Source organism: Arcobacter defluvii (assembly GCF_013201725.1).
In the GTDB taxonomy this organism is placed as follows: Bacteria; Campylobacterota; Campylobacteria; order Campylobacterales; family Arcobacteraceae; genus Aliarcobacter; species Aliarcobacter defluvii.
In genome coordinates, this window is record NZ_CP053835.1 from 517,505 (window position 1) to 748,190 (window position 230,686).

At 26.6% G+C, this 230,686-nt stretch carries 214 protein-coding genes, 8 tRNA genes and 1 pseudogene (2 of these 223 cut by a window edge); 134 read left to right on the plus strand and 89 right to left on the minus strand.

Annotated elements, in window-relative coordinates; translation table 11 throughout:
• The 6 genes from leuS to ADFLV_RS02720 form a co-directional block, all read left to right on the plus strand.
• Positions 1-1,759, plus strand: the 3' portion of a protein-coding gene (gene leuS / locus ADFLV_RS02695) for a leucine--tRNA ligase (RefSeq protein ID WP_129010418.1). 707 nt of this gene lie to the left of the window's left edge; only the last 1,759 of its 2,466 coding nucleotides appear in the window; its start codon lies beyond the left edge, outside the window; it ends in the stop codon at positions 1,757-1,759.
• Positions 1,760-1,767: 8 nt separating this feature from the next.
• Entirely contained in the window at positions 1,768-2,292 is a 525-nt protein-coding gene (lptE, locus tag ADFLV_RS02700) for an LPS assembly lipoprotein LptE (protein WP_129010419.1), read from the plus strand.
• Positions 2,293-2,296: 4 nt separating this feature from the next.
• Positions 2,297-3,466 carry a Mur ligase family protein gene (locus tag ADFLV_RS02705; RefSeq protein WP_228712356.1) on the plus strand — a complete coding sequence of 390 codons (1,170 nt, stop codon included), beginning with the start codon at positions 2,297-2,299 and terminating at the stop codon, positions 3,464-3,466.
• The gene (locus tag ADFLV_RS02710; protein ID WP_129010421.1) at positions 3,453-5,576 is read left to right on the plus strand and encodes a DEAD/DEAH box helicase; all 2,124 of its coding nucleotides are present in this window, start codon (positions 3,453-3,455) and stop codon (positions 5,574-5,576) included. The genes ADFLV_RS02705 and ADFLV_RS02710 overlap by 14 nt, the downstream gene beginning before the upstream one ends.
• A gap of 17 nt (positions 5,577-5,593) precedes the next feature.
• Entirely contained in the window at positions 5,594-7,225 is a 1,632-nt protein-coding gene (locus ADFLV_RS02715; RefSeq protein WP_014473251.1) for a cation:proton antiporter, read from the plus strand.
• 125 nt (positions 7,226-7,350) lie between these two features.
• Positions 7,351-7,866 carry a rhodanese-like domain-containing protein gene (locus ADFLV_RS02720; protein WP_014473252.1) on the plus strand — a complete coding sequence of 172 codons (516 nt, stop codon included), beginning with the start codon at positions 7,351-7,353 and terminating at the stop codon, positions 7,864-7,866.
• A gap of 28 nt (positions 7,867-7,894) precedes the next feature.
• Here ADFLV_RS02720 and olsF read toward each other — a convergent pair whose 3' ends face one another.
• A complete protein-coding gene (gene olsF / locus ADFLV_RS02725; RefSeq protein WP_014473253.1) occupies positions 7,895-9,607 on the minus strand; it encodes a bifunctional ornithine lipid synthase OlsF in 1,713 nt (570 codons plus the stop codon).
• 156 nt (positions 9,608-9,763) lie between these two features.
• Between olsF and ADFLV_RS02730 the strand changes: the two genes are divergently transcribed.
• The 7 genes from ADFLV_RS02730 (at position 9,764) to ADFLV_RS02760 (ending at position 19,951) form a co-directional block, all read left to right on the plus strand.
• Entirely contained in the window at positions 9,764-12,070 is a 2,307-nt protein-coding gene (locus ADFLV_RS02730; protein WP_228712357.1) for a hypothetical protein, read from the plus strand.
• A gap of 96 nt (positions 12,071-12,166) precedes the next feature.
• A complete protein-coding gene (locus ADFLV_RS02735) occupies positions 12,167-13,921 on the plus strand; it encodes a hypothetical protein (RefSeq protein ID WP_129010422.1) in 1,755 nt (584 codons plus the stop codon).
• Complete coding sequence (locus tag ADFLV_RS02740; protein WP_129010423.1) at positions 13,918-14,649, plus strand: nickel/cobalt transporter; 732 nt, start codon at positions 13,918-13,920, stop codon at positions 14,647-14,649. The genes ADFLV_RS02735 and ADFLV_RS02740 overlap by 4 nt, the downstream gene beginning before the upstream one ends.
• Positions 14,646-15,128, plus strand: a complete 483-nt coding sequence (locus ADFLV_RS02745; RefSeq protein WP_129010424.1) for a DUF1007 family protein — start codon at positions 14,646-14,648, stop codon at positions 15,126-15,128. Before ADFLV_RS02740 ends, ADFLV_RS02745 begins: the two co-directional genes overlap by 4 nt.
• Positions 15,125-15,436 carry a hypothetical protein gene (locus tag ADFLV_RS02750; RefSeq protein WP_129010425.1) on the plus strand — a complete coding sequence of 104 codons (312 nt, stop codon included), beginning with the start codon at positions 15,125-15,127 and terminating at the stop codon, positions 15,434-15,436. Before ADFLV_RS02745 ends, ADFLV_RS02750 begins: the two co-directional genes overlap by 4 nt.
• Before the next feature lie 175 nt (positions 15,437-15,611).
• Positions 15,612-19,163, plus strand: coding sequence for an esterase-like activity of phytase family protein (locus ADFLV_RS15105; protein WP_129010426.1), 3,552 nt, complete (start codon positions 15,612-15,614; stop codon positions 19,161-19,163).
• A gap of 80 nt (positions 19,164-19,243) precedes the next feature.
• Positions 19,244-19,951 (plus strand): DUF445 domain-containing protein, encoded by a 708-nt coding sequence (locus ADFLV_RS02760; protein WP_014473260.1) that lies wholly within the window; start codon positions 19,244-19,246, stop codon positions 19,949-19,951.
• Positions 19,952-19,974: 23 nt separating this feature from the next.
• Here the strand turns inward: ADFLV_RS02760 and ADFLV_RS02765 are convergent, their stop codons facing one another.
• A complete protein-coding gene (locus tag ADFLV_RS02765; RefSeq protein WP_014473261.1) occupies positions 19,975-20,211 on the minus strand; it encodes a hypothetical protein in 237 nt (78 codons plus the stop codon).
• A 161-nt stretch (positions 20,212-20,372) separates the two neighbouring features.
• Between ADFLV_RS02765 and ADFLV_RS02770 the strand changes: the two genes are divergently transcribed.
• The 3 genes from ADFLV_RS02770 to ADFLV_RS02780 are packed head-to-tail and all read left to right on the plus strand — an operon-like array spanning position 20,373 to position 24,201.
• Positions 20,373-20,678, plus strand: a complete 306-nt coding sequence (locus tag ADFLV_RS02770) for a hypothetical protein (protein WP_014473262.1) — start codon at positions 20,373-20,375, stop codon at positions 20,676-20,678.
• Positions 20,678-23,665, plus strand: coding sequence for a transcription-repair coupling factor (gene mfd, locus ADFLV_RS02775; RefSeq protein ID WP_129010427.1), 2,988 nt, complete (start codon positions 20,678-20,680; stop codon positions 23,663-23,665). The genes ADFLV_RS02770 and mfd overlap by 1 nt, the downstream gene beginning before the upstream one ends.
• A gap of 11 nt (positions 23,666-23,676) precedes the next feature.
• Positions 23,677-24,201, plus strand: a complete 525-nt coding sequence (locus tag ADFLV_RS02780) for a GNAT family N-acetyltransferase (RefSeq protein WP_129010428.1) — start codon at positions 23,677-23,679, stop codon at positions 24,199-24,201.
• 56 nt (positions 24,202-24,257) lie between these two features.
• Here the strand turns inward: ADFLV_RS02780 and cowN are convergent, their stop codons facing one another.
• Positions 24,258-24,572 (minus strand): N(2)-fixation sustaining protein CowN, encoded by a 315-nt coding sequence (cowN, locus tag ADFLV_RS02785; protein ID WP_129010429.1) that lies wholly within the window; start codon positions 24,570-24,572, stop codon positions 24,258-24,260.
• Between the two features lie 107 nt (positions 24,573-24,679).
• Between cowN and ADFLV_RS02790 the strand changes: the two genes are divergently transcribed.
• Complete coding sequence (locus tag ADFLV_RS02790) at positions 24,680-25,672, plus strand: helix-turn-helix domain-containing protein (RefSeq protein WP_129010430.1); 993 nt, start codon at positions 24,680-24,682, stop codon at positions 25,670-25,672.
• 154 nt (positions 25,673-25,826) lie between these two features.
• Here the strand turns inward: ADFLV_RS02790 and ADFLV_RS02795 are convergent, their stop codons facing one another.
• Positions 25,827-26,831, minus strand: coding sequence for an endonuclease/exonuclease/phosphatase family protein (locus ADFLV_RS02795; protein WP_129010431.1), 1,005 nt, complete (start codon positions 26,829-26,831; stop codon positions 25,827-25,829).
• Entirely contained in the window at positions 26,828-28,549 is a 1,722-nt protein-coding gene (locus tag ADFLV_RS02800; RefSeq protein ID WP_129010432.1) for a diguanylate cyclase, read from the minus strand. Before ADFLV_RS02800 ends, ADFLV_RS02795 begins: the two co-directional genes overlap by 4 nt.
• 164 nt (positions 28,550-28,713) lie before the next feature.
• On the opposite strand from ADFLV_RS02800, the gene ADFLV_RS02805 reads away from it, so the two are divergent.
• From ADFLV_RS02805 to ADFLV_RS02875, 15 genes are all read left to right on the plus strand, one after another.
• Positions 28,714-29,193, plus strand: coding sequence for a Spy/CpxP family protein refolding chaperone (locus ADFLV_RS02805; RefSeq protein WP_129010433.1), 480 nt, complete (start codon positions 28,714-28,716; stop codon positions 29,191-29,193).
• A 3-nt stretch (positions 29,194-29,196) separates the two neighbouring features.
• Positions 29,197-29,877, plus strand: a complete 681-nt coding sequence (locus ADFLV_RS02810) for a response regulator transcription factor (RefSeq protein ID WP_129010434.1) — start codon at positions 29,197-29,199, stop codon at positions 29,875-29,877.
• Entirely contained in the window at positions 29,874-31,121 is a 1,248-nt protein-coding gene (locus ADFLV_RS02815) for an ArsS family sensor histidine kinase (RefSeq protein WP_129010435.1), read from the plus strand. The genes ADFLV_RS02810 and ADFLV_RS02815 overlap by 4 nt, the downstream gene beginning before the upstream one ends.
• Before the next feature lie 29 nt (positions 31,122-31,150).
• Positions 31,151-32,257 (plus strand): aminoacetone oxidase family FAD-binding enzyme, encoded by a 1,107-nt coding sequence (locus ADFLV_RS02820; RefSeq protein ID WP_235664970.1) that lies wholly within the window; start codon positions 31,151-31,153, stop codon positions 32,255-32,257.
• 72 nt (positions 32,258-32,329) lie between these two features.
• Positions 32,330-33,739: a methyl-accepting chemotaxis protein gene (locus tag ADFLV_RS02825; protein WP_129010437.1), complete on the plus strand. Its 1,410-nt coding sequence runs from the start codon at positions 32,330-32,332 to the stop codon at positions 33,737-33,739.
• Position 33,740: 1 nt separating this feature from the next.
• Entirely contained in the window at positions 33,741-34,115 is a 375-nt protein-coding gene (locus ADFLV_RS02830) for a response regulator (protein WP_014473274.1), read from the plus strand.
• A 111-nt stretch (positions 34,116-34,226) separates the two neighbouring features.
• Positions 34,227-36,176 carry a sensor histidine kinase gene (locus ADFLV_RS02835; RefSeq protein ID WP_228720427.1) on the plus strand — a complete coding sequence of 650 codons (1,950 nt, stop codon included), beginning with the start codon at positions 34,227-34,229 and terminating at the stop codon, positions 36,174-36,176.
• A 1-nt stretch (position 36,177) separates the two neighbouring features.
• Positions 36,178-38,595, plus strand: a complete 2,418-nt coding sequence (locus ADFLV_RS02840; protein ID WP_129010439.1) for a PAS domain-containing sensor histidine kinase — start codon at positions 36,178-36,180, stop codon at positions 38,593-38,595.
• Between the two features lie 46 nt (positions 38,596-38,641).
• Positions 38,642-39,466, plus strand: coding sequence for a TIGR00282 family metallophosphoesterase (locus ADFLV_RS02845; protein WP_129010440.1), 825 nt, complete (start codon positions 38,642-38,644; stop codon positions 39,464-39,466).
• Positions 39,467-39,544: 78 nt separating this feature from the next.
• Entirely contained in the window at positions 39,545-40,336 is a 792-nt protein-coding gene (locus ADFLV_RS02850) for a nucleotide-binding protein (RefSeq protein ID WP_014473278.1), read from the plus strand.
• Positions 40,337-40,341: 5 nt separating this feature from the next.
• Positions 40,342-40,581 (plus strand): hypothetical protein, encoded by a 240-nt coding sequence (locus tag ADFLV_RS02855; protein ID WP_228712359.1) that lies wholly within the window; start codon positions 40,342-40,344, stop codon positions 40,579-40,581.
• Between the two features lie 27 nt (positions 40,582-40,608).
• Positions 40,609-41,319, plus strand: a complete 711-nt coding sequence (gene ubiE / locus ADFLV_RS02860; RefSeq protein WP_129010441.1) for a bifunctional demethylmenaquinone methyltransferase/2-methoxy-6-polyprenyl-1,4-benzoquinol methylase UbiE — start codon at positions 40,609-40,611, stop codon at positions 41,317-41,319.
• 23 nt (positions 41,320-41,342) lie between these two features.
• A complete protein-coding gene (xseA, locus tag ADFLV_RS02865; RefSeq protein ID WP_129010442.1) occupies positions 41,343-42,596 on the plus strand; it encodes an exodeoxyribonuclease VII large subunit in 1,254 nt (417 codons plus the stop codon).
• 73 nt (positions 42,597-42,669) lie between these two features.
• Positions 42,670-43,149, plus strand: a complete 480-nt coding sequence (locus ADFLV_RS02870; RefSeq protein ID WP_014473282.1) for a chemotaxis protein CheW — start codon at positions 42,670-42,672, stop codon at positions 43,147-43,149.
• Positions 43,150-43,155: 6 nt separating this feature from the next.
• Positions 43,156-44,508, plus strand: a complete 1,353-nt coding sequence (locus tag ADFLV_RS02875) for a response regulator (RefSeq protein WP_129010443.1) — start codon at positions 43,156-43,158, stop codon at positions 44,506-44,508.
• Positions 44,509-44,529: 21 nt separating this feature from the next.
• Here ADFLV_RS02875 and ADFLV_RS02880 read toward each other — a convergent pair whose 3' ends face one another.
• Positions 44,530-45,060 (minus strand): peptidylprolyl isomerase, encoded by a 531-nt coding sequence (locus ADFLV_RS02880; RefSeq protein WP_014473284.1) that lies wholly within the window; start codon positions 45,058-45,060, stop codon positions 44,530-44,532.
• 149 nt (positions 45,061-45,209) lie between these two features.
• On the opposite strand from ADFLV_RS02880, the gene ADFLV_RS02885 reads away from it, so the two are divergent.
• The 7 genes from ADFLV_RS02885 (at position 45,210) to ADFLV_RS02915 (ending at position 50,572) form a co-directional block, all read left to right on the plus strand.
• Positions 45,210-45,572, plus strand: coding sequence for a (2Fe-2S) ferredoxin domain-containing protein (locus ADFLV_RS02885; protein ID WP_014473285.1), 363 nt, complete (start codon positions 45,210-45,212; stop codon positions 45,570-45,572).
• Between the two features lie 14 nt (positions 45,573-45,586).
• Complete coding sequence (panD, locus tag ADFLV_RS02890; protein ID WP_014473286.1) at positions 45,587-45,970, plus strand: aspartate 1-decarboxylase; 384 nt, start codon at positions 45,587-45,589, stop codon at positions 45,968-45,970.
• On the plus strand, positions 45,963-46,283 hold the full coding sequence (locus ADFLV_RS02895) for a YbaB/EbfC family nucleoid-associated protein (RefSeq protein WP_129010444.1): 321 nt from the start codon (positions 45,963-45,965) through the stop codon (positions 46,281-46,283). The genes panD and ADFLV_RS02895 overlap by 8 nt, the downstream gene beginning before the upstream one ends.
• 4 nt (positions 46,284-46,287) lie before the next feature.
• The gene (locus ADFLV_RS02900; RefSeq protein WP_129010445.1) at positions 46,288-47,148 is read left to right on the plus strand and encodes a polyprenyl synthetase family protein; all 861 of its coding nucleotides are present in this window, start codon (positions 46,288-46,290) and stop codon (positions 47,146-47,148) included.
• A gap of 136 nt (positions 47,149-47,284) precedes the next feature.
• Positions 47,285-47,542 (plus strand): co-chaperone GroES, encoded by a 258-nt coding sequence (gene groES / locus ADFLV_RS02905; protein ID WP_014473289.1) that lies wholly within the window; start codon positions 47,285-47,287, stop codon positions 47,540-47,542.
• On the plus strand, positions 47,542-49,182 hold the full coding sequence (gene groL / locus ADFLV_RS02910; protein WP_014473290.1) for a chaperonin GroEL: 1,641 nt from the start codon (positions 47,542-47,544) through the stop codon (positions 49,180-49,182). The genes groES and groL overlap by 1 nt, the downstream gene beginning before the upstream one ends.
• A 220-nt stretch (positions 49,183-49,402) precedes the next feature.
• Entirely contained in the window at positions 49,403-50,572 is a 1,170-nt protein-coding gene (locus tag ADFLV_RS02915) for an HD-GYP domain-containing protein (protein ID WP_164968479.1), read from the plus strand.
• Between the two features lie 213 nt (positions 50,573-50,785).
• Here the strand turns inward: ADFLV_RS02915 and ADFLV_RS02920 are convergent, their stop codons facing one another.
• The 9 genes from ADFLV_RS02920 to ADFLV_RS02960 are packed head-to-tail and all read right to left on the minus strand — an operon-like array spanning position 50,786 to position 58,755.
• Positions 50,786-52,162 (minus strand): sensor histidine kinase, encoded by a 1,377-nt coding sequence (locus tag ADFLV_RS02920; RefSeq protein WP_014473292.1) that lies wholly within the window; start codon positions 52,160-52,162, stop codon positions 50,786-50,788.
• Entirely contained in the window at positions 52,152-52,820 is a 669-nt protein-coding gene (locus tag ADFLV_RS02925; protein WP_129010447.1) for a response regulator transcription factor, read from the minus strand. The genes ADFLV_RS02920 and ADFLV_RS02925 overlap by 11 nt, the downstream gene beginning before the upstream one ends.
• Positions 52,821-52,825: 5 nt before the next feature.
• The gene (locus ADFLV_RS02930; RefSeq protein WP_129010448.1) at positions 52,826-53,557 is read right to left on the minus strand and encodes a metallophosphoesterase; all 732 of its coding nucleotides are present in this window, start codon (positions 53,555-53,557) and stop codon (positions 52,826-52,828) included.
• On the minus strand, positions 53,554-54,009 hold the full coding sequence (locus ADFLV_RS02935) for a hypothetical protein (protein WP_129010449.1): 456 nt from the start codon (positions 54,007-54,009) through the stop codon (positions 53,554-53,556). The genes ADFLV_RS02930 and ADFLV_RS02935 overlap by 4 nt, the downstream gene beginning before the upstream one ends.
• Positions 54,010-54,012: 3 nt before the next feature.
• Complete coding sequence (locus ADFLV_RS02940) at positions 54,013-54,534, minus strand: YceI family protein (protein WP_129010450.1); 522 nt, start codon at positions 54,532-54,534, stop codon at positions 54,013-54,015.
• Complete coding sequence (locus ADFLV_RS02945) at positions 54,527-55,498, minus strand: hypothetical protein (RefSeq protein ID WP_129010451.1); 972 nt, start codon at positions 55,496-55,498, stop codon at positions 54,527-54,529. The genes ADFLV_RS02940 and ADFLV_RS02945 overlap by 8 nt, the downstream gene beginning before the upstream one ends.
• Positions 55,486-57,069, minus strand: coding sequence for a hypothetical protein (locus ADFLV_RS02950; RefSeq protein ID WP_129010452.1), 1,584 nt, complete (start codon positions 57,067-57,069; stop codon positions 55,486-55,488). The genes ADFLV_RS02945 and ADFLV_RS02950 overlap by 13 nt, the downstream gene beginning before the upstream one ends.
• A complete protein-coding gene (locus ADFLV_RS02955) occupies positions 57,053-57,676 on the minus strand; it encodes an ABC transporter ATP-binding protein (protein WP_129010453.1) in 624 nt (207 codons plus the stop codon). Before ADFLV_RS02955 ends, ADFLV_RS02950 begins: the two co-directional genes overlap by 17 nt.
• Positions 57,673-58,755, minus strand: a complete 1,083-nt coding sequence (locus ADFLV_RS02960) for an ABC transporter permease (RefSeq protein WP_129010454.1) — start codon at positions 58,753-58,755, stop codon at positions 57,673-57,675. Before ADFLV_RS02960 ends, ADFLV_RS02955 begins: the two co-directional genes overlap by 4 nt.
• A gap of 115 nt (positions 58,756-58,870) precedes the next feature.
• Between ADFLV_RS02960 and ADFLV_RS02965 the strand changes: the two genes are divergently transcribed.
• The 19 genes from ADFLV_RS02965 to ADFLV_RS03055 all read left to right on the plus strand — a co-directional run bounded on the left by ADFLV_RS02965 (position 58,871) and on the right by ADFLV_RS03055 (position 83,862).
• On the plus strand, positions 58,871-59,647 hold the full coding sequence (locus ADFLV_RS02965) for an inositol monophosphatase family protein (RefSeq protein ID WP_129010455.1): 777 nt from the start codon (positions 58,871-58,873) through the stop codon (positions 59,645-59,647).
• 82 nt (positions 59,648-59,729) lie between these two features.
• Positions 59,730-61,529, plus strand: a complete 1,800-nt coding sequence (gene glmS, locus ADFLV_RS02970) for a glutamine--fructose-6-phosphate transaminase (isomerizing) (RefSeq protein WP_129010456.1) — start codon at positions 59,730-59,732, stop codon at positions 61,527-61,529.
• Positions 61,529-63,301 carry a Na/Pi cotransporter family protein gene (locus ADFLV_RS02975; protein ID WP_014473303.1) on the plus strand — a complete coding sequence of 591 codons (1,773 nt, stop codon included), beginning with the start codon at positions 61,529-61,531 and terminating at the stop codon, positions 63,299-63,301. The genes glmS and ADFLV_RS02975 overlap by 1 nt, the downstream gene beginning before the upstream one ends.
• Positions 63,279-63,509, plus strand: coding sequence for a hypothetical protein (locus ADFLV_RS02980; RefSeq protein WP_129010457.1), 231 nt, complete (start codon positions 63,279-63,281; stop codon positions 63,507-63,509). Before ADFLV_RS02975 ends, ADFLV_RS02980 begins: the two co-directional genes overlap by 23 nt.
• Before the next feature lie 175 nt (positions 63,510-63,684).
• A complete protein-coding gene (metK, locus tag ADFLV_RS02985) occupies positions 63,685-64,899 on the plus strand; it encodes a methionine adenosyltransferase (RefSeq protein ID WP_014473305.1) in 1,215 nt (404 codons plus the stop codon).
• A gap of 12 nt (positions 64,900-64,911) precedes the next feature.
• The gene (gene accD / locus ADFLV_RS02990) at positions 64,912-65,778 is read left to right on the plus strand and encodes an acetyl-CoA carboxylase, carboxyltransferase subunit beta (RefSeq protein ID WP_129010458.1); all 867 of its coding nucleotides are present in this window, start codon (positions 64,912-64,914) and stop codon (positions 65,776-65,778) included.
• A 3-nt stretch (positions 65,779-65,781) separates the two neighbouring features.
• Complete coding sequence (locus ADFLV_RS02995; RefSeq protein ID WP_014473307.1) at positions 65,782-66,390, plus strand: thiamine phosphate synthase; 609 nt, start codon at positions 65,782-65,784, stop codon at positions 66,388-66,390.
• A complete protein-coding gene (locus ADFLV_RS03000) occupies positions 66,383-66,841 on the plus strand; it encodes a 23S rRNA (pseudouridine(1915)-N(3))-methyltransferase RlmH (RefSeq protein WP_014473308.1) in 459 nt (152 codons plus the stop codon). Before ADFLV_RS02995 ends, ADFLV_RS03000 begins: the two co-directional genes overlap by 8 nt.
• Before the next feature lie 59 nt (positions 66,842-66,900).
• Positions 66,901-67,914, plus strand: a complete 1,014-nt coding sequence (locus ADFLV_RS03005; RefSeq protein ID WP_014473309.1) for a hypothetical protein — start codon at positions 66,901-66,903, stop codon at positions 67,912-67,914.
• Positions 67,915-67,946: 32 nt separating this feature from the next.
• Entirely contained in the window at positions 67,947-68,846 is a 900-nt protein-coding gene (locus ADFLV_RS03010) for a tRNA dihydrouridine synthase (RefSeq protein WP_014473310.1), read from the plus strand.
• A 93-nt stretch (positions 68,847-68,939) separates the two neighbouring features.
• Positions 68,940-69,758: a 50S ribosomal protein L11 methyltransferase gene (locus tag ADFLV_RS03015; protein ID WP_014473311.1), complete on the plus strand. Its 819-nt coding sequence runs from the start codon at positions 68,940-68,942 to the stop codon at positions 69,756-69,758.
• Between the two features lie 3 nt (positions 69,759-69,761).
• A complete protein-coding gene (gene ftsH, locus ADFLV_RS03020) occupies positions 69,762-71,771 on the plus strand; it encodes an ATP-dependent zinc metalloprotease FtsH (RefSeq protein WP_014473312.1) in 2,010 nt (669 codons plus the stop codon).
• 127 nt (positions 71,772-71,898) lie between these two features.
• Complete coding sequence (locus ADFLV_RS03025) at positions 71,899-73,728, plus strand: HD domain-containing phosphohydrolase (RefSeq protein ID WP_129010459.1); 1,830 nt, start codon at positions 71,899-71,901, stop codon at positions 73,726-73,728.
• A complete protein-coding gene (locus ADFLV_RS03030) occupies positions 73,709-76,276 on the plus strand; it encodes a sensor histidine kinase (protein ID WP_129010460.1) in 2,568 nt (855 codons plus the stop codon). Before ADFLV_RS03025 ends, ADFLV_RS03030 begins: the two co-directional genes overlap by 20 nt.
• A 302-nt stretch (positions 76,277-76,578) precedes the next feature.
• Entirely contained in the window at positions 76,579-78,132 is a 1,554-nt protein-coding gene (locus tag ADFLV_RS03035) for a 2-isopropylmalate synthase (RefSeq protein WP_129010461.1), read from the plus strand.
• Positions 78,133-78,188: 56 nt separating this feature from the next.
• The gene (locus tag ADFLV_RS03040; RefSeq protein WP_129010462.1) at positions 78,189-80,165 is read left to right on the plus strand and encodes a DUF1538 family protein; all 1,977 of its coding nucleotides are present in this window, start codon (positions 78,189-78,191) and stop codon (positions 80,163-80,165) included.
• Positions 80,158-80,487, plus strand: coding sequence for a thioredoxin family protein (locus ADFLV_RS03045; RefSeq protein WP_014473317.1), 330 nt, complete (start codon positions 80,158-80,160; stop codon positions 80,485-80,487). Before ADFLV_RS03040 ends, ADFLV_RS03045 begins: the two co-directional genes overlap by 8 nt.
• 1 nt (position 80,488) lies before the next feature.
• Positions 80,489-80,911, plus strand: coding sequence for a heme-binding domain-containing protein (locus ADFLV_RS03050; protein ID WP_129010463.1), 423 nt, complete (start codon positions 80,489-80,491; stop codon positions 80,909-80,911).
• Positions 80,908-83,862, plus strand: coding sequence for a MutS-related protein (locus tag ADFLV_RS03055; protein WP_129010464.1), 2,955 nt, complete (start codon positions 80,908-80,910; stop codon positions 83,860-83,862). Before ADFLV_RS03050 ends, ADFLV_RS03055 begins: the two co-directional genes overlap by 4 nt.
• Here ADFLV_RS03055 and ADFLV_RS03060 read toward each other — a convergent pair.
• Positions 83,859-84,671 carry a DUF6597 domain-containing transcriptional factor gene (locus ADFLV_RS03060; protein WP_129010465.1) on the minus strand — a complete coding sequence of 271 codons (813 nt, stop codon included), beginning with the start codon at positions 84,669-84,671 and terminating at the stop codon, positions 83,859-83,861. The genes ADFLV_RS03055 and ADFLV_RS03060 overlap by 4 nt on opposite strands.
• 198 nt (positions 84,672-84,869) lie before the next feature.
• Between ADFLV_RS03060 and peaA the strand changes: the two genes are divergently transcribed.
• From peaA to qhpG, 8 genes are all read left to right on the plus strand, one after another.
• Positions 84,870-86,468, plus strand: coding sequence for a quinohemoprotein amine dehydrogenase subunit alpha (gene peaA / locus ADFLV_RS03065; protein WP_129010466.1), 1,599 nt, complete (start codon positions 84,870-84,872; stop codon positions 86,466-86,468).
• Between the two features lie 9 nt (positions 86,469-86,477).
• Positions 86,478-87,401 (plus strand): radical SAM protein, encoded by a 924-nt coding sequence (locus ADFLV_RS03070; RefSeq protein WP_228712360.1) that lies wholly within the window; start codon positions 86,478-86,480, stop codon positions 87,399-87,401.
• A 134-nt stretch (positions 87,402-87,535) separates the two neighbouring features.
• On the plus strand, positions 87,536-87,850 hold the full coding sequence (locus ADFLV_RS15130) for an SPASM domain-containing protein (protein ID WP_235664971.1): 315 nt from the start codon (positions 87,536-87,538) through the stop codon (positions 87,848-87,850).
• A gap of 13 nt (positions 87,851-87,863) precedes the next feature.
• Positions 87,864-88,184 (plus strand): quinohemoprotein amine dehydrogenase subunit gamma, encoded by a 321-nt coding sequence (gene qhpC, locus ADFLV_RS03075; protein ID WP_129010467.1) that lies wholly within the window; start codon positions 87,864-87,866, stop codon positions 88,182-88,184.
• A 16-nt stretch (positions 88,185-88,200) separates the two neighbouring features.
• A complete protein-coding gene (gene peaD, locus ADFLV_RS03080; RefSeq protein ID WP_014473324.1) occupies positions 88,201-89,334 on the plus strand; it encodes a quinohemoprotein amine dehydrogenase subunit beta in 1,134 nt (377 codons plus the stop codon).
• A 6-nt stretch (positions 89,335-89,340) separates the two neighbouring features.
• A complete protein-coding gene (locus tag ADFLV_RS03085) occupies positions 89,341-90,978 on the plus strand; it encodes an ABC transporter ATP-binding protein (RefSeq protein WP_129010468.1) in 1,638 nt (545 codons plus the stop codon).
• Positions 90,971-91,609: a subtilisin-like serine protease QhpE gene (qhpE, locus tag ADFLV_RS03090; RefSeq protein WP_129010469.1), complete on the plus strand. Its 639-nt coding sequence runs from the start codon at positions 90,971-90,973 to the stop codon at positions 91,607-91,609. Before ADFLV_RS03085 ends, qhpE begins: the two co-directional genes overlap by 8 nt.
• On the plus strand, positions 91,596-92,924 hold the full coding sequence (gene qhpG, locus ADFLV_RS03095) for a flavin-dependent monooxygenase QhpG (RefSeq protein ID WP_129010470.1): 1,329 nt from the start codon (positions 91,596-91,598) through the stop codon (positions 92,922-92,924). The genes qhpE and qhpG overlap by 14 nt, the downstream gene beginning before the upstream one ends.
• Positions 92,925-92,936: 12 nt before the next feature.
• Here qhpG and ADFLV_RS03100 read toward each other — a convergent pair whose 3' ends face one another.
• The 5 genes from ADFLV_RS03100 to ADFLV_RS03120 all read right to left on the minus strand — a co-directional run bounded on the left by ADFLV_RS03100 (position 92,937) and on the right by ADFLV_RS03120 (position 97,672).
• On the minus strand, positions 92,937-94,793 hold the full coding sequence (locus ADFLV_RS03100) for a GGDEF domain-containing protein (protein ID WP_014473328.1): 1,857 nt from the start codon (positions 94,791-94,793) through the stop codon (positions 92,937-92,939).
• A gap of 84 nt (positions 94,794-94,877) precedes the next feature.
• On the minus strand, positions 94,878-95,585 hold the full coding sequence (hisA, locus tag ADFLV_RS03105) for a 1-(5-phosphoribosyl)-5-[(5-phosphoribosylamino)methylideneamino]imidazole-4-carboxamide isomerase (protein WP_129010471.1): 708 nt from the start codon (positions 95,583-95,585) through the stop codon (positions 94,878-94,880).
• 11 nt (positions 95,586-95,596) lie between these two features.
• Complete coding sequence (locus ADFLV_RS03110) at positions 95,597-96,448, minus strand: TIGR01777 family oxidoreductase (RefSeq protein ID WP_129010472.1); 852 nt, start codon at positions 96,446-96,448, stop codon at positions 95,597-95,599.
• A gap of 13 nt (positions 96,449-96,461) precedes the next feature.
• Complete coding sequence (gene hisH, locus ADFLV_RS03115) at positions 96,462-97,070, minus strand: imidazole glycerol phosphate synthase subunit HisH (protein WP_014473331.1); 609 nt, start codon at positions 97,068-97,070, stop codon at positions 96,462-96,464.
• A gap of 29 nt (positions 97,071-97,099) precedes the next feature.
• Positions 97,100-97,672: a ComF family protein gene (locus tag ADFLV_RS03120; protein WP_129010473.1), complete on the minus strand. Its 573-nt coding sequence runs from the start codon at positions 97,670-97,672 to the stop codon at positions 97,100-97,102.
• Positions 97,673-97,983: 311 nt separating this feature from the next.
• On the opposite strand from ADFLV_RS03120, the gene ADFLV_RS15200 reads away from it, so the two are divergent.
• On the plus strand, positions 97,984-98,109 hold the full coding sequence (locus tag ADFLV_RS15200) for a hypothetical protein (protein WP_014473333.1): 126 nt from the start codon (positions 97,984-97,986) through the stop codon (positions 98,107-98,109).
• 298 nt (positions 98,110-98,407) lie between these two features.
• Here ADFLV_RS15200 and lepA read toward each other — a convergent pair whose 3' ends face one another.
• From lepA to ADFLV_RS03140, 4 genes are all read right to left on the minus strand, one after another.
• Positions 98,408-100,195 carry a translation elongation factor 4 gene (gene lepA, locus ADFLV_RS03125; RefSeq protein ID WP_129010474.1) on the minus strand — a complete coding sequence of 596 codons (1,788 nt, stop codon included), beginning with the start codon at positions 100,193-100,195 and terminating at the stop codon, positions 98,408-98,410.
• A gap of 121 nt (positions 100,196-100,316) precedes the next feature.
• Positions 100,317-101,375 carry an OmpA family protein gene (locus ADFLV_RS03130; protein WP_164968480.1) on the minus strand — a complete coding sequence of 353 codons (1,059 nt, stop codon included), beginning with the start codon at positions 101,373-101,375 and terminating at the stop codon, positions 100,317-100,319.
• Positions 101,376-101,521: 146 nt separating this feature from the next.
• Complete coding sequence (locus ADFLV_RS03135; protein ID WP_014473336.1) at positions 101,522-102,544, minus strand: OmpA family protein; 1,023 nt, start codon at positions 102,542-102,544, stop codon at positions 101,522-101,524.
• A gap of 58 nt (positions 102,545-102,602) precedes the next feature.
• Entirely contained in the window at positions 102,603-103,535 is a 933-nt protein-coding gene (locus ADFLV_RS03140; protein WP_014473337.1) for a ribose-phosphate pyrophosphokinase, read from the minus strand.
• A gap of 269 nt (positions 103,536-103,804) precedes the next feature.
• Here ADFLV_RS03140 and ADFLV_RS03145 point away from each other — a divergent pair, with 269 nt between their 5' ends.
• Positions 103,805-104,917 (plus strand): Opr family porin, encoded by a 1,113-nt coding sequence (locus ADFLV_RS03145; protein WP_129010476.1) that lies wholly within the window; start codon positions 103,805-103,807, stop codon positions 104,915-104,917.
• Positions 104,918-104,966: 49 nt separating this feature from the next.
• On the opposite strand, the gene mnmA is transcribed toward ADFLV_RS03145, so the two are convergent.
• From mnmA to ADFLV_RS03160, 3 genes are all read right to left on the minus strand, one after another.
• Positions 104,967-106,010, minus strand: coding sequence for a tRNA 2-thiouridine(34) synthase MnmA (gene mnmA, locus ADFLV_RS03150; protein ID WP_129010477.1), 1,044 nt, complete (start codon positions 106,008-106,010; stop codon positions 104,967-104,969).
• Positions 105,961-106,488 carry a 2-amino-4-hydroxy-6-hydroxymethyldihydropteridine diphosphokinase gene (gene folK / locus ADFLV_RS03155; protein ID WP_129010478.1) on the minus strand — a complete coding sequence of 176 codons (528 nt, stop codon included), beginning with the start codon at positions 106,486-106,488 and terminating at the stop codon, positions 105,961-105,963. The genes mnmA and folK overlap by 50 nt, the downstream gene beginning before the upstream one ends.
• A 72-nt stretch (positions 106,489-106,560) precedes the next feature.
• Positions 106,561-107,586, minus strand: coding sequence for a M24 family metallopeptidase (locus ADFLV_RS03160; protein WP_129010479.1), 1,026 nt, complete (start codon positions 107,584-107,586; stop codon positions 106,561-106,563).
• 76 nt (positions 107,587-107,662) lie between these two features.
• On the opposite strand from ADFLV_RS03160, the gene aroQ reads away from it, so the two are divergent.
• Genes aroQ through sppA form a run of 3 tightly spaced genes read left to right on the plus strand, consistent with a single transcriptional unit; the run spans position 107,663 to position 110,232 of the window.
• On the plus strand, positions 107,663-108,127 hold the full coding sequence (aroQ, locus tag ADFLV_RS03165) for a type II 3-dehydroquinate dehydratase (RefSeq protein WP_014473342.1): 465 nt from the start codon (positions 107,663-107,665) through the stop codon (positions 108,125-108,127).
• A gap of 4 nt (positions 108,128-108,131) precedes the next feature.
• Positions 108,132-109,355 (plus strand): aminofutalosine deaminase family hydrolase, encoded by a 1,224-nt coding sequence (gene mqnF / locus ADFLV_RS03170; RefSeq protein WP_129010480.1) that lies wholly within the window; start codon positions 108,132-108,134, stop codon positions 109,353-109,355.
• The gene (gene sppA / locus ADFLV_RS03175) at positions 109,348-110,232 is read left to right on the plus strand and encodes a signal peptide peptidase SppA (RefSeq protein WP_129010481.1); all 885 of its coding nucleotides are present in this window, start codon (positions 109,348-109,350) and stop codon (positions 110,230-110,232) included. Before mqnF ends, sppA begins: the two co-directional genes overlap by 8 nt.
• A 55-nt stretch (positions 110,233-110,287) precedes the next feature.
• Here sppA and ADFLV_RS03180 read toward each other — a convergent pair whose 3' ends face one another.
• From ADFLV_RS03180 to ADFLV_RS03305, 26 genes are all read right to left on the minus strand, one after another.
• A complete protein-coding gene (locus ADFLV_RS03180; protein WP_014473345.1) occupies positions 110,288-111,496 on the minus strand; it encodes an acetate/propionate family kinase in 1,209 nt (402 codons plus the stop codon).
• 29 nt (positions 111,497-111,525) lie between these two features.
• A complete protein-coding gene (pta, locus tag ADFLV_RS03185) occupies positions 111,526-112,521 on the minus strand; it encodes a phosphate acetyltransferase (RefSeq protein WP_014473346.1) in 996 nt (331 codons plus the stop codon).
• 279 nt (positions 112,522-112,800) lie between these two features.
• Positions 112,801-113,994, minus strand: a complete 1,194-nt coding sequence (locus ADFLV_RS03190) for an acetate/propionate family kinase (RefSeq protein WP_014473347.1) — start codon at positions 113,992-113,994, stop codon at positions 112,801-112,803.
• 357 nt (positions 113,995-114,351) lie between these two features.
• Positions 114,352-115,542: an acetate/propionate family kinase gene (locus tag ADFLV_RS03195; RefSeq protein ID WP_129010482.1), complete on the minus strand. Its 1,191-nt coding sequence runs from the start codon at positions 115,540-115,542 to the stop codon at positions 114,352-114,354.
• A gap of 24 nt (positions 115,543-115,566) precedes the next feature.
• A complete protein-coding gene (locus ADFLV_RS03200; RefSeq protein ID WP_014473349.1) occupies positions 115,567-116,187 on the minus strand; it encodes a 3'-5' exonuclease in 621 nt (206 codons plus the stop codon).
• Entirely contained in the window at positions 116,180-118,021 is a 1,842-nt protein-coding gene (locus ADFLV_RS03205; RefSeq protein ID WP_129010483.1) for a putative nucleotidyltransferase substrate binding domain-containing protein, read from the minus strand. Before ADFLV_RS03205 ends, ADFLV_RS03200 begins: the two co-directional genes overlap by 8 nt.
• 93 nt (positions 118,022-118,114) lie before the next feature.
• Positions 118,115-119,764 carry a cation acetate symporter gene (locus ADFLV_RS03210; RefSeq protein WP_014473351.1) on the minus strand — a complete coding sequence of 550 codons (1,650 nt, stop codon included), beginning with the start codon at positions 119,762-119,764 and terminating at the stop codon, positions 118,115-118,117.
• Positions 119,764-120,078: a DUF485 domain-containing protein gene (locus tag ADFLV_RS03215; protein ID WP_014473352.1), complete on the minus strand. Its 315-nt coding sequence runs from the start codon at positions 120,076-120,078 to the stop codon at positions 119,764-119,766. The genes ADFLV_RS03210 and ADFLV_RS03215 overlap by 1 nt, the downstream gene beginning before the upstream one ends.
• Before the next feature lie 286 nt (positions 120,079-120,364).
• A complete protein-coding gene (locus tag ADFLV_RS03220; protein ID WP_014473353.1) occupies positions 120,365-122,017 on the minus strand; it encodes a cation acetate symporter in 1,653 nt (550 codons plus the stop codon).
• Entirely contained in the window at positions 122,017-122,331 is a 315-nt protein-coding gene (locus tag ADFLV_RS03225; protein WP_014473354.1) for a DUF485 domain-containing protein, read from the minus strand. Before ADFLV_RS03225 ends, ADFLV_RS03220 begins: the two co-directional genes overlap by 1 nt.
• Positions 122,332-122,518: 187 nt before the next feature.
• A complete protein-coding gene (locus ADFLV_RS03230; protein ID WP_014473355.1) occupies positions 122,519-123,151 on the minus strand; it encodes a 3'-5' exonuclease in 633 nt (210 codons plus the stop codon).
• A complete protein-coding gene (locus ADFLV_RS03235) occupies positions 123,151-124,971 on the minus strand; it encodes a DUF294 nucleotidyltransferase-like domain-containing protein (RefSeq protein WP_014473356.1) in 1,821 nt (606 codons plus the stop codon). The genes ADFLV_RS03230 and ADFLV_RS03235 overlap by 1 nt, the downstream gene beginning before the upstream one ends.
• Before the next feature lie 95 nt (positions 124,972-125,066).
• Positions 125,067-126,962 carry a sodium:solute symporter family protein gene (locus ADFLV_RS03240; RefSeq protein ID WP_129010484.1) on the minus strand — a complete coding sequence of 632 codons (1,896 nt, stop codon included), beginning with the start codon at positions 126,960-126,962 and terminating at the stop codon, positions 125,067-125,069.
• 11 nt (positions 126,963-126,973) lie between these two features.
• Complete coding sequence (locus ADFLV_RS03245) at positions 126,974-127,228, minus strand: DUF4212 domain-containing protein (RefSeq protein WP_014473358.1); 255 nt, start codon at positions 127,226-127,228, stop codon at positions 126,974-126,976.
• Between the two features lie 153 nt (positions 127,229-127,381).
• Positions 127,382-128,044, minus strand: a complete 663-nt coding sequence (locus tag ADFLV_RS03250; protein WP_014473359.1) for a response regulator transcription factor — start codon at positions 128,042-128,044, stop codon at positions 127,382-127,384.
• Positions 128,025-129,608, minus strand: a complete 1,584-nt coding sequence (locus ADFLV_RS03255; protein ID WP_014473360.1) for a sensor histidine kinase — start codon at positions 129,606-129,608, stop codon at positions 128,025-128,027. The genes ADFLV_RS03250 and ADFLV_RS03255 overlap by 20 nt, the downstream gene beginning before the upstream one ends.
• 81 nt (positions 129,609-129,689) lie before the next feature.
• Positions 129,690-129,766 (minus strand) — tRNA-Asp (locus ADFLV_RS03260).
• Between the two features lie 23 nt (positions 129,767-129,789).
• A tRNA-Val gene (locus ADFLV_RS03265) sits at positions 129,790-129,865 on the minus strand.
• Positions 129,866-129,884: 19 nt separating this feature from the next.
• Positions 129,885-129,959: transfer RNA gene (locus ADFLV_RS03270), tRNA-Glu, on the minus strand.
• Between the two features lie 22 nt (positions 129,960-129,981).
• A tRNA-Lys gene (locus ADFLV_RS03275) sits at positions 129,982-130,057 on the minus strand.
• Positions 130,058-130,077: 20 nt separating this feature from the next.
• A tRNA-Asp gene (locus tag ADFLV_RS03280) sits at positions 130,078-130,154 on the minus strand.
• A 48-nt stretch (positions 130,155-130,202) separates the two neighbouring features.
• Positions 130,203-130,278 (minus strand) — tRNA-Val (locus ADFLV_RS03285).
• Positions 130,279-130,297: 19 nt separating this feature from the next.
• Positions 130,298-130,372, minus strand: a tRNA-Glu gene (locus tag ADFLV_RS03290).
• 20 nt (positions 130,373-130,392) lie between these two features.
• Positions 130,393-130,468 (minus strand) — tRNA-Lys (locus tag ADFLV_RS03295).
• Between the two features lie 63 nt (positions 130,469-130,531).
• Positions 130,532-131,038 (minus strand): CinA family protein, encoded by a 507-nt coding sequence (locus ADFLV_RS03300; protein ID WP_129010485.1) that lies wholly within the window; start codon positions 131,036-131,038, stop codon positions 130,532-130,534.
• 123 nt (positions 131,039-131,161) lie between these two features.
• Positions 131,162-132,520: an FAD-dependent oxidoreductase gene (locus ADFLV_RS03305; RefSeq protein ID WP_129010486.1), complete on the minus strand. Its 1,359-nt coding sequence runs from the start codon at positions 132,518-132,520 to the stop codon at positions 131,162-131,164.
• 219 nt (positions 132,521-132,739) lie between these two features.
• Here ADFLV_RS03305 and ileS point away from each other — a divergent pair, with 219 nt between their 5' ends.
• The 4 genes from ileS to ADFLV_RS03325 all read left to right on the plus strand — a co-directional run bounded on the left by ileS (position 132,740) and on the right by ADFLV_RS03325 (position 137,734).
• Positions 132,740-135,469, plus strand: coding sequence for an isoleucine--tRNA ligase (gene ileS, locus ADFLV_RS03310; RefSeq protein ID WP_129010487.1), 2,730 nt, complete (start codon positions 132,740-132,742; stop codon positions 135,467-135,469).
• 123 nt (positions 135,470-135,592) lie between these two features.
• Positions 135,593-135,871: a NifU family protein gene (locus ADFLV_RS03315; RefSeq protein ID WP_014473364.1), complete on the plus strand. Its 279-nt coding sequence runs from the start codon at positions 135,593-135,595 to the stop codon at positions 135,869-135,871.
• Positions 135,872-135,873: 2 nt separating this feature from the next.
• Positions 135,874-136,467, plus strand: coding sequence for a hypothetical protein (locus ADFLV_RS03320; protein WP_014473365.1), 594 nt, complete (start codon positions 135,874-135,876; stop codon positions 136,465-136,467).
• The gene (locus tag ADFLV_RS03325) at positions 136,448-137,734 is read left to right on the plus strand and encodes a UDP-N-acetylmuramoyl-L-alanyl-D-glutamate--2,6-diaminopimelate ligase (RefSeq protein WP_129010488.1); all 1,287 of its coding nucleotides are present in this window, start codon (positions 136,448-136,450) and stop codon (positions 137,732-137,734) included. Before ADFLV_RS03320 ends, ADFLV_RS03325 begins: the two co-directional genes overlap by 20 nt.
• A gap of 14 nt (positions 137,735-137,748) precedes the next feature.
• Here ADFLV_RS03325 and ADFLV_RS03330 read toward each other — a convergent pair whose 3' ends face one another.
• From ADFLV_RS03330 to ADFLV_RS03355, 6 genes are read right to left on the minus strand one after another with little or no spacing between them, the layout of a single operon-like run.
• The gene (locus ADFLV_RS03330) at positions 137,749-138,309 is read right to left on the minus strand and encodes a hypothetical protein (protein ID WP_129010489.1); all 561 of its coding nucleotides are present in this window, start codon (positions 138,307-138,309) and stop codon (positions 137,749-137,751) included.
• Positions 138,310-138,346: 37 nt separating this feature from the next.
• Positions 138,347-139,699: a PAS domain-containing sensor histidine kinase gene (locus ADFLV_RS03335; protein ID WP_014473368.1), complete on the minus strand. Its 1,353-nt coding sequence runs from the start codon at positions 139,697-139,699 to the stop codon at positions 138,347-138,349.
• Between the two features lie 28 nt (positions 139,700-139,727).
• Complete coding sequence (locus ADFLV_RS03340) at positions 139,728-140,630, minus strand: VWA domain-containing protein (RefSeq protein ID WP_129010490.1); 903 nt, start codon at positions 140,628-140,630, stop codon at positions 139,728-139,730.
• On the minus strand, positions 140,623-141,018 hold the full coding sequence (locus tag ADFLV_RS03345; RefSeq protein ID WP_014473370.1) for a hypothetical protein: 396 nt from the start codon (positions 141,016-141,018) through the stop codon (positions 140,623-140,625). The genes ADFLV_RS03340 and ADFLV_RS03345 overlap by 8 nt, the downstream gene beginning before the upstream one ends.
• On the minus strand, positions 141,015-141,848 hold the full coding sequence (locus ADFLV_RS03350) for a DUF58 domain-containing protein (protein ID WP_129010491.1): 834 nt from the start codon (positions 141,846-141,848) through the stop codon (positions 141,015-141,017). Before ADFLV_RS03350 ends, ADFLV_RS03345 begins: the two co-directional genes overlap by 4 nt.
• Before the next feature lie 3 nt (positions 141,849-141,851).
• The gene (locus ADFLV_RS03355; RefSeq protein WP_041655050.1) at positions 141,852-142,799 is read right to left on the minus strand and encodes an AAA family ATPase; all 948 of its coding nucleotides are present in this window, start codon (positions 142,797-142,799) and stop codon (positions 141,852-141,854) included.
• Between the two features lie 245 nt (positions 142,800-143,044).
• On the opposite strand from ADFLV_RS03355, the gene rpsB reads away from it, so the two are divergent.
• Genes rpsB through gmk form a run of 5 tightly spaced genes read left to right on the plus strand, consistent with a single transcriptional unit; the run spans position 143,045 to position 147,040 of the window.
• Positions 143,045-143,836, plus strand: a complete 792-nt coding sequence (gene rpsB / locus ADFLV_RS03360; RefSeq protein ID WP_014473373.1) for a 30S ribosomal protein S2 — start codon at positions 143,045-143,047, stop codon at positions 143,834-143,836.
• A gap of 2 nt (positions 143,837-143,838) precedes the next feature.
• The gene (tsf, locus tag ADFLV_RS03365) at positions 143,839-144,885 is read left to right on the plus strand and encodes a translation elongation factor Ts (protein WP_129010492.1); all 1,047 of its coding nucleotides are present in this window, start codon (positions 143,839-143,841) and stop codon (positions 144,883-144,885) included.
• A 49-nt stretch (positions 144,886-144,934) separates the two neighbouring features.
• On the plus strand, positions 144,935-145,618 hold the full coding sequence (locus ADFLV_RS03370; RefSeq protein ID WP_129010493.1) for an ABC transporter ATP-binding protein: 684 nt from the start codon (positions 144,935-144,937) through the stop codon (positions 145,616-145,618).
• Positions 145,615-146,415 carry a hypothetical protein gene (locus ADFLV_RS03375; protein ID WP_014473376.1) on the plus strand — a complete coding sequence of 267 codons (801 nt, stop codon included), beginning with the start codon at positions 145,615-145,617 and terminating at the stop codon, positions 146,413-146,415. Before ADFLV_RS03370 ends, ADFLV_RS03375 begins: the two co-directional genes overlap by 4 nt.
• Before the next feature lies 1 nt (position 146,416).
• Positions 146,417-147,040: a guanylate kinase gene (gene gmk / locus ADFLV_RS03380; RefSeq protein WP_014473377.1), complete on the plus strand. Its 624-nt coding sequence runs from the start codon at positions 146,417-146,419 to the stop codon at positions 147,038-147,040.
• A gap of 9 nt (positions 147,041-147,049) precedes the next feature.
• Here gmk and ADFLV_RS03385 read toward each other — a convergent pair whose 3' ends face one another.
• Positions 147,050-148,672 (minus strand): EAL domain-containing response regulator, encoded by a 1,623-nt coding sequence (locus tag ADFLV_RS03385; protein WP_014473378.1) that lies wholly within the window; start codon positions 148,670-148,672, stop codon positions 147,050-147,052.
• 108 nt (positions 148,673-148,780) lie between these two features.
• On the opposite strand from ADFLV_RS03385, the gene ADFLV_RS03390 reads away from it, so the two are divergent.
• Both ADFLV_RS03390 and ccoS read left to right on the plus strand, forming a co-directional pair.
• Entirely contained in the window at positions 148,781-151,219 is a 2,439-nt protein-coding gene (locus ADFLV_RS03390) for a heavy metal translocating P-type ATPase (RefSeq protein ID WP_129010494.1), read from the plus strand.
• Between the two features lie 10 nt (positions 151,220-151,229).
• Positions 151,230-151,475: a cbb3-type cytochrome oxidase assembly protein CcoS gene (gene ccoS, locus ADFLV_RS03395; protein WP_014473380.1), complete on the plus strand. Its 246-nt coding sequence runs from the start codon at positions 151,230-151,232 to the stop codon at positions 151,473-151,475.
• Between the two features lie 23 nt (positions 151,476-151,498).
• Here the strand turns inward: ccoS and ADFLV_RS03400 are convergent, their stop codons facing one another.
• Complete coding sequence (locus ADFLV_RS03400) at positions 151,499-151,789, minus strand: c-type cytochrome (RefSeq protein ID WP_014473381.1); 291 nt, start codon at positions 151,787-151,789, stop codon at positions 151,499-151,501.
• A 198-nt stretch (positions 151,790-151,987) separates the two neighbouring features.
• On the opposite strand from ADFLV_RS03400, the gene ADFLV_RS03405 reads away from it, so the two are divergent.
• From ADFLV_RS03405 to ADFLV_RS03550, 30 genes are all read left to right on the plus strand, one after another.
• Positions 151,988-152,590, plus strand: a complete 603-nt coding sequence (locus ADFLV_RS03405; protein WP_014473382.1) for an ATP-binding cassette domain-containing protein — start codon at positions 151,988-151,990, stop codon at positions 152,588-152,590.
• Entirely contained in the window at positions 152,577-153,512 is a 936-nt protein-coding gene (gene hemH / locus ADFLV_RS03410; protein ID WP_014473383.1) for a ferrochelatase, read from the plus strand. The genes ADFLV_RS03405 and hemH overlap by 14 nt, the downstream gene beginning before the upstream one ends.
• Before the next feature lie 9 nt (positions 153,513-153,521).
• The gene (gene amrA, locus ADFLV_RS03415; RefSeq protein WP_129010495.1) at positions 153,522-154,067 is read left to right on the plus strand and encodes an AmmeMemoRadiSam system protein A; all 546 of its coding nucleotides are present in this window, start codon (positions 153,522-153,524) and stop codon (positions 154,065-154,067) included.
• The gene (gene amrS, locus ADFLV_RS03420) at positions 154,064-155,050 is read left to right on the plus strand and encodes an AmmeMemoRadiSam system radical SAM enzyme (protein WP_129010496.1); all 987 of its coding nucleotides are present in this window, start codon (positions 154,064-154,066) and stop codon (positions 155,048-155,050) included. Before amrA ends, amrS begins: the two co-directional genes overlap by 4 nt.
• Positions 155,047-155,838 (plus strand): AmmeMemoRadiSam system protein B, encoded by a 792-nt coding sequence (amrB, locus tag ADFLV_RS03425; RefSeq protein ID WP_129010497.1) that lies wholly within the window; start codon positions 155,047-155,049, stop codon positions 155,836-155,838. Before amrS ends, amrB begins: the two co-directional genes overlap by 4 nt.
• Complete coding sequence (locus ADFLV_RS03430) at positions 155,839-156,582, plus strand: ElyC/SanA/YdcF family protein (RefSeq protein ID WP_129010498.1); 744 nt, start codon at positions 155,839-155,841, stop codon at positions 156,580-156,582.
• Positions 156,583-156,641: 59 nt separating this feature from the next.
• Positions 156,642-157,382 (plus strand): metal ABC transporter ATP-binding protein, encoded by a 741-nt coding sequence (locus tag ADFLV_RS03435; protein WP_014473388.1) that lies wholly within the window; start codon positions 156,642-156,644, stop codon positions 157,380-157,382.
• A 9-nt stretch (positions 157,383-157,391) separates the two neighbouring features.
• Entirely contained in the window at positions 157,392-158,192 is an 801-nt protein-coding gene (locus tag ADFLV_RS03440; RefSeq protein ID WP_129010499.1) for a metal ABC transporter permease, read from the plus strand.
• Between the two features lie 18 nt (positions 158,193-158,210).
• Positions 158,211-159,029 (plus strand): AraC family transcriptional regulator, encoded by an 819-nt coding sequence (locus ADFLV_RS03445; RefSeq protein ID WP_129010500.1) that lies wholly within the window; start codon positions 158,211-158,213, stop codon positions 159,027-159,029.
• Positions 159,030-159,125: 96 nt separating this feature from the next.
• Positions 159,126-159,914, plus strand: coding sequence for an MOSC domain-containing protein (locus ADFLV_RS03450; RefSeq protein WP_129010501.1), 789 nt, complete (start codon positions 159,126-159,128; stop codon positions 159,912-159,914).
• Positions 159,915-160,008: 94 nt separating this feature from the next.
• Positions 160,009-160,833, plus strand: a complete 825-nt coding sequence (locus ADFLV_RS03455; RefSeq protein WP_014473392.1) for a CvfB family protein — start codon at positions 160,009-160,011, stop codon at positions 160,831-160,833.
• 105 nt (positions 160,834-160,938) lie between these two features.
• A complete protein-coding gene (gene prx-suh, locus ADFLV_RS03460; protein WP_014473393.1) occupies positions 160,939-161,481 on the plus strand; it encodes a thiol peroxidase Prx-SUH in 543 nt (180 codons plus the stop codon).
• Between the two features lie 129 nt (positions 161,482-161,610).
• Positions 161,611-162,342: a tetratricopeptide repeat protein gene (locus tag ADFLV_RS03465; protein ID WP_129010502.1), complete on the plus strand. Its 732-nt coding sequence runs from the start codon at positions 161,611-161,613 to the stop codon at positions 162,340-162,342.
• Between the two features lie 71 nt (positions 162,343-162,413).
• Positions 162,414-163,607: an NnrS family protein gene (locus ADFLV_RS03470; RefSeq protein WP_172658749.1), complete on the plus strand. Its 1,194-nt coding sequence runs from the start codon at positions 162,414-162,416 to the stop codon at positions 163,605-163,607.
• A 69-nt stretch (positions 163,608-163,676) separates the two neighbouring features.
• Positions 163,677-164,636 (plus strand): protein-methionine-sulfoxide reductase catalytic subunit MsrP, encoded by a 960-nt coding sequence (gene msrP / locus ADFLV_RS03475; RefSeq protein WP_129010503.1) that lies wholly within the window; start codon positions 163,677-163,679, stop codon positions 164,634-164,636.
• Complete coding sequence (locus tag ADFLV_RS03480; RefSeq protein ID WP_129010504.1) at positions 164,636-165,187, plus strand: protein-methionine-sulfoxide reductase heme-binding subunit MsrQ; 552 nt, start codon at positions 164,636-164,638, stop codon at positions 165,185-165,187. The genes msrP and ADFLV_RS03480 overlap by 1 nt, the downstream gene beginning before the upstream one ends.
• A gap of 265 nt (positions 165,188-165,452) precedes the next feature.
• Positions 165,453-167,513, plus strand: coding sequence for an ATP-dependent helicase (locus ADFLV_RS03485; protein ID WP_129010505.1), 2,061 nt, complete (start codon positions 165,453-165,455; stop codon positions 167,511-167,513).
• A gap of 44 nt (positions 167,514-167,557) precedes the next feature.
• Positions 167,558-168,715 (plus strand): cation:proton antiporter, encoded by a 1,158-nt coding sequence (locus ADFLV_RS03490; RefSeq protein ID WP_014473399.1) that lies wholly within the window; start codon positions 167,558-167,560, stop codon positions 168,713-168,715.
• Between the two features lie 242 nt (positions 168,716-168,957).
• A complete protein-coding gene (gene soxC, locus ADFLV_RS03495) occupies positions 168,958-170,292 on the plus strand; it encodes a sulfite dehydrogenase (protein WP_129010506.1) in 1,335 nt (444 codons plus the stop codon).
• On the plus strand, positions 170,261-171,445 hold the full coding sequence (locus ADFLV_RS03500) for a c-type cytochrome (protein ID WP_129010507.1): 1,185 nt from the start codon (positions 170,261-170,263) through the stop codon (positions 171,443-171,445). Before soxC ends, ADFLV_RS03500 begins: the two co-directional genes overlap by 32 nt.
• 14 nt (positions 171,446-171,459) lie before the next feature.
• Positions 171,460-171,813, plus strand: coding sequence for a sulfur oxidation c-type cytochrome SoxX (gene soxX, locus ADFLV_RS03505; protein ID WP_014473402.1), 354 nt, complete (start codon positions 171,460-171,462; stop codon positions 171,811-171,813).
• Positions 171,814-171,831: 18 nt separating this feature from the next.
• Positions 171,832-172,284, plus strand: coding sequence for a thiosulfate oxidation carrier protein SoxY (gene soxY, locus ADFLV_RS03510; RefSeq protein WP_014473403.1), 453 nt, complete (start codon positions 171,832-171,834; stop codon positions 172,282-172,284).
• Positions 172,285-172,351: 67 nt separating this feature from the next.
• A complete protein-coding gene (soxZ, locus tag ADFLV_RS03515; protein WP_014473404.1) occupies positions 172,352-172,657 on the plus strand; it encodes a thiosulfate oxidation carrier complex protein SoxZ in 306 nt (101 codons plus the stop codon).
• Positions 172,658-172,694: 37 nt separating this feature from the next.
• Entirely contained in the window at positions 172,695-173,609 is a 915-nt protein-coding gene (gene soxA, locus ADFLV_RS03520) for a sulfur oxidation c-type cytochrome SoxA (RefSeq protein ID WP_129010508.1), read from the plus strand.
• 14 nt (positions 173,610-173,623) lie between these two features.
• Positions 173,624-174,046 (plus strand): hypothetical protein, encoded by a 423-nt coding sequence (locus ADFLV_RS03525; protein WP_014473406.1) that lies wholly within the window; start codon positions 173,624-173,626, stop codon positions 174,044-174,046.
• A gap of 161 nt (positions 174,047-174,207) precedes the next feature.
• Positions 174,208-175,974: a thiosulfohydrolase SoxB gene (gene soxB / locus ADFLV_RS03530; protein WP_014473407.1), complete on the plus strand. Its 1,767-nt coding sequence runs from the start codon at positions 174,208-174,210 to the stop codon at positions 175,972-175,974.
• Between the two features lie 94 nt (positions 175,975-176,068).
• Positions 176,069-176,860, plus strand: coding sequence for a thioredoxin fold domain-containing protein (locus ADFLV_RS03535; RefSeq protein ID WP_014473408.1), 792 nt, complete (start codon positions 176,069-176,071; stop codon positions 176,858-176,860).
• Between the two features lies 1 nt (position 176,861).
• Entirely contained in the window at positions 176,862-177,317 is a 456-nt protein-coding gene (locus ADFLV_RS03540) for an MOSC domain-containing protein (RefSeq protein WP_129010509.1), read from the plus strand.
• Positions 177,310-177,750 carry a DsrE family protein gene (locus ADFLV_RS03545; protein WP_129010510.1) on the plus strand — a complete coding sequence of 147 codons (441 nt, stop codon included), beginning with the start codon at positions 177,310-177,312 and terminating at the stop codon, positions 177,748-177,750. The genes ADFLV_RS03540 and ADFLV_RS03545 overlap by 8 nt, the downstream gene beginning before the upstream one ends.
• Positions 177,751-177,766: 16 nt before the next feature.
• The gene (locus ADFLV_RS03550; RefSeq protein WP_129010511.1) at positions 177,767-178,555 is read left to right on the plus strand and encodes an alpha/beta fold hydrolase; all 789 of its coding nucleotides are present in this window, start codon (positions 177,767-177,769) and stop codon (positions 178,553-178,555) included.
• Positions 178,556-178,567: 12 nt separating this feature from the next.
• On the opposite strand, the gene ADFLV_RS03555 is transcribed toward ADFLV_RS03550, so the two are convergent.
• The 3 genes from ADFLV_RS03555 to ADFLV_RS03565 form a co-directional block, all read right to left on the minus strand.
• On the minus strand, positions 178,568-179,302 hold the full coding sequence (locus ADFLV_RS03555; RefSeq protein ID WP_014473412.1) for an IclR family transcriptional regulator: 735 nt from the start codon (positions 179,300-179,302) through the stop codon (positions 178,568-178,570).
• A 4-nt stretch (positions 179,303-179,306) separates the two neighbouring features.
• Positions 179,307-179,873, minus strand: a complete 567-nt coding sequence (locus ADFLV_RS03560) for a DJ-1/PfpI family protein (protein WP_129010512.1) — start codon at positions 179,871-179,873, stop codon at positions 179,307-179,309.
• Between the two features lie 120 nt (positions 179,874-179,993).
• Entirely contained in the window at positions 179,994-180,911 is a 918-nt protein-coding gene (locus ADFLV_RS03565) for an MBL fold metallo-hydrolase (RefSeq protein WP_129010513.1), read from the minus strand.
• A 91-nt stretch (positions 180,912-181,002) separates the two neighbouring features.
• Between ADFLV_RS03565 and ADFLV_RS03570 the strand changes: the two genes are divergently transcribed.
• Positions 181,003-182,055: an HD-GYP domain-containing protein gene (locus ADFLV_RS03570; RefSeq protein WP_129010514.1), complete on the plus strand. Its 1,053-nt coding sequence runs from the start codon at positions 181,003-181,005 to the stop codon at positions 182,053-182,055.
• A gap of 23 nt (positions 182,056-182,078) precedes the next feature.
• Here the strand turns inward: ADFLV_RS03570 and ADFLV_RS03575 are convergent, their stop codons facing one another.
• On the minus strand, positions 182,079-182,753 hold the full coding sequence (locus ADFLV_RS03575) for a rhodanese-like domain-containing protein (protein ID WP_014473416.1): 675 nt from the start codon (positions 182,751-182,753) through the stop codon (positions 182,079-182,081).
• 156 nt (positions 182,754-182,909) lie between these two features.
• Between ADFLV_RS03575 and ADFLV_RS03580 the strand changes: the two genes are divergently transcribed.
• The gene (locus tag ADFLV_RS03580) at positions 182,910-185,540 is read left to right on the plus strand and encodes a valine--tRNA ligase (RefSeq protein ID WP_129010515.1); all 2,631 of its coding nucleotides are present in this window, start codon (positions 182,910-182,912) and stop codon (positions 185,538-185,540) included.
• A gap of 115 nt (positions 185,541-185,655) precedes the next feature.
• Complete coding sequence (locus ADFLV_RS03585) at positions 185,656-185,853, plus strand: YwbE family protein (RefSeq protein WP_014473420.1); 198 nt, start codon at positions 185,656-185,658, stop codon at positions 185,851-185,853.
• A 33-nt stretch (positions 185,854-185,886) separates the two neighbouring features.
• Here the strand turns inward: ADFLV_RS03585 and ADFLV_RS03590 are convergent, their stop codons facing one another.
• Positions 185,887-186,309 (minus strand): FKBP-type peptidyl-prolyl cis-trans isomerase, encoded by a 423-nt coding sequence (locus ADFLV_RS03590; RefSeq protein ID WP_129010516.1) that lies wholly within the window; start codon positions 186,307-186,309, stop codon positions 185,887-185,889.
• A gap of 123 nt (positions 186,310-186,432) precedes the next feature.
• Here ADFLV_RS03590 and ADFLV_RS03595 point away from each other — a divergent pair, with 123 nt between their 5' ends.
• The gene (locus tag ADFLV_RS03595) at positions 186,433-187,191 is read left to right on the plus strand and encodes a hypothetical protein (RefSeq protein WP_129010517.1); all 759 of its coding nucleotides are present in this window, start codon (positions 186,433-186,435) and stop codon (positions 187,189-187,191) included.
• Positions 187,192-187,218: 27 nt separating this feature from the next.
• Here ADFLV_RS03595 and ADFLV_RS03600 read toward each other — a convergent pair whose 3' ends face one another.
• The 3 genes from ADFLV_RS03600 to ADFLV_RS03610 are packed head-to-tail and all read right to left on the minus strand — an operon-like array spanning position 187,219 to position 191,471.
• Positions 187,219-189,450: a bifunctional diguanylate cyclase/phosphodiesterase gene (locus tag ADFLV_RS03600; protein ID WP_129010518.1), complete on the minus strand. Its 2,232-nt coding sequence runs from the start codon at positions 189,448-189,450 to the stop codon at positions 187,219-187,221.
• Positions 189,451-189,464: 14 nt separating this feature from the next.
• Positions 189,465-190,106 (minus strand): transglutaminase-like cysteine peptidase, encoded by a 642-nt coding sequence (locus ADFLV_RS03605; protein WP_129010519.1) that lies wholly within the window; start codon positions 190,104-190,106, stop codon positions 189,465-189,467.
• A 54-nt stretch (positions 190,107-190,160) separates the two neighbouring features.
• Positions 190,161-191,471 (minus strand): MFS transporter, encoded by a 1,311-nt coding sequence (locus ADFLV_RS03610; RefSeq protein ID WP_129010520.1) that lies wholly within the window; start codon positions 191,469-191,471, stop codon positions 190,161-190,163.
• 74 nt (positions 191,472-191,545) lie between these two features.
• On the opposite strand from ADFLV_RS03610, the gene ADFLV_RS03615 reads away from it, so the two are divergent.
• Positions 191,546-192,145, plus strand: a complete 600-nt coding sequence (locus ADFLV_RS03615; RefSeq protein WP_129010521.1) for a non-canonical purine NTP pyrophosphatase — start codon at positions 191,546-191,548, stop codon at positions 192,143-192,145.
• 32 nt (positions 192,146-192,177) lie between these two features.
• Here the strand turns inward: ADFLV_RS03615 and ADFLV_RS03620 are convergent, their stop codons facing one another.
• Complete coding sequence (locus ADFLV_RS03620; RefSeq protein ID WP_129010522.1) at positions 192,178-194,049, minus strand: 7TM diverse intracellular signaling domain-containing protein; 1,872 nt, start codon at positions 194,047-194,049, stop codon at positions 192,178-192,180.
• A 67-nt stretch (positions 194,050-194,116) separates the two neighbouring features.
• On the opposite strand from ADFLV_RS03620, the gene ADFLV_RS03625 reads away from it, so the two are divergent.
• The 3 genes from ADFLV_RS03625 to ADFLV_RS03635 all read left to right on the plus strand — a co-directional run bounded on the left by ADFLV_RS03625 (position 194,117) and on the right by ADFLV_RS03635 (position 202,158).
• Complete coding sequence (locus tag ADFLV_RS03625) at positions 194,117-194,788, plus strand: response regulator (protein WP_129010523.1); 672 nt, start codon at positions 194,117-194,119, stop codon at positions 194,786-194,788.
• A 75-nt stretch (positions 194,789-194,863) separates the two neighbouring features.
• Entirely contained in the window at positions 194,864-200,491 is a 5,628-nt protein-coding gene (locus tag ADFLV_RS03630; protein WP_129010524.1) for an MBG domain-containing protein, read from the plus strand.
• A complete protein-coding gene (locus ADFLV_RS03635; protein ID WP_129010525.1) occupies positions 200,491-202,158 on the plus strand; it encodes a ShlB/FhaC/HecB family hemolysin secretion/activation protein in 1,668 nt (555 codons plus the stop codon). Before ADFLV_RS03630 ends, ADFLV_RS03635 begins: the two co-directional genes overlap by 1 nt.
• A gap of 4 nt (positions 202,159-202,162) precedes the next feature.
• Here ADFLV_RS03635 and ADFLV_RS03640 read toward each other — a convergent pair whose 3' ends face one another.
• Genes ADFLV_RS03640 through ADFLV_RS03655 form a run of 4 tightly spaced genes read right to left on the minus strand, consistent with a single transcriptional unit; the run spans position 202,163 to position 203,855 of the window.
• Positions 202,163-202,489, minus strand: a complete 327-nt coding sequence (locus tag ADFLV_RS03640; protein WP_129010526.1) for a hypothetical protein — start codon at positions 202,487-202,489, stop codon at positions 202,163-202,165.
• On the minus strand, positions 202,486-202,827 hold the full coding sequence (locus ADFLV_RS03645; protein WP_129010527.1) for a hypothetical protein: 342 nt from the start codon (positions 202,825-202,827) through the stop codon (positions 202,486-202,488). Before ADFLV_RS03645 ends, ADFLV_RS03640 begins: the two co-directional genes overlap by 4 nt.
• Positions 202,817-203,104: a hypothetical protein gene (locus ADFLV_RS03650; protein ID WP_041654648.1), complete on the minus strand. Its 288-nt coding sequence runs from the start codon at positions 203,102-203,104 to the stop codon at positions 202,817-202,819. The genes ADFLV_RS03645 and ADFLV_RS03650 overlap by 11 nt, the downstream gene beginning before the upstream one ends.
• Positions 203,091-203,855 carry a pyrroline-5-carboxylate reductase gene (locus ADFLV_RS03655; RefSeq protein WP_014473434.1) on the minus strand — a complete coding sequence of 255 codons (765 nt, stop codon included), beginning with the start codon at positions 203,853-203,855 and terminating at the stop codon, positions 203,091-203,093. The genes ADFLV_RS03650 and ADFLV_RS03655 overlap by 14 nt, the downstream gene beginning before the upstream one ends.
• Before the next feature lie 95 nt (positions 203,856-203,950).
• Here ADFLV_RS03655 and ADFLV_RS03660 point away from each other — a divergent pair, with 95 nt between their 5' ends.
• From ADFLV_RS03660 to ADFLV_RS03685, 6 genes are all read left to right on the plus strand, one after another.
• A complete protein-coding gene (locus ADFLV_RS03660; RefSeq protein ID WP_014473435.1) occupies positions 203,951-204,604 on the plus strand; it encodes an outer membrane protein assembly factor BamD in 654 nt (217 codons plus the stop codon).
• A gap of 40 nt (positions 204,605-204,644) precedes the next feature.
• Positions 204,645-207,065: an endopeptidase La gene (gene lon / locus ADFLV_RS03665; RefSeq protein WP_129010528.1), complete on the plus strand. Its 2,421-nt coding sequence runs from the start codon at positions 204,645-204,647 to the stop codon at positions 207,063-207,065.
• A gap of 1 nt (position 207,066) precedes the next feature.
• On the plus strand, positions 207,067-207,654 hold the full coding sequence (locus ADFLV_RS03670) for a hypothetical protein (protein ID WP_041654651.1): 588 nt from the start codon (positions 207,067-207,069) through the stop codon (positions 207,652-207,654).
• A complete protein-coding gene (locus tag ADFLV_RS03675) occupies positions 207,638-208,177 on the plus strand; it encodes a rhomboid family intramembrane serine protease (protein WP_129010529.1) in 540 nt (179 codons plus the stop codon). Before ADFLV_RS03670 ends, ADFLV_RS03675 begins: the two co-directional genes overlap by 17 nt.
• A 234-nt stretch (positions 208,178-208,411) precedes the next feature.
• The gene (locus ADFLV_RS03680; protein ID WP_014473440.1) at positions 208,412-208,606 is read left to right on the plus strand and encodes a zinc ribbon domain-containing protein; all 195 of its coding nucleotides are present in this window, start codon (positions 208,412-208,414) and stop codon (positions 208,604-208,606) included.
• Positions 208,606-209,055, plus strand: coding sequence for a low molecular weight protein-tyrosine-phosphatase (locus ADFLV_RS03685; protein ID WP_014473441.1), 450 nt, complete (start codon positions 208,606-208,608; stop codon positions 209,053-209,055). The genes ADFLV_RS03680 and ADFLV_RS03685 overlap by 1 nt, the downstream gene beginning before the upstream one ends.
• On the opposite strand, the gene ADFLV_RS03690 is transcribed toward ADFLV_RS03685, so the two are convergent.
• A complete protein-coding gene (locus ADFLV_RS03690; RefSeq protein WP_014473442.1) occupies positions 209,052-210,599 on the minus strand; it encodes a methyl-accepting chemotaxis protein in 1,548 nt (515 codons plus the stop codon). The genes ADFLV_RS03685 and ADFLV_RS03690 overlap by 4 nt on opposite strands.
• A 241-nt stretch (positions 210,600-210,840) precedes the next feature.
• Between ADFLV_RS03690 and ADFLV_RS03695 the strand changes: the two genes are divergently transcribed.
• From ADFLV_RS03695 to ADFLV_RS03720, 6 genes and pseudogenes are all read left to right on the plus strand, one after another.
• Positions 210,841-212,298, plus strand: a complete 1,458-nt coding sequence (locus ADFLV_RS03695) for a protein adenylyltransferase SelO (RefSeq protein ID WP_129010530.1) — start codon at positions 210,841-210,843, stop codon at positions 212,296-212,298.
• Between the two features lie 122 nt (positions 212,299-212,420).
• Positions 212,421-213,038 (plus strand): TetR/AcrR family transcriptional regulator, encoded by a 618-nt coding sequence (locus ADFLV_RS03700; protein WP_164968481.1) that lies wholly within the window; start codon positions 212,421-212,423, stop codon positions 213,036-213,038.
• A gap of 16 nt (positions 213,039-213,054) precedes the next feature.
• Entirely contained in the window at positions 213,055-214,098 is a 1,044-nt protein-coding gene (locus ADFLV_RS03705; RefSeq protein WP_129010532.1) for an efflux RND transporter periplasmic adaptor subunit, read from the plus strand.
• Between the two features lie 8 nt (positions 214,099-214,106).
• Positions 214,107-217,241 (plus strand): annotated as a pseudogene (locus ADFLV_RS03710) (efflux RND transporter permease subunit).
• Positions 217,242-217,253: 12 nt separating this feature from the next.
• Positions 217,254-218,510, plus strand: coding sequence for a TolC family protein (locus ADFLV_RS03715; protein ID WP_129010533.1), 1,257 nt, complete (start codon positions 217,254-217,256; stop codon positions 218,508-218,510).
• Between the two features lie 10 nt (positions 218,511-218,520).
• Entirely contained in the window at positions 218,521-219,384 is an 864-nt protein-coding gene (locus tag ADFLV_RS03720; RefSeq protein WP_129010534.1) for a DMT family transporter, read from the plus strand.
• Positions 219,385-219,399: 15 nt separating this feature from the next.
• Here ADFLV_RS03720 and ADFLV_RS03725 read toward each other — a convergent pair whose 3' ends face one another.
• From ADFLV_RS03725 to ADFLV_RS03750, 7 genes are all read right to left on the minus strand, one after another.
• On the minus strand, positions 219,400-221,352 hold the full coding sequence (locus tag ADFLV_RS03725) for a methyl-accepting chemotaxis protein (protein WP_172658750.1): 1,953 nt from the start codon (positions 221,350-221,352) through the stop codon (positions 219,400-219,402).
• A 170-nt stretch (positions 221,353-221,522) separates the two neighbouring features.
• Positions 221,523-223,133: a sensor domain-containing protein gene (locus ADFLV_RS03730; protein WP_346726237.1), complete on the minus strand. Its 1,611-nt coding sequence runs from the start codon at positions 223,131-223,133 to the stop codon at positions 221,523-221,525.
• 18 nt (positions 223,134-223,151) lie between these two features.
• A complete protein-coding gene (locus tag ADFLV_RS15135; protein WP_228712374.1) occupies positions 223,152-223,667 on the minus strand; it encodes a GAF domain-containing protein in 516 nt (171 codons plus the stop codon).
• Positions 223,668-223,742: 75 nt separating this feature from the next.
• Complete coding sequence (locus ADFLV_RS03735) at positions 223,743-223,958, minus strand: hypothetical protein (protein WP_014473451.1); 216 nt, start codon at positions 223,956-223,958, stop codon at positions 223,743-223,745.
• A gap of 67 nt (positions 223,959-224,025) precedes the next feature.
• The gene (locus ADFLV_RS03740) at positions 224,026-225,477 is read right to left on the minus strand and encodes an acetyl-CoA carboxylase biotin carboxylase subunit (RefSeq protein WP_014473452.1); all 1,452 of its coding nucleotides are present in this window, start codon (positions 225,475-225,477) and stop codon (positions 224,026-224,028) included.
• A gap of 203 nt (positions 225,478-225,680) precedes the next feature.
• Entirely contained in the window at positions 225,681-226,202 is a 522-nt protein-coding gene (locus ADFLV_RS03745; RefSeq protein WP_129011040.1) for a lipocalin family protein, read from the minus strand.
• A 77-nt stretch (positions 226,203-226,279) separates the two neighbouring features.
• Positions 226,280-227,071 carry a PhzF family phenazine biosynthesis protein gene (locus ADFLV_RS03750; protein ID WP_129011039.1) on the minus strand — a complete coding sequence of 264 codons (792 nt, stop codon included), beginning with the start codon at positions 227,069-227,071 and terminating at the stop codon, positions 226,280-226,282.
• Positions 227,072-227,393: 322 nt separating this feature from the next.
• On the opposite strand from ADFLV_RS03750, the gene ADFLV_RS03755 reads away from it, so the two are divergent.
• Positions 227,394-227,549 (plus strand): hypothetical protein, encoded by a 156-nt coding sequence (locus tag ADFLV_RS03755; RefSeq protein WP_164968499.1) that lies wholly within the window; start codon positions 227,394-227,396, stop codon positions 227,547-227,549.
• Positions 227,550-227,557: 8 nt separating this feature from the next.
• On the opposite strand, the gene ADFLV_RS03760 is transcribed toward ADFLV_RS03755, so the two are convergent.
• Together ADFLV_RS03760 and ADFLV_RS15280 are read right to left on the minus strand one after the other, a co-directional pair.
• Entirely contained in the window at positions 227,558-227,836 is a 279-nt protein-coding gene (locus ADFLV_RS03760; protein WP_129011038.1) for a hypothetical protein, read from the minus strand.
• Positions 227,823-227,990 carry a hypothetical protein gene (locus tag ADFLV_RS15280; RefSeq protein ID WP_129011044.1) on the minus strand — a complete coding sequence of 56 codons (168 nt, stop codon included), beginning with the start codon at positions 227,988-227,990 and terminating at the stop codon, positions 227,823-227,825. The genes ADFLV_RS03760 and ADFLV_RS15280 overlap by 14 nt, the downstream gene beginning before the upstream one ends.
• Before the next feature lie 228 nt (positions 227,991-228,218).
• Here ADFLV_RS15280 and ADFLV_RS03770 point away from each other — a divergent pair, with 228 nt between their 5' ends.
• A complete protein-coding gene (locus ADFLV_RS03770) occupies positions 228,219-228,482 on the plus strand; it encodes a helix-turn-helix domain-containing protein (RefSeq protein WP_014473457.1) in 264 nt (87 codons plus the stop codon).
• 16 nt (positions 228,483-228,498) lie between these two features.
• Here the strand turns inward: ADFLV_RS03770 and ADFLV_RS03775 are convergent, their stop codons facing one another.
• The 4 genes in view from ADFLV_RS03775 to ADFLV_RS03790 are tightly spaced (at most 10 nt apart) and all read right to left on the minus strand, a layout consistent with a single transcriptional unit that may run on beyond the window.
• Positions 228,499-228,852 (minus strand): metal-sulfur cluster assembly factor, encoded by a 354-nt coding sequence (locus ADFLV_RS03775; protein ID WP_129011037.1) that lies wholly within the window; start codon positions 228,850-228,852, stop codon positions 228,499-228,501.
• Positions 228,853-228,862: 10 nt separating this feature from the next.
• A complete protein-coding gene (locus ADFLV_RS03780; protein ID WP_129011036.1) occupies positions 228,863-229,273 on the minus strand; it encodes a SufE family protein in 411 nt (136 codons plus the stop codon).
• A gap of 1 nt (position 229,274) precedes the next feature.
• Positions 229,275-230,459, minus strand: coding sequence for an aminotransferase class V-fold PLP-dependent enzyme (locus ADFLV_RS03785; protein ID WP_014473460.1), 1,185 nt, complete (start codon positions 230,457-230,459; stop codon positions 229,275-229,277).
• On the minus strand, positions 230,452-230,686 hold the final stretch of the coding sequence (locus ADFLV_RS03790; protein ID WP_129011035.1) for a SufD family Fe-S cluster assembly protein. Its footprint extends 797 nt past the window's final position; 235 of the gene's 1,032 nt are visible here — the last part of the coding sequence; its start codon lies beyond the right edge, outside the window — the gene reads right to left on this strand; the stop codon is at positions 230,452-230,454. The genes ADFLV_RS03785 and ADFLV_RS03790 overlap by 8 nt, the downstream gene beginning before the upstream one ends.

A 230,686-nucleotide genomic window follows, 5' to 3' on the forward strand; every position in this document is an offset into this window, starting at 1 on the left:
AAACGAATCAAAAGCAAAATTAGAAAGATCATTTAGCAAATATTTTGTATTTACAACAAGACCTGATACGATTTATGGAGTTTCTTATTCAGCACTTGCACCAGAACATCCAATTGTAAAATATATAGTTGAAAAAAATCTTTTACCAGAAAATAAAATAAAAGCTATAAAAGATATGCAAAAAATTCCAGAAAGGGATAGAGCAACTCAAGAAAAAGAGGGAGTTTCTTTAGAAATTGATGTTATGCATCCATTAACAGGAGAAAGAATACCTGTTTGGGTTGCAAATTTTGTATTAAGCTCTTATGGTGGTGGTGCTGTTATGGCAGTTCCAGCTCATGATCAAAGAGATTTTGAATTTGCAAAAAAATATAATTTACCAATTAAACAAGTAATAGTTGGAAGTGAAGGAATTATTGAAAATTTAACTGAAGCATTTACAGGTGAAGGTACACTAATTGATAGTGAAAGTTTTACAGGACTTCCTAATACAAAAGCTAAAAAAGCAATAATTTATCATTTTGAACAGAATTCTTCAGGAATTAAACAAATTAACTATAAATTAAGAGATTGGGGAGTTTCAAGACAAAGATATTGGGGAGCTCCAATTCCATTTGTTCATTGTCCTGATTGTGGATTAGTTCCTGAAAAATCTGAAAATCTTCCTATTGCATTACCTGAAGATGTAGAAATTACAGGAGAAGGAAATCCACTTGATTCTCATCCAACATGGAAACATTGTTCTTGTCCAAAATGTGGGAAACCAGCAGTTAGAGAAACAGATACTTTAGATACATTTGTTCAATCATCTTGGTACTTCTTAAGATATGCAACTAATCCAAAAGTTTGGAATGAAGTTGGTATTTCTAAATCTGATAGTGATTATTGGATGGATGTTGACCAATATATTGGTGGAATTGAACATGCAATTTTACATCTTTTATATGCAAGATTTTTTACAAAAGTATTAAATGATTTAGGATATACAAATTCAAGAGAACCTTTTAAAAGATTACTTACTCAAGGAATGGTTCTTAAAGATGGTGCAAAAATGTCTAAATCAAAAGGAAATGTTGTAGATCCTGATTCAATTATTGATAAATATGGTGCTGATACAGCAAGATTATTTATGATGTTTGCAGCTCCTCCAACAAAAGAGTTAGAATGGAATGATAGTGCTGTTGATGGTGCTTATAGATTTATTAAAAAGTTCTTTGAAAGAGCAGAAAATGTAACTGAAAATGGATTGAAAAACTTTAAATCAATAAATCATTCTTCATTAAACAAAGAAGAAAAAGAAGCTAGAAAAAAAGTTTATGAAGCTTTAGTAAAATCAAATGAAGTATTTACAAAAACTTATACATTTAATACTTTAATTGCTTCTTCAATGGAAGCTTTAAATGCACTTCAAGCACAAAAAAATGAAGCTGTTTGGACAGAAGGATATTATATTTTAACAAATATTTTAGAACCAGTTATTCCACATACTTCTTGGGAATTATCAAACGAGTTATTTAAACTTGAGAATTTTGATGGAAAACTTGAAGTTAAAGAAGAAGTATTTAAATTAGAATCTATTGTTTTAGCAGTTACAATTAATGGTAAAAAAAGATGTGAAATCGAAGTTACACCTGATGCTTCAAAAGAAGAGATTTTAGCTCAAGCAAAAATTGCCTCTGCTAAATGGTTAGGTGATTCTGAATTAATTAAAGAAATAGTTGTTCCAAATAAATTGGTTAACTTTGTAATAAAAGGATAATAACAATCATGTATATTTCTAAAAATTTGCTATTTTTTGTTTTTACAATTAGTTTAGCTTTTTTATTTAATGCTTGTGGATACAAACCATCAAGTTATTATGCAAAAAAAGAGATGGATGGAAATGTTTTTGTAAAATTGGATGTTAGTTTAGAAGATCCTAAAAACTCTGTATTAGTAAAAGATGCTGTAAATAAAATTTTAATTCAAAAACTTGATTCAAAATTAGTAAATGATGAAAAAGATGCAGATGTTATTATGAATTTAGGTATTAATTCTGTAAGAATATCTACACTTCAATATGATAAAGAGGGGTATAATAAATTATATAAAGCTGAAGTGGTTATAAAAATAAATTATTATAGAAAAGATGATGGAAAAAGAAAATCATTTACTGTTGATGGAGAGTATGATTTCGCTATTGATAAAGATACAACGATAACAGATACTAATAGATTTGAAGCAATTACAAATGCTTCAAGTAAAGCAGTTGATGAAATATTATCAAAAATAGCAGTTTCATCTTTTAGATAAAATGATGGTTGATTTAAAAAAAGCAAATTTAGAAGAGTTTTTAAAATATAAAACTCTTTATTATGACAAGATAGATTTTACAGTTGTAAAATCTTCTTGGGATAAACTTTCAACTAAAATAAAACTTCCTTTTGTTATTCATATTGTTGGAACAAATGGAAAAGGAAGCACTGGAAGATTCTTATCACATTATTTATATAAAAAAGATTACAAAGTTTTACACTACAGTTCGCCTCATATTTTAAAATTCAATGAAAGAATTTGGATAAATGGAAGTGATGTTAGTGATGAAAATTTGGAACTTGCCCATAAATTTTTACAAGAACTATTTGATATAGAGCTTTTACAAAAATTAACTTATTTTGAATATACAACACTATTGGCTTTTTATTTATCAAAAGATTTTGATTATTTAGTTTTAGAAGCTGGACTTGGTGGAGAATTTGATGCAACAAATGTTGTTCCAAATGATATTTCACTTATAACAACAATAGGACTTGACCATCAAAGTTTTTTAGGAAATACAGTTGAAGAAATTGCAGCTACAAAAATGCGTTCAGTTGATAATAAAATGATTGTAGGTTATCAAGTTTTTGATGAAGTTTCTAAAACTGCTTATAAAGTTAAAGAGCAAATAAAACAACAAAGAAATAGAGATATTGAAATCATTGAAGTTAAAGAGTTTGATAAATACTCTTTAAATGATAAGTTTGCTTCATATTTAAAAAGAAATTTACATTTAGTGATAGCTTGTTTGAATGAGTTGAAAATACCGCTTGACTTAAAACTTTTTGATGATACACCACTTTTTGGAAGATGTCAAAAAATTTTGCCAAATATAACTATTGATGTTGGGCATAATCCACTAGCAGCACAAGTTATCGTAAATGAATTTAAAGATAAAAAAGTAAATCTTATTTATAACTCTTATGGTGATAAAGATTATGAAACAGTTTTAAAAATATTAAAACCTATAATAAAAAAAATAACAATCATAGAACTTAATGATAAAAGAATAGTAAAAAAAGAAGAGTTAGAAAAAGTTATTAAACAATTAAATTTGATGAAAGAAGAAACTATTAAAATAGAAGAAAATGAAGAGTATTTAGTTTTTGGTTCATTTTTAGTTGTTGAAAAATTTTTATCTTTGATTGGTTATGATGGAAACGCTTGAAAAAAGATTAGAAGAACTTTATATTCAAAAAAATAAAATTGAAGAAGAAATTGAACTTTTAAAAGAACAAATTAAAGAAAAAGAAATATTCAAAAATAGAAAAAGAACATTTTCAAAAGATGAAAAAATAGAACTTTTTAAATCTTTATTTGTTTCAAGATTTGATATTTATGCAAAAAAATGGATAAGTAAAGATGGTCTAAAGCAAGGATTTTTCCCTGTTACAAAAACTTTTCAAGGTGAAGATTATCTACCTTTAACTAATTATGAAATTGAAGAGCATTTAAGAGGAAATATTTTTTTAGCTACATATGCAATAAATCAAAAAAATATGTCAAAGTTTGTCGTTTTTGAAATAGCTGATGAAGATAAATTTAAACTTCAAATAACACTAAATTCTTTAAATATAAAAGCTTATTATGAGTTGAGTTCGTATAACTCTTTACTTGTATGGATATTTTTAGAAGAAGAAATTTCTTCTAAAATAGTTTTTAACTTTTCTTTATATATTTTAAAAAAAGCAAATATTAGTGCAAAAACTTATCCAAATAAAGAGTTTGCGACAAAAGAAAATTTAGGAAATTCTCTTGAACTTCCACTCCATTTAAAGCATAGAGATAAAAATAGAACAATTTTTATTGATATGAATACAAATAAAATCTATGAAGATCAATGGAATATTTTAGCAAATGTCTCTAAAGTTTCAAAACAAGTAATAGCTAATTTTGCAGATGTTCCAAGTTCTTCAAGTGTAGAAAAGAACTTAAAGAAGATTGATTTCCCACTTCAAAATATTGAGATGATTTTAGAAGATTATATTTATATTCCAACTTATAATCTATCAAAATCTTTAATTAGTAAATTAAAATCTTTTGCAACTTTTGAAAATCCACAAATAAAAGTGTTATTGAGTTTAAGAAAACCACTTTATAATACTCCAAAATATATAAAATCTTATGAAGAAAATGAAAAATATTTACTTCTTCCTCGAGGATTAAAAGAACAAATTATTGATTTTTTTAATGAAAATGCAGTTTCATTTTCATTTACAGATAAAAGAGTTCTAAATAAAATTGAAACAAAAAAAGTAACTTTTAATTTAAGACCAGAACAAAATGATGCAATAAAAGAGATAAAAAAATCTGATTATTCTATTTGTGTTGCACCTCCTGGCTTTGGAAAAACTTTACTTGGAGCAAAAATATTTGAATTAAGAGCTTGCTCAACGCTTATTATTGTAAACAAAAATATGCTTTTAAATCAGTGGATTGAAAGATTTGTGGATTATTTTGGATACTCTAAAAAGGATATAGGATACTTAGGAAAAGGTCATAATAAATTAAATGGTCAAATTGATGTTGCAACAATGCAAAGTTTAAAGAATGATCCAAAAATTATAGAAAATTACTCTTTTGTGATTGTTGATGAATGTCATCATATTCCAGCACTTACTTTTGAACAAATAATAAAAGCATTTAAAGGTAGATATATTTTAGGACTTAGTGCAACTCCTAATAGAAAAGATGAATTACAACCAATTTTATATCAACAATTAGGTGAAATATCTTATGAATATAAAAAGAAAAGAACTCACACTAATAAACTACAAATAATCAGAACAGAGTTTGTAAGTAATGCTGATAACTATGGAACTATAATAAATGAACTATGTTTGGATGAAAATAGAAATAATTTAATAATTGATGCAATAAAAACTAATATTGAAAGAAAAATTTTAGTTTTAACTGATAGAATAGAACATATAAATATTTTAGAAAATTTATTGCAAAAAAATAATATTGACTATATTTGTGTTCATGGAAGCCAAAATAAAAAAGAACAAGTTGAAAATATGAATTTAGTAAAATCCAAATCTTTGATACTTGCAACCACATCATATTTTGGTGAAGGAATAGATTTTCCACATTTAAATACTATTATGTTTGCCACACCAATCTCTTATTATGGAAGATTAATACAATATTTAGGACGAATTGGACGTGGAAATCAAGAGTGTATAGCAATAGATTTTTTAGATTCAAAAAATGCGATGTTAAATTCAGCCTATAAAAAAAGATTAGAAGGCTATAAACAAATGCATTATAAATAGATTATAAAAGGAGTTCTATGTTAGGGATTATTGTTACAGCAACATCAATTGCACTTATATTAAATTTGATATTAAAAAAAGTTCATTTACCAACAATTATAGGTTATATATTAACAGGAACAATTATTGCTTATACTTTTAATCTTCATGAAGCTGTAAATAATCATGATTTAAGAGAAATAGCTGAGTTTGGTGTAGTATTTTTGATGTTTACAATAGGTTTAGAGTTCTCTTTAAGTCATTTAAAAAAGATGAAAAGAGAAGTATTTTTTACAGGAAGTTTACAAATAATAATAACAGCGTTTTTCGTTTTTTTAATTGCAAAGTATATTCTTGGATTTGAAACACAAACTTCTTTGATAATAGGTACAGCACTTTCTTTATCTTCAACAGCAATAGTTTTAAAAACATTTAATGAAACAAAAGAGATAACAAAACCTTATGGACGAAGAGTTTTAGGTATTTTAATTATGCAAGATATTGCAGTAATTCCTATTTTACTTATGATTTCATTTTTTTCTATGACAGATGAAGGTTCTTTAGTTTTTGCTATCAGTAAAACAGTAATTGCAGCAGCAGTTTTATTAGCTTTATTATATTTTAGTGGTAAATATTTACTTGAACCATTTTTAAGATATGTATCTGCAACTAGATCAGATGAATTATTTGTAGCTTCAGTTTTATTATTAGCTGTTGGTTCTGCTTATTTAGCTTATTATTTTGGCTTTTCATATTCACTTGGAGCATTTATAGCAGGTATGATGATAGCTGAAACGAAATTTAAACATCAAGTTGAAGCGGATTTGATTCCATTTAGAAATATTCTTTTAGGAGTTTTCTTTATTACTGTTGGTATGCAAATAAACTTTAAAATAATTTCAGATTACATCTTAATAATTTTAGTTTTATTACCTCTTGTTATGGCTTTAAAATTTGCAGTTATTTATGTGTTAGTACGATATGAAGATAATAAAAGAGTTGCTTTTAAAACAGCACTATCTTTGATTCAAATAGGAGAATTTTCACTTGCAATCTTAGAATTAGCAAGAAGTCAAAGTTTGATTGACCCAACATATTCTCAAATATTGATTGTTACAATTGTAATATCTATGATTTTAACACCAATTATTTTGAAGAATTTATCAAAAGCTGCAGCAAAATTAATTCCTGAAGATGTTATGATGATAACAAATACTTATAACGTTTCAGAAGATACAGAAAATCACGTAATTGTTTTAGGATACGGAAGATTTGGACAAGCAATAGTTGATGAATTAAAAGCATTCGGACAAAAATATGTTATTTTAGAACACAATGTAAAATTTTATCAAGTAGGAAAAGACAAAGGTGAACCAATAGTTTTTGGAAATGCTGCACAAAAACATATTTTAAATTCTTTAAATATTACAAAAGCATCGGCTGTAATTGTTGCAGTTAATAATCCTGAGATTTTACATTTAATATGTGAAGCAGTTGGTGAGTTAACACATAATAGTAAAACTATAGTAAACGTTACAACACAAGATGAAAAAGAATCTTTAGAAAATCTAAATTTAGAACATATAATAGTAGCTACAAATCAGATAGCAAAAGCTGTTGTTGATGAAGTTATGTATTGTAGATTGGACAATAGTAAAGATTACTATTAAAAAAATGTATAATTTGTATTAATAAAATTAATATAAGTATTTATTATAATTTAAACTAAGTTCATATAGACTCTATTTAACTAATTACTGAAATCAGTAAGAGGTTTTTATATAAGGAGAGAGATATGAAATTAGGAAAAGTTTTATTAACAGCTGGATTTTTAGCATCAACTATGTTTGCTGCTGATTTTGTTAATTATCATAATTTAACAACAAAATTAAAAGAAGAAGCAAAAAAAGATGGACTTTATGCAACTACTCAAGAAGTAAAAGATGCATTAACAAAAAGTGATTGGGCTGTTGTTGATGTAAGAACTATGGAAGAGTGGTCAGCAGCTGCTATTAAAGGTTCTCAAAGAGTAGGACGTGAAGCACCTGAAAAAGCTTTAGAAAATATTGTTTTAGATGACAATGAAAAGTTTGTAAAAACAAATTTAATAGTTGTTTGTAATACAGCGGCAAGAGCATCGCTTGAAGCTCAAGCTTTTAGACAAATGGGATTTAACACTGTAAAAATTTATGGAATTAATAAATGGATAGATGAGTGTAATCCTGTAGTTACAAAATATACATCAGGTGAAGATAAAGAAGGAACAAAAACTAAGTTTGGTAATTATTACGCTGAACACTGTAAAAAATAGTTAGAAGAGTAGAAAAAGAGTGAAAATATTACTCTTTTTCTATATATCTTTGTTTTGCACTCTCTTTTATTTTCTCAACTTCAACTAAAATAAATCCATCAACACAATCTGCAAAATTTGTATCAATATTAAAATCTAAAAATTTAACGCCATTATCTTCTGCTATTTCACTATATTGTTTATATAAAGTTGGAATAGATACGCCAATATTTGATAAGGCTGATTTTAAAAATTTAAAATCTTTTCTTTTATCATTTAAATCAAAAAGCTCTTTTATATCATTTATATTATTTGAATATTGATATGGAGTTTTAGCTTCAACTAATTTTTCATTTGTTCCATAATAATGATTATAATAAAAAATTAACATATCTTTAGCAACAGCTGGGAAAGTTGCACTAAGAGAAACTGGACCAAACATATATTTTATATTTGGATTATTTTTTAAATAAGCACCAATTCCAAACCAAAGATAATCTAAAGCTCTCGTTCCCCAATATTTAGGTTGAACAAAACTTCTTCCTAATTCAATAGAATCATGTAAATAAGGAATAAATTCTTCTGTGTATCTAAAAAGAACATTAGAATAAAAACCTTTTACGCCAATATTTTTAAAAATAAAATTTGAATTTCCAATTCTATAAGAACCCACAATTTCTAGCTCATTTTCATCCCATAAAATAATATGTTGATAATAAATATCATATTTATCGGTATCTCTTTTTTTATTTACACCTTCACCAACTTTTCTAAAAGATAATTCTCTTAATCTTCCTAATTCTTTTAAAACTATTGAATCTTCTGTGTAATCATATAAATAAATCTTTTTTCCATCGTTTGTTTGTCCAATAAGTTTTGATTTTTTTAATTCATTTAACAAATCAATTCTACTAACAGGATGTGCAATAGCACTTTGGGTTTCAAAAAAAGATTTTTTTCCTTTTTTTAGACTATACAGATGTTTTCTATATAAATTTAGTAAAAACTTTTTATCTATTCCTTTTGGAGTGATATTTTCATTTGGAATAATTTGTCCAACTTTTATATTTATTCTTTTTGATTTCTTTTTGAACATTTCATGAGATAATAAAAGTGTTGAAAATGTTTTGTTAATTATAGATATTGTGTAAAATGTTTTCGAATTTTTAGCATCTAAATAAATTGGTAAAATAGGTGAATTTGTATTTTGTGCAAATTTTAAAAAACCTCTATTCCAAATAGGGTCTTTTATCCCCTTTGTTGTAGCTCGGCTAACTTCTCCTGCTGGAAAAATAATAACTGCTTCTTCATTGTTTAAAGCTTCGTAAATTTTTTTTATATCAGTTTTTGATTGTCTTATTTTATAGTTGTCTATTGGAATAAGTAAAGAATTTAAAGCTTCAAAACCAGCTAAAAAATCATTTGCTACTATTTTTACATCTTTTCTAATTTGTGAAATAAGTCTTAATAAACATAAAGCATCAAGTCCACCAAGAGGATGGTTTGCAATAATTACAACTTTTCCACTTGTTGGGATATTTTGCAAATCATTACTTGAAGTTGTATAGTCAAAATCAAAATAGTCTAAAACAGCATCAACAAATTCAAATCCTTTTAAATGCGAATTTTGTGATAAAAATTGATTTATTGAATCTTCATGAACTATTTTTTTTGCAATTTTAAATAAAGATTTTTTTAGAAAATTCTCTTTTTCTTTTATTTTTGGGAATTTTTTTTCTATCTCTTTTTGAATGTCTATCATTTATACTCCTAATTTATAAAATTATAAAAAGGTTTGATTACAAAAAGGTGACAGAAAAAAATAAAAAATGTAAAAATAGTTATTGAATTGTAATAGATATTTTTTATAATAATGCAAATTCTAAACTTTTTTAAATATTTTAAAGTAGGAGAAAAAATGTTTAAGAAAGTCTTATTAAGTACAATTGCTGCGTATTTTTTAGTTGGATGTGGAGGAGGAAGTTCTTCAAATTCTTCCGATACATCAACAACAATTATTGTTGAAAGGGGAGCTGTTTTAAATGCAACAGTAAAAGATGCTTTAAATCAAATAGCTATTTGGAATAAGGGAACAAATAGTTATGTTTTTAAAAATAGTATAACTTATCCAATTAGTGTAATTGGTGGTTTTGTTGATATTAATAACGATGGAATAAAAAATGATTCAGATTTTGATTTAGATATTGAATTAAAATCTAGTAGTGGAAAAAATGTTACATTAATTTCAACTATTATTTATAATCAAGATAAAATAAGAGAAAAAAATAATCTAAATATTTTAAGTAAAGAGTTTTCTTTAAGTGAAGAAGAGTTATTAAACTTGCCATCTTCAAAAAAAGAGTTAGCACTTTTATCAAATGTTATTTATAAAAATTTAGAGTTAAACTCTGCTATAACTTTAGAAAATATTGTTGAATTAATCTCTTTAAATAAAATAGATTTAAAACAAGAATATGAAAAAATAGATTTACAAAACTATACAAATTTAAGTTCAAAAGAGTTTTTAGAAAAAAATGAATTAGAAACAATAGATGAAATAAAAGATATTAAAATTCTAAGAGAAAAACTACCAAGTTATATAGGAACAGATTTGACTTCAACTGAAGTTTTAAATGAAAAATCAGCTTATATTTCACCTCAATGTTATACCAAAACACAAGATGAAAATCTAAATGTTTATAATCCTTGTTATTCTTGTCATATAAATTCTGATGAACCAAATTATATAGATGATTGGGATTTACAAGAGAGTTATGCTTTTAGTGAAAATAGTTATAAAAATCCTTTTACAAATAGTTTTAAAGATAGAACAACTTTAGTAAATGCAATAAATGATAATCAAATTCTTGAATATATAAATCAAGATAACTATAAAGATGAAAATGGAAATATTATTTTAAATACAAAACTAAAATATGATTTACCAAAAGAGTGGGATTTTGCATATGATGGTGTAAAAGATAGTGTTTGGAGTGGATATGTACCTGATTGTTATTTTAACTTTGATGATGAAGGTTTTGATAAAGATAAAAAAGGTGAGTTTACAGGTTGGAGAGTTTTTGCATATAGTCCATTTTTAGGAACTTTTTGGCCAACAAATGGAAGTACAGATGATGTATTAATTAGACTTCCAAAATCTATGATGTTAGATGAAAATGGTGATTTTTCAAAAGAGATTTATAAAATCAATTTAGCAATTGTTGAATCTATGATTAAAAGAAAAGATATAGATTTGGGTTTTGAAGTTGATGAGAGTAAATATGGAGTTGATTTAAATCATAATAATATTTTAGATAAAACTTCAACAATAGTTTATAAATGGATTACTCCTGATGCAATTAGTAATTATCCAAAGATAATATATTATAACTATTATGTTGGTCTTGCAAAAAGTAAACTTGAAACAAATGAACTTAATATTGCTCCAGGACTTTATCCAAATGGAACAGAGTTTTTACACTCAGTTAGATATATTGGAATTAAAGATGATAAAAGTGGAATAAAATTAGCCAATAGGATGAAAGAGTTAAGATACGCAAAAAAAACAACTTGGAATACCTATGCTCAACTTAGTAATGCAGCATTAAGTGAGATAAAGGAAAAAGATACTTTTCCTGATAGATTAAGAACTATTAAGGGAAATATTGAAACAGGATTGACAACTGGTTTAGGTTGGAATTATCAAGGATTTATAGAAGATATAAATGGAAATTTAAGACCACAAAGTTATGAAGAAACTCTTTCTTGTATAGGTTGTCATTCAGGAATTGGTGCAATTACAGATTCAACTTTTGCTTTCCCTAGAAAATTTGATAGTGCAGATAGTTGGTATCATTGGAGTAAGAAAGATTTAACTGGAACAAAAGATAGAACTCTTTCAAACTCAAAAGGTGAATTTGCTTTTTATTTAGAACAAAATAAAGCTGGAGATGAGTTTAGAGCAAATGATGAAATAAAAAATTTATTTTTTGATGCAAATGGAAATTTAATTCAAAGTGAAGTGGATAAAGTTGCAAATGACATCACATATTTAATCTATCCTAGTGTACAAAGAGCAATACAACTTAATAAAGCATATAAAATAATAGTAAATGAACAAAGTTATATTTATGGTAAAGATGCACATATTAAACCTTTAAATGCAACAGTTTATGATGAGGTAGAAATAGATAAAAAAACAGGAATAAGTGCTATTAAATTTTAAGATTAAAAGAGAATTATATTTTATCAATATGGATAACTGTTATCAATTTGTAATAAAGCCAAAGTAAAATTGTGAAAATAAAAAAGGTTACTATTTATGATAAAAAGAAGTTTTTTACTAGGAAATATGATTTTATTTTCTTCAATATTTGCAAATGAATTGGATTTAAAATCTACAAATGCACTAAATACAACGGCATATATTCCTAGTCAATGTTATACAAAAACAGTGGATGAAAAAAATGAAAATATTCTTTATAATCCCTGTTTTTCCTGTCATACTTTAAATAAAGAACCAAATTTCACTCTAAGCGATGCTGATTTACAAGAAGGTTATGATTTTCCAAAAGATGCTTTAAAAAATCCTTGGACAAATCTTTTTAAAGATAGAACAAATGAAGTAGCTAAGATTAGTGATGAAGAGATTTTAAAATATATTAAAGTTGATAATTATAAAAATCAAAATGGTGAAATTATATTAAAATCAAAACTTGAAGATTTAAATGAAACTTGGGATGCTAATAACAATAAAAAATGGGATGGTTATATTCCTGATATTTATTTTAATTTTAATGAAGAGGGTTTTGATTTAGATAACAGTGGAAAATTCACAGGTTGGAGAGTTTTTGCTTATCAGCCATTTTTAGGAACATTTTGGCCAACAAATGGAAGTACTGATGATGTGATGATTAGACTTTCAAAGCCATTTCAAAGTAATGAAAAAGGTGATTTTGATTTAGAAACTTATAAATTAAATCTTTCAATTATTGAAGCTTTAATCAAACAAAAAACTATAAATATAGATGAAATAGATGAAAAAAAATTTGGAGTAGATTTAAATCAAAATGGAATTTTAGATAAAACAACACAAATAGTTTTCAAATGGCTTAAACCTAAATACGATTTTGATTCAAAGAAATTTAAAAATTTTTCTATGAGTTATGTAGGTTTGGCAAAAGAATTACTTGAAAAAAATGAACTTTTAATTGCACCTGGTTTATATCCAATTGGAACAGAATTTACTCATACCGTTAGATATCTTGATATTGACAAAAATGATGAAATTAAAATGTCAAGTAGATTAAAAGAATTTAGATATGCAAAAAAAACATCTTGGAATACATATTCTCAACTTAGTAATCTAGGCTTAGCTGATATAAAAGAAAAACATGATTTTCCCGATAGATTAGATGTTTATAAAGGAAATTTAGAAACAGGATTAAATAATAAAAGAGGATGGTTTTATCAAGGTTTTATAGAAGATTCTAATGGAGATTTAAGGCCTCAAAGTTATGAAGAAACACTTTCTTGTATGGGCTGTCATAGTAATATTGGCTCAACTGCTGATTCAACTTTTGTATATCAAAGAAAATTTGAAAAAGATAGTTTTAATTCTGGTTGGTATCATTGGAGTAAAAAGGGATTTAAAAATATTCCAGATAAAAAACTAGAAAATGGTCAAACTGAGTATGTAAGATATTTAAAAGAAAATAGTGCAGGAGATGAATTTAGAGCAAATGATGAAATTATGGATAAATTCTTCAAAAAAGATTGGCAAAAAGATACAAAAAATATAGAAAAAGATTTGATTTTTAAACTTGAAAATCCACAACTTGAACTAACTCAAGAATGGAAATTTAAACTAGAAGAATTAGAAAAAATCAAAAATGATATTTCATATTTGATTCTTCCTTCAAAACAAAGAGCTTTAGAATTAAATAAAGCATATAAAATAATAGTAAATGAACAAAGTTATATTTATGGAAAAGATATTCATATAAAACCTACACAAAATGTTCATAAAGAGATAAAAAAAGGAACAATGACTAATCTTCAAAAGGTTTTAAAATGATAGAACTATATAATACTTTTTTAAACTTTGTTATAGGAACTCAACAAAAAATAAATCTTCAAATAAGCGATTATTTTGATAGATTAGAAACAGGTGATGAAAGTATGTTTATTTATATTTTAGCTGTTTCTTTTCTTTATGGATTAATTCATGCTTTAGGACCAGGTCATGGGAAAATGGTAATCGCAAGTTATTTTTTAACAAAAAATACAAAAATAAAAGAGGCTTTTAAAGCAGGATTTTTAACTTCTATTATTCATACAATTTCTGCTTTATTAATAACTTTTACTTTATATATCTTTTTTGAAAATACAATCACAAAATATTTTTCAGATATAAATACAAATATGTATAAAGTTTCAGCTATTTTTATAATTTTAATCGCCTTATTTTTATTCTATGAAACTTATAAAGATAGAAATGAAGAAGAAAAAATACAAAAAATTGGAAATAAAAGTTTATTGGCTGTGACTTTGTCAATAGGAATAGTTCCTTGTCCTGGAGTTATGTCAATAGTTTTGTTTTCTATAATTTTAGGATATATAAATCTTGGAATTTTAAGTGCAATTTTTATGAGTATTGGAATGGGATTGACAATCTCACTTGCTGCAATTATCTCTTCTCAACTAAAATCTTCAGAAAATAAAAACTTGCAAGCAATAATAAATAAGATTAGCTATTTAGGAATTTTATTGTTATTTAGTATGGGAATTATTTTATTGGTATGAAAAAGAAAGTAGCTCTATTTTTTTGTGGTTTAAATTTATATGCCCATCCTCACTATTTTTTAGATTCAAGTTTACAAATAGATGAAAATATAGTTAAAAATTTTTGGAAATTTGATGCTTTAAATTCGAAGATTTTAATGTTTGATTTTGATAAAAATAAAAATAAAATTTTGGATAAAGATGAAAAAGAAGAATTTCTAAAAGCAAATTTTTATAAGTTAAAAGCAAATAATTACAATATTTTTTTACAAAACGAAGAAAAAGAGTTTGAAATTATTCCTCAAAATGTAGAGGTACTTTATGAAAATAGAAAATTAACTATATATTTTGATTTCCCTTATGAATTAAAAGGTGAAACTACTTTTTGTACTATGGATGAAAAAATTTATTTAGCTTATAAATTAGAAGATTTAAAAACCAATTTAAAAACAGATATTCAAAAAAGTGAATATGATTATTGTATAGGAGTTACAAAATGAAAAAAGGATTAATATTGATTGGACTAATGAGTTATAATTTAGTTGCTCATCCTGTAAATTATACAATTGAATTAGAAGTTTCTTATAATGAAAATACAAAAGAAGCAAAGGTAATTTGCCAAAGTAATAGTAAAAATAAATGTGGTTTATATAATGTAAATTTATTAAATGAGAAAGATGAAACTTTAGTAGATGTAAAATTTCCCTTTTTAAAAGATTTTATTTTAATAAAAACTGATATAAAACCCACAAAATTGGACTTTTATTTAAGACAAACTCCTGAACATAAGTATAGTAAAGTCTTTTAATCAAGATACCACTTCTAGTTTTTAATATATTTATTTTTTTCTAAGAAGTCCTTTGTAAAGGTCTTTCTAATAAGTTAATTTTTTTTCTTTGGATACCACTTTGATAAATGTTATCAATTTGTAATTTGTTGTTTTTATAATTATCCGGTTTTAAAAACTCTAAAAGGAAATATAAATGAAGAAAAAATACTTAAGTTTGAGTGCATGTTCTTTATTGGCTGCATTTACATTTATTGGTTGTGGAAGTTCATCTTCTTCTGATAATAATACTCCTACCACTACAACAAGTACAGGGACTTTACAATTAAATCCATATTTAGCAAATATTGATTATACATGTGGTTCTATTGTTGGGACAACTACATCAGAAGGTAAATTTACTTACGAAGATAATGGAACTTGTACATTTGTTATTGGGGGAAAATCTTTAACTGCAACACCTAGTTCAAATCTTACAATTGCTCAATTAGCAAATCAAAATGAAGGCGTATCAAGTGAAGTGCTTTCAGCTTATATTATTGCTAAAATGTCACAAAAAACTGGAATTACTTATGATATAAATAATTTACCAGAAACTTTTGAATTACCAGATGATATAGAAGGAAGTACAACAAATCCTTTAGTATTTGATACATTTGATAATTTAAAAGCAAAATTAGGTACAGATTCAATAGTTTCAAAAATTGATAATATTAAATTTGATGTAGCAAATAGATTTGCAAAAAAAGTATCTTTATCATTTCAAGAGTTAGCAACTCCTATTACAAATGAAGAACAATTAACTCAACAAGTTTCAAGTAAAGCTTATGTAAATGGTGAAGCTCAAAATATTTCATATACAGAAATTATGAAAACTACAATGACTGGAAATAGTGAAATCTTAGGTCAATCAAAAGATTATTTAGATAATCCAATCACATTTGGTGATGGAAGTCCTTATATTTGTAATGGAACAAATGCAGGTGAAGGTTCAGGTATGGACTTTACATCTTTACACAATGTTGATGGAAAACTTTTTGCTATTTCTCAATTTGAATGTGCATTGGGTTCTATGTATATGGTTGAATTAAATCAAGATACATCAACAGGTAAATTAACACCTAAAACAGATACTTTAAAATATATTTCACAAAAAGCAGGATTTGGAGGATTTGTACACTGCGCTGGTCAAAAAACTCCTTGGAATTCTCATTTAAGTTCAGAAGAGTATGAGCCAGATGCAAAATCTCCAGATGGAAACTCTTATTATACAGAATTAGCAAAATATTGGGGTGAAAAATCATATAGTGCATATTATTATGGATGGACACCTGAAGTTAAAATTGAAAATAATGAACCAGTATATTCAAAACATTATGCTATGGGAAGATTTTCTCATGAGTTAGCTTATGTAATGCCAGATAATAAAACTGTATATCTTTCTGATGATGGAACAAATGTAGGACTATTTATGTTTGTTGCAGATGTTGAAAAAGATTTAAGTTCAGGAACTTTATACGCAGCAAAATGGAATCAAACATCAGAAGCTGGTGTTGGAACAGGAAGTGCTGATTTAACTTGGATTAACTTAGGACATGCAACAAATGATGAAATTAAAAATATCTTAGACCCAGATGGAGATTTGACAACAAATGATGCTCCAACTTTTGCTGATATTTTTGATTCAGTATCTGCAACAAATGGAACTTGTGATTCAGGATTTACTTCAATCAACACAAGTGCTGGACAAGAGTGTTTAAAAATTAAATCAGGAATGGAAAAAGCTGCTTCTAGATTAGAAGTAAGAAGATATGCTGCATTAAAAGGTGCAACAACTGAGTTTAATAAAGAAGAAGGTATTACTTTTGATAAAAATGCAGGAAAACTATATGTTTCTATAAGTGATGCTAGAAAAGGTATGGAAGATAATAGTTCATACGATGTAGGTGGAAGTAACGATATTAAAATTGCTGCAAACAAATGTGGTGCAGTTTATTCTTTAGATGTTTCAACTTCAGAAGTTAAAGATACTTCAAATACAGCAATTGCATCAACTTATGTTGTTAAAAATATGCAAGGTATAGTTGCAGGTATCCCAACATCATATGACAGCTCATCTGCTTATGCAGGAAATTCTTGTGATGTAAATGCAATAGCAAGTCCAGATAATTTATCTTTCTTAGAAAATTCAAATACTTTAGTTATTGGAGAAGATACTTCTTATCACAAAAACAACGTAGTTTGGACTTATAATACAAAAACAACTGAATTAACAAAAACATTTACTACACCACTTGGTGCAGAAACAACATCAGCATTCTGGTTCCCAAATCTTGCAAATGGATTTAGTTATTTAGGAGTTGTAACTCAACATCCAGATTTAAATACAACTGATGGTGGAGAATCTGCTTATGGATATGTTGGACCATTTAAAAACTTAACTGATTTAAAAGATAGTACACCACAAGTATTTAAAAATGGAGCGTCATTACCTTATACAGTATTAAGAAATGATTTAACAGATGGTTTAGGAAATAGTTTTGAAATAAGAAATGGTGGTTATGGTTCAGCTATGTCAGCAGATCCTGCTGATGCAAATAGTTTCTATGCAATAACAGATAGAGGACCAAATGCAGATTTTACAGGAGCAGAAGGAAAAGGTAAAAAATTCCCATTACCTGATTATACTCCAAGAATTGGACATTTTAAAGTAACTTCAACTGGGGAAGTAGTTAAAACAAAAGAGATTTTACTAAAAGATAGAGATGGAAATAACATCACAGGTTTACCAAATACAAGTGCTTTAGGTGGAACTGGTGAAATTCCTTATGATATAAATGGAAATGTAATTGTTGATTCAAAAGGAAATATGAGATTAGATGATTATGGTTTAGATAGTGAAGGATTAGCTGTATTGAAAGATGGAACTTTCTGGATTAGTGATGAATATGGACCACATATTGTTCATTATGATGCAACAGGAAAAGAGATAGAAAGAATCAATCCATTTGCAAGTGATTCAAGAAACAAATATACTTTACCAGCAGAATTTGCAAATAGAAGAGCAAATAGAGGAATGGAAGGTTTAGCAATAACACCTGATCAAAAAACTTTAGTTGGAATTATGCAATCAACAATGTATAATCCATCAAGTTCAGTTAAAAATCTTGATATTACAAGAATTGTAGCTATTAACTTAGAAGATGGAACAGTAAAACAATATTTATACAAACAAGAGAAAAAACAAAATGCAAACTCTGAATTAGTAGCAATTGATAATGATACTTTCTTAGTATTAGAAAGAGATGAAAATTTCTTACAAGATTCAGGTGTTGAAAATACTCAAAAAAATGTATATAAAATCAAATTAAGTTCAGGTACTGAACTTGAAAATGTTACATTAGGTACAAATATGGTTCAAGATGCAACTTTAGGATTAACAATTGATGGAAGTACATTAGAAGAGTATGTATTAGCAAATGGTTGGTCTGGATTAGAATCAAAAGGAATCAAACCAGTTGAAAAAACTTTAGTGTTAGATATGGTTGCAAAAACAAACTATCCTCATGATAAAATGGAAGGTTTATGGCTTATTAATAACTCAACACTTGGTGTTTTAAATGATGATGATTTTGCTGTAACAGCAACAGATGGTATTTTAGAACAAAAATATCTTGATACAAATAAATTAGTAATTGATAGTAATGTTTTATATATTATTAATGGTTTGGATTTAAGTGCAAATTAAATAATTATTGATATTTAGTTTATGAAACACTTCATAAACTTATGATAAAATCTTCCTTATTTACATAAGGAAGATTTATCATGAACAGAACTGACATAACGAATATAATCACCGTTTTAATCATGGCTTATGGTTATTCAAATGACAACAATGTGATTTATATGATTGGGATTTTTGCTTTAAGTGGAGCAGTGACAAATACACTTGCAATTCATATGTTGTTTGAAAAAGTTCCTTTTTTATATGGAAGTGGAGTAATAGAAAGTAAATTTTCTACTTTTAAACAATCAATTCATAATCTTTTGATGAACCAATTTTTTACACCTGAAAACCTTACAAAATTTTTTCAAGAAGAAGTATCTAGTGCAAAAAAAACAATAGACTTTGAAAAAATCTTAAATAAAACAGATTTTTCACCAGCATATGAATCTTTAAAAGAATCTGTTATGCAGTCATCTTTTGGTGGAATGTTAGGTATGTTTGGAGGTGAAGCAGCTTTAGAACCTCTTAGAGAACCTTTTACAAAAAAACTTCAAGCTTCAATAATCTCAATAACTGCTAGTGATACTTTTCAAGAAGTAGTAAATGAAGCTTTAAAATCAGAAGATTTAAGTGCTGATATATATGAAAAACTAAGCAAAATAGTAAATGCAAGACTTGAAGAGCTTACTCCTAAAATGGTAAAAGAGTTAGTTCAAAATTTAATCAAAGAACATTTAGGTTGGTTAGTTATTTGGGGAGCTGTTTTTGGTGGATTAATTGGATTGGTTAGTGCCTTAGTTGCTTAAAATGTGAGGATTTATTTTAATCCTCACGAATAGTAAGTAAAATGTTCTTTTTGCTTTTCTTCTTTAAATTCTAAAGCATTTTTATATGCTTCTATATCTTTTTCTAAACTTTGTTTCTCTTCTTCAAGTTTTTTTATTTTTAAATTAAGAGTTTCAATCTCATTGTGTAATATTTCATTTCTTTTTTTTAAGATTAGAGCTTCATTTTTATATTTTTCTGCTTCTTCCATAGAAAGTTTACTCAATAATTCATAGTTCATTTTAAATCCTTTGAAATGAAATTAATAATATATATCTTATTATAAAGAATATTATTTAAATATAATTTTACATTAAATTTATAATTTTTGCTAATGTTTATTACAATCAATAACAAAACTTTTATATGTTAGAATTATCCAAAAATTTTTTGGGGATATTTATGGATGGAATAGAAGTATTAGTTTTACTTGATGTTGGTGGATTGGAAGATAAAGAAAAGTTTGAAAAACATGTAAAAAAAGAGGGCTTTAAACCAGTTGAAGGTGAAGATTTTGTTTATACAGCTCACTCTAAAACTACAACATTTTCTACAAAAGCATATATTTTAGAAATTTTTAAAAAAGGGCTTCAAAAAAATAAATTTAATGATGCAAATTTGATTTTTTTATTAAATGAAACACCTTATCCTACATATTATTATGATAAAGAAACAAATGATTTTGAGTTAGTACAAGTAGAAAAATAGTGAAAAATATTTATGAATTTTTAAAAAATTTAAAAGATGAAAAACGACTAAAAGAGTGCCAACTTTTAATTGTAAATGATGATAGACAAGCTCAAATAGCTTCTGATATAGTTTCTTACTTAGGATTTAAACCTTTTTTATTAGCTGATTTTAGAGCAAATTTTGGAGATGATTTACTCTCTTTTAGTGAAGAATTACATGAAATAACTAAAACTTTAGGTGATTATTATTCATATAAAAAACAAGATAAAATATTAATTTCTCCAATACGAACTATCTCTTATCCTCTTCCAAAAGAAAAATGTTTTGAAAGTTTTACAATAAATTTTGTAGATACTTTACATTTAGAAGAATTAAAATCAAAACTTTACAATTGGGGATATTATTTTGTAGATATTGTAACAAGTGAAGCAGAAGTATCAATTCGTGGTGATATTATTGATATTTGTCCACTTGGAAGTGATTTTGGATATCGGGTGAGTTTATTTGATGATGAAGTTGAAAGTATTAGAAAATTCGATATTGAAGACCAAAAGTCTTCTAAAGAAGAGATTGAAAGTTTTTCTATAAATCCTGCATTTTTAGCACTTGATGAAGCATCTTTTGAAGAGATAAATGAACAAGTTCAAACAGTATCAAGTGATGCTTTTATAAAAGATATTCACTCTTTAGGATTTTGGTATTTAAATGATTTAGGTGAATATTTACCTCAAAATTTAAGTTCATTTATCACTCAAGAAGCTTTAGAAGAGTTAGATGAAGTTTATGTTTTTGAAGAAAAAAGAATAAATAAAGATAAATTTTTATTAACTCCACAAATTTATAATAGTAAAAAGTATCAAGAGATAAATCCAGCAAATGTAAAAGAGTTTATCTCTTTTCATAAAGATAAAAAAATCACTATTATTTCAGGAACTGAAGCCAAAGTAAAAGGTTATGATTTAGATTTAAATGATAAAAATATCAAATATGTTTTTGATAATCAAATCATAAATCTTGTAAGTGATGAAGAAGTCATAATCTCTTTAAATAAAGAGATAAAAAAACGAAGAAAGAAAAAAGTAAAACTTGTACTTGATGAACTTCAATACAATGATTTTGTAGTACATGAAAAACATGGTATTGGTCAATACAAAGGAATTGAACCTGTTACTGTTATGGGGGCTAAAAGAGATTTTGTTATTGTTCAATATCAAGGTGAAGATAAACTTTTAATTCCTGTTGAAAATATCGATTTAATAGATAGATATGTTGCTGATGGAAACTCTTATGCAGTTGTTGATAAACTTGGTAAGGGAAGCTTTGCAAAACTAAAAGAAAAAGTCAAAGATAGACTTTTTGCAATTGCAAATGATATTATAAAACTTGCAGCTGCAAGAGAACTTGTAAATGGTATAAAAATCAATACAGATAAAAAAATTCTTGAAGATTTTCCAAAAAGTGCTGGATTTGAATATACAAAAGACCAAAAAAGAAGTATCAAAGAGATATTTAATGATTTAAGTAGTGGTCGAGTTATGGATAGACTTCTTTCAGGTGATGTTGGTTTTGGAAAAACAGAAGTTGCTATGAATGCATTATTAGCAGTTATTTTAGATGGTTATCAAGCAATATTTGTATGCCCTACAACACTTCTTGCAACGCAACACTATCATAGTATTCAAAAAAGACTTGATAGTTTTGGAATAAGAGTTGCTAAACTTGATGGAAAAACAACAGCCAAAGAGAAAACAAGTATTAAAAAAGGTTTAGAAAACGGTGATATAAAACTTGTTATTGGAACTCACTCTTTACTTGATATAAAAACTTCTAATTTAGCTTTAGTTATCATCGATGAAGAGCATAAATTTGGTGTAAAACAAAAAGAAAAATTAAAACATTTAAGAGAAGATGTACATATTTTTTCTATGAGTGCAACTCCAATCCCAAGAACTCTAAATCTAGCTTTATCAAAACTAAAAGGTATGAGTTCACTTCTAACACCTCCAAGTGAAAGACTAGGTGTTAGAACTTATGTAAAAGAGTATAGTGAAAAACTAATCAAAGAGATAATCTTAAGAGAAAAAAGAAGAGGTGGACAACTATTTTATGTTCACAATAATATAGCTTCAATTGAAGCAAAAAAAGCTGATATTGAAGCTATTGCTCCAAATATCAAAATAGATATTATTCACTCTCAAATAAAACCTGAAAATGCTGAAAAAATTATCGAAGCCTTTGAAAATAAAGAGTTCGATATTTTACTTGCAACTTCAATAGTTGAATCAGGAATCCATTTGCCAAATGCAAATTCAATCATAATTGATGGTGCAGATAGATTTGGAATTGCAGATTTACATCAGCTTCGAGGAAGAGTTGGACGAAGTAATAAAGAAGGATATTGTTACTACATAGTTGATGATAAAAAATCAATAACTGATGATGCTGTAAAAAGACTTGTTGCCCTTGAATCAAACTCATACTTAGGAAGTGGAACAGCCTTAGCTCACCAAGATTTAGAAATCAGAGGTGGTGGAAATATCATAGGCGAAGCCCAAAGTGGACATATAAAACAAATAGGATATGGTTTATATTTAAAAATGTTAGAAGATGCACTTGCTAGTCTTAGTGGAGATGATAAACCAGAGAAAAAATCAGTTGATATTAAGTTAGCAATTTCTGCTTATATTAGTGATGATTATATCCATGAAGATAGAGTAAGACTTGAACTTTATAGAAGATTGAGTAAGGCAACTGATATTCAAGAGGTTTATAGTATCGAAGAAGAGATGGAAGATAGATTTGGAAAACCTGATGTTGTAACAAAACAGTTTATAGAGTTAATTATCATAAAAATTTTAGCTTTAAAACTTGGAATTCAAACAATTAGTTCATATGAAATGAATATTACATTCACAAAAGCTGATGATACAAAAGAGAGTATAAAATCACCAAGTAAAGATGATGACGATATTATAAATACAACTTTGAAGTATTTGAGAAAGTAAAAAGGAAATCATTGAATTTAGAGTTTAAAGAACTACAAAAAGAAGATATAAAAGAAGTTATTGTTTTAATAAATCAAGCTTATAGAGCAGAAAAAAAAGATAATGCTTGGACTACTGAATCTCATTTACTAAGTGGAATTAGAGTAAATGAGAATATGATGAAAGAAATTTTAGAAGAAAAAGATACAAAAACATATATTGCAAAAATTGATAATAAAATAGTTGGAACTATTCAAGCCAAACTTGAAGGTGAAAATATTCACATTGGACTATTTGCAGTTGATACTAAATCTCAAGCAAGTGGAATAGGAAAAAAACTTTTAGAATTTGCAGAAAATAGCTCATCTAAACTTTGGAAAAAATCTACTTTTATAATGGAAGTAATATCTACAAGAACAGAACTAATGCAATATTATATTAGAAGAGGATATTTAAATACAAATAGTTTCATAGAGTTCCCAAAATCAGAGTATTGGAAAGAAAATACAAATGAAGAACTTAAACTTTTAGTATTGAAAAAAATTATTCAGAAGTAATTTATATAAAGTTAGAGATTTTAATAAATTTTATTTAAATCTCTAATTTTAACTATTTAACAACACTCCAACTCACAAACACTCAAAGCTTTCATTCCCTTTTCGTCATTTGCTTTTTCAAAAAGTTCATCAAGATAAAAAGAATTTGAACATACAAGATATAAAACAGCCTCTTTTTCATCATCTTTTGGGTCTCTTGTATAATATGCTTTTGGAATCATTGGAACTATTTTTTTCCAATAGATATTCATATTCTTTGGCTTTTCTAATACCCTAAGCATATTATCAATCACACAACAAGCATTTTCAAAACAATTTATATTTTTAAAGCTTATATACCTTTCATCTATTCTAATATCATTATTTGACATAAAAAATCCCCCTACAATTATTTTATATACAATTTTACTTTTATTAAAAAAATTCCCTATGTTATAATGTGAAGAATTAGTGACATTTTACGAAAATAAAGGTAAATATGACAGAATTATCAACTGTTACATTTCATTATGTATTAAAAGCTTTAGAAAAAATAACAAATATTTCAATAGAAAATATGTTAGAACAAGTTAATTTACCAATAAATGATTTAACTAAAATAGATGGAAAAATAGATAGTAAAAATTTATCTTGCATATTTAAATATTGTATGAAAAAATCAAATAATAAAGCATTAGCTTTACATATTGGACAAGCTGTTTCTTATCAATCTTTGGGATTATTAGGTTATTTACTTTTAAATACAAATAATTTAAAAGAGATGATTGAAAAATTTAATGCTTATCAAAAACTGATTAGTGGATATTTTAAATTTCATTTTTTTGAAGATGAGGTTTATTATAAATTAGCAATTTATATAAATGAAAATCCAATGATTCCAGTTCCTAGTTTTCATGCACAAGTTCATTTATCTTCGATAGTTTCAATTTTAACTCAGATTTTAGGAGAAAAGGTATTTCCAGAATTTACATATTTTTCACAAAGTATTGATGAAAATGTAAATGAATATAAAGAAATCTTTGGAGAAAATATATTTTTTAGTAAAGATGAAAATGCAATATTTTTTAAAAAAAATAATTTGGATATTCCTGTTAAAAATTCAAACTCTTCAATGCTTGAATATTTTGAAAATGAAGCAAAAAAGATTTTAGATGAGCAAGAGTTAAAATCTTGGTATTCAAAAGTTGAAAAAGAGATTTTTAAGAATATTGGAGAAAAAGAGATAACTATAAATTTAATCTCATCAAATTTGGGAACAACTCCAAGAACTTTACAAAACTATCTAAAAGCTGAAAATAAAACTTTTAGAGATGCATTAAATAAAATCAGACAAAAATTAGCTGAACATTACATACATAATACAAAAATGGATTTATCAAATATCTCTTTTATGTTGGGGTATAGTGAACCTAGCTCATTTTTTAGAGCATACAAAAAATGGAATAAAAAAACACCAAAAGAAAAAAAATAAAAAAAGAGAAAGAAAGCACACTTTCTCTTTTTTTAATTAGGAAGAGCTTGAACGAGTTAAAGTAGTTTATATCTATAAAAATGCCCTTAATAATAAACTATTAAAAATTTATTATTTGGAATTATACTAAATAGAAGTGTATAAAAAGTGTCTATTATTGATTTATTTCAATTTCACATACAATTTGTGCATGATCACTTTTTAAAAGTGAGCCATTTTGATTTTTTTGTAAATGTTCATCAAAAATTTCATAAGATGTAACTTTTCCTATATGAAATTTATTGTTTTTATCAAAATGCTTAGAAACAAATACATAATCTAAAACATTTCCTTTTCCAGCAAAATAACTTGTTGGAGTTCTTTTTACACCTTTAAACTCAGGATGGGGATTTATTACTTTTATTTTATGTAGATGATAAGCATCTAAAAGTAAAAAATCATCTTTTTTTAGATTTTCCTCATGATATCTTTTATTTGTTAAAGCATCAATTGTTAAAGAAAATTCTTTATCATTTAAATCACATACTAAAATAGAAGGATTTCTATTTGTTTTTATATCTGAGTATAAAGAACTTGCTTCACAAAGTCTTTGTTTTAAAGATAAAGAGTAGTTATTTTTTAAAGCAACTTCAACTTTTTTTAGTTTATCTTCTAATTTATCAGTTTTTGTAAAAATATATTCAAATTCATTTTCTCTATTTGATTTTAAATGACAAACGTAAAAATTTATCTCTTTTTGATTTGGTAAAATAATAGTAGCTTTTATTGGTTCTCTTGCAAATCTGAAAAAGCCTTCAATATTATGTTTTTTTAATGTTGAAAAATCTGTTTCAACTTTTTTTAAATTTTTAATAGGAAATTTTGAAGCAAGAGCAACAGTTGTACTTATATAAATTAAGTCGTTCTTTTTATCAATTTTTGCTTTATCAATAGTTTTAAAGTATTTAAAACCTAATTCTAATAATAACTCTTTTAAAGCATTTTTGGAAAAAACTTCTTGAAAACCAATAATATCACAGTTCATAACTTGAATTTGTTTTTTTATCCAAGCTGTTTTTTCTTCCCACTCTTTATCTGTAAATTTCTCTTTTTTTGTATACCAAGAAAAAGGAGGTTCAACAAACTGAAAAAGATTAAATGTTCCTATTCTTATTTTCATTTATCTTCATTATAGTGAATTGAATTTCTACCTTGTTTTTTTGCTATATAAAGGTTATCATCAGCTTCTTTATAAAGTTTATCACTATTTTCTATATCTATTGCATATTTTGAAACTAATCCAATAGAAATAGTTAAGTGTTTTGAGATAGTACTTGATTTGTGTTCAATTTTAAGCTCTTCAATATCATTTCTTATAACTTCAGCAAATTCAATAGCTTTTTCTTTTTCTAAAGTAGTTATTATTGCAAACTCTTCTCCACCTAATCTAAATGCAAAATCACTTGCTCTATTTGTTCTATTTTTTAAAACTGATGCAACTTTTTCTAATATAACATCTCCTTGTTGATGACCATAAGTATCATTATATTGTTTGAAATAATCAACATCAATGATGAGTAAAGATAGATAATTCTTTTCTCTTTTTGCTCTATTCATCTCTTCAAGGATTTTAGTATTAAAAAATCTTCTATTATAAAGATGAGTTAATTCATCAGTAATAGAGAGTTGTTCGATATATTTTTTGTTTGTAATATTTGATCTAATTGCTGTAAAACCACGAATTTCTTTGTTTTTTATAACAGGTTTTATAATTGCATAAACCCAATAATCATTTCCAGATTTATTTTTATTTTTTATTTCACCGTTCCAACTCTTTCCACTTAATAAAGTATTCCACATCTCTTCATAAAATTCATTTGGTGTATCTGGATGTCTTACTATATTATGGCTTTTCCCAATTAACTCTTTTCTTGAAAAACCTGAAATATCACAAAAAGCTTCACTTACATCTGTAATAATTCCTTCTTTTGTTGTTGAAGAAATAATTACATTTTGATTTACAATTTGGATGTAATCTTGAAGTCTTTTTTCTACTTTATTTTTATTCTCTAAAATACTATTTAAATTATTCGCAAGAAGTATAAACTCTTTGTATGTTAAATCATTTGTATTTATTTTTTCATTGTTTTTTGAAGCTTTTTTGAAAGAATAAATAAGCGTATCTATATTGTTATTAATATATTTTGATATTTTTTCTGAAATAAAATAGATAGAAATTAGAATTAAAATAAAAATTACTAGAATAGATTTTATTTGATAATTAATTGTTTGATTAAATACTTCTTCTTTTCTATTTAATTCTTTTTGAACTTCATCTAAATAAACTCCACAGCCAATAATCCAATCATATTTTTCATATTTTTTTACAAATGATACTTTATCAAATTCTTCAACTGTATTTAACTTTTTAAATTTATATGAAAAAAAACCTTCATTATGATTTATTGCTTCAATTTGTTGTTTGAAAAGATTAGGATAAGGATGCGCTTTTGGATTATCTACTTTTTTACCTTCAAAAACTAAAGTTTTACCATCTGTTGAATTTACAAAAATATAACCACTATTTTCAAATCTTAGTGAAGCTATCCAATCAAGAAGTTCATCCTGATTTTTTTTTCTTAATTCTTCAAACTCTTCTGCTGATAATTTTTCTTTTGATTTATTTAATAAACTCTCTCTATATTCAATTAGTTTATAAACAGTTAATACTTCTTGTTTTATTTCTCTTTTTTTTAATTCAGTTAATTCATTTTTGATATGTAGGCTGTCATTCTCAAAATTATTGTATTGATAAAGAATTGATATTAAAAAAGCTAATAAAGCTGATGTAAAGGCAGTAATAAAGATAAATCTTCTTATAAATTTTGATAATTTCACGTACTATTATTCTTTTATTTTTTTTATGTGTATTCTATCTAAAGTTACATTATTTTCTGATATTAGAATTTTTTATTATTCATTAAAAAATCGTTAAGATAAAATTTAAAAATGGTTAAATTCACTCTGTCATAATTTCATATATCAAATATAAAGGATTTAAAATGAAAATTAAAAATAAGATAGTTTCAGGATTAGTGATAGCTTCACTTTTTACAGGTGGATTATATGCAGCAAATGGTGAAATGAGTAAAAAAGATGATATGAGAAAAGGTGATTTTAAATGTATGATGGGAAAAGGTAAATTTTCTAAAAATGGACTAAGAGGTGAAAATCATATTTTTGGAATATTTAAAGAGCTAAACTTAACAGCAGATCAAGAAAATCAAATCAAAAAAATCATTGAAAATAGCAGAAAAAATGATAAAACTTTTGACGAAGCATTTACAAAAGAAGGTTTTGATAAAGCTAAATATATTCAGATTATGAGTGAAAAAAGAGATAATATGTTAAAATCTCAAGCAGATGTAATTGAAAAATCATATGCTGTATTAACTTCTAAACAAAAAGAACAATTAAAAGTTCTAATGGATTTAAGAAAAGAAAAAATGGAACAAAGATTCCAAGATAGAATTAAAGGGTAAATTTTGATAAAAATTGCAATGATAGAGGATGATTTAGAATTAGCAGAAGTTCTATGCCAGTATTTAAAGCAATTTAATATGGAAGTTACTAATTTCGAAGAGCCATATTTGGCTCTTTCGGCTTTAAAAATAAACAAATATGATTTGATTATTTTAGATTTAACACTTCCTGGAATGGATGGATTAGATGTTTGTAAAGCAATAGTAAAAGATTTTGATATCCCAATTATCATTTCAAGTGCAAGAAGTGATATCACTGATAAAGTAACGGCACTTAAAATGGGAGCAGATGATTATTTACCAAAACCTTATGATCCAAGAGAATTGGAAGTTAGAATAAAAACTATTTTACGAAGATTTAATCACTCAAATATTCAAGAAGATGAATCGAAAAATAAAATATTTGTACTTAATGAAGAAAAAAAAGAGATTACAAAAAATGGTAAATATATAAAACTAACAGCTGGTGAGTTTGAAGTATTATCACTTTTATTAAAAAGAGAAGGTTTTGTAATAAGTAGAGAAGATATTTTTGAAAATTCAGATATATTAAATCAAGATTATGAAAGTTCTGGTTCTTTGGCAGTAATAATAAATAGAATTAGACATAAAATAGAAGAGAATCCAAAAGAACCACAATATTTACATACAATTAGAGGAATGGGATATAAATTTATACAATGAATAGACAATCAATATTTTTTACAATAGCAGTAAGTTTTATAATATCGATACTTTTAGTAGGTATCAGTTTTTTAATACTTTTAACTCATGATTTTAGGATGAAAGAGGGACGTCTTTTAGATAAATATATGCCTGTTTCAAAAATGGTAAATAGACAAGATTTTAAATTTGATGATATTTTTATAAAAAATTTAACTGAAATGAATTATAGCCTTTTGACAGAAATGTCAGATATAAATAGTATTACATATAATCATAAAACAAAAGTTTTATTTGAAAGAATCCATCCAAAAAGTAATGATGTTTTTAGAATCTTAAATCTAAATGATACGAATTATGTTTATATGAAAAGAAAAGGTGATACAGTTTTAATAAAAGATGAAAATACTATAAACAGCAACAGTCATATCTATATTATTTTAGTATTTACGATTTTATTGATAACTATTATTTTAATTTATTTAATCACTTTACGAAAACTGATGCCTTTGAAAATATTAAAAGACAAAGTAAAAACTTTAGGTGATGAGAACTTTGATTTTGAGTGCTGTAATCTTAAAGGTAAAGATGAAGTTTCTCTTTTGGCCAATGAATTTAAAAAGTCAGCAGAAAAATTAAAAAGTCTAAAAGAAGCTAGAAATATCTTTATTAGAAATATTATGCATGAATTAAAAACTCCAATAACAAAAGGTAAATTTTTAACTTCATTAGAACAAAATGAACAAAATAATGAAAAATTAAAATCTGTATTTAATCGATTGGAATCATTGATCAATGAATTTGCTTCCATAGAAGAATTGATTTCAAGTTCAAAAAACATAGAGAAAAAATTTTATTTTTTAGATGATATTGTAGATAATGCAAAAGATATTTTAATGATTGAAGATGAGCATATTATTTCAAAATATGAAAATAAAAAATTAGAGGTTAATTTTAAATTATTCTCAATTGCAATTAAGAATTTAATAGATAATGCCGTTAAATATTCACCAAATAAAGAAGTTATTATAAAAAATGAAGATGAAAATATAATCTTTGAAAATGAAGGAAAAGCTTTAGACGAACCATTTGAAAGATACTTTGAACCATTTTTCTCAAATGAAGATAAATCAAAAGACTCTTTTGGTTTAGGATTATATATAGTTCATAATATTTTAAAAGCAAATGGATATATTTTAGAATATGAATATGTTGATGGAATAAATAGATTTATTTGTAAAAAGGATAAATCATCTACGATATAGCAATTATTGGAGCAGGAGCAAGTGCTTTGATGCTTGCTTCAAATTTAAATAAAAAAAAATATAAAAATATCTGTTTAATTGATACAAGTCTAAAACTTGCTCCTAAAGTAAAAGTAAGTGGTGGAGCAAAATGTAATATCACAAATGAGCTAGTAACATATAAAAACTATTTAGGTGATGAAGAGTTTGTAAAAGAGTTACTAAAAAAATTCTCAAAAGATGATTTATTAGCTTTTTTAAATAAAAATCAAGTCTTTCCCAAAATTAATCCAAAAATTGTAAAAGGAACATATTTTTGTAATTCTAGTCAAGATGTTATTGATATGTTTACAAAACTCACTACCCATGTAAAAAAATATTTAGGAACAACAGTTTTAGATGTAGATTTTGATGAAGTTTATAAAATAAAAACAGATTCAAAAATAATAGAAGCAAAAAAACTTGTAGTTGCAAGTGGAGGTTTGTCTTATCCAGTTTTAGGAGCTAGTTCTATTGGTTTTGATATTGCAAAAAAATTTGGACACTCTATTATAAAACTTGAACCTGCACTTGTGGGATTTACTGTACAAAAAGAGCAGTTTTGGTTTAAAAATCTAGCAGGTATTTCTACAAATGTTATAACTTCTGTTGAAGGAAAATATTTTGAAGGTTCACTTTTATTTGCACATAAAGGTTGTTCAGGTCCTGTTATTTTGACTACTTCTTTGTATTGGAAAAAAGGAAAAATAGTTATAGATTTTTTACCTAAAAAAAGATTAGAGAGTTTTTTAGTTGGAAATAAAAATATCTCTTCAGCTTTACCTCTTCCAAAAAGATTTATCCAAGAATTTTTAAACTCTATTGAACTTGAAGATAAAGCAACTTCAAAATTAACAAGTTTAGAATTAGAAAAATTAAAGTTATTAAAAAATTATGAATTTTCACCTGCTGGTAATTTTGGTTATTCAAAGGCTGAGGTTACAAAAGGTGGAATAAATACAGATGAAATAAATCATAACACTTTTGAAAGCTTAAAACAAAAAAATCTTTATTTTATTGGTGAATGTTTAAATATAACTGGTGAATTAGGTGGCTTTAATTTTCAAATAGCTTTTAGTGAAGCGATTGTTTGTGTAAAACAACTAAATAGTATTTAACGTTATTTTTAGTATATATTTATAGAATTTTAGTTATTATATTTATTAAATCACTGTGTATTGAGGTTTGGTATGTTTTTTGGTAATAAGAATTTGGAAGATAAAATTATTCGTTTAGAAAAAGAGGTTGAAGAATTAAAAAATCAACTAGAAAAAAAAGATTCAGAAATTGCAAAAATTTCAGATATTGAACAAAGTAATTCTGAAAGAATAAAAGATTTAACAAACAATAATGAAAAATCTATTCAATTATTCAAAGAAATAGCTTCTTTTTCACAAGAAGAAGGTTTAGTTGTTTTTGATGAAAAAAATGAACTATTTTTTGCAAACAAATTAGCAAGTTCAAATATCAAAGATTATTCAATTGTTTTAGAAGCAGTTCTAAATGGAAGTAATCGTTTGATTATGGAAGATTGTGAAGCAAATATTGAAGTAAAAAATTATGAGAATTATAAAATAGTTTCATTACGAAAAACTTCTATTCATGATAATAAAGATGGTGGTTTATTATCAAGACACAATAAAAATATGACAAAATCATTAGATACAACTCAACAAACTTATTTAAGTTTATTGGATGAATTACAAGAAATGTCAAAAGAATCTAAAGAAACAGCAAATGGTTCAACTGAAGGTTTAAATTTAATTAACGAAATAGTTGTTGATACAAATAATTTACATAAAGAAATAGAAGTTGAAAATGATGTTGTTACATCATTAGTTACAAAAAGTAAAGATATTGCGCAAGTTATTAATATAATTCAAGAAATTGCATTTCAAACAAATATTCTATCTTTAAATGCAGCAGTTGAAGCAGCAACAGCAGGAGAAGCAGGAAAAGGATTTGCTGTAGTTGCTGCTGAAGTACGAAATCTTGCAACAAGAAGTGCCGATGCTGCAAAACAAATAAAAGATGTAGTTACTTCAATTCAAAATGAAACTGAAAAGATAAAAAGTAGTTCTGAAACTGTATCTGATGTTGTAAATGTTACTAAATCAAGAATTGATATTTTAAGTAAACTAATGAATACTTTCCAAAAAAATTCAAATAGATCAGTTTATGAAGTAGAAAGTATTTCAAATAAAATATTTATAAACCTTGCAAAATTAGACCACGTTATTTATAAAAATAATTTATACCAATTGATTTTTGGTGGAGAACATAACTTTAAACCAGTTGACCATCATAGTTGTAGATTAGGAAAATGGTATGATACAGGTTTAGGAAAAGAACAATTTAGTTATGTTCCATCATATAAAGGATTAGAAAAACATCATCATATTGTTCATCATGAAGCAAATCTTTTAGCAAAAGAGTGTTCAGGACATAGTGTTTCTTGTTCAAAACAATTAATTGAAGATAAAATAGAATTGGTAGAACAAGGAAGTGAACAAGTATTTATCTATTTAGATAAGATTTTAGAAGAAAAAAATGACTTGGTTATGAAAGAAGCCGCAAAAAAATTATTTGAAGGAAAATAAGATGAGTAAAAGATATTCAATAGCAATTATTGATGATGAAACAGAAATTTTAAATGTGCTAAGTAGATTTCTGGCAAGAAATCCAAATTTTTCTGTATCAACATATTCAAATCCTGTTTCAGCTTTGGGCTCTATTGAAACAAATAATTTTGATGTAATCCTTTTGGATATTATGATGCCTCAAATGAATGGATTGGAAGTATTAGAAAAAATCAAAGCAAAAGATGATTCTCAAAAAGTTATCATGATGACGGCATATTCAACATTAGATAAAGTTCTAAAATCTCATAAAGAAGGTGCTACAAACTATGTAATGAAACCTTTTGATTCTTTACAACTTTTAGAAAAAAAGATAATAGAAGTTTTAGAGTCATAATAAATGAATAATAAAAACCTAAAAATTAGGTATTTTTTTTATTTTATACTCTCTTTTTTTTTACTTATATTAACTTTAAATAATTTTGAGGAAAAGAAGTTTGAAGACTCTTTGGAAAATTATAAAAAGTTTGTAAGTAAAGAATATTCAATATATTTTAATAATTATAAAAATAATTCTGAATTAATTTATTTCAATGAATTTATCAAAGAGAAAAAACTTATTGAAATTTTAAAGAATAAAAATAATTTGGATTTAACCCTTTTATCAAATGAAATTTATAAGAATTTTGAAAATAGTTTCATATTTTATAAAACTTTAGGTTTAGAAGAAGCTAGTTTTTACTCTACTAATAATGATTTAATTTTAAGTATGAAAGAAAATTCAAAAGATAATTTTACTTCAAAAACTGTGGAAAATGTAATAAAAAATAAAAAAGAATTATCAAATTATAAATTACAAAATAACAAAATTTTTTTACAATTTTCTAAACCAATTTTTGATGAAAAATTAGAATTTATTGGAGTAATAAATTTAGAGTTTAATTTTGATTTATTGATTAAAGAATTGGAAAAAGAGACAAATCTAAACTATAGAGAAGTAATCTCTGATAATTTTCATTTAAACGAAGATTTTTTCTTTAATATTTCAAAAAATAAAAAAGAAAAATTGTTTTTAGATTTAAATAATAAAAAAGAAATTCTATTTTTTTTAAAAGAGAATCAAACTAAAATACCAATTATTTTTATACCATTATACAGTTCAGATTTTTATAAAAATAATATCTATTTATTAGCATATGACAAAGATAAAAATAATGAATTAGCACAAATAGATGAATATGTTAATAACTTATTGTTAATCCTAATTTTGGTACTTCTATTCATATTTTTTCTTCTTTTTAGAGCAAATTATTTAAAAATGCAAAGAAATATTTCAAACAAAAAATATCAAGAATTATTTAATCAAATAGATAATTATATTATCAAAGTTGAAACTGATTTAGATGGAAATATAATTTTTGCAACAAAACCTTTCTACAAATTATCAGGTTATTCAAAAGAAGAAGTTATAGGAAAAAATATAAATATTTTAAAACACTCAGATGTCTCAAAAATATTTTTTGAAAATTTATGGAAAGATTTAAAAATAAGTAAAATTTGGGAAGGTGAAATAAAAAACCAAGATAAGTTTGGAAATTCTTATTGGGTAAAAGCAGTAATTTTTCCAAGATATGATAACAATAATGAAATTGAAGGTTATAGTTCAATTAGAGTTAATATTACAGATACAAAACAACTTGAAAAAATAAATAGATTGTTAAAAGAAGATTTATCAAATAAATTAAATGATATAAAAATTAAAGATAAATCTTTAGTTGATACAACAAAAGTTCAATTAATGTCAAAAATTTTAGATTCTCTTGCTCATCAATGGAAAATCCCAATTTCTAAAATATCTTTTGAGATTCAAAAATTAAATAAAATAAAAAATATTAATTTAGATAAAAATTCATTATTTAATATTGAAAAAAATGTTGAAACTGAATTAAAAAATTTATCAGATATGTTAAATGAAATCAAATATCTTTTTAGTACAAGAAATAGAGAAAAAACAAATCTTTTATCAGTTGTAAGTGAATCAATTTTTAGTTTGAAAGAAGAATTGAAAAATCAAAATATTAAAGTTAAATTTGATATTAAACCAGAAATAAATATGAATATTTCTTTTAATGAATTAAAAAATATCATAATGAATATAATAAAAAATACAATTGAATATTCAAAGTTAAACAGTGAAGATAATGTAACAATATATATAACAGCAATTTTTGAAAATACAGATAAACAAAACGATGTTATAATAAAAATTGAAGATAATATAAAAGGGATAAATAAAAAAAATATTATAAATGAAATTTTAAATTCTGAAGAAAAATATTTTGATACACCTTTATATTTATCAAAACTTTTTATAGAAAAAAACAAAGGTTTATTTTGGTGTAATAACAATGAATATTACACAATTTATTACATAAAATTAGATAAAGAAGAAAATTAAAATGAAAATCTCTTTTTATATAAAACTTTTTTTAGCCTTCATTGTTTTTGCAGTTTTATTACTGGGATTTTCGAGTTTTGCATTTAATAACTTTTATAAATATCATAATGAAAAAAAAGATAAAAAAGAAACAATTGATATATTAAATCAAGAAGAGAAATTTTTCAATTATTATTTAGAAAGTTATGACGAAAAAATAGCTTTGATGCAAAGTAATATTGCTAAAGCAAAAAATAAAGAAGAAATAATAGAGTTTGTTGAAAATAGTGTTTTTAACGATGAAAATATTTACACTTTTAAAATAATAGGATTAGATTCAAAAGAAAAATTTCGAATTGAAAAGATTTCTGATGGCATCAAAGTTATAAATGAAGAGAAATTAAAAAGTATTTTTACAAAAAAATATTTTAAAGATATGAGAGTTTTAAAACCAAAAGAGATTCTTCATTACAACTCAAATTTAGAAAATATTTCACAAATAGATTTTATTCTAAGAAATGAGAATAATTTTTATGTTTTTAAAATAAATTTTGCCCAAGTTTTTAATAAAATCGAAAATGATTTTTTGAAAAAAACATCAATAATAAATCCTAGTGATTCTTCAATAAATAAAAATCTAAATTTAAGAAATAATATCATTTCAAAAAAAATTTATCTCAATGATAATCAATATTTTGAGTTTATAATTAAAAATGAAGATTTTACTAACGATTATATTAAAGATTATTATAAATCAATAATTATAGTTGGATTTTGTATAGCTTTATTTTTATCTTTATTATTTTCAGGTCCAATTGCAAAGTTAAATACAGAAGTTGAAGAAAAAAATAAAAAATTAGATTTAAGTATCAAAAAGAATTTTTTAGAATTAAATGAAAATCAAAAAGTAATAGATAAACATATTATGTTTGTACGACTTACAAAAGATAATATTATAATTGATGCAAGTTATGCATTTTGTTATTTTTTAGGCTATTCAAAAGGCGAATTAATAGGTTATAACTACAATATCTTAATTCATAAAGATATGAAAAAAAAGGAACAAAAAAGAATTTGGAAACAGATAAAAAGTGGTCAATCTTATGTCGGAGAAATAAAAGGAAGTAAAAAAGATTCTGAAGCATTTTGGATTGATTTATTTGTTGAAGGAATATTTGAAAATAAAAAACTTGTAGGATATACAGTAATTTGTACGGATATTACAAATAAAAAGAAAATTGAAGAATTGTATGTAGATTTAAATAAGCAAGTTGAACAATATAATGCAATTTTTGAGAATGTAAATAGTGGAATCTCTTTAATTGATTCAACTGGAAATTTTGTGAAGTTAAATGGTAATTTTAGTAAATTTTTAGGATATAACAGTAAAGAACTTTTGAGTATGAACTGTACAGATATTATAACTGAAGATTCGAGAAAGATTTTACAGAAGATTTTACAAGAAGTAAGAGAAATAGGAAATATTTCCAATTTAGAAAAAATTTTTGTAAGAAAAAATGGTACATTTATTCATCTTGAGTTGTCTTTGAGTATTTTGTCTTCTGATAAAGAACATCTAGTTTTTGTGGTAAATTCTTTGGAAGATAAAAGAAAGTTACAAGAATTGAATCAAAATCTAGAACAAAGAATAAATCAAGAAGTTGAAAAAAATATCCAAAAAGATAAACTTCATCAACAAGAACAAATAAAAAATGCAAAATTAACTTCAATTGGTTCACTAGCAGCTGGAATAGCTCACGAAATAAATACTCCTTTAACATATATAAAAGGAAATCTTGAACTTATGTATTATGATATTTTAGATTTACCTGAAGATGAAATTAGAAATAGAATGAAATATGATAGTGAGAAAATGAAAGAAGGAATAAATCGAATTGCAAATATAGTTGAATCAATGAGAGAAATGTCACAAAGTAGCAAAGAGATAAAAGAACGTACTAATATTTATGGTACATTGATTACTTCATTAACAATGGCATATAATCGTTCAAGACAAGTTTGTAAAATATATTTAAATGAAAAACTTTTTGATATAGATTCTATAAATAAAAATGAATTTGTATTTTGTAGTAAAGTTCAAAAACAAAGAATTGAACAAGTTTGGATAATAGTTATTAATAATGCGTTAGATGAATTAATAAAAGTCGAAGATTATGAAAAAAGAGTCTTAAATATCTTACTATTTGAGGAAAAAGAACAAATAATTATAAAGTTCAAAGATAGTGCAGGTGGAATAAAAGAAGAAATTATAAATGATATTTTTGAACCATTTGTTTCTTCAAAAGAACATAGTGGAATGGGTGTTGGATTAAATATAGCAAAAAAAATAATTGATGAACAAGAAGGAATTATAAAAGCTTATAATGAAGAAAATGGTGCTGTATTTGAAATAAGATTAAAAAAATGTGAAGAAGAATAAAAGTTTATTTTTATACAATAAGAAAAATTTTTTATAAAGAAGATAGATGAGAATAGGATTTATAGGAGATATTGTAGGTCGTCCTGGAAGAAAAATTATAAAAGAGAATTTATCAAAAATCAAAGAAGAATATAATATTGATTTTGTTATTGCAAATGCAGAAAATGCAAGCCATGGTTTTGGATTAACTGTTGAAAGTGCAAAAGAGCTTTTTAAAGCAGGAATTGATTTAATTACGGGTGGAAACCATAGTTTTGATAAGAAAAAAGATATGATGGCTTTACTTGAAACAACAAATGTTTTAAGACCCGATAATTATCCCGAAGGTTTAGTTGGAAGTGGAGTTAAAATTTGTGAAGTAAATACCTCAAATGGTATAGAAAAATTAGCTGTTATAAATCTAATGGGACAATTTGGAATGCCAATAGTAGAAAATCCTTTTAATTGGGCTACAAAATTAATTACCAAACTTCATGAAGATGAAATTAAAAATATATTTATTGACTTTCATGCAGAAGTTACAAGTGAAAAAAGAATTATGCTAATGATGTTTAAAAACCAAGTAAGTGCAATTTGTGGAACACATACTCATGTGGGAACAGATGATTTACAAATTTTTGAAAATACTGCATATTTAACTGATATTGGATTAACAGGTTGTAGAGATAATGTAATTGGAATGGATTCAAAAGTACCTATTCAAAAAGTGACAACAGGAATTGGTGGACATTTTGAAGTTCCAAATTCTTGTAAATCAATTTTACAAATTATGGTTACAGATATTGAAGATGGAAAAGCTACGAATAGTTTTAAAATAAAAAAATATTGTAATAATCAAAAGCTAATAATAACAGAAGCTTTTACTGAATAATGGTATGTGGAATTAATGAAAATTTCGATAAAATAAAATCACTTTATGACTATGAAACGAAATCCAAAGGTTTAATTGATGATTATAATTCCACAAACAAAAGGTGGCGTAGGAAAATCTACTGTTGCTATGCAAGTTATAGCTCCTTATTTATATAAAAAACATGGCAAAAAAGTTACTTATATCGAAATTGATGATGAAAATAATGATTCAAAATCATTTACAAGAACAGAAATCGTAAACAAAAAAATGTTAGGAACGAACAAATTAAATGAACTTGATGAATTGATTTTGATGGATGATAATCATGAAGTTATAGTTGATGTTGGCGGAAATAAAACATCATCTTTAGTTCTTGATGAAATTAAAAAAGTAGGTTCTTTTGGAAATGTAAAATGGATTATTCCATTAGGTGATGGTGAACTTGATGGGAAAAATGCAATTGCAACTATGAAAAAAATTAGGAAGATTGAAAAGAATCCAGAAGAAAATATAATCTTTGCTTTAAATAGAGCAATTTCAATGGATGAAGATTATTATAGTGAACAATTTATAAACTTTTTTGGACATAAATATCTTGATTCAAACTCTGTAATTTGTGATTTTGTAAAAGATCCAAAATATTTTCCCGTAAAAAATGATAAAGTAATTACTATGAGTAGATACTTAGGAAGTACAGTTTGGGAAATGGCTTATAATAACACTGATTTTGCAGCAAAAGCTATGAAAGCAAAAGAAGTTGGAGATATTGAAAGTGCAAGAAAATATCTTTTCTTTAGAAGAATACAAACAGAAGCAAAAGATTATGTTTTAAATACTCTAAATAAAATATTTTGTGATTTAGATAGATGGATTGAAATCAAAAAATGAGTGATATGAGTTTTAAACAAGCTAAAGAGCTTGTTGAAAAAATGGAATTTTCAGAAATTGCTTTAAAAAAAGCTGTTGTTAATCTTGAAAAATCATCTCAAAATTTTGAAACAACTTTAAAACATCAAGAAGATATTATAAATAAACTTCCATATGCTGATAAAAAACTTTCATATATGTATATTGCAGTTGCAGCTAATATTGGATTGATAGTTGGTTTATTAATTGGAAAATATCTTTTATAAAAAATAAGAATTAGGAAAATAACTAAAATGGGAAAACAAGAAAAAATTGTATCAATGTTTAACGACATTGCAGGAACTTATGATGTAGCAAATAGAATTTTGTCAATGGGAATAGATAAATCATGGAGAAATAAAGCTTGTAATAAAACTTTTGAACTTTATGGAAAAAATAATATTGATAAAATTGTAGATGTTGCTTGTGGAACAGGAGATATGATTTTATTTTGGAAACAAGTTGCAAGTGAAAATAAAATTGATTTAAAAAATATTATTGGAATTGACCCAAGTGTTGGAATGATGGAAGTAGGAAAGAAAAAACTTCCAGATGTTGAATTTATAGAAGCTTTTGCAACACAAATGCCTCTTGAAAGTGAAAATGCAGATATAGTTTCTATTTCATATGGAATTAGAAATGTTGTAGAAAGACAAGAAGCTTTTCATGAGTTTGCAAGAGTTCTTAAAAAAGATGGTTTAGTTGTAATAAATGAATTTACAAAAAATAAAAAAGAGAAATTATTAGATCATGTAACAGATTTTTATATGAATAAAATCCTTCCAACTTTAGGTGGATTAATTTCAAAAAATAAAGAAGCTTATACATATTTACCAAACTCAATTGATGAGTTTTTAACAACAGAAAATTTATGTAAAGAGTTAAAAGTTGCAGGACTTGAACCAATTCATGTTAAAGCTTTCTCTATGAATATTTCTACTTTAATTATTGCAAAAAAACTTTGATTTTTTTGCAATAAGGTAAACTTTTGAATCCACCAATTTCTGTATCAACTTTAAATGTTCAAATAAAATCTTTACTTGAAACAACATTTATTCAAATTTATGTTGAAGGAGAGATTTCTAATCTTACTTATCATAATTCAGGACATATTTACTTTTCAATTAAAGATGAAAGCTCAACAATTTCTTGTGTAATGTTCAAAGGAAATACAAAATATTTAAAATTTCAGCTTGAAAATGGTCTAAAAATTGTAATAACTGGAAGTTTAACTGTTTATGCGCCAAGGGGAAATTATCAAATTTTATGTAATAAAATTGAACCATCAGGGAAAGGTGCTTTAGCTTTTGCTTTTGAGCAATTAAAAAATAAACTTGAAGCAAAAGGTTATTTTGAATCAACTCATAAAAAGATTTTACCTAAGTATCCAAAAAGAATTGCCCTTGTTACAAGTCCAACGGGAGCTGCTATTGAAGATATGAAAAAAGTAGCATCACATAGATGGCCTTTAACAAAGTTTATTTTAGTCCCAACTTTAGTTCAAGGTGAAGGTTCAGCTTTTGATATAGTAAATTCAATAAAATTTGCAGATAGTTTAAATTGTGATATTATGATTGTTGGTCGTGGTGGTGGAAGTGTAGAAGATTTATGGGCATTTAACGAAGAAATAGTTGCAAATGCTATTTACACTGCTCGTACTCCAATTATTTCAGCTGTAGGTCATGAAATTGATTATATGATAAGTGATTTTGTTGCAGATATAAGAGCTGCAACTCCATCAAATGCAATAGAAATTGCACTTCCAGATATAAATGAACATAGAATTTATTTAGATTCTTTGGCAAGTGAATATAATAATAGATTTAAAAATATTATATTTAATAAACAACAAGAACTTCTAAATATGAAACGATTATTAGAACAAAATTCAATAGAAACAAAATTTACATTTATTCAAACAGAAATCAATCTTTTAAAATCTTCTTTTAAAACTGATTTATCTCAAAAAATCTTAAGTTCACAAAATGAGTTGAATTTGTTAGTTAGTAGTTTGAAAAATTCTTTTTCTTCAATTTTAGTGAAATCTCAAAATCAAATAGATTTATTAAAATCAAATTTTGAATTAAATCATCCAGATAAAAAAGATAAAAATGGCTTTGTTCAAATTTCTAAAAACAATAAAATAATTTCTTTAGATAATGTAAAAATAGGTGATGAAATAGAGTTACAAACGCCAAAATATATTGCAAGCTGTATATTGAATAAAATTGAAAAACAATAGAATTTAAGTTTAGTGTAGGTAAAATAATAAGAAACAAGTTTTAAATACTTGTCTTATATTAAAAGGAATATTTATGGAAAGTAATGACAAAAAAGTTGTAAATTACGCAAATACAAGTGAATTTATGACATTTGAATTGGGTGCAATGAAGTATGCGATAGAATTACCAAAAATTAGAGAAATCTTAACATATCCTGATAATATTACTCCTTTACCAAACACTTCAAAATGGGTCAAAGGTCTTATTAATTTAAGAGGAGAAGTTGTTCCTATTTTAGATATTAGAATAAAATTTAATACAGGTCCTGGTACTTATGATGAAAATACTTCTGTTATTGCCGTTATTACTGAAGATAAAAGAATGATAGGAATAATCGTTGATTTAGTTGATGATGTTCAAAAATTAGATACAAGTATGTTAGCTCCTGTTTCAGAAATGGGTTCAGCAATTCCATCTAAATATTTAAAAGGTTATGTTAGACTTGATAATAACCAAATGCTTGTAGTTATGGATATTGAAAGAGTTGTAGCTAAAGACGAATTAAAAGATTAAGATAAAATGAGTGTTGACAAAAGTTTACTAAAAAGATTCATTTTATTATATGTTGAAGATGATGATGTAATAAGATTAGAGTTATCTCAACTGTTAAGTAATTTTTTTGCGAAAGTATTAGTAGCAAAAGATGGGAAAGAAGGACTTAGAACTTTTTTAGAAAATGAAGATGAAATTGATATTGTTTTAACTGATATTAATATGCCATACCTAAATGGAATAGAAATGGTAAAAAAAATTAGAGGTATAAATAGTAAAGTTTCAGTAATTTTTGCAACAGCTCACTCCGATACTGAATTTTTAGCAGAAGCTATAAAATTAAGAGTTCAAGAATATATTGTTAAACCTATAGATGTAAGAAATCTATTGAGTTTAATGAATGATATTGCTTCAAATTTATATCAAGAGTTATTATTAAAACAACAACAAGAAGAATTATCAAGATATAAAGAAATTTTAGATTCAAACAACATTGTAATAAAAACTGATATACATTTAAATATAACATATGTAAATGATTTATTCTGTCAAATCTCAGGATTTGATTCTCATGAATTAATAGGAAAAGAGCTTAAATCTTTAAAATTTCCTGATGTAGCTAGTGAAGTTTATACAAACTTATATGCAAAAGTTTTAAACCATAAACCGTGGCAGGGAAAATTAAAAAATTTAAAAAAAGATGGAACTTTTTACAATACAGACGCTTATGTTATACCAACTCTTGATGAGACAGGAGAGATGAATGGTGCAATTTCAATTCAAAAAGATATAACAGAAGAGTTAAATAAAAAAAGAGAAATACAACTTGCTTTAATGAAAGATAAAAGTGATATCTATATAAAAAGTAAAGAGGGTAGTTTAGAGCAAAATAGTATTATAAATGAATTAAAATACAAACTTGAAACTACACAACTTGAACTTGAGCATGCAATAAAAAATATTGATAAATATATTTATAGTAATGAAAAATATAGACTAGAAAATAAAAATCTTAAAACAGAGATTGGATTATATAAAAAGAATTCAACTTCAAATATTGCTTTTAAAATGTCAAAAGAAAATAGTGATTTAAGACTAGAAATTAAAAAATTAAAAGATAAATTATCACAAGTTGAACAAAATGATGAAAAAAGTATTTCCCAATTAAAAGTTAATTATGATGAAAAAATCACAGAACTTGAAGATAAAATAAGTGAATTAACTGAACAACTAGATTCGGTTCAATCAGATGAAGTTTTATTACAAAAACTTGAATATTGGAAAGAAAAAGCTAAGATGGAAACACAAAGAGTTGAAAATCTTGAAAAACAGATAATCGCTCACGCTGATAAAAGTTTATTAAGTAAAATATTTGGTTAAATAAATCAAGAAAATCTTGATTTATTCTTTTATTGAAATAGATATGATTTTTATATCTTCAAAAGGTTTATCACCTTCATATTTATTTGTTGGTGTAGCTTCAATTTTTTGTATTACGTCAAAACCATTTTTTACATATCCAAAAATTGTATGTCTTCCATTCAACCAATAAGTTGGAACAGTTGTTATAAAAAATTGACTACCATTTGTATTTGGTCCTTTATTTGCCATAGCTAAAATGCCAGCTTTATCAAAAACTGCATTTGGTGCAAATTCATCTTCAAATGGCTTATCCCAAATTGACTCACCGCCCATTCCTGTTCCTGTTGGATCACCACCTTGAATCATAAAGTTTTTTATAATTCTGTGAAAAATTTGATTATTGTAATAACCATTTTTTGCATGAGTAACAAAATTCTCAACTGCTTTAGGAGCTAAATCAGGTCTTAACTCAATTTCTATGTTACCTTTTGATGTTTCAAAAATAGCCGTTGGATTTGCTGCCTCTAAAAGTAACACTAAAGAACATAGAATGAATAAAATTTTTTTCATATAAACCCTTTATTTATAGATTTTGGGAAATTAGTATATTATATTAGATTTAAAAAAAAATAAAAAAGCTGTTTTAGTAGAATTTAAAAAAAAAGTGTTAAAATTCTCGAAATTGTTATAATATGTTTTTAATTAAGAAAGGAAAAACTATGGAAATGCCATCTATCCCTCAACCAACATTTTATATATTTAAATGCGAGCAAAGTTCACCTCCTGGAATGCCAAAACCATCATGTGTTAATGAAAATACAAGAGATTTATTTAATCATGCTGCACAAAGTTTAATGAAAAGTGGTTTAATGGGACCTGTTCAAATAGTTAGAACTTCTTGCTTAGGAAGATGTCAGATGGGACCTTTGATGTTAGTTGAGCCAGGGCATTTTATGTACTCTTCCCTATCTAAGGAAAAAATAGATAAAATAATTGAAGAACATATATTAGGTGGTAAACCAGTAGAAGAGTATTTAATACCTTCTTCATTTTGGGGTGAACCAATTAATTTAGTAAAATAAAGAGGGATTGTTATATGACATTTGATATGCTATATAGTAAAATTCATAGAGCGACTGTAACAGATGCTAATTTGAATTATGTTGGATCAATTACAATTGATGAAGAATTAATGAATGCTTCAAATTTAAGAGTTGGTCAAAAAGTTGATATAGTAAATATTAATAATGGTGAAAGATTCCAAACATATGTAATAAAAGGAAAAGCTGGTTCTAAAGATATGTGTCTAAATGGAGCAGCAGCAAGAAAAGTAGAAATAGGTGATAAAATCATTGTTATCTCTTATGCTTCATATTCAGAATCTGAACTAAAAAATTATAAACCAACTGTAGTATTAGTTGATGAAAAAAATAATATTGAATTAATAACCAATGAATTAGTAGGAAGTGACCATGTTTGATGGGATTGATTTAAAAAATTTAAACTTAGGTGAAATGTTAAATCAATTTCAAGATATGGCAAAAAATGCAAAAGATGAAAATTCTTCAAAAATTTTTACATCAAAAGCTGGTGGAGGAATGGTAGAAATTTCTATTAATGGAAATTCAGAAGTTATTGATTTAAAAATAGATGATTCTCTACTTGAAGATAAAGATTCTTTACAAATTTTATTAATTTCATGTATGAATGATGTAATAAAACAAAGTGATGAAAATAAAAAAATGATGGCAATGAACCTAATGGGTGGTTTAGGTTCTTTTGGACAAAAATAATTATATGAAAAATTTATTAGACTCTTTTGAAGATTATTTATTAAATAATCTTCCTTCTTCAAAAACTTTTCATCCATATTTTGAAGATGCTTTATGTGATATGTTAAAAGCTGGTGGAAAAAGATTCCGTCCAATGCTTTTACTTTCAGTTGTAAAATCAAATAAATCTTTACTTCTTCCTAATGCAATGAGTGTTGCTCTTGGATTAGAATATTTACATACTTATTCTTTAATTCATGATGATTTACCAGCTATGGATAATGCAGATTTAAGAAGAGGTTTTCAAACTTTACATAAAAAATATGATGAAGTAACAGCTATTTTAGTTGGAGATGCATTAAATACTGAAGCTTTTGGTTTAATATCTAATGCTTCATTACACAATGATGTAAAAGTTGAGCTTATAAAATGTTTAGCTCAAAATGGTGGAATTAATGGAATGATAATTGGTCAAGCAATAGATTGTTTTTTTGAAAATCAAAAATTAGAACTTAGTCAATTAGAATATTTACATATTCATAAAACTGCAAAATTAATTGCTGCAAGTCTTAAGATGGGAGCAATTATAAGTGAATATAATTTTGAAATACAAGATAAACTTTATAATTTTGGAATTGATTTAGGACTGTTATTTCAAATCCAAGATGATATTATTGATGAAACTTGTAGTTCAGAAGATGCAGGAAAAACAACTCAAAATGATGGTGCTAAAAACTCTTTTGTAAATCTTTTAGGATTAGAAGGAGCTATAAAAAGTGCTGATGAATTAGCATTAAAATGTATTAATATACTTAATACTTTTGATTCAAATTTAAAAGATTCTTTAGAAGAGTTACTTTTAAAATTCATAAATAGACACAAGTAAATTTAAGACTCTTAGTCAATTTAACTCAAATATCTTGACAAATTATCTAAAATCTATTAAAATTTAGCACTTAGAAATTTAGAGTGCTAAATACTAAGTTTTAAAAGAAAATAAAAATATAATAAAAGGAAATAGTATGAATTTTAAACCACTAGGTGAAAGAGTTCTTGTTAAAAGAACAGAAGTTGAGAATAAAACTGCAAGTGGAATCTATATTCCAGATAATGCAAAAGAAAAACCACAAACAGCAGAAGTTGTTGCAGTTGGAAATAAAGTAGAAGATGTTAAAGTAGGTGATACAATTGTATTTGAACAATATAGAGGAACTGAATTCAAACTTGATGGTCAAGAATATCTAATTTTAAATATTGAAAATGTTATAGGAGTAATGTAATGGCAAAAGAAGTTTTATTTAGTGATAGTGCAAGAAATAGATTATATGCAGGTGTTGAAAAATTAGCTGATGCAGTTAAAGTAACAATGGGACCAAGAGGAAGAAATGTACTTTTACAAAAATCTTTTGGAGCACCAACAATTACAAAAGATGGTGTATCAGTTGCAAGAGAAATTGAATTAAAAGATACTTTAGAAAATATGGGAGCACAACTTGTAAAAGAAGTAGCTTCAAAAACTGCTGATGAAGCAGGAGATGGAACAACTACAGCTACAGTTTTAGCTCATTCAATCTTTAAAGAGGGATTAAGAAATGTAACAGCAGGAGCTAATCCAATCATTTTAAAAAGAGGTATGGATAAAGCTTGTGAAGCTATTTTAGCTGAATTAAAAAAAGCTTCTAGAGTTGTTGCAAATAAAACTGAAATAGAGCAAGTAGCAACAATTTCAGCAAATTCAGATCATGCAATTGGTTCAATGATTGCAGAAGCTATGGATAAAGTTGGAAAAGATGGTGTAATTACTGTTGAAGAAGCAAAAGGTATTTCTGATGAGTTAGAAGTAGTTGAGGGAATGCAATTTGATAGAGGTTATTTATCTCCATATTTTGTAACAAATGCTGAAAAAATGACAGTTGAGTTTAACAATCCATTTATTTTATTATATGAGAAAAAAATATCTTCTTTAAAAGAGATGTTACCAATTTTAGAAGCTGTTAATCAAGCTGGACGTCCTTTAGTAATTATTGCTGAAGATGTTGATGGAGAAGCATTAGCAACTCTAGTTGTAAATAGATTAAGAGGTTCTTTACATATTGCTGCTGTTAAAGCACCAGGATTTGGTGATAGAAGAAAAGCAATGTTACAAGATATTGCAGTTCTTACAAAAGGAACAGTAGTATCTGAAGAGATGGGAATGAAACTTGATACTTGTGGTATTGAAGTTTTAGGAACAGCTTCAAAAGTTGTAATAGATAAAGATAATACAACTATTGTTGATGGAAGTGGTGATGCTGAGTCTGTAAAAGCAAGAGTAAATCAAATCAAAGCAGAAATATCAAATACAACTTCTGAGTATGATAAAGAAAAATTACAAGAAAGACTTGCAAAACTTTCAGGTGGAGTTGCGGTTATTAAAGTTGGAGCAGCAACAGAGACTGAAATGAAAGAGAAAAAAGACAGAGTTGATGATGCTTTAAGCGCAACAAGAGCTGCTGTTGAAGAAGGAATTGTAATTGGTGGAGGTGCAGCCTTAATTAGAGCTGCTGCAAAAGTAAAATTACATGATTTAGAAGGTGATGAAGCAATTGGAGCTGCAATTGTTTTAAGAGCTATTAAAGCACCATTAAAACAAATTGCAATTAATGCTGGATTTGATGCTGGTGTTGTTGCAAATGAAGTTGAAAAATCTTCTAATGACAATTTAGGATTTAATGCTGCAACTGGTGAGTATGTAGATATGTTTGAAGCTGGAATTGTTGACCCAGCTAAAGTTGAAAGAGTTGCTATGCAAAATGCAGTTTCAGTTGCATCTTTACTTTTAACTACAGAAGCTACAGTAACTGATATTAAAGAAGATAAACCATCAATGCCTGCAATGCCAGATATGGGTGGAATGGGTGGAATGCCTGGAATGATGTAAAAAATCATTTAAAACTTTTTTAAAACCGTACTCTTATGAGTGCGGTTTTTTTTTACTTAAAATACAAAATAATAAATAAGATAAGATTAGTCTAAATATTATAAAATAATTTTCAAAAATTTCTTTTTTTTGTTATAATGAGAGCAATTTTCAAGAAGAGGGATTTCTTATGACTTTAAGCCTTAATAAATTTCTATTTTCCATATCCTTTGCTTTGGATTTGGCAGAAAGTGAAATAAAGTGTACTTCATTAAAACATAGTAAAAGAGTTGCTTATATTTGTTTACAAATGGCTGATATTATGGGTTTAAGTGATGAAGAAAAATTTGATTTATGTTCTTATTCATTATTACATGATAATGGTTTGATAGAGAGTTTTTGTAATTTTACAAGTGAATATAAACTAAATAATGTAGAAGAATATTTTGATATGGTTAATTTTGCAGAACATTGTACAATTGGAGAAAATAATATTAAAGATTTTCCTTTTTTGACATCTCAAAAAAATATTATTCTTTATCATCATGAAAATTTTGATGGTTCAGGATTATTTGGTAAGAAAGAAAGTGAAATACCTATTTTTGCCCAATTAATTTCATTTGCAGATACTTTAGATACAAATTTTGATCTATCAAATATTTGTTATGATAAAAAAGAGTTAATTTTAAACTTTGTAAAAGAAAATGAAAAAAAACTTTTTTCTAAAAAAATAGTTGATGCTTATACTATATTAAGTGAATCTTTTTTATTTTGGGGAGATTTAGAGTATTTTGATGAAGTAAATCCTTTAGAAAAAATTTTACCAAATTTTACTATTGAAGTGCCTCTTGAAAGTTTTTTATCTATTACAAAGATATTCTCAAAAATCATAGATGGTAAATCTAAATTTACAGCTAAACATTCAGTTGATTTAGAAGAAAAATCTTTAAAACTTGTAGAATATTTTAATCTAGATGATGAAACTAAATTAAAAATACAAATTGCTTCAAATCTTCATGATATTGGAAAACTTGGTACTCCAAATGCTATTTTAGATAAAGAAGGAAGTCTTACAAATCAAGAACTTTTTGAAATAAAAAAACATGCGTATTTAACCCATACAATTTTAAGTAAAATAGATAATTTTAGTGAAATTACAAAATGGGCATCAGCACATCATGAAAAACTTGATGGTTCAGGTTATCCTTTTGGTTTAACTTCAAATGAATTAGGACTAGAAGAGAGAATAGTTTCTTGTTTGGATTTTTATCAAGCATTAGTAGAAGATAGACCATATAGAAAATCTATGACTCATAAAGAGGCTGTTTTGATATTAAAAAAGAATCTAAGTGATTATGAAATAGATAAAAATATCGTAAATGCAATAGATATTGTTTTTGATGAAAAATAAAAAAAGGTTCTATTTTAATAGAACCTTTTAAAAAATTATTTATTAAGTAAATAAAACTTTTTATTTACCAAATTTACTCATAAGTAAATTTATTTTAATTTAAAGTTTAACAACCATAAAAAGTGAAATCCTCGACATTTAACCTCCTATATTGTTTGAGATAATGTAATTATAACATCTTTTTAAATTAAAATAAACTGAATCATGAAAAAATTATTTTAAATAAAAAGTAAAAGTTATAGTAGTCCCACTATTTTCGATACTTTTTATTGTAATATCACCTTTATGAATATCAACAATTTTCTTTAATATTGACATTCCAAGACCTGTTCCACCTGAGTTTTTATTTCTACTTTTATCAGTTCTATAAAATTTTTCAAATATTTTTGTTTGTTCATTTTTAGCAATTCCTATTCCAAAATCTTGAATAGAAATATTTAAAGAATCATCTTTTTTAAATATTTTTACAATAACTTTTGTATTTTCAAAACTAAATTGAATAGCATTTTTTATAGCATTTTTTATAGCAATTTTTAATAAGTTTGGAAAACCTTTCAATTCTAAGCTATCTTCAACTACAAAAGAAACCTCTATTTTATGAAGTTTGGCAAAATTCTTAAGTTCATTTATTGCTTCATCTGCTATTTCATCAAGATAAAAATTTTCTTGTTTATCTATAATTAAATCTTTTTCATTTTTTGCTAAGAAAAGTAGATCATTTATCGTTTGTTCAATTAGACAAATTTCATCTAAAGAGGTTTTTAATGCCTCTTTATATTCATCAATTGATCTATCTTTTCTTAATGTAACTTCCATTTCACCTTTTATTATTGTAAGAGGAGTTTTCAATTCATGAGAAGCATCAGAACTAAATTGTGAGATTCTTTCAAAAGAGTTTTCAAGACGAGACAAAAGATTATTAACTTCATTTATTAATTGGCATATTTCATCTTTTGTTTTTCTTGTTTTTAATCTTGCTGACAAATCATTTGCATTTATTTGTTTTAATTCATCTAAAATATTTTCGATTGGTAAAAATGATTTATAAATTACAAAATTACCACCAATTACAGCAAATATAAGAATTATAGGTAGAATAAAACCAAAAATATAAAGTAAATTTTCTAATGTTGATGTAATCATATCTTTGGTTGTAACTGCTTCTATAATTACGAGTTGTTCACCATGAAAGTCTATTTTTATTCTACTTACTAAATAACTATTTTGTTTTTCAAATGTAACAATATTTTCTTTTAAATTGTTTAAATAATCATCATTATGTTCGATATTACTTGGGAAATTTTCTGTTTGAATTATTTTTTGATGAGTTTTATTATCCAATATTCTAATATATAAAGGTTCGTATTTATACTCTTTTTCTTCATCAAGTAAAGTTTGAGTAATCTTTTCATTTTCTAATAAATCATCAGTTACATCAAGAATAATTACTTTTAAAGTTGCTTCAAGTTTATCTAAAGTTGAAATTTCTAATGCTTTATATAAAGAAAATGAAAAAATCACTAAAACAATTGTTTGTATAAAAAAATGGTAAATTAAAAGTTTTCTTTTGATTGATAAATTAATCTTCACTTATTTTAAATCCTATTCCTCTAACTGTTTTTATAAGTTTTTTTTCAAAATTTTTATCAATTTTATTTCTTAATCTATAAATATAAACATTTACAATATTACTAATATTAGAATCTTCAAAAGAAGAAAGTGCTTCATTGATTGTTGTTTCGCTTAAAACTCTATTTTTGTTTTTTATTAGATATTCAAGAAGTGTAAACTCTTTAGCTGTCAAATTTATATTTTCTTTTGCTCTTGTGGCTGTTTTGTTTAATAAATCAAGTTCTAAATCTGCAATTTGTAGTTTAGTTTGAGTAGTTGTTGTCATTCTTAATTGAACTCTAATTCGTGCAAGTAATTCGGCAAAGGAAAAAGGTTTTGCTAAATAATCATTTGCTCCAATATCTAATCCTTTGATTTTATCTTCAATAGAATCTTTTGCTGTAAGCATTATTATTGGGGTTTGAATATTTGAACTTCTTAAACTTTTGCATACTTCAATTCCATCTTTTATTGGAAGCATAATATCAAGTAAGATTAAGTCATAAGAGTTAACACTAGCTAAATATAATCCCTCATCACCATTTGTTGAGAAATCAACTATGTAACACTCTTCTTCTAAACCTTTTTTCAAAAAGTTTATGATTTTTATATCGTCTTCAATTATTAATATTTTCATAAAAATTATTTTACACTTTTTGTTATTAATTTCAATATAGTAATTTCTGCATCAGCTTTATACCTAAAATTTACACCCCAATATCCCAAACCTTTATTTACATAAATTGCAGTATTTTTTCTATAAAATAATCCAGCTAAAAAAGGTTGAACTAATCTTACTAAATAATGAAATGGGAAAATTTGACCACCGTGGGTATGTCCACATAAAAATAGATTTGAGTCAGAATTTGTAGCAATTTTGTAATCTTTTGGTTGGTGCGAAATAAAAATAGAAGGAGAATTTTTTAAATAACTTTCTATTTTTTTTTCATCTCTTTTTATTTTAAAGAATTTTGAAAATCTATCAGGTAATCCTGCTAAATGTATAATCTCATTTTTATAGTTAATTTTAAAAGTTTCATTATCCATAAAAATGAAATTAGTTAGCTCTTTTTTTAAATCTTCTAAACCATAAAATAAATCATGGTTTCCACTTATATAAAAAACTTCACTATTTAAAGTATTTAGAATCTTAAGTTGCTCAGTTATGAATTTAACTTTTGTATCAATTATATCTCCTGTAATCACACAAAAGTCAAATTCAAGATTATTGCAATGATTTACTAAATCTAAAATCTCTTTTTTAGAAGTTTTTTTATTTATGTGTAAATCACTTAAATGAAGAATTTTTAAATCATTTAATTTTTCATTTTCTACAATTATTTCTACAATTTTAGTATTTGGAATAGAATTCATTTTAAAACTCTGTCTAATTCATCTATTGAAGATATAAAATTTATATTTTTGATAAAGCCATTTTCTAAAGAATAAGTTGTAATTTTGTCACTTTGTTTTTCAAATTTTGTATTACTTTCATCATAAATAAGTAATATAGTATATTTATAATCTCTTAGTTTTGGTAATGTAAACATTTTTGTGATTATAGTTGGACTAGATGAAATATTATTTATGAAAATTGCATGATGATCTTCTAAAAAGTTTTCACTCTTTGATGATAAATAATCATTTACCATCATAAGAGTCTTTTTTTGAAAAGTTACAATTATAGTTGAAATGTCACATGTAATTGTATGAATTTTATCAAACTGATCAGTTAATGAAAAATTACTTATTTTATCGTCTATTTTTAGAGTTCCCGCGCTTAAACAATTTATAAATATTACTGATAATATAAGTTTTTTTAACATAATTTATCTTTTTAAATCAATTTTATAAGAGATATCTATTTGATTTCTTACTGTTAAAAAAAACATTGTTGGTGGTTCTAAATTAAAATCTGTTAGATTAAATGAAAATCCACCATCAAATAAAATTTGATTATTTTGTTCTGTGATATTACTTTTTACTGTAATATCTTTTGAAACACCATTTAATGTTACAACACCATTAATATCGTAATTTGTATCATTTTTTACAATATTTTTTATATCAAAAGATATAGTTTTAAATTTTGGCTCATTTAATAATTCATACATATGAGCATCTCTGTCTTTTTTCTGACTAACAAGACTTAATGTATCAAAATAGATTTTTCCTTTGATTGATTCAATTTTATCATCTATTGATAAATCTGCTTTTACATCTTTAGTTGCTGGATTGATTTCGCTATCTCCAAAAACTTCTGTATGTGCAGTTATTTCACCTTGAGTTATAGTTAAACTATTAGCAAAGGCACCTAAACTTAAAATTAGAATTAGAGCTAATTTATACATATTTTATTTCCTTACTATTTGGTAAATATTCTTTTGTCATTACTCTAAAAATCGCAAATAAAAGAGTAATTGGAACAAAAAGAATTAAATTTGCTAAGGCTATAAATAGCCCACCTCCTGAAGCCATCCATCCTATAAAAATCATATAAAATGAAATAGTTCTAAAATCTTTTTTTCTGATAGTTTGAAGAATTACTACATTGTAATATGATATTACGAATGGATAAATAATTGATAAAATAAATCCCTCCCTTAAAAAATAAAATAAATATGAAAGTGCAAATAATGTCAAAATCATAAGTTCTTTTTGATTTTTTTCAATTTTAAACGATAATGCACAAATAACTCCAATCACGTGAAATAGTGCAATTTCAAAACTAAATCCATCTCTCCAGATAGAAATAGTTAAATCTCTTGATAAAGATTCAAAAAGCGCAGAATCTAAAAATACCCATAAAATCATAATTAATAATGAATGATTTATTGTGTCAAATTCTTTTTCTTCATCTTTTGATGGTAAAAATCTTGAAGCTATAAGTGTAATAGTTGTTAAAATAATTGCAATAAATCCTCTTTGTGATACATCATAGTTAAAAAGCATAGTTCCTGTTACATATGATAAAGACAATGCCAATCCAAGTTCCAAAAATGTAGTTTTTTTCACTTCATTTATAATCAATGGAGCTAAACTTCCAACCGCAAATCCTAAAATAAATAGTGTTATAAAATTAAAATTTGGATATATAAAACTCATAATTAACTGAATAATTAAAAATAGAGATATTTTGTTTTTATTATCTATTTTTATATATGAAACTAATATTGAACCAATAATTCCTCCAATTGGAAGAGGAGCTATTAAAAATAAATTTGATGAAAAGTATTCAACAACACCCGTTTGTGCTATTAGTAAATAGTAACACAATTCACTTGCTATAAAAAATATTAAAATTAATCTTTGCATGTAGTCTCCTTTTCATAAAAAAAGATTAAATAAATGAAAACAAAAGTTAAATCAAAAAGGCAAATCATAAGTGCTTCCATCCCAAGTTTACCACTTGAATATAAGGCAAAAAACATTGAACTTGCAAATACTCTAATAATCACTGATAATTTAGTTAAAATCATTTGATAAGTTTCATTTTTTAAAGCTAAATAGTGAATAATTCCTGTCATACTAACAAACGTAAAAACAACATATTCATAAACTCCACTAAAACTAAATCCTAAAATAGGATATAAGAAACTTGCAAGTAAAATTAAAAAAACTCCACCTAATCCATCACTTAAAACTCCAATTAGATTATAAAATCCTAGTTTTGAGTATGAAGTTTGAAGTTTTATAAAAGCAAATATAAAACCAAATGCAACTAAACCAAACAGAGTTCTAAATATCCAAAGTGTATGAGTTGGAATTGAGTTAAATCCAGCTTGTGTAAATCCTGAGATACTTAAAGCTGTAAAAATTCCAATAATCCCAACTAAATAAATTTTTAAGAATATATCTTTATGAAGTTCTTTGATATGATTTATAAACATTGAAATAACCATAAAAAATACTCCAATTCCCATAGCAACATGAGCGTGAGCGATTATTAAATCATTTCTATGAAATACCCATCTAATTTGGGGAATAAAAATTATATTACCTTCAATATCAACAAACAAAAAAGCTAAAATAGAAACTAATAGAGCTTTTTTAGCAATATCACTTATATTGCTGTCTTTGTACCATCTATATAAAAGAGGAACATATAAAAGAGTTAAATATTGTAAAAACCACTCTTGGTTGTATGATAGATGACCAATAAAAATTCTATAAAGAACTGAACCAAAATAAAAAACTGTTGGAATAATCCATAAGATATTCCATCTAGCTTTAAATTCACCCTCATTTAATAGTTTGATTATTAAATAGTAGATTGGTATTAAAGCTAAACTCATTCCAAGTGTATTATCTCCATGTGGTCCAGATACTGTACTTTCAACTTGACCAATTGTTGGATTCATTAAAATCAATAGCGTAAATGGAGCAATTGTCACAACTCTTAAACATACTTTTATCCATAAAGGAAGAACAGTATAAAGTTTGATAAATTTGTATAAAGCTAAAATATAAAATAATCCAGCAAATGCTAATAAGAAATTTAATTCATAAGCAAAATCATAAAAAGCTAAACCTCTATTTTTCCCTAAAAGTAAAGATACAACCATAAATACTAAAAAGATATACCAAATAATAGTATAAAGATTTAAGTATCTAATCCCTTCACGTGAACTTCCAACTTCTTTATTTATTAGTAAAAAAGGAAGATATGAAAGCATTAAAGGAACAAAACCATAAAGCATAAGACTTATATGAATTGCTCTCATATTTACTGGATTTAATGTTTGTGAATCAATCACAAGTCCCAATAAATTTAATGAATAAATAATTCCAAAAAATAGCCCTAAAGCAAAAAAAGCAATAGAAATTTTAAAATGTTTATTTATAAAAAGTTCGAAATTAGTTGAGTTATTAATTGATTTTTCCATCTTTCACCTCATAAATTTTATTTGCAAATTTTGCTAGTTCTTTGTCGTGAGTTGCCACGATTATAGTTGTTCCATCAAGGCAAAGATTTTTAAATAGTTCAAAAACATTTAAAGAGTTTTTAGAATCTAAATTTCCTGTTGGTTCATCTGCAATAATTACTTTTGGTTTGTTTATCAAAGCCCTTGCAATTGCAACTCTTTGTTTTTGACCACCTGAAATTTCATTTGGATATTTATCTAATAAATTTTCAATTTTTAAAAGTTTTAATAGATTGTAAATCTCATCATTTGATACTTTTTCATTAGCAAGTTTTATATTTTCTTTAACAGTTAAATAGTTGATTAAATAATGAAACTGAAAAATAAAACCTATATTTGTTTTTCTAAAATTATCAATATCTTTTATATTTTTGTAATTTGTATTTTCAAAAAATATTTCACCACTTGTTGGTTTTAAAAGTGTTGATAAAAGTGATAAAAGTGTAGATTTTCCACTTCCACTTTCCCCGATAATTGAAACAAATTCACCTTTATTTATTTCTAAATTGATATTTTCTAAAGCTAAATCTTTGTTGTAATAATGTGTTAAATTTAAAGCTTTTATCATATTTTATTTCCTTGAATAAGCTCAACAGGGTCAGTTTTTGCAGCATTTAATGCAGGAATTATTGAGCCAATAATCGCCATTAAAATAGAAGTAACAAAGATATAAAAAGCTAGTTCAACAGATATTTCACCATTTACATAACCTTGTAAACTTTTTGCATTTTTTACAAAATATAGAGTTACATTTGAAATAATTAAAGCACTAATAAAACTAAAAACGCCAAGTAAAAAGCTTTCAACCATTATTGAATAAACAATTTTTGATGTTTTTATTCCTAAAGCTCTTTTAATACCAAACTCAGCTTTTCTTTGATTTATTGTAATACTCATAAGACTTACAATTCCAAGAAGCCCCATAGAAAATGCGATAAATGAAATAACATTTGATGAGGTTTTTATGATTTTAAATTGATTATAGTTATCTACAAAATTTTGTGTTGATTTAACATCAATTTCATCCGATAAATTTTTAATTTCTTTTATAATATTTTCAATATTTGCATTTAAAGTTGTATTTATCAAAATCATTGAAGCAGATTTATTAAAAATCTCTCCTGCTTCATCTATATTTAAAACAACTCCACCATTTTCAAAACCAATTTCACTTTTAAAAACTCCAGAAATTTTAAAAGTTTTATTTGCTATTTGAATTTCATTTTTGTTTGATAATTGTTCAAATATTGATTTCCCAATAATTACTTCATTTTTTGATGGATTTGAGCCTGCAATTAAAGTGTAATTTTTAAATCTATTTTTTGTTACTCCATAAACTGCAACAATTGGAAGTTTTTCAACAGGACTAGCTCCCACAGTCATTGCAGAAGTATCTTTTATATCTTTTAAATTATTTATTTTTTCAACTAAATTGATATTCACATTTGAAAAAAATGTATCAGATATTTTTGCTTGAGTAACTATGATATCTCCATCGCTTTTTAGCATTGAAGAGTACATAGAAATTACTCCATTTGAAATAGAACTAATTAAAAAGATAGATACTATTGAAAAAATTAAACTTAAAATTATTAAAAAAGTTTTTAGTTTATTTGCAAATAATGCTTTAAATGCATATGAAATCAAGATTATCCTTTCTTATTTTTTGAAAGTTTAATCTTCGAATATGAACTTATAATGAATTAAATATGAATTTTTATTCATAATTTAGATAAAATACAAAAAAAATTAGGAAAAAATAATGAAAAAAGAGTTGATAAAAATAATAAAAAAAGCAGGAAAGATTTTAAAAAAAGGTTATTATTCAAATAAAGATGTAACTTTTAAAGCAAAAAAAGATTTAGTAACAAAATATGATGTTGCGGTTGAAAATTATTTAAAAGAAAAATTTACAAAAAAATTTAAAGAGTTTAATATAATTGCAGAAGAATCAGACAATACAAATATAGAATTTAATAATTCAATTATAATTGATCCAATTGATGGGACAACAAACTTTGTAAATGGAGTTCCTCATACTGCAATTTCAGTTGGAGTATATAAAGATAAAAAACCATATTTAGCAATCGTTTATAATCCAATTTTAGATGAATTATATGAAGCTAAAATTGGTAAAGGTGCATATTTAAATGGTAAACAATTAAAAGTAAGTGATGAAACAGAGTTACAAAAAGCACTTCTTGCTACAGGATTTCCATATACAAGTGGTTCAAATGAAGATGATTTAAATGATGTTGTAAAAAAAATAAAAGATATTTTACCTCTTTGCCAAGACTTAAGAAGACTAGGAAGTGCTTCAATTGATTTATGTTTAGTAGCACGTGGAACTTTTGAAGGTTATTATGAAATGAATTTAAAACCTTGGGATGTAAGTGCAGGAGTTTTAATTTTAAGTGAAGCTGGTGGAAAGATTACAAATATAAATGGTGAGGAATATAATCTATTTGAAGATAAATATATAGTTGCAACAAATGGAAAAATTCATGATGAATTAATAAAAAATTTGAATTTACTATAGATATAAAAGTGTTCTAAAAAGGGCTTATTTAGTGATAATTAAATATAATAAATATAATAAATATTGGAAAAAGGTTTTTTAAATGTGTGGAATTGTTGGATATATTGGTAAAAAAGATACAACTAAAATATTATTAGATGGTTTAAAAGAGTTAGAGTATAGAGGTTATGATAGTGCTGGAATTGCGGTACTTAAAGATAATAAAATTGATGTTTTTAAAGCTTTAGGAAAACTAATCAATCTTGAAGAAAAAGTAAATATTTCTGCAGCTCATGATTATCATCTAGGAATTGGACATACAAGATGGGCAACACATGGAAAACCAACAGAATTAAATGCACATCCACATTTAGGTGAATACTCTTATGTTGTTCATAATGGAATTATTGAAAACTATAAAGAGTTAAAAGATGAATTAATACAAAAAGGTCATAAATTTGTATCTCAAACTGATACAGAGGTTATAGTTCATCTTTTTGAAAATTATAATAATAAATTAAATGATTCAACTTTAGCTTTCAAAAATACAATCACAAGACTTGAAGGTGCCTTTTCAATTCTTTTAATTACAAAAGCAGAGCCTTCAAAAATATTTTTCTTCAAAAATGGAAGTCCGTTAATTGTAGCACGAGGAAATGAAGAAGAAGTTTTATTTGCATCATCTGATGCTCCTTTGATAGGTTTAGCTTCAGATGTTGTGTATTTAGAAGATGGAGTTGGTGGAATTGCTAGTGCTTCATATATAGAATTTTTTTCAGATAATTATAGCTGGTCAACGCTTCCAACTTCAAAACAATTTGCTCAAAAAGATGGATATAGATTTTTTATGGAAAAAGAGATTTATGAGCAAAGTAGTGTTGTAAGTGATTGTATGTTAGGAAGAATCAAAGATAATGAAATTTTATTTGATGAGATAAATTCTTCTATACTTGAGGGTATTAATGAAATAAAAATATGTGCTTGTGGAACTTCTTATCATGCAGGACTTACATCTTCTTATTTATTTGAAAGATTATCAAAAATAAAATGTAATATAGAAGTTGCAAGTGAATTTAGATATAAAGAACCACTTTTAACAAAAGATACATTATTTATTGTTATTTCTCAAAGTGGAGAAACTGCTGATACACTTGAAGCTTTAAAAATGGCAAAAAATGCAGGTTTAAAAACTTTGGTTATTTGTAATGTTGATAATTCATCAATGACAAGAGTTGCAGATTTTACAATTTTAACTCGTGCTGGAATAGAAAAAGGAGTTGCTTCAACTAAAGCATTTTCTACTCAAACAGTAGTTCTTTGGATGTTGTCTTTATATTTTGGAAAAATCAAAAATACAATATCTATTGAAACAATGCAAAAAGAGTTACATACATTAAGAGAAGTTCCAAAAGCACTTTGTATTAGTGATAGAATACATGAAAAAACAAAAAGATTATCAAAAAGATATTTACATGGACATGGTTTTTTCTTTATAGGAAGAGATGTATTTTATCCATTAGCACTTGAAGGTGCTTTAAAATTAAAAGAGATTTCTTATTTACATGCAGAAGGTTATCCTTCTGGTGAAATGAAACATGGACCAATAGCATTAGCTGACCCTGAATTATTTACAATAGCATTAATGCCTCAAAATTTATTATATGACAAAATTAAATCAAATGTTGAAGAGTTAAGTGCACGTGATAGTACAATTTGTGCAATTTCACCACTAGATTTTGATTTAGCTGATGATTTTATAAAAATTAATAAACTTGAACATTATATGTTAGAATTTTTTGAAATGTTAGTTGTACTTCAACTTTTTTCAATGGAAATTTCAATAAGACTAGGAAATGATGTTGATATGCCAAGAAACTTGGCTAAATCTGTAACAGTAGAATAATGAAAAAATACCTATCATATATTCTTCTAGCACTTCTTTGCTATTTACTGTATGAAAATGCAGATTCTAAATTTATAGTTGCAGGTGTTGGAATATTTATAATAGGTATGCATTTTATGGAAGATGGGTTTAAGCTTTTTAGTGGAGGAATGCTAGAAAAGCTTATTTCTAAAAGTACAGATACTACTTATAAAGCTATAGGTTTAGGTGTAATTTCAACAGCAGTTCTTCAAAGTTCTTCTTTAATTGCAATAATCGTAATCTCTTTTTTATCTGCAAAACTTATTACTTTATCAGGTGCTATAGGAGTTGTTTTTGGCTCAAATGTTGGAACAACTGCAACAGCATGGATTGTTTCATATTTTGGAATGAAAATAAATATTGAAGCACTTGCGCTTCCTATGATTATTTTTGGTGTAATTTTTAGATTTTATAAAAATAAAACAGTTCAAGGAATTGGAAATATTCTTTTAGGTTTAGGTTTTGTTTTTCTTGGTATTGGATATATGAAAGATGGATTTGAAGATTTAAAACAAGGAATAGATTTATCTCAATTTGCTATTGAAGGTTATAAAGGAATATTTATTTATATCTTAGTTGGAATAGTTGCAACAATAATTATTCAATCAAGTAGTGCTACTTTAGCTTTAACTATCACTGCACTCGCGACAGGACAAATAATATATATAAATGCAATTGCAATTGCAATTGGTGCAAATATTGGAACAACAATTACAGCAGTTATGGGTGCAATGGTTTCAAATTCAAATAGTAAAAGAATGGCTTTAGCTTTACTTATATTTAATACAGTAACTGCTGTTATTGTGACATCAATTTTATTTTATTTTGTAGATTTTATTGATTATTTATCAAAAAATATTGGAATTGATGAAAAAGATTATGCGATGAAATTATCTCTATTTCATACAGTATTTAATATTTCTGGATTATTTATATTTTCTTTTTTTATTCCAAAACTTGTAAATTTTTTGAAAAAACTTTTTGTAGAAGACAAAGAAGTTTATATTCAAAATACAAAATTTTTAGATATGCAAGTTGTTGCTGTACCATTTGCAGCATTAAAAGCTACACGAAAAGAGACTGTTCATTTATATGAAAATGCAAGTGAAGTTTTAAGTCATGCTATTATGCTTCATCGACATAGATATTTAGGAAAAACAGATATCTCTTCTATTGTAAAAGAATCAACAGATATTATTGAAGTTAATATCGAAGAGTTTTATCAAACAAGAATAAAATCTTTATATAGTGACATAATTGATTATTCAACATATTTTATAAACGATTTAGAAGGTTCGGAAAGAGCCTATTTATATGAATTAAGAAGTGCTTGTCGAGATATAGCAGAAGCTGTAAAAAATACAGAAGAACTACAAGAAAATATCTCCAAATATTTATTAAGTAATAATGATTATATAAAAGATGAATATAACTCATTAAGAGAAGCAATAGCAAAAACAATAAATACAATAAATGAGATAAAAAGTAGTAAAGATGAACTAGATGTTTTAGCAAAATCAGAGTTATTAAAAGAATATTTAAAAAGCTTAGATGTTATTGCAACTGGAAGAATAGATGTGTTGATTAGAGAAAAAAGAATTGATAAAAAAATGGCAACAACTTTACTAAATGATAGTTCTCATGCATATAATATTATAAATAAATTGATAAATGTGGCTAAAATATTATGGATAGAAGATCTTACTATTAAACAATTAGGAGAAGATTATGAAGCTGGAAAAAATTTATGAAAAAATCAAAGAATATTTGTTGCTAATTGAAGAGGATAAAGATTTAGAAGAAAAAGAAGTAAAAAAACTTCAAGAAAAAATAGAGAATAAAATATCTAAACTAAAAGAAAAAACTAAATTTTCTAAAAATATTGAAGAAGAGAATAAATTAAAAGAAGAGATTTCAATTCTTAAAAAATTTAAAAAACAATTGAAAGAAAAAAAGTAAATAACAGCAATTTTTAGTTAAGATAACAAACTTTTTGTCTTTATGGCAAATTGAATTCTTTAAATTTTTATTTTAAAATTTCTTAAACATATTATAGAAAACTAAAAAATGGAAAACAAAAGATGGAAAACAACTCAAGATTATTCTTGTGGAAAACAAAGGATGGAAAACAAAAATGAAAAAACAAACTCAATACTTATTTACAAGTGAAGTAGTAAGTCCTGGACACCCAGATAAATGTGCAGATATTATTGCAGACTCAATAGTTGATAGATTAATTATAGAAGATAAAGATAGTCGAGTAGCATCTGAAGTTTTTGTGGCAGGAAAACATGTTGTAATTGGTGGTGAAGTAAAATCAAAAGCAACATTATCAGATAAAGATTATGAAAAAATTGTAAAAGATGCCTTAGCAAAAATTGGATACGATGGAAAATCTGCATTTTCAAAAGAACAATGCTTACATCCAGATGATGTAAAAGTACAAGTTTTATTAAATCAACAAAGTCCAGATATCTCTCAAGGAGTTGATCAAACAACTGGAGAAATTGGAGCAGGTGACCAAGGAATTATGTTTGGCTTTGCTTCAAGTGAAACAGCTGATTATATGCCTGCAGCTATTACTTATGCAAGAATTTTATGTGATAAAGTTTATAATTATGCTTTACATCATAATCAAAAACTTGGAGTTGATATTAAAACACAAGTTACGGTTGATTATGGTACAAAAGCTAATTTTGAAAATTGTAAACCTCAAAAAATTCATACAATAGTTGTAAGTGCACCTTCTGTTGAAGGAATGCCAATTGAAGAAGTTAGAAGTTTAATTCAAGGTCTGATAGATGATGCTGGACTTCCAACAAATATGTATGATAAAAATTCAACAATTATTCATATTAATCCAACAGGAAGATATGTAAACCACTCTTCTTTACATGATAGTGGATTAACTGGAAGAAAATTAATTGTTGATTCATTTGGTGGATATGCACCAATTGGTGGTGGAGCTCAAAGTTCAAAAGATTATACAAAGGTTGATAGAAGTGGACTTTACGCTGCACGTTGGATAGCTAAACATATTGTTGCTTCTGGACTTGCAAAAAAAGCAATAGTTCAAATATCTTATGCTATTGGAGTTGCACGTCCTACTTCAGTTGCAGTTGATACAATGGGAACTTACACAAAATTTGATGATGATACATTATCTCAATTTGTAATGGATACTTTCCCATTGACACCAAGATGGATTACAGAAAAATTTGCATTAGATAAACCAAGTGAAAAAACTTTTCTTTATGCAGATGTTGCTGCAAGGGGACAAGTAGGTCAAAGTGATTATCCATGGGAAAAATTGGATGAATTAGATAGATTTGAGAATATTCAAAAATAATAAAGGATTATTATGGATTTAAGAAACTTATTTAGCAAAATATCTTTTGACAGTAAATCAAAAGAACAACCAACAAAAAAAGATGCACCAAGTCATTGGGTTAAATGTCCAGAATGTAATGCATTAATGTTTTTTAAAGAGGTAGAAAATCAAGATAATATTTGCCCAAAGTGTAATTTTCATATGAGAATTGGAGCAAAAAGAAGAATTGAAATTTTAACAGATAAAGATAGTTTTGTTGAATATGATGCAAATCTAAAGCCAAATGATCCTTTAAAATTTGTTGATAAAACATCTTATAAAAAAAGAGTAGAAGAGGCTTTTAAAAATACTGGAAGAACATCATCTGTTGTTAGTGGTGAGTGTACAATTAATTCTATTCCTGTACAACTTGTAGTTTTTGATTTTGCTTTTATGGGTGGAAGTTTAGGTTCAGTTGAAGGTGAAAAAATTGTACGTGCTGTTGATAGAGCAATAGAAAAGAAACAAGGTTTAATTATCATCTCTGCTTCAGGAGGTGCTAGAATGCAAGAGTCAACTTTTGCATTAATGCAAATGGCAAAAACTTCTGCTGCACTTAAAAAATTAGATCATGCAAAACTTCCATATATATCAGTTTTAACAGATCCAACAATGGGTGGAGTATCTGCTTCTTTTGCCTTTTTAGGAGATATTATTATGGCAGAACCAGGTGCTTTAATTGGATTTGCAGGACAAAGAGTTATTAAACAAACAATTGGAGCTGATTTACCTGCAGGTTTCCAAAGAGCTGAATTTTTACTTGAAAAAGGCTCTATTGATATGGTTGTAAATAGATCAAAAATGAAACAAACTTTAGCAGATTTATTAGGTATGTTTCAAAAAGAAAAAATTAGTTAATAAATGATTTCAAATTTAGAAAAGGCTTTAGGTTTTGAACTTAAAGCCTTTAATTACTTATATGTTTTATGTGATTATGAAACATTACTTAAAAAAAATATCACTTTAGATAAATTTATTGATTTATGTAAAAAAAAAGATGTTAAGTTAGTTCAATATAGAGATAAAATCTCATCTTTAGAAGAACAAAAAACAAATCTTTTATATTTAAAATCAAAATTAAATATTCCAATAATTATAAATGATAAAATTGAATTAATAAAATATGCAGATGGTTTACATCTAGGACAAGAAGATTTTCTAGCAATTCATAGAGATAAAAAAATTGCAATAAAATTAGTTAGAGCAAAAATAAAAGATAAATTACTAGGACTTTCAACCCATAATGAAATAGAAATTTTAGAGGCAAATGAACTTCCTTTGGATATGATTGGTCTTGGAGCATATAAAAATACAACAACAAAAGATGTTAGTACAATTTTAGGAGATAAGATTTCTTATTTAGCAAAAATATCTAAACATCCAGTTTGTGCTATTGGTGGAGTTCAAATAAATGATAAAATCCCAAATATTAGATTTAATGTAATAGGAAGTGGCTTTTATTATGAGTAAAATAAATATATATTCAATATTAAAACCATCAAAAGATGATTTTGATTCTATAATACAAGAATTTGTAAAAATGTCTTCAAAATACGCAAAAGTTGAAGTTCATTATATATTTAATAAAAACATAGCAAAAGCCCAAACAATAGGTGAAAAAGAGGCACAACTTTCATATTCTGAAACTTATGAACCTTTATTAAAAGGGTTTAATATAGCACTTGACGTTTTAGGTAAAAAAGTTGATACATATGCTTTTTCTAATCTTATTGAAAATAAAAATGAAGTTAATTTTTTTATTGGTGGAGCATATGGATTTCAAAGGGAATTTTTACAAAAATGTGATAAAGTAATTTCACTAAGTGATTTAACAATGGCTCATAAAGTTGCTAATGTTGTACTAACAGAGCAGATATTTAGAAGCTTAAGTATTCAAAATAATCATCCATATCATAAGTAATTTATAAACATTTTTGTATAATGAAAATAGTAAAAGAAAGTTTTTAAAAAGGAAAGAAGATGGGTCTTAAAAAATATATCATCTCTTCAATAATTTTTATTATTGCGGTATTTGGATATGCATATAGCTTAGAATTAGGTGAATATGAAATTTCACTACTTGGATATTCTTTGAATTTACCTGCATCAGTGTGGATAGTATTTCCAGTAGTTGTTTTAGCATTAGTTACTTACTTACATATTATTTTTTATGGGTTAATTAACTATTTTAAACAAAAAGCAGTAATTAAAGATCATGAAACTATGATAGAGTTTATTAAATCAGGATTACTTGAAAAAACTAATGTTTTAAAGTTTAGAACAAAAGATTTTAAAAATTTATCTTCAATTTTATCACAATTGAAAATTGTAGTAACAGATGAAAGATTCACTTCTTCAAATGAAGAGTTAAACAAAATAGTTGGAAATATTCAAGATATAAATGACGGGAAATTTGTGAGTGAAAAATCTTTTAAAATAAATGAAACATCAAAATTAGCAAATTTAAATATGTTAAATAAAGTTAATGAGCAAATTGATTTTGCAGTGGATGTACTAAAAAAACCAGAAAATTATTCTTCAAATATCATTAGACAAGCTTTTGAAAATGTACTAGAAGAAAAAACTATGACAACAATTAAAAAACTTTATAAAAATATTAAACTTGATAAAGAGTTAGCATTTAAACTTTTTGAAAAAGATGCAGCAAATAATGAATTTGGATTTACTGCTGAAGAGATTTTAGCAATAGTTAAAGATTTAGATTTTAATAAAGATGATTATCTTGCTTTAGCAAAAAATTATGAAAAAATATTAAAACCTGATCAAATAATTTCAATTTTTGAAAAACTTTCAACTGAAGTTGAAGAGGCAACAACGGCATATTTACATGTATTATGTGAATACGAAATGATTGATAGAGTAAAAGAGATAGTATCTTTAACTCCTGATACAGAATATACAGCATTTAAAGCTCTTTTAGATTTAAAAGAATCTGGAAAATACTATAATTTAGAAACGATATCTTACAAATAATGAATAATAAAATTGATTTTAGCAGACCGCTAATGGTATTGGCACCATTAGCAGGTTATACAGATTTACCTTTTAGGTCAGTTGTAAAAAAATTTGGTGCAGATTTAACAATATCAGAAATGATTTCATCAAATGCTTTAGTTTATAAAAGTGCAAGAACACTTAAAATGATAGAAAAATCTCCTACAGAAGATCCTTATTTTGTTCAAATTGCTGGTAATAGTGTTGAATTAGTTCGTGATGCAGTTCAAATATTGAATGATGTTGAAGGAATTGATGGAATTGATTTAAATTGTGGATGTCCTGCTCCAAAAGTTTTTAATCATGGTTCAGGTTCAAATCTTTTAGGTGATTTAAAAAAACTTGAAGAGATTTTATCTACAGTAAAAAAATATTCTAAAAAACAATATACAAGTGCAAAAGTAAGACTTGGTGTAAATGAAAAAATTCCAGTTGATATAGGAAAAGCAGTTGAAGCTTGTGGAGTTGATTTTGTATCAGTTCATGGAAGAACCAGAGCTGGAAAATATAAAGCACCAGTTGATTATGATGCAATTAAACAAATGAAAGAAGCTATTTCAATACCTGTTATTGCAAATGGTGATATTAAAGATTATGATAAAGCAAAAGAAGTTTTAGCATATACTAATGCAAATGGTGTAATGATAGGTCGAGGTGCAATTGGAAAACCATGGGTATTTTATCAATTAAAACATGGAATAGAAGATATTTCAAATGAAAAGAAAAAAGAGATAATTTTAGAACATTATGATGCAATGCTAAAATTTCATGGACCTCACGGTGCTATTATGTTTCGAAAATTATTACACTCATATTCAAAAGGTTATACAGGAGCCAATGAATTTAGAGATATTGTGAATAAAATCTCAGATGTAGATGTTATGAGAGATTTAATCGAAAACTTTTTTTAAACTTTTTTAATTAGATTCAAAAGTTATTTAGATAGAATATTGCACTTTTTATAAGTAAAGAAATTATAAACAATTTTTTAATAAAGGAAATATTTGTCTAAATACTATTTTGAATTAGCTTTCAAACCAGATAATCATTATGAACTTTTTTTAGATTTATTAGAATCATTAACAGCAGATGCAATTGAAGAAAGTGAAGGTAGCTTAATTGTACGAAGTGAAGATGAACTTGAAGACTTGAAGTTTGGGATAGAAAAATTCTCAAAAGCTTTAAATATTAACTGTAATATTTCATATGAAAAAAAAGAGAATATAGATTGGATAAGAGAATATCAAAAATCAGTTAAATCTGTAGAAATTGGAAACTTTTTTATAAGACCATCATGGGAAGAAAAAAAAGAGAATAAAATTGATATTATTATAGATCCAGCTCTATCTTTTGGTTCAGGACACCATGAAACAACTTCTTCTTGTATTGAAGCAATTGATGAATTTGTAAAAGAAAAACAAACTGTTTTAGATGTAGGAACTGGAAGTGGTATTCTTGCGATTGCAGCAGCTAAAAAGAATTGTATAGTTGATATATGTGATACAGATGAAGTTTGTATAAATGACACGAAATCAAATTTTGATTTAAATAACGTTAGCTTTAATGATGCTTGGATTGGCTCAACAAATAAAACAACTAAAAAATACGATGTAGTTATTGCAAATATAGTTGCAGATGTTTTAGTAATGATAGCAAGTGATTTGAAAAAATGTTTGAATAATGATGGATTATTAATAATTTCAGGTATATTAGATAAACATATAAATAGAGTATTAAGTAAATTTAAAGATTTAGAAGAACTAAAACTTATTCATAAAAATGAATGGGTTACAGTTGTATTTAAAAATAGTAAGGAGTCTTAAATTATGGCTAAAAAACAACAAAATAATAGCAATAATAATAACAATAACAACGCTAATAATGGGAATAATAACAATTTTTTTAATAATAATCCATTATTGATATTTGTAATTTTTTCAATTGTTACAATATTTGCATTTAAAACAATTTTTCCAGAAGATCAAATATCTAGTGGAACAAATTCAAATATTCAAGCATTTGGACAAACAACAAATAAAACTATCGCATATTCTGATTTAAAGAAATTAATTAGTTCAGGAAAAATAGAGTATGTAGGAATTGGAAATACTCAAATTAGAGCAGTTTCAAAAAATGATGGTGGACAAGTAGTAACATATACTGCAAGAAGAGTAATACCTGATGAAACATTGATTACAACTTTAGAGCAAAATGGTATTGGGTATGGTGGTATTAATGAAGAGAATATTTTAGCTGATATTTTATTTGGATGGGTATTACCAATATTTATTTTCTTTGCCATTTGGATGTTTATTGCTAAACGAATGCAAAAATCAATGGGTGGTGGTTCAGGAGGAATTCTTGGAATTGGTTCATCTAAAAAAATGATTAATTCTGAAAAACCAAATGTTAAATTTGACGACATGGCTGGAAATAAAGAGGCTAAAGAAGAAGTTCAAGAAGTTGTTGACTTTTTAAAATCTCCAGATAGATATGTAAGACTTGGTGCTCAAATCCCAAAAGGTGTTTTATTAGTAGGACCTCCTGGTACAGGGAAAACACTTTTAGCAAAAGCAGTTGCTGGTGAAGCTGATGTTGAATTTTTATCAGTTTCTGGATCAGCTTTTATAGAGATGTTTGTTGGGGTTGGAGCTTCAAGAGTTAGAGATTTATTTGAACAAGCAAAAAAAGTAGCACCTGCAATTATTTTTATTGATGAAATTGATGCAATTGGTAAAAGTAGAGCAAGTGGTGGACCAATGGGTGGAAATGATGAGAGAGAACAAACATTAAATCAGCTTTTAGCTGAAATGGATGGATTCTCAACAGAACATGCTCCTGTTATTGTATTAGCAGCAACAAATAGACCTGAAGTTCTTGATCCTGCACTTTTAAGACCAGGACGATTTGACAGACAAGTTTTAGTTGATAAACCTGATTATGAAGGAAGAATTGAAATCTTAAAAGTACATATTAAAGATGTAAAATTAGGGAAAAATGTAGATTTAAAAGAAATTGCAAAAATGACAGCAGGACTTGCTGGAGCTGATTTAGCAAATATCATTAATGAAGCAGCATTACTTGCAGGGCGAGCTAATAAAGATGAAGTTGAACCAAGTGATTTTAAAGAAGCGGTAGAGAGACAAATTGCTGGACTTGAGAAAAAATCAAGAAGAATTTCTCCAAAAGAGAGAAAAATAGTTGCTTATCATGAATCTGGACACGCACTAATTGCTGAAATTACAAAAGGTGCAAATAAAGTAAATAAAGTATCAATTGTTCCAAGAGGACTTGCTGCACTTGGATATACTTTAAATACTCCAGAAGAAAATAAATACTTGATGCAAAAACATGAATTGTTAGCTGAAGTTGATGTTCTTTTAGGTGGACGTGCAGCAGAACAAGTATTTATTGGAGAAATTAGTACTGGTGCAGGAAATGATTTAGAAAGAGCAACTGGAATTATTAAATCAATGGCTACTATTTATGGTATGAGTGATATTGCTGGATTAATGGTTTTAGAAAAAAGAACAAATCAATTTTTAGGTGGACAAACTCAAAAAGATTATTCAGATGCTATGGCAAAAGAACTTGATAATCACGTAAAAACATTGTTAAATGAAAGATATGAAATTGTTTTAAATGCTCTAAAAGAAAATAGTGCAGCAATTGAACAAATGACAGCAGAATTACTTGATATTGAAGTAATTACAGGTGAAAGAGTAAGAGAAATTATCAAAGAAAATGGTGGAAAAGTTTTCGAAGATGAAGATTTGCATAGTGAGGCAATTACTCTTGAAGATGAAACTACAAAAACAGAAACTACTGAGTTATAAATTCTTATAGGAAGTCAGATAAATTTTTATTTGACTTCTTTTTCCTCTTTTATCAAAATTATTTTTTCTTGTGTTTAGTTATAATTGTTGTATAATTGATTTATATAATGATTCATAAAGGTTAAATATGAATAAAAATCAAGATTATTTTTTTTATTTAAAAAAGACAACAGTTTTATATGTTGAAGATGATGATAGTACAAGAGAAGAATTGGAATACTTTTTAGAAAAAAAAGTATATAAACTAATTGTTGCAAAAAATGGACAAGAAGGTTTAGAATTATATAATAAGCATAAACCAGATTTAATCGTAACTGATATCCAAATGCCTGTAATGAATGGTATAAAAATGATTAAATCACTAAAAGAAATCAATCCAAATTTACCTATTGTTATTATTACTGCTTTTAATGATACAGATTATTTATTTGAAGCAATAAAATTAAATGTTACTGGATACTTAACAAAACCTCTTAATTTATATGCACTTAGTGAAACTTTATTTACAATATCAAAAAATATTTTTCTAGATAAAGAGAATAAAGAAATATATAATACTTTAAAACAATATAAAGATATAGTTGATGAAAGAGCAATTATCTCAAAAATGACAATAGATGGAACAATAACATATGTAAATGAACCATTTGAAATAATATCTGGTTATAAAAAAGAAGAACTTTTAGGTGAATCGCATTATATAATTAATCCATTAATTAATAACAAAATATTAAAAGATATATTTAAAAGAATTAAAATTGAAAAAAAATCGTGGCATGGACATATAAAAAACATCTCAAAAGAAGGAAAAGAATATTTCTTAGATTTAATTATTAAACCAATTTTAGATTTAGATGGCAATATATTAGAATTTATTTCATTGGCAAATGATATAACAGATTTAGAAATATCAAAAAATTATTTTGAACTTTTAACTCAAAAAAACACTCTTGATTTAAATGAGTCAATAAGAGTAGTTAATGCTTATAAAGAAGCAATAGATGAAAGTAATATTATTCTAAGAATAGATTTAAATAAGAATATTGTTTATGCAAATAAAGCATTTTATGATTGTACGGATTATAAAAAAGATGAATTATTGGGAAAACCTTATTCCTCATTAAGACATTTTGGTTTAGATGAAAAAGAACAAGAAGAAAAAATCAATAATATGTTTTGTGGAGAAATTTGGAAAGGCAAAATATCAATTTATGGGAAAAATGAAAAAATATTTCATTTTGATGTAACTTTATTTCCATTAAAAAACAGTGATGGCAAAGTTAATGAATATATGGAAATAATACATGATATAACTGAAATAGAAAATTTACATGATGAATTAGAAGATACACAAAGAGAAATTATTTATAAGCTTGGTGAAATTGGTGAAACAAGAAGTAGTGAAACAGGTAATCATGTTAAAAGAGTTGCAGAATATTCGAAACTTTTAGCTCAAAAAATAAATTTAAATTATGAAGATACAAATAGACTTTTTATAGCTTCTCCAATGCACGATATAGGAAAAATTGGTATTCCTGATTCCATTTTAAATAAACCAGGTAAATTAACTCCAGAAGAATGGGAAATCATGAAAAATCATGCTCAAATTGGTTATGATATATTGAGAAATTCGAAAAGAGAAATACTAAAAGCAGCAGGAATAGTTTCATATACACATCATGAAAAATGGGATGGTAGTGGTTATCCTTTAGGATTAAAAGGAGAAGAAATACATATCTTTGGAAGAATTACAGCAATAGTAGATGTTTTTGATGCTTTAAGTAGTGAAAGAGTTTATAAAAAAGCTTGGGATATTGAAAAAATTTTAGAACTTTTAAAAGAAGAAAAAGGAAAACATTTTGATCCTAATTTAGTTGATGTTTTCATAGAAAATTTAAATGAGTTTTTAGAAATAAAAGATAAATATAAGGAAGTAGATGAAAAATCTGAGTATTAGAATTAAATTAATCATAATTTTTATTGTAATAAAAATTCTTCCTTTAATATTTATAGCTTACATAGCTTATATGGGTGTTATCAAACTAGATACTTATTTAAATAAAAGTACAACTTTTTTATTTAATCAAAGTAAAGAAATTATTATAAATACTGCAAATGCATCAATTGAAGATAGTATAAAAAATTTAGATAAAAAATCTCAAGATTCTTTAGAAAAAATCTCTTATGAAATTGCAAATAATATTGCAGAATTTTTATATGAAAGAGATAAAGATTTATTATTTTTATCAAGAGTAGATTTAAATCAGAAAGTTTTAGAAAATTTTTATGAAGCAAAAACAAAAAATATAATTGTTCATGATGAATACTTTTATGATGATGAAACAAATACTTATAAAACAAAAGAAGAGTTAAAAAAAATTGAAAGAGAACAAAAAACTGCGAATTTAAAAGAGAATGAAAAAGAGTTTAATTATATTGATCCAATAGAGTTTAAAACAAAAAATATACCAATTTACAAAGAGATAAGTTTTTTTGATTTAAATGGAAACGAAAAATATAAAATTTCTTCAATAAATCCAGAAAAATTAAATGTTTCAGATAGTAAAAATACTTATATAAAAGCAGAAAAATATTTTGATGAAATTTCAAAATTAAATAAAAATGAAATTTATGTTTCAGATGTTATTGGTGAATATATAGGAAGTAAAATAATAGGAACTTTTACAAAAGAAAAAGCAAAAAAAGCTGGAATTGAGTTTGAACCACAAAAATATGGATATGCAGGAATTGAAAATCCTTTAGGAAAAAGATTTGAAGGAATTATTAGATTTATTACACCAGTATTTAAAAATAATGAAAAAATAGGTTATATTTCTGCAGCGTTAGATCATAGACATATTCAAGAATTTACAGATACAGTAAATCCTACAAGTATAAATCTAAAACAAAATATTGCAGATGCAAGTTTAGGTAATTATGCTTTTATTTGGGATTATGAAGGAAAAAGTATTGCTCATCCAAGGGATTATTCGATTTTTGGATATGATAAAAATAGTGGTGAAAAAGTAATGCCATGGTTAAGTGCAGATGTTGCACAAAAATTTTATAGTTCAAATAAAAATATTAATGAATTTTTAAAAGATTATCCAAAATTTGAAGAACAAAGCTTGAATAAAAAACCAAATCTAAAACAGTTAAAAGAAGATGGAAATGTTGGACTGGATTGTAGATATTTAAATTTTGCTCCTCAATGTGAAGGTTGGATGCAATTAACCCAAAATGGAGGTTATGGTTCTTTTATTATAAATTGGAGTAATGTTTGGAAACTTACAACGGCTGCAACGATTCCTTATTACACTGGAAAATATGGTAATACAAAAAGAGGATTTGGTTTTGTTGCAATTGGAGCAAGTGTTGATGATTTTCATTCAGCTGCTAATAAAACAAGAGAAGATGTCCTAAAAATATTAAATAATCAAACAAATTCAATGTCTGAAATAATGAGTGAAAATCAGAGTGAAATTAAAACATTTATAGATGCTTTGATAAATGAATTGACAATTATTACTTTTGCAATGATAATTTTAATTATTATAATAGCTTTATTAATGTCAAGTTATTTAAGTAGAAAAATAGAACATATACTAATTGGAACAGAAAAATTTGCAAATAATGAATTGGATTATAGAATAAAAGTAACTTCAAAAGATGAAATTGGTCAATTAGAAAATTCGTTTAATGAAATGGCAGAAAAAATTGAGCAATTAATAAAAGAAGAAAAAATATTAAATAATACTTTAGAAGAAAAAATAATAGTTGAAACATCAAAACAAAAAGAACAAGAGCAACTTTTAATTCAGCAAACAAGACTTGCTGCAATGGGAGAAATGATAGGAAATATTGCTCATCAATGGAGACAACCTTTAAATGCATTAGGATTAGTTTTACAAAATTTGAAATTTTCTTATGATATAGGTGAATTAGATGAAAAAATGATGGATAAATCAATAAATAAAGCAAATATTCTTACGCAAAATATGTCAAAAACAATTGATGATTTTAGGAAATTTTTTAAACCAAATAAAGCAAAAGAGAAATTTGGAATAAATGAAAATGTAAATAAAGCTATTGAATTGGTTGAATCAACTTTTGAACATCATAATATAAAATTAAAAAAAGAATTCTCTTCAAATGAATTGGAATTTAATGGTTTCCCTAATGAATTTTCTCAAGTTATATTAAATATTTTAACAAATGCAAAAGATGCTTTACTTGAAAGAAATATTGAAAATCCCGAAGTTATTGTTCAAACAAAAATGGAAAATAATAATATTTTTATTTCAATAAAAGATAATGCAAAAGGAATAGATGTAGATATTATTAATAAAATTTTTGAACCATATTTTACAACAAAAGAAGAGGGAAAAGGAACAGGAATAGGATTATATATGTCAAAAATTATTATAGAAAATAATATGAATGGTAAAATAGAAGTTTCAAATGAAGAAAATGGTGCTAATTTTACTATAAAATTGCCAGTATAAATATAAGATTTTTAGGATTGGAATTTTTTAATTTTTATCCTAAAAAGAAAAAAACTATTGACAAAAAAAGATTTATTAAATATACTAAAAAATCAAAAAACAAAAAGGAGAGATATATGAAAATATTTGATTTTTATAAAAACCATTTCATTAAAAGTGTTAACTCTCTTCTGCTTCTCTCTTTTTCTCTCTAAAATTATAAACTTTTATAATTATAATTTATAACAAAATAATCAAAACTCAGTTTTTCTTTTTTTATTTAAAAAAAGATATAATTAATAACATTTTAAAAGGTTAATATGATGGATAAAAATAAAATTATTGTATTTGATACAACATTAAGAGATGGGGAACAAAGTCCTGGTTGTTCTATGAACACAGAAGAAAAAATAAAAGTGGCTTTGCAATTAGAGAAATTAGGTGTTGATGTAATAGAAGCTGGATTTGCAGCAGCAAGTCCTGGAGATTTTGATGCAGTTAGTAGAATAGCACAAATAATTAAAAATTCAAGTATTTGTTCTTTAGCAAGAGCAGTTGAAAATGATATAAAACAAGCTGGATTAGCAGTAAAAGAAGCTCCAAAACATAGAATCCATACATTTATTGCAACATCACCAATTCATATGAAATATAAATTAAAAATGAGCGAAGAAGAAGTTATTAAAAGAGCAATTCATGCAGTACAATATGCGAAAACATTTGTGGATGATGTTGAATTTTCTTTAGAAGATGCAGGAAGAAGTGAAATTTCTTTTATGAAAGAAGTAATGGATGCTGTCATTAGTGCAGGTGTAAGAACTATAAATTTACCTGATACGGTAGGATATAGATTACCTACAGAATTAGGCGCAATGGTTAAAGAATTAAGTGATTTTGCAGGCGATAGAGCAATAATTTCAGTTCATAATCATAATGATTTAGGATTAGCAACTGCAAATACTTTAGCCGCAGTTATGAATGGTGCAAGACAAATTGAAGTAACAATTAATGGATTAGGAGAAAGAGCTGGAAATTCAGCTTTAGAAGAAGCAGTTATGGCTATTAAAACTAGACGTGATGCTTTTGGAGATTTATATACAACTATTAATACTCCTGAAATTTATGCAACTTCAAGATTAGTTGCAACAATAACTGGTGTAGAACCACAACAAAACAAAGCTATAGTTGGTAAAAATGCATTTTCTCATGAAAGTGGAATCCATCAAGATGGTGTATTAAAACATCAAGAAACTTATGAAATTATGAGACCAGAAGATGTAGGTGTTATAAAAGATAGTACTTTAATTTTAGGTAAACATTCAGGTCGAGCTGCATTTAAAGATAAAATTGCACAATTAGGATTTGATAAAGTAAGTGATGAAGAGTTAAATTCTGTATTTGAAAGATTCAAAGCATTAGCTGATAAGAAAAAAGAGATTACAGATGATGATGTAAGAATGTTAATTACTGATGAATCATTAAATCATGATAAAACTTATGATTTAATTGGATTACAAATTAGTGACTGTACAACAGGTGTTCCAACAGCTGCAGTTGCAATAAAATATAAAGATGAAATTATAAAAGATGCAGCTATAGGTGATGGAACAATGGATGCAATATTTAAAACAATTGATAGAATAACAGGTTATGCAGGAGAGTTAAAAGATTATAAAGTTATCTCTGTAACTGAGGGGAAAGATGCTTTAGCAAAAGTTACAACAAGAGTATCTTTTGATTCAACAAGTCCAGCTTTTGTTGGTCATGGTTTGAGTATTGATACAATGTTAGCTACTGCAAAAGCGTATTTAGGAGCATTAAACTCATATCTTTCACAAAAAGAGAGACTTTCTAAAAAATCTGAACATCAAGTATAAAAAAAGATAGCTTTTAAAGCTATCTTTTTTTTATTCAAATCCATAAGGAATATTTCGTGCTCCAATTCTATTTTTTTCTTAGACTTTTAAAAGATTCATTTCGGGATTTAATACCAATAATTCTTGTAATTTTATTTTTCCAGTTAGCAATAATTCAAGCTGTTCCTGAAGGTTGGGTAAATACAGCTTTAGGATTAGGTATAGTTGCAATAGGTTTAGCGATATTTTTACAAGGATTAGAAATAGGAGTTTTTCCTATTGGTGAATCTTTAGCCAAAGATTTTGCAAAATCAGGTCATGTAATTTGGATTTTAATTTTTGGATTTCTTATAGGTTTTGGTACAACAATAGCTGAGCCTGCACTTGCTGTTATTGCTGATAAAGCAGCTTCAATTTCCAGTGGACGAATAGATTCTAATATATTAAGATTGGTTGTAGCTTTATCTGTTGGATTTGCCATTTTGTTGGGAGTTTATAGGATTATAAAAGGTCATCCTATTCATTATTACATAATAATAGGATATATATTAGTTGTTGGAATTACATTTTTTGCACCAAAAGAGATTATTGGATTAGCTTATGATTTAGGTGGAGTTACAACTTCTACTGTTACTGTACCTTTAGTTGCAGCTTTGGGAATAGGTTTAGCTTCTTCAATAAAAGAGAGAAACCCTGTTATTGATGGTTTTGGACTTATTGCTTTTGCTTCTTTAACACCTATGATTTTTGTACAAATCTATGGAATTTATGTATATAACTTTGGTGAAGTAAAAGAGGTAGCTCAAGTTGTAGTTCAAGCAACAGTTAGTTCAAATGCAACGATTAGTGTAAATTCAGTAGTATCTGGAATTTTAGCAGTTATTCGAGATGTTATTCCTATATTATTAATAATTTTATTTTTTCAATATATTGTTTTAAAGAAAAGTATAGAAAAACCAAAAACGGTATTTTTAGGTTTTGGTTTAGTAATAATTGGATTGTATACCTTTATTTTAGGTTTAGAGATGGGGTTATTTTCACTTGGTGAAACAATGGCTTATCAATTAACAAAAGGTAATTCTGTATTTATAATCTACGCTTTTGCTTTTGCAATTGGTTTTTCTACAACTATGGCAGAACCTGCTCTTATGGCAATTGCAAAAAAAGCAAAAGAGATAAGTGATGGAAAAATAAATGATTTTGTTCTAAGACTTTTTGTAGCTTTAGGAGTTGCGATTGGTATTGCTTTAGGTGCTTTTAGAATAGTTGATGGTGGACACATTCACTACTATATAATTTTTGGTTATATTGTTGTAATTATTCTTACATTTATTGCTCCTAAATATATAATTCCTATTGCATATGATAGTGGTGGAGTTACAACATCAACAGTTACAGTTCCTTTAGTTGCGGCTCTAGGAATTGGGCTTGCTTCAAATATTGAAGGAAGAAGTCCATTGATTGATGGATTTGGGCTTATTGCTTTTGCTTCACTTTTCCCCATGATTACAGTTATGCTTTATGGTGTAATTATTGAAAAAATAGGAGTAAAATCTGATACTCAAATAGAAAAAGAAGAACTATTAAAAGATGCTTTAGTTGATGCTGATAATATGGATTTAGCAACTGTAAATATTGATGGTTCAAAAATAAGACATTCTTTATTATTACAATTTAGTGCGGTTGTTATAATAGTTCCAGAAGATAGAAGAGATGATGCTATTGTTGCAGCTCAAAAAGCAGGAGCAAGTGGAGTTACTGTTTTAGATGCACATGGAATTGGACTAGAAGGAATGGCAAATTTCTATAGAACATCTTTTGAAGCTAAAGATGTTTTATTACTATTTTTGTTACCGCAACACTTAGTAAATGAAGTTATTAAATCTATAATACATTCTTTACATATTACAACAACAGGTAAAGGTGTAGCTTTTGCTTTTCCTTTATCTCATATGAAAGGTATCTCTTTGACAAAAGAAGATATCTTTAAAGAAAAAGCATATCAAATAAATATAAATGAAGATGAAGAATTAGGAGAAAAACATAGTGTTTGAGATAACAAATAGTGAACAAATAAAAGATGCAATAAATCAAAATCAAGTAAGCTTATTCTATTTTAGTGGAGAAAATTGTTCAGTTTGTAAAGTTTTAAAACCAAAAATTGAAGAGGAAGTAACTAAAAACTTTCCTAAAATTAAACTCTATGAGATAAAAACAGACATATATAAAGAACTTACAAGTCAATTTACTGTATTTTCTATACCAACTACTATCATATTTTTTGAAGGTAAAGAGTTCAAAAGATATGGAAGAACTATGAGTATTCCTCTTTTTTTAGAGGAAATAAAAAGACCTTATGATTTGATGGGTGAGTAAAATGAAAAGAACATTATTAATTTTTTTAATTATTTTTATAGTTATGCAGTTTATCCAAACAGATAAAACAAATCAAGTTGTTGATAAAAATATGGAGATAAAAGCTGAAGAAGGAATCATGGAAATCTTTAGAACAGCTTGTTATGATTGTCATTCAAATGAAACAAAATATCCTTGGTATTCAAATATTGCTCCTTTTTCTTGGGCTATTTCTAATCATATAAATGAAGGAAGAAAAGCTTTAAATTTTTCAATTTGGGAAACATATACAGATGAAGAAAAGAAAGAGCATTTAAAAGATATTTATAGAACAGTTTATGCTTCAATGCCACTAGAAACATATCTTTGGGTACATAAAGAGGCTGATATTAGCTCACAAGATAGAAAAACTATAAGAGATTGGACGGGAGTTAGATCTAAGTGAGAGAAGAAGTAGCCGAACTTTTATCAAGTAAAAAAGAGTTATTAACAATTACATATTTTAAATTACAAAAAATGTTTGAAAAAAAGTATGGACCAAATACGGTTGTACTTATGGAAATAGGGACTTTTTTTGAAGTTTATGAAGTTAATAATGATGAAGAACATATAGGAAAAGCAAAAGAAATAGCTGAACTTTTAAATATTCAATTAACAAGAAAAAATAAATCAATTTTAGAAAATTCAAAAGAAAATCCTATTATGGCAGGAGTTCCTGCTATCTCTTTTGAAAAACATCTTGCAAGAATAATAGCAGAGCAAAAATATACAGTTGCAATAATAAGACAAAAGGGACTTCCTCCAAGTGTAAGTAGATACTTAGATACAGTTGTAAGTCCTGGAACAAACTTTGATTTTGTAATCTCTCAAGATGAAAACAATATAACTTCACTTTTAATCGACCAAATAAGAGGAATTTATTTAGTTGGTTATAGTGCAATAGATGTTACAACTGGAAAGTGTTATTACAATGAGGTTCACGGAACAAGTGAAGATAAGTTTTTTGCACTTGATGAAGTATTTAATTATATGAATATGCATAAAACAAATGAGATTATTGTAAGTTTTGCAGATAAAAATATAAATCAAAAAGAGGTTATTGATTATTTAGAATTATCACTAAAAACTTTTCATATAGGACATTTTAGACCAAAAATCTCTTATCAAAATGAGTTATTTAAAAATGTGTTTAACATAGAATCTTTACTAACTTCTATTGAACATCTTGATATGGAAAGAGTTCCACTTAGTACAGAATCTCTTGCTGTGTTAATTGATTTTGTAATAGGGCATGATTCAAATATTATTCAAAAATTATCTTTCCCACAAAAACTTGATATTAGTAAATATATTTATCTTGGAAATAATGCTTTAGAACAATTAAATATAATTGAAACTTCTCATAATCCAAGTTTGATAAAACTAATAAACAATACTTCAACAGCTATGGGAAAAAGACTTTTAAAAGAAAGACTTACACATCCAGTTAAAGATAGTAAAGAGATTTTACGAAGACTTGCACTTTCTAAAGAGCTGTTTGATTATCATGCACCAATTGAAAATGAGTTGGCAAATATTTATGATATTGAAAGATTAACAAGAAGAATAAAACTAAATAGGCTTCATCCTTTTGAGTTAAATTATTTGTATGATTCACTTTTGAGTATAAAAGAAGTTGTAACTTTTATGGAAAATTATAAGTTTATAACTCCGCCTTGTAGTAGTGCTGATTTAACACTTTTTATTCAGTCAATTGATTCAACTTTTGATTTAAGTGTTAGTGGAAAATATATGCTAAAAGATGTTGATACAAATATGATTAGCTCTGGAATTAATACTCAAATTGATGAGTTAAATGTACAAAATGAGATTTTGTATTCAAAACTAGAACTTTTAAAAAATCATATTTTATCTTACATAAAATCAGATGATTCTAATTTTGTTGGAATTAATAGACTTGATAAAGAGGGATTTTTTATCACTTTAACAAAAAATAGATTTAACTCAATTAAAGAAGAGTTATTAAATTCTCATTTAATTGTAGATGATGAATTGTATTTGTTTAAGGATTTTACTATAAGAATTCAAACAAATTCTGTAAAGATTTTTTGTAAATTAACAGAAGATATTTCAGATAAATATGTACATAATCTACGAAAAATTGTTGAGTTGAATAAACTTGTATTTAAAGAAAAAATCCAAGAATTTGAGAAAAAATTTGCAACTTTACTTCAAGAGTTAGTCCAGTTTATAGCAGAAGTTGATTTAACAGTTTCAAATATAAAAACAGCAAAAAAATATAACTATACTTGTCCAAAAATTGTAAAAACAAAAGAAAATGAAAATTTTTTAGAGCTTATTGATTTAAGACATCCGATTATTGAAGCAAATGAAGAACAAGGAATTTATGTACCAAATGACATAATTTTAGGAGAATTATCTCTTGCATCAAAAGAGTACAAAGATAATGTAATTATCAAAAACTCAAATCCCGTGAACATTTATAACAACAAAATGCATGGAGTTTTACTTTATGGAATAAACTCTTCAGGAAAATCTTCACTTATGAAAGCTATTGGAATTTCAGTGATTCTTGCTCAAGCTGGATTTTACGTACCTTGCAAATCTATGAGATTTTCTATTTTTGATGCGGTTTATACTAGAATTAGTGGAGCTGATAATATTGCAAAAGGCTTATCTTCTTTTGCCGTTGAGATGTTAGAACTTAAAAATATTTTTAATCGAGCAACTAAAAATTCTTTAATTTTAGGAGATGAAATCTCACATAGCACTGAAACAATGAGTGGATTAAGTATAGTTGCAAGTTCTATTTTAAAGTTATCTAAACTTGAAGCTTTATTTGTTTTTGCAACACACTTACATCAACTTCCAGAAATTGAAGAGATATCAAAACTAAAAAATATCATTTCACTTCATCTATCAGTTATGTATAAAGATGAAGAAGATAAACTTATTTTTGATAGAAAACTAGCCTATGGAAGTGGTTCATCTATGTATGGCTTAGAGTATGCAAAATCACTTCATATGGATAGAGAGTTTTTAAGTGTTGCAAATGAAATAAGAAAAAAATTAACTGATGATTATAATCCTTTAGAGCGATTGAGTCAAAGAAAAACTTCTAAATACAATAACAATGTATTTGCTTCATCTTGCGTTATATGTGGACGAGCTTGTGATGATGTTCATCATATAAAAGAACAAGCAAGAGCAAATAAAGATGGTTTTATAGGTCATATAAATGCAAACCATAAATATAATCTTATTCCACTTTGTAAAGAACACCACAAAATGGTTCACGATGGAACGATTAATATAAATGGTTTTATTGCAACTTCTAAAGGTTTAGAATTACACTACACGATGGTTGAAGATTAACAAAAAATTGTACATCTATATTGCAAAAAATCCTCTGCATGTAAAAGAAATAGAGTTGGAGTAACTCCTGTGAAAAATTTGAATTCTTTAATAAAAGAGGATTGGTCATAGAAGTTATTTTCAACTGCAATTTCTTTAAAATCAACAACACTTTTATTAGATTTTATTAGTTTTAAGGTGCTATAAAATCTATTTATTCTCTCTATTGATTTTGGTGTCATATCTGTAAATTCTTTTACTTTTCTTTGTGTTTGTCTTATTGATAATCTATTTTGGTCATAAAAATTATCAAGATTATGATTCTTTGTAAGTTCAAATAAATTTGATAATAAAGTATCTTCTTGCATATCTCTAAAAATCTTAAATAAATAGTTATCTAAAAGATTTAAAGAAGCTAATGTATTAGCTTTTAATTCGTGCAAATGACTAATTATAGAGGAATCAAAATTTAAAGAGAGTTCATTTATTTCATACAATTTATCTTCAAGTTCTGATACAGGAATACCAAAGAGTTTAAAAAATACTCCAGGATATAAAGACACATCAATATAGTACAAATTTGAATCTAAATTTAATGTATGTCTATCTAAACTTGGAGGACAGATATAAATTCCACTTTTTAAAGATTTATTGGAATAAGTTATATCATCTTCCGAGTCAACAATAAATAGTAAACAAATATTATCATAAGGAAGAACGATTTTTTCCTCATTAGTTATCATATTTGTTTTATCATAATTTACAAACCAATAGGATTTTACCCATTGTTGTAGTTTTATATTTGGTTTAAAAGTTTTAAATTCGAACAATTTTTTTATCCTTATTTATAAAAAGAGATTTTAACATTTAGTTTTTTTAACTAAGATAATAAAAACACTGTTATACTGTATATTTTATATACAAAAATGTCGTTTTCTTACTATACAAAAAGGTTGATGCTTTCTATAATTCGACTAACGCTAAACAATTTGGTTTAGGGTTTAAAAATTCTCTTTAAGGAGTAAAAATTGAATTATAAAAAATTATCTAAATTAGGACTAGGTGCTTTAATAGCTTCTTTACCTTTATTCGCAGTAGATGCGCAAAAGGGTAAAGAGGTTATTAACAGTAAATGTATTGCATGTCATACTGGAAATACTGAAGATGGACTAAGTAGAATATCTGACCAAAGAAAAACACCTGAAGGTTGGTATATGACAGTAAAAAGAATGCAAAGAGAACATGGTTTAAAAATTACAAGAGATGAAGAAACAAATGTAATTAAATATCTTTCAGATAATCAAGGCTTAACACCAGATGAAATAAAACCTTATTCTTATGTTCTTGATAAAACTCCAAATGTTCAAGAAGAAGGGAAAAATGAGTTATTAACTGAAATGTGTGTTAGATGTCACTCAGAAGCTAGAATTGGACTTCAAAGAAGAACTTCTGATGAATGGAATAGTTTAGTAAATTACCATGTTGCACAGTTTCCTTCTTTTGAAGTACAAGCACTTGCACGGGATAAAGATTGGTTTGGTGTTGCTCAAAATGAAGTAGTACCATATTTAGCAGAAAATTTTGGAAAAGACAAAGCTAAATTTGACGAATATAAAAAGTCTATTAAAAACTATAAATTACCAACAAAATGGATTACATATGGATACACTCCAAGTATTGGTGATTTTACAGCAATTTTAACTTTAATTGAAAGTAGTGATGAGTCATATGCAATGCTTATGGATTATAAATATGCAAATGGACAAGAGTATAAAGCTAGAGGAATCGCTGTTGCTTATAACAAAACAGAAATTAGAGCTTCATTTGAGTTAAATGGAGTTGTTTATAGACAAATTTTACATCTAGATCCAAAAACTAATAGTTTTGAGGGAAGAATGTTTGAATCTTTACATACTGAACAAGGAAGTATCTTAACTGGAAAAGCTTTAAATTCTAAAGAGAGTTCAATAGTTGGTATTTATCCAAAAGCTATAAAAGCAGGAACAAAAGAGACTTTAACAATTGTTGGTACAAACTTAGCTGGTCAAGTTAAATTGCCAAGTGGTTTAAAAGTTTTAAAAACAGTTAAACATACAAAAAATGAGATAGTTTTAGAAGTTGAAGCATCAAAAAATGTAAAAACATCTTCAAATAATATTCAAATTGGAAGTAAGGTATTTAAAAATAGTATAGCAACTTACGATAAAGTTGATTATATTAAAATCACTCCTGATTATGCAATTTCAAGAATTGGAGCAGAAAAAGATGCAAAAATTTTAAAAGAGTATGCAACTTTTGAAGCTATTGCTTATGCAAATGGAAAAGATGGAGAAAAAGGTACAGCAGATGATATTAATTTAGGTGTTGTTCCTGCAACTTGGAGTATAGAAGCATTTGATGAGCAAGCAATTGAAGATAAAGATTTAGATTATGCTGGACAAATTGATGCAAAAACAGGGAAATTTACTCCTAGTGTTTCTGGACCAAATCCAAAAAGAAAATTAATGGCAAACAATGTTGGAAATCTAAGTGTAATTGGAACATATAAAGATGGTGATGTTGAGTTAAGTGAGAAATCACATTTGATTGTTACTGTTCCAAAATTTGTAAATCCACCAATTAATTAAGAATTTATCATGAGTATCAATAATTATAATTTAATAAAAACGAATTATCATATTTTAAAAGTAGATTCAAAAGAGTTTTTGTTTCATATTCCAACTTCTTCTGTTTTTGAACTATCAGCTGAAAGTGCAAATCTTTTAAGAAAGATGGAAAACAAAGAAGAAATAAATAAAGATGAAGAAGAAATAGTTGAAGAGTTTAAAGAGTTAAATATTGTCGGAAGTAGATTTTTTGTAAAAGAAGAAGCTACAAAAATAGAACATTTTCCTGCAAAGGCACTTGTTTTAAATGTAACTTCTGGATGTAATCTTAGTTGTACATACTGTTATAAAGAGGATTTAACATCTTTAAAAAACAGTGGTCAAATGACTTTTGAAATTGCAAAAAATGCTATTGATATGTTTTATAAAGAGTCACCACATTTAAAAGAGTATTCAATTACTTTTTTTGGTGGAGAACCTCTTTCAAATCTTCCATTAATCAAAGAGATTATTGCTTATGCAAATGATTTTTTTGGAAGTAAAGATTTGAAAATTGGTTATTCGATGACTTCAAATGCAACACTTTTAACTGAAGAGATTATTCACTATCTTCACGATAGTAAAGTGGATTTGACAATCAGTATTGATGGACCTGAATCACTTCATAATAAAACAAGAGTTTATGAAAATGGTAAAGGAAGTTATGAAAAAGTAGCTAAAAATGTAGCAAAACTATTGGCTATTTATAAAAACAGAACAGTTGGTGCTAGAGTTACGCTAACAAGAGGAATAACTGATATAAAAACAATTTGGAATCACCTAAGATATGATTTGAAATTCAAAGAAGTAGGGTTTGCTCCTGTTACTTCAGGGGATAATGACTTTTTTAATCTAAGTGATTTTGATTTGAAAAAGTATTTTCTGGATTTAGAGAACTTGGTGAAGATTATATAAATGAAGCAATTAAAGGTAATTTTAATGGTTTTTCAAATCTTCATAGAACAGTAATAGATATTCATGAAGGAAGAAAGAAAAAACTTCCTTGTGGGGCTGGAGTTGGATTACTATCAGTTTCATATAAAGGTGATATAGATTTATGTCATAGATTTACAGGTTCAGATTATCCATCATTTGGAAATATCACAAATGGTCTTGATAAAAAAGCATTAGGAACTTTTTTAGAAAAAAGAGCCAATGAAAAAGATACAAATTGTCAAACTTGTAGAATTAGAAATTTATGTGCAGGTGGTTGTTACCACGAAAGTTATATCAAATATGGAACACCTGAAAAATCAGTATTACATTATTGTGATGATATGAGAAGCTGGATTGATTTTGCTGTAGAAGCATATATAAGAATCAAAGCTGAAAATCCAGAATTTTTTACAAAATATTTTAAATAGGGGAATAAAAGAAATGAAACATTTAAAACCAATTACTCCAAAAGCTAAACTTTTAGATGAAGCTATAAAAGAGGGAAATGCGAACGAAGTTGTTGCAATGTCTAGTGTTGTTGGATGTGTAACAACGTTTGATCCAGGATGGGAAGTTGATAGTGATGGTGGAATAGCAAGTTTATGTCAACCACTAGAAGCAGATTTATATGGATGTTCTGATCCTTGTTGGTGCCCAACACAAGTTCCAGATACATCATCAAGTTATAAACATTGGGCAGATAAAGCACCTCAAAGTAAAGATGACTGGCGAGAATTAGACCACGTTTATCCAAAATTATAAGTAGAAGGTTAGAAATATGTTAAATAAAGAAATTATAAAAAAAGGTTTAGGATTATTGAGTTTATCAGTAGTTTTATCTTCAGGATTTAGTACAAATTTAAATGCTGCAAACGTTAAATTAGAATCAAATCATAATTATCTAGTTACAGAAACAAGACCAAATAATATAGTTTTGGCTGATTTAGAGACAAATAAAGTTATAAATGAGTGTAAAACAGATGAAACTTTCTCTCCTGGTGGGATTGTTTTATCTCCTGATTATAAAGTTGCTTATATCTTAGGTGGTTATGGTGAAGAAATTGCAGGTTATGAAATTGAGACTTGTAAAAAAGTATTTCATACTTCTTTAACACAAGGAAATATTAGAGCAAAATCTTTATTTGGACTAGCTGTAAATGAGGATGGAACAAAAGTTTATGCAATCTATAATAGAACAGAGATGTTAAATGACAGATATAAAGTTTTACCTCCACATTTCTCAGTTTATAATGTAGCTGATGGATTAGATGCAAAACCTGTTAAAAGCTTTGAAATGCCAAGACAAACAACAGTTGTTTCAACTGGCAAAGATGGTAAAGTTTATGTAGTTGGAACAGATTTATATGAAGTAAATCCAACTACTGGAGATATAAAAGTTGCTAAAAAAATAGTTAAATGGGGGAAAGAAGGTTATAGTGATTTAGACTCTGCTGCAAACTATATAATTGGACAACAAACAGGAGATTTAACAGCTTTATATGCAACTATAAAATATGATGACCCAAAAAATCCATCTGAAGATGCTGGAACTTGGTATTGGGGAATTACAAGTGTTGATTTAAATACAGGGGAAATAATCCAACAAAATATTTCAGAGTATGAAACTTTGATGTTTACAGCTATTAGAAGTCCAAAAGATTCAAATATCTTATATGGGGTTTTAAATGACTTAACAAAATTTGATTTAAAAGAACAAAAAGTGTTAAAAAGAGTTGTTACAGACCATACATATTATAGTGTTGTTCCATCAATGGATGGTGATAAACTATATCTTGGAAGTTGTTTAGATGACATTGCAGTTTATGATGCAAATACTTTAGAAAAAATTGGAAAAATCCAATTATCTGGAGATATGGGTTCTGCTGCACTTCAAGTATTTAAAACAAAATAGGTAAATATGTTTAAAAGTATCATTTATCCTCTCTTACGTAAAAATAAGAGAGGATTTTTTGTCATTTTCTTTTTTTCAATCTTTATATCAATAAGTGGTGCAATTCAACCATTTATTATGCAACATATTATTGATGATGCAATCTTAGCTTCAAACCTAAATCAACTATATATTTTAGTTGCTATTACTTTTTTCTTAACTATTTTTACTATGATAATTAGTGCAATAAATGAAATTTATTACACAAAAAACTCTATGAATATATTATTTGAATTTAGAAAAATTGTTTTTAATAAATTGTTTTTACATGATAAAACTTTTTTGAATAAATATCACTCTGCTGATTTGATGTCAAGACTTCAAGGTGACATAAGTGAGCTTCAAAGATTTTATACAGATACAGTTTTTTCTCTATTTTCAACTATCATTAGTCTTGTATTTATTTCAACTATTATTTATACATATAATATAAAACTAATGATACTTATACTTATATTTTTACCAATAGAGTTTTTTTGTTTAAAACCACTTTATCCTCATATGCACAATAGTACAAAAACTATGAGAGAATCAACTTCAAATATAGGAAAATTTTTTATTGAGAGTTTTAGATATTTGTTAGTTTTAAAAAATCTTGGAGCAAAAGAACAAACTTTAGAAAAGCTTGATTTTATTCAAGATGATTATAAAAAAGTTGTAATTAAAAATAAAAAAATAAATCTAATTTTTTCACAAATCCCTGCATTTATTTCACTTCTTGGAAAAACAATAATCATATCTTATGGTGGATATTTGACAATAAAAGGCGAGTTGAAAGTTGGTGAATTAGTCGCATTTTTGACATATTTTACGATGATTCTAGCACCAGTTCATACAATCTTAGGAGTTGTAAATAATCTTCCAAAAATGAAAGTTAGTCTAAATAGAGTTTTAGAAATATTGCCAAAAGATGAAAATATAGAGACTTTTAAAAGTTCAAATTTTGAGATAGTAGTAAAAGATTTAGATTTTTCTTATACAAATAATAAAATATTTGAAAATTTGAATCTTAATATAAAAGAGAAAAGTAAAATTGCAATTATTGGAAAAAATGGTGCAGGAAAAAGTACTTTTGGAGATTTACTTTGTGGTTTTTTAAAGGCTCAAGATGGAAATATATTTATTGGAAATGAAGAGATAGGAAAAAAGGATTTTATAAATTTTTCAAAATATTTAGTAAAACTTGAACAAACTCCAATTATATTTGATGATAGTTTAAGAGGAAATCTTCTTTTAGCAAATGATAAAGCAAGTGATGAAGAACTAATAAATTCTTTGAAAAAAACTGGTATGTTTGATTGGTACACTTCTCTTGAAAATGGTTTAGATACAAATATTTTTGAATCAGGAGCAAATCTTTCTGGTGGACAAAAACAAAGAATAGCTCTTTCAAGAATAATTTTATTAAATCCAAAAATTATTATTTTAGATGAATTTACCTCTTCTATTGATGAAAAAGACACACTTTGGTTTTATGAAAATATTTCAAAAATTTTTCCTGATTCAACAATTATTGCAATAACTCATCATCTAAATATGTTAAATAATTTTGATGAGGTTTATCTACTTGAAGATAAAAATTTAAAAGAGTATAAAAATGTCTAAAGAGATTTATGTAGCACTTATTGATAGTGGTTGTAGTTTTGAAACTTATGAAAAAATTGCTATTGATGTAGAAGATAATAAGATAAAAATAGAAAAACAAAAAGATATAAACTTTGAACATGGAAATGTTATAGGAAATATCATAAAAGATGAAAATATAAATATCTATGATATTCAGGTATTTGATAAAAATTTATCAACTACACCAAATCATATTTTTGGAGCATTGAATTATTTAAAAGATAAAAAAGTTGATGTGATTAGTATGAGTTTAGGTTTAAAAACAAACTATAAAGAAATAGAAGAGTTAATCAATGAATTTATAAAAAAAGGTGTAGTTATAGTTTCATCATTTCCAAGACGAGGAGAAGATTTAGTTTATCCGGCTTCCTATAAAGGAGTTATAAAAGTAACATCTGAGGGAATGTGTTTGGATGATAAAGTTGTAGCTTTAGATAAAGAAAAACTATTTTTTGGAGCAAATCCCTTTTCAAATGTAAAAAATGTTGCAGGTTCAAGTGTAGCTGTTGCAAAGTTTACAAAAGAGTTTTGTTTTTATTTAAAAAAAGGTTTTAAAAAAGAGGAAATTTTAGAAGAGTTTTCAAAAAGGATTGTAAATGAACCAAAATAAAAAAATATTGATTTTAGGTGCAGGAATTGCAGGTACTTCTACAGCTATTGGACTTAAAAAACTAGGATTTGATGTAACAGTTATTTATAAAAAAAGACCATTTACAGCTTATGAAGGATTTAGTGAAAAAACAAAAGAGGGACTTGTTTCACAAGGTTGTATAAATGCTTCAGAACTTTTAGAAAAACAATCTTTACGAAATTCAAATTGGGCAAGTAAAGCTGATAAAGTAAACTATGAATATGTTGTAAATAGAGTAAATTTAGATGAAAAATTACTAACTGATTTAAAGCAAAAAAATATAAAAATAATTGAAGCTAAAGTGGTTGGTTCAATTGATTGTTTAGATGAAAAACCAAAAATTGTTTATAAAATAGATGAAGAAAGATTTGAAATAAGTGCTGATTTTATAGTTGATGCAAGGGGAAGATTTACCCCTTATAAAGATGAATATATTTGTGGACCAAAAAGTTTTTCAATATTACAAGAGTTAGAATTAGAAAATATGAAAGAAAATAAAACTTCTATTGATTCAGTTAAAGATGGTTGGATTTGGCAAGCTTATGTAGGAGATAAAAAAGGTTATATTCAATTCTCTTGTGATGAAGAACTGGCAAATAAAATAAATGATTTTAGTGATTTACTAAAAGTTTTAGAAACACAAGATATAAAATTATGGAGTTTAAATAAATTCAAAGCAGTTGGAAAATTAGTTAAAAGAGATTCATTTTGTAAAATCCATAAAGAGATAATAAATAGTAAAATGATATTAATAGGTGATAGTGCTTCAAGTGTTGACCCACTGTCTGGAAATGGTGCTTTTCAAGCTATGAGTATGTCTAGTATTGCTCCATTTGTTATAAATACAATTTTAAATAAAGATGAAATTGAACAAAAAGTTGCAATTGATTTTTATAAAAGTAGGGTAGAGTTTATATTTGATAAGTTTACAAAAGTTGGAAAAGAATTTTATTTGTTAGAAAAAAGATTTGATAGTGAATTTTGGCAAAAAAGACAATCTTGGCCAGAAGAAAAAAATAATGATGCTTCTATAAATTTACCAAAAATAGAAAAAAGGGCAGTTGTAAAAGATGGATTTATAAATTCTAGTGAAGTAGTAATTACAAAGGATAATCCACTTGGAGCTTGTTATTTTGGGAATGTTGAGATAATTCAATTAGCTAAATATTGCCTAGAAAATAGTTTTGAAGAATCTCTAGATTATTTTGATATCTTTTGTAAAGAAAAAATGATTTCTATGAAATTATATAACTCTTTGAAAAGATGGTTTATCTCCCAAGAGATATTACTTTAATATCTCTTAGTTTTAATAACTATCTTTATCTCCATTTTTTAGAAGTTCTTTTTTAAATCTAATAACTCTATTTCTTCCTGTTGCTTTTGCTTCATATAAAGATAAATCAGCAAATTTAATACATTTCCAAATTTGATCAGTATCTTTTGGAAAGAAAGCATAACCAATACTAACAGTTTTACTAAACGATTCATTATTAAATGTAAATACAAGTTTCCCAAAATCTTGATTTATTTTATTTGCTAATTCTAAAGCTGTTTCTTCTGTTGGATTTTTCATTATGATTAAAAACTCTTCTCCACCAAATCTTATAATAAATTCATTTTCACTAATCGAATCTTTCATTGTTTGAGATAATTTTTGTAAAATTGCATCTCCTGCATCATGTCCATAAGTGTCATTTATCATTTTAAAATAATCAATATCCAAGAACATAATAGCAAATGTAGAACCTTCTCTTAGTTCATAAGGAAGTTTTCTATCTATAAATTCGTCTAAATATTTTCTATTATAAAGTCCAGTTAATCCATCGATTAGATTTCTTTCTCTTAATACATCCATTAAAAGTTTACTTTCTAAAATAGGTTTTGTTTCTTCTAAATATTTTTTGATTATACCAATTTGATATTTTACATGTTTCAGGCATTCTTCATTTTCACAAATTATATGTATAACAACATTTTTTTGTTCATTAATTAAAAATGGAATACAAATATGATTTGTATTCGCTGGACAAGTTGCAAGTCTACAAATTTCAGGGAAATTTTCAGAAGATACAATCGTATTTGTTCTTTCTGCTCTACATCTCTCTTTTATATTTTTTGAGATATTGCAACAAGGAATAGTCTCTTTTGTTGAGAAGATAATTTTTCTTTCATCTTTTATTAAGTCAGTTTCAAAAATAAAGAAATCTTGAATTTTTAATTTATCTTTTAAAACTTGAATTAATCTATAGTAAATATCATCTTTTGTTAAATCAGTTTCAATTGTTTTTTTATAATTATAAATCTCTGATATATCTTCAATTATATCTTGTGCAGTTAATAATTTATCATTATTTACATTTGTAGATCGATTATGCACAAAAGTAGTAAGATTTTTTTCAATTCCTGTTAAAACAGTCTCAAGTTTTTCGATAAGTTCATTTAACCAAACAGAAGCTTCCTTATCTTCTTTTAAAACACCAGCTTTTGCTCTTACACTATAATCACCTTCGTGAACTTGTTTTAATACTTCTGTAATAGAGTCAAAAGAACTTGTGTAAGGTTTAATTTTTCTACTTATATAAATTAGAATGAATATTAAAAATACAGATATTATTGCAATAATATTTAATAAAACAGCAATACTTGAAATTCTATCTTCTTGAATATCAAAAGTTAAAGAAATAGCTCCTAAAACTTCCCCTTCTTTTGCATTATGACATGATAAACAATTTGGTTTATCAAGTGAAGAAGCAGTATACGGAATAGTAATTCTTAAAGTTGCATTTGTTAAAGATTCATCTATTAAAACTTCTTCTTTCCCATTTTCTAATACTTTTTTATCAATATCATCTCTTGGAATTTCATTTGTTAGTTTAGATTTACCAAATTGATTACTAACACTTTTTGCTCTAATAATCCATAAATCTTTAACTTCTTTTAATTCACTAATTCCATTTAAAAAAGTATCTCTTTGATCCATGTTTCCATTAACCATATGTGAAGTTAATGATTTTTTTACAATATCTGCCGTTAAATAAGCTCTTTTTTTTGCACTAACATATCCACTTTGTCTGGAACCAAGCGCCACTAAAGCAACAATTACTATAGTAAGTAATGAAACCATAGAGAAAATAATAATAGTTATTTTTTTGTTAGAGTTCATTTACACGCCTTCACAAATCTTTTTATATTATAATATCATAATATTATTTCTAATAAAATACTTTTTCTAAATAATTTAATAATTTTATAAAATTTTGAATGCCTCTTCTAAATCAAGTCTTCCTTCGTAAAATGCTTTTCCAACTATTACACCTGAAATATTTCCATTGTTTTTGCAATTTATAATATCTTGAATATCTTTTACTCCACCACTTGCAATTGTATCAACTCCTGATGATAAAGCAATAGATTCAGTAAATTCAACATTAACTCCACAAAGCATTCCATCTTTTGAAATATCAGTACAAATAATAGCTTGAACACCTGCATTTGCAAATTCTTTAGCTAAATCAGTTGCTTTCATAGTTGAAACTTCAGCCCAACCTTCAACTGCAACCATTCCATTCATTGCATCAATTCCAACAGCAATTGGATATTTTGAAGCCATTTTTTTTACAAATATTGGATCTTTTACTGCAATTGAACCTAAGATTAATCTGTCAACACCAAGTTCTAAATACATTTTGATAGTTTCTTCATCTCTAATTCCACCACCAAGTTCAATTTTTAAGTTGCAATTTTCTCTAATTTTTTTGATTTGTTCTAAGTTTGCTGGTTTTCCAGCAAATGCTCCATTTAAATCAACGATATGAACCCATTTACTACCTAATTCTTCAAATCTTTTTGCTACTTGCCATGGCTCATCTGAATAGATTTTAGCACTATCCATAAGTCCTTTACTTAGTCTTACAGCTTTTCCATCTTTTAAATCAATCGCAGGTAAAATATCCATTAAATAAATCCTTAATTACATAAATTTTCTATTGTTTCTTCTATTGTTCTAAATTTGAATTCAAATCCTAAATCTAATAATTTCTTTGGTATTACACTTTGTCCATCAGTTAAAACACGTGCACCTTCACTAAAAATAAGTTTTAAAACAAATTCTGGTACTGGAAGTATAGTAGGTCTTTTTAGTGTTTTTCCTAAAGCAAGGGTAAGGCCTTTGTTTGTTGTTGGTTTTGGAGCAGTTAGATTAAAAATATCTTCATAAGAATTTTCAATCACAAATTTGTAAGCATTTAACAAATCGCTTATATGAATAAATGAAAATGCTTGATTTCCATTTCCTATTGTTCCTCCAAGTCCTAGTTTAAAAGGAGTTAACATTTTTTGTAAAGCTCCACCATCACGTCCAAGAACAATACCAAATCTAAAAATAGAAACTTTTGTTATTTCATTTTTTGCTTCTAAAGCTTTTTTCTCCCAATCTTGACAAAGATTTGATAAAAAATCATTTGCAAAATTTCCATTTTCATCATAAATAGTTCTATTATCATAAATACCAACAGCAGAAGTAGAAATTAGAAGTTTAGGTTTATTTTGAATATGGTTTATAGCATTTACAATTTTAGATGTAGTATCAATTCTACTTGAATAAAGAAGTCTTTTATAAGATTCACTCCATCTATTAATTATATTTGCCCCAGCCAAATTTATAACAATATCTGAAGAATTTAATACTTCTTCTAAATTACTTTTATTATTTAAAATTTCTCTTGATAAAGGAGTTATTTTATAACCTAAATTAGAAAAAAATTTTGTTAAACTACTACCAACAAACCCACTAGCACCTGTTATTGCAATAGTTTTCATGAGAATTCCTTTTTTATTTTAAATTCATAAAGTTTTTTAAAATTTTCAATCCATTATCATGTGATTTTTCAGGATGTGGTTGAAATCCATAAATGTTATCTTTATTTACGGCACTTGCAAATTCATATCCATAAGTTGTTTTACCTATTATATTTTCTTCTCTTGTAACAGCATGATAAGAGTGAACAAAATATAAATATGGATTATGCAAACCTTCAAATAATGGATGTTCTTTATTTACAATTGTATTCCAACCCATATGAGGAATTTTAAAATCTTCATGCATTTTTGTTTTATCAAATTTTACAACAACACCATCAATTAATCCTAACCCATCTGTATGACCAAACTCTTGAGAACTTTCAAATAAAAGTTGCATTCCAAGACAAATTCCAATCATTGGTTTACCACTTTTTGCAAATTCATAAACAGCTTCATTCATACCTGTTTTAATTAAATGTTCCATTGCATCTTTATATGCACCAACACCAGGTAATATAACTCTATTAAAATTTTTTAAATCTTCAGGATTTTTAACAATTGTTGCTTTTGCATCTAATAAATGACAAGCGTTATAAACACTCGCTAAATTTCCCATGTTATAATCAATAATTCCTATCACTTTGTTCCCTTTGTAAAAAATAAATTATACTAAAGTTTTGCATCAGCTAGGGTTAAAGAAAATAAAACCTGATTATTTCTTTTTTCTAAAACTTTTTTTGCTTGCTTAATTGTAGCACCTGTTGTAATTAAATCATCACATAAAATTGTCATTTGATTAGTAATATTTGTAACTTGAAATTTTCTTGGATTTTTTTGTCTAAATTCTAAATCTTTTCCAGCATATTTCACTATATTTGTAGCTTTTAATGAGTTGTATTTTGGAGTTATAAATTGTGATTTTAGATGTTTTGCTAAGATTGCAGTATGAGAAAAATCATGACGTGTATGGTCATCAATTGGGATTGCAAATACTTGGTTTGAAAAAGTAAAATTTTGAGCAAATTTGGCAAAAGATAGTTTGGCAAGAATATTAAAAACTCTATCTCCATGAAAATAGTATTTTGAAGAGATTAAATCTTCAAGTTCCGATAAAGAATAAAATGAATAGTTAAAAAATCCATCTTCTATTTCTCTTTTATGGAAAGAGGGTATTAAAAGATTTTTTTGACAATCTCTGCAGATAATTTCAAATGATAGGTTTTTACAGGTTAAGCATAACATGAAAATAATAATATCATAAATTATGTTTATTTCTTTAGGGTGATACTTTTTTCTTTTCTTTTTAGTAAAGAAAAGAAACAAAAGATGTAATCCTGCTTGCAGGCAAAAGCGTTCGCAGGGATTCAAAACAGCTAAAAAATATATCTAAATTCTAAAATTTGAAAACTTGACTTCGTACCTCAGTCTTCAGACAGTTCAAATTTCTTTACGAATTTAGATATATTTTTTTTAACGCTATTTTGAAAATGCTCACATTTTAAGAGCGTAGTTCAGATTTTGTTATAATGATTGAAATTATTTAAGGTTGTAATATGGAAATGGAAAAATTAGTATTACTTTTAGTAGGTGGTGTAATAGGTTTTATCGCATCTATTGCAAAAGATTATTTTGTTGAGAAAACAAAAAAGAAGATTAAAGAAAATTTGATTATGATTTAATAAAAATTGAAATGATAATAAGCATTTATTCAGAAACATTAATAAAAGACTATAATTAAATAATATCCCAGATGCATAAACTTGATAAATTAGAAGAAAATGATAAATATACAAATTTATATCATAATTTTTATAATTTGTCAGAAAACTTTAAAAAGAAAATTGTTCAGAAAATTAAAGATATTTAAAATCTAAGATTTTATGTAGATTCAAGGCGGAAGGTAAAATTTATTGAGGAGCTTAGTGTACTAAGTGAGTCAATAAATTTTTCATTCCAACGCAGAAGATGCGTGAAAGATTAGATTTTAAGAACTGCCATGAATGCTTCTTGCGGTACATTCACCTTTCCAATCGCTTTCATTCTTTTTTTACCTTCTTTTTGTTTTTCAAGAAGTTTTCTTTTTCTCGTGATATCTCCACCGTAACATTTTGCAGTTACGTTTTTCCCCATTGATTTTACAGTTTCTCTAGCAATTACTGTACTTCCAATACTTGCTTGCACTGCAACTTCAAAAAGTTGTCTTGGAATTAATTCTTTTAGAGCTTTTACAAATTCTCTTCCTTTTGAAACTGCTTTATCATCAGGAACGATGATTGAAAGTGCATCAACAACATCACCAGCAACTCGAATATCAAGTTTTTTAAGATTTCCAGGTCTAAATCCAACTGGTTCATAATCAAAAGATGCATAACCTTTTGTAGTTGATTTTAATTTATCATAAAAATCCATAACAATTTCATTCATCGGTAAATCATATTCAAGTAAAACTCTTTTTCCTAAGTAATCCATTTTTATTTGGATTCCTCTTTTATCATTAAGAAGTTTTATAACATTTCCTAAAAATTCATCAGGTACTAAAATAGTTGCTTTTACATATGGTTCAAAAATTGTTTTTATATAATTTGGTTCAGGAAGTTCACTTGGATTTTGTATCTCTATAACTTCTCCATTACTTTTTTCAACTCTATAAACAACTGTTGGTGCAGTTGCAATTAAATCTAAGTCAAATTCTCTCTCAAGTCTCTCTTTAATAACTTCCATATGAAGCATTCCTAAGAAACCAGTTCTAAATCCACTTCCTAAAGCTGCTGAACTTTCAGGTTCAAAAGAAATTGAAGAGTCATTTAATTTTAATTTATTTAATGCTTCTCTTAAATCTTCAAATTTATCAGTTTCAATTGGATAAATTCCTGCAAAAACAAAAGGTTTAGCTGGTTCAAATCCGTCAATTGCAACTGCTGTTGGAACTTTAGCATCGGTCATAGTATCACCAACGGCAATTCCATCTAAAGTTTTAAGACCCAATACAACAATTCCTATTTCACCTGTTTTTATTTCTAGTGTATCTTGCCTTTTAAGAGGATGTGGATACATTAAACTTAAAACTTGATGTTCAACTTTTGTGTTCATAAGTTTGATTTTTTGACCTTTTTTGATACTTCCATCATAAACTCTAACAAGTGCTAAAGCTCCAAGATAGTTATCAAACCATGAGTCATAAATAAGAGCTTTTGTTGGTGCATTTTCATCTCCGTTTGGAGCTGGTACTCTATCAACTATTGAATCAATTAAATCTTTAACTCCAAGACCAGTTTTTGCTGAAATTAGATTATGTAAAGTACAATCAAGTCCAATAGCTTCTTCAACTTCTTCTAAAACTCTAATTGGATCAGCACTTGGTAAATCTATCTTATTTACAACAGGTAATAATTCTAAATCATTATCCATAGCTATATAAACATTTGCTATAGTTTGTGCTTCAACACCTTGAGTTGAATCAACTATTAGTAAAGCACCTTCAGATGAAGCTAGTGAACGGCTTACTTCATATGAAAAGTCAACGTGACCTGGAGTGTCAATAAGATTTAAAACATATTTTTGTCCATCTTTTACATAATCAAGCCTAACACTTTGGGCTTTGATAGTGATACCTCTTTCTTTTTCGATATCCATCGTATCCATAACTTGAGAAGTCATTTCTCTATCAGTAATAGCTCCACATTCTTGAATAATTCTATCTGCAAGTGTTGATTTTCCATGATCAATATGTGCAATAATACTAAAGTTTCTAATATTTTTTTGCAAGGCTATTCCTATAATTTGTTTATTATTTATCGCGATTATATCTAAAGTTTAGTAAGTTTATAGTTAAATGATTTTTTATGATAGCTTAAAAGATTTAGAGTTAATCTAAATCTTTTGAAAATTATTGATTTACTAGTGCAGTAACTCTTCTATTTAGAGCTTTACCTTCTTCTGTTTCATTTGTTGCAATAGGTTGAGTCTCTCCATATCCTATAGCTTTTAATTTTGAAGATTTTACTCCATAAGCTTTTAATGCATTTACAACTGAAATAGCTCTTCTATCAGATAAATTTTGATTATATGCATCACTACCCTTAGAATCAGTATGTGCTTCAATTACTGCAGTCATTGTTTGATTAGCTTTTAGCATATTTGCAAATTGATGTAATTTTTCATCATAGATATTTTTTATTTCTGCTGAGTTGTTATCAAAATTAATATTTAAATTTACAGTTTCAACACAACCATCTTTATTTACTTTAACACCTGGTGAAGTATTTGGACATTTATCAAATTTATTTGATACTCCATCTTTATCATCATCTTGAATTGCTGGTAAAACTTCAGTAGGCTCTTCAATTATTGGAGCTTTAACTTCTTCTTCTATAATTGGAGCTTTTGCAGCAATGATATCATTTGTATATTTTTTTCCTAAAGGCATTCCTAAACCTAAAGTATACATCATATCATTTTGATTTTCTTTTGTTGCAATTAGATGTCTAACATCTCCTTTTATTGCAATTCCATAATAAGGAATATCATATCTTAGACCAATTCCATAGTTGAATACGGCAGAATCTTTATGTTTGTCTAATTCTTGTGAAACATTTTGATAACCAATTCCGGCTAATCCATAAGCTGCTAATCTATCTGTTAACTCAAATTTTTTAACTGCATTTAAAAATATTCTATCAATATTTGTATTTCCATTTGAATTCTCATACCCAACACTAGCACTTCTCATGTATGCTATTTCAACTTGATCAATAAAAGTTTCTTCAAAATTTTTACCAATAGAAATACCACCATTTATATAATTATCATCTTCTAATCCTGCTTTGCTATCAGTTAAGATTCCTGAAACAAAAGGTGTGATTTCATAACTATATGTTCTACTTGGATCACTTGCAGCAAAAAGAGCCGTTGCACATACCATAGATGTTATTAATATTTTTTTCATCATTTTTCCTTGATTGAAATAATTTTGTTCATTATAACTTAAAAAAAATATTATTTTTATTAAAAATATTAAAAATTATTAAATAAAAAAAAGGGGTTAAGTAAAACTTAACCCCTTTTAATTTATTTAAGTTAATAATTTAAAAATTATTTAACCATTACAGCTTCAACTCTTCTGTTTTCAGCTCTACCTTCAACAGTTGCATTTGTTGCAACAGGTCTTGTTTCACCATAACCAACAGCTTTGATTTTTGTGCTATCAACACCTAAATCAGTTAATGCTTTAACTGTAGAAGCAGCTCTTCTTTCAGATAATTTTTGGTTATATGCATTTGAACCAACAGAGTCTGTATGAGCTTCAATAGATGCTTTTAATTTTGGATTAGCTTTCATCATTTTTGCAAATTCTGCAACTCTTGAGTTATAAGAATCTTTAATTACTGATTTATCAGTATCAAAGTTAATATTTAAGTTGATTAAAGTCATACATCCAACTGCATCAACTTTAGCACCTTTCATTGTATCAGGACATTCATCTAAATTATCAATAACACCATCACCATCAGTATCTTTTGGTGCAGCAACTGGAGCTGGAGTTTCAACAACTGGAGCTGGAGTTTCAACAACTGGAGCTGCTTTTGCAACTTCACCAAATGGAACAGAGAATCCTAATGTATATAATAAGTTATTATCTCCATGATCAACTTCAATTAAATGTCTAACATCAAATTTTAAAGATAATTCATCAGCTATTTTATATTTAATCCCTGCACCATAGTTACCAAATAAACCATTTTCATTTCCTGCATTTTCATTATCAAAAATTTCTACACCTGCTCCAACTAATGTATATAATGAAGCATCAGCTGTTAAAGGATATTCTTTAACTAAGTTTGTAAATATTCTAGTAATTCCAGTATCAGATCTTGAACCATCTTTATAATCTACATCTTCAATAGATCTTAAAAAACCTAATTCAACTTGATCAATAAAAGAATCAAATTGATTAAATCCTAAACTTAAACCTGCGTTTGCATAATTTCTATCTAAATCTAAATTACCTTCAGTTACAACTCCACCAATTAATGGTGTAATTTCATATTTATAGTCACTATTTGCAGCTAATGCTAAAGTAGCACAAGCAATTGTTGATAATAATACTTTTTTCATGTTTTTTCCTTTTGGATAATAATTTCGCGAATTATATCATATTTTTTTTATTTTAATATTAACTATTAAAAATTGAATTAACAGATTCATTATTATGAATTCTTCTAATAGCTTCCCCAATCATAGCTGAAGCTGTTAAAACGGTTAACTTTTTAGCATCTTTTTGTGTAGGAATTGTGTCTGAAATAACAAGTTCATCAAGTTCACCTTTGTTAATTCTTTCATATGCCGGACCACTTAATACACCGTGAGTACAGCATGCCATAACTGAAGTTGCACCTTTTTTCTTTAAAACTTCTGCTGCTTTTACTAAAGTTCCTGCAGTATCAACCATGTCATCAACTAAAATTACATCTTTATCTTTAACATCTCCAATGATATTCATAACTTCAGCAACATTTGCTTTTTCTCTTTTTTTATCAACTATAACTAAGTCATATCCTAATTTATCAGCATAAGATCTAGCCCTTGCAACTCCACCAATATCTGGGCTTGCAATAATAGGATTTTTTAAATTTTTACTTTTTATATAATTAACAAATAATATAGAACCAAATAAGTTATCAGCTGGAATATTGAAAAAGCCTTGAATTTGAGCAGCATGTAAATCAATAGTTACTACTCTTGTAATTCCTGCTGCTTCAAGTAAATCAGCAACAAGTTTTGCAGTAATTGGAACTCTTGGAGCTGCTTTTCTATCTTGTCTTGCATATCCAAAATATGGAATAACAGCTGAAATTGATTTTGCACTTGAACGTTTAAGTGCATCTACCATTATTAATAATTCCATTAAATTATCATTAGTTGGTGCACAAGTTGGTTGAATTATAAATACATCTTGTCCTCTAACACTCTCTGTAATTTGAACAGATATTTCACCATCACTAAATTTATTTAATGTTGCGTCTGATACTGGCATACTTAAATATTCACCTACTTTTCTTGCAAATTCAGGATTAGCTGAACCACTAAAAAGTTTAAATGTTGACATAAAATTTCCTTACATTTGATTGAATCCGTATTCTAGCTAAAGTGTACTTAATGAATATTAAGTTAATTCATAATTAAGTAAATATTGTATAAAATAATAATCATTATCGTTAGTATAAAAACAATGGATAATAATTGTGTATATTTAATATACAATCAAAATTAAAACAACAGTTTATTTAATGTTATAATTTTGATGTTCTTCTAATACGAATAAATTACTTGCGCGAAAGTTTTTTATTCAAATATTTTATTTTACAAGGAAAAAATATGAAAAACCTTTTTAGAGGTCAAACAATAAGTTTAGTTACATGCGGATTAATTTTAAGTTCTACTATGTCATTTGGTGCAGATTCAATTGATGCAGCTTTTAAAGAAGGTAAAGCTTCAGGAAGTTTAGCATTATATGGTGAAAAGTATGACAATAAAGGTGGAGATAAAGATACTGGATTTGGAAATGGAAATGCAACTGTTGCTTTTGAAACAGGTTCTTTTTATGGTTTATCTGCAAAAGCTGAATTTAAAGGAAATTTAAAACTTGGTGAAGTTGAGCATAACGATCATGATAATGAATATCTTAATAATTCTTTAATGACAGAAGCTTATATAAAATATGCTACAGAAGGATTCTCTTTAACTGCTGGTAGACAAGCTATTGATCTTGAATGGTTAGGTGATTATAATGAGGCTGTTGTTGCTGCAATTACTGCTATTCCAGATACTACAATTGTTCTTGGGTTTGCAAATAGACAAGCTGAGTCAGGTATTGATTTAAGTGAAGATTTTGAAGATATCAATGACAATAAAGGAGCATATGTTCTTGATGTTAAATATGCAGGTTTTGATGGTGTAGAATTAAATCCTTATTTTTATACAGCTCCAGATGCACTTGATTGGTATGGGTTAAAAGCAACATTTACTACTGATTATTTTGGTGCAATTGCTCATTATGCTGCAAGTAGTGTAGATAATTCTGTTGGTGTAGAAGATGGTTCAATTGGGCATGTTGAATTAAATACTGAAGTTGCAGGACTTTCAGCTGGTGTTGGTTATATTAAAACTGATAAAGATGGTGGCGTTGAATTAATGGGTGTTGCAGGTGATAACATAAATCCATTTGATGATGGTAACTATGTATATGTAGCTGATGCAAGAACTGTATATGGTTTTTTAGGATATACAATTGCTGATGTTGAATTAGGTGCATTATATGGACAAACTACTTATGGTTCAAATGATGATAAAGAAAGTGAATTAAATTTAACAGCTGCATATCCAATTACTGAAACATTAACAGCATCAATTTTATATGGTGATGTAAATGCTGAAGTATCAGGAAATGATTATAACAAAGTATTAGCAAGCGTAGAATATACATTCTAATATAAATATAATTTAGGAGTTTTCTCCTAAATTATAGTTTTTAAAAAAACTATTTAGTACTTTCTATCCAAGCACTTCCAATTACTTTTTGGTCATCATAAAAAACTGCAAGTTGACCTGTTGCAACTCCATAAACAGCTTCTTTTAAAGTTATATAAACTTTTTCATCTTTTATTTCTACTTCACAAGGTGTTGATGTTGATCTATATCTTAGTTTTACACTACAAGAAAATTTTGTCTCATCAATAAACATATTTAGATTATTTCCAACTACTTCATTTACTTCTAAAGACTCTTTTTTACCTACGACAATAGTATTATCTTTAGGATTTAATTTTGTAACAAAATGTGGATCATGTGCTCCATGAACAGTAAATCCTCTTCTTTTCCCGATTGTATAGTGAGCATAACCTTTGTGTTCACCTACAACATTTCCTTGTTCATCTAAAACTTTTCCTGGAATATCAATATTTGCATGTCTTTTAACAACATCAGTGTAAACAGTTTCAACAAAACAAATTTCTTGAGATTCACTTTTTTCTGTGATTTTTTTGTAAGCTACATCTAAATCTGCACCAAACTTTACAATATCTTCTTTTTTGTAAGTACTTAAAGGAAACATCATATATGGTAATGCATCTTTATCAACTTGAGATAGGAAATAACTTTGGTCTTTTGTTTTATCATCAGCTTCATAAAAAAACTTTCCATCAGTTTTTGCATAATGTCCAGTTGCTAAAAAATTAGCTCCATGTTTTTTTGCAAAATTAAGCATTGCACCAAATTTTATTTGACGATTGCATTTTACACAAGGATTTGGAGTTGTGCCTTCTAAATAAGAATCAACAAAATAATCATAAACCTCTTTTGAAAACTCATCTGCTAAATCTAATATGTGATATTTTATATTTAAAAATTTAGCTACATCATCTATATAACCTAAATTTCTTTCATGATAGCCATCAGTTCTATTATGAAGTTTTAGATATATCCCTTCAACTTCGTAACCTTCTTTTTGTAGCATATAAGCAGTAACTGAAGAATCAATTCCACCGCTCATTCCAACCATAACTTTTTTTTGTTTTTCGTTCATTTTTCATCCTTTTTAAAGGAATAATCACTGACTCTCTATTTGCCCAATTTTTGTGAGGGATAATTAAATTTTCTGTATTTATTTTTTTATTATCAAAAAATATTATATCAATATCCAAGGTTCTAGGCGCATCTTGAAAGGATCGCTTTCTTCCGAATTTTTTTTCATATCTTTGCATTGCTTTTAAAAAAGCGTTAGGACAAAGATTTGTTTGGAGGCGAATTATACCATTTAAAAAGTCGCTTTGTTCCAAAAATCCAAAGGGTGGATTTTTTAAAAGAGGTGAAGTCATAAGTAAAGTAAATCTTGCGTCTTTTCTTAAACATAAGATTAATTTATCAAATATCTTTTTAGTATTTCCAATATTTCCCCCAATTCCTATAGTTACCTTGTATTTTTTTTGTGAGTAAGAATTGAATTTTTGAGGAAAATTAGAAGAATAAAAAAGTGTTAATTTATGTGATATTTTTTTTTTCAAATTTCTCTCTTTTTTGTTAAAAAATAAATCATGATTAAATTTATCAAGATTTATTTTTTCTATTTTTTTGATTTAAAGTATTACGGCTTTACCATTTTGCATTACAATTGTATCTTCAATTCTAACCCCAAATTCATCAGGAAGATAAATTCCAGGTTCAACTGTAAATACCATATTATCTTCAATTATTACATCTGATTTGGAATTTATTACAGGAAATTCATGAATATCAAGACCAACACCATGACCAGTACTATGAATAAAATATTTTCCAAATCCTGCTTTTTCTATTACATCTCTAGTTAATTTGTCAATTTCACTAGCTTTCATCCCAGTTTTTGCATTTTCAATAGCATTTAATTGAGCTTTTAAAACAATATCATAGATTTTTTGATGTTTTTCATTTTTGAATTTTTGTTCTCTTTTAAAACTGAAATTCTCAAAATCAACATGACTTGTGCAAGTTCTATCAGAACAATATCTTTTATATTTTATTCCCGCATCAACTAATAATAAATCATGTAGTTTTAATTTTTTTGAAGTTGGAAGAGCATGAGGTTTTGCTGCATTTTCATTTATCGCAACAATTGGTTCAAAACTTATATCAAGTTTACCTGTTTGGCTCATTTTTTCAAAAGCTTTAAAATATAAAAATTGTTCACTCTGATTGAAACCATTTTTTCTTATAAATTTTGCTAATTCTTTGAAACCTTCACGTCCAGCAACAGCTGCTTTTTTAAGTAAAGTTATCTCTTTATCACTTTTAATAATTCTTTTTAATTTTGAAAAGTTTTCTTTAGCAATAAATTCAGTTTTTAGATTTTCAGTTAATTTTGTATAAGAAGCAAAACTAAAATCGTTTGGGTCAAATGTAATTTTTTTGATTTTATTTTTTTTTAAAATCTCTTTTGCTGTTTCTATTAAATTTGAAGATTCTAGTACTTCACACTTTTTTGCATACTCTTTTGCTTCTGTAGTATATCTAGCATCAGTTATAAAAAATCTATCTTTTTCTAAATTCAAAAAAATAACATTATCGCAAGAGAATTTACATTCAAAATATATTGCATTTTCATTTTGTAATATAAAGTTTTTCATAAAAAGCCTTTGTTTGGGTATGGTTTAACAAAAATTTAATTATAATCTTACCCAAAATTTATAAAAGGAATATAATATGAAAATTGCCGTAATTCAAGGACCAAATTTAAATATGTTAGGAATTAGAGAACAACATATTTACGGTCCAATGAGTCTAGAACAAATTCATGAACAATTAAAAAGTGCAGCTGAACAAAATGGAATTGAATTAGAATTTTTTCAATCAAATTTAGAGGGTGAAATTGTAGATAGAATTCAAGAGTGTTTAGGAACTGTTGATGGAATAATGATAAATCCAGCTGCTTATTCTCACACTTCTATTGCAATCAAAGATGCTCTAAGCGCAGTTAATATGCCAGTAGTTGAAGTTCATATTTCAAATATTTATAAAAGAGAAGAATTTAGACAAAAATCTGTAACTGCAGGTGCTTCAACAGGTGTTATCTCTGGATTTGGACCATTTGGTTATCATATGGGATTAATTGCTTTAATGCAAATTATTGCTGAATTAAAAGCAGTATCACAAGCAAAAAATGCTTAATTAAATGAAAATTATAAGTGCTTCATGGGTTGTTTCTTGTGATGAAAATGACAGAATCATTAAAGATGGTGCTGTTGTTTTTGATGAAAAAATCATAGAACTTAATACCCTTTTAGAAATAGAAAAAAAATATCCTAATATTGAAATAAAAAAACTAGAAAAGAATTCTATTTTAATGCCAGGACTTATAAATTCTCATGTTCATTTAGAATTTAGTGGGAATTCAACTACTTTAAAATATGGAAATTTTTATGCATGGTTAAATTCTGTTATTAGATATAGAGAAGATTTAATAAATAAAGCAAATACAAAATTAATAACAGCAAAATTAGAAAAGATGAAAAAAACAGGAACTACTACTATTGGAGCAATTTCATCATATTCTTTTGATATAGAAGCTTGTATAAATGCACCTATAAATACGGTATTCTTTTGCGAAGTTATTGGTTCAAAAGCTGATATGATAGATACACTTTTTGCTGATTTTAAAAGTAGGCTAAATAATGCAAAAAAATTTGCTTCAAAAAATTTTATTCCAGCAATTGCTATACATTCTCCATATTCAGTTCATCCATTTTTAGTAAGAGAAACTTTAAATTTAGCAAGAAGTGAAAATTTAGCTGTTAGTTCTCATTTTTTAGAGTCACGTGAAGAGTTTGATTGGTTACATAAAGACGAAGGTTCTTTTTTAGAATTTTTTAAAAATTTTTTAAATCAGGAAAAAGCAGTTTCAAAACCAATGGAATTTTTAAATCTTTTTTCAAATATAAAAAATCTTTCATTTACACATTGTGTTGAAGCAAGTAATAATGATTTAGAAAAGATTAGAGATTTAGGTGCAAGTATTAATCATTGTGTTACTTCAAATAGACTTTTAAATAATACAAAACTAGATTTAGATAGATTAGGTGAAATTCCTTTTACAATAGGAACTGATGGTTTAAGCTCAAATAATTCGTTATCAATGTTTGATGAATTAAGAAATGCATTAATGGTTCATTATGATAAAAATGTAGTTGAGTTTTCTAAAAAATTAATAAAAGCTGCAACAGTAAATGGAAGTAGGGCTTTAGGATTAAATAAAGGTAAACTTGAAAAAGATTTTGATGCAGATATGATAACTTTTACTTTACCTGATAAAATTGAAGAAAAAGAGGACTTGTTTATGCAAATAATTTTACATACAAAATTTGTTGATAATGTGATAATAGGAGGTGAATATGTTTAATTTTTTTAAAACACTATTTTCGCCAGTTATAGCAATATTGGATTTCATAACTAAATATTTTAAAACTATAGTTTTTTTGACAATAATTTACTTTGTAGTATTTGATTCTAATGAAAATTTAGTTGATAATGATAAATTAGCAAACTTACAAAAAATAGAATTATCAGGAGCTATTTTAGATGTTAGTAAAGTATTAGAAAATATAGAAAAAGCAAAAAAAGATAATAATATTAAAGGTGTATTATTTGTTGTCGATTCTCCTGGTGGTGCAGTTGCTCCTTCTGTTGAATTAGCTTATGCAATAAAAGAGTTAAAAGAGTTAAAACCAGTTGTTGTTTATGCAAGTGGTGTGATTGCAAGTGGAAGTTACTATTCTTCTATTTGGGCAAATAAAATTATTGCTAATCCTGGAAGCATGGTAGGTTCAATTGGTGTTATTATGCAAGGCGTGAATGCTAGTGAACTTATGGAAAAAATTGGAGTTTCAACTCAAACTGTAAAAGCTGGAAAATATAAAGAAACAGGAACACCTAGTAGAAAGTGGTTTGATTATGAAGAAAAACAACTTCAAAGCGTAATAGATGATACATATAATATGTTTATAACAGATGTTGCAAATGCAAGAAATCTTGATGTAAAAAATCATAATGTTTTTGCTGATGCAAAAATTTTTACTTCAAAACAAGCAAAAGAAGTTGGACTTGTTGATGAAGTTGCAACTATTTCTTTTGCTCAAAATACACTTATTGAATTATCAAAAGTAAAAAATCCAATTTGGAAAAAAGAAGATAAATTTGAGAAGTTTATGGATAAATTTGTAAGTGAAGCTGTTTCTAAAATAAGTATGAATTTTGTAACTGGATTAAAAGCTTATTAAATTTTTATATCTAAAGAATAAAAAAGTGAAGTATAAACTTCACTTTTTTTATTTATTATTTTTCAATTTCAAGACCTGAAACAATTCTATAAGTATCATTAGCAATAACAAATTCTTCATTTGTTGGAATAACAAAAATTCTTGCAGCTGAACTATTTGTTGCAATATCTCTAGCTTTTGAACTTCTTTTATTATTTTTAGTTGGGTCAAGAATTAATCCCATTCCATCTAATCCAGCACAAACAATTTCTCTAATTAATGATGAATTTTCACCAATTCCACCTGTGAAACATAAAGCATCAATTCCATCAAGTGCAGCAACATAAGAACCTACATATTTTTTGATGTTATAAGCAACCATTTCTACGGCTAATCTACATCTATCATCACCATCTTGCATACCTTGTAAAACTTCTCTTAAATCAGAAGATTTTCCTGAAATTCCTAAGATACCTGATTTTTTATTCATGATGTCGATAATTTGATCAATATCTAAACCTTCTTGTTTCATCATATATGAAATAGCACCAGCTCCAACATCACCAGCTCTTGTTCCCATCATTAAACCTTGAACAGGAGTAAGACCCATAGATGTATCTATACATTTACCATTTAATACCGCACTTACAGATGAACCATTTCCTAAGTGACAAACAATAATTCTTGTATTTCTTTTTTTATCTAACATCCCTCTTGCTTCATTTGAAACATAATAGTGACTAGTTCCATGGAATCCATATTTTCTAATACCATGTTTTGTATATTGTTCATAAGGTAATGCATACATATAAGCATAATCAGGCATTGTTTGATGGAATGCAGTGTCAAATACAGCAACATTTGGTTTCCCTGGCATTAATTCTTGACAAATTTCCATTCCCATGATATTTGCAGGATTATGCAAAGGAGCTAAAGGAATTAATTTTTTCATAGTCTCAACAACTCTAGGTGTTACCATAACTGATGATGCAAATTCTTCTCCACCATGAACTGCTCTATGACCAATTGCATCAATATCATCAATTGAATTAATAACTTTTCCTTCACTTTCAACTAAAGTTTTTAATACTAACTCAATTGCTTCTTTATGCGTAGGCATAGGAACTTCTAATGTTAATTTTTGTCCTTCACCAAACTCATGCTTTAAAACACCATCAATTCCAATTCTTTCACAAAGACCAACAGCTAAAACTTCTTTTGAAACTGGATTCATTAATTGATATTTTAAAGATGAACTACCTGCATTTAAAATGAATACTAACATATATCTCTCCTTAGTTTAGTTATAAATTTTTATTTGATTTGTGTTGCTGTAATAGCAACTAAGTTTGCAATATCTTCAACTGAACAACCTCTTGAAAGGTCATTTACTGGTTGATTTAATCCTTGAACGATTGGACCGTGAGCTTCTGCTCCTGCAAATCTTTGAACAAGTTTATAACCAATATTTCCAGATTGTAAATCAGGGAAAACTAAAATATTAGCTTTTCCTGCAACTTTTGAACCTGGAGCTTTTTTAGCACCAATTGATTCAATAATAGCTGCATCAGCTTGTAATTCTCCATCGAATGCAAAATTTACATTTCTTTCAGTTAAAATATCACAAGCATATTGAACTTTATCAACTAATGGGTGTGATGCACTTCCTTTTGTAGAAAATGATAACATAGCAACTCTAGGTTCTAATCCTACAACAGAACTTGCAGTAGCAGCTGTTGCACAAGCAATATCAGCTAATTGTTCAGAATTTGGTTCAGGAATAACTGCACAATCTGCAAATAAAATTAAACCATTATCTCCAAATTTTCCATCAGCAGTTTCCATAATAAAAGCAGAAGAAACAGTATTGATTCCTGGTGCAGTTTTTATAACTTGAATAGCAGCTTTTAAAACATCAGCGGTTGGTGAATTTGAACCTGCAACTAATCCATCTGCATCTCCTAGTCTTACCATCATACAACCAAAAAATCTTGGTTCATTTAACATAATTTCAGTTGCTTCTTCTTTTGAAAGATTTTTACTTTTTCTTAATTGAACTAATTCATCAATATATTTTTCAATATTATCAAAATTTTTAGGATCAACTATTGCTGCTCCATCAATATTTGCTCCACACTTTGCAGCGTCAGCCTTGATAGTTTCAACATTTCCAATTAAAACAACTTTTGCAGTATTTTCTTCTAAAACTTGTTGAGCAGCTTTAAGAACTCTTTCATCCTCTGGCTCTGGTAGAACAATAGTTCTTAATTGTAGTTTCGCTTTTTCTTTGATACTTTCAATTAAACCCATTTGTAAGTTATCCTTTCTAGTTTAAACTTTGTGGAAAAATTATAATTAAGAAACATAGCATTAACATAGCAATGTCTTATAATCTCACTAAAGGTTATTTTATAGCATATTAAAAAAAAAGTACATAAAATATACATTATTATAAAAAAAAATAGGATTTGTGAGAAATAGTGATAAGTTATGAGGAATAAATGTTTTAATTGTGTAAAAAAAGCAAGTACTATGTACAATAATTATACATAATACTCAATTTTAAGATAAATTTCTAAATGTAACAGATTATTTCTTTTTTACTAGATCGAAAGTATCTTTTGCTATAACAAGTTCTTCATTTGTTGGAATAATATAAATCTTTGTTTTAGAAGTTTTTTTGCTAATTTCTCTAATTCCAGATTTTCTTATACTATTTTTTTCTGTATCAAGTTCAATTCCCATAAAATCTAATCCATTACAAACTTTTTCTCTTATTAAATCAGAATTCTCTCCTATTCCAGCTGTAAAACAAATGGCATCAACTCCATGCATTAATCCAGCATAAGAGCAAAGATATTTTTTAATTCTTGAACATAACATTTCAATAGTAATTTTTGATCTTTTATCGCCATCATTTGAAGCTTTTATAACTTCTCTTAAATCTGAACTAATACCTGAAACACCTAAAATGCCTGATTTTTTATTTAGATAGTTTATAATTTGATGAGTATCTAAACCTTTTTTTTCCATTAAATATGGAATAACACCTGCGTCAATATCTCCACATCTTGTACCCATTATTAATCCTTCAAGAGGAGTTAATCCCATAGATGTACTTATTGATTTTCCATCTCTTACTGCACAAACAGATGAACCATTTCCAAGATGACAAACAATTATTTTAGAATCTTTTTTATTTAAAATTTTTACAGCTTCATTTGAAACATAATAGTGACTTGTTCCATGAAAACCATATTTTCTTAGATGATGCTCTGTATAATCACCATATGGAACAGCATATAAAAAGTTTTCTTCAGGCATTGTTTGATGAAATGCTGTATCAAATGTTGCAACATTAGGAACATTTGGCATTAATTCTTGACAAATTTTTATTCCAAGAACATGTGCAGGATTGTGTAAAGGAGCAAGTGGAATTAAATTTTCAATCTTTTTAACTACATCATCATCAATTAAAACAGATTTTTTAAAATATTCTCCACCATGAACAACTCTGTGTCCAATTGCTTGAATCTCTTTTATAGAATCAATAACTTTTGTTTCATCATTTGTTAAAATTCTTAGTACTAATTCAATTGCTTCTTTATGTGTAGGAATTGGTAGTTCAAAAGTTAATTTTTTATTTTCTCCTACTTCATGTTTTAAAATTCCATCAATTCCAATTCTTTCTACTAATCCACTAGCTTTTAATTCAGAAGTTTCTGCGTTGATTAATTGGTATTTTAAAGACGATGAACCTGCATTTAATACAAATACTAACATAAATTATTCCTTTCTTCTTAAACAATATATTTTTTATAAAAATCATTAAATTGATAATCACGTTAATATAATAACATTTTTTCAAAATTTAAAAATCTCAAAATTTTTTGTAGATTATATTAAAACTTAAATCTATATTTGCTTTTAAAATTAATTTTATTTCATAAGAAAGATAGATTATAGATAAGAAAATCTAAATTAAATTTTTTTAACTGTTGAAAATCAAGTGATTTTGAGTAAGGATATGGAAAATTTAATTTTAAAATGTTTAAAAAATGCTATTTGAAAAGTATTATGTACATTGATTGTACATAATACTCAATTTTCTAAAAGTTTTCTAATTTGTAACATATTTTACTATTTTACAAGTTTATATGTATCTTGTGCTATTACTAATTCTTCATTTGTTGGAATAACAAAAATTTTTGTTTTTGAAGTATCTCTATTTATTTCTCTACTTATATTAGATTTTAATTGATTTTTCTGGTTATCAAGTTCAATCCCCATAAATTCTAAATTATGACAAATTTTATTTCTTATTAAATCAGAATTTTCTCCAATGCCAGCTGTAAAACAGATTGCATCAACTCCACCTAATAAACCTGCATATGAACAAATATATTTTTTTACTCTATTACACATCATATCTATTGTAACTTGCGCTCTTTGATCACCATCATTTGCTGCACTAATAATTTCTCTTAAATCTGAACTTATACCAGAAACACCTAGAATACCTGATTTTTTATTTAAATAATCAATAATTTGATGTGTATCCATACCTTTTCTATCCATTAAATATGGAATAACTCCTGCATCAATATCACCACTTCTAGTTCCCATCATCAAACCTCCTAATGGAGTTAGTCCCATTGTTGTATTTAAAGATTTTCCATCTTTGACTGCACAAACAGACGAACCATTACCTAAGTGACATACTATAATTCTTGATTCTTTTTTATTATCTAAAAGTTTGATTGCTTCTTGAGAAACGTAGAAGTGACTTGTTCCATGGAAACCATATTTTCTTAAATGATGTTCTGTATAATCTTCATGAGGAACAGGAAATAAAAAATGAACTTCTGGCATTGTTTGATGAAATGCTGTATCAAAAACAGCAACATTTGGAACATTTGGCATTAATTCTCTACAAATTTTCATTCCTAAAATATTTGCAGGATTATGTAAAGGTGCAAGAGGAATTAATTCTTCAATTTTTTTAATTACTTTATCTGTAACGATTGTTGATTCTTTGAAAAACTCTCCACCATGCGCAACTCTATGCCCAACAGCTTGAATTTCAGTTATTGAATCAATAATTTTTGTTTCACCTTGAGTAAGAGTCTCTAAAATAAGCTCAATAGCTTCTTTATGTGATTGAATAGATGCTTCTATAGTTAATTTTCTATTTTCGCCAACTACATGTTTTAATACACCATCAATTCCAATTCTTTCAACAATTCCACTAGCTTTTAACTCAGATGTCTCTGCATTGATTAATTGATATTTTAAAGATGATGAACCAGCATTTAATACAAATACTAACATTATAATTTTTTTCCTTTCTATAGTTTATTTTATTTTTATATTTGGTAAATTTTTAAGTTTTATGAAAATCATAGCAGTCATGATTGCATCATTATATGCATCATGCTTTCCTAAATTTGGTATATTTAGTTCTTCCATAATAGAATTAAATCTCAAATCAATATGTGATTGAGGGATAATTTCAATTTTATAATCATGATAAATTTCTGAAACTTCATAAGCTTTATTGGGAAGAGTAATCCCAAGTTTTGGTTTCAAATATTTATTTATCATTGCAATATCAAATTCTAAAAAATATCCAACCAATGGTCGATTTCCAATGAAATCAATAAATTCAGTGATAACTTCATCTATCTCTTCAGCATCATTTAAATCACACTCTCTTATATGATGTATTTTTATAGCTTCAGCTTGAAGTTTTGTTTTTGGTTTTATAAATTTTATAAATTTTTTACTAGATACAATCGTATTATCTTTTATAATAACTGCTCCAATTGAGATAATGTCATCTTTTTTTGGATTAAGTCCTGTTGTTTCACAATCAAAACATACATATTCATTATCAAAAGATTTATCAAACAAAAATAGATATTTTTGATCTTTTAAATTTTTTTTATTAAAATAATTTTTAATAGTTCTAAACATAGTTTAACTTAAAGTGAAATTCTAATTTTTTCTTTAATTTATTTACAATTTTAAAAGATTCTTTTAATAAATCTTTTTCCATAGTATTTAAATTATTAGGGTTGATATAGTTATCTATTTCAATATTCTTGTCAAGTTTTTCTAAATTTGATTTTAATTTCAAATTTGTTAAAAAATTGAAAGCCATTGTTAATTCTTTGGCAAATTCTTCTTCAATAATTCCTATTTCAACTAACTTTTTTATTCTTTTTGCGGTGTTTGTATTAAAAATCTTATTTTCTAAACTTAGAGATCTAATACCTTGAACGATGATAAAAATTCCACCTCTTTTTATATCTATTTCATTTTTATGTTTATTATCTTTACTATTAAAAACAAAACCATCAAAGAAACCTAATGGAACATCAAAACTTAATATCACTTTTGCAAAAAGTGCATAAAAAGTTTGACTATTAGAAGATATTTTAAATAGATATTCTTTTAATCCAGTGATTAAATCTTTATCACCTGAAACATATACCGCATCGTAAAAAATTGCTATGTTCATGAAGTTGTCACCAGTTGGTTCATTTATCCATGAATAAATTAAATCTTTAAAATCAGATTTTTTTCTACACCAATAAGGATTAGAAACCATTATGTTTCCTTCACATCTAGGAAACCCAAAATCAACAAGTGTCTCTGTAAATTTTGATGTAAATTTTTGTAATTCATTCTCCTCCATTGCACAATCATCTGATAAAATCAAAGCATTATCTTGGTCAGTTTTTAGAATTTGTTCTCCTCTTCCTTCACTTCCCATAACAACTAAACAAGATTTCTCATATAATTCTTTAGGTGCAAGAATTTTATATAATTTATCTAAAAGTTTTTTATTTAATTGATTTATTAGTTTAGAGATAAACTCAATTTTTACACCTTTTGCATTTAGAGATTTTATTATTTTAATAAAAGATAACGAAGCTTCTTTTAGTTCTTCAACTGTTTCAGCTTTTACTATTTGATTTGAAACAGAAAAAATGTTTGTAGCAAAAAAAGAAGATAAAGATATTTGATCTAAAATCCCAATAATTTCATCTTTATCATTTTTTACAACAACTCTTTTCACTCCATGTTTTGCCATTATTAATTGGGCATTAAATAAAAAATCTTCTTCATTTATATAAATAAGACCTTTTGTAGCAATTTTTATAACTTCATCATCAAAATTCATTCTATTTAAAATAACTTTTTGTCTAAAATCAGAATCAGTTACAATATACATTTCTCCTAATTCATCTTTTAATAAAATAGTTGGAATTTTTTCTTTTTTGATAATATTTGCTGCTTCAAAAATAGATTTTTTTGTATCTATAATCACAGCTTTATGAATTTTTGCATCTTTAACTTTTGCAATCATAATATTTGCCATTTCTTTGTTTTTCTCATGTAAAATATTATTGTTAAGTTTTTCTGAAATGGATTGGAAAAAATAGTTCTCTAACTCTTGATTTTCATGAAGTATATTTATAAAAATCTCTCTTGGAAGAGTATAACAAATGGTCTCTTCTGTAGTCACAAAACTATTTTTTGAATAATTTTCTATTAAAGATATTGAATCGAAAATTTCATTTTTTGAGTATATTGATAAAACTTCATCATCTTGTTTTTCTTGAATTACTCCTTTTAATATAAAAAAAAGTGTTTGAGGTAAACTTCCTTGAGCTTGTACTGTCTCATTCTCTTTAAAATACACAATATCCATATTTTCAACGAAAGTATCAATTTGATCTGTTGTTAAATTTTTAAATGGATGGATCGAAGAGATAAATGTTTTTTGTTCTAATATACTCATATTTTCCTCTTTTTTAAAAATAAAAGTAATGATTGAAATAAAATCAATCACCAATATACTTGAATATCAAAGGAAAATCCTTTGATATTTTTATTAGTGAGAAACAGCTCCTGCTGCACCAATTCCTGTATTTGCTCTTACATTTTGAGCTCTAAATAATACTTTTTCTTTTTGAGCTCTAGGCGAGTTGTCAAGTTTAGAAAAGAACCAAATAGAAACAAATGCAACAGTTACTGAGAATAGTGCAGGGTGTGCATAAGGAAAAATTGCTTTTTCATTTCCTAAAATTTGTACCCATACATTTGGTCCTAAAATTACAAGTGCAACAGCAGTTATAAGTCCCATAAATCCACCTATAAATGCACCTCTTGTAGTTAATCCACTCCAGTAAATAGATAAAAATAAAATAGGGAAGTTTGCACTCGCTGCAATTCCAAATGCTAATCCAACCATATATGCAATATTTTGAGATTCAAATGCAATACCTAAAGTTACTCCAATAATTCCAATTATAATAACTGTAATTTTTGAAATTTTTACAACTTTTTCATCACTTGCATTTGGATTAATTACATTTGCATAAATGTCATGTGATATAGCACTAGCACCTGCAAGTGTTAAACCTGAAACAACTGCTAAAATAGTAGCAAAAGCAACAGCAGAAATAAAACCTAAGAATGCATTTCCACCTAACATATGAGATAAATGAACAGAAGCCATATTGCTTCCTCCAAATAATTTCCCATCAACGAAATATTGTGCTCCATCAGCTGAATTTAAAAATGCAATAGCTCCAAATCCAACTATTGTAATAATTACCCAAAAATATGCAACAAATCCAGTTGCATAAACTACAGATTTTCTAGCTTCTTTTGCATTTCCAACTGTAAAAAATCTCATTAGAACGTGAGGAAGTCCAGCTGTTCCAAGCATTAAAGCCATACCTAATGAAATAGCTGAAATTGGGTCTGAAATAAATCCTCCAGGACTTAAAATAGACTCACCACTTGTATGGTTTTCAACTGCTTTTACAGCTAATTTTTCAAATGAAAAATCGAAACTGTATAAAACCATAATTGCCATAAATGAAACACCAGAAAGTAATAAACAAGCTTTAATAATTTGTACCCAAGTAGTTGCTAGCATTCCCCCAAATGTTACATAAATAATCATTAATGCTCCAACCATAAATACAGCATACTCATATTCCATACCGAATAATACTTGAATTAATTTTCCAGCTCCAACCATTTGTGCAATTAGATATAAAATAACAACTGATAATGAACCAAATGCGGCAAGAGTTCTAATCTCTTTTTGTCCTAATCGGTATGCTGCAATATCAGCAAAAGTAAATTTACCTAAATTTCTTAATTTTTCAGCCATGAAAAATAAAATAACAGGCCAACCAACAAGAAATGAAACAGCATAAATTACTCCATCATAACCTTTCATATAAATCAGACCAGAAACCCCTAAAAAAGCTGCAGCTGACATATAATCTCCAGCAATTGCTAAACCATTTTGAAATCCACTAATTCCACCACCTGCTGTATAAAAATCGCTTGCAGATTTTGTTTTTCTTGCTGCCCAATAAGTAATCCCTAATGTACCAACAATAAATACGAAAAACATAATAATTGCAGAAATATTAAGCTCTCTTTTAGTTGCTTCAAAAGTTGCATCACCTGCTGCAAATGCAGATATTGCAATAATTGAAATAAGTGCTAAAACTTTTAACATTATATTAAATCCTTTACATCTTTTTTTATTTCATTAGTTAATTTTTCAAACTCAGTGTTTGCTTTTCTTACATAAATTAATGTTGTAATAAAACTAATTACTAAAATTGCCAATGCAATAGGAAATGCAATAGTTGTTATACCATCTCCAACTTTTGCTGATAAAAGTTCTTTGTCAAATGCAATAACTAAAATATATGCATAAAACATAACTAATACAAAAATACCAAGCTTAATTCCTAAGCCATTTCTTTTTGAAACTAATTCTTTATATTTAGGATTAGATTCAATTCTCTCAACCAGTTCGTCGTTCATTCTGCTTCCTTTTTAATAAGATAATAAACAAAAGTTTATTACCTTTTTTCATTTAAACTAAATTAATAAATATATAAAATAGTTAATGAAAAAAAGTATCTGATTATACTTATAAATATAAATTTGTATTAGAAAATTTCATAAAATATGTAAAAATTGTGTAGTAATTTGTAGATTTGTAACATAAAATACAATTATAAATTATTAATTTTAATTATAATTGTTAAGCTATATTTAATAAATAAAGTTTATTTTACTAAAGAGAAGATTCTCTTTAGTAATTTTATTAATGAGCAACAGCTCCATCAGCACCAATACCAGTTTCAGCTCTAACATTTTGTGCTTCATAAGCTTCAATTTCTTGTTTAGCTTGTTCAGACTTATCTGTGATAGAAAAGAACCAAATAGATATGAATGCAATAGTTACAGAAAATAATGCAGGGTGTTTATATGGGAATATAGCTTCTGCATTACCTAAAATATCTTTCCATACAGTTGGACTTAAAATAACTAAAATTACAGCAGTTAATAGACCAATAAATCCACCAATAAATGCTCCTCTAGTTGTTAATTTTTTCCAATAAATTGATAAGAATAAAATAGGGAAGTTAGCTGATGCTGCAATAGCAAAAGCAAGACCAACCATGAATGCAATATTTTGTTTTTCAAATGCAATTCCTAAAATAACTCCAACAATACCAATAATAATAACTGATCTTTTTGAAACTTTGATTTCATCTGCTTCAGTTGCTTTTCCTTTTTTCACAACAATCGCATAAATATCATGTGAAATTGAAGATGCTCCTGCAAGTGTTAATCCTGATACAACAGCTAAAATAGTAGCAAATGCAACAGCTGAAATAAATCCTAAGAATATATCTCCACCAACAACATGAGATAAGTGAATAGCAGCCATATTTCCACCACCAAAAAGTTTACCATCAACATAATATTGAGCACCTTCTGGAGAATTTAAATATACAATAGCTCCCAATCCAATAACTGCAATAATTAAATAGAAATAACCAATAAATCCAGTTGCATAAACAACAGATTTTCTTGCTTCTTTTGCATTACCAACTGTAAAGAATCTCATTAAAATATGTGGTAATCCAGCAGTACCTAACATTAATGCCATACCTAATGAAATAGCAGAAATTGGATCTGAGATAAATCCACCTGGAGCCATAATAGCTTGACCTTTTGTGTGACTTTCTACAGCTTTTGTTGCAAGTGCTTCAAAAGAGAATCCAAAATGAGATAACACCATGAATCCCATAAACGTAACACCTGAAAGTAATAAAACAGCTTTAATAATTTGTACCCAAGTTGTTGCTAACATTCCACCAAATGTTACATAAATAATCATCATAACCCCAACAAGGATAACTGCATATTCATAATTCATACCAAATAGAACTTGAATTAGTTTTCCAGCTCCTACCATTTGAGCAATTAAATATAATGTAACAACTGATAATGAACCAAATGCTGCTAAAATTCTGATTTTTGTTTGATCTAATCTATATGCTGCAATATCAGTAAATGTAAATTTACCTAAGTTTCTTAATTTTTCAGCCATTAAAAATAAAATTACAGGCCAACCAACTAAAAATCCAACGGCATAAATTAAACCATCATATCCATTTAAATAAATCATACCTGAAATACCTAAAAAAGATGCAGCAGACATATAATCTCCAGCAATCGCCATACCATTTTGGAAACCTGAAATTCCTCCACCAGCTGTATAAAAATCACTTGCAGATTTAGTTTTGCTAGCTGCCCATTTTGTAATAGCTAATGTTCCAGCAATAAAAATAAAGAACATTATAATTGCTGAGATATTTAAATCTCTTTTTGGTCCATCAAATGTTGCATCCCCTGCTGCAAATAATGCAAATGCAAATAAGCTTAATATTGTAACAATTCTTAACATTATAATAAATCCTTAACATCATTTTTAATTTCATTAGTTAAATCTTCAAATTCACTATTTGCTCTTTTTACATAAATTAGTGTAGTAATAAAACTAATTAAAATAATTGCCGCGCCAATAGGAAATGCTAATGTCATAACCCCATCTCCAATTCTTGTTGCTAGTAATTCTTTATCAAAAGCGATAACTAGAACATAAGAATAAAACATCGCTAATACAAAAAGTGATAGTATTAAAGAAAATGAATTTCTTTTTGAAACTAACTCTTGATATTTAGGATTAGATTTAATTTTGTTAACTAAGTCTTTATCCATTTTTGCCTCCTGTAAATTGTGTTTAATTTAAAAATACTTTGGAATAATAAACTATGAAAGTTGCAATAACATAGCATTTAAAAATTATTTACAAAAAATCTTATATAAATAAAACTTAAAAAATGTACTAATTTATTTAATTATAAAAATATAATAAAATTGATTGTAAAAAGTAACTATAATATAATTAATTAGTGTAAAAAGTAGTTTTTGCTGGAGTTAAATCTTTTAATTTTAAAAACATCATAGATGTCATAATTGCATCATTTAATGCATCATGTTTACCTAAAGCAGGTATATTTAAATTTTTTAAAATAGTATCAAATTTTAAATCAATAAATTCATAATCACTTGTTCTTTTTCTTGTTCTGTAATACATAGTTGAAACTTCAATAGTATCATTTGGAAGTTTTATTCCAATATATTTTTTTGTATATTTTGAGATAATAGTTACGTCAAATTTTATATAATAACCTACTATTGGTCTTGATCCAATAAAATCTAATAGTTGATAAATTGCATCTTCTGGATCAAGTGCATTTTCTAAATCTACTGTCCTAATTTGATGAATTTTAATTGATTCTGCATTAATATTTTTTACAGGTTTTAAAAAAATATTAAATGTTTTTCTCATTAAGATTTTATTTCCTTTTATTAAAACTGCACCAATTGAAAGTATTTCGTCTTTTTTAGGATTTAATCCTGTAGTTTCGCAATCTAAAGATACATATTCATCTGCCAAAGGTTCATCAAATAAGAAATCATATTTCTTGTTTTTTAACTTTTTTCTGTTCCAGTTTTTAAAAAATTTTTCTAACATCATGAAATCTTATCAATTTTAAATACATAATTAATGAATTTTTTAAATTCAATAATAATTTTGAAAGAATCTTTTAATAAATCTCTTTCAATTTTCCCAAGAGCGTGAGTGTCTATTTCATTGTTGATTTTTTTTCCTGCTTGTATATCATCTAGTTGAGACTTTAATCTTAGAGTATTTACTACATCAAATGCTTCAATTAATTCTGCTGCTTTACTTTTTTCTAGAATTTTTTTCTCTTCTAAAATTTTAATTCTTTTTACAGTTGTAGTCTCTCTAATTCTTTCTCTTAATGCTAAACTTCTAATTCCTTGAACAATTGGAAACACAGCAGCTTTTTTTATATCAATAAAATGTGTTTTGGTCATAAAATTAGATATTGTTGTTGGTGTATCAAAAGCTAGAGTTGCTCTTGCAAAATATGCCATAAAAACATCTTTATCATGTAATTTATTAAATAAATTATCTTTTAAATTTATTAGTAATTCTTTGTCTCCTGCAACTGCGAAAGAATCAAAGAAAATTGCTAAATCCATATAGTTTTGCATATCAGGAGCTTCAATCCATCGAATAGTCTCTTTTTTATATTCACTAACAGTTTTACACCAAAATGGATTTGAAACCATAATATTTCCTTCACAAGGAGGATAACCAAAATCAATTAAGTGTTTTGTAATCTGTTCCATATATGGTCTATATTGTTCAACATTAACATCATCTTTTATAACAAGCGCATTATCTTGGTCTGTTTTAATAATCTGCTCATTTCTTCCTTCACTTCCCATAACAATAAAACAAGCATCTTTTTGTAACTCTTTTGGTAATACTAAACTATATAGTTTTTGATATACTTTTGTATTTAATTGACCAATCAAGTTTGATATATGATTTACTTTTACCCCTTTTGCATGTAGACTTTTTATAATATTTAATAAATCTTTACTAGCATCTTTTAAATCTTCTATTTTTTTAGCTTTTTTTATTTTTGAATCTACAACATATGTATGATTTGCAAAATGTGAAAGTACATCAATTTGTTCTAAAATTCCTATCATTTCACCTTTATTATTTGTTACACCAATTCTTTTAATATTTTTCTTGATTAATATAGTTAGTGCTTCAAATAAATAATCATCATTGTGAACTGTAAGAAGTGGAAATATTGCAATATCAACAACAGGAATTGTCAAATCTCTACCTTCAAGTAAAACTTTTACTTTTAATAAAGAATCAGTAATTATTCCATATTTCCCTGAATCTTTTTTTACTATTATTGTAGAAGTTTTATATTCCATTGATTTTTCTATTGCATCAATCAATCTTGTGTTCTCTTCAACTATACAAGCTTCATGGATCAATGTATCTTCAACTTTTGCAATCATAAAAGATGATAATTGAGATGTATATTCTTTATCTTTTAGAGTTTGGATTTTATTAACTAAATCTTTTAAGAAATAATCTTTAAATTGTTGATTTTTTTCAATTAATGAAAGGAAAGTATTTTTTTCGATTTCATAGCAAATTAACTCTTCATTTACTTTGAAAGTATTTGCACATTTTCCATATATTAAAGAATTAGAATCAAAAGAATCTTCGTGTTGATAATCCATAACAATTATATTGTCTACTGAATATTCATATACTGAACCTTTAATAATTATAAAAAAATGTTCAGGTATTTTTTCGGGGCTAATTAGTATTGAATCTTTTGGATAATATGCAATATCCATGTGTTGGATACACATGGACATTTGTCCTGGTGTTAAAACTTGAAATGGATGAATATTAGATAAAAAAGCCTCTTGGTCTTGTATACTCATATATTTCCTTTGTTTTTATTTAGTATTTTTTTAAACTAAAAAGATTTAATTTAAAAAAATACTAAAAGTATACCAAAAGGTATACTTTATAGTTTTTAGTGATCTAATGCTTGACCTGCACCTGAAGGAATTCTGATTCTTTCTACTAAATCTTGAATCTCTTGTGGAGGTGGAGGAGTCATTCTTGATACAACTATTGCTACAATTAAGTGTAATAATGTTCCGATTGTACCAATACCTGTTGGATTAATTCCAAATAAATAGTTTTCTGGTTTTCCACCCATAAATACAAAGTACACAATGTATCCAAATGTGAAGAATAAACCAACTAAAATACCTGCAATTGCACCTTCTTTATTCATTCTTTTATCAAATACTCCAAGAATAATTGTTGGGAAGAATGCTGCTGCTGCTAAACCAAATGCAAATGCAACAACTTGTGCAACAAAACCTGGAGGGTTAATTCCTAAATATCCTGCAATAACAATTGCAACGATAGCTGAAATTCTTGCCCACATTAATTCAGTTTTTTCATTTAATGTAGATTTACCAGTTATTTTATCTTTAAAAATAACTTGTCCCATTAAATCGTGTGAAATAGCTGAAGCAATTACAAGTAATAAACCTGCCGCTGTTGATAATGCTGCTGCTAAACCTCCAGCTGCAATTAGTGCAATAACCCAGTTTGGTAAGTTTGCAATTTCAGGATTCGCAAGAACCATAATATCATTATCAACATAAAGTTCATTTGCAATTCCATTTCCTTTTGCTAATTCAGCTTCATCAGGTGCACCTTTTGCATTAGTTGTTAATTTATGGCCATCTTCAGCTCTTTTATCACCATCAAATACAGGTTTTCCACCTTTACCATCAAATGCTGGACCTGAAGCATATTGGATTTTACCATCACCATTTCTATCATTCCATGCCAATAATCCACCTTGTTCCCAAGTTTGGAACCATTTCCCATGATTTGGTGTTCCATCTGCATGTTTTGCTTCACCATTTACAAATGCTGAATATTCAACATTTTGAACATTTTTAATTAAGTTAACTCTTGAGAATGCTGCAACTGCTGAAGCAGATGTATACATAATCGCAATAAATACTAAAGCCCATCCAGCAGATACTCTTGCATCTTTTACTGTAGGAACTGTAAAGAATCTAACAATAACGTGAGGAAGTCCAGCTGTACCTAGCATTAAAGCAGTTGTTAGCATAAACATATTCCATAAATTTGTTGGTTCAGTATAGTTACCAAAACCTAAATCACTAATTGCAGAGTCTAAAGCATGTAGTAAATATGTACCTTCTGGGATAATTTTTACTCCATCGTTAAATGCAACAGTTGTTTGTCCAAAAATACCTAATTGAGGTAAGAATGTATCAGTTACTTGTAATGATAAGAAAATTGCTGGAATTGTATAAGCAAAAATCATTACAACATATTGTGCTACTTGAGTATATGTAATACCTTTCATTCCTCCAAGAACAGAGTAAAAGAATACTATTGCCATACCAATCATAACACCTGTATTTACATCAACTTGTAAGAATCTTGAGAAAACAATTCCAACCCCTCTCATTTGACCTGCAACATATGTAAATGAAACAAATATAACACCAATAACTGCAACTAATCTAGCAACATCTGAATAATATCTATCTCCTACAAAATCAGGAACAGTAAATTTACCAAATTTTCTTAAGTAAGGAGCTAGTAACATAGCAAGAAGAACATATCCTCCTGTCCATCCCATTAAATAAGCACTTGCATCACTACCTTTAAAAGCAATAATACCTGCCATCGAAATAAACGATGCTGCACTCATCCAGTCATCTGCTGTTGCCATACCATTTGCAACAGGATGAACTCCACCACCAGCAACATAGAAATCTTTAGTTGAGCCAGCTTTTGCCCATAAAGCAATACCAATATAAATTGCGAAAGAAATACCTACGAATAGATAAATTAATGTTTGTAATTCCATTTTGCTACTCCCTATTCATGTACACCGTATTTCTCATCAATTCCTGACATTACTTTTACATAAACAAAAATTAAGATAACAAATACATATATCGCACCTTGTTGTGCAAACCAAAACCCTAACTTAACTCCACTTATTTCAATAGTGTTAAGCTCATTGATAAATAAAATCCCACAACCAAAAGAAACTAGAAACCAAACTACAAGTAATTTGATAATCATAGAAATATTTTCTTTCCAGTATGCTTGTGCTTTCTCTGGACTCATCTTGCTCTCCTTTTAGAATTTTTATTAAACAATTAAATTGTTAAATAAGTAACATTGAAATTATAATAACTGTGAATAGCAAAAAGGTAGCAATTGATATTTTTTTATAAATTTTGTTTAAATAGGAAAAAAAAGCAGTTTAATAAGGGCTTTTTATACAGAATAATATCTGTCTATTTTATATCCAAGTCCTCTAATATTTTTTATAAAATCTTCTTTTAATGCTTTTTTTAATCTTGAAATTTCTGCTCTTATTGTTGGATTATCTATATTTTCTCCATCCCAGATATCGATTCTAAATCTTTCAAAGTCAACAATCATATTTATATTAAGTGCAAGTATATGAATAATTTCTAATTGTTTTTTTGTAAGATTTTGTGGTTCACCATTGAAATACAGTGTTTGTTTCTCTTTAGAATAAGAATAATTTTCCGAAAATCTTATGTGAGAAGTGTTATTTTGTTCTTTTTTTAGTATTTGATTTATTTTTATACCTAACTCACCTAAATGAAAAGGTTTTTTTATATATTCTCTACATCCAAGATTATATGCTTTACTTATGTCTTCAATATCAATTAATGCAGAAATAAAGATTGTGGGAATATAAATTTTTTTACTATTTAATTCACTTAAGATTTGAAAACCATCTTTTGTAGGGACATTTATATCTAATACTAATAAATCATAAGAACTATTTATATTATCTAACACTTCTTGTCCATCTGAAAAACTTTCAACCATATGACCAATATTTCTCAAATATTCACTAATTGCATTATTTAGCATCAATTCATCTTCAAGTAGTAGTATCTTCATTTATTTTAAACCTATAAGTAAATTTTGTCTCTTTTTCCTTTGAATCGAGCCTGATTATAACTAAATTTTTATCACATATATCTTTTACAATTTTTAATCCTAATCCAAAACCACCACGAGCAGAATTCTCTCTATAAAAATCATCAAAGATTTTATTTGTATTCTCTATTTTTTGAGAATTTGTAGCTACTGAAAATTCAATTTCATCATCATTTAAATAGTATAATTTTACAAAAATTGGTGATTTTGCATATGAATATTTAATTGCATTTGAAAGATTATTATCTATAATTCTTTGAAGCTCAGTATTATTAAACTTTATGTATAAATCATCTTCTATGCTATTGATAAAGTATAATGAATTTGATTTAGCAATTTCATCAAAAAAATCCAATCTATTTTTAAGTATAGTTGTAAAATCTAAATATTCTTTTTCATAAATAACTCTATCTTTTTTTACAAGATAGGATAAATCATCATAGATATATTGAATAATTTTCGACCCAGATTCTATGTTTGTAATATACTTGTTATTTGGAATTTTCATTTTTAATAAATCTATGTTTGTTTGTATGATAGATAATGGAGTATTAATTTCATGTACAGAATTTTTAATAAATTGTTTTTGAGACTCAATAAGATTTGTAAGTTCTTTAGTTTTTTCATTTACTTTATATTCAAGGTTCTTATTTAAATCTTCAAGCATATGAGTTCTTAATTTTATATTATTCATTGCATCAGTTGCATAATTAGCAATAACTTTAAATTCACCAAATATGATTCTATTTTGATTTATAGGATTATCATTTTTTTGTGATTCTTTAAAATATTTACCAATTTCTTTTACATCATTTACAATCAATATAGTTGCATTTTTATAAATAAAAATTGAATAAAGTATCAACATTATAGTCAAAGAAGTAATTTGTAGAGTATAATTTGATATTTTTTCATTATATTCTTCTTCTTTTATATGAACAAGTTTATCAATCTCATCAAGATAAACACCTTTTCCAACAGTCCAATTCCATCTATTATAAGATTTAGCATAGGAAACTTTATTTGTTTCTTTGTTGATTTCAGGCTTAAACCAAACATAATCAACATAACCACCAAAAGGTTTTTTTGAAGTGTTTATTAATTCTTTTATTACTTCTTTCCCATTAGGATCAATAACATTTAAAAAGTTTTTTCCAATATTTTCTTTCGCAACTGAACTTTGTATTACTTTACCATTAAAATCATATATAAAAATATATTCATTACGATTATCCGTGATTCTTAATTTCTCAATTGCTTCAATTACTTCTTTTTGAATAGTTTCAACAGATTTTGTATCTTTATTTTGATTATAGTAATAATCTATAAAATTAATTATGTAATTGACATGATTTTTTATTAATGCCTTTTGATTATTTGTATAATCAATTTTTAGTGTATGTATTTTTTCTTGTAGTTCTTCATGAGCATTGTCTATAATAATAAATGTAAAAAAAGATATAAGAACAATAATAAATAATATACTATAAACGATCAGATGATAGAGACTTTTTGCTTTTAACATTTATAACAACCTTATAGAAAAGTAAGTTGTATAATATCTAGATTTTTATAATAGGAATCTTTTGAAAAATAATTTCTCAAGTGGCGCGGCTGACGAGACTCGAACTCGCGACCTCCTGCGTGACAGGCAGGCATTCTAACCAACTAAACTACAGCCGCACTTGGAAATATATATTGAGAAGTGGTGGTCGATATAAGACTCGAACTTATGACATCTACCTTGTAAGGGTAGCGCTCTACCAACTGAGCTAATCGACCGTTTGTCGCATATTTGGCTTGGTGACCCCTAGGGGATTCGAACCCCTGTGGCATGGATGAAAACCATGAATCCTAACCGTTAGATGAAGGGGCCAAGATTATGCAACAAAAAAAAGTGGTGACCCGTGATGGATTCGAACCATCGGCCCCCTCATTAAAAGTGAGATGCTCTACCAGCTGAGCTAACGGGTCACATAAAAAACAATTATAAGTGGCGCGGCTGACGAGACTCGAACTCGCGACCTCCTGCGTGACAGGCAGGCATTCTAACCAACTAAACTACAGCCGCACTTAAAATTAACGTCACAAATGATTAAAATAATCACTTCTTTAAAAATGGTGGTCGATATAAGACTCGAACTTATGACATCTACCTTGTAAGGGTAGCGCTCTACCAACTGAGCTAATCGACCGTTTGTCGCATATTTGGCTTGGTGACCCCTAGGGGATTCGAACCCCTGTGGCATGGATGAAAACCATGAATCCTAACCGTTAGATGAAGGGGCCAAGATTATGCAACAAAAAAATGGTGACCCGTGATGGATTCGAACCATCGGCCCCCTCATTAAAAGTGAGATGCTCTACCAGCTGAGCTAACGGGTCACATATTTGTCCTTTTTTAAGTTGTTCTACTTAAATTGGACTGGAATTATAGTGCAATTTATTTTATTTGTCAAGACTTTTTTTTATAAATTTTGAAATTTCTTTTAAAGATGTTTTTGCAGCTTGAAATTGTACTTCTTCTCTTGAACCAGTAAAATGATGTGTATGAACCATTTTATGGGATTTTGTATCACAAAAACCAATAACAACAGTTCCTGTAGGTTTCGATTCATTTCCACCAGTTGGTCCGGCAATTCCTGAGATAGCAATTGCAAAATCTGCATCAAATTTTTTAATTACACCATCTAACATTTCATTCACAACTTGATGACTTACTGCACCAAACTCTTCCAATGTTTTATATTTTACGTTTAATTCTTGATTTTTTATTTTATTTGAATAACTCACTATACTTCCATTAAAAATATCAGATGAACCAGAAATTCTTGTAATTAGACTTGCTACTAATCCTCCTGTACAAGATTCTGCAGCGGTTATAGTTTTATTATGTGTTCTTAAAAGCTCTTGTAACTTTATCATATCATTTTCATTAAATATATTTTCATACATAACTTTTCCTTGGAATAAAAGTAGTTTATATGTATTGTAATGATTATTGTATTAAATAGGGATAATTGTATGAATAAAAAGAGAGATTAATAGAAGAGAGTCTCTTCTATTAAATTAAGTTAATTATTTATCGTCTGTAAAATCTGCTAAGAATTTATCTTCGTAGAAAGTTTTACCTAAAGATTGACATACTTTTTTAATATCTCTTTCTGCATTTCCTAAACAAGAAGTTGCACCTGGAGATGGAGTCATATTAAAGATGATTCCTTCTAATTCTGTAATTGAAGCTTCACCAAGCATTAATTTTTTCTCTGTTTTGTTTAGAACTTGAGGTCTAACACCACCAAATCCTTTTGCATATTCAATATCATCTACACTTAAAGAAGGAACGATTTTTCTTGCATCTTTAACAAATAGACCTTTGTTGATTCCTGGAACTTCAAATAAGAAGTTTTTGAAGATATAGTTTCTGATATCTGAATCTTTTAATAAATCCCAGAAGATTTTTAAAATGCTTCCATCAAAGTTCATTGTTTTTAAACATTGGAAGAATGATTTTCCACCTTTATATCTTTCAAGAACTAATAATGCTAATGCAGTTGGTCCAAATCTTGTTTTACCTTCACATAAGATATCTGGATCTCCATGAAGAGCTGCAAATGGTAATTTGTCATTTTGTACCATATAAACTTTACCATTTAAGAAATGTCCACTTGTAATATAGAATGAACCAGCCATAGATAAAGAACCCATATGTTTTCCATAACCCATTTTATGTGCTAAGAATAAAGAGTGTGCACCAGCATCAACAACAACAAAATCTGCTGTATAAACTGTACCATTAATTGTTGTTAATTTAAATTTATTTCCAACTTTTTCAATCTCTTCAACTTCAGAATTGAAGAATACATCTGTTGTTTTTGATGAATCAGCATTTTGACCAGCTTTAACTAATTCTTTAGTCATAGCACCAAAATCAACAGTTGTATATTGATCAGCTGTACCCATTGCAACAATTGGTTCAGGTCTTTCTTTTGTTCTTTCTTTATCAGCCCATACTAATAAAGGTTCTTTTTCTTTTAAAGTTTCTTTATCCCATAATTCTAAGTAAGGGAAAATTTCTTTAAACTTATTATATCTATCAGTTATAAATTGAACTTCTTTTTCACCAACTCCAAGAGCCATTTTTTGGTGTTTAAACATGATTTTATCTTGAAGATCATACATAAGATTGAATTTTTCAATCATTTTTGCAGTTCTTTTTGTAATTTTTGCTTTTTCAAAAGTATAGTTTGTTTCAATATCACCTACGTGAATAGTTTGAGAGTTACTTGTACCTTTTGAGTTTAATGTAGCTAAGTCCTCATATTTTTCTAATAAACACATACTGTTTACATCAGAATATTTTGCTAACTCGAAAAATAGAGCTGCCCCAGAGATTCCTCCACCAACAATTACTACTTCATAGTGTTTTTCATTCATTTATCTTTCCTATGTTTTTTGTGAAATATTTGCAAATTCTATCATATAAATTTTTTATTTAACATAAATGCTACATAAAATTAGTCAATATATAAATAAATTATGGATTTTAGTAACAAAGTATAATTTAATTTTGTACTAAATATAGTTTTAAATTAAATTAGCTATAATCTACGATTTAATGAAAACAATAAATATTTGAAAAATGAAGGTGTTATAATGGATTATAAAGAGAGTTTATTGCTTCCAAAAACAGATTTTCCAATGAGAGGGAATCTCCCTCAAAATGAGCCTGTTAAATATAAGCAATGGGATGACAAAAAAGTTTACGAAAAAATGAAAAAAAATAGAGTGGAGTGTCCATCATTTACACTTCACGATGGACCTCCTTATGCAAATGGGAATATTCATATTGGTCATGCTTTAAATAAAATTCTAAAAGATATTATTAACAAATTTCATTATTTTGAAGGAAAATCAATAAGATACGTTCCAGGTTGGGATTGTCATGGTTTACCAATAGAACAAAAAGTAGAAGAAAAAATTGGTAGTGAAAAGAAAAAAGAGCTTCCAAAATCAAAATTAAGACAATTATGTAGAGACCATGCAACTAAATTTGTTGAAATTCAAAAAGATGAATTCAAAAAATTAGGAGTTATTGCTGATTGGGAAAATCCTTATTTAACAATGGATTTTAAATTTGAAGCAAATATTTATAGAGAGTTATGTGCAATTGCAAAACAAGGTTTATTAGTTCAAAGAAGTAAACCAGTTTATTGGTCTTGGGCTGCTCAAACAGCACTTGCTGAAGCAGAAGTTGAATATGAAGATAAAACATCTCCTTCAATATTTGTAGCGTTTAAACATGAAAATATTGATGCAAGTATAGTTATATGGACTACAACACCTTGGACACTTCCTGCAAATACAGGAATTTCATTAAATGGTGAAGAAGAATATGTAAAAACTTCTGATAAATTTATAGTAGCACGTAAACTATATAACTCATTAATAGAAAGTGGTGTAATTTCTGGAGAAATTGTTGAAACTATTAATCCAAAAGATTTAGAAAATACATTTGCAATTAATCCATTAAATGGAAGAACTTCTAAAATTGTTTTAGGTGATCATGTTATGATGGATTCAGGAACTGGAGCAGTTCACACAGCACCAGGACATGGAGAAGATGACTATAAAGTTGGTCTTGTTTATAATCTTGATGTTATTATGCCTGTTGATGCATATGGAAAATATGATGAAACAATAGTTAGAGAAAAATTATTTAAGGATACTGATAAATATTTAGGATTAAATGTATTCAAAGCAAATGAGTTAATTTTAGAAGAATTAGGAAGTGCTTTATTGAAAAGAGTAGATATTAGACACTCTTATCCACACTGTTGGAGAACACATACCCCAATTATTTTTAGAGCAACAAAACAATGGTTTATCTCTATTGATGATAAATATGGTAATAAAAATAATACATTAAGAGAAAATGCTTTAGAAGTAGTTGAAAATCTAAAATTTTATCCAGAATGGGGAAGAAATAGATTAAAAGCAATGTTAGAAGGAAGACCTGATTGGTGTATTTCAAGACAAAGAGATTGGGGAGTTCCAATTGCATTTTTTAGAAATAAAAAAACTGATGAAATCATTTTTGATGAAAAAGTTTTAAATTATACAGCAATGATTTTTGAACAAAAAGGTTGTGATGCTTGGTATGATTTAGAAATTTCTGAACTTTTATATCCAGGAAGTGGATTAAATCCTGATGATTTAGAAAAAACTTTAGATATTTTAGATGTTTGGTTTGATAGTGGTTCAACTCAAAATGCAGTTTTAAGAAGTAGAAATTACGATGCTGGAACTTTCCCTGCTGATATGTATCTTGAAGGAAGTGACCAACATAGAGGTTGGTTCCAATCTTCACTTTTAACTACACTTGCTTCAAGTGAAATTGCTCCTTATAAATCGATTTTAACACATGGATTCACTGTTGATGAAAAAGGTGAAAAAATGTCTAAATCAAAAGGGAATGTTGTAGCTCCTGATAAAGTTATAAAAGAGTATGGAAGTGAAATTTTAAGACTTTGGGTTGCAATGAGTGATTATCAATCTGATTTAAAAATCTCTGATAATATTCTAAAACAAAATGGCGAGTTATATAGAAAAATTAGAAATACAGCAAGATTTTTACTTGCAAATATTAGTGATTTAGAAGAGATAGTTGATGTTTCTAAAATGGGTCCATTAGATAAATGGATATTAAATAAAGCTAAAAAAGTATTTGATGAAATTGAAGCTGCATTTAGTGTTTATGAATTTTCAAAAGGTTTAAATAAATTAAATAACTTCTTAGTTGTTGATTTATCTGGAATTTATCTTGATGTTTGTAAAGATAGATTGTATTGCGATGATAAAAATGATATTCACAGACTTGCATCACAGAGTGCAATGGCACTAATTGCTAAAAAGTTAATTTCAACTTTAGCTTGTATTTTAACATATACAATGGATGAATTATTAGAGTTTGCTCCAAAATTTATAAAAGAAAATTGTGAAGATATTTTTGATTATAAAAAATTTGACTTGCCACAAGTTGAGTCTTCTATAAATGAAGAAATTTTGATAGAGGCGAAAGAAAAATTCTCTGAAATAAAAGATTCATTAAGTAAAGAAAAAGTTATCAAATCAACTTTAGAGTTGATGATTTATACAAATTGTGAAGAAATTTTAGCTTTAGATGAAGTAGAATCAAGTGATTGGTTCTTAGTAAGTTCTGTAACAAATAATAAACAAAACTCTGATATACTTGGAAGTTTCCAAATTGATGGAAAAGATTTTGAAGTTTACAAAGCAGTTGCACACAAATGTCCAAGATGTTGGAAGTTTACAGCAACAGCTGAAGAAACTCTTTGTAATAGATGTGAAGAAGTTTTAAAATAGGAAAATAATGTTTCAAGAAGAAGTAACACTCTCTTTTATATTTCAAACAATAGCAGTAATTTTAGTAATTACAGCTATTGGAATATATTTTGTAAAGAGAAAAGCAAAAGAGGTAAAAAATAAATGATACCATTTACAGATGAAGATTTACTTACACCTGTAAGTTCAATTATTGAGAATAAAATTGCACCTATGTTAGCAAGAGATGGTGGAGCAATTAAGTTATTAGATATAAAAAATGCAAGAATTTTTGTACAACTACAAGGTTCATGTGTTGGCTGTAGCGCTAGTGGAAGTACATTAAAATTTATTGTAGAAAAAGAATTAAAATCAGCAATACACCCAGATTTAGAAATAGTAAATGTACCATTAGGTATGGAAAATAAATTAGAGGAATTATAATAATGATAAATGAAAGTAGATTATTAGATGAGGCAAATTCACTTTTTGTACAAAAAAGATTTGATGAAGCTTTATTTTTATATTCTCAACTATCATCAAATTTCCCAAAAAATAAAGAGTATCCTATTTATGCCCTTTTTTGTGATGTTGCAAGTGAAGATGTTCAAAAAGCAATGTCATTATATGACTATTTCTCGATAATAAAAGATGAAAATTTAGAAGAAGCAATAAGATATGTAGAAGATGTTATAAATGCCTATGATGGTGATATAGATAAAATGATGGAGATATTAAAAGATTTAAGTACATCAACTGTTGAATCTCTAGATGCAATTAGATATGAAGATTTCAAAAAATTGATTGAATCAAGGGGCTCTTTTCGAATAGCTTTTGAAGATATAATGTTTTCAACAAAAGTTGCAATTGAAAATAGAGATGATTTTTATGATTTTGTAACAAAATTGATTGATAATGATTTTAACAGTACGGCTTATACATATCTTGATGGATTTAATGAATATTTTTCTTATGATAAAGAAATAGAAAAATTATATAAAAAATTGGAAGAGAAAAAACTTGCAACTAATCATAAATAATAGAATTTATACTGATAATTCAAATGAAGTAGATGAAAATTCTGTTTTTGTTGTTTCAAAACAGAATGAAAAATTTAAACAAAGTGCAATTGATAATGGATGCCATGAGATAATAACTGCAAGTGAATTAAAAAATCACTTAGATATGTCAAGCATCAAAGTTATTGGAATAACTGGAACAAATGGAAAAACAACAACAGCTGCAGCTATTTATTCAATTCTTTTAGATTTAGGTTATAAAGTTGCACTACAAGGTACACGAGGTTTTTTTATAAATGACGAAAGAGTTGAAGAATACTCTTTAACAACTCCTGTTCAACTTGGAAATTTTGCACATATTCAAAAAGCAATACAGAATGGTTGTAATTTTTTTGTTATGGAAGTTAGCTCTCATGCAATTGAACAAAAAAGAATTGAAGGTTTAGAGTTTGCTTTAAAAATCCATACAAATATAACAAGAGATCATTTGGATTATCATAAAACAATTGAAGAGTATATAAGAGTTAAAAATTCATTTTTTGAAGATGAATCACCAAAACTAATCAATAAAGATGATGATAAAGTAAGATACAACATAAAAAATGGATTTGCATACTCTTTAGAAAATCCATCAACATATAAAGTTGATGCATACTCTTTTAAAAATGGTATGCATGTAATGTTTAATCATTTTGGAAAACATTACTCTTTTTCATCTTATATGATGGGAATTTTTAATGTTTACAATCTAATGGCTGCAGTTGCAGCTGTTCACATAACTACAAAAAAACCTTTAGAAGAGATTTGTGAAGCTCTTGAAGGTTTTGGTGGAGTTAGTGGAAGAATGGAAACAATTAGTGTTAATCCTTTAGTTATAGTTGATTTTGCTCATACTCCTGATGGAATGGATGAAGTTCTAAAAAGCTTTAATGATAAAGATATTATTTGTGTATTTGGAGCAGGTGGAGATAGAGATAAACTTAAACGTCCATTGATGGGAACAGTTGCAGCAAAATATTCAAAACATATTATTGTAACAAGTGATAATCCAAGATTTGAAGATCCTGATATGATTATTGAAGATATATTAGCTGGAATAAAAAATCATCCAAGTGTTCAAGTTGAAATAAATAGAAAAGAAGCTATTAAAAAAGCAATTGATATGGCTGATGAGAATAGTGTTGTTTTACTTCTTGGAAAAGGCGATGAGTCAACACAAATTATTTATGATAAAAAATTTCCATTTTCTGATAAAGAGGAAGTTTTAAAGATTTTAAATAAAGAGTAAAACTCTTTATTTAATCAAACTGCTCCCATAAGAGCTTTTTTAGTATTTCCTATTAAAGCTAACATCTCATCATAAGTTTTATTAACTTCTTCTTTTTCTAAATTCGCTAACTCATCATAAATTGCAACTAATTTATCTTCATTTGAAAGTTTTTTCAAATCACCTTTTTCAAGTGATACAAAATCTAAAACTTCATTCCATACTGAGTTTTCATATAACATAATAGCATTAAATTTAATACCTTCGTATTCAAAAATACCATTTCCATCTAAATCTATAACATAAAGTACGATGATAGAATCTTTATCAAAGAAACTTTTATATTTTTCAAAGAATGCTTCAAAATAGTTAAATGTTTCTAACTCACAAGCAAAGAATTTAACTTTATCCTTTTCACTTATCATGATAACTTGTTTTGCTTGAGCTTTTGGAGGCATGATTTTAGTTTCAGAAAGTTTTTTACCTTCTTCAATAATTAATGCTCCCCTATAAGCATTTAGATTTGAAGAAATAGAACCATTAAAAGATGGTTGCCATTCAAGTTTATATTCTTTTATGTATTCATTTGGTGTCATATGAAATCCTTTTTTTTAGGATTTTTATATGCAATTTTTATTCCATTATAGTTTTTTTTATAGGTAAAATAATTTGAAATAGAGCACCTGTATAATGATTGTTTAAATATTCGAAATTTACTGTTGAGGCTGTAATTGTTCCATTTAGATGTTTACTTACAATTTCTTTTGACATATAAAGCCCAATACCAGTTCCTTGTTTTTCACCTTTTGTTGTAAAGTATGGTTCAAAAATTTTATCTATAATATTTTGTGGTATACCACCTGCATTATCTTTTATTTCAATAATTATTTTATCTTTTTCAAGTTTTGTATTTATAAAAATATATTTATTTGTTTTAATATTATCAAAAGCATCAATTGAATTGTTTATTATATTTATAAAAATTTGTATTAAATCACTTTCATAAGTTTCAAATTCAATTTCGGAATTATGTTGAATTATTTCAATATCTCTATTTTTTAATCTTGAATTTATAAGTTTTAAAGTTTTTTCAAAAACTGTTTTAGTATTTGAAGATATTTTTATAGTATCTTTTTTAAAAAAGTTTTTAAAATCATCAATTGTTTTAGATAAATATTGAGCATTTTCATTTATATTGTCTAACGACTCTTTTTCATACTCTTCATTTGAGATATTTAATTCTTTTTGTAATTTCATTCCTGTTGAAAGAGTTGAAATAATAGACAAAGGTTGTCTCCATTGATGAGCAATATTTCCTATCATTTCTCCCATAGATGCAAGTTTTGATTGTTGTATAATTAGTTCTTCTTGAGATTTAATTTGATTTTGTTTATTTATTTGGTCAGTGATATCTAACGAAACACCTAACACACCAATAATATTTTGTTTATCATCGACTAAAGGTACTTTAGAGGTATTTAAAAATCTTAAACTTTTATCTTTTGCTGTTACAGTTTCAATATAGTTCAATTTTGCATTTCTTGTAGTAATAACAATCATATCATCATTCATAAAGTTCTCTTTTTCACTAATATGAAAATCAGAATCTTTTTTCCCAAGTAAATCATTTTTAGTATTTAAATTCATTAATTCAAGAAACGCAGTATTACAACCAAGATAAACTCCTTTTTTATCTTTCCAAAATATTATTACAGGAGCATTTTCAATGATTTTTTCTAAAATTTCATTAGTTTTAAGTAGTTGAGATTTTTCATTTTGCAAAGTTTTGAAAAAATTTTTGATTAAGAAATATAGTAAAATTGAAGATAAACTAATAAAAATTAAACCTTTTATAGTTTGTAAAAATTGCGCATTATTTAAATCTTTAAAAAATAGATTAAGTGCTAAATCTGAGAAATAAATCCAAAAAAAACTAAATAAAAAATAAAGCAAAGAAATTTTCAATGCAGATTTATTTTTTGACATAACGAATCCTTCTTATTAAATAAAACAATTATTCTTTATTCCTTAAATAAATTAATAAAATTAAACATAAAATTGAAAAAAATAGTGGGTAAAAGAAAAGATAATCTTTTAAAATAATTTTATTTTGATCAATTTTAGATTTTTCAAGTTTATTTATATCTTCATAAATTAAATTTAAATCCTCTTTTGAATAAGCTACATAAGCTTTTGCATTTGATTCTTTTGCTAATGAATTTAAAATATTGTTATTAAAATTTCCAATACCAATTGTATAAACTTTTATATTATACTTTTTTAATAATTTTATTACAACTTCGATTGGAATGGAACTAGAATTATCTTCTCCATCACTTAATAAAATTATGATATTTGATTTTGCTTTTTTATCTTTTAAAATATTTATACTTGAAGCAACTGAATCAATCAATGCTGTATTTTTACCTGCCATTCCAACATCTAAATAATCAATAATTTCTTTTTGAGCCTCTTTATCAAAACTTAAAGGACTTGAAATAAGTACCGAATCTCCAAATAAAACTACTCCTATATTATCAGCAACTCTTTTTGTCATAAAATCTTTTATTATCTCTTTTACAACATCAAAACGACTTTTTATATGGTTTTCATCTAAATCTCTTTCATTCATAGAATAACTTGCATCTAAATCTAAAATAATATTTATTCCATCGTTTTTTAATAAAATAGTATCATTTATTTTTATAGGACTTGATAGAGCAATTGTTGAAAATATAATTATCAAATATTTTAAAATAGAGTTTATTAAATTTGATTTTTGATTTACTTTTTGAAAAATATTTAAATGTGGAATTAAATAAGAAGGTGATTTTGCTTTACAAAAAATAGAACAAAATATAAATAAAAAGATTAATAATAAAAAATATGGATATTCAAAAGTGAAATTATTAAACATCTAAAGCTTCCAAAAAAATTGAGTATTTATTTTTGATTTCATTATTTATAATTTCAACATTTTTTCTATATTTATATTTTTCAAGTTCATCTATTAACTCATTTGCCAATTTTTTTTCTCTTTCATTTGAAGCAACTAATCTTGCATATTTTGTTATAAGATAAGCTGATTTTTTTGCATCTTCAAAATCTATTTGCTTTAAAATTTCAAAATAGATTTTTCGTGGACTTTTTTTTCTATTTTTTAAAAATTTGATGATTAAAAAAACAATACTTAATAAAACTAAAATTCCTAAAAAAACTAATAATGCAAAGATAAAAATAGAGTTATCAGGTATTTTTTCTAACTCTTTTATGTCATTGAGTTTTGATAAAATATCTTCATTCATTTTAAAACTCCAATTAGTTTTTTTATTGGATCTTCATTTGTATATATTTTTGTAAATCTAATACTACAATTTTGTAGATGATTATATAGTTTATGATCGTTTTCTAAAACTTTTTTTTCATACTCTGAAACTGCACTTTTATTTAAAATTGATTCAAACATTTTATTATTGTTTGGGTCAATAAAACTTACATTACCAAGTTCTAAAGGATTTTCTTCAAATTTATCTCTAATTATAAGTGCAATAATTTCATGTTTTTGACAAAGTAGTTTTAAATCAAGTTTTTCAATATCAAAAAAATCTCCAATTAAAAAGATGAGTGATTTTTGATGAATGGCTTTAAAAAGTTCTTTAGTAATTTTTTCATAATCTATATTTTTACCAATTACATTATAATTATAAAGTTGTTCAGCCATAAAATTTACATTAAAAATCTGTTTTGATTTTTTTGTACAAACTTCAAGATTTTCATTTGCTATAAATGAAGAGAAAGGATTACCTTGTTTTATGCAAATAAATCCTAAACTTGAAGCAATATGAGTGATAATATCTTGCTTAAAAATATCAGTTCCAAAATATGTTGAACCATTTAATAAACAAACAATATTTACATTTAACTCTTTTTGTGCATAAAAAACTTTTACATATGGTTTTTGCATTTTTGCACTTATAACCCAATCAATATTTTTTACATCTTCACCATATTCATACTCTTTTAGTTCACAAAAATCATAGCCTTCACCTTTTAATTTTGTACTATTATTTCCAATGATTTCAGAAAAAACTTGTTTTTTTGTTTTTATGAGTATTTTTTTTAAAGCTTGATTCATATTTTATGGAATAACAATTTTCTCTAAAATTTTTTGAATAACATCATCTACATTTATCTCTTTTGCCATTGCTTCATAAGTTAAAATTATTCTATGTCTTAAAATATTTTTTACAACAAGTGCAATATCAATTGGAGAAACAAAATCATTTCCTCTTAAAAATGCACTAGCTTTTACAGCTTTAAACATATCAATAGTTGCCCTTGGACTTGCTCCAAAATGTATAGTATCAACTAATTCCTCTAATCCATAATCTTTTGGATTTCTACTTGCATCAATAATATCAATAATGTATTCTTCTAATTCTTTATCAATATGTATTTGTTTAACTGCTTGTTTTAGTTTTTCTAAAATATCTTTATCTAAAACTTTGTTTATCTCTTCAAAAGAGTTCATTGTAGCTTTTTTTGCTATTTCATACTCTTGTTCTTTTGTATTATATGAAACAACAATTTTAAACATAAATCTATCAAGTTGAGCTTCAGGTAAAGTATAAGCTCCTTCTTGTTCGATTGGATTTTGAGTTGCTAAAACTAAAAAAGGAGTATCTATTTTAAAGGTATCATCAGCTATTGTTACTTGTCTTTCTTGCATAACTTCAAGAAGTGCTGATTGCACTTTTGCAGGAGCTCTATTGATTTCATCTGCTAAAAGTAAATTTGTAAATATTGGACCTTTTTTGATTTTAAATTCATTAGTTTTCATATCAAAAATTTGAGCACCAATAATATCACTAGGAAGTAAATCAGGAGTAAATTGTATTCTTTTAAAATTAAGACTTAAAGCTTGTGATACACATTTTACAGTTGTAGTTTTTGCTAAACCTGGAACACCTTCTAGTAAAATATGACCATTTGTAAGAAGTCCAATTAAAATAGAGTTTACCATCTCTTCTTGACCAACAACGCCTTTTGCTATTTCAACTTTTAATTCATTTAGTTTTTCATGCAAATTCAAAATCTATCCTTTTATATTGAAATTTAATTTTATCTAATTACAAATTAAAAATATTGTTAAATTAAGATTAAAGTTAAATTAAATTTAATTTAGATAAAATCACGGTTCTAATTTTATTTAGAACCTCACATGTGTCAATCCTTGTATGGGTTGTGACAAGAGAAATCTTGACATTAAGGGGCACAGAGGCTAAACCCTTTACAAAAAATAAATACAAAATAATTCAAGGAGAATTACTCATGGTTACAATGAAAGACCTATTAGAGTGTGGTGTACACTTCGGACACCAAACAAGAAGATGGAATCCAAAAATGAAAAAATTCATTTTCGGTGTTAGAAAAAATATCTATATTATAGATTTACAAAAAACGTTAAGATACTTCAGATATACATATAACGTTGTTAGAGACAGAGCTGCTCAAGGTGAAACTATGATTTTCGTAGGTACTAAAAAACAAGCTAGCGAAACTATCAAAAAAGCTGCTATTTCTTGTGGAATGCCATATGTTAACCATAGATGGTTAGGTGGTATGTTAACTAACTTCGGAACAATTAAAAAATCAATTAGAAAATTAGAAATTATTAAAAAAATGAGAGAAGAAGGTCAATTAGATCTTTTAACTAAAAAAGAAGCTTTAATGCTTACTAGAAAAGAAGAAAAATTAGAATTATACCTTGGTGGTATCAAAGAAATGCACAAACTTCCAGATATGATGTTTGTTCTTGATGCTGTTAAAGAAAAAATTGCAATTCAAGAAGCTAGAAGATTAGGAATCACTGTTGTTGCTCCTTTAGATACAAACTGTGACCCTGATGTTGTAGATTTACCAATTCCAGGAAATGATGATGCTATTAGATCAATTCACTTATTCTGCAACGAAATGGCTGCAGCAATGAATGAAGGGAAAGCTGTATTATCAGATGAAACAGGTGTTGAATTAGAACCTGTTACTGTTGAAGAAACAGAAGAGTTAATCGCTGAAGCTGTTGCAGAAGGTGAGTCTGAAATTTCAGAAGTAGAGGAAGCATAATTATGGCAGGTGCAACTCCACAATTAATCAAAGAATTAAGAGAAATGACTGGTGCAGGAATGCTTGATTGTAAAAATGCACTAAATGAAACTGGTGGTGACTTAGAAAAAGCTGTTCAAGCTTTAAGAGAAGCTGGTTTAGGTAAAGCTGCTAAAAAAGCTGGAAATGTAGCTGCTGAAGGTTTAATTTCTGTTTTAGTTAATGATGACTTCACAAAAGCTGCTTTATTAGAATTAAATTCACAAACAGATTTCGTTGCAAAAAATGAAAATTTTGTTAATTTAACAAAAGAGATTACAAATCACGCTTTAAGTAATGAAATTGCTTCAGCTGAAGTTTTAACAACTTCTGTAATTAATGGACAAGAATTTAAAACTTATTTAAATGAAAAAATTGCAACAATCGGTGAAAATTTGGTAGCTAGAAAACTTGCTTTAGTTTCAGGACAAGTTGTAAATGGATATGTTCATGCAACAGGAAGAGTAGGAGTTGTTTTAGCTGCTACTTGTGATGAAGCTGTAAAAGATAAAGCAGCTGCATTATTAAGAAATATTGCAATGCACGCATCTGCTATGAAACCAACAGTAATTTCATATAAAGATTTAGATGCAGAGTTTGTTGAATCTGAAAATAAAGCGATTAGAGCAGAAATTGAAGCTGAAAATGATGAGTTAAAAAGATTAGGAAAACCATTAAAAAATATTCCTGATTTTGTTTCTAGATCTCAATTAACAGATGAAGCAATTGCTGCTGCAAAAACTAAATTTGAAGAAGAATTAAAAACTCAAGGTAAACCAGAAAAAATTTGGGCAAATATTATTCCAGGAAAAATTGAAAGATATATCACTGATAATACTCAATTAGATGGAAGATTTGCACTTTTATCTCAAGCTTATGTAATGGATGATAAAAAAACTGTTGAGCAAGCAATTGCAGAAGTTGATGCATCTATTAAAATCACTGAGTACATTAGATTTGAACTTGGTGAAGGTATTGAGAAAAAAGAAGAAGATTTTGCAGCAGAAGTTGCAAAACAAATGGGTAAATAATTAGTAGTTAATTAAAACTACAATGTAAAAAAATAAAAGGAAATATGTAATGAGTGAAGCTAATAATAAAGATACGCTCATTGCAGATGACCTTTTACTCCAAGCTAATAACTTATCTCATAAATTTGATTACGAACTTTTCAAAAATATAAATTTATCTCTTCACAAAAAAGAATCAATAGCTATAATTGGTACAAGTGGAAGTGGAAAATCAACACTTTTAAATATTTTATCTTCTCTTTTAAAACCATCTTTTGGAAATGTTGTTTTTAAAAGTAAAGATATGTATTCAATAAAACAAAATGATCTTTTAAAGATAAGAAGAGATGATTTTGGTATAATCTTTCAAGCACATTATCTTTTTCGAGGCTTTTCAGCAATTGAAAATTTAGAAATAGCCACATTATTAAGTGGTGAAAAAATAGATAATAATTTATTAAAAGAATTAAATATAGAATATGTTATCAATCAAGGTGTTGGTGAATTAAGTGGTGGACAGCAACAAAGATTATCGATTGCAAGAGTTATGACAAAAAAACCAGCGATTATTTTTGCAGATGAACCAACAGGAAACTTGGATAAAGATACAGCAAATGTTGTAATGAATACTCTATTTAATTATATTAAAAATAATGATGCAGGTCTTATTTTAGTAACACATGAAAATGAACTTGCAATGAGATGTGATAAAGTTTATAAGTTAGAACAATTGAAATTGCAGGAGATAAAGTGAATTTATTATTAATTTGTGAAACAGCAATTATTGAACATATTTTTACTTTAGTTTGTAAGAGATTAAATATAAATCTAACTATTCAAAAAACAAATAGTATAAATGAAAAATTTGATTTAATAGTTGTAGATCAAAATTTTATAGATGATAAATTTAATTCACTTAAGCAACTTTCAAAAAAATTAGGTGCTATTAGTTCTGAAGAATTACCTTTTGATAAATCAAGAGATTTTATTATTCCAAGACCATTTTTACCTACAAAGTTAGAATCACTTTTAGTTGAACAATTAGAAATTATTAAAGAAGAAGAGGAATATGAACATAATAGAAAAGTAACAACATTTACCTCTTATGATGATGAAGAAGATGAAGAAGTTACTGTTCCTATTGTAAATTATATAGATAATGATATGGAAGAAAAGATAGAAGAAGAATTTGATTTAGATGAAGATGAAAGTATAGTTAGCCTTGCTTCTTTAAATATGGGTGGAGTTTTAGATTCTCGAGAATTAGATAAAATAAATGATATTCTAAGAGAAGATAATATTCAAAATGAAATAAATCTTGAAAAAAATGATTGGAAAGATATTTCATCTATTATTGATGATGCTTTAGCCGAAGTTAAAGAATATGAATTTGATTTAACAAAAGAGCCTATTAAGCCTTATAATTTAGTTCTAAGTAATTTTAATATAAATGAATTAAGACCTTTACTTGAAAAATTTGATCAAACGGTAATTGATAAACTTTCAAGTGGTGAAACGGTTGATGTTAGAATTACTTTAAAGGAAAAATAAGATGATAAAAGAGAAAAAAGGTGCAATTTTAATCATCTCAGGTCCTAGCGGTTGTGGAAAATCAACTCTATTAAAAGAAGTATATAAAAATATTGATAATTACTATTTTTCAATTTCAACTACAACAAGAGCTCCAAGAGTTGGAGAAGTAAATGGTATTGATTACTTTTTTGTTTCTAAAGAAGAGTTTGAAGAAGATATAAAAAACAATGATTTTTTAGAATATGCAAAAGTACATGATAACTATTATGGAACATCATTAAAACCTATTAATAAAGCTTTAGAAGAGGGTAAATTGATAATTTTTGATATTGATGTTCAAGGTCATGAAATTGTTAGAAATAAGATAAATGCTTTAGTTACATCAGTATTTATTACAACGCCATCTTTAAATGTTTTAGAAGAGAGATTAAATAGTAGAAATACAGATAGTTTAGAAATTATTGAAAAAAGAATTAAAAATGCTAAAGCAGAAGTTGAATTTTTTCAAGATTACGATTATTTAATAATTAATGATGATTTACAAACAGCTGCAAAAGAATTAGTTTGTATTGCAAATATAACCAGAATAAAAACTAAACTTTTCAAGAAAGAAAATATAATATCAAATTGGCTAAGTAATTAACTACTTAATCTAATTGATACTATCATAACTCAAAGGTTTTTCAAAGTAATAACCTTGACAATAATCAATGTTTAACTCTTTTATTTTGTTATAAATATCTTCATTTGATACATATTCTGCAACAGTTTTTACTTTAAATTCTTTTGAAAAATTAGCAATTGTATTTACAATTATTTCTAAATCTTTTGAACTATTAATTCTTTCAATTAATGAACCATCAATCTTAACGAAATCAATATCAAGAAGAGTTAATAAGTTGAAGTTTGAATATCCAGCTCCAAAATCATCAACTCCCACAATACAATCAAACTTTTTAATTTCTGCAATGAATTTTGAAACTTCATTGAAATCTGAAATCTCTTCTGATTCTAAAATTTCAAATTCTAAAAATTGAGTATATTTTCTATTTTGTTCTAAAACTTCATAAATAAATGCAGTTGTTTCTTCATTTGCAATATCATCAAAAGAGATATTAACCGAAACTCTTTTGTTTTTGTTTTTTATTAGTTTAAAAGCATCTTGTATAACAATTTTTATGATGTTTGGATAAAGTTTTGTCTTTTTTGCAACATTTATAAAGTTATATGGAGCTATTTCAACACCTTCTTTTGTTACATAACGAATAAGTGCCTCATATTTATGAACTTCTTTTGTTTGGGTATCAACAATTGGCTGAAAATAGGCTTGAAATAAATTTTCTCTGAATCCAACTTTTAATTGTTTTACCCATTTTATATTTTCTTCAAAAGATTGTTGGATTTTAAATGATTCATTATAAATCATAATTCTTTGAAGTTTTGTTCTTGCATAATTTATAACTCTTTGTGAGTATTTATACGCTCTTGCTCCATCTCCTTGTGCTATTCCAATAGTTATATTTATATCAATTTCATCTTCATCAATAAGTAATGATTCTTTTTCAATTTTATCAGCGAATGTTTTACATATATCATAAAATTCATTTACATCTTTATTACTTTGCTTTGCAACAATTGCAAATTTATCAGCTTCAATTCTATATACAAAATACTCTTCATCACTAAAATAGCTTTTTAATTTATTAGCTAACTCATATAAAATTGTATCACCAATTTTTTCACCAAATAAATCATTTACTGTTGAAAATTCATCAATATCTAATAATGCCATTAAATCAATATTGTTTTCATCTAAATCTTTTTTTAGTTTATTTCTATTTGGAAGATTTGTTAGTTTATCTGTGTATAAATCTTTTAATTCATGATAAATCAAAGATTGTGACATTACTTGTAAAAGTTTTGCAATATCAATAGGTTTTAAAACATATTTATCAACACCAATATCGATAGCTTCAAGTAAATACTCTTTATTTGAAAATGCAGTTGCAACAATAATAGGAATATTCATATTGATTTTTTTTATCTCTTTTACCATGTCTAAACCATTTAAAATAGGCATATTAACATCAGTAATAATTAAATCAATTTCATTCTCATATTTTTTAAAAAGTTCTAGACCTTCTTGTCCATTTTGTGCAACATATTGCTTTTTGGTAAAGCCTTTTAAAATTTGATGTGTTACTTCTCTTAAGTCTTTTTCATCTTCTGCATATAAAATAGTTATATTTTTCAGTATTGAAATATTATTTATCATTATTAAGACTCTCTCCAAAATTATTAAGATATAATATCATAAATAAACATAATATCTAAGTAATAAAAAAATCAATAATTATATAGTTTTGGTCTATTAGGAGTCCATTTGTCGAAAATCAAGTGTAATCATTGTCATTTAGAATTTGATGAAAATGTAATGATAAAAGAAGAAGATTTAAATTTTTGCTGTAAAGGATGCCAAGGCGTATATCATATACTAAAAGATGATGGATTAGACTCTTTTTATGATAAATTAGGAAATAAAACAATTGCTCCTCCTATAAAATTAGATAATGATGATGTTACAAAATTTGATTCTGAAAATTTTTTAGATAATTATGTAAGTAAAACAAAAGATGGATTTTCTCAAATAGATTTGATAATTGAAGGAATTCATTGTGCTGCTTGTGTTTGGTTAAATGAAAAAATATTATATGACACAAAAGGAATAGTTGAAGCTAATATCAATTTTACAACAAATAAGGCACGGATTGTTTGGGATGATGAAAAACTAAAACTTTCAGAAATTATTTTAAAAATTAGATCAATTGGTTATAACGCATATGCTTATGATTCAAGTGTAGCAGATGCACAAGCTTCAAAAGCAAAAAGAGATTATTTTATTCGTATGATGGTTGCTGTTGTTTGTAGTATGAATATTATGATGTTAAGTGTTGCAAAATATACTGGATTTTTTACGGGTATATCAAAAGAAGTAAAAGATATGATTCATATAGGAGAATTTTTACTTTCAACTCCTGTTTTATTTTATAGTGGATGGATATTTTTCAAAGGTGCTTATTTTGGTTTAAAAAATGGTATTTTAAATATGGATTTTTTAGTAGCAACTGGTGCAACATCAACTTATATATATTCTTTATTTATTCTTTTTGGTGCAAAAGGTGAGAGTTATTTTGATTCAGTTTCAATGATTATTACTTTTGTATTAGTTGGAAAATATTTAGAAGTAATAGGAAAAAAATCTGCTGTTGATACTTTAGATAAAATAAAATCAAGTTTACCTTTAGAAGCTGTTGTTATAAAAAACAATGAGAGAAAAACTGTAGCTCTAAATAGTATAAATATTGGTGATATTATAGAAATAAAACCAGGAGAAAAAGTTCCTGTTGATGGAAAAATTATCCAAGGAAGTGGCTCTTTTGATGAATCAACTTTAACAGGAGAATCTCTTCCCATTTATAAAAAAACTCAGGATATTGTTTATAGTGGAACTATAAATTTAGATTCTTTAATACAATTTGAAGTTACTAAAAATTTTAAAAATTCAACTTTCTCTTCAATTGTTTCTTTATTGGAAGATTCTTTAAACTCTAAACCAACTATTCAAACAAAAGCAGCAGAAATCTCAAAAGGTTTTAGTGTTACTATTTTAAGTTTAGCAATTCTTACTTTTGTTGTTTGGTATTTTTTTGGAATAGATTTAGGTTTTGATTATGAAGGAACAAGTCAATTTGAAAAATCATTTATTGTTGCTGTTTCAGTTATAGTTATTGCATGTCCTTGCGCTTTAGCACTTGCTACTCCAATGGCAAGTTTAATAGGTATTTCAGAGCTTGCAAAAAAAGGTTTACTCTTCAAAGAAGCAAAATTTATTGAAACACTTGCTGTTGCTTCAAGTGTAGTTTTTGATAAAACAGGAACTTTAACTAAAGGTGAATTAAATGTATCAAAAGCTCGAATTTTAGATGATAATATTCATAAATTAAACCTTTTATACTCTTTACTTTCTGCTTCTAGTCATCCTGTTAGTATTTCAATAAAAAAATATTTAGAATCAAAGTACGATTTAAAAATTAAAGAACTTGAAACTGTAAAAAATATAGAAGCAAAAGGAATGAGTGCAATATATAAAAATATAGAAGAAAAAGAGTTTGAAATTATTGGTGGAAATATTGAGTTGTTAAGAGAATTTGGAATATATTATAAATTTGATTCAACAAAAACAGTTTATTTGTTTGCTATAAATAAAAAAGTAATTGCAACTTTTGAACTTGAAGATAAAATAAAAGATGATGCAAAAGAGATTATAGAATATCTTCAAAATAAGAATATTGATGTAATTATGCTAACAGGTGATAATGAACAAGTTGCTTCAAAAATTGCAAATGAATTAAATATTAAAAAATATTTTGCAAAGCAAACACCAGTTTCAAAAGCAAATTATATAAAAGAGTTAAAAAAAGAGAATAAGATAGTTGTGATGGTTGGAGATGGAGTAAATGATAGTGTTGCTTTATCAAATGCAGATGTTGCAATTGCAATGGGAAATTCAGCTGATATTTCACTTGCTGTTTCTGATATAGTTTTATTAAATTCAACGCTAAATTCTTTGAAGGATGCATTTGTTATTTCAAATAAAACATATAAATATATTAAACAAAATTTATCTTTATCAATAGTTTATAATATGATTACAATACCTTTAGCAATGGCTGGTCTAGTTATTCCTTTAGTGGCTGCTTTATCAATGAGTTTAAGTTCATTAATGGTTGTATTAAATTCACTTAGAATAAAGATGAAATAGGAGTTTTAAAATGATAAATGATACACTTTTTTTTATGTTGATTGTTGGAATTATAATCTCAGCAGGATTATTACTTCTTTTTGTTTGGGCTGCAAAAACAGGTCAATTTGATGATGCTAATAAGATGTTAAATGGTCTTTTATATGATAGTGTTGATGATTTAAACGATGCAATAAAAAAAGAGAAGAATTTAAAAGAAGCTAAAGAAGAAAAACTTCAAAGTGAAAAGAAAAAAGAGGAAAAGAAAGAAGAATAAAGAGTCTTTATTCTTCTAAAAAATTATTTACCGATATATTCAGCTAAAGCTTTGATGTCAGCGTCAGAAAGTTTCATTACTTGACCTTTCATGATACCTTTCATTGGTCCACCATAAGTTCCATCTTTATAACCATGTAATGCTTTTTCAACATCAGCTTTTGCTAAGTTTGCTGGAACATGACTTTTACTTTGAGTAGTAATGTTGATTTCACCTTTTGCTCCATGACATGCTTTACAAGTATTGTAAGCTGCAGGTGCATCTGCTAACGCTAAAGTAGCAACAGCTAATGTTGCAAGAACGATTTTTTTCATTTTATCTCCTTAAATTTAAGAAAAATATTTTAGCTTTTTTTTCTTTTTTTATGCTTAATATTTTCTTTTTTTATTAAATATTCAGTATAAGTTTTACCTATTATTGTATAAAAAAAGTGAAATGCACAAAAACTCTTTGTAGAGGGAAGATAAAGCTATTTTTTAATATAGTAATAAATTAAATTAAAAGGTAAAAAGTTGAATAAAGATTTAGTTTTAAATATAAATAATTTAATATTTTATTATAAAAAAGAAAACCCAATTTACAAAGATTTTTCATTGAAATTAAAAAAAGGTGAATTAGTTACAATTTTTGGAAAAAGTGGAACAGGAAAAACTACTCTTTTTGAATTAATTTACGGAAATTTAAAACCAATAAGTGGAACTATTGAAAAATCAAATATTGCAATGATTTTTCAAGATCCTTTTAACTCTTTTCATCCAACTTACTCAATTTTAGAGCAGATAAAAGATGTAGTAAAAAGAGATTTTTATAAAGAATTAGATGAACTTTTACCAAAGTTAAGTTTACAAAAAGAGTTGTTAGATAAAAAAACATATCAATTAAGTGGAGGTCAACTTCAAAGATGTTCAATTTTAAGAGCACTTTTGATGAAACCAGATTTACTTTTAGTTGATGAACCAACATCTGCACTTGATAATATAATAGCTTACGATGTGATGAAATTATTGATTACATTATTAGATAAATGTGCTATTTTGTTAATAACTCATGATTTAGATATGGCAAAATGGTGTAGTGATAAAATTATAAGGTTAGAAGAAAATGCAAAAAAATAAAAAGGCTTTAGTTCTATTAAATATGGGTGGAGCTAGAAATAAAGATGAATTAAAAATGTTTTTAACAAATATGTTTAATGATGAAAATATATTAACTATAAATATAGATTTTATAAGAAGTATTATTGCAAATTTTATAGTAAAAAAAAGACTTGATAGTGCTTGGGAAAATTATGAAAAAATTGGTAATGCTTCACCAATTAATCCATTAACTGAAAAATTAGTAGATAAATGTAATGAAAAAATAGAAGAGTTTAAAACATATCAAGCTATGCGTTATACTCCTCCATTTGCAAATGATGTTCTAGAGCAAATAAAAAAAGATGGAATAAATGAAATTTTATTATTTCCTTTATATGCACAATTTTCAACTACTACAACAAAATCGTCAGTTCAAGATTTTATAGGAAATATCCCATATGAGGGATTTACTGTAAAATATATAGAAGAATTTTATAAAAATGATAAATTTAATGATTGTATTGTAAATGAAGTAATTAGAAATATTGATGACAAAAAAGAGTATAATTTGATATTTTCTGCACATGGATTACCACAAAAAATTGTTAAAAAAGGTGATCCTTATGAAGAGCAGATGAATGAACATGTGGAAATTTTATCAAAAAAATTAGATGAAAAGGGAATAAAATTTAAATCAATTAATTTAGCATATCAATCAAAAGTTGGACCTTTAAAATGGCTTGAACCATCACTTGAAGATATGTTAAAAAATTTTAAAGATGAAAATGTAATTATTTATCCAATTTCATTTATTGTTGATAATTCTGAAACAGATTTTGAACTTGATATTGAATATAGAGAAATTGCTCATAAATTAGGAATTAGTGAATATAAAGTATGCCGTTGTGTAAATGATAGTGATGAATTTATTGAAGCAATAAAGGATATTATTAAAAACTAAGGAGTTAATATGGAAAATCAGGTTTTATTGGATATAACAAAAAAATCTATTGAAAAGAAGTTTGATTCAAATATAAAGATTGATAAAACAAAACTTTTAACTGATTTTCCAGAACTGAAAGAAAATGGTGCAACTTTTGTAACATTGACTTTGGATGGGCAACTTAGAGGTTGTATTGGTTCACTTCAAGCATATAGACCACTTTTAGATGATTTGATTTCAAATGCCTTAGCAGCTGCTTTTGAAGACCCAAGATTTTATGAATTAACGCCCTTAGAGTTTAAAAAAGTAAAAATTGAAATCTCTATATTATCAACGCCAGTTGAAGTGATTTATACAAATATAAAAGATTTAAAATCAAAAATCAAACCAAATATTCATGGTGTAATTTTACAAAAAGATGGAAGAAGAAGTACTTTCTTACCACAAGTTTGGGAACAACTCCCAACTTTTGAAGAGTTTTTCTCACATCTTTGTTATAAAGGAAGTTTTGAAATAAATTGTTTGGAGTTTCATCCTCAAATCTTTACTTATGAAGTTAAGAAGATAAAATGAAATTTTATAAACAAGAAAAAGAGCGATTAGTTTGCCTTTTATGCTCTTATTATTGTAAATTAAAAGTAGGGCAAACAGGAGTTTGTGGAGTAAATAAAAATATTGGTGAAAAAATAGAGTGTTTAGTTTATGGATATTTGAGTGCATTAAATATTGACCCAATAGAAAAAAAACCTCTTTATCATTTTTTACCTTCTTCAAAATCTCTTAGTTTGGGAACAGTTGGTTGTAATTTTAGATGTTCATTTTGTCAAAACTGGCAAATCTCGCAAACATCAAATATAAACAAAAACAATTATTTTAGTGTAGATGAAATAGTAAATATTGCAAGAGAAAAAAAATGTGAGTCAATTTCATATACTTATAATGAACCAACAATTTTTTATCCATTTGCTAAAGATATAGCTTTAAAGGCAAAAGAGTTTGGACTAAAATCTGTTTTTGTTTCAAATGGTTTTGAAAGTAGTGAAGTAATAGCTGATATGAAAGGTGTTATTGATGCTATGAATATTGATTTGAAATCCTTTGATAAAAACTATTATAAAAAATCTTTAGGTGGAGATTTAAAAGTTGTTTGTGATAATTTGATAAATATCAAAAAAAATGATATTCATTTAGAAATTACAACTTTAATAGTTCCAACAATTAATGACTCAAAACAAGAGTTAGAAAATATTGTTAAATTTATAAAAGAAAATCTTGGTGTTGATGTTCCTTGGCATATTAGCGCTTTTCATCCAGATTATAAAGAACAAAATTTAGAACGAACAAAAGATGAAACTCTACAAATGGCATTTGATATTGCAAAAAGTCATGGGTTAAACTATGTTTATAAAGGAAATAGCACTTTCGAAAATGATACAGTTTGCAAAAATTGTGGAGAAGTTTTAATAATAAGAGAATATTTTAATGTTTTAGAAAATAGACTTGTTGACGGATGTTGTCCTAAATGTAAAACAAAACTTGATGGAGTTTTCAAATGAGTATAAGAAAAGCAGTTGTAAGTGGAAGTTTTTATCCACAAAAAAAAGAAGAGATTTTAAAATACATAAATCATTTTAATAGTGTTAAAACAAATGATGAAAGTTTTGATGATATAAAAGCTATTATTGTTCCCCACGCTGGATATATTTATAGTGGTTATACTGCAAATATGGCTTACAAGTTAGTTTCAGCTTCAAAAAAGAATATAAAAAGAGTAGTTGTAATTGGTCCATCTCATAGAGTTTATTTAAAAGGAGCAAGTGTTGCTTTGTATGATGAATATGAAACACCACTTGGAAATTTAAAAATTGATAAAGAGTTTTCTCAAAACTTAATAGATAAATATGATTTTCTAGATTTTAATGTGGAGTGTGAATTTGAACACTCAACTGAAACCCAAACTCCATTTATAAAACACTATTTTGGAGATGTTCAATTAGTTGAGATAGTTTATGGGCAAATTGATTATAAAGATTTATCAAAAGTTATTGATGAGGTTTTAAAAGATAAGTCTAATTTTGTAGTAATTAGTACAGATTTAAGTCATTTTTATACTCTTGAAGAAGCGCAAAAACTTGATAATATCTGCTTAGAAGCAATAAATAAAAAAGATTTAAAACTTTTTGATTATTGTGAAGCTTGCGGAAAAATAGGAGTTAAAGCAATAATTAATTGGGCAATAAAAAATAATTATGAAACTAAAATATTAAATCATTGCACAAGTGCTGATGTAACAAAAGATAAAAGTAGGGTTGTTGGATATACTTCAGCTTTAATTGGAGTTTAGATGTTTGTATTTAAAAAAATCGTTTCAGCTTTTTTGTTGCCAATTCCTATTGGTCTTTTTTTACTTTTTTTATCTTTTATTTATTTGATGTTTAATTCATACAAAAAAGCTAAATTTTTTTTATTTCTAGCTTTTTTATGGTTTGCTCTTTTATCAAATCAAACTATTTCAAATGCAATTTTATATCCACTTGAAAATTCATATCCAGCTTTACTTCAAACACCAAAAGTAAATTATATTTTAGTTTTAGGAAGTGGACATAAAAATGATGATAGTTTAAGTATTACTTCTCAGGTTAAAATGACAGCAATAAATAGATTAGTTGAGGGAATAAGACATTATAAAAATCTAGAAAATGCAAAACTTATAGTTTCAGGTTATAGTATTAGTGGTGGAGATTCCCATGCTTTAATGCAAGAAAAATTAGCAATTTCATTAGGAGTTAAGAAAGAAGATATTATAAGACTTGATACTCCAAAAGATACAAAAGAAGAAGTTATTGAAACAAAAAAAATAGTTGGAACAGAACCTTTTATTTTAGTGACTTCAGCATCTCATATGAAACGTTCAATACTTTTATTTGAAAAAGAAGGATTAAATATCATTGCAAGTCCTACAAATAATTTGGCTTATTTGGATGATTCTTATAGTGCATATTTTAGTGCAAAGAATTTGCGAAAAGTTGAAATTGCAATTCATGAATATTTAGGATTAGTTTATTCTTGGATTAGAAATGAAATTTGAGATTAGATTTATCTAATCTTTGATAATATTGCAACAAAGTTGCAAATAAAGGTTTTTTAGTGGAATTAATAAATATAAGTAATTTATCTTATAGATACCATAAAACAGATGTATTAGAAAATATAAATTTATCAATAAATGAAAATGATTTTTTAGCAATAATTGGACCAAATGGTGGTGGAAAATCAACTTTATTAAAATTGATTTTAGGATTGTTAACTCCTCAATCTGGAACAATTAATAAAAAAATACCAAATAGTTTAATAGGATATGTTCCTCAAAATACAAATTTAAATATTGATTTTCCAATTACTGCTTTAGAAATAGTTCTGATGGGACATATTAGCTCTAAAAAGAAAATATTTGGTTATTCAAAAGATGATATTTCTTGTGCAATGAAATCATTGGAACAAGTAGGTATGGAAAAATTCGCAAATAGCAAAATTGGTGATTTAAGTGGAGGACAAAGACAAAGAGTTTTTATAGCACGTGCTCTTTGTTCAAACCCGAAAATTATGCTTTTAGATGAACCAACAGCAAGTATTGATGTAAAAGGTCAAAGAGAAATTTATGAATTATTAAAAGAGTTAAATAAATCTATTTGTATAGTTGTTGTTAGTCATGATATCTCTGTTTTATTAAATTATGCAAAAAATGTAGCACATATCAATAAAAATATTGTTTATCACTCTTTAGAAAATGTACAAAAAAATATAAATACACAAAATGAGCATTTATGCGAAGTTGAACTTCTATCAGCATTAGGAAAAACTCAAATTTGTTGTAATCACAACCATTAAAGGTAAGAAATGTTAGAAGTTTTACAATATAGTTTTATTCAAAATGCCTTAATTGCAGGAATTTTGATTTCAATTGCTGCTGGAATTATAGGTTCTTTAGTAGTTGTAAATAAAATTACTTTTTTAACTGGTGGAATAGCTCATAGTTCTTATGGTGGAATTGGACTTGCTATTTATTTGGGAATACCTGTTTTATTTGGTGCAACAATTTTTGCTGTATTAACAGCAATAATAATTGCGATAATAACATTAAAAAATAGAACAAGAATAGATGCAATTATCGGCATAATGTGGGCAAGTGGTATGGCAATAGGAATTATATTTGTTGATTTAACTCCTGGATATAATGTAGATTTGATGTCATATTTATTTGGTTCAATTATTGCTGTTTCTAATGAAGACTTAATATTTATGTCTTTATTAGATTTTTTCATTATTTTCATTATTTTATTTTTTTATAAACAGATATTAGCAGTTTCTTATGATAGTGAATTTGCAAGTTTAAGAGGTATAAATGTAAAGTTCTTTTATACGTTAATTTTGATTCTTGCAGCACTTTGTGTCGTTGCAGCAATTAAGGCAGTTGGATTGATTTTAGTTATTGCACTTTTAACAATTCCTACATATTTAGCTGAAACATTTGCAAATAAACTTTCTTCGATGATGCTAATTAGTTCAATTTTAGCCACAATATTTACAATCATTGGGTTAATTGTTTCTTATGTATATGATATTAGTTCAGGAGCTAGTATTATTATGGTATCAGTTATTATTTTAACAGTAGTGAAACTAATTGGATTAAAAAGATAGTATATTATAAAAAATTGAATGAATAAAAAAAATATTTTAAATAAAAATAAATCTTTTAGTTTTATAAAAATAGATATAGAAAGTAAAAAAGATTTTTTTACTTTTAGTCCTCAACAGCATGAATTATATGAAATCGTATATATAACCAAAAGTCAACTAAAATATAAAATTGATTTTCAAGAATTTATTTTAAAAAAAAATACTCTATCTTTAGTAAAACCTTGGCAAATACATCAGTTATTAAAAGATGATTTTTTTGAAAATTGTGAAGGATATATTTTCCATTTTTCGAAAGAATTTTTACCTCCAAATAGTATTATAAATGAATTATTTGAAGAAAATGCATTACCTATTATTAAAATTTCCAATGCTATTTCAAAAAATATAAGTAATTTAATTTTAATGATTGAAAAAGAAGAAGATATACATAATAGAATTTCTTCGCATCTTTTTTGTTCGATTTTAGAATATATATTAAAATTTAAAGAACCAGATGCAAACTTGTATTATAAAAATGAACGAATTTATACTTTAATAAGATTAATTGATGATAACTATAAAACTGAAAAAAATACACATTTTTATGCAAATTATTTTGGAATAACAACTAAAAGATTAAATGAATTAACAAAACAATACTTAAATAAAACTCTTTTATCTTTGATTATTGATAGAAATATTATTGAGATTAAAAGACAATTATCATATTCAAATTTATCTATAAAAGAGATATCTGAAAAAATGGGTTTTAATAGCACTTCACATTTCTCAAAATTTTTTAAAAAATATTCAAACTATACACCTTCAGAATTTAAAGCCTTAAAAACAAAATCTTAGATGTACAAAATTTACAATAAATTGTATTTTTTTTATCTTGAATTGACTTAGCATAAAACATATAATTACCAAAATTTCATTTTAGGAGTTATTTATATGAAAAAAATAGGTAAAGTTTCTTCTTTATTAAGATATCCAGTTAAATCTATGCAAGGAGAAAATTTAAAACAAACTATAATCACTGAAAAAGGTTTATTAGGTGATCGTTCTTACGCATTAATTGATATAAAAAGTAAAAAAGTAATAAGTGCTAAAAACCCTAGAAAATGGCCAAATATTTTTAAATACAGTTCAAGTTTTTTAGAAGAACCAACACTTAATAAAATTCCAAATATAGAGATTAAATTACCTGATAAATCAGTATTATCAAGTTCCCAAAATGATATTGATGAAATATTATCTAAAAACTTCAATTCAGATATTAGACTATCCTCAAATGTTCCAAATGATGCAAAACTTGAAGGTTTATTTGATGATTCTATACTTGATGTTATTATGCCTAAAGGTACATTTTTTGATATTGGAATAATACATTTATTAACAACTTCAACTATATCTAAACTAGAAGAATTATATAAAGAAGGAGATTTTAATATTAATAGATTTAGACCAAATATTATTATTCAATTAGATTCCAAAGAAAAAGATTTTGTTGAAAATAACTGGGTAGGTAAAAAAATATATATTGGAGAAGAAGTTATTTTAAAAATAAAACAATCAACAAGTAGATGTGTAATGACTACATTAGAACAAGAGAATTTACCAAAAGATATAAATATATTAAAAACCATTAAAAAAAGTAATGATGGAAAAGTTGGAATTTATGCAGATGTTATTAACACAGGAATAATAAAAATAGATGATTCTATTTTAATAGAAGAATAAATTTATTATTTAAACAATATTTGTAAGATTTCACTAAAAAGAATTATTTAGCTATAATCGACAATTAAACAAAAAAAGAAACGGAAAAACCAAAATGAATGAAAAAATAGAAGTAGGAAGATTAAATACTTTAAGAGTAAATAGGGTTAGTGAACCTGGAATTTATTTAATTAGTGCTGACGAAACAGAAGTACTACTGCCAAATGCCTATGTTACAAAGTCTATGGAAATTGATAGTTTACTTGAAGTATTTATTTATACAGACAGTGAAGATAGACTTGTATCAACAACATTAAAACCTTATGTTTATTTATATGAATTTGCATCTTTAGAAATAGTTGATAGTGCAAAGTTTGGAGCATTTGTAGATATTGGATTACCAAAAGATATTTTAGTTCCAAAAAATAAGCAAAAAGGAACTTATGACGTTGGAAAAAGAAAAGTTTTACAACTTCAATTAGACGAGAGAACAAATAGGTTAATAGCCTCTGAAAAATATGAGTTATTAAAAGAGATAAGAGATTTAGAAAAAAATGATGAGGTTGAAATAATACTTTATTCTAAAACTCCATTAGGATATAAAGTAATAGTTAATAATAGATATGAAGGAATGATTTATCACACAGAAATTTTTGAAAATTTAAAAATTGGTGATAAAAAAAGAGCTTATATAAAAAACATTAGAGCTGATAATAAAATTGATTTGTCTTTGCAAAAAATTGGTGAAAAAATATCAGGTGATAAAGTTTTTGATATTTTAGTTGAAAATGGTGGAAAATTAAATTTTACTTATAAGAGTGAGGCTTCTGATATAAATGAAGTATTTGGTCTTAGTAAAAAAGCTTTTAAAGCTTCATTGACAAAACTATTATCAGAGGATAAAATTGTTCTTGAAATAGATGCTATTAGAGTTAAATAGTAACAGATAAAATAATTACATCTTGATTGCAAATAATTAAGAGTAAATTTATCCTATTTGATTATAATTTCGTATATATTTTAAAAAAATTAAAGGAAAATAATAATGGCAACAACAAAATTAAAAGGAAATGAAGTAACTTTAAGTGGTACAGAAATTAATGTAGGAGATATTGCACCTGTTGTTACAGTTGTAGCAAGAGATTTATCAGATATTCAAATTGGTGGAGAAAAAGAAAAAGCTCAAATTATAGTAGTAGTTCCATCTTTAGATACAGCTGTTTGTGCAGCAGAAACAAGAAAATTTAATGTTGAAGCAGCGAAAATAGAAAATGCAGAAGTAATCGTAGTTTCTATGGATTTACCATTTGCAATGGGAAGATTCTGTACAACTGAAGGAATTGAAAATTTAAAAGTTGGTTCAGATTTTAGAGCAAAAGCTTTCGCAAAATCTTATGGTGTATTAATCTCTTCTGGACCATTAGCAGGTGTTGCTTGTAGAGCTGTATTTGTTATTAATGCTTCTGGAAAAGTGACTTATAAAGAAATTTGTCCAGAAATTACTGAAGAGCCAAACTATGAAGCAGCATTAGCAGCAGCTAAAGGTGTAACTGGTGGTTCTTGTGGAACAGGATGTGGTTGTCACTAATTTTTAAGAAAAATCCACTTTTATAGTGGATTTTTTATTCTATTCTCTCTTTTTTCTTCTCTCTTAATTTTAAAATCTTAAAACAATAGTATAATAGCAATTGAAATAATTTTATAATAAGGAGAAATTATGCTTAAAATATTAATCAAAATTTTGTTATTTTCAATTTTAAGTTTGCAAACTTTGAGTGCTTCTGTTGTAAATGATGGATTTACAGAATTAAAAAAAGGAAATGTTTTAGAAGCAGCAAATCTTTTTTTGAAAGCTTGTGATGAAGGTGCAACATCAGGATGTTATAATCTTGGACTTTTATATTACAAGGGAGATAAAATAGAGCAAAATTATCCTAAAGCAATAGAGTATTTTACAAAAGCTTGTAATGATGGACACACTACAGCTTGTTATAATCTTGCATATATGTATCAAAATGCTCAAGGAACTCTTCTTGACTCTTTGAAAGCTATTGAGTTATATGAAAAAACTTGTCAAGCTGGAATTAGTGCAGGTTGTTACAATATTGCAAATATGTATTCTGTTGGAGATGGTGTAGAAAAAGATGTTTTTAAAACAGTAGATTATCTAACACGTGCTTGTAATATGAATCATTCTAAAGCTTGCTATAATCTTGCAGTAAGATTTACAAATGAAGATGGTGTTGAAAAAAATCCTTTAAAAGCTGCAAACTTATATCAAAAATCTTGTGATTTAGGTTATGCTAATGCTTGTTATAATCTTGGAGTTATGTATTTTGAAGGTGAATTTTTTACAAAAAATGATGAATTAGCTTCTCAACTATTTAAAAAAGCTTGTGATATGAAACTTGATAGTGCTTGTGAAGCATATAAAAATTTGAATAAATAAAATACTTGTTTTAAATCAATGTTTTAATTTTTCTTAACAGCTAAAATCTTCTAAAATTTATAGGAGATTTTATGTTGTTTTCATGGTATAAAAGATTTTTTTCTCAACCACATCAACCATTCTTTACAAGTGGGATACTGTTTTTTACTCTATTTATGATACTTTTTATTTTGGTTTATTCAAATATTTTAGTTTTAGATACATCAATTTTGACTTATCATGCTTATAGTATGGTTTTTGTAGTTTTTTTACAGTTCTTTCTAGGTTTTTTATTTGTTGTTTTCCCTAAATTTCTTATGCAAGCTGAAATTTCAGAAAAAATATATAAAAGACATTTTTTTGCATATTTTTTTAATTCATTATGCATATTTTTAAGTTTAATTTTTTATTCAAAAATTACTTTCGTTTTTCAAATTTTTCTTTTGATTACACAAATATTTAGTTTTAAACTACTGTTAGATATTCATAAAAAAAGTTTAGTTCAAATTAAAAATGATACCAAATGGGTTTTAATAGCATTTTTTGCAGGACTTATTTCACATTTTTTATTTATAATTTCAAATTTAGATTTTAAATACTCTTTTTTTATTTCAAAAATAGCTATTAATATTGGATTTTATCTATTTTTATTTATGATATTTTTAACTATTTCTCAAAGAATGATACCTTTTTTTACAAGAGCTAAAGTGCCAAATCATGTAGCTTATAAAAGTTTAAAATTTTTAAAAATAGTTTTTATATTACTTATTTTAAAGATTGTAATTTTATCTTTTGATGATGTTAGATTCAATCTTATCAGTGATATACCTATATTTTTTATTATTACAAAAGAGTTGATAAAATGGAAACTTCCAATATTTAAAGTAGAAGCAATAATTTGGATATTATATTTAGGACTTTATTGGATAGTTCTAGGATTTTTCATATCAATTATCGAGAGTTTTTTTGCTATTTATAACTCAAGTATCTATTTTGAAAAGATTGTAATTCATAGTTTTGCTTTGGGATATTTTTTGACTTTACTTATAGGTTTTGGAACTAGGGTAATTTTAGGACATTCAGGAAATCAAATAGTTGCGAATAGATTTACAGTTATAATTTTTATAGCTTTACAATTTATTGTGTTATTAAGACTTTTTTCTTCAATTTGTTCAAATTTTGGTTTGGATTATATCTTTTTCCTAAATTTAACAGCTATTTTGTTAGTTTTAGTTTTACTTGTTTGGTCGAGTAAATATATAACTATTTTATTAAAAGGCAAATAAAGAATTTATTCTAAACATATCCTTTACAGAAAATTTCTATAATTTGATTAGAAATACAAAGGATATGTTATGAAACTTATTAGAAAAAAATCTTGGCAGATAACTGAAAACTTAGTAACTCCAAAAGAGTTTTTTGAAAAAAGAAGAAGTTTTATAAAACTAGGAGCTGCAACACTTGTATCAAGTGGAGCAATTATGGAACTTTTAGCAAATGAAAAATTACCTACCCAAACTCTAAATTATATAAAAGATAAAAATATAAATAATCTAAAATTAAATACTTACGAGCAAATAACTTCTCACAATAATTTTTATGAATTTACTACAAATCAAAGAGATGTTAAAGATATGGCACATACTTTGAAAACTGAAAATTGGAAAGTAACTATTGATGGTTTAGTTGAAAATCCTATGGAAGTTGATTTAGATGATTTAGTAAAAATGTTTGATATTGAAGAGAGAATTTACAGATTTAGATGTGTTGAAGGTTGGTCTATGGTTGTTCCTTGGAATGGATTTACACTTTCTAGTTTAATAAAAAAAGTAAAACCACTTTCAACTGCAAAATATTTAAGATTTGAGACTTTAGTTGATAAGGATAGTTTTCCAGACCAAAGTAGAGGTGTATTTGCAACTTTAGATTATCCATATGTTGAAGGTTTACGAATAGATGAAGCTATGAATGATTTATCTTTTTTAGCAATTGGTTTATATGGAGATGTTATGCCAAAACAAAATGGTGCTCCAATAAGACTTGTAGTTCCATGGAAATATGGTTTTAAATCAATAAAATCAATAGTTAAAATCTCTTTTGTAGAAAAAGAACCACTTAATACTTGGCAAAAAGAAAATCCAAAAGAGTATGGTTTTTATGCAAATGTAAATCCAAATGTTGACCATCCAAGATGGTCTCAAAAAAAAGAGAGAGTTTTGGGAAGTTTTTTAAAACAAAACACTTTAATGTTTAATGGTTATGAAAATGAAGTTGCAAGTTTATATAAAAATATGGATTTAACAAAGTATTTCTAATGGTACGATTTTTTATATATTTATTAAGTTTAGCTCCTCTTATTTATTTAAATATTAGGTTATTTATATTTGATAATGTAAATGACCCAATAAAATATATCTATACAATAACAGGTGCAACTGCAACAGTAATACTATTTTTTACAATATCTATTTCACTAATAAAAGAGAAAATAAATTTAATAAAATATAGAAAAGAAGTAGGACTTTTAGGATTTTTTTATGCTTTATTACATCTTCTGAACTTTGTAGTTTTAGATGCTTCTTTTGATTTAGATTTTATTTTTAAAGAGATTTTAGAAAAACCATTTATTTATTTAGGAATGATTGCTTTTTTTATAGTTTTATTTATGGCAATTACTTCAACAAAACAACTTTTTAGAAAATATAATAAATATCATAAATTTATATATTTAGCTTTGATTTTAATAACAATTCACTGGATTATGGCTCAAAAATCAATAAATATTTCTCAATATGTATATATAGTAATTATTCTTTTGATAGGTTTTAGTAAATTGTTTCAGCAGTTAATTAAGAATCTAAAATAGGGAAGTTAACTCTTCGTTAATTTTCGATTAGATTTTAGTTAATTATGAACTATTATAATTTCTCTATAGATAAGTTGACGCAGCGACTTATTTATATGAGTATTTTTTAAGATAAGATTTCTTAAATAGATAATTTTTTATGTTTCCTTGTGTAAAGAAGGATGTCTCCCCTGGGCATCCTTTTTTTATTTCAATCTTTCTTAAATCTTTTATGATACTATTTCGAAATGATTACACTTTTACAAAATACAAATAACTAAATCCAATGCCTTTATCAAATCTAAATCAAGAACAACTAGAAGCGGCAACTTGTCCTTATGGTTTTAATCTAATTATTGCAAGTGCTGGGACAGGAAAAACTTCTACTATAGTTGGGAGAATTGCAAATTTAATAAACAATGGTGTTAAACCAAATCAAATATTACTTTTAACTTTTACAAATAAAGCAGCAGCTGAAATGGTAGCAAGGGTTGCTAAATTTTTTGGAAAAGATATCGCAAAACAAATAATGGCAGGAACTTTTCACTCTGTTTCTTATAAACTTTTAAAAGAACTAAATGTAAATATTACTTTAAAACAGCCAAATGAATTAAAAACTTTATTTAAATCTATTTATGAAAAAAGAGTTTTTATGGAAAGAAATGATGAAGCAAATCCATATGATGGTGGATATTTGTATGATATGTACTCTTTATATCTAAATTCAAATGATGGTGAAGATTTTGCTTCATGGATAAAATCAAAAAATGCTAGTCATGAAATTTATACTTTAATTTATGAAGATGTAGTTGCTGAATTTCATGAATTGAAAACAAAATATGGTTATGCAAATTTTGATGATTTACTAACACTTATGCTTGAAACTTTAAAAGAAAAAGAGTTTGATTTTAAAGAGATTTTAGTAGACGAGTATCAAGATACAAATCCACTTCAAGGAAGATTACTTGATGGATTTAGACCAAAATCACTATTTTGTGTAGGTGATTATGATCAAAGTATTTATGCTTTTAATGGTTCTGATATTGGAATTATTTCAACTTTTGCAAAAAGATATGAAAATGCAAAAGTATTTACTCTTAGAAAAAATTATCGTTCAACAAAACCAATCTTAGATTTAGCAACAAAAGTTATTGAATTTAATGAAAGGGTTTATGAAAAAAAACTTGAAGTTGTAAGAACTCAAGAAGAACATAAACCAAAACTATTAGCTTTTAATGAGCTTTTCTCTCAATATGAATATATCTCACAATTGATTTCAAAAAGTGAAACTCCACATAATGAAATTGCAATAATATATAGAAATAATTCAAGTGCAGATGGTATTGAAGCAAATTTAAGAGAGTTTTCCATTCCTGCTAAACGAAAAGGTGGAATGAGTTTTTTTGACTCTGTTGAAGTTAAATTTATACTTGATGTATTAGTTATGCAACTTTCTCACAATGATATGATGGCTTTTATTCATGTTGTTGAGCATGGAAAAGGTATTGGAAAAGCTATAGCAAAAGATGTATTTGATGCTTTAATTAGGCTTGGTGATGGAGATATTTTAAGAGGATTATTTCAACCAAGAAGTGATATAAACAATCCTTATGAAACAGGAAAAATCAAAAATCAGCAATTAGGTCTTTTTGATGATTTTATAGAGTTAGGTTCAGTTTCAAAATTTAAAGATTGTAATTTTGAAGAGGCATTTTTAGGAAATCCAATACTAAAACATCCAAAATTAAATGTTGATGGAGGAAAATATCTTTATGATATTTATTTATTAATGAAACATTTAAGAAGAACAAAAAATCCAGAGACATTGGTTGGAAATATCATATCTTCTATGGCATATTCTAAGTTAAAAGATTTTTTATCTACAAAAAGAGCAACACAAAAAGATGGAACAATAAATCCTATGCAAAAAACAAAAGCATTAGCGAAAATAAATAGAAAAGGTATGCTTTTAAAAAATTTATCAAGAAATTTTAACGACCTTTCAAAATTTATAAACTCTATGATTTTAGGTGGAAGTGAGATGAGTGAAGGTGATGGAGTAAATCTACTTTCAATTCATGCAAGTAAAGGTTTAGAGTTTAAAGAAGTTTATGTAATAGATCTAATGGATGGAAGATTTCCAAATCGAAAACTTATGAGTAAAGGTGGAAGTATTGAAGAAGAAAGACGTCTTTTTTACGTTGCAGTTACAAGGGCAAAAGATATCTTATATCTTTCATACGCAAAATATGACAAGATGAAAAAACTTACATTTGTAGCCAGTCCATTTCTAAAAGAAGCAGGTATGCAAATAAAAGACGACGAAGAATCTCAAATTCAAGAGTAATGTTATAAAATACTCCGTTTTATTAGATTTACATTGGAAATAAAATGGAAAAATTTTTTTTAATCATAACTGTATGTACTATAATTATGATTTCTCCCGGAGTCTCTAAATTAACTAGAACACCAGTAGTTGTAGTTGAGATATTTTTAGGTCTATTTGCAGGATATTTAGGCTTATTATATGATGATGAAACATTAAAACTTGTTGCAAAATTTGGCTTTGTTTATCTGATGTTTTTAGCAGGTCTTGAAATAAATCTAAAACTTGTAAAAATCATAAAAGCAACTCTTGCTATAAATGTTATTTTATACTTTATATTTTTATATACAATTTCAGGTCTTGTTTGTTGGATTTTTAACTTAGGTGTTACTTATTTTGTTGCTTTACCAATTTTCTCTTTAGGTATGATTATGATGCTTATAAAAGAGTATGGAAAAAATGAACCTTGGCTAAATCTTGCTTTATCAATAGGTGTTGTTGGTGAAGTTATAAGTATTTTAGCACTTACTTTATTTAGTGGTTGGATTGAGTATGGTTTTAATATTCAATTTTTTCTTTCTCTATTGACAATATTTAGTGTAATTGTAGTTAGTATTTTAGGTTTAAGAATTTCATATATTTTGTTTTGGTGGTTTCCTGAATTAAAAAATTTTTTAATTCCTGATTCACAACATGACAGATATAATCAAGACATTCGTTTTTCTATCTCTAGTTTATTAATTTTAGTTGCAATAATGCTTGTATTAAAAATTGATGTTGTATTAGGAGCTTTTACAGCAGGTCTATTCTTTAAAATGTTTTTTAATCAAAAACATGAACTTCTTGAAAAAATTGAATCTTTTGGTTTTGGTTTTTTCGTTCCCATTTTCTTTATTTATACTGGTTCAACAGTAAAGCTTGATATGATAACTTTTGATATTTTAAAGCATGCAATTTTTATTATGTGCGCAATTATTATGATAAGACTTATTAGTTCATATTTGTCTTTTTTTAAGTATCTAAAGTTTAAACAAACTACACTTTTTGCTCTAAGTGATTCTATGCCTTTAACTTTTATGGTTGCAATTGCAATGCTTTCATTTAACTATGGATTAATAACTCAATCTGAGTATTTTTCTTTCATAATTGCAAGTATGATAGATGGACTTTTTTTAATGATTTTCATTAGAAAATTATATAAATTATTTAATCAAAATACTTAAAATATTTAAGTAATATTACAAATAAATATGAATACTTATTCACTATTTGTTTGTATTATAACTAAAATAAATATCTCCTATAACCCCCAATTATTCGTGCTATTTAAATGCTACAAAGATATATTTTTTTAAATTATTATATAAGATAAATTAATACTTTAAGTTTTATTTTAACTTTTAAAACCTATAATTGGCTCGATAAAGAATATTTATAATAATGTCAAATTTTATAGGAGGTTAAGTTGAAAAAAAGCGAAGTTTTAGAAATAAAAGAAAATTCTATTACTACTGAAGTTACAAGTAGAAGAGATTTTTTTAGAAAAACTGCTATTTATTCTGCTGGAGCCTTAAGTGCTGCATCAGTTTTATCGCCATTGTCTGCAAGAGCAGATGACCCTGCAATAATAAATGATGCACCTTGGGGGCAAAAATTAGGAGATCCAGTAGATAAAAATTTATATGGTATCCCATCACCTTATGAACACAATAATATTAGAAGAACTCATGATTTATTCTCATCAGGAGATGCTTATGCTTCTGTATCTATGTGTCCAATTCATGAATCAGAAGGAATTATTACACCAAATGGTCTGTTTTTTACAAGAGATCATGGAGGAACAGCTCATGTTGATCCAAATGAGTGGAGATTAATGATTCATGGAAAAGTTAAAAAAGAGATAGTTTTAACTTTAGATGATTTAAAAAAATATCCAAGTGAAACAAGAATTTATTTTATAGAATGTCCTGCAAATGGAAGTCCAGAATGGAGAGGACCTCAATTTAACAGTTTACAATTTATGAAAGGTCTTATGAGTGCAGCTCAATGGACTGGAGTTATGTTAAAAACTATTTTAGATGACTTAGGTTTAGAAAAAGATGCTGTTTGGATGTTAGCTGAAGGAAGTGATAATGCTTCAAATCCAAGAACAATTCCTGTTGAAAAAGCACTTGATGATGTAATGGTTGTTTGGGCTCAAAATGGTGAAGCACTAAGACCTGAACAAGGTTATCCTGTAAGATTAATTGTTCCAGGATGGGAAGGTAACTTAAATACTAAATGGTTAAGAAGATTAGAATTTAGTGATAAACCTTGGCATTCAAAAGAAGAGACTTCTAAATATACAATGCTTCAAAAATCTGGAAAAGCTATCAGATATTTTTGGGTAAATGAAGTTAATTCAGTAATTACTAGCCCATGTCCTGAGAAACCATGGAGAAACTTGAAAAAAGGTGAGTTAGTAGAGATTGAAGGTCTAGCTTGGTCTGGTCATGGAACAATCAAAGGTGTTGATATCTCTTTTGATGGTGGAGATAATTGGGTTGAAGCTAAACTTAAAGGTTTAGTATTACCAAAATCTTGGACAAGATTTAGTTACGTATTTAGATGGGATGGAAAACCTTTATTGTTAGCAAGTAGATCTTATGATGATTTTGGAAATATTCAACCTACAATCGACCAAGAAACTTCTGCTGTTGGTGTAGAATCTGTATATCATAGAAATGCTATTGTTACTTGGGAAATTACTGAAAAAGGAGAGTGTAATAATGTTCAAATTAGAAAACACAAAAAAGCTTAAAACTACTCTTCTTAGTGTTAGTTTATCAACTTTATTAGCAACTTCAGCATTTGCAGCAACAAAAGAAACATCTGTTGATGGGGCAGTAAAATATCCATTAAAAGATGGAAAATATTCTTCATATTATGTGAATACACAAAAAGTTAAAGATTCAAATATTGGAAGAGTTGCTACTGAAAAAGAGATTAAAGTTTGGAATGTTGACGTAAGACCTGACGGGACTGGTTTACCTGAATATGATATGAAAGAGGGTGAAGTTGTTCTTGGTGATGATGGAAAACCTAAAAAAGCTGAAGGTTCTGTAGAACTTGGAAATGAACTTTATGATGCTCAATGTGCTATGTGTCATGGTGATTTTGGTTCAGGTGGTAAAGGTTATCCTACTTTAGCTGGAGGTTCAAAAGAATCTTTAAAAATTCAAAGATTAAATCCAGCAGATGAACATCCAAATCCTGATACACCAGTTAGAACAATTGGTTCATATTGGCCTTATGCAACAACATTATATTGGTATGTTCAAGATTCTATGCCTTTCCCTCATCCAAAAACTTTAACAAATAGTGAAACTTATGCAATTACAGCATATTTATTATCTGTAAATAATATTACTATTGATGGTGAAGAACTTGAAGATGAATATGTATTAGACAAAGAAAAATTAATGAAAGTTGTTATGCCAAATCATGATGGTTTCTATCCTGAAGTTGATACAAAAGATCCAAGAGATGGTGTAAAAAATATGACAGCATTATTGTCTGATCCAAAAATTTATGGAACAGGTACAAGATGTATGAAAGATTGTATAAAAGAAGATACAAATAATCTTTTAATGAAAATAAATTTTGATTTAACAGCAAATGCAAATCAACCAATGTCTGTTGAAAGAAGTTTACCAAAAGTTGAAGATAATTCAGTACAACCTGGTCAAGCCGATTATGAAGCTAGTTGTTCTGCTTGTCATGGAAATGCTGCAATTGGAGCACCTGTAGTTGGAGATAAAAATGCTTGGGCTAAGGTTACTGAAAAAGGAATTGATAAAGTATATCATAATGCAATAAATGGTATAAATGCTATGCCTCCTAAAGGTGGAACAGACCTTAGTGATGAAAAAATTAAAGAAGTAATCGATTATATGATTAATTCTAGTAAATAACAAAGGAGAATGCTATGAATGTAATCAAGAGTTTATTAACAGCAGCAGCTATAAGTGGAGTTGTTGCAGTAAGTAGTTTTGCATCTGATTCTGAATTAGTTAAAAAAGGTGAAAAAATCTTTATGACTAATACTCAAGGAAATTGTCTAGCTTGTCATGCTATAAATGGAAAAACTGTTGATGGACCAGGAAGTATGGGACCTGTTTTACAGTATCTATCTGCATGGCCAGAAGAAGCATTATATGATAAAATTTTTGATCCATATGTTTCAAATCCAATTTCTGCAATGCCTGCATTTGGTAAAAATGGTTGGCTAAGTGATGAAGAAATTAAAGCAGTAGTTGCTTATTTAAAAACAATAAATTAATAAAAAGGAAGAAAAAAGATGATTAATAGAAGAAATTTTTTAGGATTAGGATTAGGAGCTATTGCAATCGCAGCAATTCCTGGTAAGTTAAGTGCAGTTGATTTTAGAGAAACAAAACCAAAAGCTTGGACAGCAACAAAAGTTGATGAAGCAGTAAAAGAAATTTTCGGTACAACTGCAACTGTTGAAGGTGGAGTTAATTTAAGTGCACCTGATATTGCAGAAAATGGAGCAGTTATTCCTGTTTCTTTCTCAACAGATTTAAAAGCTACTAAAATTGCTGTATTCCAAGATGCAAATCCTGAAAGTGCTGTTGCAGTATTTAGTTTAAATGAATTTAGTGTTGCTGATTATGCAATCAGAATTAAAATGGCAAAAACAGGAACAGTTACAGTTATTGCAGAAGCAGAAGGAAAATTACATTCAGTTTCTAAATTAGTAAAAGTTACAATTGGTGGATGTGGTGGTTGATTTAGTTCAACTAAAATCTATTGAATAATTTAATTAAGTAAAAAATAAAAAAGAAAAGGAAATTAAAATGGCAGGTACTACAAAAATTAAAGCAAAATTAAAAAATGGTGTTATTGAAGTAAAAGCATTAGCAAGTCATCCAATGTTAAGTTATCAAGAAGCTGAAAGAGCAAAAAAAGAAGCAAACTTTATTACTTATGTAGTTGCAAAAGTTGGAGATAAAGTTGTATATGAAGCATCAACTTCTCAATTCTTATCAAAAGATCCTTATTTAAAATTCTCATTTACAGGTGCAAATGCAGGTGATGTAGTTGAGTTAACATGGAAAGATTTAAAAGGTAACACAGACGTAAGTAGTGAGAAAATTAAATAATTACTTTTTTAGTAATTAATCAAAAAGGAGAGATACCATGTTATCAAAAATTGCTAAGTCAACAGCTCTTTTAGCATTAGCAGCATATTCTTTAAATGCTGCTGATTTTAATGCTGGGGCTGAAAAAGATAGAATTGCGTTAATTAAATATTTTGAGACTAAATTTGCTGATCCAGAAAAAGAGAAAAATAGATTCTTTCCATATTCAACAGATGAAGAATTAAAAAATGATTATGCTAAAAATCTAAAACATAATGATTTTAATATTGGAACTTATGCATTTTCAAAAGATGCAAAATCTCAATATGAAGCAATCAAAGAAATGCCACCTTATGAAGATGCTATTGATGCTGGAGAAGAGTTATATAACAAAAAATTTGCAAACGGTAATTCATTTGCAACTTGTTTCCCAGATCCTGCAATTGCAAACTTATATCCATATTATGATGAAAAGAAAAAAGATGTTGTTTCTTTAACATCTGCGGTTAATGATTGCTTAAGAGACAATGGAGAAAAAGAGTTTAATACGCAAAAAGGTGATATGGCAAATATTCAAGCTTATTTAGTAAATGCAACTACAGAAGCTGGTAAAAAATTTGATATAAAAATTCAAAATGAAGCAGCTAAAAAAGCATATGAAGCAGGAAAAGAATTTTATTATTCTCAAAGAGGTTATTTAAAAATGTCTTGTGCAACTTGTCACGTTCAAGGTTCAGGATTAAGAGTTAGAAATGAAAAACTTTCTACATTAACAGGACAAATAACTCAATTCCCAGTACATAGATTGAAATGGGGAGATTTAGGTACACTAGAAAGAAGATTGTCAGGTTGTGTTGTAGATCAAGGACAAGTTCCACCAAAAGATGAAAGTACACAAATGAAACAACTAATTTACTTTATGGCATATATGTCAAATGGTATGGCAATTGATGGTCCAGATATAAGAAAATAATAAAGGTGAATATTATGAAAAAAACAATTTTAAAATTCGCAACAGTTACAGCATTATTAACTTCTGGATTAGTAAACGCATCAGCTTCTGAAATATCTAAATTAGATGTTAAAAAAGAGTGTAATGTTCAAGCTAATGGTATAGAAAAAGTTATAGAAACAGCTGCAAAATACAATGAAATAGCTGTAAAACACAAAGTTGAATTTATGAGACTTGGAATGAAAGCTAGTCAATATATTGATGCTGTAAATAGTGCTTTAAAAAGTGGAGCAAAAACTATCGATATTGTTGATGCAAAAGGTAAAAAAACAAGTGAAGCTCCAATTGAGTTTGCTGCTTGGAGAGCTTGTTCTTTTGCAATTAGTGCATTAACACAAGAAGAAGAAGCAAAAACAACTTGGAAATTGGCTAGTCCAAGTGACGAATATAAATATTAATATTAAGATTAATATTTGTTTTAAAAAAGTCAAGATTTAACTCTTGGCTTTTTTTATTTCTGAAAAATGAGTAAATTTACAATAAATAGATATTTCTATATAAATTTGAGCTTTTTTTCGAGTTCATATTTATGTATATTAATTATAAATAAGGTAACAAAATGAGTAAATTAAGTAGAAGAGAATTTGTTTATATGATGGCTGTACTTGGTGCTGCCCCTGTATTTGCAAATTCACATACAAGAATGGTAGAGACAACAAAAAAGTTAGAAGATTATTATAAATTAAAACCGTTTGGTAATGCAAGATTATTACATATGACAGATTCTCATGCACAATTACTTCCAGTATATTTTAGAGAACCAAGTGTTAATTTAGGTTTCTTTAGTAATTTTGGAAAACCACCTCATATTGTTGGTGAAAAATTACTTGATTATTATGGAATAAAAGGTAATAAAAGATTAGAGTATGCATACTCATGTGTAAATTTTGAAGAACACGCAAAAGTTATGGGAAGAACAGGTGGTTTTTCTCAAATTAAAACAGTTGTAGATTTTTTAAGAGATAGTTTTGGTAAAGAAAAAACTCTTTTATTAGATGGTGGAGATACTTGGCAAGGAACAGCAACAGCACTTTGGACAAGAGGGAAAGACATGGTTGGTGCTATGAATTTACTTGGTGTTGATGTTGCTGTTGGACACTGGGAATTTACATATAAAGCTGAAGAAGTTTTAGAAAATGTAAAAGCATTAAATGCAGAGTTCTTAGCTCAAAATATTTTTGTTAAAGAAGATTCTTTAATGAATGGTGTTGAAGCTTATGATGAAGATAGTGGATTAGCATTTAAACCTTATACAATCAAACAATTAGGAAAAGCAAGAGTTGCTATTATTGGTCAAGCTTTCCCATATACAACTATTGCAAATCCACAAAGATTTATCCCTGATTGGACTTTTGGTATTAAAGATGACAATATGCAAGAAATTGTAAACAAAATTAAAGAAGAAGAAAAACCTGATGCAATTATCGTATTATCTCACAACGGATTTGATACTGATAAAAAAATGGCAGAAGTTGTAAGTGGAATAGATTTTATTATGGGTGGACATACTCATGATGGTGTTCCTGAAGCAGTTCCTGTTAAAAATGCAACTGGTACAACTTATGTTTGTAATGCAGGATCAAATGGTAAATTCTTAAATGTTTTAGATTTAGATATTCAAAATGGAAAAATTAAAGATTTTAAATTTACTTTATTACCAATCTTCTCTGATTTAATAACTGAAGATAAAGATATGAAAAAATACATCGAAGATGTAAGACTTCCATACTTAAAAGAACTTACAAGAGAAATAGCAACAACTGAGCAAACTTTGTTTAGAAGAGGAAACTTCAATGGTTCTTGGGATCAAATTATTTGTGATGCACTTTTAGAAGTAAAAGAAGCACAAATTTCATTATCACCTGGATTTAGATGGGGAACTTCAGTTATGCCAGGTCAAGCAATCACATTTGATGATTTAATGACACAAACAGCTATGACATATCCAGAAACTTATGCAAGAGATATAAAAGGAACAGATATTAAAGCTATTTTAGAAGATGTTGCAGATAACTTATTTAATGAAGATCCATTCTATCAACAAGGTGGAGATATGGTAAGAACTGGTGGAATTTCTTATAAAATAAATCCAAAAGCAAAAATGGGTGAAAGAATTTCTGACATTGTTCTTACAAAAACTGGTGAAAAACTTGATGCTTCAAAAGCATATAAAGTTGCTGGTTGGTCAACTGTTGGAGCTCAAAGTGAGGGTGAACCTGTTTGGGAAACAGTTGAAACTTACTTAAAAAATGTAAAACATATTAGTAATATCAAAGTTGATACGCCTGATATTATTGGAGTTAAAGGTAATCCTGGAATTATCTAATTTCTAAAGAAAAAGTATAAAGATACTCTTTATACTTTTTTCAATTTAATAGATATTTCATTGAAATATTTCTTAAGTTGAAAAGGATTTTATTTTGATAAAAATTTTATTTTATACATTTTTTTTAGTGATAAGTTTATTTGCTGATTTTAAAGAAGGTGAAAGCATTTTTAAAAATAAATGTGCAACCTGCCATAAAGATTTTATCTCTTTAAATACTTTAAAAGAGAACTTTTTTGAAAAAAATAATAAATTATTAAATCTAAAAGCGCCAACAGTAAATATGATAGCATATGCAATCATGGAAAGTCCTAAAAAAATAGGAGATTCAACTGATGTTGAAATGCAAGAGTTAGAAATTGAGAGTTATTTAAAATCATATTTAGAAAATCCTGATAGATTTAATTCTATTTGTGATGATCATATTTTATCTTTTTATGAAACTAAACAAAGTATGAAAGGTCAATTATCAGAGGAAGATTATAAAAATTTAACAATTTATTTTATGAAATATAATGATAATGTAAAAGATACAGAAGTAAAAAAATTTGCTTCAACTATTGATGAAAAAAATATTTTAGAAAAAGCAAAAAAAGAGAATAAAAAAATAATGGTTTATGCTACATCAAAATCTTGTTTTTTTTGTAAAAGAATGGATAGAGATGTTTTGAGTTTAAATGAAATAAAAAAAGAGATAGATAAAAATTATATTTTTGTAAAAAATGATATGGATGAATCATCTTTACCTTTTGGTTTACAAAAAGAGTATAAAAAAATAACTCCTAGTTTTTTTGTTCTTTCAAAAGAAGGAATTTTTGAAAAACAATATCCTGGGGCTTGGGTAAAAAATGATTTTTTAGAAATTTTAAAAGAGAATATAAAATAAGATGAAAGAGTTAGGAAAAGTACTAGCAACTTTTAGTGCAACAAAAGAGTCAAGTGGATTACCAAGACCAAAAGTAAAAGAGTTAAATCTTATAAAAGATTTTGGAATAGAAAATGATAAATTTGCTGGAAAGAAGCTTGATCAAACAGTTATGATAGTTGGATTAAAATCTTATGAAATTGCACTTGAAGAAGGTATAAATTTAGAGTTTGGAAGTTTAGGTGAAAATATTTTATTGAATTTTGACCCACATGATTTAGAAGTGGGAACACGTTTGATAATTGGTGAAGCTATAATAGAAATTACACAAATTTGTACCGTTTGTAATCATTTAAGTGTTTTTGATAAAAATTTGCCACAATTATTAAAAGCGCATAGGGGACTTTATTGTAAGATAATAAAAAGTGGTTTCGTATCAAAAGATATGGAAGCAAAAATAAAGGATAAAAATGATTAAAAAAATTTTATTAGTTTTATTATTGTCAATATTTAGTTTTGCACAATCAAATTTCAGTGACCCTCAACCAACTTTTGAAAATCCAAGAAAAGTTGTTTATTCATTATATGTTGGTGACTTAGAAACGGTAAATCATACTATAGGATCTATGTATAATATTTTAAAAGAGTATCCAGCTGAGAGTTTAAAAATCGTTGTTGTTGCTTATGGAAAAGGTTTGAGAGTTTTAAAAAAAGATTATGATCCAAATACATTAAATAGAGTAAAATCTTTGATGGAATATGACGTAGAATTTGTAGCTTGTAGAAATACTATGGAAACAATGAAATGGACAGAAAAAGATTTTATTGATGGAATTTCATATACTCAAGCAGGAATTGTAGAAGTGATTGAAAAACAACAAGCAGGATATATTGGAATAACTGCTTATTAAAACAAAGGAGAATAAAATGTTTAAAAAAGCTTTAATATTATCAAGTTTACTTTTGGTTTCAAATTTGTCTTTGAATGCAGCAAAAATCACAGAAGATGAATGTTCTAAAAAAGGTGAAAATTTTATATTTGCAGGAAATGAATGTATCCAATATAAAAAATTTTCAGGTGAAGAAGAAGGTGCTTTAAATATCATAGTTCATGGAACTTGGAAAGATGGAACTGATACCCTTGCTCGTTATGCTCCTTTTGCAGAAGATTTAGCAATGAGAACAGATATAACAACAATTGCAGTTGCACTTCCGGGATATTCAGGAAGTTCTACAAATAAATTTACTTCATTATCTCATGATGGTGTAGAAAATTTAGCTGCTAAAAAAGAGTATGTTGAATTTTTAGGTTCATTAGTTGAAGCTTTAAAAGAAAAATATCAAGCAAATAAACTTACATATATAGGTCATAGTGCTGGTTGTATGATGGGTGCAACTTTAACTGGAGTAAAACCTGATTTAATAAACAATATTGTTTGTGCTGGTGGAGTTTATAATGTACATGAAAAAAGTAAAGAAAAAGGTTTGATTTCAATTGTTGATGTTTTAGATAATGTATCTAAAAATACTAAGTTTGTACTTGTTTATGGAACAGCAGATGATATTTCAAAACCAGAAGTTACAAAAGATTTCTATAAATTAGCAAAAGAAAAAGGTTTTGATGTAAAACTTGTGGAAGCAGTAGATGCACCACATATCGATTTAGATATGACAACTGAATCAAAAGATGCAATAGAAGAAATTGTTGCAGACTAAATAAAATAAAAGTTAATAAACTATTGAATATTTTGAGACAATATCTGAGATAAGTTCTCCAATTTCATTTAGTTTATTATCTTTTAATCTAGATGAATTTCCTGATATTCCAACTGCACCTATTAAAATATTTTCTTTATTAAAAAGTGGAACAGCAACACAAGACATTCCATCTTGGTACTCTTTATTATCAATAGCAAAACCTTTGTTTTTTATCATACTTAATTCATTGTTTAGTGTTTTTATATCTGTAATAGTGTTTGTTGTATATTGATTAAATTTAATTTTTTCTAAATCATAATTACCAAAAGCTAAAATAGATTTTCCTAAAGCACTTGTATGTAGATTTGTTTTAATACCTATGTTATTTCTAGTTTTTAATTTTTGATTTGATAAATCAATTTGATTTATATAAGAGATTTTATAATCATCAAAAATACCTAAATATGCACATTCATTTGTTTTTGTAGAGATTTCTTCAAGTAAAAATTTAGTTGCTTTTATAAGTAGTTCAATTTTTGTAGATTGATTTGTTTTATTAGATAAATCATTTGCAATGATTTCATTTGAATTTTCCAAATATGAGATAAAATCTTCTTCTTTTAGGGTTTTTAAGATTCTAGACATAGTACTTTTGTCAATATTTAATTTTTCACATAAAGTAACAGCTAAAATAGGTTTACCATAATCTATGATAAACCTATAAACATTTAAACCCTTCGATAAAGATTTTAATTGATTTGGCATAAAATTATTTTGTTAATAACTCATTAAATTTTGCTAACCATTCAGGATGTGCAGGCCAAGCAGCAGCTGTAACTAAGTTTCCATCAACTATTGCACTTTCAAATCCAATATCTGCCCATTTACCACCACTTAAACCAACATCAGGTGCACAAGCTGGATAACAAGAACAAGTTTTATTTGCGATAATTCCAGCAGCTGCTAAAACTAAAATACCATGGCAAACAGATGCAATTGGTTTATTAGCTTTGTTGAAATTTTGAACAATTTCAATAACTCTAGGATTTAATCTAATATATTCAGGAGCTCTACCACCAGGAATAAGTAGTGCATCATAAGTTGATTCATCAACTTCATCAAATGAAGCATTTAAAGTGAAGTTATGACCTGGTTTTTCTGTATAAGTTTGGTCACCCTCAAAATCATGAATTGCAGTTTTTATTTGCTCATTTGCTTTTTTATTAGGACAAACAACATCAACACTATAACCTAACATTTTTAGACATTGAAAAGGAACCATAAGTTCATAATCTTCTACAAAATCACCAGCTAATATTAAAATTTTTTTTGACATAAGTTCTCCTTAAATTTTTAAATTAGCAAAGATTTTATAGGAAGTTGTATTAAAATAATATTTATTTAAAAGTTAGTTTTTTTTAGTTTCACATAGTGAAACAAGAAAGAAAAGAGGAGATTAATTCTCCTCGTAAAATTCTAATTCTCTAAATGCATCAAAAACATTTTTACTATTTAATTCATCGTATAAAGCTTTGTTTTTGTATTCATCCATTGTTACAATTTTTGTTATATCATTTCCTGTAACTTCATTTTCAATAGCTTCAAGAACTCTTTGTTTTAATAAAGTAAAATATTTTATTGTTTCATCTGCTGCTGTTTTTGAAGTATCAACTCCATGACCAGGCACTAAAACATCCCATTTTTTTGAATTTATCATCTCAAGAGCTTTTAATGAACCAATAACAGAACCATCTCTATTTGATGTAACTCTTCCATTCATCACAATATCACCTGAAAATAAAACTTTATCATTTGGCAAATAAACAAATAAATCATCTGATGTATGAGCTTTTACTCCAGTTGGAATAACTATTATTTCTTTACCATCTATATTTAAAGTTTTAGTTTCATTTATGATTTCATCAATAGCTACAAATTTTGTATTTTTTTTATTCTCTTCTGAAAGGACTTTTACTCCTCTTATTTCTGAATTTGTATTAAATTCTTTATTTATAAGAGCTGGACCATAAATTTTTGCATTAAATTTTTCTTTGTAAAAATTATTTCCTAACCAATGGTCATCATGACTATGTGTTGTAATTACTGTATTAACTGGTAGTTTTTCTATTTTTTCCATAGCTTTATAAGCTTGATTTGCAAAATCATAACTAGCTCCTGAATCGATTAAAACATAACTTTTATTTGTTTTAATATAACAACTATTTGACATAAATCCACCATTTTCTTTTGTTGGTGCTTCAAGTTTTCCAAAAAAACACCAAATATCAGAAGATACTTTTATAGGTTTTAAATTATAATCAAATGCAAAAGCATATATTGATAGTAAAAGTGAAAATAGAATATTTTTAAACATAAAACTCCTTTTTTATTTTATAATCAAAAATTATATTGTAATATCACTTTTATATAAGTAATAGTTTTAATTTTAATCAAATAGGATGGATATGGATAAGAAAAAACAAATGGCATTTAACCTAAATAATTTCCTTTTATCAATGAGTGCAGTTTTAGATTATAAAGAGTTTGATTTAGAGGGAACAGCATTAAATCATTTTAAAAGAGTTACATATATAGCTTTAAATTTAGGTGCAAAATTTAATCTTGAACCTAAAATGATGGCAGATTTATGTTCTTTATCATTGATTTATAATTTAGAAAAAAAAGAGTTAGAAAAAATTCCTTTTTTAAATACAAAAGAGTTTTTAGAAGATAGTTTGATAAAAGAAATTATTGAATTTTCTTCAAAATTAGACAAGATGTTTAATTTGGGAAATAATCAAATAGAAAATAGATTTAAAGCAATAGAATTTGCAAAAGAGAATAAAGAAAATTTTTCAAAAGATTTAATAGATAATTTTTTATTTGTTTCATCGCAAATATCTTTTTGGTTGGATTTACAATATGAAAATGAGATTTTGATGTATATTTATTCATCTTTACATGACTTTACTACTGTTTTAGATTTTGAAGAAATTTTAAATCTGACAACAATTTTTCATAAGCTAGAGAATAAAAATTCGATAATCATACAAAGAGCTTCAAAAATAGCTGATGAATTTAATTTTGAACATAAAGATAAACAAATATTTTTAATAGCAACATCTTTACAAAATATAGGAAAGATGTTGATACCAAGTTCTATCTTAAATAAAAAAGAGAAATTGTCTTTTGAAGAGTTTGAAATAATAAAATCATATCCATATCACACAAAAAGAATATTAGGTTCAATTATGGGATTTAATGATATTTTATCTTTGTCTATAAAAGTACAAGAAAGATTAGATGGAAGTGGATATATTTATAGTTTGGATGGTAAAGATTTAAGTCTAAAAGATAGGTTATTAGCCTGTTTAGTAATATATAATTCATTGAGAGAAGATAGAGTTTACAGAAATTCATATAATCATTTAGGTGCTATAGAATTGATGAAAAAAGAATCAAAATTTGAAAAAATAGATGAAAGTTTAGTTGAAATATTTGAAAGAATTTTTGAATAAAATTGGAGAAAACTCCAATTTTATTAAGGTTTTACAGTAGTAAGCCCAAAGCTTAACCAAGATTGCATTCCACCTCTGTACCATTTTAGTTTTTCTTCAGGATAACCAATAGCTGTCAATGCTTTCATAGATTCAGGTGATTGTCCACACCAAGCTCCATTACAAAACATTAAGATTTCTTTAGCATTTGAAAAATCATATTTTCCATCTACTTTTTTTACTCCTAATATTCCTAAATATTCTTCAAATTCATCAGGATATTGAGATTGTTTTAAATAAATATATGGAACATTTACTGCTGTTGGGATTGTTTCATGATAAAACCAATTTTCAGTTCTTGAGTCAACAAGCATCATATTTTTATTTGTTTTTGCTTTTTCAATAAAGTCTAAAACTTCAACTTCACCATAAGTTTCTACTTTGTCAGAATATTTTATAGGTGAAATTTTTCCAAAATATGTTACAAATGATCTTTTACAATTAGCATTTATATTTTCTGCTGCTTGACCTTTTCCACCATAAACAGTTTTTGGATCAAATTTTACATCTTTGCACTCTTCAGGTTTTTCTCTTTTTATAGTAATTGTTTTATCTTCATCATTTGAATTTTTATAAGTAACTTCAACACCACTTGATTGTAAATCAACTGCAAAAATTGATGATGCTAAAACAAAACTTCCTAAAATTATTTTAATCATTCGCTCTCCTTAATAATTAATATGTAATCAAAAATATTATATCACAAGATATTATAAAAACTAATAATTAAATCATAAATAAAGAATTAGCAAAATAACAACCTAAGTAAAAAGTTGATATAATCGCGTATATTTAAGAAAATTATAGGATATTTAATGAGCGAAAAATATGAACCATCAAAGGTAGAAGATAGTTTTTATAAGATTTGGGAAAGCAGAGGATATTTTGAAATAGATGGAAATAAATCTATTCAAGCCAAAAATAGTGAAGGTAAGGAAAAAACTTTTGCTATTATGATGCCACCACCAAATGTAACAGGTAGTTTACATATTGGTCATGCATTAACATTTACTTTACAAGATATTATTACAAGATATAAAAGAATGGATGGTTTCAAAACTCTTTGGCAACCAGGAACTGACCATGCGGGAATTGCAACACAAAATGTTGTTGAAAAACAACTTTTAGCAGAAGGTACTACAAAAGAAGAACTAGGACGAGAAAAGTTCTTAGAAAGAGTTTGGAAATGGAAAGAGTATTCAGGTGGTACAATTGTTCATCAAATGAGAAAGTTAGGAGTAAGTCCAGCTTGGTCTAGAGAGCGATTTACTATGGATGAAGGACTTAAAGAAGCTGTTAAAGAGGCTTTTGTTCATCTATACAATGAAGGTATGATAGTTCAAAATAACTATATGGTTAATTGGTGTACACATGATGGTGCATTATCTGATATTGAAGTTGAACATGACGAAGTTCAAGGTAAATTTTATCATATGAATTATCATTTTGCAGATGGTAGCGGATTTGTAACAGTTGCAACAACTAGACCTGAAACATATTTTGGGGATACAGCTATAATGGTTCATCCAAATGATGAAAGATATAAAGCTATAGTTGGAAAAGAAGTAATTTTACCATTAACTGACAGAAAAATCAAAGTAATTACAGATGAACATGTTGATATGGAATTTGGAACAGGTGTTGTAAAAGTTACACCAGCTCATGACCAAAATGACTACGAAGTAGGGAAAAGACATGATTTAGAGTTTATTACTTGTTTTGATGAAAAAGGTATTTTAAATGATTATTGTGGAGAGTTTGCTGGACTTGAAAGATTAGAAGCAAGACCTTTGATAGTAAAAAAACTTCAAGATGAAGGATTTATCGTAAAAATCGAAGAGCATGTTCATCAAGTAGGACATTGTTATAGATGTAAAAATATTGTTGAACCGTATATTTCTAAACAGTGGTTTGTAAGAAGTGAAGTTGCTAAAAAATCAATAGAAAAAACGTATGCTGGTGAAGCAAAATTCCATCCTAGTCATTGGTTAAATTCATATAGAGCTTGGATGGATGAATTAAGAGATTGGTGTATTTCAAGACAATTATGGTGGGGACATAGAATACCTGTATTTAATTGTGAAGATTGTGGTCATCAATGGGCTGATAAAGCGGATGTTCCAGAAGCTTGTCCTCATTGCTCAAGCAAAAATTTCACTCAGGATCCAGATGTATTAGATACTTGGTTTAGTTCTGCACTTTGGGCATTTTCACCACTTGGTTGGGGAAACAATGGAAAAATGACTAATACATTTAATGAAAGTGATTTAAAAGATTTTTATCCAAACTCTTTATTAATTACTGGATTTGATATTATGTTTTTCTGGGTTGCTAGAATGATGATGATGGGTGAACACTTTAGGGGTGAATTGCCATTTAAAGATATTTATATGCATGCACTTGTACGTGATGAAAATGGTGCAAAAATGTCTAAATCAAAAGGAAATGTAATCGACCCACTTGATATGGTAGAAGAGCACAGTGCTGATATCATCAGATTTACTCTTGCGTACTTAGCAGTTCAAGGAAGAGATATAAAACTTGGTGCAAAAAATTTAGAGCAATTTAGAAATTTTACAAATAAACTTTATAATGCATCTAATTTCTTGGCATTAAATGTTGATACATTCCCTGATTTAAAAGATATCGAAATTAAAACACCACTTGGACTTTATATGCAAAGTAAACTAAGTGATGCTATTGATGAAGTAAGAGGTGCATTAGAGTCATATAAATTCAATGAAGCAGCTTCAGTTTTATATAGATTTGTATGGACTGAATTCTGTGACTGGGGAATTGAGTACTCAAAAGCTAGCAAAGATAGTATCGTTGAACTTGGCGCAATTTTTAAAGAAACTTTAAAAATGGTTTCTCCATTTATGCCATTTATTTCTGATTATTTATATCATAAATTAAGTGGAACAACTTTAGAAGAGGGTGATTCACTTATGATTATGAACTTCCCTAAAGATGTAAAAAAAGATGAAAAAATTGAAGAGATGTTTGCAATCATTGAAGAAGCAATCACAGCTATTAGAAGAGCAAAAGTTATTATTGATATGGGTAACTCAAAAATTGCAAAAGCGTATATCAAACTTGATAAAAAAATAGATACAGCAGTTGCTAAACCATTTATTGAAAAACTTGCAAAAGTTGAAGATATAGAGTTTGTAGATGCAAAAGTTGAAAATAGTATAACGGACGTTTCAAATAACTTAGAGGTATATCTTCCAACAAGTGAAATTGATATGAAACCAATCATTGATAAATTAACTAAACAACAAGAAAAAGCTCAAAAAGAGTTTGATAAACTAAATGGTATGTTATCAAATGAAAGATTTGTAGCAAATGCACCTGAAGCAGTTATTGTAGAAAATAGAAAAGCTTTAGAAGATGTAAAAACTAGACTTGAAAAAATTGAAGCTGAGTTAAAATCTTTAAGTTAATAAAAGATTTTGGATTTGATTTTTAAAAGCCCCGTCAATTTTTGATGGGGCTTTTTTATTATGTAAATTTTAATGATAGTGAAATAAATTGATAAAAAAATAAAAAAGGAAAAAAATGCTTGACGGTAAAAAAAGAATAAATATAAAAGCAGGTTTAAAAGTAAATATTGTTTTAAAAGAAGACCAAAGAACGGGGAAACTTACAACGGGTATTGTAAAAAATATACTTACAAATTCACCTACTCATCCACATGGAATAAAAGTACGACTTCAAGATGGACAAGTTGGAAGAGTTCAAGAAATATTGCAATAAGATTATAAAATAAAAAGATAAAATCTCTTTATTTTATAGAAGAGAGTCGATTTTTATTTTATATTCTAAATCTTTTCCAGCTAGCGGATGATTAAAATCAACTGTTATTTCTTTTTCTCCAATCTCTTTTACAATAAATTGAATTGGTTGGTCATTTTCATCTTGAGCTTGAATTTGCATACCAACTTTTAAATCATCAATTCCTGCAAATTGTTCTATTGGAAGTGTTTGAATTCCTGCTGGGTCATATTCTCCATAAGCTTCAGATGCTGGAACAAAAATATCTGCAATTTCTCCTGCTTTCATATTTATTATTCTTTTTTCAAGTCCAGCGATTACTTGACCTGTACCAAACTGAAATTCAAATGGTTTATTGCTTCTACTTCCATCAACTATTACACCATCTATTTTTACTTCAAACATTATTTTAACAGTTTGATTAATCTCTATAGCCATATTATCCCTTATTAAAAATTAATGAACTATATAGTATTTAATCTAAAATTTCAAATAGTAATTTTTTTAAAATTTATTTTACTTTTAAAAAGATACAATCAAGAGTATTAAGAAGGAGAAAATATGACAAAAAAAATTCAAATCATTTTTTTATTATTTGTAACCTTTTTTATACAAGCTTGTACATTAGATCAAAATTCTATAAAAAGTGTAGCTCAAACAAATTCAGCAACACAAATAGATGAGTTTAAAAATGAGATTTTAAAAGAGCTTATTAGTTATAAAAAGAAGTTAGACTTACGAAATCCAAATGCTTATAATAAAAATCTTCAAAGTAGCATAATTCAAGAAATTAGAACTAAAAAGAATTTTATAAATTTAGTTCAAGATGGAAAAGTTTTAGAAAAACCAAATGAATATTTTTATTATGCTTTTTCAACACAAAAAATCCAAAATAGAAATGATCTTTTGATTTTAGGTATTTACAAAATGATTTATAAAGCATATGAAATGAATAAAAATTATCAATTTTCAGCTATTTCATACAACCAAGAAGATATGACAAAACTTTATGAATATTTACAAATTGTAAGATGGAAAATAAGAACTTCAAAAGATGATAAAAATGAGTATTTATTTAATACTTGGCAAAATAATTGGCAATTAGAATTAGCAAAAAAATATCAAGGTGATTACAATATCATAAACGATTTACTTTATATAAAAGCAAATAAAGAAACAGTTTTTGACTCTTCAAATTTCTCTTTTGAGATAGTGATGTCTAAGATAATAACAAATGTGGAATTTAGTCTAAAAAAGATGAATATCGAACCTTATGAGATGAGTATGACAGCTTTAAAAAGTTTTATTTTTATTTTGTAGATTGGATTTTTATGTGGCAAGTAGAATTTATCTACTTGCAGCATATAAGTTATGTTTTTTGATAAATTCTAAATCTTCATCTTTTTGTACATTTTCAGCAAATACTTTGATATTTAAAAGAGTTGCTAATTCTGAGATTGATTCAACAAAACTTTGTTTAGAATAATCATTTGATATTTCACTTGTATAATCTCTTGCAAGTCTTATATAATCTAAATTGAAATCTTTAATGTTATTTAGTGGTATAAATTTAGTTTCAAATCTTTTTATAATAATTTTTGCTCCACATTGGTGCATTTCATCTGCAAAGAATTTGAATTTATCTACATCTTTTGCAACAGCATAAGCAGTTGCACTAAATACAAGTTGAGATGCAATATTTTTATTTTCAAGTAATATTTTCTCTAACCAAGCTATAAATGCTGTATTGTTTATTGATTCTAGCGATAAGTTGATTGAAATATCATGTTTTACATTGTTAATTAAAATGTGATTTATTACTTTTTGAGTAACTTTTTTATCAAAGTCAACAATTTTTTCATATTTCTCAGCGATAGAAACAAATGTTCCTATTGGTATATTGTTATCTTCTTTATCTTTGATACTTGTAAATGCTTCTTGCATTACAGTTTTATCGTTTGATTCATCAAGTCTTCTACAATCACCTATATATCTAACTTCAAATTTTGAATTATTGATAATATCAAAAACAAGTTCTCTCCAACTTTCCATATCTTTTACTAATTCATTTTTATCTGTTATAAAAAACTCATTTGGTCCAATAACTGTTGCTTTTTCATATGCTTGATTTGCACTTTGTAAAATTTCAGGAGTTGTACCTATTGGATTAAAAGGAGTTGCTCCAATGTGCATAATATCTTTTTTATTAAATTCAAAAGATAATTCTTCAAAACTTTTTTGTAATAATTTTGTAAAATTAACAGCATCTTCATAGCTGAATGTTTCAGCAATTAAAGCAAATTCTGAACCAAAAAATCTATATGCAGTTATTTTTGACTTGTCATTTAATTTTGTAGTCGCAAGAATTTTTGCAAATTTTTTTATGAAGTTATTTACTTCTGAGTTTGTGTGAGCTTTGGCAAAAGAAGCTAAATCAAAAATTTTAATTACAAAAATATAACCATTTGATTTATGAATAAACATATGTTTCATATCAGTTTCAAAACTTGGTTTTAAAGATAATCCTGTTAATTCATCTAAAGATAATTTCTTTGTAAGATTTTCCAAAGTTAAATTTAGTCTATTTATAATGGCTTCAATTTTACTAGACATATCATTGAAAGCAATTGCAACAGCTTTTATCTCTTTTGTCCAAGGAAGTTTTTCTATCTTACCAAACTTACCACTTGCAATACTATTTGCCAGTTTTTCAAGTTTTATTAGAGGTTTTAATAAATATTGAACAAATATAAAAAGGATAATAATTGAGATAATAAATGCAATTACAGCATAAATGATTGCACTTTTTGCTTGTTCATAAAGTTTTGCATATGCTTCACCTGGATTTGCACTTACATAAATAATTGCACTTGTTTGCCAACCATTACTTATTTCACTTGATTGTTCTTCTAAATTTATTGGAATTAGGTTTATAAACCATTGAGGAACAGAATCAAATTTTATATCTCTATTTACAGAAACTAAAGTTTTATCTAAAGTTATAGTTGCACTTGTATCAACTTTTTTTTCTTCTTGATTTGTTGCAGTAAAATTGAAAGTTAATGTTATCTTTCCATGAGCAGATGTTTTAGGAATGAAATAATAAATATCTTCACTTGGTTGTTGTTTAATCTCAGAGATTTTTGTTTCTGCATTTGGATTTGATAAAGCAAGTAACTCTTTTTCAAAATCATCACTTTGTGTATTTACTTCTACAGTTCCTAAATTTTTATCAATATTTAAATTTGAAATTTCCCAAGTAGAACTCTCTTCTAAATCTTTTGAAGCTTTAATTAAATCTTTCTCTTTAATAGAAAAAAGTGCATCTTCAAGTCTTATCTCTTTATAAAAACCTCTATTTGCAATAGCATTGATTACAGATTCAATTTCAGGATTTGTTTTATCTTTTAATAGACTTTTTAAACTCATTCCTAATGATGTTGCTGTATCTTGTGCTTTTGTTAGAGATTCAGATACTAAATACTCTTTAGTGTTATTTACACTAATTATAAAATTACCAGTGAAAATCATAAAAAATATAATTGATATGATTAAATATAGCTGTTTTGATAAAGACATTTTTATTTCCTTTTTTAGAATCTACTCATTAAATCTTTCCAAGATTTTAGATTATTGTTACCCATTCTTTTTTCCCCTTTTGTTTGTGCTTGCCATAATCCAGTTGCATTAAAACTATAAACAGGTTTTAAATCAGGTCTTTTAGTTGCTAATTCTAGATTTTTATTGATATTATCCAAAACAACAGGAGTTGCTCCTACTTGATGATAATATGTTAAAACCATATGCGCTTGATCAAATTTACTATTTGGACCAGAATAAGTAACATATGTTATTCTTAATTTATCATCAGAAATACCTAATTTTACTAGTGAAAAATATTTTGCAATGGCATAATCTTCGCAATCTCCAGCACCAACTCCCATAAATTCAATAGGCGTAGCCCAATAGTCTTTTTTACCCCATACTTGCATATCTGATTTGTATGTTATTCTATTAAAAAAATCATTAACATTTTTAAGTTTATTTAAAATAGATTCATTTCTAGAAGATTCAATCATCGAATCCCACATTTCAACTCTTTTTTTAGCATTGGAACCATACTTTTTTTCTATAGAGTTAAGTTGATCATCATCGATATTAAATGTTTTTGAAGCAGTTACAAATAGAGATAATAAAGAGATAAGAAGAATTGAAATGAATAACATTTTTTGCATCTTATCTCCTTTTTATCTAATATAGTAGCTAATATTTGATTAAAATAAAAGAATTTATTTTAGAAGATTTTTTATCTCATCTTCAGTGATTTTTTCATTGTCATATTTTATTGCGATAATATTCTCAGTGTTATTAATATACCACTCATCAATAGCTGTTTGATTTAAATTTGCACTTTTTTCTAGGTGATATTCATTTAAAGATAAATAAACAAATTTCTTTTTAGCTGGATTTGGCATAGTAAAAATTAAAATAGCCCATAAAACACAGATTATTGCAATTGTTATAACTAAAGTTGATAAAGTTACATCTTTATAAAACATTCCTCCAATCATTCCACCCAAAAATGTTCCTAGATAACCAGACGCGTTAAAAATTCCTAAAACTAAACCTCTTTGATGAACTTTTGCAAACTTTGAAGCAAGAGATTGCATAATTGGTTCGTGCATATTAAATCCAATAAAGAATATTACAACACCAATTACAAAAACAACTGCACTTGAACTTAATCCTATAATTAAGTATGAAAGAGCAAAAAATAAAATACCAATAATTAATATTTCTTTAAACTTACCTTTTTTTTCTGCAATAACAGCTGCAGGTCCCATAGCAATAACTCCAAAAATCATCGCTGGAAGATATACTTTCCAAAGTTCACCCATTGTCCACTCAAAATGATGAATTAAAGTAATAGGAATAATCATAAAAGCGAAAGTCATTAAACCTTTTTGTAAAAAGTTAGTGATATTCATCTTTATTAGATTTGCATTTCCTAAAATCTCTCCTAAATTTGCTTTTTTATTGTAAGTGTGCGTTATATGAGGAGGATTTGGAACCATTTTTATTAAAACAAAAATAGAACCTAAAGCCAAAACCATTGTTATATAAAATAGTGAATGAACACCATAAGCAGCTCCAATTGTAGGACCTGCAATCATTGAAACAGCAAAAGCAATAGCAATAGATGAACCCATTAAAGCCATAGCTTTAGGTCTTTGCTCTTCTTTTACTAAGTCACTAATCGTTGCAGTTACAACTGCTCCAATAGCACCAGCACCTTGAAGTAATCTTCCAAATAATAGTGTATAAATATCAGTTGAAATAGCACAAATTAAAGAACCAATTGCAAAAAGCAATAATCCCATAATAATAGTACCTTTTCTTCCTAATTTATCACTTATTACTCCAAATGGAACTTGAAAAATCATTTGAGTTAAAGCATAACCACCAATTACAATACCTACTAATGTAGGCGTTGCACCTTCTAAATTTATTGCATAAACTGAAATAATAGGTAGAACTAAAAATAGACCGAAAAATCTTAGAGCAATAATTACACTAAGCGGCAAAACTGATTTAATCATATATAATCCTAAACATAATATAATTTTTGCAGATTATAGTTAATATTAGTTAATAACAGGTTAAAAGGATATATGTGAAAATAATAATAGCATCAGCAAATAAGGGAAAAATAGCAGAGTTTGAAAAACTTATGCCAAATGATGAAGTAATTGCATTTAGTGAAATTTTAGGTCAAATTGAAATAGAAGAAGATAAAGACACTTTTAAAGGAAATGCTATAAAAAAAGCTCAAACAATTTATGATGAGCTTTATAAAAATGGATATAGAGATATGATAGTGATTTCTGATGATTCAGGTATTAGTGTTCCAGTTTTAAATAATGAACCTGGAATTTATAGTGCAAGATATGCTGGATTAAATGCAACAGATAAATCAAATAATGCAAAATTAATAGAGAATCTTAACAGAATAAATTTAGAAAGAACACCAGCTTTTTACACAGCTTGTATAGCTATAGTTTATCAAAATAATGTTTATACAGTTCACGGTTGGATGCATGGAGATGTGATAAATAAAGAGTTAGGTGAGGGTGGTTTTGGATACGACCCAATGTTTATTCCAAATGGTTTTGAAAAAACTTTAGGAGAGTTAGGTTATGAAGCAAAAAAAGAGTTTTCACATAGAACAAAAGCTTTAAATCTTGCCAAAAAAGTTTTGGATGTGATTTTATAAAAAATTATTAAATCAAGAAGATGGGATACTTATTATAAAACTTTTTCATTAAGAAATGAATCTTTAGGAAGTATAATATTGTATTCCAATCCTTCATTATTTCTACAATTAATTTTTCCATTTAATTGAAATGAGATAAGAGTTTTAATAAGACTAAATCCAAAACCATTTTCTACTTTATCAATATCTGCGCCAATACCATTATCTTTATATATAAAATTTATATTTTTATCATCTTTAAAAAAGTAGATACTAATTTTTGGATTAGGTATTTCTTTAAAAGCATATTTAACACTATTTAATATTAGCTCATTCATTACAAGTCCTATTGGGATTAGACTATTTTGATTCAATAAAATTTTGTGAATATTTAAATCATATGAAATATTTAAAGAAGAGTAACTATTTTTGATTTCAGATACAATTTCTTTAATATACTTTTTTAGTTCAATTTTATTTGGATTTTCTATTTCTAAAAAGTTTTCATACAATATAGATATTGACTTGATTCTTTTTATGTTTTCATCTAAAATATCTTTATCTTTTTCATTAAGTAATTTGTCCTTATCCATATATAACAAGGCACTTATTATTTGCAAATTGTTTTTAATTCTATGAGATAACTCTTTTAATAATACTGTTTTATTTTTCACTTGTATATCTAACTCTTTTGTTCTTTCATCAACTTTTTTTTCTAAATTTATATTTAGTTGAGTTACTTCATTTTTAGTTTTTTCTAAAATAAGATTTAATGAAGTATATCTATATGCTAAAGCTATAGAAAAAAGAATAGAATCTATCGTTATTCCAATATCAACTCCTTTAAATAAATACCAATTATAAGCTATTAAAGAAGCTGCAATAGAAGATGTCAAAAAAGCACCAATACAACCAAAAATAGTTGCTAAAGTGAAAAATATTGCTTTTTTACTTCCTCTTATAAATGAATAAAGCCCCAAGAATAACATGTATATACTAAATAATGGAGTAATGCAAGAAGCATAAAAAATAGTATATTCATAGCCTAAAATAGTTGTAAGAATACATATTCCAATATGAATAACTAAAATATAGTTTGTATATTTATCTATTTTAGGAAAGCTATCTTTTAACTCTAAGAATGATTTAGCAAATAATAAACTAAAAATCAAATAAAAAAGTATAGTAATAGATTGCATCCAGTTTTGAGTATTTGGATAGTCATAGAGTATATACTTAAAAGTATGGCTGTCATAACTTAAACTTGCTATAAGATAGGACAATAAATATAAAGAGTAATAAAAATATGGCTTATATCTTGCAATAACAAATATCAGAAAATTAAAAATTAAAATTGCAGAAACAATACTATAAGTACTTATTACTATCAAATCCATATCAATTATTTTTTCATAAAAATTCTTTTCACTTAAAATTGAAAAAGGTATAATAAAAGGATCTCTTGTTTTTATCTGTAAATATACAGTTGATTTACCATTGGAAAAGTTGTGAATTTGATTTAGAAGATTAATTTTCATTGATCTTTCTTTAAAGGGTAATAATGTACCTAATTTATAAGTTGTCAAGCTATTTTGCTCATCATATATATAAATATTAATAGTATCTATCCAAGGTGTATCAAATACAAAATATCTTTCTAATTTATTATTTGTTTCATTTATTACATCAAATTTAAGCCAATAAGTTGATTGTGTAAAAAATGTTAAAAAAACTTTTTTATTTTCTTTTATAAAGCTTTTATTATCTAACTCTTTTATTTTATTTATATCGTAAGATGAGTTTTTATCTTCGAAATAACTTATCTTTTCTCCTTCATAAGATGAGTTCTCATTTGATAAATTTATCTCTGTTGCAAAAGCAGAAGAAAATCCAATAAATAAAATTATTAAATAATATATTTTCAAGATAATCCTTCTGAATTTTTTTGTATGATATAATAATAAGATAGAAGAATAAATAAAGAGATTAAAAGTGAATATTATTATTTTAGAAGATGAAGCAATTATGATGATGTTTTTAAAGGACTCCTTAGAAAAAAAAGGACATACAGTAAAAGCCACATTTAACAGCTATCTAGGTTTTTTTGAAGTTATAGAAAAAGAGAACATTGATTTAGTTTTTATGGATATTTTAATAAAAGGCCCATTAGATGGAACTCAAGTTGCTACAAAATTAAGAGAGATAAATAAAACTATAAAAATTGTATTTATTACTTCATATAAAGATACCCAAACTTTACAAATGGCAAAACTATCAAAACCAAATGGATATTTGATTAAGCCCATATCAAAAGAGGATTTAGAAGCTATCTTAATGGTTTGCGAATCAAATGCTAAAATAGAAATAAAAAATGATGACTATATAACAATAGCTACTTATAAATATGATGTGATAAATAAAACTGTAAAAGAAAATAATAATTTAATAAAACTTACAAAAAAAGAATTACAATGTTTTGAGTTATTACTTCAAAATAAAAACAATCACATTCCCCATGAAATTTTAATAAACCATCTTTGGAATATTGATACATCAAACAAGGCTAGTTCACTAAGAGAACTTGTGTATAGAATAAGAAAAAAACTACCAAATATAGAAGTAGAAAATAGTATAAATATAGGTTACATTCTAAAAGATTATTAAAAATAATAAATTTCTAACACCATTCTAATTCCCCGATTCTATAATTATCTATAGAAATAAACATAGGGAGATATAATGAAATTTAAATCAGATTTTAGCTCAAGATTTAGAATCCTAAAAGGTGGAAAAATTTCACTAATGGTGTCTGCACTTCTAGGAAGTGTAACTTTGAGTGTTGCTTCTCCCACAGCAGGAGTTGTAACAAGTGGAACTGCAAATATTTCACAAAGTGGAAATACCACAAATATAAACCAAAGTTCTAATAAAGCCACTATAAACTGGCAAGACTTTTCAATCAAATCAAATGAAACAGTAAACTTTAATCAGCCAAATAAAAATAGTATAACTTTAAATAGAGTTGTAGGTAATGAAAAATCAGTAATAGATGGAGCACTAAACGCAAATGGACAAGTTTGGATTTTAAACTCAAATGGTGTGTTGTTTAATAAAACAGCAAAAGTAAATACAGCAGGAATAGTAGCTACTACAAAAGAGTTAAGTGATGCAGATTTTAATGCTGGAAATTATAACTTCAAAGGTGACTCAAAAGCTAGTGTTATAAACCTAGGAACAATAGAAGTATCAAATAGTGGTTATGTAGTTCTAGCTTCAAATGAAGTAAAAAATGCAGGAACAATAAAAGCAGTAAAAGGAAAAGTATATTTATCAGGTGCAGATAAATATAGCTTAAATTTAAATGGAAACTCTCTTGTAAGCCTTAGTGTAAAAAAAGGTGTTTTAGATGCTTTAGTAGAAAACTCAGGAACTGTTATTGCTAATGGTGGAGAAATATATCTAAGTACAAATGCTGTAAATGAACTACTAAAAGGTGTAGTAAATAATACAGGGATTCTTGAAGCTAACTCTTTGGATGGTGTTACAGGGAAAGTAGAATTGTTTGCCCATGGTGGAGAAGTTCAAGTAGGTGGAACAATAAAAGCAAAAGATGGCTTTGTTGAAACTTCAGGGAAAAAATTTTCAATTGATAAAAATACAAATATCAAAGCAAAAACTTGGTTAATAGACCCTACAAATTTAACAGTAAATGATGCAACAGCTTATGAAACAGCACTAGGAAATGGAACAGACACTTTAATCAAAACAGATAATGCAACAGGAAGTGATGAGGGGAATATCTACATCAATGATACGATTAATTGGACAACAAACGCAAAACTTACCCTTGATGCTTATAATAATATTTATATCAATAAAGCAATAAGTGCTACCAATGGAAAACTTGCTTTATATTATGGAGATAGTGGAGATTATTATATAAATGCAAAAGTAAACCTAAGTGCAGGTCAAAACTTCTTTACAAAAAAAGCAAGTGATTCAGCTGAGACCTCTTGGACAGTTGTAACAACAGCAAGTGATGTACAAAGTATGTCTTTATCAGGAAATACAGTTTTAGGTGCAGATGTAGATGCAAGTGGTATTTCAAATTGGACTCCAATAGGAAATTTCTCAACAAGATTCACAGGAAATTTTGATGGACTTGGACATACTATTGATAAACTTTATATAAATAATAGTTCATTTTACCTTGGATTATTTGGCGCTACCAATTCCTCAAGCACCATAAAAAATGTTGGGCTTATTAATGTGAATATTATTGGAAATAACTTTGTCGGAGGTTTGGTTGGTGCTTCTTCTTCAACAATCAAAAACTCATATGTTAGTGGAACAGTGAGTGGAGATACTTATATTGGAGGTTTAGTTGGATGGAATGATTCAACAATCGAAAACTCATATGCTAGTGCAACAGTGAGTGGATATAGCTTTGTCGGAGGTTTGGTTGGAATTAATACTTCAACAATCAAATATTCATATGCTAGTGGAACAGTGAATGGATATAGTGATTTTGGAGGTTTGGTTGGAAGTGATAATAATATAATCGAAAACTCATACTATAATAAAGATACAAATACAGCAAGTATGGGTGATAGTTATCGTGGGAAAACAAAAGCAGAGATTTTAGCTGCATTTGCTGGAAATACTGCTTGGGTGACAACTGGAGCAGATATTGTGGGATATGGTATTTTTGATAGTGGTATTAGCTTGCCTCTTTTAAAAACATTTGCAACACCCACATCTACACTTTTTGAAAGTGGATATGGAACAGAAGAAAGTGCTTATACAATCACAAACTGGACACAACTACAAAATATCAATAATAGTAATATTTTAACTAAAAACTACTATTTCCAACTTTTAAATAATCTTAGTAATACAACTTCAGATTATACAAATCTAGCAAGTTCAACTGCAAATGGTGGAGCTGGATGGAATCCTTTAGGAAATGACTCAGCACAATTTACAGGAAATTTTGATGGACTTGGACACACAATTTCAGATTTATATATTAATAGACCAACCACCCATTTTATAGGTCTTTTTGGATATACCAATGGGGCAACTATTCGTAATATAGGCATTAAAGGAACGATTACAGGAGATACTATTGTTGGAGGTTTGGTTGGTTTTTTATTTGGCTCAACAGTTGAAGACTCTTATTCAAATGTAACAGTAAGTGGAAAGGACTCTGTTGGAGGATTAGTTGGATTTAATCGAGATGCTTCGACCATTAAAAACTCTTATGCAACAGGAACCGTGAGTGGAACTACTACTGTAGGAGGTTTGGTTGGATATAATGGTGCGGCTTCAAGCATTGAAAACTCATATGCTAGTGGAACAGTAGAGGGAGTTGTTAATGTAGGAGGATTGGTTGGAAATAATGATTCAACCATTAAAAACTCATATGCTAGTGGAACAGTAGAGGGAGGACATGGTGTTGGAGGATTGGTTGGAGTTAGTTCTCCAGACATTGAAAATTCATACTATGATAAAGATACAAATACAGATAGTTCTATGGATGATATTTCTTACGGAAGAACAAAAGCAGAAATTTTAGCTTTAGTTGGTGGAGCTTGGGATAATACTATTTGGAGTAAAACAAGTGGTGGAAGTAGTGTAGAGGGATATGAGATATTAGAACTTCCATATTTAATTGGTGTTACAAGAGATGAAGATAAATCTGTAGTATTATTATTTAATAGTGGATTAGGAACAAGTGTAAATCCATATACTATAAAAAACTGGACACAACTGCAAAATATCAATAATAGTAATATTTTAACTAAAAACTACTATTTTCAACTTTTAAATAATCTTAGTAATACAACTTCAGATTATACAAATCTAGCAAGTTCAACTACAAATGGCGGAGCTGGATGGAATAGTTTAGGAAATGGCTCAGCACAATTTAAAGGAAACTTTGATGGACTTGGACATACTATTGATAAACTTTATATAAATAATAGTACTGATGAATTTGTAGGACTTTTTGGATATACAAATGGAGCAACCATTAGTAATGTAGGTGTTACGAATGTAGATATTACAAAATTAGGGACTACTAATAGTTATGTGGGAGGATTAGTTGGGCGTAATAATTCTTCTTCAATAAACAATTCATATTCAACTGGACTTATAAGTTCATATATTAATGATAATAATTCAATGAGTACTTCACGCTCTCATGTAGGAGGATTAGTTGGATTAAATGATAATTCTTCTTCAATAAATAATTCATATACAACTGGAACTGTTTATACAACTGGAAGTGACTATGCATATATAGGAGGATTAGTTGGGCGTAATGATTCTTCTTCAATAAATAATTCATATTCAACTGGAAGTGTTAATGGAAGTGCAAATTCATATCTTACTATGGGAGGGTTAGTTGGTGCTGTTTTTATATCTGGAACAAATTCTTCAACAGTAACAAATTCATTTTGGGATACACAAACTTCAGGGCAAAATACAAGTAGCGGAGGAACTGGCTTAACAACAGCACAAATGTCTTATGGACAGATATTTAAAGATGCCTCTTGGGATATTGTAGCAGATAGTTCAGTTACTTCTTCAACACCAGTTTTAAAATATGATAGTATAAATGATAAATATGTATGGGCAATAGCACCCCTATCATTATCATATAATTTAGGAACTAAAACTTCGCAATATAATGGATTAACACAAAATTTAAGTAGTTTTTATACAACAGCAACTTCAATCTTTGGAAATAGTTATAGCTTTTTAGATGGAACATATAAATTCCAAGTAAATGGAATAGATGTAACAGGATATAAAAATGCAGCTACTTATGAGAATATAAAAGTAGCTTCAACAAATGATTTCTTAAATATTGCAAGTTCTGGAAATACAGATGGAACATTAACAATTGCAAAAAAAGCAATAACAGTAAACGCAGATGATTTAAGTAAAATCTATGGACAAACAGATGCAAACCTAACTTATACAGCAACTGGCCTAGTAGGAAATGATACATTAACAGGAAATCTAAAAAGAGTAACAGGAGAAAATGTAGGAGAATATACAATTTCACAAGATACAACTTTAACAAACTCAAACTATACAGTTACCTTCACAAATGGTAAATATACAATCACTCCAAAAGCAATAACAGTAAGCGCAGATGATTTAAGTAAAATCTATGGGCAAACAGATGCAAACCTAACTTATTCAACAACTGGCCTAGTAGGAAATGATACATTAACAGGAAATCTAAAAAGAGTAACAGGAGAAAATGTAGGAGAATATACAATTTCACAAGATACAACTTTAACAAACTCAAACTATACAGTTACATTCACAAATGGAAAATATACAATCACTCCAAAAGCCATAACAGTAAGCGCAGATGATTTAAGTAAAATCTATGGGCAAACAGATGCAAGTTTAACTTATACAGCAACAGGATTAGTAGGAAATGATACATTAAGTGGAAGTTTAAAAAGAGTATCAGGAGAAAATGTAGGAGAATATACAATTTCACAAGATACAACTTTAACAAACTCAAACTATACAGTTACCTTCACAGATGGAAAATATACAATCACTCCAAAAGCAATAACAGTAAGCGCAAATGATTTAAGTAAAATCTATGGGCAAACAGATGCAAGTTTAACTTATACAGCAACAGGATTAGTAGGAAATGATACATTAAGTGGAAATCTAAAAAGAGTAAGTGGAGAAAATGTAGGAGAGTATGTAATCTCTCAAGATACAACTTTATCAAACTCAAACTATACAGTTACATTCACAAATGGTAAATATACAATCACTCCAAAAGCAATAACAGTAAGCGCAGAAAATAAATCTAAAACCCAAGGAGAAAATAATCCAAGTTTAACTTATGTAGTAAATGGATTAATTGGAAATGATATTTTAATTGGAAATTTAAGTACAACTGCAACTGTATCAAGTGATGTGGGAACTTATGAGATAACTCAAGGTGATTTAGCTAATGGTAATTATGCAATAACATTTAATGATGGTGAATTAACAGTTCTTGCTAAAAATACGCCAACGCCAAATCCTGAACCAACGCCAACGCCACCAGATTTATCAAAAATCATAGATAATATAGATAAAACAATAAGAGTAAATGTTCCAAATAGAGGCGTTATCCCTCCTGTTGCTTCTACTACTAATCCAACTCAAACAAATAATGGACAAGAAGTAAATAATATAGGAAGTGTGAACCCAGATGAGGGAGGAATTATAGTTGATAGAAACTCAAATGTTAGAATAATAAATGGAGGAGTTAAACTACCAATAGGATTAACACTACTCTCAGATACAACACCAGATAACCAAATAGGAGAAACAAACTAATGAAAAATGTAAATAAAATATTAACAATTTCACTTCTAACATCAAGTGTACTTTTAGGAGCAACACCAAATATAGGAGATGTAAATAGACAAATCCAAGCTCCAAAAGATTTGCCAAAAAAAGTTACTCCTTTGGTGGATATTGATGGTGTAAAAAAATATAAAGAACCGATGTCTGATGATAAAAGTGGTAAAACAATTTTTGTAAAAGATTTTAAAATAGAAAATGCAATTCATATAAGTGAAACTGAACTAAAAAATCTAATATCTTCTTTTATAAATAAAGATTTGACTTTTTCTCAACTTCAAGAAGTAGCTTCTATTATTACAAAAGAATATAGAAAACAAGGATACTTTGTAGCAAGGGCTTATCTTCCTATTCAAAATATTCAAGAAAATGATAATGTAATTGTTATTTCTATCATTGAAGGAAATTATGGAGAGTTTAAACTAAAAAATACTTCTTTAGTAAAAGATAGTGTAGTTCAAAATATGCTAGATGAAGCAAAAAAAGATAATGTAATTGCTACTTCAACTTTAGAAAGAAGTATGCTTCTTATAAATGATACTCCAGGTGTAATGGTTTCAAAAGCAGAACTTATGCCAGGAGCTGAAGTTGGAACAAGCGACTTTGATATAGAAACTACTTCTCAAAATAGACTGGATGGTTATGTGGTTGCTGATAATTATGGAAGTAAATATACAGGAAGAAATAGAGTTCAAGCTTTGGTAAATGTAAACTCTCCTTTTAATATAGGCGATAAATTAACAGTTTCTGGTCTTGTAAGTAATGGTGCAGATTTGAAAAATGGTAAAATTGCTTATTCAGCTCCTTTGGCTTCAAATGGTCTAAGAGGTGAAATGTCTTACTCAAGAACTGATTACTCTTTGACAAAAGATTATAAATATCTAAACGCAGATGGTGATTCTGAAATTTTTGATTTAGGAGTTTCTTATCCAGTAATAAGAACTCAAAGTGAAAACCTAAACCTATCTTTGAAGTTTGCTAATAAAGATATGAATGATTATCAAGATAGTGATAAAACAGCAGATAAAAATATAAAATCATTTGTAGCTTCTGTGGCTTACTTGAAAGATTATTCTTTGTTAGGTTTAGCTTCTAGATTTGATTCTAATTTTAATCTAACTACTGGAAGATTAAATTCAGATAATTCTAATGTAGATACAGGAAGATATAATAAAATAGACTTCTATGTTTCAATTCTTTTATACCTAAATCAAACTTTCTCTTTAAATACAAACCTAACAGCTCAAAAAGTATTGGGAAGTAAAAATCTAGATGGTAGTGAAGACTTAAGCCTAGGTGGAGCTTATGGGGTAAAACTTTACCCAGATAGTGAACAAAGTGCAGAAAATGGATATATCTTTAATACAGAATTGTTTAGTCAACTTCCAAATATAAATCAATATTCTCATAAAGTAGGATTGTTCTATGATGTAGGTAATGTATATATGGAAGATTCAAGCCAAGATGCAAACTTTGATAGAGCAACTCTTCAAGATGTAGGAGTAGGGTATTATTCAAACTATAAAGATTTCTTTTTGAAAACACAAATGGCATGGAATTTAAACTCACAAGCAATATCAAGTGAAACAACATCACATGGAAATACAAAACTGTTAATCCAAGCTGGAATGGTGTTTTAGGATGTTATTCTTTAACAACCTTTTCATGAAGTGAAATATCATAATCTTTAGCTTTTACATAAAGATTTGAAATATAAAAATTTTCTTTAAATTCGATATTTGCATAAATATCAAATAAATCATCTTCAATTTGAAGGTGATTTATCTCTTTTAAATCTAAGGTATTCATATAATCTTTAAAAAAATTCATATGATTTTTTGCTTGTAAATATAAATATTGATTTGCTAAATTCTGACTTCTTAAAGATTTTGTTTCTAAAATTACACTAGCTAAATATGTAAAAAGTGTAACTAAAGTTATAGTTATCAACAAAGTATATGCTTTTTTCATAAATCAAATTCCCAAGTTTGAATAATTGTATCTTTTAAATTTATATAAATCGTAATTTGTTTTGCACTTTTATTTAAAATAAATTCTTTTACATCTTTTAACAGTAAATTATTTTCAAAATATAGATTATGATTTGAAAAGTTGATTTTTTCTAATTTATCTTTGTTTTTTTCAATAAAAATTTTTGTTGCTTTAAAATTTATTTTATCAATCTCAAGTTCTTGATTTTGTTTATTTTCTAAAAATAGTTCTTTCATATAAGTAGTAGAATAAATAATTATTATAGAAGAAATTATCAAAGTTAGAATTATTTCAAAAAGTGAAAAACTATTTTTCATATTTAAAAATCTTTATATCTTCATTTTCAAATTGATATTTAAAAACTTCAAGGTTTTCGATGGAAATTTTATTTTTTATAATTTGTAGAGTTTTTGAAGATTTTGTAAAATTTGAATAATCTTTTGTATCAAATTTGTTTTCTAAATCGTTTAAAAGCATAAAGTTTTTTTCTTCTTGTTCATCGCTATAAGTGGAAAACTTAAAACCACTTATTACGATAATTAAAAAAGTAATACTTATTAATGTTTCAATTAAAGTAAAACTATTTTTTCCCAAGCTCAACTGCTTTGTTATAAGCTTCTTCAACAGCTTTAATCATAGCATTTCTTACTCCATATTTTTCAAGTTCAGCATAACCAGCAGCTGTAGTTCCACCTGGACTCATAACTGAATCTTTTAAAGTAGAAGGATGAGTATGTTTTAATAAACTTGAAGTTCCACTAAATAATCCTTGAACTAATTGCATACTTAAATGTCTTTCTAGTCCAGCTTTTACAGCACCATCTGCTAATGCCTCAGCTACTAATGCTAAATAAGCTGGACCACTTCCAGCAATCGCAGTTGCTATATCAAGTTGAGTTTCAGTATTTACCCAAACTGCTTGACCAATACTACTAAAAATCTCCATTGCAATGATTTTTGCTTCATTATCTCCTGTGATTGTTGTCATTGAATTTTGAACAGAAGCTGCAATATTTGGCATAGTTCTTATATAATGTTTTGCTTTAATTTGTTTTTTTAAAGATTCAAGTTTTGTTCCAGCTAAAATAGATAATAAAACATTTGCATTTCCAACAAGTCTAGCTGAAACGCTTTGTAAAGCATAAGGTTTAACACAAAATAAAACATTTTTACCTGTAATATCTTCTTGATCTTCTAAAACTTTGATAGTTATTTGAGGCATTTTCTCTTGAATAATTTTTAATTTTTCCTCATCTCTTCCTATCATTTCAACTTCATGGTTTTTTATAAGCCCTCTAGCTAATGATTGAGCCATAATTCCATTACCAATTAATGTAAGTTTCATTTATATTGCCTTTTCAATTATTTTGATTTATTATAGCAGATAATTCCTAAGCTAGTATTAGATAGAATATCACTTTTATGAGAAAGGATATTAAAATGATAAAAAGTTTGAAGCTAAAAAATTTATTATTGATAACTTGTGCAGTTTTTGTACTTACTGCTTGTTCTTCAAAAGAGGAAGAAGAATATAATAAACCAGCTCTATATTGGTATAACAAAATGATGAAACAAATTTCATCAGGTGATTTAGATAAGGCTGATGATACATATACTTCTTTAGAGAGTGAACACAGAAATTCACCATTTATTCCAAGTGCTATATTAATCTTAGTAAATGCTCACATTGATGAAGAAGAGTATGCTTTAGCAAACTTTTATTTAGATGAATATATTAAAAGATTTGGTTTAAGTAAAGATATTGATTATGCTAGATATTTAAAAATTAAAGCGAACTTTTTAGGATTTAAATATCAATTTAGAGATCAACAATTAATTGATGATACTTTAACTCAAATCCAAGATTTTAAAGTAAAATATAAAAACTCACCATATATGCCTTTAGTTGATACTATTAATTCAAGATTATATATGGCAAAAGCTTCTTTAGATAATGAAATTTCAGAGCTTTATATAAGAAGAGATAAAGAAGCAGCAGCAGCATTTTATGAACAAAAAGTTAAAGAATCTTGGGTAAATCCAGCTGAAATAGAACCTGTAAAAGTACCGTTTTATAGATCAATTTTTGAATAATTTAAAAATTATATAATATAAATTTAGGAGTTAAATTAAAATGGAATTAGAAAATTATGATGAATTTCCACAAAATATACCATTAATTATTGAAGATGATATATTCTTATATCCTTTTATGATTGCTCCTCTTTTTTTAAGTAATGAGCAAAATATAAAAGCCGTTGAATATGCAATTGAACACAATAAATTAGTTATGGTGACAGTTTCAAAACATGGTAAAGAGGGAAAACGAGAAGTTGACTCTTTTTATGATGTTGGAGTTGTTGGAAATATTATGAGAAAAGTATCTTTACCTGATGGTAAAATAAAAGTACTTTTTCAAGGTTTAACAAAAGGAAAAATCTTAGATTTTTCACTAGAACAACCACTTTTTACAAGTGTTGATATATTAAAAACTGAAGAATCAAATGAACAAAGTGTAAAATCAGTAATTGAAGTTTTAATTGATAATATTAAAAAACTATCAAGATTAAATTCTAAATTTCCTGCTGATTTAGTAAAAACTATTGAAGAAAATGATGATGCAACAAGAATTGCTGATTTAATTTCATCAGTTTTAAAAGTTAAAAAAGATGAAGCTTACAAACTATTTTCTCAAACAAATATTGAACAAAGATTACTTGATATTATTGAAGTAATCAAAAAAGAGATTGAATCATTTAAAATCCAAAAAGAGATTACTCAAAAAGTAAACTCTAAGATAGAAAAAACTCATAAAGATTATTTTTTGAAAGAGCAAATTAAAGCAATTCAAAAAGAATTAGGAAGTGATAATCAAAAAGATGAAGAGGTTAAATCTTATAAAAAAAGATTAAAAGCAAAAAAAGATTTTATGCCTAAAGAAGCTTATAAAGAGACAAAAAAACAAATAGAAAAACTAAGTCGAATGAATCAAGATTCTCCTGATGCTTCTTTATTACAAACTTATGTAGAGCAAGTTTTAGACATACCTTATGGAGAATATGCTGATGAAAAGATTTCTGTTAAAAATGTTGAAGATCAATTAAATAAAGATCATTACTCTTTAATAAAACCAAAAGAGAGAATTTCTGAATATTTTGCAGTAAAACAGTTACTTGAACAAAGAAAAATTGAAGATTTAAAATCAAAAGGTACTGTTTTATGTTTTGTGGGACCTCCAGGTGTTGGTAAAACATCTTTAGCAAATTCTATAGCAAAAGCGCTACAAAGACCACTTATTAGAATAGCTTTAGGTGGAATGGAAGATGTAAATGAATTAAGAGGGCATAGAAGAACTTATGTTGGAGCGATGCCTGGAAGATTAATCAAAGGATTAATTGACGCTAAAAAAATGAATCCAGTTATGGTTTTAGATGAGATTGATAAATTAGGAGCTAATCATAGAGGTGATCCAACGGCAGTTATGCTTGAGATTTTAGACCCTGAGCAAAATCATGAATTTAGAGATTTATATTTAAATTTTCCAGTTGATTTATCACAAGTAATTTTTGTATCAACTGCAAATGATGCTAGAAAAATTCCAGCACCACTTAGAGATAGAATGGAATTTATAGAGATTTCTTCATATACTCCAAATGAAAAATATCATATTGCAAAAGACTATTTAATTCCTCAAGAGTTAGAAAAACACGGACTTAAAAAAACTGAAGTTAGTTTAAATAAAGCTACTATTGAGATGATTATTTCAAAATATACAAGAGAAGCTGGAGTTAGAAATCTACGAAGAGTTTTCTCAAAATTATTTAGAAAAGTTGTAAAACAGATTTTAAATGACCCAACGATTGAAAAAGTAACAATTGGAACAAAAGATTTAAAAACATATTTAGATAATCCAATTTTTGAAATAGATGCAGCTGATAAGAAAAATTCTATTGGAATTGCAAATGGATTAGCTTGGACAGCTGTTGGTGGAGATGTTTTAAAAATTGAAGCAATAAAACTAAAAGGAAAAGGGAACTTAAGTGTAACTGGAAACTTGGGTGATGTTATGAAAGAATCATCAAGAATTTCTTATTCTGTTGTGAAAGTTTTAATTGATAAAGGTATTTTAACTTTTGATAATAAAATTATTCCTAGATTAACAAAAGAAGAGGAAGAAAAACAGAGTTTAGATTCAAGTGAGTTATATAAAAGATATGATATTCACTTACATATCCCAGAAGGTGCAACTCCCAAAGATGGTCCAAGTGCAGGTATAACAATGGCATTAACAATAGCATCTGTTTTAAGTGAAAAACCTATAAAGGCTGATGTTGCAATGACAGGAGAACTTACACTTTCTGGAAAAGTTTTACCAATTGGTGGGTTAAAAGAAAAATTAATTGCAGCATATAAAGCAAAAATGAAAAAAGCATTAATTCCAAGAAAAAATTTTGACAGAGATTTAGATGAAATTCCTGAAGAAGTAAAAAATGCAATGGAAATAAAAGCTGTTGATACAATCGAAGATGTTTTAAAAGAGGCATTGGAAAACTAAGATGAGTAAGACAAGACGACAGAGTCTAATAGTAAATAATTTTTTTACTTTAGCCTCTATCGTAATGATTTCAGTTACGATGATTTTGTATTCAAAATTTATAGTAGGTGATAAAGAAATTACAAAAGAAGAAGTTATTCCTCTTTCTTGTGAAAAAGATATTTTTTCTACTTCAAAAGTTTTTAATCAAAAACTCTTAAATGATTCTCAAAAAGCTTTAAATAAAGGATTTTATAAAATTCAAGGTGAATATATAAAATCAAAATACTCAAAATCTATTATCGAAGAGTTTATTTCTTTAGATGAAATTGATAGTTTTTATAAAAATTCTATACAAGTTAATCCTAAAAATGATATAAATAAATTTTTAACTATAGATTATGAAATAATTGAAAATGATAAAAAAGACCCAAATAAAAAATCAAAAGAGTGTAAAATCTGTTCTGGAAGTATAATGACTTCATTTAAAGCAGATAAAACAGAGATTTTTAGATTTTATATAGATTTTAATTTATATGATAAAGATGAAATAAAAAGAAGAATAGATTGTACTATAAAGGCATATAAAAATAATGTTAAAAAGATTTAGTAAAAAAGATTTTACAGCAACAAATGTGATTATATTAATAACTGTAATAATGTATATAATTCAGATAAATATACCTCAAGGTGGATTGTTATTTGGATTAAATTTATATTTTATGGTTTATGACTTTTGGTGGCAACCATTAACTACAATTTTTGCTCATGGTGGAATAGCTCATCTTGGAATGAATATGTTTGTACTTTGGCAATTTGGAAATCTAATAGAGAGATTTCGAGGTAAAAAAGAGATAATTTTTTTGTATTTTATAACAGGAATAGTAACTTCTTTATTATCTTTTTTATATATTTATTATTTAGATAATCAAGTTAATTTAGTAGGAGCATCAGGAGCAATTTGTGCTATTTTAGGATATGTTGCATATTATGATAAAGCTCAACGAGGTGGAATAATTACTTGGATTTTACTAATCTCGGTAGCACCACTACTTATTGGACTTCCAATAGCTTGGTATTCTCACTTTATTGGTTTGGCTGTTGGATTTATTTACGCAGTTATAAGAAGATAAAATTAGTTATTTACAAAATATGTAACAATACTCATAACAAAAAGTACGATAGCCATTCCTACAAAAATATCTTTTAGCGTTACTGTTGGATTTAAAATTCCACAGTATGGGCATTGTCTTTTTTTTGGTTCAATTTCATTTTTACAATTTTTACAAGTAGCTATGATTTATCCTTTGAAATTTTTGTTGAATATTAGCATATTTTAGACTTTAAAGAAATAAAGGGAAAAAGAGATGGAAGAGATACATATACAATGTCCTTATTGTTTACAAGCAATTTCAATTTTATTGGATACAGGTGTTTATGAACCTACAACAATAGTTGAAGATTGTGAAGTTTGTTGTAGACCTATAGAAATTACTTATATAGTTGAAGATAAAGAGATAAAAACATATTCATATAATAGTATAGAAGGAAATGAATTTTAATGGGAAAATCAATTTTATTTGTATGTTTAGGAAATATTTGTCGTTCACCTCTTGCTGAGGGAATTGCAAAAAAATATATTATTGAAAAAAATTTAGATATGGAAATTGAGAGTGCTGGAACAGGAAGTTGGCATATAGGTGAACCTCCTTGTGAAAATTCAATAAAAGTTGCTTTACAAAATGGTGTAGATATCTCAACTCAAAGAGCAAGACAAGTTAAAAAAGCTGATTTTAAAAAGTTTGATTTAGTTGTGGGCTTAGATGATAAGAATATTTCAAATCTAAAAAATTTAGGTTGCAAAAATCCAATCAAACTTGGAGATTTTGGTTTTGATGGAGCTTGTGTTCCTGACCCATATTTTTTTGATGGTTTTGAAGGTTTTGATAAAGTTTTTGAAATGATAAATATTTGTGTTAAAAATTTGATAGATTCAAAACCACTCAATTAATTGAGTGATTTTATAGTTGAGATTAATGTTTTAGAAATATCAATCAATTCTTTTGAAGCATTTACAGTTTCTATTGCTTCATCTTCCGTTGTTTTTGCACTTTGAGAAACATTTATCATTGTATGTGAAATTTCATTTATTCCTTGGCTTGTTTCAAGTGCACTACTTGCAAGAGCATTTGAAATTGTTTGTTGTTCAGACATTGAGTTTGAGATTTTTGAAGAGATGCTACTCATTTCTTCAATTGTTGAATCAATCATATGTATTGAATCTAAAGAGTTTTTTATTAAAGATTGTATATATTCAACAGCAGTTGTTATCTCTTTTGCAGCTTCATTTGACCTAGTTGCAAGATTTCTAACTTCTGCTGCAACAACAGCAAAACCTTTACCTGCTTCTCCAGCAGTTGCTGCTTCAACAGCTGCATTTAAAGATAGAATATTTGTTTGAAATGCAATTTGCGTGATAATACTAATTGTTTGGCTGATTTTTGAAGCCTCTTCATTTAGTTTAATCATAGCTGCAGAAGTTGTTTTTGATTGTTCTTTTACACCTTTTGAAATTTCTTCACCATTTGTAGCTTCTAATGCAATAGTATTTATAGAAGCAAGCATAGATTCAATTTTCTCAGATAAATCAGATACAGCTTGATTCATTTGCTCCAAAGAAACTGATACTTCTTGTGAACCATCCATTGTAACTTTTGCTTCTTTTGACATAGTGTTTGATGCAGTTGATAGATTATTTAATGATTTAGTTAATTTTTGTATATTTTCACCTATTTCAAACATAATATTTTTTTTATGTGTAATATCTGTTGCATATTTAACAACTTTAAAAGGCTCTCCATCCATATTCATAATAGGCGTATATGTTGCTTGAATCCAAACTTTTTTACCGTTTTTACCTATTCTTAAAAATTCTCCAGCTTCATATTCACCATTATTAAGTTTTTTCCAAAAATCTTTGTATTCACTTGAATTTTTATATGTTTCTTCACAAAATATACTATGATGTTTTCCTACAATTTCATCAAGTTTATAACCAAGAGCATTTAAAAAATTTTCATTTGCAGTTATTATTGTTCCATCAAGATTAAATTCTATTACCGCTTGCGATTTACTTATTGCCTTAATCTGACCACTATAATCCAATGCTTGAATTTTTCTTTCTGTAATATCTTGGGCAAATTTTATTACTTTGTATATATGACCGTTTGAATCTTTGATTGGAGTGTAAGAAGCTTGTAAATATATTGGTTCTTTATTTTTTTTAATTCTTCTAAATTCAGATGTTTGAACTTTTCCTTTATTTAGATTCTCCCAAAAATCTTTATAAGCTTGACTTGCAGAGTATTTAGGATTACAAAACATTTTGTGGTCTTTCCCTATTATTTCATCTTTTGTATAACCCATTGCTTCTAAAAAGTTTTTATTTGCATCTAAAATCGTTCCATCTGGTTTAAATGAAATCACTGCAAAATTTTCATTTATAGCATCTAACTGGGATTTTTCTTCTTTATTTTTTGAAAATGAGAAAAACATATTAAAACCTTGATTTATTGAATTTTAGGTGTATGTTATCATAATTTTATGTATCATTTGTATATAAATTATAGCCTTTTTATAAGAATTTATGAAATTTTTCAAATAATTATTATTTTATAATCTTATATAAAAATAAATAAGTTTTTATAAATAAGATAAATATTATCCTATTTTATGTTTTCTTTTGGTAGAGTTCTTGCATATATACAAATAATTTTTAAAAAAATGAGAATAAATAATGAAATTAGATGAATTAAAACTTAATATTGATTATTTTGAATTTGATAACAAGTTATATCAAAAACTAAACGCTACACCTTTAAAAAATCTAAAATTAGTCTCTTTTAATAAAGAAGCTTGTGATTTAATAGGTTTAGATTATGAAGAGTGTGAGACACAAGAATTTTTAGAGTTTATGAATGGTGAAAAAACATTAAATGGAAGTGTTCCTTATAGTATGGTTTATGCTGGACATCAGTTTGGTTATTTTGTTCCACAACTTGGAGATGGAAGAGCCATAAATCTAGGAAGTATGAATGGTTGGCATTTACAAACAAAAGGTTCTGGATTAACACGATATTCTAGACAAGGAGATGGAAGAGCAGTTTTACGCTCAAGTATAAGAGAATATCTTATAAGTGAGGCAATGTTTGCTCTTGGTATTCCAACAACGAGAGCTTTAGCTATTATTGATTCTGAAACTTTTGCCCATAGAGAATGGAATCAAGAATCTTGTGCGATAGTTTTAAGACTGTCACCTTCGTGGATTAGAATAGGAACATTTGAATTTTTTGCAAGAACAAAAGAAAACTCACAAAAAAATCTAAAACAATTAGCCGATTATGTAATAAAACAGTCATATCCTGAACTTGAAAATGAAGATGAAAAATATGAAAAAATGTTTTATAAGCTTGTTGATAAAACAGCGCAACTTATGGCACTTTGGCAAGTTTATGGTTTTCAACATGGAGTTATGAATACTGATAATTTTTCAATGGCAGGACTTACTATTGATTATGGACCTTATGCTTTTATGGATTATTTTGAAAAAAATGCGATTTGTAATCATACAGATGTTGAAGGAAGATACTCTTATAACAATCAACCATTTGTGGCACGTTGGAATCTTTTTGTTTTAATAAATGCTTTGAAAAAAATATGTGATGAAGAGAAGTTAGAAAATTATATGAAATTTTATCTATCAATTCACAAAAAAATATATTTAGATATGATGAATAAAAGAGTAGGGCTTGATGCTTCAAAAAGTGGTGATGCTAATCAATTTTTGATTATTGAATTACTTGGAGCATTAGAGTCTTCAAAGATGGATTACAATGTTTTCTTTTATAGATTAACAAATCTAAAATCTTTTGATGATTTATCTTCTATTTTAGATATTGCAGTTTTTCAAGACCCTTTGAGAAAATGGTTTGATTCATATAAAAGAGCTTGTGATGAGCAAAATAGTAGTTTCGAAAGTAGATTTGAGATTATGAAAAAAGTAAATCCAAAATATATACTAAAAAACTATATGCTTCAAGAAGCAATTGAAAAAGCAGACGAGGGTGATTATACTTTAGTAAATGAGTTATTAAAAATTGCACAAAATCCATTTGATGAACATGAAGAGTTTGAAAGATTTGCCCAACCAACACCTATGAAATTTGCAAATATAAAATTATCTTGTTCTTCATAGATAAAAATTTTAAAAAATCTGCATAATTCAGATTTTTTAATTTTAGTAAAATTTAAAATCTTATTAAGATATATTTTTGTATATCTCCAATCTTGACCGACGGTCAGTCAAAAAAAATAAATTTGGAGATAAAAATAGCAAAAGTAGTAGATAAAGAGCAAAAAAGAAGAGAAATAGCCATTGCTTGTACCGATTTACTTTTTGAAGTTGGGATAAGAAAATTGACAATTTCTCAAGCAGCAATAGCAGCTGGCATAGGTAAAGGTACTATATATGAATATTTTGAAAATAAAGACGACATAGTTTTTGAAATAATAAATATGAGTATAGAAAACTATCATGATGAATTTTTAGAAGCTATAAAAGATTTAAAAACAACAAAAGAGAAACTTTTTTGTTTCTTTAAATTTGTGATGGATGATTCAGATTCAAATTTAAAAGAATTTAATGCTTTTAAAGAGTATCTAGCTGTTGTTTTGAGTGATGATAATACTTCTATGAAAAAATATAATAATAGTTGTCATATTTTTTTCAAAGAGCAATTATTTAAGATTATAAAAGAAGGGATTGAAAAAAAAGAGTTAATCCCAGAGGCAATAGAATTTATTGATGGGTTATTGGTTTTTGAGAGGGGATTGGGTTTATTAAAAATGACTCAAGAAAATTTTAATACAAATGAAATTTGCATAAATTTTATAAATAGTATTTTTAAATTTATTGAAATAAAAAAAAATATTTAAATAAGGAAAATAAAAAATGAAAAAAATAAGTTTAATACTATTTTTTGTTTTATTTACAGTTATGATTGAAGCAGCAGAAACAAAAGCTTCATTAGTTGAAACACAAGTATTAAAAAAGCAAGAAATAAATGATTTACAAGAGTTTGTTGGAACTGTAAATTTTGATAAGAAATCAAAAATAGCTAGTGAAAGTTCAGGTGTAATAAAAAAGATAAATTTTGAAGTTGGAGAAAAAGTTAAAAAAGATGAGGTTTTAGTTCAAATTGATTCTGATATTTTAGATGCTCAAATAAAAGCAGCTAGTGCTGAAGTTAATATGTATGAAGTTCAATTAAGAAATGCAAAAAAGAATTATGAAAGATATATAGTTTTACTTGAAAAAAAATCAATTGCACAAAAACTTTTTGATGATGCTAAAACTGAATATGATGTTGCAAATGAAAATTTAATTTCATCAAAAGCAAAGTTAAATGAACTAAATATCCAAAAAATTAAAAAGTCTATAAAAGCACCTTATTCAGGAGTTATAGTAGAAAAAAATATAAATCTAAATGAGTGGGTAAACCAAGGAACTCTTATATTGACTTTAGTAAATACACAAGAATTGGAAGTAATATTTAATTTACCTATTTCTTTTATAAATGGTTTAAAAAATGGAGATGTTTATGATATAGAAATTGCAAATAAAACAATAAAAGCTACACTTTTTGCTGCAATTCCAAGTGGAGATAAATTAACTAGAACTTTTCCTGTAAGATTTAAAGCAAATGCTTCTGATAGTTTCATTTTTGATGGAGCAAGTGCAAAAATAAAATTTGCTAAAGATTCAAAAAGTGATGCTTTAGTTATAAATCGAGATGCAGTTATTAAAAGATTTGATATGGATGTAGTTTTTGCTGTTGTTGATAATAAAGCTATGATGTTTCCAGTTAAAGTCTTAACATATTCAGGAATGGATGCTGCAATTGCAGGTACTGGTTTAGTTGAAGGTATGCAAATAGTTACAAAAGGAAATGAAAGAATTTTCCCTGATATGCCAGTTCAAGTTTTAAATAAATAGGAAAAAATATGGATTTAATAAAATTTTCGATTAAGAATCCTGTAACAATAATAGTTTCAGTTTTAATTGTGGTTTTATTTGGGTTAATTTCACTTAATAAGTTACCTTATCAATTGACTCCCAATGTTACAAAACCAGAAATTAAAATCACAACTACTTGGCCAGGGGCAACTCCTTATGAAATAGAAAGAGAGATTATAGAAGAGCAAGAAGATGCTTTAAAAAGTTTAAATAATTTAATAGAATATGAATCTTCTGCAACTGATAATTCAGGTGAAGTAAAACTTACTTTTAAATTAGGAACAGATATAAGAGTCGCTCTTCAAGATGTTTCAAATAAATTAAATGAAGTAAGTTCTTATCCTGATAATGTTGATGAACCAATTATTGAAACAGCAACAGCAAGTCCTGTAATTTGGATGATGTTAGAAACAACAGCTGAAAATACAAGACATATAGATGAATATAAAACATATTTTCAAGATGAAATCAAACCATTAATCAAAAGAGTAGATGGTGTAGCTGGAACTATGGATGGTGGTGGACGAGAACAACAAATGCAGATTAATCTTGATGTAAATAAATTAGCATCTTTTAATCTTACAATCCCTCAAGTAATCAATATTTTACAAAATGAAAATGTTGATGTTTCAGCAGGAACATTAAACATGGGAAGACGTGCATATAGAATTAGAACTGTTCATAAATTTGCGACACCACAAGATATAAAAGATATTATTTTAATCTCAAATCGAGAGCAAAGAGTAACTGTTGGTGATGTTGCAACTGTTGATTTTGGATATGATACTGCAAATTCTGTTTCATTGTTTTTTGGAAAAGATGGAATCTTTTTATGAGTTCAACCTAGTTCTGATGCAAATATTGTTCAACTTACAGAAGATGTTGAAAAAGTTGTAAATGAATTAAATGAAACTACACTAAAAAAAGAGGGTTTACATATAAGATGGATTTATGATCAAAGACCTTATATCGTTGGTTCTGTTGATTTAGTTAAGCAAAATATTATAATAGGTGGAATATTAGCTGTAATTGTATTAATTTTATTTTTGAGAGCTATTTCTCCAACAGCCGTAGTAGCAATTGCTATTCCTATTTCAGTTATTGGTACATTTATAATTTTACAGTCAATGGGAAGAAGTTTAAATACTATTTCTTTAGCAGGTATATCTTTTGCTGTTGGTATGTTGTTTGATAGTGCAATTGTTGTACTTGAAAATATTGATAGACATAGAAAAGAAGGTATGAGTATTGCTGATGCTGCTTATAAAGGAGCTAGTGAAGTTTGGGGCGCATTAATAGCTAGTGCATCTACAACAATGGCTGTTTTTTTACCGATTATTTTCTTAGAAGATGAAGCTGGTCAGTTATTTAAAGATATTGCAATTGCCGTTGTTGCTTCTGTTACATTTTCTTTATTTGTTTCTATTTCTGTTATTCCTATGCTTTGGAAAAAATTTGCAAGTATTAGTGGAAAAGAACCAAGAGGTGAAAGTAGCCTTACTCATTTTGGGAATAAATTTGTAAAATTGTTTATGGGATTTGTAAAATGGTCTTTAAAATCAACAATGACAAAACTTATTACAATCGGAAGTTTAGCAATATTTTCTATTTTAACAATTATTGTATTATTCCCTAAAATGGACTATTTACCTCAAGGGAATAAAAATTTAATATTTAATATTTTGATTACACCTCCTGGACTTTCTTATGAAGAAAGATATAGTATGGGAGCATATCTTATGAAAAAAGTCGAACCAAATATGAATAAAGATGTTGATGGTATTCCTGGAATAAATAGAGCATTTTTTATCTCTTTTGGTGATTTTAGTTTATTTGGTGCAACTTCTATGCATGAAAGTAGAGCTAGAGAATTAATACCATTTTTTAGACCTATTGTAAATTCTCTTCCCTCTGTATTTGGGGTATCTTTACAATCAGGTGTTTTTGAGGATGATATAGGTGAAGGTGGAACTGTAAATGTTGATATTAGTGGTGAAAAAATTGAAGATATTGCAAATGTAGGAAGTCAATTATTTATGGCAGTAAGTCAAGCTATAGAAGGTTCTCAAGTTCGACCAGTTCCATCTATTGAATTACTTTATCCAGAAGTTAGACTTAAACCAAATCAAGATGCATTAAAAGCTTTAAATTTAAGTTCTTATGATTTAGGTATTATGGCTGATGTTTTGATGAGTGGAAGAAAAATATCTGAATTTGAACAAGATGGTAAGAAAAAGATAGATTTAGTTTTAAAAGCAAATGATGAGCAAATAAAAACACCTGAAGATATTTTAGCTTCACAAGTTGCTCTTCCAAATGGTTCATTAGTCCCAATTTCATCACTAGCAAGTGCAGTTGATACAACAGGAATTAGTGAAATAAGACATTTAGATGGAAAAAGAACTATTACTTTACAAGTAACTCCTCCACCTAATATGACTATTCAAGAGACAATGGGAATTTTAGATGGAACAATAAATAATTTAAAAAATGAAGGAAAAATATTAAAAAGTGTTGATATTGGGATGAGTGGAACTGCGGATAAATTAACAGAAACAATTGGGATGTTAAGTCTTAATTTTATTCTAGCATTAGTTATTGTTTATTTATTAATGTCAGCTTTATTTGGGAATTTTTTATATCCAATGGTTATTATGTTCACAGTTCCACTTGCAACAGCTGGTGGATTTATTGGACTTGCTTTAACAAATAAATTTATTGAACCACAACCTTTAGATGTTTTAACAATGCTTGGATTTATTATTCTAGTTGGAATAGTTGTAAATAATGCAATTTTAATAGTTCATCAAAGTTTAAATTTAATTAGAAATGAAGGATATGACCATAAAGCTGCTGTTATTGAAGCAACACGTACAAGAATTAGACCAATATATATGAGTTCATTAACTTCTATTTTTGGAATGCTTCCATTAGTTCTAATTCCAGGACCAGGAAGTGAATTTTATAGAGGTTTAGGTTCTGTAATCACAGGTGGATTAACTTTATCTACTATTTTTACAATATTTGTAACACCTTCTTTATTAATGTTTTTTATAAAACTTGAAAAAAGAGTTCCAATGGGTAAAAGTTCAGTTCAAGATATAGATTTAAGTAGAGCATAAAAGGAAAAATTTATGAAAAAAATAAAATTTATAACACTATCATTAGCAGCTTTTTTAGCTGTTAATTTAAATGCCTTAAATCTTGATAGTGCAGTTGATATTGCTTTAAAAAAGAACTATGATATAGAAGGTAAAAACTATGATTATGTAGAAAGTTTAGAGAATGTAAGAGCTAATAATTCAAATTATCTACCAAAATTAGATGCTTCTTATGGTTATACAAATACAGATAAAGCGAATGTTGGGTTTGAATCAGATGAAGCAACAGCAACAATTGCTTTATCATATAATTTATTTAATGGATTTAAAGATATAGCAGTAAAAGAATCATCTGTTTATTTATCTGAATCATCTTTATATTCTTTAAAAGCAACAAAACAAGATATTGTTTTAAATACAAAAACAGCTTATATAAATTATTTAGATAAACAAAATGCTTTAGAAACTTATGAAAGTGCTTATAAATTATTTCAAGAACAATATGAGGATTCTAAAAATAAATATGACCAAGGAATTATCGCAAGAAATGATTTATTACAAGTTCAAGTAAATATGTCAAGTTCAAAACAAAATGTAGTAAAAGCTCAAGGTGATTTAAAAGTCGCAAAATTTGAGTTATCAAATATTTTAGGTGGAATGGATTTATCAAATGAAACCATTGAAAAGTTAGATGAAGCAAAACTAAAACTTTCAAATTATGATGAAACAATGTTAGAAAATAGAAGCGAAATTCAAGCTTTAAAAATGAATTTAAATTCTATTAAAGAGTTAGAAAAATCTGCAAAAGCTGGATTCTATCCAAAAGTAGATGCTTCAATTTCTCATAATGAATATTATGATGGTTTTTCAAATGATAGAATAAAAAATCAAGAAGAAAATCAAAATATAGCAAAAGTTACTGCTACTTGGAATTTATATAATGGTGGCTATGATGATTCTCAAACAGTTATTTATAAAACAAAATATTTAAGTTCAACATCACTTTTAAATAAAACAAAACTTGATATAAAACTACAATATGAAAATGCTAAATCAAATCTTCAAGTATCTTTAGATAATCTTGAAACAGCAAAATTAGCACTTTTACAAGCGCAAGAAAATTATGAAATTGTAAAAAATAGATTTGATGAAGGAATCTCTACAAGTACAGATTTGACGGATGCAAATTATTTATTAACTCAATCAAAACAAGGATATAATAGAGCTTATTTTGATAAGTATTTAGCAATTGCTACGCTTGATAGAATTTTTGAAAAAGATATAAATTAAGGAGTTTAAAATGAAGAGTGAAAAATTTATAGATTTAAAACTCTTCATTTTTATTTTTATAGCGTTACTTTTTTTATCAGCAAACTCAATTTTAGCAAGAGTTGCAATTTCAACACAAAATATTGATGCTTTTACTTTTACTTTTTTACGTATATTTTCTGGTGCAATTTTACTTTTAATTATCTATTTTTATAAAAATAAAAATTTAAAACTAAATTTCAAAAAAAATTGGCTTAGTTCTTTTATGCTTTTTTTATATGCAATTTGTTTTTCATACTCTTTTATAAATATGTATGCAGGAATTGGAACACTTATACTTTTTGCAGTTGTACAATTAAGTATGATTTTAATTGCACTTTTTTATAAAGAGAAATTAACTTCAAATAAAATATTTGGTGTTTTGATAGCTTTTAGTGGATTAGTTTATTTACTCTATCCAAAAGAGGATTTTTCTATCTCTTTCTTTCATGCTTTTTTGATGATTATTGCAGGTATTTCTTGGGGAGTTTATAGTGTAATTGGCAAAAAATCTACAAATGCAACATATAATACAACAGATAATTTTCTTAAAGCTTCGATTTTTACAATTATTTTTGGAGTTTTATTTGTAGATTTTTTCAAAGTAGATTTATTTACTTTTTTTATAGCAATTACTTCTGGGATGATAACATCTGCTTTAGGTTATTTGATTTGGTATGAAGTTTTACCAAAAATAGAAATTTTTACTGCGAGTATATTACAACTTTTAGTTCCTATTATTGCTATATTTTTAAGTCTAATAATATTAGATGAAAAAGTTAGTTTTGAACTAATAGTTTCATCTTTTATAATACTTTTTGGAATTTTTATAGCTTTGAAAAAAAGAAAAGTTTAGGGAAAGTAGAAAAGCCTAAAAGCTTTCCCACTCGTCGTTGTTTGTTTTGTTAGATACTACTTTTGTATCTTTTTTTGTTTGTGTATCTTTTTGTTTTGAATTTGATTTTATTGGATTTGAATTATCTTTTTTATTTATTTTTATATCTTTTGCTTTTACTTCATTCTTTCCTTCAAACTCTTTTGCATTTGCATCATTTACTATTAATTTTGCTATTTCATCTGTTATTATTGCTACATCATGTGTTTGACTCGCTACTGCTGCATTTTGTTGTGTTTGTTGGTCTAATTGATTTACTGCATCATTTATTTGTTCTATTCCACTTAATTGTTCTTTACTTGACATCTCTATATCTTGTATTAAGTTTATTGTTTGTGATATATTTTGATTTAATTCTTTATATCCACTTATCATATTTGATGCTATCTCTTTTCCATCATTCGCTTTTTTTGTTGCATTTTCTACTATGATTTTTATCTCTTTTGCAGCTTCTGCTGAACGAGATGCTAGATTTCTTACTTCTTGTGCTACTACAGCAAATCCTTTTCCTGCTTCACCTGCTGTTGCTGCTTCTACTGCTGCATTAAGTGAAAGTATATTTGTTTGGAATGCTATTTGATCAATTACAGTTATTGCTTCATTGATTAGATTTACTTGATTATTTATTTCATCCATTGACTGAGTTGTTTGATTTGCAAGTTTTTCACCATCACTTGCTGACTTTGTTACACTATTTGAGTAACTAGCCATTTTTGCTATATTTTGTGTATTATTTCTGATATTTGAAGTTATTTGTTCTAAGGCTGCTGCTGTTTCTTCTAAACTTGCTGCTGCTTCATTTGAGCTTATATTTAATTTATCTACATTTGCCAATAATATATCCGAGCTTTCATCCAACGTCAATCCATTTGTTTTATTCTCTTTTAGCATTTGCGTTATTGAATCACCTAAAGTATTTACACCATTTGCAAGATTTAAAAGATGTTCTTTTAATCCTCTTTTATCAATTTTATTTAAATATTTATAATTACTATATTCATCTAAAATAGTTAAGACATTATCAATATTTTTTTCAAGATTATTTGCCATTTTATTTAATACATCTTTTAATTGCATTAATGCTGGATTATTTACAGTTATATGTAATCTTTGACATAAATCACCTTGTTCAAATTCTCCTAAAACAGCAATTGTTTCATCTATTAATTTTCTATCTTCTTCGATACCTTTTTTTGTTTTCTCTATGTTTTCATTTACAACTGTTGCCATCTCACCAAATTCATCTTTTGAATCAATATGAATTAATTTTACTTCATTTGTTTCTCTATTTAAATATGCAAAGAAACTTAAAAGACCTGTTTTTAATCTAGTTAATCCATTTAAAATTGAATTTACTATAAGTGTTCCTAAAGTGATAAGTAAAAGTAAAGCAATTATTCCAACAGTGATAATTGTAGTTTTTAATCCTGTGATTTCTTCATCTGCTTGATTATTTTGATCTTTTCTAAAAACGACCATTAACTCACTTGTTGTTCTAGCTTTTTCTACCATTGTTTTTTCTGAATCAGTCATTTTATATTCTTGAGTTTGTTCAGTTTCAATTTCTTTAACTAAAACGAAAAAATCATCTCTATAGTTAACTAATGAACTTTTTATATCATCCAACATTTTTTGATTTTTTGGATTATTAAATCTTTTTGATAACTCACTGATTATTTTTATTCCATCATCATATGCTATTTGGAATGCATCTAAACTTTGTGTATCTTTTCTGATAATGAAATTTTTTTCTTGTCTTCTCATTTCATTAAAACGTCTGTCAACTTTATTCAACTCTTCTGCTTTATCTAATCTGTCAATAGTTGAGTTTAGCTGTATTATTGTTGGGATTGCAACTACAGTTAATGCAACAATTCCTAATATTACTATTAAAAATATTTTTGCTCTCATTTTTAAGTTTTTTAACATTTATGTCCTCTTGCTTCTTAATTTATTTCTTCTTATAATTAAGTTATTATTTTAACTTATAGTTAAAATAATTACGATTAAATGGAGCTTAAATTTATTATTATTTTAGTGCTTAAATAAATTAGTAAGTTATATGTGATTGTATATAATAATTAAAGAAATGATAAAGTTTAAATCTCTTTATTTGGAATAGAAAAGTAGTAACCTTGTGAGTAGCTAATACCTAAATCTTTGATAATTTTTTGTACATTTTCGTTGTGAACAAATTCTGCAATACAAGGAATGTTTACATTTTTAGTAAAAAATGTGATAGCTTTTACTATTTCAAAACTTCTTTTGTTTGTATCAATATTTTTTATATATTTAGCATCAATTTTTATAAAATCAATATCTAAATCTAATATTCTTTCGAAATTCGAATATTCAGCTCCAAAATCATCAATAGCAATTTTAAAACCTTGATTTTTTAATGAATTAAGTTGATTAATATGATTTTTTTTACCAGTTGAACTAATGCCTTCTAAAATTTCAAGTACAATTCTATTTGGATTTATTTTATAAAAAGCTACTTTTTCTTTTAAATAGTCATTTAAATATCCCTCAGCTAAATCATCTTCTGTTATATTTATTGAGATTTGATAATCATTTGTTGTCATTATTTGAAGTGTTTTTTCAATCATAACTTTCGTGATTTCAGGTAATAATCCTGATAATTTAGCTGGTTCTAAAAATTCAAAAGGAGAAATTATTCTATCTTCTAAAACAATCCTTGCAAGTGCTTCATATTTTGTAATTTGATCACTATTATTATCATAAATACCTTGGAAAAAAGGAACAAATTGATTGTTATCTAAAGCACTTTTTATAAGATTTGTTGAATTTATAAATGATTCTCTTTTTGTATAATCTATATTATTTGTTTGCTCAAAAATTTCAAATCTATTCTTTCCATTTTCTTTTGCCTCTTTTAAAGCTGTTGCTGCTTTTCTAAGAAGCATATCTTTTCCATAAACTGCACCATAAGAGAAGGTGATGTTTAATTTAATTTTTTTTACATTAATTAAATGTTTCATAAAATAGTTTTGAATTTCTGATATTTTATCAACTATTGATATATTTTTATTAAAGACTAATGCAAATTCATCAGAGTTTATTCTATATGCTGAATCAATCTCAAAATGGTTTTTTAAAATTTCAGAAACACAAAGTAATATCTCATCTCCAATATCAAAACCGTAAGCAGAGTTTATATAACTAAAGTTATTTATATTTAAAAGTATCAATGTTTTATCTTCAAGACGTTTTAACTCTATTTCCAAATAACTTTTATTGTAAAGATTTGTAAGTGAATCATGATATAACATATATTCCATTTTACTTTGAGCATCTTTTAGTTGAGTTAAATCTGTAATAATTGCCATGTAATTGTGAGCTTTGTTTTCTTCATCATGTAAAGCAGTAATACTCATCCATTCATTGATTAAAGAGTTGTCTTTTCTTTTATTTATTATTTCACCACTCCATTTTGATTTACTATTTATACTTTCCCACATATTTTTATAAAAATTGTCATCATATATATTTGAAGATAAAATTTTCGGATTTTTACCTAAAAGTTCTTCTTTTGAATAACCATAAATCTTTTCAACAGCTTCATTTACTTCTATGATTTGATTTTTTTCATCAGTAATAAATATACCATCTATTGAGTTTTGCATTGCATCTGAAAAAAGTTTATTTCTTTTTTGAGTATTTTCATTTGTTAGAACAATATTTACGATTGATGCAGCTGTTTCAAGTTATTTTATATGAAAAGCGTTAGGAGATCTATGTTCAAAAGAGGAAAGTGCAAAAGAACCAATTGCTTTTTTTGCTTTATCTCTTATTGGAAAAGACCAGCAAGCCCGAATATTAAAATCAACAGCAAGTTGTCGTAAATTTTCCCATCTTTCATCTGTAAATGTATCTTGTACAAATTGAGGTTGATTTCTAAATACTGCATTTCCGCATGAACCACCTTTTGGGCCTGGTTTTAAATTTTCAAGAGCTTTGAGTCCTTCATTGGGAATTGATGGAGCTGATTTAACACTCATTAATCCTGTTTTTTTATCTTTTAACATTATTGAAGCAACAGAATTTGGAAGTAGTGATTCAGCAAGAGAACATAATTTTGAAAGAATATTTGAAGTTTTTTTATTTATAGATAACATCTCTAAAATTTGTTGTTGGATATTTAAAATTTGATTATACTGAGCTGGTGCTAATATTATTTCATCATTTTCAGTACTAACAAGTAAACAACTTTTTTCTATCATTTTTCTTTCTTTCAGGTTTTAAAACTAAAACAATAATACTATTTAAACTATGAGAAAAAGCTAAAGAAAAAACTTTTAGTTGTTTTCTTTAGGCTTAGGTTGGAGGTTATTAACTCCTTTAAATGGTTCATGCCATTGAAGTTGTGAAGGAGTTGCTTCAGTTTTTTTATTTGAAGATGTATCAAAATGAATTGCATTTACAGGAGGCTTTTTTTCAAGATATGAAAATGCAATAGCTAAAATAATAGCACTAATAATGAGTTTGATAATTGTATATTTTAAATCTTTCATAAAAAGATTTTCTCATTATTTAGATTAATCTTTTCTGTATGAAGATTAATAACCTCAAAAGAGGTTATTAATGTTTAACTTTTAGATTATTTTTATTGATAGTTTCAATAAGTTTCATAATATTAGCAACTTTTTCTTCTTCTTTTTTGATATTATCTTCACTGTGTAAAGTGAAAATTTCCATTTTTTTATCAAGGTAATTTGTAGTAAATTTACCATCAATAAAATCTTGGTCTCTTACAATTTCTCTATGAAGTGGAATATTTGTTGGGAATCCTTCTATATAAAACTCATCTAAAGCTCTTTTTGCTTTTTTAACTGCACCTTTCCAGTCAAGTGCCCAAACGATTAGTTTTCCAATCATTGAGTCATAATTTGCAGGAACTTTATATCCAGTATAAATACTTGTATCAATTCTAACTCCTGGACCTCCTGGAGTTAAATATTTACTAATTGTTCCAACTGATGGCATAAAGTTTTTTTGTGGATTTTCTGCATTTATTCTAAACTCAATAGCATATCCTCTAAAATGTACATCTTCTTGTAAGAATTGAAGTTTATCACCTTCTGCTATTTCAATCATTCTTTGAATAATATCAACACCTGTGATTGTTTCAGTAACTGGATGTTCTACTTGAACTCTTGTATTCATTTCAATAAAGAAGATATTATTGCTTTCATCAACTAAAAACTCAATTGTTCCAACACTTTCATATCCTAGTTTGAACATAGCTTTTGTTGCAATTCTATAAAGTTCTTTTCTAGTTGCTGAATCTAATCTTGGGCTTGGTGCAATTTCGATAACTTTTTGATGTCTTCTTTGAATAGAACAATCTCTCTCACCTAAGTGAAGAACGTTTCCATATTTATCTGCAATAATTTGAATTTCGATATGTCTTGGATTTTCAACATATTTTTCAATAAATGCTTCACCTCGACCAAAATATTTTTTTGCTTCATTTGTAGCACTTTCAAACATATCTTTGAACTCTTTTTCAGCTCGAACGATTCTCATACCTCGTCCACCACCACCAAAAGCAGCTTTGATAATAATAGGGAAACCAATTTCTTTAGCTATTCTTGCACCTTCTTCTACATTTATTATTGGTTCATCTGTTCCTTCAAGAACTGGAACACCAACTTTTTTCATAGCTACTTTTGAAGCCATTTTATCTCCAAAAAGTTCTATATGCTCTGGTTTTGGACCAATAAAAATAAGTCCATTATCTTCGCAGGCTTTTGCAAAATCAGCGTTTTCACTTAAAAATCCATATCCAGGATGAATAGCATCACAATTTGCTTTTTTTGCAATAGAAATGATTTTTTCATAGTCAAGATAAGCTTGAACTACATCTCCCATAATTGGATAACATTCATCAGCTTTTCTTACCCAAATTCCTTCTACATCAATCTCTGAAAATATAGCTACGCTACTAATTTCTAACTCTTTACAAGCTCTAATAATTCTTAAAGCTATCTCTCCTCTATTTGCAATAAGTACTTTTGAGATTTTTTTCATTTTTTTGCCTTTTTTGAATCTTTTTTAAAATATTTTAGCATTGTAGAGTTTTTTAAAAATTTATTCTTCTTAATTTATGCTGATTTAATTGTTGTATATTGCTTATTTTATTGTTTTTTACTGTTCTTTTAATTGTTGATTTTTAAATAAGAAAATTGAATTACTAAGCTCTTTGAAACTTAGTAATTTTGTGTAAAACTTTTTTATTCCTGAATAGTCCAGATTAATTTTGAACTGTCAAATTCTAAACTTGGGAGTTTTTGTAAAATCTCATTTTTGATTTTTTCATCTAGTTTTGAATCTCTTGCTAAAATCCAAAGATACTCTCTACTTGGGGTTCCAACAACGGCATATTTGTAGTTTTCATCAAGCATTAAAACCCAATAATCTCCATAAAATGGTCTAAAAAAACTAACTTTTAATTTGCTGTTTGTTTCATCAATTGCATAAGCTCTACCAATTGCCTCTTTTTTCTCATTTGTTTGGATTTTTGTACATCTATTGATTACTTTGATTGTCTCTTCATTCATCATAGAGTAGTTTGCAGTTACATTTTTACAATTTCTTTCAAAAAAATGTTCATATCTTGCTATTTCGTACCAAGTACCTAAATACTTATTTAGTTCTACTTTTTGTACAGTTTGTAAAGGTGGATTTTTTGAAGAACAAGCTGTGAGTAAGATTGTAAAACAAAAAAGTATTAGAAGTTTGAAAATTTTTGCCATAAAAAAACCTTTTTATTTTAGTATATAAAAAAAGATATTTTTTTAATATGGCTTTTATGTTTTTTAATCAAAAAATTTTATATATAAATAAAACCTTCAAGATATTTTACAGCTTTCCCTAAAATAACTACTTTATCATCTGATACAATACATTTTAGTAAACCACCACGCATAGATGCTTGATATGCAAGCAATTCATTTTTATCTAATTTTTCTGCCCATAACGGAGCAAGTCCTGTATGAATTGAACCTGTTACTGGATCTTCTATTCCTCCATTTGCTGGCCAGAAATATCGAGAAATAAAATCATAAGTTTTAGAATCTGATGTAATACTTACATCCCGTGGAGCTAATTTTTTTATCTCTTCTAAATCAACTTTTATATTTAAAACTTCATTTTCATTTTCATAAACTATAAAATATGCTTGTTGATTTATATAAACTTCTTTAGGTTTTATCGAAAGACCATTTATTAATTCAATAGGGATATTTTCTACTTTTTTAGGTTTTCTATTTGGAAAAGTCATCTCTATATAGTCATCTTCTAATTTTTTTATACAAAGATTTCCTACAGTTCTAGTTTCAAATATTATTTCATTTAGTGTTAGATTTTCTTCAAATAATACATAAGCAGTAGCAAGTGTAGCATGACCGCAAAAATCAATCTCAGTTATAGGTGAAAACCATCTTATTTCATAATTATTGTTGGCAATTTTTTTTGCAAATGCTGTTTCTGATAGATTATTTTCTGTTGCAATTGCTTGCATAAGTTTTTTATCTAACCATTCATCAAGTATTATAACAGCTGCATAATTTCCTTTGAATATTTTATCAGTAAAAGCATCTATTTGATATATTTTTAATTTCATAATTTTTCCTAAGTTTAAAACTCTATTGTACAGTTTTTTTAGTTATTTTAATTAATAGAAGAGTTTTTAAGTTTATATTTTATTAGATCCTTATGATAATAGTTTATTTTTTGAAAATGAAGAAATAGCTAATGATTATTATATAAAATCTTGTAGTCAAGAAAAGTATTATGAAAAAGCTTTTGAAATTTCAAAAAAAGAAAATATAGAAATAATTATTGGTTTTAGTATAAGTGGAACAATCGTATGGAGATTAAGTAAAAATAGATTTAATAAATTAAAAAAAATAGTCTGTTTTTAGTCTTCTCAAATTAGGAATAATTTGAATATTGAATCAAAAATTGATACAAAGATAATTTTTGCAAAAAAAGAAGATAGTTTTGATACTCAAAAAATGAAAGAAATTCTATCAATAAAAGAAAATGTAAATATAAGAGTAGAAATTAGTGATTTTGAACATGGATTTATGAATGAATAAGATATTTATTAAACATTTGTTGAATCTCTTAGTTTATTTCTTATAAAAATAATTGAGTCAATAAGTGGTTTTTTTTCAATATTATATTTATATGATTTTTGAAGAGCTTTTTCGATACTTGTTTCAGAAAAAGGTTCTTTTGGATTACAAACAGTTTTTATTATGTTTAAGATTTGTGCTTTTTGTTTATATTCAATAGGACAATTTTCAATGTCATCAACAAACTCAATTGTTTTTATTAAATTACTGCTTAGTTTCCAATATTTAAATATTTTAAAAGTTATCATTTGTAATTTGATAGGGCTCTAAATCAGTTTTTAATAAATTTTGTATAGTTTCATTTATTGTTATATAAATAGTAAATTTTATTCCTAATAAGTTGATAATTTTTCTTGGAGTTTCAACCTTTGAACGAAAACCAAAAATAGAAGAATTTGATATTTTTAATAAAGTTGAAACAGCTAAAGAGTCTTTTTATAAAATTTTTGATTATTGAATTTTATTTTGTTAATTTTTTTATCATTTTTTGTTTCTATATAAAAAAATAGATAAGTATGATTTTCTTTATACATTTAATGTCCTTAGAAATAAAACTACTATAGTAGTTTGTTATGAAACTATATTACAACTAAACTTAACATAAAATAAATTACTATAGTAGGTTTTGAAGTGGCAAAATTTGATTTTACAAATAAAGAAATAGAAGAAATACATAAAATTGTAGGAAAAAATGTAAAAAAATATAGAGTTTTAAGAGGTTTGACTCAATTAGATTTATCTTATGAAATGGGTAATAAATCAGTAAGTTTAGTTTCTGCTTGTGAACCTTGTAGTAATGGAAAGCATTTTAATATAGAGCATTTATATAAAATTAGTAAAATTTTAGATGTTCCAATAGGCAATTTTTTTGAAATTGAAGAAGAAATAGTTTAGTTAATATAGCTATGTCTTAGTAAGACATAGCTGCTCCACTTGCTCCCATAATCTCTTTCGCATCTTCACTCATCATAGATGGATCCCAAATAGGCTCAAACACTAGATTTACTTTTACTTCATCAACTTCATCAACTGCCAAAGTTACATATTTTACTTGTTCAAGTAAACTATCTGCAACTGGACAAGCTGGACTTGTAAGTGTCATATCTATTTCACAATTAAGATAATTTCCTCTTTCTTCAAGTCTTATATCATAAATTAATCCAAGATTATAAATATCAGCTGGAATTTCCGGGTCATATACTTTTTTTAAATTTTCTATTATTTTTTCTTTTATATTTTCTAAATCAAAAATTTTATCATCCATTTTAAATCCTTTATGCTTTTAAAGCATACTCTTTTATTTTTTTCATCATTCCAATAACTCCACTTTGTCTATTTGGAGTTATAACTTCACTAAGTTTCAGTTCATGAACAATATCCATATCAATATCTTTTAATTCTTGTATAGTTGCACCAGAAAAAATTTTTAATATCATATAAACTAAACCTTTTACAATTATTGCATCACTTGTACCGTGAAAATACATTTTTCCATCTTTTATCTCATGTGTTAACCAAACTTGAGAAGTACAACCATGAACTATATTTGCTGGTATTTTGTCAGTTTCATTAAACTCTTCTAGTTTTTTTCCTAAATCAATAATATATTCATATTTTGCAAGTTCATCATCAAAAAAATCTAAATCTTCTTTTATCTCATTTACTCTTTCTTCAATGCTACTCATTTTATCCCTTTAACATCGTTAAGGCTCTTTTTAATGCCTCAATTAATTTATCAACATCAACATAATCATTATAAAAAGCTGTGCTAACTCTAATAGTTCCTTTTACTCCAAGTTTTTTCATAATAGGTTGTGCACAGTGATGACCAACTCTTAGAGCAACTCCCATTTTATCAAGAAGTATTCCAATATCGTCGTGAACTATTCCTTTGAAGTTGAAACTTCTACTTCCAATTGCATTTGTAATGTCATTGTAAAATACAATATCTGGAAGTTTTGCTAACTCTTCATCTAAATATTTAAAAACTTTATGTTCTAAATTTTCAATATTTTCATATCTTACATGATTTATATATTCTAATGCTTTTCCAAAACCTATAACACCAGCAATATTTTGTGTTCCTGCTTCAAATTTATATGGAGAATCAAGTAAAGTTGAACCATTAAAATCAACTTCATGTATAGTTGCTCCACCAGTTTGATAAGGTTTTATATCTTTTAGATATTTTTCTTTTATATAAATTGCTCCAACACCAGTTGGTCCAAATGTTTTATGACCAGAAATTGCAAAAAAATCAACATCAAGTTTTTGCATATCTACTTTTAGATGAGCCAAACTTTGAGCTCCATCACACATAACAACAGCTCCATAAGAGTGAGCTAGTTTTGTAATAGCTTCTATATCATGGATTTTTCCAAAAGCATTTGAAATATGAGTAATACTTACAAAAGCATTTGGATTAGCTTTTAAAAGTTCTTCAAAATGGTTCATATCAAAATCTAAATTTTCATTACAATTTACAACTTCAAGACCATTTCCCAAAGTTCTTCCTTGCATATGCCAAGGTACGATATTTGAGTGGTGTTCTAAACTAGAAATTATTACAGTTTTAAAATCTTTTGCAAAAGATGTTGCTATAAAGTTTAAAGATTCTGTTACACCTTTTGTAAAAACAATTTCCTCTTTTGCTGAAGCATTTATAAACTCTTTTAAAAGGATTCTTACTTTCTCAAACTCCAAAGTCGCCCTATTAGCATCGCCAAAGTTACTTCTATGAGTGTTTGAGCAATAATGTTCATAATATTCAACTTGCGAATCTATAACACTTTTTGGTTTTTGAGTTGTTGCTCCATTATCCAAATAAATAGTTTTTGAGTTTTGGAAGTATGGAAAATCATTTTTAAACATATTTTTCCCTTTTATAATTTTCTACAAACTCTTTTATTATCTCATTTTTTATATTAGATTTTATTGTACTTTCAAAAGCATTTAATAACATTTCATAAGCTTTTTCTTTTTTTATACCACGTGAACAAAGATATAAAAGTTGTTCTTGGTTTAAAGTTCCTGTTGTTGCCCCGTGTGAAGCTTCAAGCTCATCTATTAAAATTTCAAGATGAGGTTGTGCAAAAATT

Excerpts from the sequence above, each read along its gene's own strand:
- ADFLV_RS03750 (WP_129011039.1), bottom strand. The coding sequence starts at position 227,071 with ATGAAATTAAAAATATATCAAATAGATGCTTTTACTGATAAAATATTC.
- ADFLV_RS03440 (WP_129010499.1), top strand. The coding sequence starts at position 157,392 with ATGTTAGAAGTTTTACAATATAGTTTTATTCAAAATGCCTTAATTGCA.
- ADFLV_RS02975 (WP_014473303.1), top strand. The coding sequence starts at position 61,529 with ATGAAAAAATACCTATCATATATTCTTCTAGCACTTCTTTGCTATTTA.
- amrB (WP_129010497.1), top strand. The coding sequence starts at position 155,047 with ATGAGTATAAGAAAAGCAGTTGTAAGTGGAAGTTTTTATCCACAAAAA.
- ADFLV_RS02815 (WP_129010435.1), top strand. The coding sequence starts at position 29,874 with ATGAATAGACAATCAATATTTTTTACAATAGCAGTAAGTTTTATAATA.
- ADFLV_RS03120 (WP_129010473.1), bottom strand. The coding sequence starts at position 97,672 with ATGTTATGCTTAACCTGTAAAAACCTATCATTTGAAATTATCTGCAGA.
- ADFLV_RS03335 (WP_014473368.1), bottom strand. The coding sequence starts at position 139,699 with ATGTCAAAAAATAAATCTGCATTGAAAATTTCTTTGCTTTATTTTTTA.
- ADFLV_RS02710 (WP_129010421.1), top strand. The coding sequence starts at position 3,453 with ATGGAAACGCTTGAAAAAAGATTAGAAGAACTTTATATTCAAAAAAAT.
- tsf (WP_129010492.1), top strand. The coding sequence starts at position 143,839 with ATGGCAGGTGCAACTCCACAATTAATCAAAGAATTAAGAGAAATGACT.
- ADFLV_RS03195 (WP_129010482.1), bottom strand. The coding sequence starts at position 115,542 with ATGTTAGTATTTGTATTAAATGCTGGTTCATCATCTTTAAAATATCAA.
- ADFLV_RS03245 (WP_014473358.1), bottom strand. The coding sequence starts at position 127,228 with ATGAGTCCAGAGAAAGCACAAGCATACTGGAAAGAAAATATTTCTATG.
- ADFLV_RS02790 (WP_129010430.1), top strand. The coding sequence starts at position 24,680 with ATGACAGAATTATCAACTGTTACATTTCATTATGTATTAAAAGCTTTA.
- ADFLV_RS03035 (WP_129010461.1), top strand. The coding sequence starts at position 76,579 with ATGGATAAAAATAAAATTATTGTATTTGATACAACATTAAGAGATGGG.
- ADFLV_RS02845 (WP_129010440.1), top strand. The coding sequence starts at position 38,642 with ATGAGAATAGGATTTATAGGAGATATTGTAGGTCGTCCTGGAAGAAAA.
- ftsH (WP_014473312.1), top strand. The coding sequence starts at position 69,762 with ATGGCTAAAAAACAACAAAATAATAGCAATAATAATAACAATAACAAC.
- ADFLV_RS03785 (WP_014473460.1), bottom strand. The coding sequence starts at position 230,459 with ATGTTTAAAAATGATTTTCCATACTTCCAAAACTCAAAAACTATTTAT.
- peaD (WP_014473324.1), top strand. The coding sequence starts at position 88,201 with ATGTTAAATAAAGAAATTATAAAAAAAGGTTTAGGATTATTGAGTTTA.
- ADFLV_RS03340 (WP_129010490.1), bottom strand. The coding sequence starts at position 140,630 with ATGTTTAATAATTTCACTTTTGAATATCCATATTTTTTATTATTAATC.
- msrP (WP_129010503.1), top strand. The coding sequence starts at position 163,677 with ATGAAACTTATTAGAAAAAAATCTTGGCAGATAACTGAAAACTTAGTA.
- ADFLV_RS03540 (WP_129010509.1), top strand. The coding sequence starts at position 176,862 with ATGAAAGAGTTAGGAAAAGTACTAGCAACTTTTAGTGCAACAAAAGAG.
- hisA (WP_129010471.1), bottom strand. The coding sequence starts at position 95,585 with ATGGATATTTTACCTGCGATTGATTTAAAAGATGGAAAAGCTGTAAGA.
- ADFLV_RS03635 (WP_129010525.1), top strand. The coding sequence starts at position 200,491 with ATGAAAAATGTAAATAAAATATTAACAATTTCACTTCTAACATCAAGT.
- prx-suh (WP_014473393.1), top strand. The coding sequence starts at position 160,939 with ATGGCAACAACAAAATTAAAAGGAAATGAAGTAACTTTAAGTGGTACA.
- qhpE (WP_129010469.1), top strand. The coding sequence starts at position 90,971 with ATGTCTAAAGAGATTTATGTAGCACTTATTGATAGTGGTTGTAGTTTT.
- ADFLV_RS03695 (WP_129010530.1), top strand. The coding sequence starts at position 210,841 with ATGAAATTAGATGAATTAAAACTTAATATTGATTATTTTGAATTTGAT.
- ADFLV_RS03010 (WP_014473310.1), top strand. The coding sequence starts at position 67,947 with ATGGTATTGGCACCATTAGCAGGTTATACAGATTTACCTTTTAGGTCA.
- ADFLV_RS02925 (WP_129010447.1), bottom strand. The coding sequence starts at position 52,820 with ATGAAAATATTAATAATTGAAGACGATATAAAAATCATAAACTTTTTG.
- accD (WP_129010458.1), top strand. The coding sequence starts at position 64,912 with ATGGATTTAAGAAACTTATTTAGCAAAATATCTTTTGACAGTAAATCA.
- ADFLV_RS03430 (WP_129010498.1), top strand. The coding sequence starts at position 155,839 with ATGTTTGTATTTAAAAAAATCGTTTCAGCTTTTTTGTTGCCAATTCCT.
- ADFLV_RS02965 (WP_129010455.1), top strand. The coding sequence starts at position 58,871 with ATGAAAAAAGAGTTGATAAAAATAATAAAAAAAGCAGGAAAGATTTTA.
- ADFLV_RS03030 (WP_129010460.1), top strand. The coding sequence starts at position 73,709 with ATGAAAAATCTGAGTATTAGAATTAAATTAATCATAATTTTTATTGTA.
- ADFLV_RS03255 (WP_014473360.1), bottom strand. The coding sequence starts at position 129,608 with ATGTTAAAAGCAAAAAGTCTCTATCATCTGATCGTTTATAGTATATTA.
- ADFLV_RS03465 (WP_129010502.1), top strand. The coding sequence starts at position 161,611 with ATGCTTAAAATATTAATCAAAATTTTGTTATTTTCAATTTTAAGTTTG.
- aroQ (WP_014473342.1), top strand. The coding sequence starts at position 107,663 with ATGAAAATTGCCGTAATTCAAGGACCAAATTTAAATATGTTAGGAATT.
- ADFLV_RS02805 (WP_129010433.1), top strand. The coding sequence starts at position 28,714 with ATGAAAATTAAAAATAAGATAGTTTCAGGATTAGTGATAGCTTCACTT.
- ADFLV_RS03560 (WP_129010512.1), bottom strand. The coding sequence starts at position 179,873 with ATGTCAAAAAAAATTTTAATATTAGCTGGTGATTTTGTAGAAGATTAT.
- soxX (WP_014473402.1), top strand. The coding sequence starts at position 171,460 with ATGAATGTAATCAAGAGTTTATTAACAGCAGCAGCTATAAGTGGAGTT.
- ADFLV_RS03570 (WP_129010514.1), top strand. The coding sequence starts at position 181,003 with ATGGATAAGAAAAAACAAATGGCATTTAACCTAAATAATTTCCTTTTA.
- ADFLV_RS03640 (WP_129010526.1), bottom strand. The coding sequence starts at position 202,489 with ATGAAAAAAGCATATACTTTGTTGATAACTATAACTTTAGTTACACTT.
- ADFLV_RS03300 (WP_129010485.1), bottom strand. The coding sequence starts at position 131,038 with ATGTATGAAAATATATTTAATGAAAATGATATGATAAAGTTACAAGAG.
- ADFLV_RS03740 (WP_014473452.1), bottom strand. The coding sequence starts at position 225,477 with ATGAAAAAAATCTCAAAAGTACTTATTGCAAATAGAGGAGAGATAGCT.
- ADFLV_RS02765 (WP_014473261.1), bottom strand. The coding sequence starts at position 20,211 with ATGAACTATGAATTATTGAGTAAACTTTCTATGGAAGAAGCAGAAAAA.
- ADFLV_RS03220 (WP_014473353.1), bottom strand. The coding sequence starts at position 122,017 with ATGTTAAGAATTGTTACAATATTAAGCTTATTTGCATTTGCATTATTT.
- ADFLV_RS02880 (WP_014473284.1), bottom strand. The coding sequence starts at position 45,060 with ATGAAAAAAATTTTATTCATTCTATGTTCTTTAGTGTTACTTTTAGAG.
- ADFLV_RS03485 (WP_129010505.1), top strand. The coding sequence starts at position 165,453 with ATGCCTTTATCAAATCTAAATCAAGAACAACTAGAAGCGGCAACTTGT.
- ADFLV_RS03370 (WP_129010493.1), top strand. The coding sequence starts at position 144,935 with ATGAGTGAAGCTAATAATAAAGATACGCTCATTGCAGATGACCTTTTA.
- ADFLV_RS02715 (WP_014473251.1), top strand. The coding sequence starts at position 5,594 with ATGTTAGGGATTATTGTTACAGCAACATCAATTGCACTTATATTAAAT.
- ADFLV_RS02855 (WP_228712359.1), top strand. The coding sequence starts at position 40,342 with ATGAGTTTTAAACAAGCTAAAGAGCTTGTTGAAAAAATGGAATTTTCA.
- pta (WP_014473346.1), bottom strand. The coding sequence starts at position 112,521 with ATGGGTTTAATTGAAAGTATCAAAGAAAAAGCGAAACTACAATTAAGA.
- groES (WP_014473289.1), top strand. The coding sequence starts at position 47,285 with ATGAATTTTAAACCACTAGGTGAAAGAGTTCTTGTTAAAAGAACAGAA.
- ADFLV_RS03555 (WP_014473412.1), bottom strand. The coding sequence starts at position 179,302 with ATGCCAAATCAATTAAAATCTTTATCGAAGGGTTTAAATGTTTATAGG.
- amrA (WP_129010495.1), top strand. The coding sequence starts at position 153,522 with ATGGAAAATCAGGTTTTATTGGATATAACAAAAAAATCTATTGAAAAG.
- soxZ (WP_014473404.1), top strand. The coding sequence starts at position 172,352 with ATGGCAGGTACTACAAAAATTAAAGCAAAATTAAAAAATGGTGTTATT.
- qhpC (WP_129010467.1), top strand. The coding sequence starts at position 87,864 with ATGAAACATTTAAAACCAATTACTCCAAAAGCTAAACTTTTAGATGAA.
- ADFLV_RS03190 (WP_014473347.1), bottom strand. The coding sequence starts at position 113,994 with ATGTTAGTATTTGTATTAAATGCAGGTTCATCGTCTTTAAAATACCAA.
- ADFLV_RS03230 (WP_014473355.1), bottom strand. The coding sequence starts at position 123,151 with ATGTTAGAAAAATTTTTTAAAAACTGGAACAGAAAAAAGTTAAAAAAC.
- ADFLV_RS02945 (WP_129010451.1), bottom strand. The coding sequence starts at position 55,498 with ATGCAAAGATTAATTTTAATATTTTTTATAGCAAGTGAATTGTGTTAC.
- ADFLV_RS02720 (WP_014473252.1), top strand. The coding sequence starts at position 7,351 with ATGAAATTAGGAAAAGTTTTATTAACAGCTGGATTTTTAGCATCAACT.
- ADFLV_RS02995 (WP_014473307.1), top strand. The coding sequence starts at position 65,782 with ATGATTTCAAATTTAGAAAAGGCTTTAGGTTTTGAACTTAAAGCCTTT.
- ADFLV_RS03585 (WP_014473420.1), top strand. The coding sequence starts at position 185,656 with ATGCTTGACGGTAAAAAAAGAATAAATATAAAAGCAGGTTTAAAAGTA.
- ADFLV_RS02875 (WP_129010443.1), top strand. The coding sequence starts at position 43,156 with ATGAGTGTTGACAAAAGTTTACTAAAAAGATTCATTTTATTATATGTT.
- ADFLV_RS03680 (WP_014473440.1), top strand. The coding sequence starts at position 208,412 with ATGGAAGAGATACATATACAATGTCCTTATTGTTTACAAGCAATTTCA.
- ADFLV_RS03645 (WP_129010527.1), bottom strand. The coding sequence starts at position 202,827 with ATGAAAAATAGTTTTTCACTTTTTGAAATAATTCTAACTTTGATAATT.
- ADFLV_RS03400 (WP_014473381.1), bottom strand. The coding sequence starts at position 151,789 with ATGAAAAAAATCGTTCTTGCAACATTAGCTGTTGCTACTTTAGCGTTA.
- glmS (WP_129010456.1), top strand. The coding sequence starts at position 59,730 with ATGTGTGGAATTGTTGGATATATTGGTAAAAAAGATACAACTAAAATA.
- ADFLV_RS03660 (WP_014473435.1), top strand. The coding sequence starts at position 203,951 with ATGATAAAAAGTTTGAAGCTAAAAAATTTATTATTGATAACTTGTGCA.
- ADFLV_RS03385 (WP_014473378.1), bottom strand. The coding sequence starts at position 148,672 with ATGATAAATAATATTTCAATACTGAAAAATATAACTATTTTATATGCA.
- ADFLV_RS03250 (WP_014473359.1), bottom strand. The coding sequence starts at position 128,044 with ATGAAGATACTACTACTTGAAGATGAATTGATGCTAAATAATGCAATT.
- ADFLV_RS03070 (WP_228712360.1), top strand. The coding sequence starts at position 86,478 with ATGAGTATCAATAATTATAATTTAATAAAAACGAATTATCATATTTTA.
- ADFLV_RS02740 (WP_129010423.1), top strand. The coding sequence starts at position 13,918 with ATGATAGAACTATATAATACTTTTTTAAACTTTGTTATAGGAACTCAA.
- ADFLV_RS15135 (WP_228712374.1), bottom strand. The coding sequence starts at position 223,667 with ATGATAGAAAAAAGTTGTTTACTTGTTAGTACTGAAAATGATGAAATA.
- ADFLV_RS03180 (WP_014473345.1), bottom strand. The coding sequence starts at position 111,496 with ATGTTAGTATTCATTTTAAATGCAGGTAGTTCATCTTTAAAATATCAA.
- ileS (WP_129010487.1), top strand. The coding sequence starts at position 132,740 with ATGGATTATAAAGAGAGTTTATTGCTTCCAAAAACAGATTTTCCAATG.
- ADFLV_RS03050 (WP_129010463.1), top strand. The coding sequence starts at position 80,489 with ATGAAAAGAACATTATTAATTTTTTTAATTATTTTTATAGTTATGCAG.
- ADFLV_RS02870 (WP_014473282.1), top strand. The coding sequence starts at position 42,670 with ATGGAAAGTAATGACAAAAAAGTTGTAAATTACGCAAATACAAGTGAA.
- ADFLV_RS02745 (WP_129010424.1), top strand. The coding sequence starts at position 14,646 with ATGAAAAAGAAAGTAGCTCTATTTTTTTGTGGTTTAAATTTATATGCC.
- ADFLV_RS03320 (WP_014473365.1), top strand. The coding sequence starts at position 135,874 with ATGATAAATGAAAGTAGATTATTAGATGAGGCAAATTCACTTTTTGTA.
- ADFLV_RS02735 (WP_129010422.1), top strand. The coding sequence starts at position 12,167 with ATGATAAAAAGAAGTTTTTTACTAGGAAATATGATTTTATTTTCTTCA.
- ADFLV_RS03350 (WP_129010491.1), bottom strand. The coding sequence starts at position 141,848 with ATGAATCAAGCTTTAAAAAAAATACTCATAAAAACAAAAAAACAAGTT.
- ADFLV_RS15200 (WP_014473333.1), top strand. The coding sequence starts at position 97,984 with ATGGAAATGGAAAAATTAGTATTACTTTTAGTAGGTGGTGTAATAGGT.
- ADFLV_RS02950 (WP_129010452.1), bottom strand. The coding sequence starts at position 57,069 with ATGGAAAAATCAATTAATAACTCAACTAATTTCGAACTTTTTATAAAT.
- ADFLV_RS03305 (WP_129010486.1), bottom strand. The coding sequence starts at position 132,520 with ATGAATGAAAAACACTATGAAGTAGTAATTGTTGGTGGAGGAATCTCT.
- ADFLV_RS02760 (WP_014473260.1), top strand. The coding sequence starts at position 19,244 with ATGAACAGAACTGACATAACGAATATAATCACCGTTTTAATCATGGCT.
- ADFLV_RS02730 (WP_228712357.1), top strand. The coding sequence starts at position 9,764 with ATGTTTAAGAAAGTCTTATTAAGTACAATTGCTGCGTATTTTTTAGTT.
- ADFLV_RS02820 (WP_235664970.1), top strand. The coding sequence starts at position 31,151 with ATGCTTGCTTCAAATTTAAATAAAAAAAAATATAAAAATATCTGTTTA.
- ADFLV_RS02825 (WP_129010437.1), top strand. The coding sequence starts at position 32,330 with ATGTTTTTTGGTAATAAGAATTTGGAAGATAAAATTATTCGTTTAGAA.
- rpsB (WP_014473373.1), top strand. The coding sequence starts at position 143,045 with ATGGTTACAATGAAAGACCTATTAGAGTGTGGTGTACACTTCGGACAC.
- ADFLV_RS02705 (WP_228712356.1), top strand. The coding sequence starts at position 2,297 with ATGGTTGATTTAAAAAAAGCAAATTTAGAAGAGTTTTTAAAATATAAA.
- ADFLV_RS02795 (WP_129010431.1), bottom strand. The coding sequence starts at position 26,831 with ATGAAAATAAGAATAGGAACATTTAATCTTTTTCAGTTTGTTGAACCT.
- soxB (WP_014473407.1), top strand. The coding sequence starts at position 174,208 with ATGAGTAAATTAAGTAGAAGAGAATTTGTTTATATGATGGCTGTACTT.
- ADFLV_RS03610 (WP_129010520.1), bottom strand. The coding sequence starts at position 191,471 with ATGATTAAATCAGTTTTGCCGCTTAGTGTAATTATTGCTCTAAGATTT.
- ADFLV_RS03685 (WP_014473441.1), top strand. The coding sequence starts at position 208,606 with ATGGGAAAATCAATTTTATTTGTATGTTTAGGAAATATTTGTCGTTCA.
- ADFLV_RS03690 (WP_014473442.1), bottom strand. The coding sequence starts at position 210,599 with ATGTTTTTCTCATTTTCAAAAAATAAAGAAGAAAAATCCCAGTTAGAT.
- groL (WP_014473290.1), top strand. The coding sequence starts at position 47,542 with ATGGCAAAAGAAGTTTTATTTAGTGATAGTGCAAGAAATAGATTATAT.
- ADFLV_RS03085 (WP_129010468.1), top strand. The coding sequence starts at position 89,341 with ATGTTTAAAAGTATCATTTATCCTCTCTTACGTAAAAATAAGAGAGGA.
- qhpG (WP_129010470.1), top strand. The coding sequence starts at position 91,596 with ATGAACCAAAATAAAAAAATATTGATTTTAGGTGCAGGAATTGCAGGT.
- ADFLV_RS03745 (WP_129011040.1), bottom strand. The coding sequence starts at position 226,202 with ATGGCAAAAATTTTCAAACTTCTAATACTTTTTTGTTTTACAATCTTA.
- ADFLV_RS02895 (WP_129010444.1), top strand. The coding sequence starts at position 45,963 with ATGTTTGATGGGATTGATTTAAAAAATTTAAACTTAGGTGAAATGTTA.
- ADFLV_RS15105 (WP_129010426.1), top strand. The coding sequence starts at position 15,612 with ATGAAGAAAAAATACTTAAGTTTGAGTGCATGTTCTTTATTGGCTGCA.
- ADFLV_RS02930 (WP_129010448.1), bottom strand. The coding sequence starts at position 53,557 with ATGAATTCTATTCCAAATACTAAAATTGTAGAAATAATTGTAGAAAAT.
- ADFLV_RS02980 (WP_129010457.1), top strand. The coding sequence starts at position 63,279 with ATGAAGCTGGAAAAAATTTATGAAAAAATCAAAGAATATTTGTTGCTA.
- ADFLV_RS03480 (WP_129010504.1), top strand. The coding sequence starts at position 164,636 with ATGGTACGATTTTTTATATATTTATTAAGTTTAGCTCCTCTTATTTAT.
- ADFLV_RS03330 (WP_129010489.1), bottom strand. The coding sequence starts at position 138,309 with ATGACACCAAATGAATACATAAAAGAATATAAACTTGAATGGCAACCA.
- ADFLV_RS03225 (WP_014473354.1), bottom strand. The coding sequence starts at position 122,331 with ATGGATAAAGACTTAGTTAACAAAATTAAATCTAATCCTAAATATCAA.
- ADFLV_RS03110 (WP_129010472.1), bottom strand. The coding sequence starts at position 96,448 with ATGAAAACTATTGCAATAACAGGTGCTAGTGGGTTTGTTGGTAGTAGT.
- ADFLV_RS03595 (WP_129010517.1), top strand. The coding sequence starts at position 186,433 with ATGACAAAAAAAATTCAAATCATTTTTTTATTATTTGTAACCTTTTTT.
- soxY (WP_014473403.1), top strand. The coding sequence starts at position 171,832 with ATGATTAATAGAAGAAATTTTTTAGGATTAGGATTAGGAGCTATTGCA.
- ADFLV_RS03525 (WP_014473406.1), top strand. The coding sequence starts at position 173,624 with ATGAAAAAAACAATTTTAAAATTCGCAACAGTTACAGCATTATTAACT.
- ADFLV_RS02750 (WP_129010425.1), top strand. The coding sequence starts at position 15,125 with ATGAAAAAAGGATTAATATTGATTGGACTAATGAGTTATAATTTAGTT.
- ADFLV_RS03715 (WP_129010533.1), top strand. The coding sequence starts at position 217,254 with ATGAAAAAAATAAAATTTATAACACTATCATTAGCAGCTTTTTTAGCT.
- ADFLV_RS03140 (WP_014473337.1), bottom strand. The coding sequence starts at position 103,535 with ATGTCAACATTTAAACTTTTTAGTGGTTCAGCTAATCCTGAATTTGCA.
- amrS (WP_129010496.1), top strand. The coding sequence starts at position 154,064 with ATGAAATTTTATAAACAAGAAAAAGAGCGATTAGTTTGCCTTTTATGC.
- ADFLV_RS02900 (WP_129010445.1), top strand. The coding sequence starts at position 46,288 with ATGAAAAATTTATTAGACTCTTTTGAAGATTATTTATTAAATAATCTT.
- ADFLV_RS03655 (WP_014473434.1), bottom strand. The coding sequence starts at position 203,855 with ATGAAACTTACATTAATTGGTAATGGAATTATGGCTCAATCATTAGCT.
- ADFLV_RS03450 (WP_129010501.1), top strand. The coding sequence starts at position 159,126 with ATGAAAAAAATAGGTAAAGTTTCTTCTTTATTAAGATATCCAGTTAAA.
- ADFLV_RS03005 (WP_014473309.1), top strand. The coding sequence starts at position 66,901 with ATGGGTCTTAAAAAATATATCATCTCTTCAATAATTTTTATTATTGCG.
- ADFLV_RS03025 (WP_129010459.1), top strand. The coding sequence starts at position 71,899 with ATGAATAAAAATCAAGATTATTTTTTTTATTTAAAAAAGACAACAGTT.
- ADFLV_RS03775 (WP_129011037.1), bottom strand. The coding sequence starts at position 228,852 with ATGGATGATAAAATTTTTGATTTAGAAAATATAAAAGAAAAAATAATA.
- mnmA (WP_129010477.1), bottom strand. The coding sequence starts at position 106,010 with ATGAACGAAAAACAAAAAAAAGTTATGGTTGGAATGAGCGGTGGAATT.
- ADFLV_RS03780 (WP_129011036.1), bottom strand. The coding sequence starts at position 229,273 with ATGAGTAGCATTGAAGAAAGAGTAAATGAGATAAAAGAAGATTTAGAT.
- ADFLV_RS03135 (WP_014473336.1), bottom strand. The coding sequence starts at position 102,544 with ATGAAAAAAGTATTATTATCAACAATTGCTTGTGCTACTTTAGCATTA.
- panD (WP_014473286.1), top strand. The coding sequence starts at position 45,587 with ATGACATTTGATATGCTATATAGTAAAATTCATAGAGCGACTGTAACA.
- ADFLV_RS03210 (WP_014473351.1), bottom strand. The coding sequence starts at position 119,764 with ATGTTAAAAGTTTTAGCACTTATTTCAATTATTGCAATATCTGCATTT.
- ADFLV_RS02770 (WP_014473262.1), top strand. The coding sequence starts at position 20,373 with ATGGATGGAATAGAAGTATTAGTTTTACTTGATGTTGGTGGATTGGAA.
- ADFLV_RS03240 (WP_129010484.1), bottom strand. The coding sequence starts at position 126,962 with ATGGAATTACAAACATTAATTTATCTATTCGTAGGTATTTCTTTCGCA.
- ADFLV_RS03760 (WP_129011038.1), bottom strand. The coding sequence starts at position 227,836 with ATGATAACTTTTAAAATATTTAAATATTGGAAACTAAGCAGTAATTTA.
- olsF (WP_014473253.1), bottom strand. The coding sequence starts at position 9,607 with ATGATAGACATTCAAAAAGAGATAGAAAAAAAATTCCCAAAAATAAAA.
- soxA (WP_129010508.1), top strand. The coding sequence starts at position 172,695 with ATGTTATCAAAAATTGCTAAGTCAACAGCTCTTTTAGCATTAGCAGCA.
- ADFLV_RS03470 (WP_172658749.1), top strand. The coding sequence starts at position 162,414 with ATGTTGTTTTCATGGTATAAAAGATTTTTTTCTCAACCACATCAACCA.
- lptE (WP_129010419.1), top strand. The coding sequence starts at position 1,768 with ATGTATATTTCTAAAAATTTGCTATTTTTTGTTTTTACAATTAGTTTA.
- ADFLV_RS03580 (WP_129010515.1), top strand. The coding sequence starts at position 182,910 with ATGAGCGAAAAATATGAACCATCAAAGGTAGAAGATAGTTTTTATAAG.
- ADFLV_RS02935 (WP_129010449.1), bottom strand. The coding sequence starts at position 54,009 with ATGTTAAAAAAACTTATATTATCAGTAATATTTATAAATTGTTTAAGC.
- ubiE (WP_129010441.1), top strand. The coding sequence starts at position 40,609 with ATGGGAAAACAAGAAAAAATTGTATCAATGTTTAACGACATTGCAGGA.
- ADFLV_RS03670 (WP_041654651.1), top strand. The coding sequence starts at position 207,067 with ATGAGTAAGACAAGACGACAGAGTCTAATAGTAAATAATTTTTTTACT.
- ADFLV_RS02885 (WP_014473285.1), top strand. The coding sequence starts at position 45,210 with ATGGAAATGCCATCTATCCCTCAACCAACATTTTATATATTTAAATGC.
- hemH (WP_014473383.1), top strand. The coding sequence starts at position 152,577 with ATGCAAAAAAATAAAAAGGCTTTAGTTCTATTAAATATGGGTGGAGCT.
- metK (WP_014473305.1), top strand. The coding sequence starts at position 63,685 with ATGAAAAAACAAACTCAATACTTATTTACAAGTGAAGTAGTAAGTCCT.
- lon (WP_129010528.1), top strand. The coding sequence starts at position 204,645 with ATGGAATTAGAAAATTATGATGAATTTCCACAAAATATACCATTAATT.
- ADFLV_RS03315 (WP_014473364.1), top strand. The coding sequence starts at position 135,593 with ATGATACCATTTACAGATGAAGATTTACTTACACCTGTAAGTTCAATT.
- mqnF (WP_129010480.1), top strand. The coding sequence starts at position 108,132 with ATGAAAATTATAAGTGCTTCATGGGTTGTTTCTTGTGATGAAAATGAC.
- ADFLV_RS02840 (WP_129010439.1), top strand. The coding sequence starts at position 36,178 with ATGAAAATCTCTTTTTATATAAAACTTTTTTTAGCCTTCATTGTTTTT.
- ADFLV_RS03675 (WP_129010529.1), top strand. The coding sequence starts at position 207,638 with ATGTTAAAAAGATTTAGTAAAAAAGATTTTACAGCAACAAATGTGATT.
- ADFLV_RS03600 (WP_129010518.1), bottom strand. The coding sequence starts at position 189,450 with ATGTCTTTATCAAAACAGCTATATTTAATCATATCAATTATATTTTTT.
- ADFLV_RS03590 (WP_129010516.1), bottom strand. The coding sequence starts at position 186,309 with ATGGCTATAGAGATTAATCAAACTGTTAAAATAATGTTTGAAGTAAAA.
- ADFLV_RS03725 (WP_172658750.1), bottom strand. The coding sequence starts at position 221,352 with ATGTTAAAAAACTTAAAAATGAGAGCAAAAATATTTTTAATAGTAATA.
- ADFLV_RS03455 (WP_014473392.1), top strand. The coding sequence starts at position 160,009 with ATGAATGAAAAAATAGAAGTAGGAAGATTAAATACTTTAAGAGTAAAT.
- ADFLV_RS02830 (WP_014473274.1), top strand. The coding sequence starts at position 33,741 with ATGAGTAAAAGATATTCAATAGCAATTATTGATGATGAAACAGAAATT.
- ADFLV_RS03235 (WP_014473356.1), bottom strand. The coding sequence starts at position 124,971 with ATGAGTATACAAGACCAAGAGGCTTTTTTATCTAATATTCATCCATTT.
- ADFLV_RS03630 (WP_129010524.1), top strand. The coding sequence starts at position 194,864 with ATGAAATTTAAATCAGATTTTAGCTCAAGATTTAGAATCCTAAAAGGT.
- ccoS (WP_014473380.1), top strand. The coding sequence starts at position 151,230 with ATGATAAATGATACACTTTTTTTTATGTTGATTGTTGGAATTATAATC.
- ADFLV_RS02940 (WP_129010450.1), bottom strand. The coding sequence starts at position 54,534 with ATGTATAAATTAGCTCTAATTCTAATTTTAAGTTTAGGTGCCTTTGCT.
- cowN (WP_129010429.1), bottom strand. The coding sequence starts at position 24,572 with ATGTCAAATAATGATATTAGAATAGATGAAAGGTATATAAGCTTTAAA.
- ADFLV_RS03500 (WP_129010507.1), top strand. The coding sequence starts at position 170,261 with ATGTTCAAATTAGAAAACACAAAAAAGCTTAAAACTACTCTTCTTAGT.
- ADFLV_RS03565 (WP_129010513.1), bottom strand. The coding sequence starts at position 180,911 with ATGTTTAAAAATATTCTATTTTCACTTTTACTATCAATATATGCTTTT.
- ADFLV_RS03445 (WP_129010500.1), top strand. The coding sequence starts at position 158,211 with ATGAATAAAAAAAATATTTTAAATAAAAATAAATCTTTTAGTTTTATA.
- ADFLV_RS03705 (WP_129010532.1), top strand. The coding sequence starts at position 213,055 with ATGAAAAAAATAAGTTTAATACTATTTTTTGTTTTATTTACAGTTATG.
- ADFLV_RS03130 (WP_164968480.1), bottom strand. The coding sequence starts at position 101,375 with ATGAAAAAAATATTAATAACATCTATGGTATGTGCAACGGCTCTTTTT.
- ADFLV_RS03545 (WP_129010510.1), top strand. The coding sequence starts at position 177,310 with ATGATTAAAAAAATTTTATTAGTTTTATTATTGTCAATATTTAGTTTT.
- sppA (WP_129010481.1), top strand. The coding sequence starts at position 109,348 with ATGTTTAATTTTTTTAAAACACTATTTTCGCCAGTTATAGCAATATTG.
- ADFLV_RS03100 (WP_014473328.1), bottom strand. The coding sequence starts at position 94,793 with ATGAACTCTAACAAAAAAATAACTATTATTATTTTCTCTATGGTTTCA.
- ADFLV_RS03345 (WP_014473370.1), bottom strand. The coding sequence starts at position 141,018 with ATGAATGAAGATATTTTATCAAAACTCAATGACATAAAAGAGTTAGAA.
- ADFLV_RS03145 (WP_129010476.1), top strand. The coding sequence starts at position 103,805 with ATGAAAAACCTTTTTAGAGGTCAAACAATAAGTTTAGTTACATGCGGA.
- ADFLV_RS03000 (WP_014473308.1), top strand. The coding sequence starts at position 66,383 with ATGAGTAAAATAAATATATATTCAATATTAAAACCATCAAAAGATGAT.
- gmk (WP_014473377.1), top strand. The coding sequence starts at position 146,417 with ATGATAAAAGAGAAAAAAGGTGCAATTTTAATCATCTCAGGTCCTAGC.
- ADFLV_RS03490 (WP_014473399.1), top strand. The coding sequence starts at position 167,558 with ATGGAAAAATTTTTTTTAATCATAACTGTATGTACTATAATTATGATT.
- ADFLV_RS03605 (WP_129010519.1), bottom strand. The coding sequence starts at position 190,106 with ATGCAAAAAATGTTATTCATTTCAATTCTTCTTATCTCTTTATTATCT.
- ADFLV_RS03575 (WP_014473416.1), bottom strand. The coding sequence starts at position 182,753 with ATGATTAAAATAATTTTAGGAAGTTTTGTTTTAGCATCATCAATTTTT.
- ADFLV_RS03550 (WP_129010511.1), top strand. The coding sequence starts at position 177,767 with ATGTTTAAAAAAGCTTTAATATTATCAAGTTTACTTTTGGTTTCAAAT.
- ADFLV_RS02850 (WP_014473278.1), top strand. The coding sequence starts at position 39,545 with ATGATTATAATTCCACAAACAAAAGGTGGCGTAGGAAAATCTACTGTT.
- ADFLV_RS03720 (WP_129010534.1), top strand. The coding sequence starts at position 218,521 with ATGAAGAGTGAAAAATTTATAGATTTAAAACTCTTCATTTTTATTTTT.
- ADFLV_RS02955 (WP_129010453.1), bottom strand. The coding sequence starts at position 57,676 with ATGATAAAAGCTTTAAATTTAACACATTATTACAACAAAGATTTAGCT.
- ADFLV_RS03205 (WP_129010483.1), bottom strand. The coding sequence starts at position 118,021 with ATGAGTATATTAGAACAAAAAACATTTATCTCTTCGATCCATCCATTT.
- ADFLV_RS03735 (WP_014473451.1), bottom strand. The coding sequence starts at position 223,958 with ATGAAAGATTTAAAATATACAATTATCAAACTCATTATTAGTGCTATT.
- ADFLV_RS03200 (WP_014473349.1), bottom strand. The coding sequence starts at position 116,187 with ATGTTTAGAACTATTAAAAATTATTTTAATAAAAAAAATTTAAAAGAT.
- ADFLV_RS03160 (WP_129010479.1), bottom strand. The coding sequence starts at position 107,586 with ATGAAAAACTTTATATTACAAAATGAAAATGCAATATATTTTGAATGT.
- ADFLV_RS03215 (WP_014473352.1), bottom strand. The coding sequence starts at position 120,078 with ATGAACGACGAACTGGTTGAGAGAATTGAATCTAATCCTAAATATAAA.